The organism is Marinobacter sp. SS13-12 (genome assembly GCF_030227115.1).
GTDB lineage: Bacteria > Pseudomonadota > Gammaproteobacteria > Pseudomonadales > Oleiphilaceae > Marinobacter.
Genome location: NZ_JASSUA010000001.1, coordinates 2,529,030 through 2,759,715, shown reverse-complemented (window position 1 = coordinate 2,759,715; position 230,686 = coordinate 2,529,030). Strand labels below are relative to the sequence as shown.

General features: G+C 56.4%; 202 protein-coding genes, 2 tRNA genes, 1 other RNA gene and 3 pseudogenes (2 of these 208 only partly in view). 67 read left to right on the top strand and 141 right to left on the bottom strand.

Annotated features, from left to right (window positions below; translation table 11 throughout):
• Together QPL94_RS12615 and QPL94_RS12610 are read right to left on the bottom strand one after the other, a co-directional pair.
• Positions 1-133, bottom strand: partial view of an electron transfer flavoprotein subunit alpha/FixB family protein gene (locus tag QPL94_RS12615; RefSeq protein ID WP_285357714.1) — the 5' portion only. It extends 809 nt beyond the left edge of the window; the window shows 133 of its 942 coding nt (coding positions 1-133); the start codon lies at positions 131-133; its stop codon lies beyond the left edge, outside the window.
• On the bottom strand, positions 134-883 hold the full coding sequence (locus tag QPL94_RS12610) for an electron transfer flavoprotein subunit beta/FixA family protein (protein WP_137434489.1): 750 nt from the start codon (positions 881-883) through the stop codon (positions 134-136). It abuts the gene before it with no gap.
• 416 nt (positions 884-1,299) lie between these two features.
• Here QPL94_RS12610 and QPL94_RS12605 point away from each other — a divergent pair, with 416 nt between their 5' ends.
• Positions 1,300-2,952, top strand: a complete 1,653-nt coding sequence (locus tag QPL94_RS12605; protein ID WP_285357713.1) for an electron transfer flavoprotein-ubiquinone oxidoreductase — start codon at positions 1,300-1,302, stop codon at positions 2,950-2,952.
• Positions 2,953-3,014: 62 nt separating this feature from the next.
• On the opposite strand, the gene QPL94_RS12600 is transcribed toward QPL94_RS12605, so the two are convergent.
• The 6 genes from QPL94_RS12600 to QPL94_RS12575 all read right to left on the bottom strand — a co-directional run bounded on the left by QPL94_RS12600 (position 3,015) and on the right by QPL94_RS12575 (position 7,629).
• On the bottom strand, positions 3,015-3,476 hold the full coding sequence (locus QPL94_RS12600) for an FKBP-type peptidyl-prolyl cis-trans isomerase (RefSeq protein ID WP_137434491.1): 462 nt from the start codon (positions 3,474-3,476) through the stop codon (positions 3,015-3,017).
• A 203-nt stretch (positions 3,477-3,679) separates the two neighbouring features.
• Positions 3,680-4,249: a DUF1285 domain-containing protein gene (locus QPL94_RS12595; RefSeq protein ID WP_285357712.1), complete on the bottom strand. Its 570-nt coding sequence runs from the start codon at positions 4,247-4,249 to the stop codon at positions 3,680-3,682.
• A gap of 25 nt (positions 4,250-4,274) precedes the next feature.
• A complete protein-coding gene (locus QPL94_RS12590; protein WP_285357711.1) occupies positions 4,275-4,724 on the bottom strand; it encodes a SixA phosphatase family protein in 450 nt (149 codons plus the stop codon).
• A gap of 37 nt (positions 4,725-4,761) precedes the next feature.
• On the bottom strand, positions 4,762-5,829 hold the full coding sequence (locus tag QPL94_RS12585) for an NAD(P)H-dependent glycerol-3-phosphate dehydrogenase (protein WP_285357710.1): 1,068 nt from the start codon (positions 5,827-5,829) through the stop codon (positions 4,762-4,764).
• A gap of 79 nt (positions 5,830-5,908) precedes the next feature.
• Positions 5,909-6,400: an STAS domain-containing protein gene (locus QPL94_RS12580; RefSeq protein WP_285357709.1), complete on the bottom strand. Its 492-nt coding sequence runs from the start codon at positions 6,398-6,400 to the stop codon at positions 5,909-5,911.
• 14 nt (positions 6,401-6,414) lie between these two features.
• Positions 6,415-7,629 (bottom strand): PP2C family protein-serine/threonine phosphatase, encoded by a 1,215-nt coding sequence (locus tag QPL94_RS12575; protein ID WP_285357707.1) that lies wholly within the window; start codon positions 7,627-7,629, stop codon positions 6,415-6,417.
• A 114-nt stretch (positions 7,630-7,743) separates the two neighbouring features.
• On the opposite strand from QPL94_RS12575, the gene QPL94_RS12570 reads away from it, so the two are divergent.
• Positions 7,744-9,210, top strand: coding sequence for an HD domain-containing protein (locus QPL94_RS12570; protein WP_285357706.1), 1,467 nt, complete (start codon positions 7,744-7,746; stop codon positions 9,208-9,210).
• A gap of 18 nt (positions 9,211-9,228) precedes the next feature.
• Here QPL94_RS12570 and QPL94_RS12565 read toward each other — a convergent pair whose 3' ends face one another.
• Entirely contained in the window at positions 9,229-10,245 is a 1,017-nt protein-coding gene (locus tag QPL94_RS12565; RefSeq protein ID WP_285357705.1) for an NAD(P)/FAD-dependent oxidoreductase, read from the bottom strand.
• A 72-nt stretch (positions 10,246-10,317) separates the two neighbouring features.
• On the opposite strand from QPL94_RS12565, the gene QPL94_RS12560 reads away from it, so the two are divergent.
• From QPL94_RS12560 to QPL94_RS12515, 10 genes are all read left to right on the top strand, one after another.
• Positions 10,318-11,274, top strand: coding sequence for an acyl-CoA desaturase (locus QPL94_RS12560; RefSeq protein ID WP_285357703.1), 957 nt, complete (start codon positions 10,318-10,320; stop codon positions 11,272-11,274).
• Complete coding sequence (locus QPL94_RS12555) at positions 11,271-11,738, top strand: nuclear transport factor 2 family protein (protein WP_285357701.1); 468 nt, start codon at positions 11,271-11,273, stop codon at positions 11,736-11,738. Before QPL94_RS12560 ends, QPL94_RS12555 begins: the two co-directional genes overlap by 4 nt.
• The gene (locus tag QPL94_RS12550) at positions 11,735-12,535 is read left to right on the top strand and encodes an SDR family NAD(P)-dependent oxidoreductase (protein ID WP_285357700.1); all 801 of its coding nucleotides are present in this window, start codon (positions 11,735-11,737) and stop codon (positions 12,533-12,535) included. The genes QPL94_RS12555 and QPL94_RS12550 overlap by 4 nt, the downstream gene beginning before the upstream one ends.
• Positions 12,532-13,797 carry an NAD(P)/FAD-dependent oxidoreductase gene (locus tag QPL94_RS12545; protein WP_285357699.1) on the top strand — a complete coding sequence of 422 codons (1,266 nt, stop codon included), beginning with the start codon at positions 12,532-12,534 and terminating at the stop codon, positions 13,795-13,797. Before QPL94_RS12550 ends, QPL94_RS12545 begins: the two co-directional genes overlap by 4 nt.
• Before the next feature lie 2 nt (positions 13,798-13,799).
• A complete protein-coding gene (locus tag QPL94_RS12540; protein WP_285357698.1) occupies positions 13,800-14,723 on the top strand; it encodes a DUF1365 domain-containing protein in 924 nt (307 codons plus the stop codon).
• On the top strand, positions 14,711-15,982 hold the full coding sequence (locus tag QPL94_RS12535) for an SAM-dependent methyltransferase (protein ID WP_285357697.1): 1,272 nt from the start codon (positions 14,711-14,713) through the stop codon (positions 15,980-15,982). The genes QPL94_RS12540 and QPL94_RS12535 overlap by 13 nt, the downstream gene beginning before the upstream one ends.
• Positions 15,979-16,500, top strand: coding sequence for a DUF2878 domain-containing protein (locus QPL94_RS12530; protein ID WP_285357696.1), 522 nt, complete (start codon positions 15,979-15,981; stop codon positions 16,498-16,500). The genes QPL94_RS12535 and QPL94_RS12530 overlap by 4 nt, the downstream gene beginning before the upstream one ends.
• Positions 16,497-17,231, top strand: a complete 735-nt coding sequence (locus QPL94_RS12525; protein ID WP_285357695.1) for a hypothetical protein — start codon at positions 16,497-16,499, stop codon at positions 17,229-17,231. Before QPL94_RS12530 ends, QPL94_RS12525 begins: the two co-directional genes overlap by 4 nt.
• A gap of 88 nt (positions 17,232-17,319) precedes the next feature.
• Positions 17,320-18,132 (top strand): exodeoxyribonuclease III, encoded by an 813-nt coding sequence (gene xthA / locus QPL94_RS12520; protein ID WP_285357694.1) that lies wholly within the window; start codon positions 17,320-17,322, stop codon positions 18,130-18,132.
• Positions 18,133-18,151: 19 nt separating this feature from the next.
• Complete coding sequence (locus tag QPL94_RS12515) at positions 18,152-18,781, top strand: TetR/AcrR family transcriptional regulator (protein ID WP_137434508.1); 630 nt, start codon at positions 18,152-18,154, stop codon at positions 18,779-18,781.
• A gap of 37 nt (positions 18,782-18,818) precedes the next feature.
• On the opposite strand, the gene QPL94_RS12510 is transcribed toward QPL94_RS12515, so the two are convergent.
• Positions 18,819-19,238, bottom strand: a complete 420-nt coding sequence (locus tag QPL94_RS12510; RefSeq protein ID WP_137434509.1) for a phasin family protein — start codon at positions 19,236-19,238, stop codon at positions 18,819-18,821.
• 406 nt (positions 19,239-19,644) lie between these two features.
• Here QPL94_RS12510 and QPL94_RS12505 point away from each other — a divergent pair, with 406 nt between their 5' ends.
• The 4 genes from QPL94_RS12505 to hemH all read left to right on the top strand — a co-directional run bounded on the left by QPL94_RS12505 (position 19,645) and on the right by hemH (position 22,194).
• The gene (locus tag QPL94_RS12505) at positions 19,645-20,085 is read left to right on the top strand and encodes a YeeE/YedE family protein (RefSeq protein ID WP_285357693.1); all 441 of its coding nucleotides are present in this window, start codon (positions 19,645-19,647) and stop codon (positions 20,083-20,085) included.
• 3 nt (positions 20,086-20,088) lie between these two features.
• Positions 20,089-20,514: a YeeE/YedE family protein gene (locus QPL94_RS12500; protein ID WP_285357692.1), complete on the top strand. Its 426-nt coding sequence runs from the start codon at positions 20,089-20,091 to the stop codon at positions 20,512-20,514.
• A 95-nt stretch (positions 20,515-20,609) separates the two neighbouring features.
• A complete protein-coding gene (locus QPL94_RS12495; protein ID WP_285357691.1) occupies positions 20,610-21,041 on the top strand; it encodes a protein tyrosine phosphatase family protein in 432 nt (143 codons plus the stop codon).
• Between the two features lie 43 nt (positions 21,042-21,084).
• Positions 21,085-22,194, top strand: a complete 1,110-nt coding sequence (gene hemH / locus QPL94_RS12490; RefSeq protein WP_285357689.1) for a ferrochelatase — start codon at positions 21,085-21,087, stop codon at positions 22,192-22,194.
• Between the two features lie 343 nt (positions 22,195-22,537).
• Here hemH and QPL94_RS12485 read toward each other — a convergent pair.
• A tRNA-Ser gene (locus tag QPL94_RS12485) sits at positions 22,538-22,628 on the bottom strand.
• A 284-nt stretch (positions 22,629-22,912) separates the two neighbouring features.
• Between QPL94_RS12485 and QPL94_RS12480 the strand changes: the two genes are divergently transcribed.
• Genes QPL94_RS12480 through QPL94_RS12460 form a run of 5 tightly spaced genes read left to right on the top strand, consistent with a single transcriptional unit; the run spans position 22,913 to position 25,045 of the window.
• Positions 22,913-23,629: a Bax inhibitor-1/YccA family protein gene (locus QPL94_RS12480; protein WP_285357688.1), complete on the top strand. Its 717-nt coding sequence runs from the start codon at positions 22,913-22,915 to the stop codon at positions 23,627-23,629.
• Positions 23,626-24,069: a sulfurtransferase complex subunit TusD gene (tusD, locus tag QPL94_RS12475; protein ID WP_285357685.1), complete on the top strand. Its 444-nt coding sequence runs from the start codon at positions 23,626-23,628 to the stop codon at positions 24,067-24,069. The genes QPL94_RS12480 and tusD overlap by 4 nt, the downstream gene beginning before the upstream one ends.
• A 2-nt stretch (positions 24,070-24,071) precedes the next feature.
• Positions 24,072-24,422, top strand: coding sequence for a DsrE family protein (locus QPL94_RS12470; RefSeq protein ID WP_285357684.1), 351 nt, complete (start codon positions 24,072-24,074; stop codon positions 24,420-24,422).
• Between the two features lie 11 nt (positions 24,423-24,433).
• Positions 24,434-24,715, top strand: coding sequence for a sulfurtransferase complex subunit TusB (gene tusB / locus QPL94_RS12465; RefSeq protein ID WP_285357682.1), 282 nt, complete (start codon positions 24,434-24,436; stop codon positions 24,713-24,715).
• 3 nt (positions 24,716-24,718) lie between these two features.
• Positions 24,719-25,045 carry a TusE/DsrC/DsvC family sulfur relay protein gene (locus tag QPL94_RS12460; protein WP_285357680.1) on the top strand — a complete coding sequence of 109 codons (327 nt, stop codon included), beginning with the start codon at positions 24,719-24,721 and terminating at the stop codon, positions 25,043-25,045.
• A 1-nt stretch (position 25,046) separates the two neighbouring features.
• On the opposite strand, the gene QPL94_RS12455 is transcribed toward QPL94_RS12460, so the two are convergent.
• From QPL94_RS12455 to nfuA, 3 genes are all read right to left on the bottom strand, one after another.
• Positions 25,047-25,370 carry a hypothetical protein gene (locus QPL94_RS12455; RefSeq protein WP_285357679.1) on the bottom strand — a complete coding sequence of 108 codons (324 nt, stop codon included), beginning with the start codon at positions 25,368-25,370 and terminating at the stop codon, positions 25,047-25,049.
• 49 nt (positions 25,371-25,419) lie between these two features.
• Positions 25,420-26,619, bottom strand: a complete 1,200-nt coding sequence (locus QPL94_RS12450; RefSeq protein WP_285357678.1) for a DUF445 domain-containing protein — start codon at positions 26,617-26,619, stop codon at positions 25,420-25,422.
• A gap of 252 nt (positions 26,620-26,871) precedes the next feature.
• On the bottom strand, positions 26,872-27,459 hold the full coding sequence (nfuA, locus tag QPL94_RS12445) for a Fe-S biogenesis protein NfuA (RefSeq protein ID WP_137434520.1): 588 nt from the start codon (positions 27,457-27,459) through the stop codon (positions 26,872-26,874).
• A gap of 185 nt (positions 27,460-27,644) precedes the next feature.
• On the opposite strand from nfuA, the gene metH reads away from it, so the two are divergent.
• From metH to QPL94_RS12425, 4 genes are all read left to right on the top strand, one after another.
• Positions 27,645-31,352 (top strand): methionine synthase, encoded by a 3,708-nt coding sequence (gene metH, locus QPL94_RS12440; RefSeq protein ID WP_285357677.1) that lies wholly within the window; start codon positions 27,645-27,647, stop codon positions 31,350-31,352.
• A gap of 41 nt (positions 31,353-31,393) precedes the next feature.
• Positions 31,394-31,627, top strand: a complete 234-nt coding sequence (locus QPL94_RS12435) for a DUF2970 domain-containing protein (RefSeq protein ID WP_285357676.1) — start codon at positions 31,394-31,396, stop codon at positions 31,625-31,627.
• A 327-nt stretch (positions 31,628-31,954) separates the two neighbouring features.
• Positions 31,955-33,607 carry a nitrite/sulfite reductase gene (locus QPL94_RS12430; RefSeq protein ID WP_285357675.1) on the top strand — a complete coding sequence of 551 codons (1,653 nt, stop codon included), beginning with the start codon at positions 31,955-31,957 and terminating at the stop codon, positions 33,605-33,607.
• Positions 33,600-34,103, top strand: a complete 504-nt coding sequence (locus tag QPL94_RS12425; protein ID WP_285357674.1) for a DUF934 domain-containing protein — start codon at positions 33,600-33,602, stop codon at positions 34,101-34,103. The genes QPL94_RS12430 and QPL94_RS12425 overlap by 8 nt, the downstream gene beginning before the upstream one ends.
• Before the next feature lie 247 nt (positions 34,104-34,350).
• On the opposite strand, the gene QPL94_RS12420 is transcribed toward QPL94_RS12425, so the two are convergent.
• The gene (locus QPL94_RS12420) at positions 34,351-35,352 is read right to left on the bottom strand and encodes a YhdH/YhfP family quinone oxidoreductase (protein ID WP_285357673.1); all 1,002 of its coding nucleotides are present in this window, start codon (positions 35,350-35,352) and stop codon (positions 34,351-34,353) included.
• Positions 35,353-35,377: 25 nt separating this feature from the next.
• The gene (sohB, locus tag QPL94_RS12415) at positions 35,378-36,442 is read right to left on the bottom strand and encodes a protease SohB (RefSeq protein WP_285357672.1); all 1,065 of its coding nucleotides are present in this window, start codon (positions 36,440-36,442) and stop codon (positions 35,378-35,380) included.
• Between the two features lie 198 nt (positions 36,443-36,640).
• Here sohB and QPL94_RS12410 point away from each other — a divergent pair, with 198 nt between their 5' ends.
• Entirely contained in the window at positions 36,641-36,955 is a 315-nt protein-coding gene (locus QPL94_RS12410) for an SCP2 sterol-binding domain-containing protein (RefSeq protein WP_250091291.1), read from the top strand.
• Positions 36,956-37,041: 86 nt separating this feature from the next.
• On the opposite strand, the gene QPL94_RS12405 is transcribed toward QPL94_RS12410, so the two are convergent.
• The 4 genes from QPL94_RS12405 to QPL94_RS12390 form a co-directional block, all read right to left on the bottom strand.
• On the bottom strand, positions 37,042-38,748 hold the full coding sequence (locus tag QPL94_RS12405; RefSeq protein WP_285357671.1) for a FimL-related protein: 1,707 nt from the start codon (positions 38,746-38,748) through the stop codon (positions 37,042-37,044).
• Positions 38,749-38,997: 249 nt separating this feature from the next.
• Complete coding sequence (dnaQ, locus tag QPL94_RS12400) at positions 38,998-39,708, bottom strand: DNA polymerase III subunit epsilon (RefSeq protein WP_285357932.1); 711 nt, start codon at positions 39,706-39,708, stop codon at positions 38,998-39,000.
• 15 nt (positions 39,709-39,723) lie between these two features.
• Positions 39,724-40,167 (bottom strand): ribonuclease HI, encoded by a 444-nt coding sequence (gene rnhA, locus QPL94_RS12395; RefSeq protein WP_137434529.1) that lies wholly within the window; start codon positions 40,165-40,167, stop codon positions 39,724-39,726.
• A complete protein-coding gene (locus QPL94_RS12390; RefSeq protein ID WP_285357670.1) occupies positions 40,167-40,988 on the bottom strand; it encodes a class I SAM-dependent methyltransferase in 822 nt (273 codons plus the stop codon). The genes rnhA and QPL94_RS12390 overlap by 1 nt, the downstream gene beginning before the upstream one ends.
• Before the next feature lie 108 nt (positions 40,989-41,096).
• Between QPL94_RS12390 and gloB the strand changes: the two genes are divergently transcribed.
• The 7 genes from gloB (at position 41,097) to QPL94_RS12355 (ending at position 50,256) form a co-directional block, all read left to right on the top strand.
• The gene (gene gloB, locus QPL94_RS12385) at positions 41,097-41,891 is read left to right on the top strand and encodes a hydroxyacylglutathione hydrolase (protein WP_285357669.1); all 795 of its coding nucleotides are present in this window, start codon (positions 41,097-41,099) and stop codon (positions 41,889-41,891) included.
• 165 nt (positions 41,892-42,056) lie between these two features.
• The gene (locus QPL94_RS12380) at positions 42,057-43,790 is read left to right on the top strand and encodes a lytic transglycosylase (RefSeq protein ID WP_285357668.1); all 1,734 of its coding nucleotides are present in this window, start codon (positions 42,057-42,059) and stop codon (positions 43,788-43,790) included.
• A gap of 80 nt (positions 43,791-43,870) precedes the next feature.
• The gene (locus QPL94_RS12375; RefSeq protein ID WP_502881546.1) at positions 43,871-45,640 is read left to right on the top strand and encodes an extracellular solute-binding protein; all 1,770 of its coding nucleotides are present in this window, start codon (positions 43,871-43,873) and stop codon (positions 45,638-45,640) included.
• 38 nt (positions 45,641-45,678) lie between these two features.
• A complete protein-coding gene (locus tag QPL94_RS12370; RefSeq protein ID WP_285357666.1) occupies positions 45,679-46,764 on the top strand; it encodes a microcin C ABC transporter permease YejB in 1,086 nt (361 codons plus the stop codon).
• Entirely contained in the window at positions 46,761-47,789 is a 1,029-nt protein-coding gene (locus QPL94_RS12365) for an ABC transporter permease (protein ID WP_285357665.1), read from the top strand. Before QPL94_RS12370 ends, QPL94_RS12365 begins: the two co-directional genes overlap by 4 nt.
• Position 47,790: 1 nt before the next feature.
• Positions 47,791-49,380, top strand: coding sequence for an ABC transporter ATP-binding protein (locus tag QPL94_RS12360; RefSeq protein ID WP_285357664.1), 1,590 nt, complete (start codon positions 47,791-47,793; stop codon positions 49,378-49,380).
• Positions 49,381-49,470: 90 nt separating this feature from the next.
• Positions 49,471-50,256, top strand: coding sequence for an enoyl-ACP reductase FabI (locus QPL94_RS12355; RefSeq protein ID WP_137434537.1), 786 nt, complete (start codon positions 49,471-49,473; stop codon positions 50,254-50,256).
• A 44-nt stretch (positions 50,257-50,300) separates the two neighbouring features.
• Here QPL94_RS12355 and QPL94_RS12350 read toward each other — a convergent pair whose 3' ends face one another.
• Positions 50,301-50,711, bottom strand: coding sequence for a PilZ domain-containing protein (locus QPL94_RS12350; RefSeq protein ID WP_285357663.1), 411 nt, complete (start codon positions 50,709-50,711; stop codon positions 50,301-50,303).
• Positions 50,712-50,742: 31 nt separating this feature from the next.
• The gene (locus QPL94_RS12345) at positions 50,743-52,566 is read right to left on the bottom strand and encodes a DUF1631 family protein (protein WP_285357662.1); all 1,824 of its coding nucleotides are present in this window, start codon (positions 52,564-52,566) and stop codon (positions 50,743-50,745) included.
• A gap of 124 nt (positions 52,567-52,690) precedes the next feature.
• Here QPL94_RS12345 and QPL94_RS12340 point away from each other — a divergent pair, with 124 nt between their 5' ends.
• Positions 52,691-53,764, top strand: coding sequence for a 3-deoxy-7-phosphoheptulonate synthase (locus tag QPL94_RS12340; protein WP_285357661.1), 1,074 nt, complete (start codon positions 52,691-52,693; stop codon positions 53,762-53,764).
• A gap of 25 nt (positions 53,765-53,789) precedes the next feature.
• On the opposite strand, the pseudogene cobA reads toward QPL94_RS12340, so the two are convergent.
• From cobA to leuC, 21 genes and pseudogenes are all read right to left on the bottom strand, one after another.
• Positions 53,790-54,611 (bottom strand): annotated as a pseudogene (gene cobA / locus QPL94_RS12335) (uroporphyrinogen-III C-methyltransferase); the annotation flags it as partial.
• A 14-nt stretch (positions 54,612-54,625) separates the two neighbouring features.
• Positions 54,626-55,900 carry a serine--tRNA ligase gene (serS, locus tag QPL94_RS12330; protein WP_285357660.1) on the bottom strand — a complete coding sequence of 425 codons (1,275 nt, stop codon included), beginning with the start codon at positions 55,898-55,900 and terminating at the stop codon, positions 54,626-54,628.
• Between the two features lie 121 nt (positions 55,901-56,021).
• On the bottom strand, positions 56,022-57,365 hold the full coding sequence (locus QPL94_RS12325; RefSeq protein WP_285357659.1) for a replication-associated recombination protein A: 1,344 nt from the start codon (positions 57,363-57,365) through the stop codon (positions 56,022-56,024).
• Positions 57,365-58,021 carry an outer membrane lipoprotein periplasmic chaperone LolA gene (lolA, locus tag QPL94_RS12320; RefSeq protein ID WP_502881526.1) on the bottom strand — a complete coding sequence of 219 codons (657 nt, stop codon included), beginning with the start codon at positions 58,019-58,021 and terminating at the stop codon, positions 57,365-57,367. The genes QPL94_RS12325 and lolA overlap by 1 nt, the downstream gene beginning before the upstream one ends.
• A 12-nt stretch (positions 58,022-58,033) precedes the next feature.
• Positions 58,034-59,578 (bottom strand): annotated as a pseudogene (locus QPL94_RS21480) (DNA translocase FtsK); the annotation flags it as partial.
• A 525-nt stretch (positions 59,579-60,103) separates the two neighbouring features.
• Positions 60,104-60,502: pseudogene (locus tag QPL94_RS21475) on the bottom strand (DNA translocase FtsK 4TM domain-containing protein); the annotation flags it as partial.
• 138 nt (positions 60,503-60,640) lie between these two features.
• Positions 60,641-61,882, bottom strand: a complete 1,242-nt coding sequence (locus QPL94_RS12310) for an O-succinylhomoserine sulfhydrylase (RefSeq protein WP_285357657.1) — start codon at positions 61,880-61,882, stop codon at positions 60,641-60,643.
• Positions 61,883-61,912: 30 nt separating this feature from the next.
• Positions 61,913-63,436 carry an amidophosphoribosyltransferase gene (purF, locus tag QPL94_RS12305; protein ID WP_285357656.1) on the bottom strand — a complete coding sequence of 508 codons (1,524 nt, stop codon included), beginning with the start codon at positions 63,434-63,436 and terminating at the stop codon, positions 61,913-61,915.
• A 35-nt stretch (positions 63,437-63,471) separates the two neighbouring features.
• A complete protein-coding gene (locus tag QPL94_RS12300) occupies positions 63,472-64,041 on the bottom strand; it encodes a CvpA family protein (RefSeq protein WP_285357654.1) in 570 nt (189 codons plus the stop codon).
• A gap of 94 nt (positions 64,042-64,135) precedes the next feature.
• Positions 64,136-64,774: an SPOR domain-containing protein gene (locus QPL94_RS12295; RefSeq protein ID WP_285357652.1), complete on the bottom strand. Its 639-nt coding sequence runs from the start codon at positions 64,772-64,774 to the stop codon at positions 64,136-64,138.
• 121 nt (positions 64,775-64,895) lie between these two features.
• Positions 64,896-66,212: a bifunctional tetrahydrofolate synthase/dihydrofolate synthase gene (folC, locus tag QPL94_RS12290; RefSeq protein ID WP_285357650.1), complete on the bottom strand. Its 1,317-nt coding sequence runs from the start codon at positions 66,210-66,212 to the stop codon at positions 64,896-64,898.
• On the bottom strand, positions 66,196-67,122 hold the full coding sequence (gene accD, locus QPL94_RS12285; protein ID WP_285357649.1) for an acetyl-CoA carboxylase, carboxyltransferase subunit beta: 927 nt from the start codon (positions 67,120-67,122) through the stop codon (positions 66,196-66,198). Before accD ends, folC begins: the two co-directional genes overlap by 17 nt.
• Positions 67,123-67,163: 41 nt before the next feature.
• Positions 67,164-67,976, bottom strand: coding sequence for a tryptophan synthase subunit alpha (gene trpA / locus QPL94_RS12280; RefSeq protein ID WP_137434551.1), 813 nt, complete (start codon positions 67,974-67,976; stop codon positions 67,164-67,166).
• Between the two features lie 20 nt (positions 67,977-67,996).
• Positions 67,997-69,205 (bottom strand): tryptophan synthase subunit beta, encoded by a 1,209-nt coding sequence (gene trpB / locus QPL94_RS12275; protein ID WP_285357928.1) that lies wholly within the window; start codon positions 69,203-69,205, stop codon positions 67,997-67,999.
• Positions 69,198-69,827: a phosphoribosylanthranilate isomerase gene (locus QPL94_RS12270; protein ID WP_285357648.1), complete on the bottom strand. Its 630-nt coding sequence runs from the start codon at positions 69,825-69,827 to the stop codon at positions 69,198-69,200. The genes trpB and QPL94_RS12270 overlap by 8 nt, the downstream gene beginning before the upstream one ends.
• A gap of 7 nt (positions 69,828-69,834) precedes the next feature.
• Positions 69,835-70,731, bottom strand: coding sequence for a tRNA pseudouridine(38-40) synthase TruA (truA, locus tag QPL94_RS12265; protein WP_285357646.1), 897 nt, complete (start codon positions 70,729-70,731; stop codon positions 69,835-69,837).
• A 106-nt stretch (positions 70,732-70,837) separates the two neighbouring features.
• Complete coding sequence (locus QPL94_RS12260) at positions 70,838-74,032, bottom strand: FimV/HubP family polar landmark protein (protein WP_285357644.1); 3,195 nt, start codon at positions 74,030-74,032, stop codon at positions 70,838-70,840.
• A 391-nt stretch (positions 74,033-74,423) separates the two neighbouring features.
• Entirely contained in the window at positions 74,424-75,539 is a 1,116-nt protein-coding gene (gene asd / locus QPL94_RS12255; RefSeq protein WP_285357643.1) for an aspartate-semialdehyde dehydrogenase, read from the bottom strand.
• A 119-nt stretch (positions 75,540-75,658) separates the two neighbouring features.
• The gene (gene leuB / locus QPL94_RS12250; protein WP_285357642.1) at positions 75,659-76,732 is read right to left on the bottom strand and encodes a 3-isopropylmalate dehydrogenase; all 1,074 of its coding nucleotides are present in this window, start codon (positions 76,730-76,732) and stop codon (positions 75,659-75,661) included.
• Between the two features lie 133 nt (positions 76,733-76,865).
• A complete protein-coding gene (gene leuD / locus QPL94_RS12245) occupies positions 76,866-77,513 on the bottom strand; it encodes a 3-isopropylmalate dehydratase small subunit (protein ID WP_285357640.1) in 648 nt (215 codons plus the stop codon).
• A gap of 17 nt (positions 77,514-77,530) precedes the next feature.
• Positions 77,531-78,949 (bottom strand): 3-isopropylmalate dehydratase large subunit, encoded by a 1,419-nt coding sequence (gene leuC / locus QPL94_RS12240; protein ID WP_285357639.1) that lies wholly within the window; start codon positions 78,947-78,949, stop codon positions 77,531-77,533.
• Positions 78,950-79,384: 435 nt separating this feature from the next.
• On the opposite strand from leuC, the gene QPL94_RS12235 reads away from it, so the two are divergent.
• Both QPL94_RS12235 and QPL94_RS12230 read left to right on the top strand, forming a co-directional pair.
• On the top strand, positions 79,385-80,269 hold the full coding sequence (locus QPL94_RS12235) for a LysR family transcriptional regulator (protein ID WP_285357638.1): 885 nt from the start codon (positions 79,385-79,387) through the stop codon (positions 80,267-80,269).
• Entirely contained in the window at positions 80,259-81,404 is a 1,146-nt protein-coding gene (locus QPL94_RS12230) for a PilT/PilU family type 4a pilus ATPase (protein WP_285357637.1), read from the top strand. Before QPL94_RS12235 ends, QPL94_RS12230 begins: the two co-directional genes overlap by 11 nt.
• A gap of 7 nt (positions 81,405-81,411) precedes the next feature.
• Here QPL94_RS12230 and QPL94_RS12225 read toward each other — a convergent pair whose 3' ends face one another.
• The 10 genes from QPL94_RS12225 to QPL94_RS12180 all read right to left on the bottom strand — a co-directional run bounded on the left by QPL94_RS12225 (position 81,412) and on the right by QPL94_RS12180 (position 92,509).
• Complete coding sequence (locus QPL94_RS12225; RefSeq protein ID WP_285357927.1) at positions 81,412-82,506, bottom strand: MFS transporter; 1,095 nt, start codon at positions 82,504-82,506, stop codon at positions 81,412-81,414.
• Positions 82,507-82,773: 267 nt separating this feature from the next.
• The gene (aroC, locus tag QPL94_RS12220) at positions 82,774-83,868 is read right to left on the bottom strand and encodes a chorismate synthase (RefSeq protein ID WP_285357636.1); all 1,095 of its coding nucleotides are present in this window, start codon (positions 83,866-83,868) and stop codon (positions 82,774-82,776) included.
• Between the two features lie 24 nt (positions 83,869-83,892).
• Positions 83,893-84,777 carry a 50S ribosomal protein L3 N(5)-glutamine methyltransferase gene (gene prmB, locus QPL94_RS12215; RefSeq protein ID WP_285357635.1) on the bottom strand — a complete coding sequence of 295 codons (885 nt, stop codon included), beginning with the start codon at positions 84,775-84,777 and terminating at the stop codon, positions 83,893-83,895.
• 60 nt (positions 84,778-84,837) lie between these two features.
• A complete protein-coding gene (locus QPL94_RS12210; RefSeq protein WP_285357634.1) occupies positions 84,838-86,049 on the bottom strand; it encodes a patatin-like phospholipase family protein in 1,212 nt (403 codons plus the stop codon).
• Positions 86,050-86,054: 5 nt separating this feature from the next.
• Positions 86,055-86,927, bottom strand: coding sequence for a DUF4892 domain-containing protein (locus QPL94_RS12205; protein WP_285357633.1), 873 nt, complete (start codon positions 86,925-86,927; stop codon positions 86,055-86,057).
• A gap of 19 nt (positions 86,928-86,946) precedes the next feature.
• On the bottom strand, positions 86,947-87,864 hold the full coding sequence (locus tag QPL94_RS12200) for an alpha/beta fold hydrolase (protein ID WP_285357631.1): 918 nt from the start codon (positions 87,862-87,864) through the stop codon (positions 86,947-86,949).
• Between the two features lie 8 nt (positions 87,865-87,872).
• Positions 87,873-88,223, bottom strand: a complete 351-nt coding sequence (locus QPL94_RS12195; RefSeq protein WP_008171779.1) for a PilZ domain-containing protein — start codon at positions 88,221-88,223, stop codon at positions 87,873-87,875.
• A 114-nt stretch (positions 88,224-88,337) separates the two neighbouring features.
• Positions 88,338-89,342 carry a DNA polymerase III subunit delta' gene (gene holB, locus QPL94_RS12190; protein WP_285357925.1) on the bottom strand — a complete coding sequence of 335 codons (1,005 nt, stop codon included), beginning with the start codon at positions 89,340-89,342 and terminating at the stop codon, positions 88,338-88,340.
• A gap of 21 nt (positions 89,343-89,363) precedes the next feature.
• Positions 89,364-91,475, bottom strand: coding sequence for a transglutaminase TgpA family protein (locus tag QPL94_RS12185; RefSeq protein ID WP_285357629.1), 2,112 nt, complete (start codon positions 91,473-91,475; stop codon positions 89,364-89,366).
• Positions 91,472-92,509, bottom strand: coding sequence for a DUF58 domain-containing protein (locus QPL94_RS12180; RefSeq protein ID WP_285357628.1), 1,038 nt, complete (start codon positions 92,507-92,509; stop codon positions 91,472-91,474). The genes QPL94_RS12185 and QPL94_RS12180 overlap by 4 nt, the downstream gene beginning before the upstream one ends.
• A 221-nt stretch (positions 92,510-92,730) precedes the next feature.
• On the opposite strand from QPL94_RS12180, the gene QPL94_RS12175 reads away from it, so the two are divergent.
• On the top strand, positions 92,731-93,363 hold the full coding sequence (locus QPL94_RS12175) for a hypothetical protein (RefSeq protein WP_285357627.1): 633 nt from the start codon (positions 92,731-92,733) through the stop codon (positions 93,361-93,363).
• A 151-nt stretch (positions 93,364-93,514) separates the two neighbouring features.
• On the opposite strand, the gene QPL94_RS12170 is transcribed toward QPL94_RS12175, so the two are convergent.
• Positions 93,515-94,453 (bottom strand): DUF6160 family protein, encoded by a 939-nt coding sequence (locus QPL94_RS12170; RefSeq protein WP_285357626.1) that lies wholly within the window; start codon positions 94,451-94,453, stop codon positions 93,515-93,517.
• Positions 94,454-94,629: 176 nt separating this feature from the next.
• Positions 94,630-95,232, bottom strand: coding sequence for a hypothetical protein (locus QPL94_RS12165; protein WP_285357625.1), 603 nt, complete (start codon positions 95,230-95,232; stop codon positions 94,630-94,632).
• 126 nt (positions 95,233-95,358) lie between these two features.
• Here QPL94_RS12165 and QPL94_RS12160 point away from each other — a divergent pair, with 126 nt between their 5' ends.
• On the top strand, positions 95,359-96,663 hold the full coding sequence (locus tag QPL94_RS12160) for an anthranilate synthase component I family protein (protein WP_285357624.1): 1,305 nt from the start codon (positions 95,359-95,361) through the stop codon (positions 96,661-96,663).
• A 44-nt stretch (positions 96,664-96,707) separates the two neighbouring features.
• On the opposite strand, the gene thrH is transcribed toward QPL94_RS12160, so the two are convergent.
• The gene (thrH, locus tag QPL94_RS12155; RefSeq protein ID WP_285357623.1) at positions 96,708-97,319 is read right to left on the bottom strand and encodes a bifunctional phosphoserine phosphatase/homoserine phosphotransferase ThrH; all 612 of its coding nucleotides are present in this window, start codon (positions 97,317-97,319) and stop codon (positions 96,708-96,710) included.
• Positions 97,320-97,522: 203 nt separating this feature from the next.
• Here thrH and QPL94_RS12150 point away from each other — a divergent pair, with 203 nt between their 5' ends.
• On the top strand, positions 97,523-98,245 hold the full coding sequence (locus tag QPL94_RS12150; protein ID WP_285357622.1) for a phosphoadenylyl-sulfate reductase: 723 nt from the start codon (positions 97,523-97,525) through the stop codon (positions 98,243-98,245).
• 11 nt (positions 98,246-98,256) lie between these two features.
• Here the strand turns inward: QPL94_RS12150 and cysB are convergent, their stop codons facing one another.
• Positions 98,257-99,234, bottom strand: a complete 978-nt coding sequence (gene cysB / locus QPL94_RS12145; protein WP_285357620.1) for an HTH-type transcriptional regulator CysB — start codon at positions 99,232-99,234, stop codon at positions 98,257-98,259.
• 240 nt (positions 99,235-99,474) lie between these two features.
• Between cysB and QPL94_RS12140 the strand changes: the two genes are divergently transcribed.
• Positions 99,475-102,207 carry a winged helix-turn-helix domain-containing protein gene (locus tag QPL94_RS12140; protein WP_285357619.1) on the top strand — a complete coding sequence of 911 codons (2,733 nt, stop codon included), beginning with the start codon at positions 99,475-99,477 and terminating at the stop codon, positions 102,205-102,207.
• Positions 102,208-102,467: 260 nt separating this feature from the next.
• On the opposite strand, the gene dinG is transcribed toward QPL94_RS12140, so the two are convergent.
• The 5 genes from dinG to QPL94_RS12115 form a co-directional block, all read right to left on the bottom strand.
• On the bottom strand, positions 102,468-104,657 hold the full coding sequence (gene dinG, locus QPL94_RS12135) for an ATP-dependent DNA helicase DinG (protein WP_285357618.1): 2,190 nt from the start codon (positions 104,655-104,657) through the stop codon (positions 102,468-102,470).
• Entirely contained in the window at positions 104,657-105,415 is a 759-nt protein-coding gene (locus tag QPL94_RS12130; RefSeq protein ID WP_285357617.1) for a general secretion pathway protein GspB, read from the bottom strand. Before QPL94_RS12130 ends, dinG begins: the two co-directional genes overlap by 1 nt.
• 1 nt (position 105,416) lies before the next feature.
• A complete protein-coding gene (locus QPL94_RS12125; protein WP_285357616.1) occupies positions 105,417-107,186 on the bottom strand; it encodes an AAA family ATPase in 1,770 nt (589 codons plus the stop codon).
• A gap of 98 nt (positions 107,187-107,284) precedes the next feature.
• Entirely contained in the window at positions 107,285-108,772 is a 1,488-nt protein-coding gene (locus tag QPL94_RS12120; RefSeq protein WP_285357615.1) for a DUF3336 domain-containing protein, read from the bottom strand.
• Positions 108,773-108,808: 36 nt separating this feature from the next.
• Positions 108,809-109,600: an MlaA family lipoprotein gene (locus QPL94_RS12115; protein ID WP_285357614.1), complete on the bottom strand. Its 792-nt coding sequence runs from the start codon at positions 109,598-109,600 to the stop codon at positions 108,809-108,811.
• A gap of 36 nt (positions 109,601-109,636) precedes the next feature.
• Here QPL94_RS12115 and QPL94_RS12110 point away from each other — a divergent pair, with 36 nt between their 5' ends.
• Positions 109,637-110,044: an acyl-CoA thioesterase gene (locus tag QPL94_RS12110; RefSeq protein WP_285357613.1), complete on the top strand. Its 408-nt coding sequence runs from the start codon at positions 109,637-109,639 to the stop codon at positions 110,042-110,044.
• Between the two features lie 31 nt (positions 110,045-110,075).
• On the opposite strand, the gene QPL94_RS12105 is transcribed toward QPL94_RS12110, so the two are convergent.
• The 3 genes from QPL94_RS12105 to QPL94_RS12095 form a co-directional block, all read right to left on the bottom strand.
• Positions 110,076-111,197, bottom strand: coding sequence for a beta-ketoacyl-ACP synthase III (locus QPL94_RS12105; RefSeq protein ID WP_285357612.1), 1,122 nt, complete (start codon positions 111,195-111,197; stop codon positions 110,076-110,078).
• A gap of 138 nt (positions 111,198-111,335) precedes the next feature.
• The gene (gene hrpA, locus QPL94_RS12100) at positions 111,336-115,262 is read right to left on the bottom strand and encodes an ATP-dependent RNA helicase HrpA (RefSeq protein WP_285357605.1); all 3,927 of its coding nucleotides are present in this window, start codon (positions 115,260-115,262) and stop codon (positions 111,336-111,338) included.
• A gap of 8 nt (positions 115,263-115,270) precedes the next feature.
• A complete protein-coding gene (locus QPL94_RS12095; protein ID WP_285357604.1) occupies positions 115,271-116,947 on the bottom strand; it encodes a long-chain fatty acid--CoA ligase in 1,677 nt (558 codons plus the stop codon).
• Positions 116,948-117,155: 208 nt separating this feature from the next.
• Between QPL94_RS12095 and QPL94_RS12090 the strand changes: the two genes are divergently transcribed.
• Positions 117,156-117,641 (top strand): MaoC/PaaZ C-terminal domain-containing protein, encoded by a 486-nt coding sequence (locus QPL94_RS12090; protein WP_285357603.1) that lies wholly within the window; start codon positions 117,156-117,158, stop codon positions 117,639-117,641.
• Here QPL94_RS12090 and QPL94_RS12085 read toward each other — a convergent pair.
• The 21 genes from QPL94_RS12085 to QPL94_RS11985 all read right to left on the bottom strand — a co-directional run bounded on the left by QPL94_RS12085 (position 117,638) and on the right by QPL94_RS11985 (position 136,627).
• Positions 117,638-118,612, bottom strand: a complete 975-nt coding sequence (locus QPL94_RS12085) for an AgmX/PglI C-terminal domain-containing protein (protein ID WP_285357602.1) — start codon at positions 118,610-118,612, stop codon at positions 117,638-117,640. The genes QPL94_RS12090 and QPL94_RS12085 overlap by 4 nt on opposite strands.
• Positions 118,605-119,099, bottom strand: a complete 495-nt coding sequence (locus tag QPL94_RS12080) for an ExbD/TolR family protein (protein WP_137434585.1) — start codon at positions 119,097-119,099, stop codon at positions 118,605-118,607. Before QPL94_RS12080 ends, QPL94_RS12085 begins: the two co-directional genes overlap by 8 nt.
• Positions 119,096-119,611 (bottom strand): ExbD/TolR family protein, encoded by a 516-nt coding sequence (locus QPL94_RS12075; RefSeq protein WP_285357601.1) that lies wholly within the window; start codon positions 119,609-119,611, stop codon positions 119,096-119,098. The genes QPL94_RS12080 and QPL94_RS12075 overlap by 4 nt, the downstream gene beginning before the upstream one ends.
• 16 nt (positions 119,612-119,627) lie before the next feature.
• Positions 119,628-120,284 carry a MotA/TolQ/ExbB proton channel family protein gene (locus QPL94_RS12070; RefSeq protein ID WP_285357600.1) on the bottom strand — a complete coding sequence of 219 codons (657 nt, stop codon included), beginning with the start codon at positions 120,282-120,284 and terminating at the stop codon, positions 119,628-119,630.
• A 16-nt stretch (positions 120,285-120,300) separates the two neighbouring features.
• Positions 120,301-120,618 (bottom strand): hypothetical protein, encoded by a 318-nt coding sequence (locus QPL94_RS12065; RefSeq protein WP_285357599.1) that lies wholly within the window; start codon positions 120,616-120,618, stop codon positions 120,301-120,303.
• Positions 120,619-121,104 (bottom strand): tetratricopeptide repeat protein, encoded by a 486-nt coding sequence (locus tag QPL94_RS12060; protein ID WP_285357598.1) that lies wholly within the window; start codon positions 121,102-121,104, stop codon positions 120,619-120,621.
• Positions 121,079-123,880: an outer membrane protein assembly factor BamD gene (locus QPL94_RS12055; protein ID WP_285357597.1), complete on the bottom strand. Its 2,802-nt coding sequence runs from the start codon at positions 123,878-123,880 to the stop codon at positions 121,079-121,081. The genes QPL94_RS12060 and QPL94_RS12055 overlap by 26 nt, the downstream gene beginning before the upstream one ends.
• Positions 123,877-125,442 (bottom strand): hypothetical protein, encoded by a 1,566-nt coding sequence (locus tag QPL94_RS12050; protein WP_285357596.1) that lies wholly within the window; start codon positions 125,440-125,442, stop codon positions 123,877-123,879. The genes QPL94_RS12055 and QPL94_RS12050 overlap by 4 nt, the downstream gene beginning before the upstream one ends.
• A 90-nt stretch (positions 125,443-125,532) precedes the next feature.
• Entirely contained in the window at positions 125,533-126,084 is a 552-nt protein-coding gene (locus tag QPL94_RS12045) for an AraC family transcriptional regulator (protein ID WP_285357595.1), read from the bottom strand.
• A gap of 326 nt (positions 126,085-126,410) precedes the next feature.
• Positions 126,411-127,589, bottom strand: a complete 1,179-nt coding sequence (locus QPL94_RS12040) for a vWA domain-containing protein (RefSeq protein WP_285357593.1) — start codon at positions 127,587-127,589, stop codon at positions 126,411-126,413.
• Between the two features lie 22 nt (positions 127,590-127,611).
• Positions 127,612-128,454: an AAA family ATPase gene (locus QPL94_RS12035; RefSeq protein ID WP_285357591.1), complete on the bottom strand. Its 843-nt coding sequence runs from the start codon at positions 128,452-128,454 to the stop codon at positions 127,612-127,614.
• A 91-nt stretch (positions 128,455-128,545) separates the two neighbouring features.
• On the bottom strand, positions 128,546-130,510 hold the full coding sequence (locus QPL94_RS12030) for a vWA domain-containing protein (protein ID WP_285357590.1): 1,965 nt from the start codon (positions 130,508-130,510) through the stop codon (positions 128,546-128,548).
• A gap of 35 nt (positions 130,511-130,545) precedes the next feature.
• Positions 130,546-130,890: a hypothetical protein gene (locus QPL94_RS12025; RefSeq protein WP_285357589.1), complete on the bottom strand. Its 345-nt coding sequence runs from the start codon at positions 130,888-130,890 to the stop codon at positions 130,546-130,548.
• On the bottom strand, positions 130,890-131,336 hold the full coding sequence (locus tag QPL94_RS12020; protein WP_285357588.1) for a YcgN family cysteine cluster protein: 447 nt from the start codon (positions 131,334-131,336) through the stop codon (positions 130,890-130,892). The genes QPL94_RS12025 and QPL94_RS12020 overlap by 1 nt, the downstream gene beginning before the upstream one ends.
• Complete coding sequence (locus QPL94_RS12015; protein ID WP_285357587.1) at positions 131,333-131,626, bottom strand: YcgL domain-containing protein; 294 nt, start codon at positions 131,624-131,626, stop codon at positions 131,333-131,335. The genes QPL94_RS12020 and QPL94_RS12015 overlap by 4 nt, the downstream gene beginning before the upstream one ends.
• Positions 131,623-132,771 carry a ribonuclease D gene (locus tag QPL94_RS12010; RefSeq protein WP_285357586.1) on the bottom strand — a complete coding sequence of 383 codons (1,149 nt, stop codon included), beginning with the start codon at positions 132,769-132,771 and terminating at the stop codon, positions 131,623-131,625. The genes QPL94_RS12015 and QPL94_RS12010 overlap by 4 nt, the downstream gene beginning before the upstream one ends.
• A 19-nt stretch (positions 132,772-132,790) precedes the next feature.
• Positions 132,791-133,393 carry a recombination mediator RecR gene (gene recR, locus QPL94_RS12005; RefSeq protein ID WP_137434599.1) on the bottom strand — a complete coding sequence of 201 codons (603 nt, stop codon included), beginning with the start codon at positions 133,391-133,393 and terminating at the stop codon, positions 132,791-132,793.
• A gap of 12 nt (positions 133,394-133,405) precedes the next feature.
• Positions 133,406-133,729, bottom strand: a complete 324-nt coding sequence (locus QPL94_RS12000) for a YbaB/EbfC family nucleoid-associated protein (RefSeq protein WP_285357583.1) — start codon at positions 133,727-133,729, stop codon at positions 133,406-133,408.
• A gap of 58 nt (positions 133,730-133,787) precedes the next feature.
• A complete protein-coding gene (gene dnaX, locus QPL94_RS11995) occupies positions 133,788-135,653 on the bottom strand; it encodes a DNA polymerase III subunit gamma/tau (RefSeq protein ID WP_285357924.1) in 1,866 nt (621 codons plus the stop codon).
• Positions 135,654-135,762: 109 nt separating this feature from the next.
• An RNA gene (gene ffs, locus QPL94_RS11990) (signal recognition particle sRNA small type) lies at positions 135,763-135,859 on the bottom strand.
• An 87-nt stretch (positions 135,860-135,946) separates the two neighbouring features.
• The gene (locus QPL94_RS11985) at positions 135,947-136,627 is read right to left on the bottom strand and encodes a 2OG-Fe(II) oxygenase (protein WP_285357582.1); all 681 of its coding nucleotides are present in this window, start codon (positions 136,625-136,627) and stop codon (positions 135,947-135,949) included.
• Positions 136,628-136,770: 143 nt separating this feature from the next.
• Here QPL94_RS11985 and QPL94_RS11980 point away from each other — a divergent pair, with 143 nt between their 5' ends.
• From QPL94_RS11980 to xrtA, 7 genes are all read left to right on the top strand, one after another.
• Complete coding sequence (locus tag QPL94_RS11980) at positions 136,771-137,664, top strand: D-hexose-6-phosphate mutarotase (protein ID WP_285357581.1); 894 nt, start codon at positions 136,771-136,773, stop codon at positions 137,662-137,664.
• Between the two features lie 16 nt (positions 137,665-137,680).
• The gene (locus QPL94_RS11975) at positions 137,681-138,496 is read left to right on the top strand and encodes a lysophospholipid acyltransferase family protein (protein ID WP_285357579.1); all 816 of its coding nucleotides are present in this window, start codon (positions 137,681-137,683) and stop codon (positions 138,494-138,496) included.
• Positions 138,496-139,443, top strand: coding sequence for an SDR family oxidoreductase (locus QPL94_RS11970; RefSeq protein ID WP_285357578.1), 948 nt, complete (start codon positions 138,496-138,498; stop codon positions 139,441-139,443). The genes QPL94_RS11975 and QPL94_RS11970 overlap by 1 nt, the downstream gene beginning before the upstream one ends.
• Positions 139,444-139,472: 29 nt before the next feature.
• Positions 139,473-141,611: an XrtA/PEP-CTERM system histidine kinase PrsK gene (gene prsK, locus QPL94_RS11965; RefSeq protein WP_285357577.1), complete on the top strand. Its 2,139-nt coding sequence runs from the start codon at positions 139,473-139,475 to the stop codon at positions 141,609-141,611.
• Between the two features lie 119 nt (positions 141,612-141,730).
• Positions 141,731-143,104: a PEP-CTERM-box response regulator transcription factor gene (gene prsR, locus QPL94_RS11960; protein WP_285357575.1), complete on the top strand. Its 1,374-nt coding sequence runs from the start codon at positions 141,731-141,733 to the stop codon at positions 143,102-143,104.
• A gap of 51 nt (positions 143,105-143,155) precedes the next feature.
• A complete protein-coding gene (locus tag QPL94_RS11955; protein ID WP_285357574.1) occupies positions 143,156-145,858 on the top strand; it encodes a tetratricopeptide repeat protein in 2,703 nt (900 codons plus the stop codon).
• Positions 145,858-147,375, top strand: coding sequence for an exosortase A (xrtA, locus tag QPL94_RS11950; RefSeq protein ID WP_285357573.1), 1,518 nt, complete (start codon positions 145,858-145,860; stop codon positions 147,373-147,375). Before QPL94_RS11955 ends, xrtA begins: the two co-directional genes overlap by 1 nt.
• Before the next feature lie 96 nt (positions 147,376-147,471).
• Here xrtA and QPL94_RS11945 read toward each other — a convergent pair whose 3' ends face one another.
• Positions 147,472-148,140 carry a THxN family PEP-CTERM protein gene (locus QPL94_RS11945; RefSeq protein WP_285357572.1) on the bottom strand — a complete coding sequence of 223 codons (669 nt, stop codon included), beginning with the start codon at positions 148,138-148,140 and terminating at the stop codon, positions 147,472-147,474.
• Between the two features lie 257 nt (positions 148,141-148,397).
• Between QPL94_RS11945 and QPL94_RS11940 the strand changes: the two genes are divergently transcribed.
• On the top strand, positions 148,398-149,747 hold the full coding sequence (locus QPL94_RS11940) for a glycosyltransferase (protein WP_285357571.1): 1,350 nt from the start codon (positions 148,398-148,400) through the stop codon (positions 149,745-149,747).
• On the opposite strand, the gene QPL94_RS11935 is transcribed toward QPL94_RS11940, so the two are convergent.
• The 6 genes from QPL94_RS11935 to QPL94_RS11910 all read right to left on the bottom strand — a co-directional run bounded on the left by QPL94_RS11935 (position 149,722) and on the right by QPL94_RS11910 (position 156,408).
• Complete coding sequence (locus QPL94_RS11935) at positions 149,722-150,603, bottom strand: polysaccharide pyruvyl transferase family protein (protein WP_285357569.1); 882 nt, start codon at positions 150,601-150,603, stop codon at positions 149,722-149,724. The genes QPL94_RS11940 and QPL94_RS11935 overlap by 26 nt on opposite strands.
• A 67-nt stretch (positions 150,604-150,670) precedes the next feature.
• Positions 150,671-152,215, bottom strand: coding sequence for a golvesin C-terminal-like domain-containing protein (locus tag QPL94_RS11930; RefSeq protein WP_285357567.1), 1,545 nt, complete (start codon positions 152,213-152,215; stop codon positions 150,671-150,673).
• A gap of 97 nt (positions 152,216-152,312) precedes the next feature.
• Positions 152,313-152,954, bottom strand: a complete 642-nt coding sequence (locus QPL94_RS11925; RefSeq protein WP_285357566.1) for a PEP-CTERM sorting domain-containing protein — start codon at positions 152,952-152,954, stop codon at positions 152,313-152,315.
• 138 nt (positions 152,955-153,092) lie between these two features.
• Entirely contained in the window at positions 153,093-154,166 is a 1,074-nt protein-coding gene (locus tag QPL94_RS11920; RefSeq protein ID WP_285357922.1) for a DegT/DnrJ/EryC1/StrS family aminotransferase, read from the bottom strand.
• A 95-nt stretch (positions 154,167-154,261) separates the two neighbouring features.
• Positions 154,262-155,395, bottom strand: a complete 1,134-nt coding sequence (locus QPL94_RS11915; RefSeq protein ID WP_285357565.1) for a glycosyltransferase family 2 protein — start codon at positions 155,393-155,395, stop codon at positions 154,262-154,264.
• Between the two features lie 305 nt (positions 155,396-155,700).
• Entirely contained in the window at positions 155,701-156,408 is a 708-nt protein-coding gene (locus QPL94_RS11910) for a PEP-CTERM sorting domain-containing protein (protein ID WP_285357564.1), read from the bottom strand.
• Positions 156,409-156,889: 481 nt separating this feature from the next.
• Here QPL94_RS11910 and QPL94_RS11905 point away from each other — a divergent pair, with 481 nt between their 5' ends.
• Positions 156,890-157,918 carry a polysaccharide deacetylase family protein gene (locus QPL94_RS11905; RefSeq protein ID WP_285357563.1) on the top strand — a complete coding sequence of 343 codons (1,029 nt, stop codon included), beginning with the start codon at positions 156,890-156,892 and terminating at the stop codon, positions 157,916-157,918.
• On the top strand, positions 157,915-159,072 hold the full coding sequence (locus tag QPL94_RS11900; protein WP_285357561.1) for a glycosyltransferase: 1,158 nt from the start codon (positions 157,915-157,917) through the stop codon (positions 159,070-159,072). The genes QPL94_RS11905 and QPL94_RS11900 overlap by 4 nt, the downstream gene beginning before the upstream one ends.
• On the opposite strand, the gene QPL94_RS11895 is transcribed toward QPL94_RS11900, so the two are convergent.
• From QPL94_RS11895 to QPL94_RS11870, 6 genes are read right to left on the bottom strand one after another with little or no spacing between them, the layout of a single operon-like run.
• Positions 159,047-159,859 (bottom strand): Stf0 family sulfotransferase, encoded by an 813-nt coding sequence (locus QPL94_RS11895; protein WP_285357559.1) that lies wholly within the window; start codon positions 159,857-159,859, stop codon positions 159,047-159,049. The genes QPL94_RS11900 and QPL94_RS11895 overlap by 26 nt on opposite strands.
• 35 nt (positions 159,860-159,894) lie before the next feature.
• Complete coding sequence (locus QPL94_RS11890; RefSeq protein ID WP_285357557.1) at positions 159,895-161,355, bottom strand: lipopolysaccharide biosynthesis protein; 1,461 nt, start codon at positions 161,353-161,355, stop codon at positions 159,895-159,897.
• Positions 161,348-162,646: a polysaccharide pyruvyl transferase family protein gene (locus QPL94_RS11885; RefSeq protein ID WP_285357555.1), complete on the bottom strand. Its 1,299-nt coding sequence runs from the start codon at positions 162,644-162,646 to the stop codon at positions 161,348-161,350. The genes QPL94_RS11890 and QPL94_RS11885 overlap by 8 nt, the downstream gene beginning before the upstream one ends.
• Positions 162,636-163,430 (bottom strand): sulfotransferase family protein, encoded by a 795-nt coding sequence (locus QPL94_RS11880; protein WP_285357553.1) that lies wholly within the window; start codon positions 163,428-163,430, stop codon positions 162,636-162,638. The genes QPL94_RS11885 and QPL94_RS11880 overlap by 11 nt, the downstream gene beginning before the upstream one ends.
• Positions 163,431-164,600, bottom strand: coding sequence for a glycosyltransferase (locus QPL94_RS11875; protein ID WP_285357552.1), 1,170 nt, complete (start codon positions 164,598-164,600; stop codon positions 163,431-163,433). It lies immediately after the preceding gene.
• 52 nt (positions 164,601-164,652) lie between these two features.
• Positions 164,653-165,663, bottom strand: a complete 1,011-nt coding sequence (locus tag QPL94_RS11870) for a glycosyltransferase (protein ID WP_285357921.1) — start codon at positions 165,661-165,663, stop codon at positions 164,653-164,655.
• Positions 165,664-165,956: 293 nt separating this feature from the next.
• Between QPL94_RS11870 and QPL94_RS11865 the strand changes: the two genes are divergently transcribed.
• Entirely contained in the window at positions 165,957-167,180 is a 1,224-nt protein-coding gene (locus QPL94_RS11865; RefSeq protein WP_285357550.1) for a glycosyltransferase family 4 protein, read from the top strand.
• Here QPL94_RS11865 and wecB read toward each other — a convergent pair.
• From wecB to QPL94_RS11850, 3 genes are all read right to left on the bottom strand, one after another.
• Positions 167,177-168,280 (bottom strand): non-hydrolyzing UDP-N-acetylglucosamine 2-epimerase, encoded by a 1,104-nt coding sequence (gene wecB, locus QPL94_RS11860; protein WP_285357549.1) that lies wholly within the window; start codon positions 168,278-168,280, stop codon positions 167,177-167,179. The genes QPL94_RS11865 and wecB overlap by 4 nt on opposite strands.
• A gap of 87 nt (positions 168,281-168,367) precedes the next feature.
• Entirely contained in the window at positions 168,368-169,555 is a 1,188-nt protein-coding gene (locus tag QPL94_RS11855; protein WP_285357548.1) for a glycosyltransferase family 4 protein, read from the bottom strand.
• A 20-nt stretch (positions 169,556-169,575) separates the two neighbouring features.
• Positions 169,576-170,421 (bottom strand): sulfotransferase, encoded by an 846-nt coding sequence (locus tag QPL94_RS11850; protein ID WP_285357547.1) that lies wholly within the window; start codon positions 170,419-170,421, stop codon positions 169,576-169,578.
• 229 nt (positions 170,422-170,650) lie between these two features.
• On the opposite strand from QPL94_RS11850, the gene QPL94_RS11845 reads away from it, so the two are divergent.
• Entirely contained in the window at positions 170,651-171,523 is an 873-nt protein-coding gene (locus QPL94_RS11845; RefSeq protein ID WP_285357545.1) for a hypothetical protein, read from the top strand.
• Between the two features lie 94 nt (positions 171,524-171,617).
• Here QPL94_RS11845 and QPL94_RS11840 read toward each other — a convergent pair whose 3' ends face one another.
• From QPL94_RS11840 to QPL94_RS21395, 3 genes are read right to left on the bottom strand one after another with little or no spacing between them, the layout of a single operon-like run.
• Positions 171,618-172,565, bottom strand: a complete 948-nt coding sequence (locus QPL94_RS11840) for a glycosyltransferase family 2 protein (protein WP_285357920.1) — start codon at positions 172,563-172,565, stop codon at positions 171,618-171,620.
• A gap of 24 nt (positions 172,566-172,589) precedes the next feature.
• Positions 172,590-173,849 carry an O-antigen ligase family protein gene (locus QPL94_RS11835; RefSeq protein ID WP_285357544.1) on the bottom strand — a complete coding sequence of 420 codons (1,260 nt, stop codon included), beginning with the start codon at positions 173,847-173,849 and terminating at the stop codon, positions 172,590-172,592.
• Complete coding sequence (locus QPL94_RS21395) at positions 173,842-174,201, bottom strand: arsenate reductase/protein-tyrosine-phosphatase family protein (RefSeq protein WP_502881545.1); 360 nt, start codon at positions 174,199-174,201, stop codon at positions 173,842-173,844. Before QPL94_RS21395 ends, QPL94_RS11835 begins: the two co-directional genes overlap by 8 nt.
• 383 nt (positions 174,202-174,584) lie before the next feature.
• On the opposite strand from QPL94_RS21395, the gene QPL94_RS11830 reads away from it, so the two are divergent.
• Positions 174,585-175,760: a carboxylate--amine ligase gene (locus QPL94_RS11830; RefSeq protein WP_285357543.1), complete on the top strand. Its 1,176-nt coding sequence runs from the start codon at positions 174,585-174,587 to the stop codon at positions 175,758-175,760.
• Positions 175,761-175,768: 8 nt separating this feature from the next.
• Positions 175,769-176,938: a carboxylate--amine ligase gene (locus QPL94_RS11825; protein WP_285357542.1), complete on the top strand. Its 1,170-nt coding sequence runs from the start codon at positions 175,769-175,771 to the stop codon at positions 176,936-176,938.
• Here the strand turns inward: QPL94_RS11825 and QPL94_RS11820 are convergent.
• The 12 genes from QPL94_RS11820 to prpD form a co-directional block, all read right to left on the bottom strand.
• Positions 176,935-177,684 (bottom strand): polysaccharide deacetylase family protein, encoded by a 750-nt coding sequence (locus QPL94_RS11820; protein WP_502881525.1) that lies wholly within the window; start codon positions 177,682-177,684, stop codon positions 176,935-176,937. The genes QPL94_RS11825 and QPL94_RS11820 overlap by 4 nt on opposite strands.
• A 301-nt stretch (positions 177,685-177,985) precedes the next feature.
• Positions 177,986-179,773, bottom strand: a complete 1,788-nt coding sequence (locus QPL94_RS11815) for an asparagine synthase-related protein (protein WP_285357538.1) — start codon at positions 179,771-179,773, stop codon at positions 177,986-177,988.
• Positions 179,774-179,776: 3 nt separating this feature from the next.
• Positions 179,777-180,895, bottom strand: a complete 1,119-nt coding sequence (locus QPL94_RS11810; RefSeq protein WP_285357537.1) for a glycosyltransferase family 4 protein — start codon at positions 180,893-180,895, stop codon at positions 179,777-179,779.
• A 21-nt stretch (positions 180,896-180,916) separates the two neighbouring features.
• Positions 180,917-181,897, bottom strand: a complete 981-nt coding sequence (locus QPL94_RS11805; RefSeq protein WP_285357535.1) for a GNAT family N-acetyltransferase — start codon at positions 181,895-181,897, stop codon at positions 180,917-180,919.
• Positions 181,894-183,207 (bottom strand): FemAB family XrtA/PEP-CTERM system-associated protein, encoded by a 1,314-nt coding sequence (locus QPL94_RS11800; protein ID WP_285357533.1) that lies wholly within the window; start codon positions 183,205-183,207, stop codon positions 181,894-181,896. The genes QPL94_RS11805 and QPL94_RS11800 overlap by 4 nt, the downstream gene beginning before the upstream one ends.
• Before the next feature lie 21 nt (positions 183,208-183,228).
• Positions 183,229-184,095 carry an XrtA system polysaccharide deacetylase gene (locus tag QPL94_RS11795; RefSeq protein WP_285357532.1) on the bottom strand — a complete coding sequence of 289 codons (867 nt, stop codon included), beginning with the start codon at positions 184,093-184,095 and terminating at the stop codon, positions 183,229-183,231.
• Positions 184,096-184,133: 38 nt separating this feature from the next.
• Positions 184,134-185,420 (bottom strand): outer membrane beta-barrel protein, encoded by a 1,287-nt coding sequence (locus QPL94_RS11790; protein ID WP_285357530.1) that lies wholly within the window; start codon positions 185,418-185,420, stop codon positions 184,134-184,136.
• Entirely contained in the window at positions 185,413-186,330 is a 918-nt protein-coding gene (locus QPL94_RS11785) for a P-loop NTPase family protein (RefSeq protein WP_285357528.1), read from the bottom strand. The genes QPL94_RS11790 and QPL94_RS11785 overlap by 8 nt, the downstream gene beginning before the upstream one ends.
• Entirely contained in the window at positions 186,330-187,856 is a 1,527-nt protein-coding gene (locus tag QPL94_RS11780) for an XrtA system polysaccharide chain length determinant (RefSeq protein ID WP_285357527.1), read from the bottom strand. Before QPL94_RS11780 ends, QPL94_RS11785 begins: the two co-directional genes overlap by 1 nt.
• Positions 187,857-187,908: 52 nt before the next feature.
• A complete protein-coding gene (locus tag QPL94_RS11775) occupies positions 187,909-188,553 on the bottom strand; it encodes an XrtA/PEP-CTERM system exopolysaccharide export protein (protein ID WP_285357526.1) in 645 nt (214 codons plus the stop codon).
• A 59-nt stretch (positions 188,554-188,612) separates the two neighbouring features.
• Complete coding sequence (locus QPL94_RS11770) at positions 188,613-190,025, bottom strand: TIGR03013 family XrtA/PEP-CTERM system glycosyltransferase (protein ID WP_285357525.1); 1,413 nt, start codon at positions 190,023-190,025, stop codon at positions 188,613-188,615.
• 174 nt (positions 190,026-190,199) lie between these two features.
• Positions 190,200-191,684: a 2-methylcitrate dehydratase gene (gene prpD / locus QPL94_RS11765; RefSeq protein WP_285357524.1), complete on the bottom strand. Its 1,485-nt coding sequence runs from the start codon at positions 191,682-191,684 to the stop codon at positions 190,200-190,202.
• A 459-nt stretch (positions 191,685-192,143) separates the two neighbouring features.
• Here prpD and QPL94_RS11760 point away from each other — a divergent pair, with 459 nt between their 5' ends.
• Together QPL94_RS11760 and QPL94_RS11755 are read left to right on the top strand one after the other, a co-directional pair.
• The gene (locus QPL94_RS11760) at positions 192,144-193,775 is read left to right on the top strand and encodes an FAD-binding oxidoreductase (RefSeq protein WP_285357523.1); all 1,632 of its coding nucleotides are present in this window, start codon (positions 192,144-192,146) and stop codon (positions 193,773-193,775) included.
• A 119-nt stretch (positions 193,776-193,894) separates the two neighbouring features.
• Positions 193,895-194,734 (top strand): PEP-CTERM/exosortase system-associated acyltransferase, encoded by an 840-nt coding sequence (locus QPL94_RS11755; protein ID WP_285357522.1) that lies wholly within the window; start codon positions 193,895-193,897, stop codon positions 194,732-194,734.
• Between the two features lie 98 nt (positions 194,735-194,832).
• Here QPL94_RS11755 and QPL94_RS11750 read toward each other — a convergent pair whose 3' ends face one another.
• The 12 genes from QPL94_RS11750 to QPL94_RS11695 form a co-directional block, all read right to left on the bottom strand.
• The gene (locus QPL94_RS11750) at positions 194,833-195,645 is read right to left on the bottom strand and encodes a THxN family PEP-CTERM protein (RefSeq protein WP_285357521.1); all 813 of its coding nucleotides are present in this window, start codon (positions 195,643-195,645) and stop codon (positions 194,833-194,835) included.
• 529 nt (positions 195,646-196,174) lie between these two features.
• Positions 196,175-197,359: a 2-methylaconitate cis-trans isomerase PrpF gene (gene prpF, locus QPL94_RS11745; protein WP_285357519.1), complete on the bottom strand. Its 1,185-nt coding sequence runs from the start codon at positions 197,357-197,359 to the stop codon at positions 196,175-196,177.
• Between the two features lie 144 nt (positions 197,360-197,503).
• Positions 197,504-200,116: a Fe/S-dependent 2-methylisocitrate dehydratase AcnD gene (gene acnD, locus QPL94_RS11740; RefSeq protein ID WP_285357518.1), complete on the bottom strand. Its 2,613-nt coding sequence runs from the start codon at positions 200,114-200,116 to the stop codon at positions 197,504-197,506.
• Positions 200,113-201,243, bottom strand: coding sequence for a bifunctional 2-methylcitrate synthase/citrate synthase (prpC, locus tag QPL94_RS11735; protein WP_285357516.1), 1,131 nt, complete (start codon positions 201,241-201,243; stop codon positions 200,113-200,115). The genes acnD and prpC overlap by 4 nt, the downstream gene beginning before the upstream one ends.
• A gap of 137 nt (positions 201,244-201,380) precedes the next feature.
• Positions 201,381-202,268 carry a methylisocitrate lyase gene (gene prpB, locus QPL94_RS11730; protein ID WP_285357515.1) on the bottom strand — a complete coding sequence of 296 codons (888 nt, stop codon included), beginning with the start codon at positions 202,266-202,268 and terminating at the stop codon, positions 201,381-201,383.
• 318 nt (positions 202,269-202,586) lie between these two features.
• Positions 202,587-203,267 carry a GntR family transcriptional regulator gene (locus QPL94_RS11725; RefSeq protein WP_285357514.1) on the bottom strand — a complete coding sequence of 227 codons (681 nt, stop codon included), beginning with the start codon at positions 203,265-203,267 and terminating at the stop codon, positions 202,587-202,589.
• Positions 203,268-203,372: 105 nt separating this feature from the next.
• Entirely contained in the window at positions 203,373-204,509 is a 1,137-nt protein-coding gene (locus tag QPL94_RS11720) for an AI-2E family transporter (RefSeq protein WP_285357513.1), read from the bottom strand.
• Between the two features lie 2 nt (positions 204,510-204,511).
• Complete coding sequence (locus tag QPL94_RS11715) at positions 204,512-206,092, bottom strand: OpgD/OpgG family glucan biosynthesis protein (RefSeq protein WP_285357512.1); 1,581 nt, start codon at positions 206,090-206,092, stop codon at positions 204,512-204,514.
• Positions 206,092-208,227, bottom strand: a complete 2,136-nt coding sequence (gene mdoH / locus QPL94_RS11710; protein ID WP_285357509.1) for a glucans biosynthesis glucosyltransferase MdoH — start codon at positions 208,225-208,227, stop codon at positions 206,092-206,094. Before mdoH ends, QPL94_RS11715 begins: the two co-directional genes overlap by 1 nt.
• Positions 208,220-208,486 (bottom strand): hypothetical protein, encoded by a 267-nt coding sequence (locus QPL94_RS11705; RefSeq protein WP_285357508.1) that lies wholly within the window; start codon positions 208,484-208,486, stop codon positions 208,220-208,222. Before QPL94_RS11705 ends, mdoH begins: the two co-directional genes overlap by 8 nt.
• Positions 208,483-210,033, bottom strand: a complete 1,551-nt coding sequence (locus QPL94_RS11700; RefSeq protein WP_285357506.1) for a glucan biosynthesis protein G — start codon at positions 210,031-210,033, stop codon at positions 208,483-208,485. The genes QPL94_RS11705 and QPL94_RS11700 overlap by 4 nt, the downstream gene beginning before the upstream one ends.
• A gap of 91 nt (positions 210,034-210,124) precedes the next feature.
• The gene (locus QPL94_RS11695; RefSeq protein ID WP_285357505.1) at positions 210,125-211,300 is read right to left on the bottom strand and encodes a ShlB/FhaC/HecB family hemolysin secretion/activation protein; all 1,176 of its coding nucleotides are present in this window, start codon (positions 211,298-211,300) and stop codon (positions 210,125-210,127) included.
• A gap of 368 nt (positions 211,301-211,668) precedes the next feature.
• On the opposite strand from QPL94_RS11695, the gene galU reads away from it, so the two are divergent.
• Positions 211,669-212,505, top strand: coding sequence for a UTP--glucose-1-phosphate uridylyltransferase GalU (gene galU, locus QPL94_RS11690; protein WP_285357503.1), 837 nt, complete (start codon positions 211,669-211,671; stop codon positions 212,503-212,505).
• Between the two features lie 11 nt (positions 212,506-212,516).
• Here galU and QPL94_RS11685 read toward each other — a convergent pair whose 3' ends face one another.
• Positions 212,517-212,933 (bottom strand): XRE family transcriptional regulator, encoded by a 417-nt coding sequence (locus QPL94_RS11685; RefSeq protein WP_285357502.1) that lies wholly within the window; start codon positions 212,931-212,933, stop codon positions 212,517-212,519.
• Positions 212,934-213,049: 116 nt separating this feature from the next.
• Between QPL94_RS11685 and QPL94_RS11680 the strand changes: the two genes are divergently transcribed.
• The gene (locus QPL94_RS11680) at positions 213,050-213,943 is read left to right on the top strand and encodes a RibD family protein (RefSeq protein ID WP_350310617.1); all 894 of its coding nucleotides are present in this window, start codon (positions 213,050-213,052) and stop codon (positions 213,941-213,943) included.
• Here QPL94_RS11680 and QPL94_RS11675 read toward each other — a convergent pair.
• Genes QPL94_RS11675 through QPL94_RS11660 form a run of 4 tightly spaced genes read right to left on the bottom strand, consistent with a single transcriptional unit; the run spans position 213,912 to position 218,217 of the window.
• Positions 213,912-214,841 carry a lysylphosphatidylglycerol synthase transmembrane domain-containing protein gene (locus QPL94_RS11675; RefSeq protein ID WP_285357500.1) on the bottom strand — a complete coding sequence of 310 codons (930 nt, stop codon included), beginning with the start codon at positions 214,839-214,841 and terminating at the stop codon, positions 213,912-213,914. The genes QPL94_RS11680 and QPL94_RS11675 overlap by 32 nt on opposite strands.
• Before the next feature lies 1 nt (position 214,842).
• Entirely contained in the window at positions 214,843-216,789 is a 1,947-nt protein-coding gene (locus QPL94_RS11670; protein ID WP_285357499.1) for a glycosyltransferase, read from the bottom strand.
• Positions 216,776-217,174 (bottom strand): 6-pyruvoyl trahydropterin synthase family protein, encoded by a 399-nt coding sequence (locus tag QPL94_RS11665; protein WP_285357498.1) that lies wholly within the window; start codon positions 217,172-217,174, stop codon positions 216,776-216,778. Before QPL94_RS11665 ends, QPL94_RS11670 begins: the two co-directional genes overlap by 14 nt.
• 32 nt (positions 217,175-217,206) lie before the next feature.
• Complete coding sequence (locus QPL94_RS11660; protein WP_285357496.1) at positions 217,207-218,217, bottom strand: zinc-dependent alcohol dehydrogenase; 1,011 nt, start codon at positions 218,215-218,217, stop codon at positions 217,207-217,209.
• A gap of 82 nt (positions 218,218-218,299) precedes the next feature.
• Between QPL94_RS11660 and QPL94_RS11655 the strand changes: the two genes are divergently transcribed.
• From QPL94_RS11655 to QPL94_RS11630, 6 genes are all read left to right on the top strand, one after another.
• Positions 218,300-219,022 (top strand): CDP-alcohol phosphatidyltransferase family protein, encoded by a 723-nt coding sequence (locus tag QPL94_RS11655; protein WP_285357495.1) that lies wholly within the window; start codon positions 218,300-218,302, stop codon positions 219,020-219,022.
• Entirely contained in the window at positions 219,019-219,633 is a 615-nt protein-coding gene (locus tag QPL94_RS11650; protein WP_285357494.1) for a YceI family protein, read from the top strand. Before QPL94_RS11655 ends, QPL94_RS11650 begins: the two co-directional genes overlap by 4 nt.
• 132 nt (positions 219,634-219,765) lie before the next feature.
• Complete coding sequence (locus tag QPL94_RS11645) at positions 219,766-220,836, top strand: hypothetical protein (RefSeq protein ID WP_285357492.1); 1,071 nt, start codon at positions 219,766-219,768, stop codon at positions 220,834-220,836.
• Positions 220,837-220,865: 29 nt separating this feature from the next.
• Positions 220,866-221,951 carry a hypothetical protein gene (locus QPL94_RS11640; protein WP_285357489.1) on the top strand — a complete coding sequence of 362 codons (1,086 nt, stop codon included), beginning with the start codon at positions 220,866-220,868 and terminating at the stop codon, positions 221,949-221,951.
• 140 nt (positions 221,952-222,091) lie between these two features.
• Positions 222,092-223,048: a DMT family transporter gene (locus QPL94_RS11635; RefSeq protein WP_285357488.1), complete on the top strand. Its 957-nt coding sequence runs from the start codon at positions 222,092-222,094 to the stop codon at positions 223,046-223,048.
• A gap of 55 nt (positions 223,049-223,103) precedes the next feature.
• Positions 223,104-223,180, top strand: a tRNA-Val gene (locus QPL94_RS11630).
• 95 nt (positions 223,181-223,275) lie between these two features.
• Here QPL94_RS11630 and QPL94_RS11625 read toward each other — a convergent pair.
• On the bottom strand, positions 223,276-224,265 hold the full coding sequence (locus QPL94_RS11625; RefSeq protein ID WP_285357487.1) for an aldo/keto reductase: 990 nt from the start codon (positions 224,263-224,265) through the stop codon (positions 223,276-223,278).
• 239 nt (positions 224,266-224,504) lie between these two features.
• Between QPL94_RS11625 and QPL94_RS11620 the strand changes: the two genes are divergently transcribed.
• Positions 224,505-225,353, top strand: coding sequence for a nidogen-like domain-containing protein (locus QPL94_RS11620; protein WP_285357486.1), 849 nt, complete (start codon positions 224,505-224,507; stop codon positions 225,351-225,353).
• 72 nt (positions 225,354-225,425) lie between these two features.
• Here the strand turns inward: QPL94_RS11620 and QPL94_RS11615 are convergent, their stop codons facing one another.
• The 6 genes from QPL94_RS11615 to QPL94_RS11590 form a co-directional block, all read right to left on the bottom strand.
• Positions 225,426-226,433, bottom strand: a complete 1,008-nt coding sequence (locus tag QPL94_RS11615; protein ID WP_285357482.1) for an NAD-dependent epimerase — start codon at positions 226,431-226,433, stop codon at positions 225,426-225,428.
• Positions 226,434-226,453: 20 nt separating this feature from the next.
• Positions 226,454-227,182, bottom strand: coding sequence for a TIGR04219 family outer membrane beta-barrel protein (locus tag QPL94_RS11610; RefSeq protein ID WP_285357481.1), 729 nt, complete (start codon positions 227,180-227,182; stop codon positions 226,454-226,456).
• Between the two features lie 34 nt (positions 227,183-227,216).
• Positions 227,217-227,930 (bottom strand): phosphoribosylaminoimidazolesuccinocarboxamide synthase, encoded by a 714-nt coding sequence (gene purC / locus QPL94_RS11605; RefSeq protein WP_285357479.1) that lies wholly within the window; start codon positions 227,928-227,930, stop codon positions 227,217-227,219.
• Positions 227,931-227,975: 45 nt separating this feature from the next.
• Positions 227,976-229,007, bottom strand: coding sequence for an NlpB/DapX family lipoprotein (gene bamC, locus QPL94_RS11600; RefSeq protein ID WP_285357477.1), 1,032 nt, complete (start codon positions 229,005-229,007; stop codon positions 227,976-227,978).
• 103 nt (positions 229,008-229,110) lie between these two features.
• On the bottom strand, positions 229,111-229,986 hold the full coding sequence (dapA, locus tag QPL94_RS11595; protein ID WP_285357475.1) for a 4-hydroxy-tetrahydrodipicolinate synthase: 876 nt from the start codon (positions 229,984-229,986) through the stop codon (positions 229,111-229,113).
• Positions 229,987-230,058: 72 nt separating this feature from the next.
• A protein-coding gene (locus QPL94_RS11590) for an AI-2E family transporter (RefSeq protein WP_285357473.1) crosses the window boundary here: on the bottom strand, positions 230,059-230,686 show its 3' portion. 437 nt of this gene lie beyond the right edge of the window; only the last 628 of its 1,065 coding nucleotides appear in the window; its start codon lies beyond the right edge, outside the window — the gene reads right to left on this strand; the stop codon is at positions 230,059-230,061.

The window sequence follows — 230,686 nt, the reverse complement described above, 5'->3', positions numbered from 1 at the left end:
CTACCGCTCCGCAGTTCTCGCCGGCAACCAGTACGTCGATGTCGCCACCGATGGCTTTGGCAGCAGCCAGAACGTTCAGGGTTGCCTGCTTCAGCTCGCTGTTGTCATGTTCAGCAATTACAAGGATGCTCATTTAGATCACCTTCGCTTCGTTCTTCAGTTTGTCGACCAGCTCAGCTACATCAGCAACCTTCACGCCTGCCTGGCGAGAGGCCGGGGCCTCTACCTTCAGGGTAGAAAGACGCGGAGCAAGCTCAACACCCAGGTCAGCCGGGCTCATGTTGTCCAGCGGCTTCTTCTTGGCCTTCATGATGTTTGGCAGAGAAGCGTAACGCGGCTCGTTCAGGCGAAGGTCCGTGGTAACAACCGCAGGCAGGTTCAGCGCAACGGTCATCAGGCCGCCGTCGACTTCACGGGTTACGTTAACCTTGTCGCCTTCAACAACCACTTCAGAGGCAAACGTACCCTGCCCCATACCAGTCAGCGCGGCCAGCATCTGGCCAGTCTGGTTGTTGTCGGAATCGATGGACTGTTTGCCGAGAATGACCAGCTTGGGCTCTTCCTTCTCAACAACGCTCTTGAGCAGCTTCGCCGCTTCGAGAGACTGAACCTCTTCGTCGGTTTCGATGTGGATACCACGGTCAGCACCCAGAGCCAGAGCGGTACGGATTTGCTCCTGGCAGGCCTTCGGGCCGATGGATACCACCACGATTTCGCTGGCAACACCCTTCTCTTTCAGGCGAACCGCTTCTTCAACAGCGATTTCGCAGAATGGGTTCATTGCCATTTTGACGTTGGCGAGATCAACGCCGGTGTTGTCCGGCTTGACGCGCACCTTCACGTTGTAGTCGATAACTCGTTTTACGGCGACCAGAACCTTCATAGATTCCTCGTTCTTCATACGATGAGTTTACATTTGAGAACAGCACATGCTTGCGGGGCCTGCTGTCTGTAAGGGCGTCATAATACTGCAGGCAAAGGGCATCGGGGTCAATAGCCCCACTGGACGTTAAACAGCCGCGCTCGCGGCCAATGCACACCAGTTGACTCCACCTGAGCGTGAGACGATACTAAAAAATGACTCAAAAAACACATTTTAGCCCAGCGCCATTTAACAATGCCAAAGGTAAGCCCAAATTTCAAACAAACGTTTGTTTGATTATTCAATTGCGGTATCCTTTCAGTTAACAGAACAGGGGCTTTCGCTTTGAGGGAGTCGTCTACACAACGTTTTACCGGTATGATGACGCCCCTGAGAAATTGCCTGTTGGCATTACCAATAAAGATGAGGAGACCAACGTGGAACGCGAATCGATGGAATTTGATGTTCTGATCGTCGGCGGTGGCCCAGCTGGCCTCTCGGCAGCCTGTCGCGTCATGCAGATGGCCCAGGAAGCCGAACAGGAACTGACCGTCTGTGTCGTTGAGAAAGGTTCCGAGATCGGGGCTCATATTCTGGCGGGCACGGTGTTTGAGCCCACTGCCCTCAACGAACTGTTCCCTGACTGGAAAGACAAAGGCGCACCGCTGAACACGCCGGTCACGCGGGATGACATTTTCCTGCTGAAGAACCAGGAAAACGCCAGCAAGATCCCCAATGCCTTTGTGCCCAAGAACATGCACAACCACGGCAACTACATCATCAGCCTGGGTAACCTGTGCCGCTGGCTTGCCGAACAGGCTGAAGGCCTGGGTGTTGAGGTCTATCCCGGTTTTGCCGCCTCTGAAACCATCGTTGAAGATGGTCAGGTCAAGGGCATCATCACTGGCGATATGGGCGTAGCCCGTGACGGCTCCGAAAAAGACGGCTACATGCCGGGTATGGAACTGCGCGCCAAGTACACCCTGTTTACCGAAGGTTGCCGTGGCCACCTGGGCAAACGCCTGATCCAGGATTTCAAGCTGGACGAAGGCAAGGACCCGCAACACTACGGCATCGGTATCAAGGAACTGTGGGACATCGACCCGGCCAAACACGAGCCCGGCCTGGTTATCCACACCACCGGCTGGCCGCTGAATGAATCCGGCTCCACCGGCGGTTCTTTCCTCTATCACCTGGAGAGTGGGCAGGTTTACGTTGGTCTGATCGCCGACCTGTCATATAGCAACCCGCACCTGAGCCCGTTCGATGAGTTCCAGCGCCTGAAGCTGCACCCGGAGATCAAGAAGCACCTGGAAGGCGGCAAGCGAGTAGCCTATGGCGCCCGCGCCATCACCAAGGGTGGCTTCAACTCCCTGCCGAAGATGAGCTTCCCCGGCGGCCTGCTGCTGGGCTGCGACGCCGGCACGCTGAACAGCTCCAAGATCAAGGGCTCTCACACTGCCATGAAGTCCGGCATCCTGGGCGCAGAAGCTGTGTTCGAGGCTCTGAAGGATGGCAAGAGCGGTGAGGAAATCACCAGCTTTGAGGAACGCTTCAAGGACAGCTGGCTGTATAAAGAGTTGTACGACGAGCGCAACTTTGGTCCGGCGATGCACAAGTTCGGCAACATCGTGGGTGGTGGTATTGCCTATTTCGAGCAGAATATACTGCGGGGCAGCCTGCCGTTTACTTTCCACGACACTACGCCAGATTATGCAACCCTGAAGCCAGCTGACCAGGCGAAGAAGATTGCTTATCCCAAGCCGGATAACAAACTGACCTTCGACAAGCTGTCCTCGGTGTTCATTTCCAACACCAACCACGAGGAAGATCAGCCGATTCACCTGAAGCTGTCGGACCCTGAGATCCCGATCAAGGAGAATCTGCCGAAGTACAACGAACCCGCGCAGCGCTACTGCCCGGCAGGTGTGTATGAGGTGGTTGATGCAGAGGATGGCAGTGGCAAGAAGTTCCAGATCAACGCCCAGAACTGCGTGCACTGTAAGACCTGCGACATCAAGGACCCGGCCCAGAATATTACCTGGGTAACGCCGGAAGGCGGCGGTGGTCCGAATTATCCGAATATGTGATTTGGAATGTTGCATAAAAAAACGGCCCACAAGGGGCCGTTTTTTTGCAACTTTAAAAAGCCTTAGTGAGCGTGACCGTGCTCTTGCTCTTCGTCGGTTGCTTCGCGCGCTTCAACCACTTCCACGTCAAAGTGCAGGGTCTGACCTGCCAGCGGGTGGTTTGCGTCGATAGTGACAGTTTCGTCGCCTACTTCCACAACACGAACTACCTGGGGGCCGCCCGGAGTCTGTGCCTGGAACTGCATGCCCGGCTCGATGGTGTCCACACCTTCAAACGCAGAACGCGGAACCGGCTGAACCAGTTCTTCGTTGACTTCGCCGTAGCCTTCTCCGGGCTCGACAGATACTTTCACCTGATCGCCAGCGTTCTTTTCATTCAGCGCATTTTCCAATCCGCCGATAATGTTCTGAGCACCTTCCACATAGGACAGAGGCTCGCGACCTTCTACACGGGAGGAATCCAGTTCTTCTCCCTGGTCGTTGGTGAGCGTGTAATGGATGGTGACAACACGAGGTTGGGCCATGTGATCTCCTTGCGTGTCGCAATGACTGTTTGATTTAAATTTGGGTAATCGAAAGTAATCTTGAACAGCCAGACTGCACAGAGGGACTTACGACCACCGGGCCTCGTTAGAGAGCCAGGCTCGGTAACAAGTTCGAAAGCACAGTTTAACAAGTGTCGTACTGCGTTTTCTACCGTCAGTTATTTGGGACGGTGCCCCATAATTCAACCGTTGGCGGCAATTTTATAGAAATTTCCGCTACTCCAGACACCTATGGCGGTTTCGCCTTCAATGACTTCTTCGGTCACCAGGTCCGCCATGTCGTAATAAGCGGCGGTGACAAGCCGCGCTTCAATGCCATGGCGCAGTTTAACCACTGGCCGCGGCTCGTCGGTACCTTCGTAGGTTCCGACGTGAAGCGGATGCGCCTCTCCAATCTCTATGGTTTCGCCGGTATTGGTGGTCACAGACAGCACCTGCTCCCTGCCCTGGCCGCTGGCATGAAGAGAGTGTGCGAGAAGCGGAGCGTCTTCGACGGTAATCCGCCACTTTTCCACCGGCGTGACCAGATAATAGTGCCCATCGTCTTCGCGCCGCAGGATGGTGGAAAATAACCGTACGATCGCCTCACGGCCAATGGGCTTGCCCTGGTAGAGCCACTGGCCGTCACGAGCGATGACAATATCAATAGCTCCAGACAGCTCCGGATTCCACTTGTCGAGAGGCGGCAGTCCCTTACTCGAGGCTTGCGCATTCTCGACCTGTTCGGCAATTGTTTCGGGCTTCTGGGTCATAAGGACGATTCCTCAGTAAATCCGGTCATGGCAGAAACTGGGCCCTGAGGTCTGCGCACCCTGGCCCGGCAACAGGCATCTCGAGTACGACGGCCTGGGCGGTCATGAAGGGTATTCCTTTGCGATGACCATCCACCAACAGCGTTGAGAGGCTGCCGACAAAGGGCATATGGGACACAATCATCAGCTGCGACGGTGCCGCTTCAATAAGCTTATCCAGACAGCGCCCCGGGTCATCGTCCGGAGTAATATAGTCTTTTTCGGTAACCGCGCAATTGAGGATCTCCGAGGCGATTGCTGCCGTCTGGCGGGCACGCACGAGCGGGCTGCACCAGATAAATTCTGGCCGCCAGGGTGACTCTGCGATCTGCGCTGCAACATCCGCCACACCGTGCCGGCCGAATTCCGTCAGCTCCCGCTCCCTGTCGAGGGTGTGCCAACCGGCTTCACCATGACGCATGATAATCAAGTGCACTGCTTACCTCCGGATATGCCGAAGCGCTGTTGACTGACTATTGACTAAGAGTACGCGGCAGAATGAATTCCACGTCGGAGTTCTGGACCGACATCATCAGGCTGTTAATGACCGCACTGATGGATGCGCCATCATAGAGTATTTCATACAGGCCTCTTACCAGAGGCATATAGATACCGATGGCTTCGGACTTTTCCTTGACCAGTTTGAGGGTGTAAATGCCCTCAGCGACCTGACCCAGCTCGGCCACGGCATCGTCGAGTGCCTTGCCCTTACCCACGGCATAGCCCACACGATAGTTACGGCTCTTCGGAGAGGTGCAGGTTACGATCAGGTCCCCGACGCCGGCCAGCCCCATAAAGGTCATCGGGTTTGCCCCGAGACTGACGGCAAAGCGGCTCATCTCCGCCAGCCCGCGGGTAATCAGCATGGCCTTGGCGTTTTCACCCAGATCCCGCGCCGAGGCGAGCCCGGCCACGATGGCGTAGATATTCTTCAACGCCCCGGCCAGCTCCACGCCGTAGACATCGACGTTGGCGTACACCCTCAGATATTCACAGCCCAGCAGTTCCTGGACGGTGCGGCGAACATCGGGATCCTTGGCAGCAATAACGGTGGCGGTGAGATCCTGGCTGACAATCTCTCCGGCCAGGTTCGGGCCACTGAGAACACCGATCCGACAGCGCGGGATCTCTTCCTGCAGAATCTCGCTCATCAGCTTGAAACCGTGTTCCTCAATACCCTTGGTCAGGCTGACGACAATCTGGCCTTCATGGAACTCGGCACTATTATCCCGGATGACGGCCCGGAATGCCTTGCTGGGAATGGCGACCAATACAATTTCTGCCCTGCCTATTGCCTCCGGAAGACTGGTGGTCGGCTGGATATCGCCAGTCAGCTTGACGTCGGGCATATAACGGCTGTTAATCCCGGTATCGCGGATCTCATCGGCCTGGGCTGCATCACGCATCCAGAAGTGCACGGTATGGCCGTTTTCTCCAAGAACCTTGGCCATGGCGGTACCGAAACTTCCGCCGCCAAGGACTGCCACATCGTGGCCTGTTGGAGCGGACTCCGGTGGCCGTGGGGCTTTATTATCAGGCATAGTTGTTCCGTTGTTGCTTGCTTATCGTTGGCCCGGTTACGGCCGGCAGGAATGGACAACACTGTAACGATCGCCGGCTTTAACCAGGCTCTTCGCATTCCAGGGCACGCACCAGGTTCTTGAATTCTTCCCGGTTGCGGCTGTTCAGGCCCATCAGCACCCGGTGCGCGTCCAGAACCTTGTCCCGGACGTCCTGCTCGCTGGCACGCAATACGGGTATTTCTTCCAGCTCCTCAATTCGGGAAGCGGGCTCTCGGACAATAATAAATATCTTGTCGAAACCCATGGAAGTAATGATTCGGGTAATATCCGGGTTAGTGGAAATCATCGTTGGCAGGAAATTACTGCGTTTCTGGGCCGCCATGGCGATCTTGGCCAGCAGCCCAAGGGTGGTACTGTCGATAATCTCGGTTTCCGTGAGATCGATAACCACCGTTTTGAACTCGGGGTCCTGGGTGATGGACTCAACCAGATGGTCCAGCGTCGAACATAGGTTCAGCCGGATTTCTCCAATAAACTTCAGGACATAAATGCCCTGTTTTACAGCTTGCAGGATCTTGTAACCAGCCATTGAATCCACTGCCACTATTTCGACGTTGGGCTATCTCTATCGGGCTCCGGAACCATGTCCGTTACCGATACAATAGCAATATCGTCAGGTAACTCTGTGATCTCGTCGAGATTCAGAGCTTCGCTCAGCGAAGCAATAGTGTGACTACCTCCCGAGACGAGTTCAAGTAATGTCTTTTCCTTTTCATCAAGGCTTTTGGCCTTGATCACTTCCAGTATACCGTCTGAAAACAGAATCAGGTGAAACGGCTGCTCCAGCGGCACCTCGTAGACTTCCCACTCCGGAGCCTCAAACAGCCCTACCGGCAGCCCGCTACCCTCGAGAAACTCGGTTCGGCCGCCTTCCACCGACAGGATGGGCATGGGAAAATGTGCCCCCACCGAATACCGCAGGCACCGGTCGGTGGTGGAAATAATTCCCACAAACACGGTCACGTGTTTGCCCAGGCCGGTATCCAGCAATTCTGAGTTGATTCGCTCAAGGAACCGCTCAGGGTACAGTATGTCGTCGCTGGAACCGCGCCGCAGGTTGCGTTGAAGCCGGTTTGTCAGGTTCTTCAGCAGCACGGTTACGAACGCAGAGCTGGCACCATGGCCGGACACGTCAGCAATGTAAACCAGCACCTTGTCTTCGGATATACGGAAATAATCGAGAAAGTCGCCACTGAGAAACAATGACGGCTTGATCAGATGTTCGATAGAAAGGCCCGACAAGACTTGCTCGTTGTCGGGCAACATACGCAGCTGAACCTTGCGCCCTGCCCGCTGGTCGGCCCGCAACTCGGCAATACCGTCCCGCAGGTCGCGGTTGGCTTCTTCCAGCTCCTGCCGATAAAGCTGATTGAGCCGATTTACCCGCACCCGGTCAAACAGTTTACCGAGTACGTCGTCCAGGGCACCACGATCATCCGAACAGGGCTTAAGCACGATATCCGCTGCGCCTGCCCGCAGGGCATTGACTATTTCAGGCGCATTTTCGGTGGAGTAACAGGCAACAATAGGTGTAAAGGTTTCAGCATCTTCCAGCCGGTTAGCCAGCTCCCCAATGGCCTCCGGAGACATATCGGCGAAAATAATGTCCGGAATATTGTCATTGAACAGGGAGCGAGCCGAGTTCAGATCGGCATAGCCGGTTACATAGAAACCTCTGGCCTCAAGGTACCGACCCAGTTCCGAACGGGCATGCTCATCTGAATCAATTATAAGAATGCGCTCAGTGCGCGCTGTCATGGTTATTGCCCTAAACTACCATTGGTAAACGGGAAATCGGCTTTCTGATATCTATTCTGGCATGCCCCTGTGATATAACAAGACATGTTTGATGTTTTTGGGAGGTTGTAATCTATGAGAAGTGCCGTAAATGATCTGCTCGGGGCCTATGACAAACTGATCATGGACCCGGTTCATGGCGGCATTCCGCTATACCGGCATGAAATAAAGGTTATCGACCACCCCCTGTTTCAGCGTCTGCGCAATATCTGCCAGAACGACATACTGAGCCTGGTCTTCCCTGGTGCAACACACTCCCGCTTCCTGCACAGCATCGGTGTCATGCACGTGGGCACCCGTATGTTCCGCTCCATGATCGATGCCTATCTGCGGGAACGGCAACTGAGCGACCAGACCGACCTCAGCCTGAGCCAGCTGGACGCCATCGACTACCTGGCCAAAACCATCCGCCTGGGCTGCCTGTTGCACGATAGTGGCCATTCAAGCTTTTCCCATCAGTTCACCCAGGCCCGGCGGATTCATGATCTGATGTCGCGCCCGGACCGTTTCGATGACCTCTGGGAAGGTGTTGATTACTCGCTATACCACTCTGAACGGCCGGTGGAGCTTGAACACGAACATTATTCCGTACGCGTCGCTCATGATGTGCTCAGCTCCATTGATCTCGACTCAGCGGGGCTGGACGCCAGAGACGTGATCGGAATCATGGAAACCACGGATGTCAGCCCCAGTGACGCCTTCTGCAGGCACGCGCGTACCTTCTGGAACTTTATTGCCGGCGAGGATGCCGAATCCGGTGTTCTCAGCGAGGCGGATACGCCGCGACTGGTGATGGATTTGCTGTCATCCATCGTGTCGGGCGAGATCGACGCAGACCGGGCGGATTACATGCTCCGGGACGGTTTCCACTCTTCGGTGACCATTGGCGGTTTCAATCTGGATCACCTGCTCAGCAACCTGCGCTTTGGCTGGGATGTGCGCGAACCCTGGCTCGGCCTGGCCATCACCCAGAAGGGCCTGGGCGCCCTGGAAGATTTTGTCTACAGCCGCCACCAGATGTACCGAAAGGTTTACGCCCACAAAACCGCTCTTGGCTTCGACTGGCTGCTGCGGGAAGCCATTAACGAGGTACTGGAAGACCCGGAGATTTTTGACTGGGTGGACACCTGCCTCAGTAACATGCGGTATTTTGCGGAGCTGACTGACAGTTTCTTCTGGGAGGCGTTTCGCAAGGTGGCGCGGAAGAAGCCTTCGAGCTATTCACGATGCATTGTGGATCGCATCAAGCTGAACCACCTTGATACCCGCGAAGACCTATCGCCCCAGGGTATCAGCGATCACAGCAGCTGGCTGTCCCGCGAACTGAACCTGCATCAGGAACAGGTGGTGACCTGTTCCATGCGCGCCCGGTTCTCCAATATCCAGGACAATTTCAATGGTATCAAAGTGCTGGCAAGGGACCCGATCAATCGAACCCGCTCCCTGAAAAAGATTACCGATGTCAGCGCGTTCTTCAGCAAGTTCAGTGACGGCACCATCAGCCACTTTTATGTGCGGCCAGATGTGCTCGACGATCGCTGAGCACCGGCACCAGCCCATTCAGAGGGAAAGTATTTCCTCCGCCAGCCCCTGGGCGCTCTCGAACGCCCCTTCCACACGACCACCACTGAGCCAGTCGCCGGCCAGGCCAATGCAGTGATCATCGAACCACCGAAAACCGGGCTGGTCCGGGGATGACGATTTTGCATAGAGCCAGCGATGGGACAGCACCTCATCAGGTTGAATGTTGCAGCCGGTAACCCGCTGAAATGCCGCAACCATGTCTTTGGCCACCTGTTCCGGGGCCGAATCCTGATGAAAGCGGGACCATTCCGGGTTGGCGTGCAGAACCCACCACTGGCCCTTATCTTCCCGGCCCGGCTTGCTGGAATTATTGGCAACCCAGTAAAGCACCTCATCCTGGCAACGCATCCCCTCATAAGGCTGCTCCAGCGGCTCCGGAAGATGCACCGCGGTTGCCCAGCACGGCTGGATGTGGCGGACCGGTTCATCCAGACCGCTGGCAAGCGCCTGCAACCCGCTGTTACTGAACAGTTCCTGCGCCTGCGCCGGCGGCGCGGTTACGATAACCCCGTCAAAGGGGCCGTGAGACTCACCGTCAGTGTCCCGGAGAGTCCACTCCCGGCCACTACGAACCAGGCGTTCAACACGGGTTTCGGCTCGCACATCCACTGTCGAGGCCAGGCCCCGCGTGATAGCGGTCATTCGGGGAATCCCGACGTATCGGGTCTCATCCGGAAAGGACTCCCATTCGCCATCAGGATTCTGATAGCCGAACCGCCCCGGCCAGGTCCCGAACCGGTCCTCACCGGCGTAGTGGGCCAGAAACCCCGTGAACGCCGGGTTTCGCGCTGTAAAGTACTGGGCACCGATATCGGCAGAGCCTCCGGGAACACGCTTTGAGGCCATCCGCCCGCCCGGGCCGCGGCTTTTTTCAAAGACCGTGACGTCAACATTTTTTTCCCTGAGCAAAAGTGCGGCAGTCAGTCCGGCCAGCCCTGAACCAACAATGGCTATCCGGCGTATAACAGGCATCTGATCGGTTTGGTTAAACATTGTTTATCGTGCATCCAGATCCGGTTGAAGAAACGTAACAGAGTAAACCTCGAACTAAAGGGCAATCAGGGTATGACCCGAGTGCAAAACTGGCTGACAAACATTCTGAGGTGGTTCGACTCCACTGCGGGTTCGGATCACCTCGACACAAGCTCTCGCGCTTTCAATTTTCTCAGGGTAGTGCCCTTTATAGCACTTCATCTTGCCTGTTTGCTGGTCATTTTTACCGGCACCAGTACCTTTGCTGTGGTCTTTGCGGCTGCATTCTTTGCTGTGCGTATGTTTGCCATTACCGGCTTCTACCACCGCTACTTCGCCCATAAAACGTTCAAGACCAGCCGCGTGGCGCAATTCCTGTTCGGAGCCCTCGGTGCCAGTGCAGCCCAACGCGGACCATTGTGGTGGGCCGCCCACCACAGGCACCACCACCAGCACTCCGATGATGAAATGGATCTGCACTCCCCCCACCAGGGCGGATTCTGGTGGTCCCATGTCGGTTGGTTTACCTGTGACGCGGGGTTTGCCATGAATGAGCGCCGGGTTAAGGACTGGATGAAGTTCCCGGAGCTGCGTTTCCTGAACCGTTTTGACTCGCTGGTGCCCGCAGCGGCCGCTATTGTCATCTATGCGCTGGGCGAAGGTCTGGCTGCCCGGGCCCCGGAGCTGGGCACAAATGGGTTGCAACTGCTGGTGTGGGGCTTCTTCATTTCCACGGTAGTGCTCTTCCATGCCACCGTGTCCATCAATTCCCTGTCCCATGTGTGGGGCAAACGTCGCTTCGAAACCGGCGACGACAGCAGAAACAACGTCTGGCTGGCCCTGATTACCATGGGCGAAGGCTGGCACAACAATCACCATCGCTGGCCGCAATCCGTGCGCCAGGGATTCCGGTGGTATGAGGTGGATATGACCTGGTACGGACTTTGGCTTTTAGCGCGCCTGGGCATCATCTGGGACCTGAACCCGATTCCAGAGCACATTCAGGAAGAAACCCGCCAACTGGATGCCATGAGGAGGAAAAGATCATGAGTACCGCCTCAATCATTGATATGGGTAACAGGAATTCGTCGGTGCATGAAACCCTTGGTCGCTTCAGGCAACTCTTTAACAATCTCTGCGCTGGCAATATGGCGGAGCTGGGCAGCGTGTACAGCGACAACGTCCGCTTTACGGATCCCTTTACCACGGTTCGGGGCATCGATGAGCTCACAGAATATTTCACCGGGGCCTACGCCAACGTCATCTCTTGCGGGTTCGATTTCGGCGACCCTGTGATCAACGGTGAAGACGTGTGCATCCCCTGGGTGATGCACTTGCAGCACAAGCGCATTCTTAAAGGTAAGGCTGTGAAAGTGGACGGCATCAGCCAACTGGTGATCCGCGAGGGGCGTGTCCTCTCTCATCGCGACTACTTTGACGCGGGCCAACTGCTCTACGAGAACCTCCCGATCATGGGCGGCGTTATTCGCTGGATAAGGAGCCAGGCAGGATGAGTCAACGGCTTGATTCACCATCCAGTATCTGGATCACCGGGGCCAGTTCCGGTATCGGAGAGGCGGTTACCAGGGAACTTGTCCAACAGGGCCATCGATTGATCATCACCGGTCGCAGGCGGGAAGCACTTGACCAACTGTGCGCCCTGGCACCGGAACGGATGAAGTCCGCCATGGCCGACACCACGGACCGGGAAGCGCTTCAGTCAATCAGCGCTGACCTGGAAACGTTCGGCAGCCTGGACATGGCCATTCTGAATGCTGGCACCTGTGAGTACCTGGAAATTGCGGAATACGACAGCAGCATCATCGACCACAACGTGACCACCAATGTGGTGGGTACCGCCCGCTGCCTGGATATCGCCCTGCCCGCACTTCGCCGCACGGTGCAACAGGGACGTCCGGCCACCCTGGTGATTGTCAGTTCCTCGGCCTGGTGGTTTCCGTTCGGGCGGGCGGAAGGTTACGGCGCGTCCAAGGCGGCACTGACGTATTTTGCCCACGCCTTGCGGGCGGACCTGGCCTCCGAAGGCATCGATGTTGTGGTGGTTTCCCCGGGCTTTGTGAAAACGCCCCTGACCGATCGCAATGATTTTCCCATGCCCTTCCTGGTATCTGCGCAAGATGCAGCAACACGGATTGTAAACGGGCTGCGCAAGGGAAAAACGGAGATCGCATTTCCCAAACGTTTTACATGGACATTGAAGCTCCTCGGTGCCCTGCCCCAGGGCCTGATTGACCGAATGGCAGCCAGCATGAGTCGGCAAAGCAGGAAAGAACAGGAATCCAATGAATGAGTAACGAACGTCAACGTATTGCCGTTATTGGCGCTGGTGTATCGGGGTTGACCACAGCCTGGCTGCTATCGGAAAAGTACCATGTAGAACTGTTTGAGGCCGGAGACTACGCTGGCGGTCATACCAACACAGAATCGGTGACGGCCGGCGGACGCGAATGGCCGGTCAACACCGGCTTTATTGTCTTCAATGACTGGACCTACCCCAATTTTATCAGGCTGATGGATCGGCTGGGGGTTGAGTCCGAAGTCAGCGACATGAGCTTCAGTGTTGACTGTCACTCGTCTGGCCTCCAATACAACGGCACCAGCCTGAACACGCTGTTTGCGCAGCGCGGCAACCTGCTGAATCTGCCATTCCTCCGTATGATCCGGGAGATTCTGAGATTCAACAGGGAGTCCCGCGCAGACCTGGCAGAAGGCAATATCGGGGACGAAGAAAGCCTTGGGGAATACCTCAACCGTAACGGCTACTCCCGGTATTTCCGCAAGTACTACATCGTTCCCATGGGCGCCGCTATCTGGTCAGCACCGGAAATTGTGCTGGAACAGTTCCCGATCCGCTTCTTCCTGCAGTTTTTCAACAATCACGGCATGCTGTCAGTAGACGACCGGCCCACATGGCGGGTTATTTCCGGCGGTTCTGCCCGCTATGTCGAAGCCATGATGGTCCGGCTTGAAAACCACACCCACCTGAACAGCCCGGTGACCGCTGTGTTACGTCAGCAGGATAAGGTGCTGGTAACCGTGAACGATGAGCAACAGGAATTTGACCAGGTAGTGTTTGCCTGTCACAGCGACCAGGCGCTGAAAATGATCAAGGACCCCACCGCCAGGGAAATGGAAATCCTGGGAGCCATTACCTACCAGAGCAATGACGTGGTGCTTCATACTGACAGCACGGTACTTCCCTCGAACCGGCGCGCCTGGGCAGCCTGGAACTACTTTATTCCCCAACACAGTACCGAGCCGGTTTCCGTTACTTACAACATGAATGTGCTGCAGAACTTTCACCATGCCCCGGAAACCTTCTGCGTCACCCTCAACCGCAGCGCTGATATTGCTCCGGATCGCATTATCAAACGGTTCGACTACGCCCATCCGGTGTTTACCCTGGAAGCCGTTGCCGCCCAGAAGCGTTATGACGAAATCGGCGGCCTCAATCGCAGCCATTTCTGCGGCGCCTACTGGTTCAACGGCTTTCATGAAGATGGCGTGTGCAGCGCATTGCGTGTCACCAGCGCGCTGGGTGTGGAGTTGTAGCCATGAACGCTGCCGTGCAAGACACATTGATCGGCGATCGCCTTCACAGCCAGTGGCTGGAAGGCACCATCCGCCATCGACGCATGACGCCTGTGCGCCATGAGTTCAGTTACAGCACCGGCATGCTGGCACTGGATCTGCGGGAGTGGCACTCAGTGACTGACATAAGCCGTCTGTTTTCGCTGGAGAAGTTCAACTGGCTTTCGCTTCGGCGGCAGGACTACTTCCAGCCCGAGAAAGACAACCTGTTGCAGGCCGTGACGAATCAGGTGCAGAGCGCGACAGGCTGGAAACCGGACGGCCCGGTAGAGCTGATTACCCACCCCCGCTATTTCGGTTACGTGTTTAACCCGGTCAGCTTCTACTTCTGCTACAACGCCGGTGACAGGCCTGACAATGGCGCAGTACCAAGGGTAATTCTGGCCCAGATTACCAACACCCCCTGGAAGGACCGCCACATGTACTGCCTGGAAAGCACCGGGGCGGACCCTACCAGTGCCGGCTGGCGCACGGAGCGTTTCGGGTTCGGCAAACGTTTCCATGTATCTCCGTTCAACCCCATGGACCAGCATTACCAATGGACCTTCAGTTTCCGGGGCCCTGAAGTGCGCATTCACATGAATGTATTTCAGGACGACCGTAAACATTTTGATGCCACTCTGGTGGTCCGACGCACCCCCCTGGATCGTAAACAACTTCACAGAAGCCTCAGGCAGTTTCCCGTCGAAGCGCTGAAGGTGGTGGGTGGAATTTACTGGCACGCACTGAAGCTGAAACTCAAGGGCGTGCCCTTTTTCACCCACCCGGACAAGCTTCCGGAAAGCGACCCTGCCCACAGGCTCGGAAGCACCGATTCAGGCCTTGATGTTACCAGGGCCACCGACCGAACAAAGACAACCGGAAAGGTAAGCTCATGGAGAACCTGAACACCTCATTTGAATCCACAGGCGCCGGAAGGCATGCCCCCCTGACCAGCCGTGTGGCACGGCACCTGGTCTGCCAGCAATTGTCACTGCTGGAAGACGGCGCCCTGACCATTCGTGAGGCCGGCCAGCAGACTCTGAGTTTCGGCAATGGCGACATCCGCTTTGCGCCAGCCGAACTGGTTATCCATGACAGCAGTACCTGGAAGGACCTGCTTACCGGCGGCAGTATTGGTGCAGCAGAATCCTATGTGGCCGGAGACTGGTCAACACCGGACCTGGTGGCCCTGTTGCGTTTCTTCACCCGCAACGTGGACCGCATGAACGAATTTGAGGACAGATTCAGCTGGATCACCAAGCCGGCGCTAAAAGGCTTGCACTGGCTGAACCGGAACACCAGAGAGGGTTCCCGCAAGAACATCAGTGCCCACTACGACCTGGGCAACGACCTGTTTGAAACCTTTCTCGACCCCACCATGATGTACTCGGCGGCTATCTACCCGCGCCCTGAAGCGACCCTGGAGGAGGCGGCCGTACACAAACTCGATACCATCTGCCGCAAGCTTGCCCTTCAACCCGGTGATCATGTGATGGAAATCGGTACCGGCTGGGGCGGCTTTGCGGTACACGCTGCCAGGCATTACGGCTGCCATGTGACCACCACCACGATTTCGTCCGAACAGCTTGAGCTGACGCGAGAAAAGGTGAAGGCCGAGGGCCTCGAGGACAGAATCACCCTGCTGTTTGATGACTACCGGGACCTGGAGGGCCAGTTCGACAAGCTGGTGTCCATCGAGATGATCGAAGCGGTCGGCCCACAGTTCCTGGACAGCTATTTTTCCCAGATCAGCCGGTTGCTGAAACCCGAGGGACTGGCACTGGTCCAGGCCATCACTATGCCCGAGCAGCGCTACCGACGGGCACTGAAAAGTGTCGACTTCATTCAGCGGTTCATCTTCCCGGGCAGTTTCATCCCCTCGTTCGGTGCCATTCTGGGCTCTGTTCGTAGCGGATCCGATCTGGTGATGACCCATGCTGAGGATATCGGGTTTCACTACGCCCGTACCCTGCACGACTGGTGCGAACGGTTCATGGCAAACCGCGAAAAGCTTGAGGGCCAGGGATACGATGAAGCCTTTCGCAGGCTCTGGCATTTTTACTTTGCCTACTGCGAGGCCGGATTCAGCGAACGGGCCATTGGCGTGTCGCAAATAGTGTTCGCCAAGCCGGGCAACAAACGCGCGAATATCCTCAGCGTATGATCCAGTCAGATATCGTCCGTAACACCATCAATTTCGTTCTGTTCCAGGCGGGTTGGTTCATTTGCGTTCTTTACCCGGGCCTTCCGGCCGCAGGCTTCGTGGTGCTGCTGGTAGCCTTTCATCTTGCCTTTATCAGCAGGCACCGCCTCGCCGAATTGCAATTTATTGGCGCCGGCGCCGTCCTTGGCGGCGTGCTTGATGGCATCTGGTTCCAGACCGGTATCCTCGATGACGGTACCGGCAGTGTTGAACTCACGCCGGTATGGCTGGTGGGTATCTGGGCCATATTCATGACCACCCTCTCCCACTCCCTGTCCTGGATCAGCAGCAGGGTCTGGCTGCCATTTGTGTGTGCACCGATTGCAGGTCCATTCGCCTACTGGTCCGCGAGCCAACTGGGGGCGGTCGAACTTCCCGATCTGACCGTGTCACTGCTGGCACTGGCCGCCGGCTGGCTGGTGGTGTTTCCGGCCCTGCTTTACCTGCGTAAATTCCTCTACCCGGAGCTGGCCCGATGAAACGAATGGTGGTGTTTTTCGCTTTCTCCCTGCCGGTGCTCACCACCATGGCGGCGGAAGTACGCTTCACTGGTGAAGCCACGGCGATAAACGATGACAAGGTAATCTATGAAGAGCGCCATCTTGTGGAAGGCGAGTGTTCAGACGGCCTGTTCTACCCCGCTACTCAAACCGTTACTTACGTTCGCGCCGGCGGCGATGAATTCGCCAACAAGACACTTTCCTACGATGAGTCGCAATTGCGCCCCACCGTTGACTTTCGGCAGCCGGAATTCAGCGAAGCCATGGACATCACCAACCGGAACGATGATGAACTGAAGATCGAATGGCGCACGCCAGACGGGGACAGGGAGAGCTTCTCGGTAGAGGTTACCGACACCCTGGTGGCGGATGCGGGCTTTGATCAGCTGGTCCGACAGAACTGGGCGGCTGTCACGTCCGGCGACAGTGTGAAATTCGATTTCCTGGCGCCTACCCGCGGCAAGGCCTACGGGTTTGTTCTGGAGCCCGCAGGCGACAACCGGATTGATGCCGCGTATACGGTGCGGATAAAGCCGTCCGGTGTCATTCTCGGTTTCCTGGTGGACCCGATTCTGCTGGGCTACAACGAAGAAGGCATGCTGACGGACTACATAGGGCTGACCAATATCCGCAAGGACAGGGACACCAATTACACCGCCCATATCCGCTATACCGTGGAAACCACCCCGGATTGTGAACTGACCCGCTGAATCCGTCCTCACAGCCAACGCAGACACCCCTGCCTGTTATGATAGACTTTCTGTTTTCCGCCACAGCTACAACAGAGAGCCTTCACAGATGATGTTTGTCTCCTTCAACGTCAACAGTATTCGCACCCGACTGCACCAGCTTGAGGCCGTCATAAGGGATCTCAACCCGGATGTCATCGGCCTGCAGGAAACCAAGGTGACTGACGAAGATTTTCCGGTGGAGGCTATCCGGAACCTGGGCTACCACGTTCACTTTCATGGTCAGAAAACCCATTACGGCGTTGCCCTGCTTTCGCGTCAGGAACCAGACAGTGTTCAGAAAGGCTACCCGTGGGATGGCGAGGATTCCCAGCGGCGGCTGATTACCGGCCACTTCACCGTAGACGGCCATAAGCTGACAGTGGTTAACGGCTACTTCCCCCAGGGTGAAAGCCGGGATCACCCGGTGAAGTTCCCGGCCAAAGAGAAGTTCTACGCCGACCTGATGCGCTACCTGGACGAACTCAAGGCGACCGGCAACGAGATTGTGCTCATGGGCGACATGAATATTTCCCCCACCGACCTGGATATTGGCATCGGTGCCGACAACGCCAGGCGCTGGCTACGTACAGGGAAATGCAGCTTCCTTCCGGAAGAGCGGGAATGGCTGGGACAGGTGGAAAGCCGTGGCTTTACCGATGTGTTCCGGCATCTGCACCCGGAGGAATCAGACACCTTCAGCTGGTTCGATTATCGCAGCAAAGGGTTTGAACGGGACCCGCGCCGGGGGCTGAGGATTGATCTGGTCATGGCCAGTGACAGCCTGCTGCCAAAGGCGAAGGAAGCCGGGGTAAGCTACGACATTCGTGCCATGGAGCGGCCCTCGGACCATTGTCCGGTGTGGGCCAGCTTCGACATCTGACCCCCTTCCAGGCCGCGCCATGAAAAAAATCAAAACCCGCGACCGAATTCTGGAGGCCAGCCTGATGCTGTTCAACAGCACCGGCGAACCCAACGTCACGACCCTGCTGATTTCTGACGAACTGGATATATCCCCCGGCAACCTCTATTACCATTTCAAGAGCAAGGGCGACATCGTCGGGGAGTTATTTGCCAGTTACGAGCACGAGATGCTCGACCTGTTGGCGGTGCCTGCGGATGCCGATATCAGCCTGGACCAACAGAGTTTCTTCCTGCACCTGCTGTTTGAAACCGTCGCCCGCTACCGTTTCCTGTACCAGGACCTGGTGAACGTGTTGTCACGGTACGAACAGCTGCAGACGCGTTTCCGCCGCATACTCAAGAAGAAAACCAGCGGTTTCAGGACGATCTGTGAGAGCTTTCGGCGCCAGGGCATCATGGAGATCACCGACGGAGAACTGGAGGCCCTGTGCGACCAGCTGACCCTGACAGCCTGTTACTGGAGCAGTTTCGACAGCCTGTCGCACCTGGAAGACCGCGAATCCATGGATCCCGGCCGCGGCGTTTACCAGATGATGTACTTGCTGTTGCCCTACCTGAGGTCTGAGGAAAAGGAACAGATCTACCTGATGAGCCGGGATTATCTCTGAGCGTGAACCCCGGAGCTCCAGCAACAGCGATGGCGGATCATTCCTCCTCGGAACGGTCCTCGGTTTGTTCACGTAACCGGACAAGTTCGGCTTCGAGCGCCTGTATCCGGCGCTCCAGAGCGTCTATGTCCTCGCGGCGGTGAATACCCAGGCGGCGCAACGCCCCGGACACCCGCTCGTCAAACAGGTGCTCGAGTCTGTCCCAGGTACCTGTGGCCCTGTCCCGCACATCACCCACGCGATCCTCCACCGACCGAACGTGTTTCTCGACAACACCGCGGGTCTTGCTTTCCAGCTGTTCGCCTTCCTGGACCAGGCGCTCGAAAAACTTGCCGGCATCCTCTTCTGCCTTGGTGTAGGCTCCCAGCCCGGCAAGCCAGATCTGCCTTGCAGACCCCTTGATCTTACCCGCCAGCTGTTCGTCGTTTTCCGGCTTGTTTTCGTTTTCGTCAGACATGCAAAACCTCGGAGGATATAAACGCTCTGTTACCACTGATTGTATTACAGCAGGCCCCGAATTTCAGTCAGCAACCGGAAATCTTCCACAACGGCCTTTTGGCACTTGCCCTGAAACCCGCACCACCAGCGGCTTTAGTATAAGCACACTTTCAATATGAAAAAATGTGATCAAACGAATCGTTCGCAGGCTTGAAGTGTTCAAAATATGGTCAATACTTCACTGTACCGGTATCCCTGCTGATGCCGGTTTGTCTGGAAGTCTTTCATGGATACTACTCGCACGCCTCTGCCCGGCCTCCAGTGCCGGGCTTTTTTATGCCTCAAATTCGTTATATAGTTATTACCCTAAGATATATCTATAGTTCTATTGCTTCTATTCTATTGCTTCTACGAGGATGCACTGCATGATTGAAATCGCGTGGGGACATTTCACCCCATGGTCCGCATTGGCCGGCGGAATCATTATTGGTTTGTCGGCAACCGCGTTCATATTGCTGAATGGGCGAATTGCCGGTATCAGCGGAATTCTTGGTGGTCTGCTGACGCCGCAGAAGCGTGATGTGCTCTGGCGCCTCGCCTTCCTGGCCGGCATGTTAGCCGCACCCCTGCTGTGGATGATGACCGCGGAGTTGCCAGCCATTGAGATCAAAGCGAGTTACCCGGCCCTTATCGTGGCGGGTCTGCTGGTGGGCATCGGCACACGCTATGGCTCCGGCTGTACCAGCGGGCATGGCGTTTGTGGCCTGTCCCGGTTATCCGTACGTTCGCTGGCTGCGACTCTGACCTTTATGGCAGCCGGCTTTATTACCGTCTATGTCATCCGCCACCTGATTCAAGGAGCCTGATTCATGAAATTCAATCTTGCTTCATTCGGTGCTGGCCTGCTGTTTGGCCTGGGCCTGCTTGTCAGTGGTATGGCCAATCCCGAAAAGGTTCTCGGTTTCCTCGATATTGCCGGGCAATGGGATCCTTCCCTGGCCTTTGTGATGGCAGGCGCCATTCTTGTAGGCCTGTTGGCCTTTACCGTCGCAAAGAAGCGGACACTGTCCTTTCTCGGCTTCGATATGCGTTTGCCCACCTCCGACCGTCTCGACAAGCGGCTGGTGGTCGGTAGCGTGCTGTTCGGCGCAGGCTGGGGGCTGGCCGGCTTCTGTCCCGGACCGGGACTGGTAGCGCTGGGAGCTGGTAAAACCGGTGCCCTGGTCTTCGTGGTGGCAATGATCGCTGGTATGGGGTTGTTCGAGGTGATTGAGAACAACCGGGCTGCGAAATGAAATCACCCGTTGCCCGCCCCTCACATCCCTCTGACACAGGCGGGCTCACTATGGCATTATGCATTGGCTTTTCATGACTGGTTAGAGGATCTTGAATGGACATCAGACGCATTGATGAGACGATTTCCGTGGCCCCTCAGTTGTCGGTAGACGACATAACCGAGGCTGCAAAGCTGGGTTTCAGAACCCTGGTGGCCAACCGGCCCGACGGTGAGGAAGCCGGGCAGCCCGCTATGGCTGACATCGAAGCCGCTGCTCGTGAAAATGGTATGGAATGGGTTTATCTGCCAGTGGAATCCGGCAATATCCTGGATAATGACGTGGACCGGTTTGATGCAATGATCCGGGAGGCCGAGAAACCCGTATTGGCTTTCTGTCGCTCGGGAACACGTTGCACGGTTCTCTGGGCACTGAGCTCCGCCCGTTACAAACCGGCACAGGACATCGTCAGCAAAGCCCGCAATGCCGGCTATGATATCGGCGGCCTGGCACCAAGAATGGCTGAGCAGGCACAGAAGAAGTCCTGAGTCACCTTTCGCCCGGACACAAACGCTACCAGGATCCAGCACCATGCAGTACAAGGGTACCGCCAACTTTCGCCATGACCATCCGGAAAAGACCGGGGTACTGGTCACCAATCTGGGAACCCCGGATGCCCCGACGCCATCAGCCCTGCGCCGGTACCTCGGCGAATTTCTGTGGGACCCCCGGGTGGTGGAAGTGCCCCGGCCGATCTGGTGGCTGATCCTGCATGGCATTATTCTGCGGATCCGGCCCAGCCGCTCCGCCAAGGCCTATGCCAGCGTCTGGCAACCTGAGGGCTCGCCGCTGCTGACCCACACCGCCAAACAGGCGGAAGGCATTCGTAAAGAGCTGCAGGCAAAGTACGGCAACAACATCGTGGTTGGTTTTGCCATGCGCTATGGCAACCCGAGTGTTTCAAAGGTTCTGGACGAAATGCAGGCCCAGGGGGTTCGGCAGTTACTGGTACTGCCGCTGTATCCCCAGTACTCGGCTTCGACCTCGGCATCCACGTTTGATGCCATTGCCCATGACTTCACCCGGCGGCGCTGGATACCGGATCTCCGGTTTGTTTCCCACTACCCGGACTACCCGCCCTACATCGAGGCCATGGCCAACCATATCCAGGCACACTGGAATGAGCATGGGCGAAATGAAAAGCTGATTCTTTCCTACCACGGCGTACCTCTGAAATACCTGGAAAAGGGCGATCCCTATCACTGCGAATGCCACAAGACGTCACGGCTGCTGGCAGAAAGGCTCGGTTTGTCGAAGGATGACTACATGACGACCTTCCAGTCCCGTTTCGGACGGGAGGAATGGTTGCAGCCCTACACCGACGAGACCCTGAAATCCCTGCCCGGAAAAGGCCTAAAGTCGATCGATGTCTTCTGCCCCGGTTTCTCCTCGGATTGCCTGGAAACCGTTGAGGAAATTGATGAAGAGAATCGGGAATACTTCATCGAAGCGGGCGGCGAAGGTTTCAGCTATATACCGGCGCTGAATGCAACACCGGGGCATATCAGTGCTCTGACGCAACTGATTGAAGACAACCTGCAGGGCTGGACAGTGCCCACCAACAAGCCGGAGGAACTGGCCACCCGGCTGAGGCTTGCAGAGAAACAGAAGCAGGCCCAGTACCCGGGCCGGGGCCTGTGATCTGAACCAGGCTTATCTCAGGAAGTCCTGTTCTTTGCAGGGCTCTCGGAAAGGTCTGGCACTGATTCGCAGAACGCACACTCCTGCGTATCCACTGCCGCTCCCCCAGCCTCCACATAACGAACTTTATGGCTTGCCCCACCACGATTGGCCGACACCGAGAATTTACGGTCGTGGCGAACGTCCTGAGTCGTCTCCTGATCGGTCTTTGAATTCTGCATAGCTGGGCCCCCTTCACATCTGTAAGTCAATTATGGGGTCGGATCACGCGGAATCAACTCGGACTACAAGCGGGATTGAAGGTAGTGAAAGTGACGGGAAACCAAAGAGAATGAAGAGAAAGTGGCGGTGGGCCAGGGATTCGAACCCCGGGAAGGCTACTAACCTTCGGCGGTTTTCAAGACCGCTGCATTCAGCCACTCTGCCAGCCCACCGTTTTCTCCACAGCCGTCATTGCGACAGCGGGGAGCATGATACCGGAATCTCCTGCCCTGTCAACGCCCTGCAAAATTCCGGGCAGGATTGAACCCTTCAGGGAAATCTAACCTGGAGTTAATGGTATTCAAGGGAATCTTTACCCACCATTTAAGTCAGAAACGATTGAAAGTTGGGAATTCGGCATTATGATGGAGTAAGAATTCGGATGCGGAGCCATGCTGGGCTCCTGCGCCACACTAGCTGTTTAACAACGGCTGTTAAAAACCGGAGAAGATTCAGAATGGAAAACAGACAGTATAACGTTCAGAAGAGTCAGGGCATCACGATAAACCGTGGCTCTGGCACAGCCGCCATCAGTCCTGAGGCGACGAAGGTTCTGCGTAACACCTATAGCCTGCTCGCCATGACCCTGCTGTTCAGTGCCGTGATGGCTGGCGTTTCCATGTCTATCGGCCTGGGACGAGGCGTAAGCCTCATCTGCATGCTGGGCGCACTCGCCCTGGTGTGGCTGGTTCTGCCAAGAACCGCCAACAGCTCTGCCGGTATTGGTGTGGTCTTCGCGTTTACAGGCCTTCTCGGTCTTTCGATCGGTCCAACCCTGAACTACTACATGGCCATGGCCAACGGCGGCCAGATTGTGATGCAGGCCCTGGGCGGAACGGCCGTTGTGTTCTTTGCGCTGTCAGGCTACGTGCTGACCACCAAGAAAGACTTCAGCTTCATGCGAGGCCTGCTGGTTGCCGGTCTGGTTGTAGTGCTTGTAGCGCTGGTGGGTTCGCTGGTTGCCGGTATGTTCGGCGTTGACATCGGCGCCTTCAGCCTTGCTATCAGTGCGGCTATCGTGTTCCTGATGTCCGGTTTCATCCTGTATGACACCAGCCGGATTGTGAACGGCGGTGAGACCAACTACATCATGGCGACAACAGGCCTCTTCCTCAATATCTACAACCTGTTCCTGAGCCTGCTTCACCTCATTGGCGCATTTTCCAACGAATGAGCAGCAGCCTGCCAGAGCAGACAAAAACCCCGGCACCTGCCGGGGTTTTTACGTTGGTGATTACCGGGGCACCCTACTCGTCTCAGGCACCGCAAACAGCCCTGCAGTTTGCCCACGCCGTGCTGGCAGCCGACATGCGTATCGACCGGGTATTCCTCTATGGTGATGGCGTTCACCTGGCGTCCAGCCTTATCGCGCCCCCGTCCGATGAACTGAATCTGTCTGAAGCCTGGGCCGCTTTTCTTGCCGAAAACAGTATTCCCGGCGTTGCCTGTATTGCCTCGGCTCTCCGGCGAGGCCTTGTCAACGACTCAGAGAGGCAACGCTACGAGCTGACCGCTTCCAACCTGCGGGCACCCTTTGAGATAGCAGGTCTGGGTGAGTGGGTAGACAGTACAGCTTCTGAATCCCGGGTTTTATACTTTCACAAGGGAGGCTGACGATGAGTACGCTGATCATTATCGACCAGCCGCCCTACGGCTCCTGGGAAGGCCGGGAAGCGCTGGACATGGCCTTCTCCCTGGCCGCGTTTGATCAACCTGTGTCGCTGTTGTTCTGCGGTGCCGGAGTGAACTGGCTGCGCAAAGGACAGGACGCCGCGAAGGTTCAGCAGAAATCCATTGAGCGGAATCTGTCTGCAGCGCCAATCTTCGGCGTGGAAGCTCTGCTGGCAGACAGTCATGCCTGTAATCAGTATGGTCTGGCTGAAACGGAGCTGCTCGACCAGGCCACCATTACCGACTTCGGCCCGGAGCTGACCGCCCGCTTTGATCACGTCGCGTTTGCAGGCTAGGAGCTGAAACAATGATCTCATTTAAAACCCTGCATATCCTCAATAAGCCGCCGGAGCACAGCCGCTTCAGGCTGTGCCTGTCTGCGATCGGGCCTGAGGATGGCTTGCTGTTGACCGAAAACGGCGTCCTGGCTGTCACCCAGCGGCTGGATCTGAACCCGGAGCGATGTTTTGCGCTGGCGCCGGACCTGGAAGCGCGAGGACTTTCATCGCAGTTCAGCAGGGAGCAGACTGTGTCATTCGATGGCATGGTAGGCCTGACCGCAGCTGCAGAAAATGTCATTAGCTGGTGAACCATGACTGATATCACGATGCCGGAACGAAACAATGAAGGTTTTCTGGAGATCGCCGAGCACTGGAACCCGAAGGTTGCCGAGGTTATTGCGGACGAGGATGGCATCAACCTTGGCGATAATCACTGGGAAATCATCCGGTTTCTGCGAGACTTTTACAAACAGCATGAAATGTCGCCGCCCTCTAACCGTCTGTTCGTAAAAGCGGTAAAAGAGGCACTTGGTGAAGAAAAGGGTAACAGTATCTATCTTATGCAGCTGTTTCCCGGCACCCCGGCAAAAACCGCCTGCCGCATTGCCGGTCTGCCGCGGCCGACCAACTGCCTGTAGGTCATCCGGGCGGTTTTCTGCCCTGACCTGGCACATCGCCAAGGAAGCTGCTCAGGCCGTTTTCGAACAGGTTCGAACCGAAGCGCAGAAACTGTCGTGTTGATTCCTTGGCCGTGCTTTCCGGAAGTTCCCGTAAGGTTTCCTCCACTCCCTGCCTCACGCCTCTTTTTACGGCAGGCTCTATCTCCCGTGAGGCCTGAATGACTTCCTCGACCTTGCGGTCAAGATGGGGCTTCACCACGGCAAACCAGAACACAGCAAGCACTGATATTACCGCAGCTGCTGTTACACCTGCCTGAATAACGAGTGTCCATCCAAAATTCATACACTGCCCTCCGGGTCAGTCAGTTGTGCCAGACGACTATTTCGGTCTGTCACGAAAATAGGTGGGTTAACGCCAGAAACTGCAGCCCACAGGCCAGGGCGCCAAGCACCCCACCTACCAGCATGAGCTGGAGTTCCTCTTCACGGAACGCCGGCCTGAGTATGTCCTGGAACTCCGCAGGGCCGAGGGATTTCATCTGTCTGGCCAGAACGCTGGCCACGACCGGAGCCCTTTCCCGATTGAATGCCGGGTCGCTGAACACATCATGGGTTGCAAGCACAGCCTTCTGGTTCATGGCTTTCTTCAGTTCAGTGTAACCCGTCATACCCACGGTGACCTGGGCGGTCAGCTTCATGACCACGGAGTTGTCCAGAAGTGGTCGCAAGTGCTTCTGAATAATTGCCCGGGTGCGGTCGCCATGGCTGCCGTTGATCATGGCGTCAGCGACCTTCTCTACTGTAATCAGCTCCTCGGCGACCAGTTTGGCCCAGACATCGCTGATTTCCGGCTGACGCCTGAGAAACAGCCCCTGAACTTTCCAGAAGAGCAAGCGCCGGGGCTCCAGGGGGCGGAATATCAGGTTAATGGCAATCCAGTTAGTGAGAAACCCCACGGCAAACCCTCCCACCGGCAGCAGCCAGGGCTCAGGGTACCGGGCCCAGATGGGCGCCAGAATTGCCCCGAGAATACCCCCGATGACCGCACCGCGGTTGATCACCGACCGGAGCTCCACCGAGCCGGCCTGCTGGAATATGCGGTTCATCAGGTCCGGGTGGGACTCGAGTTCACGGCTCAGCAGCGCCTTGAGATCCACCAGGTCGTTGAGATCGTCACCAAAATCCTCCACCAGGGACTCGATCCGGCCCGGCAACTGTTCGCGCCCCCATTGGTAGATGCGGTTGCGGACGAACAGTGGCAGGTTGTCCCATAGCACCGGCTGGATGTCGTACATGACCTCATCAATGTACTCATCCATCCGTGGGCCGACCTGGGAAATGACCTGCTCCACGATTCTCTGGGGTTCCAGTTGCTGGTAGACCGCGTTCAGGTCACCAAACTGTTGCAGGGTGCGGTCGATGCAGATGTGGGCCATTTTCTCGGCCTTGCGGGGAATAACACCCTGCCATCCAAAGACACCGACTCCCACAAACTGCACGGGATAGAATGACATCTGAATAGCCAGCCAGTTGGTCAACCAGCCAACCATAGCAGCCACAAGTGGCACAGACAGAAGTGCTACATCAACCAAGACAAACCCCAGTGTATGAATGGCGGGCACAGTGCAGCGGGCGCGCCGTTAATTGTCAGGCAGGCAATCTTACCCGCCGTTTGGTTCTGATTATGTGACTGATAATAAAGTAATTGAATTATACCGACATTGGCCGTGCCGCCAGGACAGAGACGGTGGCACGGCACGCCCCAAGCTGACAAATATCAGCTCCGATACGAAAGAAGCCGGCGATAGCCGGCTTCTGATCACACTTTAAAAGTACACTTTATCTTATTGATAATAAGCGTTTTCTTTAACTGTATGGTCAGTGACATCACGCACGGCTGAGATTTCAGGCACGCGCTCTTTCAGAGTCGACTCAACACCCTGCTTGAGGGTCAGACTGACGGCGCTACAGCCCTGACAACCGCCACCAAACCGGAGTACAGCTACGGAACCGTCAACAATCTCGACCAATGACACATCGCCACCGTGCGCGGCCAGGTTCGGATTGATCTCGGAGGCCAGCACGTACTGGATCCTGTCAGGGAGCGGTGCATCGTCATCCACCTTGGGCACCTTGGCGTTAGGTGCCTTGATGGTCAGCTGGCCACCCATCTGGTCCTTGGAGTAGTCCACGTAGGCTTCTTCAAGGAACGGAACCGAGTTGTGATCCAGAAACAGCGTGAACTTGCCAAGATCAACCTGCTCGTCAGTCGGCACAATTTCATTGGGCGGGCAGTACGCCAGACAGGTCTCGGCATTCTTGGTTCCGGGCTGCGTCACAAAAATACGGACGCCCATGCCCTCAACATCCTGTTTTTCGATAAGTTGTGCAAGGTAATCCCGTGCGGGATCTGTCACCGTAACCAATGCCATAATTGCAACCCGTTGGTAAGTTTAACTGTATTTTAAGTGAGTTCGCTCCAACATGAAAGACCAAGTAAAATAGTCGGACTTTATTTCGCTTATTGATGAACATCATGAAGGCGTGGGACGACATCCGCCAATTTTGCTATGATCCCGCGCCATTAAGACAAATACGACTTCCGGAAGTAATGTTTATGACCGATCGCAACCCTCGCCTCGACCGCCTGGAAAAGCTTGGTAACGCCCTGAAAGAACGAATCGTCATTCTTGATGGCGGTATGGGCACCATGATCCAGAACCTGAAACTGGACGAGGAAGCGTTCCGCGGAGAGCGATTTGCCGATTACGACCGGGAGGTTCAGGGTAACAATGACCTGCTGAACCTGACCCAGCCTGCCCTTCTCCGCAATATTCACGCGGACTACCTGGATGCCGGCGCTGATATTATAGAAACCAACACCTTTAACTCAACCCGATTGTCCCAGGCAGACTACGGGCTTGAATCCCTGGCCAAAGAGCTGAACGTGGCGGCGGCAAAACTGGCACGCCAGGTTGCCGATGAGTTTACCGCCCGCAATCCGGACAAACCACGTTTTGTCGCGGGCGCGGTCGGGCCTACGTCCCGTACTGCCTCTATCTCTCCGGATGTCAACAACCCCGGCTATCGCAACGTGGACTTCCAGACCCTGGTAGACAACTACTACGAAGCGGTTGAAGGCCTGGTTGAGGGTGGCTGTGACCTGATCCTGATCGAAACCATCTTCGACACCCTCAATGCCAAGGCAGCCATTTACGGCACCCAGCAATATTTCATCGACAGCGGTATTGAGCTGCCGATCATGATTTCCGGCACTATTACCGATGCATCTGGCCGCACCCTGTCCGGCCAGACGACCGAAGCCTTCTGGAATTCCGTGGCCCATGCCAAGCCTATCTCTGTAGGCCTTAACTGTGCGCTTGGTGCCGATGCCCTGCGCCCTTACGTGGAAGAACTGTCCAATAAGGCCGACACCTACGTCAGCGCACACCCCAATGCCGGCCTGCCCAACGAGTTCGGGGAGTACGACCAGACCCCGGAAGAGATGGCAGAAATCATTGAGGGCTTCGCCCGGGACGGTTTCCTGAACATTATCGGTGGTTGCTGCGGCTCCCGCCCGGATCATATCGAGGCCATCGCCAACGCGGTTTCCAAGTATCCGCCGCGCAGGATTCCCGAAGTGAAAAAGGCCTTGCGCCTGTCCGGACTTGAGCCTTTTACCGGCGACGAAAACACCCTGTTTATCAACGTTGGTGAGCGTACCAACGTGACCGGCTCCAAGCGCTTCCTGCGGCTGATCAAGGAAGAGCAGTACGAAGAGGCCCTGAGCGTTGCCCGTGACCAGGTAGAAAACGGCGCGCAGATCATCGATATCAACATGGATGAGGGGATGCTGGATTCAAAGGAAGTCATGGTGACTTTCCTGAAACTGGTCGCCTCCGAGCCTGACATCTCCCGGGTTCCGTTGATGATCGATTCCTCCAAGTGGGAAGTCATCGAAGCCGGCCTGCGCTGTATTCAGGGCAAGGCAGTGGTGAACTCCATCAGCCTCAAGGAGGGCGAAGAAGAATTCCTGAAGCGAGCCCGGGACTGCATGCGATATGGCGCCGCTGTGGTGGTGATGGCGTTTGACGAGGACGGCCAGGCCGATACCTATGAACGCAAGACCGAGATCTGCAAGCGCTCCTATGACCTGCTCGTGGGCATCGGCTTCAACGCCGGCGATATCATTTTTGACCCCAACGTGTTTGCCATTGCTACCGGCATTGAAGAACACAACAACTACGCCGTGGATTTCATTAACGCCAGCCGCTGGATTCGCGACAACCTGCCCCACGCCTCCATTTCCGGCGGTGTGAGCAACGTGTCCTTCTCATTCCGCGGTAACGATGCGGTGCGCGAGGCAATCCATTCCGTGTTCCTTTATCACGCCATCAAGGCCGGTATGAACATGGGCATCGTCAATCCCGGCCAGCTGGTCATTTATGACGAAATCGACCCGGAACTCAAAGAGCTGGTGGAGGATGTGGTACTCAACCGCCGCGACGATTCCACCGACCGGCTTCTCGAGATTGCCGAACGCTATCGCAGCAAGGGCGGAAGAACCCAGGAGGAAGACCTGGCCTGGCGTGAGTGGCCGGTTGAGAAGCGGGTTGAGCACGCCCTGGTCAAAGGCATTACCAGCTATATCCTCGACGACACGGAAGCCTGCCGTCAGCGCGCAAAACACCCCATCGAGGTCATCGAAGGCCCGTTGATGGATGGCATGAACGTGGTCGGCGATCTGTTCGGTGACGGCAAGATGTTCCTGCCCCAGGTGGTCAAGAGTGCCAGGGTAATGAAGCAGGCGGTCGCGCACCTGATCCCGTACATCGAAGCAGAGAAGACCGAGGAACAGAAAGCCAAAGGCAAGATCCTGATGGCAACGGTCAAGGGTGATGTGCACGATATCGGCAAGAACATCGTAGGCGTGGTGTTGCAGTGCAACAACTACGAGGTCATCGACATGGGCGTTATGGTGCCCTGCGACAAGATCCTGGAGACCGCAAAAAAAGAGAACGTGGATATCATCGGCCTGAGCGGTCTGATCACCCCGTCGCTGGACGAAATGGTGCACGTAGCAAAGGAAATGCAGCGGCTGGATTTTCACATCCCGCTGATGATTGGCGGTGCCACTACGTCCAAGGCTCACACGGCGGTGAAGATTGAGCAGCAGTACAGGAATGACATTGCGCTGTACGTGTCCGACGCCTCCCGCTGCGTCAACGTGGCCTCCCAGTTGCTGAGCAAGACCGCCAAATCCTCGCTGGTAGACGCCGCAAGAACCGAATATCACGAGATTCGTGAGCGCCGCAAGAACCGTGGTGAGCGCACCAAGCTGGTCTCGCTGAAGGAAGCCCGCGACCGCGCACCGGACCTCGCCTTTGAGGGCTATGAACCTCCGAAGCCAGCCTTCACCGGCATCCGTGCGTTTGAAACCTACGACCTTGAGAAGCTGCTCGACTACATCGACTGGACACCCTTCTTCATTTCCTGGGACATGTCCGGCAAGTACCCGGCCATCTTTGACGATCCCAAGCGGGGTGAAGCCGCCAGGACCCTCTTTGACGACGCCCAGAAGATACTGCGGCAAATGATCGAAGAGAAGCGGGTTTCAGCGAGAGCCGTCATCGGGTTCTGGCCGGCCAACCGTCGGGGCGACGATATTGTGCTCTACACCGACGAAAGCCGCGAGACAGAGCTCACCACCCTGCACCACCTGCGTCAGCAGGACGACAAAGCGCCGGGCAAACCGATGATGGCGCTGTCCGATTTCGTGGCGCCCGAAGGCGACGGCCCCTGCGATTATGTAGGCGGCTTTGCGGTGACCACCGGTATCGGGGCCGAAGAGTTCTCCCTCGAGTTCAAGGATCGCCACGACGACTACAACGCCATCATGGTGAAGGCACTGGCCGACCGCCTGGCCGAGGCCTTTGCGGAACACTTGCACGAGCGTGTCAGGAAGGAATTCTGGGGCTACGCTGACGACGAAACACTCAAGAATGAGGACCTGATTCGCGAGCGCTACCAGGGCATTCGCCCGGCCCCCGGCTACCCGGCCTGCCCGGACCACACTGAGAAGGCAACACTGTTTGAACTGTTGAAGGCTACCGAGAATGCTGGCCTGGAACTGACCGAAAGCTTCGCCATGTTCCCAACAGCAGCAGTCTCAGGGTGGTACTTTTCACATCCGGAATCCAAGTACTTCGCGGTGGGCAAGATTGGCGCAGACCAGGTTGAGGACTATGCTGAGCGCAAGGGTATATCCAAAGCCGAAGCGGAACGTTGGCTGGCTCCCAGCCTCGCCTACGACCCTGCAGAATAACGACGGCCGGAAGAGCCAAACCTGATCAGATGGAAGGAAGTATGGCCGAGCAACAGGATCACGAAAAACAACCTGCCCGCAAAAAGGGGCCGGGTGTTCTAAAAGTCATGCAGAGCATTCTCGCCGGCGCTCTCGGAGTGCAGTCCGACAAGCGCCGGGAGGAAGATTTCGGAAGCCACAGTCCCTGGCCCTATATTATCGCCGGTATCCTGTTTACCGTGGGCTTTGTCGTCACCCTGATTGTGGTGGTAAAGGTGGTGCTTTCCGGCCAGTAGGTTTTATTGGCCGGATACCCAGATCACAGCGAAGGCAACCACAAGGACTATCAGCAATACGGCCGCTACGGCGTCCGCCTGGCTATCTGATCGCATTGTCTTCTTCATAGTCTTTCCCCTTTGTTTTGTTATGTATTTTTCAAGCACGCCTTTTTAAATCTAGGCTGAAAATTGACATCCGTCCAGCAATATCTCCCTTTCTATATCACTCAAATCGATAAACATATTTTGAAATAATCATTTTAAGAATAATGGCACGGTGATATTCTCCCCGGCAAGAACAGGCACGAAAGCCGTATTTTCAGCGTTTCAGCAGGACGTTCCACTATGTATGTTTATGACGAACACGATCGGCAGATAGCGGCCGAGCGCGTTGCACAATTCCGTGATCAGACCGAAAGGGCTCTGGCTGGCGAACTGCGTGAAGACGAGTTTCTTCCGCTGCGCTTGCAGAACGGACTGTACGTGCAGCGTCTTGCACCGATGCTGCGTATCGCCGTTCCCTACGGAATGCTCCGCTCAGCACAGCTTCGCAGGCTGGCTCGCATAACACGAGACTATGACAAAGGTTATGCCCACTTTACAACCCGCCAGAACGTTCAGCTCAACTGGCCGGCTATTGAAGATGTGCCAGACATTCTGGCGGAACTGGCGGAAGTGGAAATGCACGCCAACCAGACCAGTGGTAACTGCATCCGTAACACCACTACCGACCAGTTTTCCGGCGTGCAGGCTGACGAAATTACCGATCCGCGCCCTTACTGCGAGATTATCCGGCAGTGGTCAACGTTCCACCCGGAGTTTGCCTTTCTGCCCCGCAAATTCAAAGTGGCGGTGAACGCCTCCGAGCATACTGACCGCGCTGCCATCCAGGTGCACGATATCGGCCTGCAGATGGTTCGCAACGATCAGGGCGAGCTGGGTTTCCGGGTCCACGTTGGTGGTGGTCTCGGCCGCACCCCGATGGTGGGGCCGGTGATCCGTGAGTTCCTGCCGGAGCTTGATCTTCTGACCTATCTGGAAGCCGTACTGCGTGTCTACAACCGCTACGGCCGCCGCGACAACAAGTTCAAGGCCCGCATCAAGATCCTGGTCAAGGCCCTGACCCCGGAAGGTTTCGCCGCGAAGGTGGAAGAGGAATGGTCTCATATCAAGGACTCGCCTACCCGCCTGACCGAAGAGGCCATCCGCCAGTTCAAGGGCTACTTCACAGAGCCCGACTACCAACAGGTTCCCGATGTAACCGATACCCTGGCGACCCAGCGCTTCGAGAACCGCGAGTTCGATCAGTGGATTACCCACAACGTGGATAGCCACAAACATCCGGGCTATGCCATCGTAACGCTGACCATGAAGAAAACCGGCACGCCACCGGGTGATGTCAGTGATCGTCAGCTTGAGCAGATTGCGGAGGTGGCGGACCGGTACAGCTTTGGCGAGGTGCGGGTGACCCACCAGCAAAATGTGGTTCTGGCGGATGTCCGAAAAGATGAATTGTTCGAGCTTTGGCAAACCATCACCCCGATGGGTTTTGCAACTGCCAACCTCAACACGCTGACCGATGTGATTTGCTGCCCGGGCGGCGATTACTGCGCCCTTGCCAACGCCAAGTCCATTCCTGTCGCCGAAGCCATCCAGCGACAGTTCGACGACCTGGACTTCCTCTATGACATTGGCAACATCGACCTCAACATCTCCGGCTGCATGAATGCCTGTGGCCACCACCACGTAGGCAACATTGGCGTACTTGGTGTCGACAAGAAGGGTCAGGAGTTCTACCAGATCAGTCTGGGCGGCTCGTCCCATCACGATGCGGCCATCGGCAAAATTCTGGGGCCATCGTTCGCCCGGGACGACATGCCCGAAGTAATTCAGAAAATTATTAATGTGTACGTCGATCACCGGACCGAGGAAGAGCCTTTCCTGGACACCTATCGCCGTATCGGCATCGAGCCATTCAAGGAGCGGGTGTATGCCTGATTTGATTACCAGCGACGGCAGTATCCGTCAGGACAGTTGGGCGGTCGTCCCCCGACCTGCGGACGGGGACTCTCTGGATATTCCGGATCAGCCCTCACTGATCCCGGCAGACCTGTGGTTGGCCGGCAAGGAGCACTTCGAGAACCGCGATGATATCGGGGTCTGGCTGGACAGCCATGAGGAGCCGGAGATTCTGGCTGGTGTGGTGAATGAACTTCCGGTTATCGCGGTGAATTTTCCGAAGTTTAGCGACGGTCGCGGTTACAGTATTGCCCGGCTGTTGCGGGAACGGTTGAACTATCGCAACGAGCTTCGTGCCGTAGGGGATGTGCTGCTGGACCAGCTTCAGTTTATGAAGCGCTGTGGCTTTGACACCTATGTGCTGCGAGCCGACAAGGACATCAACAAGGCAGCGCGCTGCCTGAACTTCTTCACCCAGGGTTATCAAGCCGCTACAGACACAGACGTCCCCCTGTTCCGCCGCCGGGCTTCCTGAGTCTTCTTTTTGACTCCCCTAACGAACAAAGAGGGGGCCGGTAACCAAAACACGCCTCAAGACGTCCTGTTCGGCTTGAGCTCCGCCATCCCTGGCTCCGCACAGTTTTGGTTACCGGCCCCCTCTTCATTCTCGCGAACTTTTCTCCCAGTCAAACGTAGGTCGGATTAGGCAAAGCCGTAATCCGACAATGTGGTTTGCCGCGAACAGTTGTCGGATTACGCCTTCGGCTAATCCGACCTACATTTTATTGCCTGGAATGATCCAGAACTATTTTCCCGGCGGACTCCCCTTTCAGGAAGGCTTTCAAGGCACCATCCAACTCACCACGCCCAATATCACGAGCCGACGCTTCCGTCTTCTTACACGCCCAGTCACCAGAGAACTTGTCCCATACCGCCTGTTTCTCAGCCAGTGGGATTTCAACAGAATCCACACCCAGCAGGTTGTTACCCCGCAGGATAAACGGCAGCACAGTGGTTTCCAGCTGTGGGCCCGCTACCAGGCCGCAACAGGACACTGAACCGCCCGGGTGAATCTGCTTCAGCAGCTCTGCCAGCGGACCGCCGCCGACGGTGTCCACCGCGTTGGCAAAGGCCGGTTTGAGCATTGGTTTCTTTTCGGCCGCCAGGGCATCGCGACCCAGCACTTCGCTGGCGCCCAGGTGCTTGAGTGCGTCGGCATGATCCTGCTTGCCGCTTATCGCCACTACCTCAAAGCCCAGGTTGGCAAGCAGTTCAACAGCCACGCTGCCCACTGCACCGCTGGCGCCGCTTACCGCGACTTTGCCCTGTTCGGGGGCGGCACCCATGGTCAGCAGTTTTTGCACGCACAGGCCTGCCGTGAGGCCGGCGGTGCCGTAGATCATGGCGGTGCGCGCCTCCCAGCCCCGGGGCATGGAAACACACCAGCCTGCCGGCACGCGGATGTATTCACCGAAGCCGCCATCGGTGTTCATGCCCAGGTCGTAGCCTGTGACCAGTACTTTGTCGCCGGGGGAAAATGGGCCTGCAGAGGCTTCCACAACTTCCCCTGCAGCGTCGATGCCCGGTGTATGGGGGAAGTTGCGGGTGACGCCTTTGTTGCCGGAGGCGGACAGGGCGTCTTTGTAGTTGAGGGAAGAATGGCTGACCCGGATCAGGACGTCATTCTCGGGCAGATCCGATACGTGCAGCGTCTGTTCAGAACCGATGTATTCACCATCCTGCTCCTGAACGCGCCATGCCTTGAACTCGGTGTCGTTGGTCATGATTCTTTCCCCGTTGTTGTTGGCTCTACTGGATTTTCTGGTTGCGGAACGCGCCCAGTACTCGCCATACGGTGTGTTCAAGTGCCGCACTGGTGGCCAGTCCAAGCTTTTCCGGTAGTGTGCGCTTCCGTTGGTAACTTACCGAGATTACGTCCGCACGGTCGCAGGCTTCAATGAGAAATTCGTCGGAGGTTTTGATTTCGTCGATCAGGTTGACCTCAAGTGCCCGGCGTCCAAACCAGATGTCACCGTTGGCGACCGCTGTCATGTCCAGGCCGGGCCGGCGCTCGCCGACATATTCCTTGAACAGCACGTGAGTGTCTTCAAGGTCCTCCAGGAATTTCGCCCTGCCCTTTTCGGTGTTTTCACCAAAGATGGTCAGGGTCCGCTTGTGCTCGCCGGCAGTAAGAATCTCGACATCCACATCGTTCTTCTTCAGAAAGCGATGGAAATTGGGCAACTGGGCGACCACACCAATGGAGCCCAGAATGGCGAAGGGTGAAGCCACAATGCGATCCGCCACGCAGGCCATCATGTAACCGCCACTCGCGGCCACTTTGTCAACACAGGCGGTCAGCTTGATGCCTTTGGCGCGTATGCGATCAAGCTGGGCGGCAGCCAGGCCATAGGAGTGAACCAGCCCGCCGCCACTTTCCAGGCGGATGACCACTTCATCTGTTTCCGGTTCCGCCACGCTGAGCACCGCTGTGATGGACCGGCGCAGGGAGTCGGTGTCGCTGGCCTTGATGTCACCGTCAAAATCCAGCACGTACACCCTGGGTTTTGCGTCCTCTTCGGCATCACCAGCCTTGCGCTTCGCCTTGGCCGCCTTTTCTTTGGCTTTATCCGCTTTCTTGCGGGCCTTTTCGAACACTTTTCGTTCGGACTCACTGCGCAGCCTGGCCTGAAGAGACTCCCTCAGTTTGCGGTACTTCTCGTTGAGTTTGCGAACCCTCAGCTCACCATCCCCACCATGATCGTCCTTATCTTTCTGTGCGGCGGACATAATCACCGAAATAATGACCATCACTGCCACCACCAGGGTGACCGTTTTCGCGATGAACAAACCGAACTCTGTCAGAAATTCCAAGTTGCTTCTCCAGGATTATTCTTGAGCGCTCGATTGTAACCGAGGTGCCCTGAGGTACAACCCATCACGGTGATAAAGAAAATTAAAACAAGCGTTCGATCGAGCTTGACACTGCTATTATCTCACCCTAAAGTCGAATGCTACGTCGGCTCGGCCCGCCGTCAATACGCCAAGACAAACACCAAAAAGGGTAAAATAATGTCTGTAGCTCCAATCTTTGAAAAGCTCGAACAGAATTTCAACGCAGACGCCGCTGAAGGCCTGGACCTGGTCTTCCAATTCGATATCGAAGACGACAATAACTATCACGTGATTATCAAGGATGGCACCTGCAAGGCCGTCGAAGGCACCCACGACGACCCTTCTGTTACGCTGATCATGAACTCCGAGACTCTCAAAGGCATCGTGTCCGGCGAAACCGATGGCATGCAGGCATTCATGGCTGGCCAGCTGCGCGCTGAAGGCGACATGATGCTGGCAACCAAACTGGGTGAACTGTTCAACATGGGTTGATGCCCGTTTGAGAACCACCCATAAAAAAACCCTGCCAACGTGCAGGGTTTTTCAGTTTCAGTTATCCGACGTCGTCTCTCATCGCCTCATAGACCCACATCATCCAGCGACGATTCTGCCAGCCGCAAAAGATCGGCGTTACGCTCTTCGCGCTTGCCAATACTTTCAATGTAGTACTCGAGGGATGTGAGGGCATCCGCCAGTGCTTCCAGAACCTGGGCCGGGGGCGCCTCTCTGGCGTCCAGCAGGCGCGCCTGGATAGACCCGGCCACGCGTTCAAGTACAGATGCCGCACCCGCATCATCGAGCATGTGCAATCCGCCCCAGATGCTGTGCAGAGTGGTCGGCAGGTTGGCCAGGTGGAGCTTGTCGTAGTCGGACTCGATAAAGGCCGTAATGGCCCGTTTTGCAAGGGTCAGCGCGCTTCTGGCCTCATCGGCCACGACAAACGTGGCTTCTTTCAGATACAGGGACTCTTCCCGGTTTCTTGGCCCACTTGCCAGTGCGTCGGTTTCCGAGGTAATGCCCCGGGTCACAATCTGCATCACGGCATCTTCGATGCCAAGCACGGAGTCTGCCAGTTTGTAGAGCTCATCGCCCGCCGGCAACCGCTTTTCTTCTTCCCAGGTTCGCAGCTTGGCTGCTTCTGCACGGGCCATCGCACCGAGTTGGTTCAGATCCAGCATTACCAGCGTATTCGCCATGCGCTCCAGGGCTTCGGCAATGGAGGAAAGTTCAGCCAGATCCGGCTCGATGCCGCGCTCAACAATATCCAGTTTGTCCTTGAGCTGATTCAGCTCGTCCTGCAGGGCTGTGGACAGAGATTTGAGTACATCCGAGCCGGGGCCATACAGCCGGCGGGCATGAGCATCAAGCATGGAATCCGGGAATTCCGCCGGTGCAAGGCGGAACGCCGAGAGAACGGATGTTACCTCCGGGTTCGCGGAGCCGCTGCGGTATAACAGATAAATCAGGTCTTTTATCAGGGAATCCGGGGCGTCCTTTGCGGTAGCCACCTTGCCCACGTAAACCACCTCACGGGAATACTTTTCAATTCTCATGAACATGCGCTTGCGGGCTTTACTGAACCCCATGGCGCGGTCGAGCATGGTATCCGCAACAATGGCTACCAGGCACCACATCTGCCCCATGGGTTGCCCCTGGCATAAACGGGCGAAACCCCGGGCGGCGCGACCAAACAGTTTTTTGCTGACCACCTCGTTTTTCTCGCGAAGAACACCCAGCAACGCTACCTGAAAGGTAAGGCGCATCCGGCGAGCAAGAATTTCATAGTCAGCCTCGTTGCCTTCAAACGATGGCACGGAAATCCCGGCACAGAAATCAGGCCGCTCTTTCACATCCACATCGAAGAAACACGATTCCGGATAGGGCTTTTCCTTCCTGGCCTCGCGCAGGTCATTGATGACCGGCAAAAGAAGCTCGGGGTGATCGGCACGCTGCTGGTGATAGTACTCAACATAACGGCGCAAAATGAAAAGCGCACTGTTGAGCGTGGTAAGGAGTATGTTCTTGTCGTCATTGGCGCCAACGGGAACGTCGTTCGCCATGCTGACGGCTTCCTGGCACAGCAAGGTGCCTGCACGCAGCTCAACAAGAATGAAAATACCACGGAGCTGGTTCAGAAAATCCACACAGTTCTGCAGGTCCTCACCGCTCTCCCGATTTTCCTGAAAGCGTTCCAGGCTGGACTCTGCCTGTCTTATGGTCTGCTCAATCTCACTCTTGACCAGATCAAATGACTGTGATTTCGTCGCCAGAGACGATTGAACCATAAACGCTTCCTGTAAATTATGCGGAAACTACCGCGTCCTGTTCTTGGAATGTGACCCTTTCGGTTTTTTCCGGAGCCTTTTTATGAGCCGGATTTGCCCTTCCCAGCTAAAACAAAAGTTCGCGAAAACTCGCGAACTTATCATTACTTATAACACAAAACTCAAGTAGCTCAAGAAAGCGGGAATGTAACAAAAAGTACAGTCCGGCACAGTTCTCACTGCGGGGCTGTTATCCAATCCTGGCTTGATTCAGTCTTTCTCTGTCAGCCTGTCCCAGACAGTTCCACCCGCCTGCTTTGCAAGCAACGCCATAAACTCTTCATGGGCTGACGCTTCTTCATCGCTGGCACGGACCACGTCAAGCGGTTTTCGGTCCGCTGCCAGGCGACGGATACCACCCCCGCCCCCGGCCTCATCGCCAGCCGCATCCAGCGATAGCGCTGTCTGACCACCTGTCAGCAGAAGATAGACTTCGGCGAGAATCTCAGCATCGAGCAAGGCGCCGTGAAGATCCCGGCTACTGTTGTCGACGCCATACCGTTTGCACAGCGCGTCCAGGTTATTCTTCTGGCCCGGGTGTTTCTTTCTCGCAATGGCCAGGGAATCCACCACGCCACAGTGATCAGCCGTTTTGCGGACCGGTTTCAGGCGGGCGAATTCCGAATCCATGAAACCGATATCAAACGCCGCGTTGTGGATGACAAGTTCGGCGCCCTTGATAAAGTCAAAGAACTCGTCAGCGATGTCGGAGAATTTTGGTTTGTCGGTAAGAAATTCGTTGGTTATGCCGTGAACGGTTATAGCCTCGGCTTCGACTTCCCTTTCCGGATTAATATACACGTGGTAGTGGCGCCCGGTGGTCTGGCGTTCCATCAGCTCCACACACCCTATTTCAATGATTCGGTGCCCTTCTGACGGGTCAATACCGGTGGTTTCCGTATCCAGTACAATCTGTCTCATCATTCGCCCTGCTTGTTATGCGTTCGCCAGTTCTTCGACACCGCGATTGGCAAGTTCGTCCGCCAACTCATTCCCCGGATTTCCGGAGTGGCCTTTTACCCAGTGCCAGTTCACCGTGTGCCTCGCCACCTCGCTGTCCAGTTCCCGCCAGAGATCTTCGTTTTTGACCGGTTTTTTCGCCGACGTTTTCCAGCCGTTCCGTTTCCAGCCATGCATCCATTCCGTGATGCCCTTCCGAACATACTGGGAATCCGTGTACAGCTCTACTTCACAGGGGCGCTTCAGCGCCTCCAGGCCCCGTATGGCTGCCATCAATTCCATTCTGTTGTTGGTGGTATTGGCTTCACCACCATGCAACTTCTTGCTGGCGTTGCCATAGCTCAGCACTACACCCCAACCTCCCGGCCCCGGGTTTCCCTTGCAGGCGCCATCGGTGTAGAGAACAACCTTACCGACCATCAGTATTCCTCGAGTTGATTATGGTTAAGCGCAGCCCCGCTGCGGTTACGTCCTTTCCCGGGGTACGAAAGCGAGGCTCCAACGGCTCCTCTGCCCGGCATCGCAATCACCTTCTTTCCCTGCCAGACCGGCTTGCGGGGTATTCTTGAGTAAACCCGTTTTTTGGCAAGGATACAGTAATAGGCGCCTACCGGCAGGAACCGGTTGCCACAAACACGCTCCACGATTCCCGGGCCATCACTCAACACTGCACGCTGGAGCGGCACCTGGAAAAAGGAGGAACCTGCGGACTCCACGGAGAAATCAAGCAACCGGAGCCAGTCTTCCATCCGCCGTTTCATCATGAAGCGCCCGCCCCAGGGGCCTCCGCGGTGCCTTGATACCAGCTTCCGAAGCCCCCAGAGGCTGAAAGGATTGAACCCGATCAACACCATCATCCCTTCTCCGCGAAGAACCCTGGACGCCTCACGCAATGCCTGGTGGGGATGCGGTGAGAAGTCAGCCGTATGGTGAAGTATTACCAGGTCCATGGAATCCCCGGGGAAGGGCAATTCATCCGCATCGCAGACCGCTACGCCGTCAGGTATCGCGGAATTCCACATAGGGGTGGTGAGGATTCTCTGGGAAAAATCGGCGGTGCTTGCCAGCGGCAGGCGGTGGCTAAGGCCAACCTGCAACTGCCTGGCCCCCGAGAGCTTTTGAATATGATGATCAACGCAAGCCCTCTGATCCGCCAGCAACAAACGGCCCAGGGGGGTCTGGAACCAGCTTTCAAAACTTTGCTGTCGGGCAGAGTAATCAATCTCACCTGCTGGGGTCATCGCTGCATTCCCTTCGTTCATTGCGCGTTCGTTGCGGCCTTGATGTTGGGACGTCGCTGTTAATGCACTATCATAACAGTCACATTCGTTTTGCACATGTGGGAGCCTATGCTGACCATCAGCGCTATTCCAGCTTTTAATGACAACTACATCTGGTGCCTGTTCAACACCGAAGACCGCAAGGCACTGATTGTCGACCCTGGCCAGGCGGAACCTGCCACTCGGTTCCTTGCTGAGAACGGACTGGAGCTTGATACCATTCTGGTCACCCACCACCACCCGGACCATGTTGGCGGAGTCGATACCCTGGCCAAAACGGTTTCCGGATGCCGCATCATCGGCCCCGCCAATTCACCCTTCAAGGGCGCCACCAGCGAGGTCCACCCTGGTGATGAAGTGGTGTGGCAGGACCTGACCTTCAATGTGCTGGCTGTGCCCGGCCATACACTCGACCACATCGCCTATTTTACGGATTGTCATGTGAACGACCGTCCGGTGCTGTTCTGTGGCGACACGCTGTTTGTCTGCGGGTGCGGGCGACTGTTCGAAGGAACGCCGGAGCAGATGAAACAGTCCCTGGAGAGCATCCGCAACCTGCCGGATGAAACAGCCGTCTATTGTGCCCACGAATACACAATGGCCAACCTGAAGTTTGCCAGGCACTGGCTGCCGGATGACGCGCAACTGCGTGAGTTTGAAGCCCGGTGCCAGAAGCGCCGGGACGACGGCGAACCAACCGTGCCGTCCATCCTGGGTGACGAAAAACGATTGAACCCCTTCCTTCGATGGGATGATCAGGCGGTGATCGATTCAGCAAAAAGACATGCCGGCAAGGCAGGACTGACCATCACGTCGGAGAGTGACGTTTTCGCAGTAACCCGGCATGGCAAGGATACCTTTTAGGGAGTCGCGGGTAACAAATTCTATCAATGACGTAACCAGAGTCTTGTTGACCCCCTGAAAAGCGTTCCAATAGAATCCGTATAACTTTTGCGCCGTAAACTACTAAATATGCCGGGATTTCAGACAGATCATCCCGGCGTCGCCCAGCCAACCGGAAGTCGTTATATGTCGGTCTCGCGAGTATCAATCCTGTTTCTTCTTGGCACACTAACCAGTGGTTGCAGCATCTTCGCCCCTGCAGAGCGAGATCACACAGAAGCCTCCGCAAACGTTCTTGAAACCGAAAGGTTAACCGTTGCTGCCGGAGACGAGGATCTCAAAGAATCCATTGAATCCGACCCTGACAACAAATCAGCTGACAAATCGTCCCGCACGCAACTGGATGATGCCATCGAGCCCTCACTCAAAAAAACAGCGGAAGATGCCAGGCAGAAACTGGACACTCCCAAACAGGAAAATTCCGCTGAGGAGGTCGCCGTATCGGATCTTTGGCAACGACTGAGATCCGGGTTCGCACTGGACCATGACGCCAGTGACCCCAGGGTCCAGGCCCAGCTCAACTGGTACAAGAAACACCCGCGCTACATTGACCGCGTTGTAGAGCGAGGAAGCCGTTACCTGCACTACATTGTCACGGAAACCGAGAAGCGCGGTCTGCCCACAGAACTGGCTCTGCTCCCTGTGGTGGAAAGTGCGTTCGACCCGTTCGCCTACTCCCATGGCCGCGCTGCTGGCCTGTGGCAGTTCATTCCGTCAACCGGCAAGTATTTCGGCCTGACCCAGAGCTGGTGGCACGACGACCGGCGTGATGTGATAGCAGCCACGGACGCGGCACTGACTTACCTCGACAGGCTGGCAACCCGTTTTGATGGCGATTATATGCTGGCACTGGCTGCCTATAACAGCGGCGGCGGCACCGTTTCCAGTGCTATGAGGCGTAACCGCAACAAGAATGCAGCGACTGATTTCTGGTCACTGGATCTGCCCAGGGAAACCCGCCATTACGTACCCAAACTGATCGCGCTTGCCAAGATATTTGACCAGCCGGAGAAGTACGGCATTGAATTACCGGCGCTTTCCGATGAGCCCTATTTTGAGGTAGTGAAAACTGGCTCACAGCTGGATCTTGCCCAGGCCGCGGAACTGGCGGGCGTGGACATTGACGAAATCTACCTGCTTAACCCGTCTTTCAATCGCTGGGCGACGTCACCGGACGGCCCCCACCGTCTGCTGGTGCCAAGGGAAAATGCCAGTACCTTCACCGCGGCACTCGAGAAAACCGACCCTTCGCAACGCGTATCCTGGAACAACTACAAGGTGGTTTCGGGCGATACGCTCAGCACCATCGCAAAACGTTATTCTACAACGCCTTCGGTTATCCAGCAGGTCAACAATCTCAACAGCCACATTATCCGTATCGGCCAACGGTTGATGATTCCTTCTGCAGCCAAGCAGTCAGAGACCTATGCACTCAGCGCCAGTGAGCGGCTTGCCAGTAAACAGCAGCGCAGCGGCAAGAACAGCAATGGCACCCGCGTTGACTATACTGTTCGCTCAGGTGATACCTTCTGGGATATTGCCCGCGAACACCGTGTCTCTGTCCGGCAGGTTGCATCCTGGAATGGCATGGCACCGGGCGACCCGCTGATGCCTGGCAAGAAACTGGTTATCTGGTCCAAATCCAAGCAGCCTGCCATGCTGGCCAGCAACAACAGGGGCAAGGGCATGGTCCGCAAGGTGGGATACCAGGTCCGTAAAGGCGACTCCCTGTCGACCATCGCCAACCGTTTCGCGGTGAATGTGAGGGATATCGCAAGCTGGAACGATCTCAACACGTCACGTTATCTGCAGCCCGGGCAAAGTCTGGTACTCTATGTGGACATAAGAAACAGTCCCTGAGCCTGAACCGGAAGCGCGCGAGATCTATGACAAGAACACGGAAAGCCCCATCCCTCATCAGTGCTTTTACTTTTGTTGCCATGGCTCTCCTGCCATGGCAATCCATCTCAGCCGATACTGCCGCGAAACACGGCATTGCGATGCACGGGGATACCCGTTACCCAGAAGGCTTTCCCCACTTTGATTACGTTAATCCGGATGCCCCAAAAGGGGGCACCATACGAATGGCGGTGGTGGCCAATGGTTTTGATTCCTTCAACCCTTTCGTAATACGTGGCGTGGCCGCAGCCGGCATTAATACCTACGTTTACGATACGTTGATGGAGGCGTCTGCAGACGAGCCTTTCTCAGCCTATGGCCTGATTGCAGAATCCATAGAGACACCTGAGGACCGGAGTTACGTCACTTTCAACCTGCGCGAAGAAGCCCGCTTCCACGACGGCGAGCCGATTACCGCCGAAGACGTGAAATTTTCTTTCGACGTCCTGACCACCAAGGGCCACCCTTTCTATCGCAATTACTATGCGGACGTAACAGACGTCACGATTGAGGATGAGCGACGAATCCGCTTCGATTTTGCGCAGACCAACAACCGGGAACTGCCCCTGATTCTTGGTCAGCTGCCCGTCCTTCCCAGTCATTACTGGGAGAATCGTGAGTTCGGAGATAACGGCCTGACACCCCCCGTGGGCAGTGGCCCCTATCGGATCGGAGACTTCGAGCCAGGTCGCTCCATCACCTTCGAGCGAGTGGAGGATTACTGGGCAGAGGACCTTGGCGTCCGCAAAGGCAAGTTCAATTTCGATAACCTCCAATACGACTATTACACGGACGACACCGTGGCACTGGAGTCGTTCCGGGCTGGCAACTTTGATTTTCGCGTGGAATCCTCAGCCAAGAACTGGGCAACCGCCTACAGGGGTGACCAGTTCGAATCGGGCAAGGTAAAAACCGAGGCGGTCAAGCATGGTCGCCCGGCCGGAATGCAGGCGTTTGCCATGAACACGCGCCGCGAGGTGTTCAGTGATCCGAAAGTGCGCGAAGCACTCAGCTACGCGTTTGACTTTGAATGGGCCAACAAAAACCTGTTCTACGGGCAGTACACCCGTACCTCCAGCTACTTCGAGAACAGTGAGCTGGCCTCATCCGGCCTCCCCGAAGGCCGGGAGCTGGAGATTCTGGAACCCTACCGGGACCAGTTACCCGCGGACGTCTTCACAGAAGCATACCAGCCACCCTCTACTGCTGGTGAAGGCGGCCTGCGCGACAACCTCCGTACTGCACTTACCATGCTCCGGGACGCCGGCTACGCTGTAAAAGATGGCACCATGGTGAATCTCGAAACCGGTCAACCCCTGGCGTTCGAGATTCTGATTTACCAGAAAACATTCGAGCGGGTGGTACTGCCCTTCAAGAACAATCTGGCAAAGCTGGGTATCAATGTGTCGGTACGGCTGGTAGATACCAACCAATACATCCAGCGAATCCGTGAATTCGACTACGACATGACCGTGCAGGGTATCGGACAGTCCGACTCTCCGGGTAATGAGCAAAGAGAGTACTGGCACTCGTCCACTGTCGACGTAAAAGGATCGCGCAACTACATGGGCGTCGACAGCCCGGTGGTTGATGACCTTGTCAACATGGTGATCCAGGCACCGAGCCGGGAGGAACTTGTTCACCGGGTACGCGCTCTGGACCGGGTGCTGCTCCACGGGCATTACGTGATACCGAACTGGTACCTGGCCAAGGACCGCATCGCCTACTGGTCCTTCCTGACACGGCCGGATACTGTGCCCAAAAATGGCGTTGATATTAATAACTGGTGGGTGAAAAGCACTGACCAATGATGCAGTTCTCTGACATAAACGAGACGGAGTTCCGCTGAATGGGCAGTTACATCCTCAGGCGTCTGGCGCTGATCATCCCCACATTGCTTGGTATCATGCTGCTTAATTTCGTGATTGTTCAGGCCGCCCCGGGCGGCCCGGTTGAACAATTGATTGCGGAAACCGAAGGGCATGGTGGCGGTGCTCTCGCCAGGGCCAGTGGCGGTGGCTCGGGCGGCGAAGTTACCTCTTCAACTGGCGATAGCCGTGGCTCCCGCGGGCTCCCCGAGGAGCTGCTCCGGGAGATCGAAGTCATGTACGGCTTCGACAAGCCAGCCCACGAGCGCTTTCTGAAAATGCTCGGCGACTACGCCACTTTCGATTTCGGCGATTCGTTCTACCGTGACCGGTCAGTCATCGAGTTGATACTGGACAAAATGCCGGTGTCGATCTCCCTGGGATTATGGTCCACCCTGATTATCTATCTGATTTCCATTCCACTGGGCATCCGCAAGGCCGTCACCGACGGCTCCCGGTTCGATGTCTGGAGCAGTTCTGCCATCGTGGTGGGCTATGCCATTCCCGGCTTCCTGTTCGCCATACTGCTGATTGTCCTGTTTGCCGGCGGCAGCTACCTGGACTGGTTTCCCTTGCGGGGACTGACCTCATCCAATTTCGACGAACTTAACTGGTACCAGAAAATCGGCGATTATTTCTGGCACCTGGCACTGCCCGTCACCGCCAATGTGATCGGGGGGTTCGCCACCCTCACCCTGCTGACCAAGAACTCTTTCCTTGATGAAATCAGCAAGCAATACGTTGTGACTGCCCGCGCCAAGGGTCTGGAAGAAAAGCAGGTGCTATACGGGCACGTGTTCCGCAACGCGATGTTGATCGTCATTGCCAGTCTTCCCGGGGTACTGGTCTCACTGTTCTTTACCGGCTCGCTGCTGATCGAAGTGATCTTCTCCCTGGACGGGCTGGGGTTGCTAGGCTTTGAAGCGGCCCTGAACCGTGATTACCCGGTGATCTTCGGCACGCTCTTTATCTTCACGCTCATGGGCCTGGTGCTGAAGCTGATCAGCGACATCACCTACGTTCTGGTGGACCCGCGCATTGATTTTGAAAGCCGGGAGGGATCATGAGTCTGGTAAAGCTGACCCCGATCCAGCAGCGCCGGCTTGCCAACTTCCGCAAAAACCGCCGCGGCTTCTGGTCTCTGTGGGTATTCCTGACCCTGTTCGGGCTCTCCCTGATCGCCGAAGTGATCGCCAACGACGTGCCGCTGGTCGCCTACTACAAGGGGGATCTCTATTTCCCGGTGGTGGAAAGCGTGCCCGAAGAAACTTTCGGTGGCTTTCTGCCCACGGAAGCCGATTACCGCGATTCCTTTATTGCCGATGAAATCAACGATAACGGGTGGATGATCTGGCCCCCGATACGCTTCAGCTACAACACCACCAACTACAACCTGGAAGTTCCGTCGCCCGCGCCCCCGAGCGCAGAGAACTGGATAGGTACCGACGATCAGGGCCGTGACGTTGCGGCAAGGGTCATCTACGGATTCCGGATCTCGGTTCTGTTCGGACTCATCCTTACCATACTCAGCTGCATCGTCGGGGTCATTGTCGGCGCCATCCAGGGCTTCTACGGCGGCAAGATCGACCTGGTCGGACAACGGTTCATCGAGATCTGGTCCGGGCTTCCGGTTCTGTATCTGCTGATCATTCTATCCAGTATCGTGCAGCCGAACTTCTGGTGGCTGCTGGGCATCATGCTGCTTTTCAGCTGGATGGGGCTGGTGGATGTGGTGCGGGCGGAGTTCCTCCGTGCCCGCAACTTTGAGTATGTGAAGGCTGCCAGAGCCCTGGGGCTGGGCAACCGCAAGATCATGTTCCGGCACATTCTGCCCAACGCCATGGTCGCCACGCTTACGTTTTTGCCATTCATCCTGACCGGCGCCATCACCGGCCTGACCTCCCTGGATTTCCTGGGTTTCGGCCTGCCCTCCGGCTCCCCGTCGCTCGGCGAGCTGATTGCCCAGGGAAAATCCAATCTCCATGCACCCTGGCTTGGCATTTCGGCCTTCGTTTCCCTGTCCATCATGCTGACCTTGCTGGTCTTCGTCGGCGAAGCGGTGCGCGATGCCTTTGACCCGAGAAAGAACTGATATGTCGCAGCTTCTGGAAATCAAGGACCTGTCCATCACCTTCGACGCCACCATTCAAGCCGTCCAGGGGCTGTCGCTCCGGATAGACCGGGGCGAGACCGTCGCGCTGGTGGGGGAAAGCGGTTCCGGGAAATCGGTATCGGCGCTGTCGATTCTACGGCTTCTGGATGAGCGCCACGCCGGTTACCCGAGCGGTGAGATCCTGTTCCAGGCCGAGGACATGCTGAAAGTCAGCCAGAAACGCCTGCGGCAGATCCGCGGCCGTCAGATCAGCATGATCTTTCAGGAGCCGATGACTTCCCTCAACCCGCTGCACACGGTTGAAAAACAGATCAGCGAGACGCTCGCGCTGCACAAGGGCATGCGCGGCCCACAGGCAAAGGCCCGCTGTATCGAGCTGCTGGAACTGGTGGGCATACCTTCGCCGGAGGATCGCTTGAACGCCTACCCGCATCAATTATCGGGTGGCCAGAAGCAACGGGTGATGATCGCCATGGCACTGGCCAATGAGCCGGACCTATTGATCGCGGATGAACCGACTACCGCCCTCGATGTTACCGTGCAGAAACAGGTCCTGGAGTTGCTCAAAGACCTCCAGCACAAGCTGGGGATGGCCATTCTGCTGATTACCCATGACCTGTCCATTGTGCGTCGATATGCGGATCATGTGGTGGTTATGGAACGGGGCCAGTTGGTGGAAGAGGCCCCGACGGAAACCCTGTTCAGCGAACCGAAGCATCCCTACACCCGTCGCCTGCTTGACGCGGAACCCCCCGCGTCTCCTTCAGGTGCCATGGTCAACAACAACCCGCTGCTGGATGTGGACAACCTGGATGTTCGCTTTATTACCCGAAAAAGCCTGCTGGGCAAGCCGAAAGCCTGGTTCCAGGCGGTAGACAACGTCAGCTTTTCCCTCAACCAGGGCGAGACGCTTGGCATCGTGGGTGAAAGCGGCAGCGGCAAAACCACCATTGGCCACGCGCTGCTGAAACTTACCGGTAGCACCGGCAGCATACGGCTCACCGGATCGGAGTTGTCCCATTTAGACCAGAAAGCATTTCGCCCCTGGCGCAGCCGACTCCAGATCGTATTCCAGGACCCGTTCGGCAGCCTCAGCCCCCGCATGTCGGTAGCTGAAATTGTTCGGGAGGGGCTTGAAATTCACGCACCGGCCACCCCGCAGGAACAGGACCGCAAAGTTATTCAGGCACTGAACGACGTGGGCCTGGACCCGGACGCCCGGCACCGCTACCCCCATGAATTTTCCGGCGGCCAGCGGCAGCGAATCGCCATTGCCCGGGCGCTGGTGCTGCAGCCGGAGCTGATCATTCTGGACGAGCCCACCTCGGCCCTTGATCGCACGGTGCAAAAGCAGGTGATTACCCTTCTGAGAGATCTACAGGACAAATATGGTCTAAGCTATGTGTTTATCAGCCACGACCTGTCCGTGGTCCGGGCACTCAGCCACAAACTGCTGGTGCTCAAAAACGGCTGCGTGGTGGAATATGGCGAAGCATCCGGAATTTTTAACACACCGAAACACGAGTACACCCGTGAACTGCTTGGAGCGGCGCTTTTCTACACCCGGTAAGACCGGCCGGACACTACGACCAATTGAGCGTTACCCGCACCGCTGCGGTTCATGGATAATGCCTTAAACTGAAACACAGGGAGAACTGTTATGGGATTACTCAGTGGCAAGAAAGCACTGATTGTCGGCGTTGCAAGCAAGCATTCAATTGCCTATGGCATTGCAGATGCCTTCGCCAGAGAGGGTGCCGAACTGGCTTTCACCTACCAGAATGAAAAGCTTAAATCCCGGGTAGAGAAATTCGCCGAAGGCTGGGGCAGTTCACTGATCTTTCCATGCGACGTTGCCAGCGATGACGAAATCGAAGCCGTGTTCACCGATCTGGGCAAGCACTGGGATAATGTCGACGTTATTGTGCATTCCGTTGGCTTTGCGCCGGGCAATGAACTCGATGGCAACTACGTGGACGTCACCACTCGTGAAGGCTTTCGTATCGCCCACGAGATCAGCTCCTACAGCTTTGTGGCCCTGGCCAAGGCCGGGCGCAAGATGCTGCACGAAAACAGCTCGCTGCTGACCCTGAGCTACCTGGGCGCAGAAAAGGTGCTGCAGAACTACAACGTAATGGGGCTGGCCAAGGCGTCACTGGAAGCCAACGTGCGCTATATGGCCGGCAGCCTGGGGCGTGATGGTATTCGGGTGAACGCCATCTCCGCAGGGCCCATCAGGACCCTGGCAGCCTCCGGTATCAAAAGCTTCCGCAAAATGCTTGCGGAGAACGCCCGCAGGGCGCCCCTGCGCCGGAATGTAACCACTGATGAAGTTGGCAATGCCGCTGCTTTCATGTGCTCCGACATGGCCAGTGGCATTACCGGCGAAATCATGTACGTGGATGCCGGCTTCAACATCACCGGCATGGGCGAACTGGAAGACTGACAGCGCCTGCAGTTCCCGGCGGGGCCTATGCCCTGCCGGGACCCCTAACCTTCCGCCATCGCCCTGGCAACCGCTTCAACCCATTCCAGATACGCCGTATCGTCAGACTCCAGAATCTGCAGCCCCACCAGCCAGCCACTGTCATCGGCCGGACGACACCACACCACCTCCACCATTAACCGGAAGGGTTCGGAGACTTCTTCCAGGCACACCCAGGCAGGCAGTATTGCCCCCGTTGTTAACGGCTCAGAGGTAGCGAGGCGGATTCCCCTGGCAGACAGATCACTGGTTCGCGACACGATTGTACGTTCGTCGCCGCTGCCGGCGCCCTCCGGAACCGACGACTCCAGCTCCATCGTCACCTTCGCGCTCGCCGTCAGTCGGTATTCGCACCGGTTATCCCCGGATTCCGGAGATTCGTCGTAGTCACCAAAGTTGTAATCAATATCACTCATGATTTCCCACCTGACGTTGCCGGTTACCGGATCAATTCCGGCCCACCCGGATGCGCCCTACGACCCTGGAAAGGGTGTCGTCAAATTCTGCAGAGGCCCCCAGTACGCGAATGCGGCCCGCAACAATTTCCGCTACCAGTTCGTCTACCAGGAACTCACGGCGGTTCAGGCCCAACCGGTCCACAAATACCAGTTTTTTCGAGGCGTTGATCCGCACCGCCAGTTTCAGGCGAACCGGGTCCTGGCCCGTCCCGGAGCTTTCTTCCACGATCCAGCCACCAAGTTTGATACCGTCAACAAGTTGCTGCGCTGCGGCGACTTTCTCGCGCAACAAGCGATCCTGTTCGGCCTCTTCATCGGCCACGCGCTGAGCCTCTGCGGCCTGTTTCCTGCGGGTAAGTTCCTCCTGCCTGGCAGTTTCTTCTTCCCGTTGTCGCCGTTCTGCCTCGTCCTTTTCCAGGCGCAGCGCGTCAGCTCGAGCCTTTGCTTCCTTCGCTGCTTTTGCGCGCTGAAGCTTCTGACGATCAAGCACCACCGACAATGAGGTAACCGTTTCCGCCAATACCTCGCCAAAGGGTTTCAGCGGTGGCAAACGGCGCAGGGTGCCGCTATCGAGACCAGCCACAAATCTCGCCCAGGGCTGTATACCGAGTTTGACGCCCGCGCCATTGGTCCAGAGCACTTCACAGGTGTCTGGCAGCAGCGCGAAGAAGAATCTGCGCTGTTCCTTTGCGCCCTCGCCCTCAACGTACCACTTGCCCTTCAGGGGCGATACGTCCTCTTCAGCAGGTTCGGAGAAGGTGAGCCAGGAAGAATCCCAGGAAAAGCGGTTATCGGTCGGCAGAGCAGGCACAAGATCCGGTGTTTCACCCCGTAGGCGTGCAACCATGACGGACTGAACACCGGCCAGGGCTTTTTCTTCCAGCGGCTTCTTCTGAACCCGGTTCCACACGTCGGTTATGCGATCACCAATCTGTTCACCGACCGTGTAGAGCCGGTTCCGGTCCCGGTCCGAAAGGCCGGGATCGCCAATCCACACCAGCCACTCCAGGAGCTTGCCGGCATGTCGCCAGTTTTCACCCTCGGTGCCCTCTTCCCAGACGATCTGTTTCAGCAATCCGAACCAGTGATCAAAAACGAAATTCACCACTGCCTGTGGTAATTGACGATTCTGCAGGGCCCGCCCCACCAGAGCACGCGCTGTCTGCTCCGCCCGTCGCTGCCTGGCGGCCCCCTGCTCCGTTTCGAGCAGGCGCTGACGCAGTCTGTCGTTCTGCTGCTCCCGTCTGGTGGCGTCCTCTTCCCACTGGCGGCAAAAAACCAGCACCGGTTCGATATCGCCGGAATCGAAACTGCCGGAAACCGCTATAATCAGTGCGTCCAGCTGATCCAGAATTGCCCTGGCCGAGCGTCCACCTGAGGCACTCCAGCCGCGGCAGTCCTGCAGGCTGTCGAGCCACTGAATCAGCGTTTCATGGAGTGCACCGGCGCCTTCAAGATTCATTCGCCAGGCAAAAAAGAACCTCAGGCGGGCGATGCGACGGGCGAGCTCAGGGTGCAAACCACTGGTTTTGAGGAAGACGCCCATGATGCGGTCGGCAACATAGGCGGAGTTGATCTGCCGGACAGACCAGGTCAGGGAAACCGAGCGAATTACATGGGTGACAGGCTCGTCCCTTTGCTCTGTCCAGCAGGAAAGCATTAGCGGCCCCCAGTCGCTGACCGCGTCCGGTGACAGCTTTCGGGCCGGGTAAGGAAGATCCGGTACACGAATGCCGGAGAGCACGTCGGCCATCTTCTCTGGAACCCGCTTCCGGGGCAGGACTTTCCCCTTGTTCTGCGTGCTCTGCTGCATCCGTTCTCCGCGCGTCAGAAGCGTTGAAAAGGTCTATCAAATAACGCAGTATAACCAACTCGCCGGGGTTTACTGCAACTTAACGCCGGCCAGTCATGTTTTATGCGACGGGGATAACAACAGAATGTCGGGCACCAAACTAGAGAATCTGAATGTGGCGAGTCAGGAACCATTGATCACACCTGAAGCGCTGAAGCAGGAATTGCCGCTTTCCGGCAAGGCTGCGGAAACCGTGGAAAACGGCCGCCAGGCCATCTATGACATCATGGACGGCAAGGATCATCGCCTGTTTGTGGTGGTGGGCCCCTGCTCCATTCATGATGTTGAAGCTGCCCGGGACTATGCTGTAAAACTCAAGAAGCTGGCGGATGAAGTCAGCGATACCCTGCTGATTGTCATGCGGGTGTATTTCGAGAAGCCACGCACCACCGTCGGCTGGAAGGGCTTGATTAACGACCCACACCTGAACGATACCTTTGATATCGAACAGGGCCTTCACATTGGCCGTCGCCTGTTGCTGGATATTTCCGAACTGGGCCTGCCCACGGCCACCGAAGCCCTTGACCCGATTTCCCCGCAATACCTGCAGGACACTATTTCCTGGTCCGCCATCGGCGCCCGTACCACTGAATCCCAGACGCACCGGGAGATGAGCAGCGGTCTGTCCATGGCCATCGGCTTCAAGAATGGTACCGACGGCAGCCTGGATGTCGCGGTCAATGCCATGAAGTCGGTCTCACATCCCCACAGCTTCCTGGGCATCGACCAGCAGGGCAAGGTGGCGATCATCCGCACCCGTGGCAACAACTATGGCCACGTGGTTCTCCGTGGCGGCGGTGGCAAGCCCAACTACGATTCAGTCAGCGTTGCCCTCTGCGAACAGGCGCTCGAAAAAGCGAAACTGCGTCAATCGATCATGGTCGACTGTAGCCACGCCAATTCCAGCAAGGACCCGGGCATTCAGCCACTGGTTATCCAGGATATTACCCACCAGATTCTGGAGGGCAACCAGTCCATCCAGGGCCTGATGGTGGAAAGCAACCTGAACTGGGGCAACCAGTCGATTCCGGAAAACCTGGCTGATCTCAAGTACGGCGTGTCGGTCACTGACGCCTGCATTGACTGGGAAACCACTGAAAAAGCCCTGCACGACATGCGGGACAAGCTCAAAGACGTGTTGCCGAAGCGGCGCGGCTGATCCCTCCAATAGCGCGGCTGAAGGCTCAGCCGCCTACCCAATCCAGCCTGCTTCTCAGGGTCACCACCCGGCCTATGATGACCAGCGTGGGAGCGGGCACCTCATTCTCCTCTACCCGCTCGACGATATTGGACAGGTCCCCGGTAACAACCTGCTGCTGGGGCGTGGTGCCCCGGGACACCAGTGCCACCGGCATATCCGGGGACATTCCGTTGGCAATCAGCTGCCGGCAGATAATGGGTAGCCCCACCAGTCCCATGTAGAACACCAGGGTCTGGTTGTTCTGCACAAAATCCTTCCACGGCAGGTCGCAGGTATCATTTTTGAGATGGCCGGTCACAAAGCGGACTGACTGGGCATGATCACGATGGGTGAGCGGTATCCCGGCGTAAGCCGCACATCCGGACGCAGCAGTGATTCCCGGCACGACCTGGAAGCGCACGCCAGCCGCGGCGAGGGTTTCGATTTCCTCGCCACCACGACCAAAAATGAAGGGATCCCCACCCTTCAACCGTACAACTTTGTGCCCCTTGCGGGCGAGTTCCACCAGCCGGTTGTTGATCTGCTCCTGGGGCAGGGTATGGTTTGCCCGCTGCTTGCCTACATGGATCCGTTCCGCGGTTTCCGGAATAAGTGACAGGATTTCCGCCGATACCAGGCGATCGTACAACACCACTTCTGCCGACTGAATCAGGCGCCAGGCCTTCAGTGTCAGAAGTTCCGGGTCACCGGGGCCGGCGCCGACAAGCGCGACCTCACCCTCGGAACTGTTGGGGTTTTCGGTGACCGGATTCTTTTGGTATCGAACCGGTGCAGGCTTCGCACCAACGCCCCTCCATGGTGCATCGTCGGATCTGTCACTCATTGGATTTTTTCTAAACCTCCCATATACGGCTTCAGGACCTCCGGAACCAGAATGCTGCCGTCTGCCTGCTGGTAATTCTCCATGACCGCGATCAGTGCACGGCCAACGGCAAGACCGGAACCGTTCAGGGTATGGACCGGCTCGGGCTTGTTGGTTTCCGGATTACGCCAACGTGCATGCATGCGCCGTGCCTGGAAATCCCGGGTATTGGAGCAGGAGGAAATTTCCCGGTACTTGTCCTGCCCCGGCAGCCACACCTCGATATCGTAGGTGCGAGCCGCCGCAAAGCCCATGTCACCACCGCACAGGTCAACCAGTCGGTAAGGGAGTTCCAGTAGTTGCAGTACCTTTTCCGCATGGCCGGTGAGGGCCTCGAGCGCTGCCTCGGAATCTTCGGGCCGCACCACCTGGACCAGCTCCACCTTGTCGAACTGGTGCTGCCGGATCATACCCCGGGTGTCACGGCCGTAGGAGCCGGCCTCGCTGCGGAAACAGGGGGTATGGCATACCATCTTCAGTGGCAGCTCTTTGGCGTCCAGGATGGTGTCGCTGACCAGGTTGGTGGCGGGCACTTCCGCCGTGGGAATCAGGTACAGCGGCTTTTCGCCATCCATGCGGAACAGGTCTTCCTCAAATTTCGGAAGCTGGCCGGTGCCGTAGAGGGTCTCGGCGTTCACCAGATAAGGAACATAGGCTTCCATATAGCCATGTTCTTCGGTATGCAGATTCAACATGAACTGGGCCAGTGCCCGGTGCAGCCGTGCAACCGGGCCGCGCATCACCGCAAACCGGGAATGGGCCAGGCGTGTCGCGGTTTCAAAGTCCAGACCGCCAAGCGCTTCGCCGAGTGCAACGTGGTCTTTGGGCTCAAAGTTGAACGTTTTCGGGGTGCCCCAGCGACGAACCTCCACGTTGTCGTCTTCGCTCTCTCCCGCCGGTACCGTCTCATCCGGCAGGTTAGGAATCGCCGCAAGGAAGTCATTCAGTTCATCCTGAAGCACGCGCAATTCGTCTTCTGCTTCTGACTTCTGCTGCTTCAGGTTTTCCACCTCATCCAGCAAGGGCTGGATGTCCTCACCGGCTGCCTTGGCCTTGCCGATGGATTTGGACCGGCGGTTCTGCTCGCCCTGCAAGGTTTCCGTTTTCACCTGGATCGCACGACGGCGTTCCTCGAGCTGATCGAAGGTGGCTTTATCAAAGGTAAAGCCCTTGATGGCCAGGCGACGGGCGATCTCTTCAGTCTGGGTGCGGACACGTTTGGGATCGAGCATGGTTATCCTGAGTTTTCCGGTTCAAAGGTAAGTGGACAAGTGTCTGTTTTCTGACGATTGACTGGGCATTATACCTGCGAGGATGTCTGTGGCTACAGCAGGCATGGCCCGGCAGACTATTTCAGGTTTGCGGATAACGCTTGCGGGGGCTGTTACGGTTCCACTGATCAAGTCGATCCCGCTTTTCAGCCAGTTTGATTTCCAGGCCACGATTGACGGGCTGGTAGTACCGGCGTTGATGGATAGCTTCCGGCAGGTAGGATTCGCCGGCGGCAAAGGCCTCCGGCTCATCGTGGGCGTAACGGTATTCATCACCATGGCCCATCGATTCAAGCAGCTTGGTGGGCGCATTGCGCAGGTGAACGGGCACGTCATAGTCCGGATCATTGCGGATCTCGGCCATACACTGGTTGAAGGCCTTGTAGACGGCATTGCTCTTTGGCGCCATTGCCAGGTAGGTCACCGCCTGGGCAAGGGCCAACTCCCCTTCCGGCGAACCCAGTCGCTCCTGGGCCTCCCAGGCGTCCATGGAAATCTGCAGTGCCCTGGGGTCGGCGTTGCCGATGTCCTCACTGGCAATTCTGGCCAGCCGGCGCGCCACGTAAAGGGGATCACAGCCGCCATCAAGCATACGGCATAACCAATACAAGGACCCATCGGGGTCCGAGCCACGCACCGACTTGTGCAGCGCCGATATCTGATCGTAGAAAACATCGCCGCCCTTGTCGAAGCGTCTCAGGCTGGTCTGCAGAACCTGCTCCAGGTGATCGCGGGTGATTCTCGCGGCGTCGTCATCATCCGGCTCGGCAAGATCCGTTGCCACCTCGAGGATATTCAGCGCCCGCCTGGCATCTCCGCCTGAGGCCGACGCCATAAGGTCCAGAACGGGACCATCAACCGTGAAACGTCCGTCCAACCCCTCCGGAGAGGACAGCGCCCGGTTCAGCAATTCCAGAATATCGTCATCGGAGAGATTCTTGAGTACATAAACCCGGGTGCGGGACAGCAGTGCACTGTTGAGCTCGAAAGAAGGGTTTTCTGTGGTGGCGCCAACGAAAATGAAGGTGCCATCCTCAATGTGGGGAAGGAACGCATCCTGCTGGCTCTTGTTGAAGCGATGAACCTCGTCCACGAACAGCAGGGTATCCCGGCCTTCACTGCGCTTGCGATTTTTCGCCCGCTCCACAATCGCGCGGATATCCTTTACACCGCTCAGAACCGCGGAGACGGTCTCGAAACTCAGGTCACTGAGGTTGGCAAGCAGGCGAGCGAACGTGGTCTTGCCGACGCCAGGAGGCCCCCAGAGGATCATGGAATGGAGCTGGCCCTGCTCCACGGCCCGGCGAAGGGGCTTGCCCTCACCCACCAGATGGGCCTGGCCGACGTACTCGTCGAGGTTTTCCGGGCGCATTCGTGCAGCCAGTGGCCGAAACCCCTGCTGTTCATCGAACAGGCTTTCCTGCATCAGGCTCCGTCCCGGATCACATCCACGCCATCGGGGTATTCAAGGACAAAGGCGCTGTCGCTCACTTCTTCGTTGAGACGGATATCGTCGAAGCTGAGCACGCTCAACTGGGACAACGAATCCTGCATACGCATCTCCTGCAACTCGCCCTTGAAGAAGGTCAGACGCAGAGACACGAACAGCGAATCCTCTCTTCTGGGTTCCAGGGTAAATTCCCGGGTGTTTTCGCCGACACTGCGCATTGACACCTCGTAGGTTTCATCCAGATTGTCTACTTCACCACTGAGCAGCAACGCAGGCGTCGTCGAGACTTTTTCGTCCAGACTGTGGACAGTGACCTGCTCCAGGTCGGGGTCGTAAACCTCTACCTTGTTGCCATCGCTGACCACGAACTGGGAGTGGGGCTGGCTGGTCTCCCAGTAGAACAGGCCCGGGCGCTTGGCCTTGAGGGAACCACGGCTTTCCTGCACACGGTTGCCGTTTTCGTTAACCACAATCTGGATGAAGCTGGCCTGAAAGGATTGGTAACTCTCCAGCATGGACGCCAGTTCCGCTGCGGCTTCTTCCCCGCCCTCTTCAGCGTGGGCCGGCAGGGCAAACATCAGCACCACTGCCAGCACGGATACGATCCACAAACTCTTTGGTGATTCCATCATCAATCGGTACTCCTAATCTCGTGGTGGCGGTGGTGCCAGTACTTCGCGGGCGCCATTGTGCCCGGCAGAGCTGACCACACCGGATGCTTCCATGGCCTCGACCAGGTTTGCCGCCCGGTTATAGCCGATCTTGAATTTCCGCTGCACGGATGAAATTGAAACACGTCTACCCTCGGTGACGAACGCAACAGCCTCGTCAAACAGGGCGTCCCCTTCGCTGTCCCCGCCGCCATCGCTCAGGCTGGGCACACCGGGAAGGTTTTCGCCTTCGGCGCCGTTGAGCACATCATCGACATAAACCGGCTCACCGCGTGCTTTCCAGGCACTCACAACCCGGTGCACTTCGTCGTCATCCACGAAGGCACCGTGAACACGTACCGGCAGCCCGGAGCCCGGGGGCAGGTAAAGCATGTCGCCATGCCCCAGCAGCTGCTCTGCTCCGCCCTGGTCCAGTACCGTGCGGGAGTCAATCTTGGACGACACCTGGAACGACATACGGGTGGGAATATTGGCCTTGATCAGGCCGGTAATGACATCAACCGACGGCCGCTGGGTGGCCAGAATCAGGTGAATACCGGCGGCACGGGCCTTCTGTGCAATCCGCGCGATGAGTTCTTCCACTTTCTTGCCAACAATCATCATCATGTCGGCGAATTCGTCGATCACCACCACGATGAACGGCAGTGTTTCCAGCTCTGGCCGCTCCTGTTCATCATTTGCCAGATATTCATCCGGCTTCCAGGTCGGATCCAGCAGGGGCTCTCCCGCTGCAGCGGCGTCTTTTACCTTGCGGTTGTACCCGGCCAGATTGCGAACACCGAGGCTCGCAAGCAGCCGGTAACGTCGCTCCATCTCCGCCACGCACCAGCGCAAGGCGTTGGCGGCATCTTTCATGTCGGTGACTACCGGTGCCAACAGGTGTGGGATACCGTCGTAGATGCTCAGCTCCAGCATCTTGGGGTCCACCATGATAAAGCGGACTTCTTCCGGTGTGGCTTTCAGCAGCATGCTCAGGAGCATGGCATTCACGCCTACCGACTTACCGGAACCCGTGGTACCTGCAACCAGCAGATGCGGCATCTTGGCAAGGTTCGCCACCATCGGATTGCCGCCGATGTCGTTGCCCAGCGCCAGGGTCAACGCAGAGGAGGATTCGGTAAACACCCGGGCACTCAATACCTCACTGAGCCGGACCATTTCCCGTTCTTCATTGGGAATTTCAATACCGACAACCGACTTACCGGGAATAACCTCAACCACACGGACACTGAGAACTGCCAGTGAACGGGCCAGGTCTTTCGCAAGGTTGGAGATCTTGCTTACCTTGACCCCGGCAGCAGGCTTGATTTCGAAACGGGTAATAACCGGCCCGGGATTAACCTCGACCACTTCCACAGAAACCCCGAAATCCGCCAGTTTCTCTTCCAGAAGGCGCGACATATGCTGAAGCGACTCCTCGGAGTAGCCCCTTTCCTTGTGCTCTTCCGGCGGATCCAGAAGCGAAATCGGAGGAATGGGGCTCTCGATGTCTTCCAGCAGAGATGCCTGTTTGCTTTTTCCACTGCCGTTGGTGGTGGACTGATCTTCACGCTTGAACGGGGAGATCTTGAGGGACTTGCCAGCGGGACCTGTGGGTGGCTTTTTGCCGCTTTTCAGGCCGGCTTCAGGCACATCGGCAACCGGAGCACGGTCATCCCGGGAGCTGAAGCTTTCAAGCCGCGCCGGTTCGGCATCGTCCACGGATTGCATACCCTCTAGCCCCGGTTCACGCCGTTGTTTCGGGGGGGCCGCAGGCTTTGTCTTGTCCTTGCGGGGGCCCAGACCCAGCAGACGTCTCCACCAGGGCACACCAGCAGCCTTGTTCCTGGCCGATGCGGCTACCTTGTCCCGCAACACGGGCGGTTCCACAGGTTTCTTCGGGGGTGCAGTCGCTGCCGGCCCGGGAGCGTCAGGCGCAGTCCGCGCCTTGGCGGAAGACGAAAACAGGCTCTTGATGCTGTTAGCCGCCCGCAGGGTCAGGTTGCCCAGTTGATCCATCAACCAGAACCAGGACAGCCCGGTACTCACCGTCAGTGCAAACAGAAAGATGGAGATCAGTAACAGCGTTGTCGCCGGCAGGTTGAAGAAGCGCACCATGGCCTCGGAAACCGCAGCACCAAGCACACCACCGGAGGTAACCCCGAGCCCGAACACGGAATACAGTGACAGCAGGCTGGTTGCCGACAACAGGATCAGCAGAAACCCGCCGAATCGCACCAGGAACAAGGGCACGTGCATATCGATGGGATCATTCCGGCGGCGGATGAGCATCAGGGCATAGGCCGCGATCATCACCGGAAACAGGAAGGCCACGTGACCAAAAAAATCGCGTAGCAGGCTGGCGAGCCAGGCGCCGGTGCGGCCGGCGTAATTCTGCACACTGGTTTCATGCCCTATACTGGCCCAGCCGGGGTCCGAAGGGCTGAAGGTCACCAGTGCCATGCCCAGATAGATACACAGCGCAATCAGCGCAATCACCGCTCCTTCCCGGGCCCCCTGGGCCAGAAAACGACGGAACCGCAACTGTTTGTCTGTCAGCTCTCCTGATTTTTTTGCTTTTGCGCTCTCAGCCATGAATGCTCAGACAGTTCCCTGACGGTAATTTTCAAGAGCCTCAAACCCACGCTGCAAGTCGGTTTTGAGATCCTCAACAGCTTCAATACCTACCGAGATCCGTACCAGATTTTCGGTAATACCCGCCTGCTCCTTGTCCTCCGGAGACAGTCGGCCATGAGTGGTTGTGGCCGGATGTGTAATCGTTGTTTTGACATCACCAAGATTGGCTGTGATGGAGATCATCCGGGTTGCGTCGATAAACGCCCAGGCCTGCTCTCTCCCACCTTTCACGGTAAACGAGAGCACCCCGCCGAATCCGCTCTGCTGGCGTTTCGCCAGCTCATGCTGCGGATGGTCGGGCAAGCCGGCATAGAATACCCGGTCTACTGTGCCCTGCCCTTTCAGCCATTTGGCCAACTCTAACGCATTGTCACAGTGGGCGCGCATACGGATTGGTAAGGTTTCCAGACCCTTGAGGAAAACCCAGGCGTTGAACGGGCTCATGGTGGGGCCGGCTGAGCGGAGGAAGCCATAGACCTCCTCCATAAGTTTGTCGGGACCAACCACCACACCGCCAACACAGCGACCCTGTCCGTCCAGGTACTTGGTTGCGGAGTGAATAATGATGTCTGCACCATGCTCGAACGGGCGCTGCAGAACCGGTGTGCAGAAACAGTTGTCCACCACGAACAGGGCGTCATTGTCACGGGAGAGTTTGGCCAGGGCCGCCATATCCGCCACTTCGCACAGCGGATTGGACGGTGTTTCGATAAACACCATTCGGGTTTCCGGCCGCACGGCAGCCTGCCATTGCGTCATGTCGGTCAGGCCCACAAAAGTGGTTTCAACACCAAACTTGGCCAGATATTTCTGGAACAGCACATTGGTGGTACCGAACACGCCCCTTGAACAGATCACGTGATCTCCGGACTTCAGCAATGCCATGCAGGTGGCAAGAATTGCCGCCATGCCGGAAGACGTCGCCACTGCCCGTTCACCGCCTTCCATCGCTGCAATCCGGGCCTCGAACGCCTGCACCGTGGGATTGGTGAAACGGGAATAGATATTGCCCGGCTCTTCGCCTCCGAACCGTGCCGCCGCCTGGGCAGCACTGCCATAGACAAAGCTGGAGGTGGGAAAAATCGCATCGCTGTGTTCCAGCTGGCCAGTACGGATCTGCCCTGCACGGACCGCGAGAGTATCCACCGACATGCCCTCAAGATCCGATTCCGGGATCAGGACGTGCTCTTCGCGGCGATAGGTCATGACAAACTCCTGTTTACGACCGTGGCGTGGTCAATCTTCATCGTTATACAGATCAATAATACCGTTATCGGAAGAATCTCCGGAACCGCCCTCGAAGCGATTCTCATCGTTGCGGGCGGCTTCCAGCTTGTTGAGATACGCAGCGTCCACATCGCCGGTGATGTAGTTGCCGGTAAACACCGAGCACTCCCAGCCTTCAATATCGGGGTTAACGTCACTGACACAGGTAATCAGGTCTTCCAGATCCTGGTACAGCAGCCAGTCTGCGCCAATCAAGGTCGCAATCTCGTCAACGCTGCGATCATGGGCGATCAGTTCATTCACCGACGGCATGTCGATACCGTACACGTTGGGATAACGCACCGGGGGTGCCGCTGAGGCAAAATAGACCTTGCGGGCACCGGCATCCCTGGCCATCTGCACGATCTCCTTACAGGTGGTGCCCCGTACGATAGAATCGTCCACCAGCATCACGTTCTTGCCACGGAACTCCAGGTCAATCGGGTTCAGCTTCTGGCGTACTGACTTCTTGCGCATTTTCTGGCCGGGCATGATAAAGGTGCGGCCGATGTAGCGATTCTTGATGAACCCCTCCCGGAACTTCACCCCCAGCCGGTGCGCCATCTGCATCGCAGAGGTACGGCTGGTATCGGGTATGGGCATTACCACGTCGATGTCATGATTCGGCCGTTCCCGCAGGACCTTCTCCGCCAGGGTTTCCCCCATTCTGAGGCGTGCCTTGTAAACTGACACCTGGTCAATGATGGAGTCAGGTCTTGCGAAATACACATGCTCGAACACGCACGGATACAGGTGGGGTTCTTCTGCACACTGCTGGGTATAGAGCGTGCCATCGGTTTCAATGTAGACCGCCTCACCAGGGGCTATGTCGCGCACCAGTTTGAAACCGGCTGCACTCAGGGCGACGCTTTCAGAGGCAATCATGTACTCCTCACCCTCCTCGGTCTTTCGCACGCCATAACAGGCCGGACGGATACCATTGGGGTCGCGGAAGCCGACGATGCCATAACCGGTGATCATTGCAATGACGGCATAGGCGCCGCGGCACCGTTTGTGCACCGCACGCACGGCGGAAAAAATCTCTTCCTTGGTCGGGTCGAGCTTACCCAGCTTCTGCAGTTCGTGGGCAAATACGTTCAGCAGTACTTCCGAGTCCGAATTGGTGTTGATATGGCGCAGATCGGTGCGAAACAGGTCATTGCTGAGGTCTTCGGCGTTGGTCAGGTTACCGTTGTGGGCCAGAGTAATGCCGTAGGGGCTGTTGACGTAGAAAGGCTGAGCTTCGGAAGAGCTGGAGCTGCCGGCGGTAGGGTAACGGACATGGCCGATACCTACATTGCCCACCAGCCGACGCATATGACGGGTACGGAATACATCCCGCACCAGCCCGTTGTCCTTGCGAAGGAAAAAACGCTCATTCTGAAAGGTAACTATTCCCGCTGCATCCTGGCCCCGGTGCTGTAATACGGTCAGCGCGTCGTAAAGCGACTGATTCACGTTGGAAGTACTGACTATGCCGACAATGCCACACATGGATACGGTAATCTCCGAAGCGTTAAAACTGAATGTTAGCGGGACGCGGAAGCGGGTTCCACGTTATCTTCCTGTTGCGATTCCGGGGAGTCGTCCATGCCTCCACCTGCGGGCCCGAGAAAGCGCGCGAATTCGTCTCCGAGGGTCCTTCGTGACCAGTCCTCCACCACGGCCAGACGCTCAATCATCACTGACGTACGCCACCAGGTATCTTCGGCCAGGGGTGTATAGCGGGTAAAGGCGATTGCGACAATCACCACCACCAGCCCCCGTAACAGGCCAAATCCCATGCCCAACACCCGATCGGTTGCCGACAGGCCGGTAGCCTTGACCAGATGGCCAATCAGGTTGTTGACGATGGCACCAACGATCAGGGTGGCAAAAAACAGAATGGCAAAGGCCGCTACCAGGCGCACCAGTGGCGTCTCGACGGTGCCCTCGAGGAGAGACTGCATCTGGGGATGAAACGTTCGGGCAATAATGAACGCACCCACCCAGGTTATCAGCGACAGCGCTTCCTTGATGAAGCCACGCTTGAGACTGATAAGGGTAGAAACAGTAATCAGGGCAATGATGACCCAGTCGATCCAGATCAGCGCATCCATGAAAAACCCGGTGGAGAAAAGGAAGCGCGAATTCTATCAGGAAACGTCACCTGACCAAACCGTCCATTACGCAATACTGAGGCAGCCCGACGCTCTATTTGTCGCCTGACGTTACCAGGCTGTTGAGGCCGAAGGCTTTGTCGAGGACCTGCTTGGCTTTTTCGGCTTCCGCTTTTTCAGCAAACGGTCCACTGAAAACCCGGGTAAGCTCGGCATCGCCACGGGTTACTTCCTGAAGGTGGGAGTTGTAGCCCTTGTCACGCACCTTGTTCCGAAGGTTCCTGGCGTTATCAGCGCTGCCAAAACTGCCCAGTTGCACCACCCAGGCGCCTTCCAGAGACCGGGTAAACTCGGCAGCATCCTCCTCCCTGACAGGTTCTTGCGTTTCCGGCTCGCGGGCTTCCTGTTGCGATACTTCAGGCTCTTCAACGGTGGGGGCAGGCTCTGGCTCTGGCGCTTCCACCTCTGACACCGCCTGCGGCGAATCTCCAAAGGCAGGCTCTTCCACTGCAGGCTGCTGATCGCCATTACCGGATTCTTCAAGACGGTAGGCAGGTGCTTCGGCAACCTCTGGTTCCGGCGCTTCAACTTCGGGGAACGGTGGCTCCTCGGGAATTTTGATGGAAGTGGATTCACGTTCGGAGTGTGGTTCATCAAACATCATCGGCACAAAGATAACGGCAAGAGACACCAGCACGAGCGCCCCGATGATTCTTTGCTTCAGTCCATCCACGTTACGCAATCCCCTGTTAATTCACGACTCGCCAACATTGACCAATACTGTGCCCGATAGTAACCGCCACCTGTTGAGAACTCAAAGCCTCATGGCAGGCATGACGGATATTTAAGATGGGTCATTTTCCCAGAGCGTCACGGGCAGCCGCAACGGTAAAGAACGATCCGAACACAATGACCAGGTCATCCTGAGTTGCTTCCGCCAGGGCGTTTTCCAGAGCCTCCCCGACCGATGACGACAGCGCCAGCGAGGCCTCGCCGATGATTCCCGTCAAGCGTGCTGCCAGTTCCTGGCAACCCAGGCCGCGGGGAACCTCCAGCCCGGCAAGATACCACTGATCGACAACCCGGCTCATTGCCCGGCCAACGCCTTCCACGTCCTTGTCGGCCAGGGCTCCATAGATGGCGATAACACGCCCGTCAGCCTTTCGCTGGCGACCGATTCGGTTGGCCAGCCAGTCAGCGGCATGAGGGTTATGGCCGACATCCGCAATGACCCGGGGAGAGGCATTCAAAACTTCGTAACGTCCCGGCAGCGCAAGCCCGGCAAGCAACTGTTCAATAGCCGCCAGTTCCAGGCCAGGCTCGAGCTGACGTATAGCAACAACGGCAGCTGCCAGGCTATGGACAGGAAGCCCGGTATCGGGAAGCCTTACCTCGTCACCATAACGCGCCTGCTTGAGGATGAATACGTTCGCTGCCTGCCCGTCGTTCTTCGTCGGTACCAGCTGATAGGTCTCACCCGGGCGTTCAAGGTGAACTTTCTGGGCCGACGCCTGCTGAAGCACGGACGCAGGAGGATCTGTATCCCCATAGATGGCATTGATTCCAGGGCGCAGTATCCCCGCCTTCTCGAAGCCAATAACCTCACGGTTATCCCCGAGAAACGATACGTGATCAATATCCACCGAGGTAATGATCGCCAGGTCCGGATCCAGCACGTTCACCGCATCCAGCCGGCCCCCAAGCCCTACCTCGAGAACCCAGTCTTCCACGCCGGCTTCCTCGAACAAGACAAAGGCAGCCAGAGTGCCAAACTCGAAGTAGGTCAGCGTGGTGTTGCCGCGGGCCGACTCAACCCGCTCAAAAGCACGAACCAGACTGTCATCGGTGACATTCGAACCGTTGATCCGGACTCGCTCATTGTAATGCTGCAGGTGCGGAGAGGTGTAGGCGCCGGTCGAACGGCCAGCCCTGATCAACAGTTGTTCGATCGCTACAACGGCACTGCCCTTGCCGTTGGTGCCACCGACAGTAATGATTCGCGCCGACGGATTGCGACGGAACAGTCGCCGCAAGACCAGGAGAACCCGGTCAAGGCCAAGGTCAATTTCGGAAGGATGGATGGATTCGAGATAACCGAGCCACTGCTCAAGTGTGGCTCCGTCGCCCGGCACGTTCGAATGCCGGGCGACGGAATCATTCTGCGGGGACATCGTTTTCCGGTCGCTCCGATACTTCAAACTCGATCGGTGCTTCCGTGGCAGGCTTGTCCATACCGGCAAACTTGGCCAGCAGCGCTGCAATGCGTTCGCGCATATGGTGACGGTGCAGGATCATGTCGATCGCGCCATGGTCCAGCAGGAATTCACTGCGCTGGAAGCCCTCGGGTAGCTTTTCGCGAACCGTCTGCTCGATAACACGGGGGCCGGCAAACCCGATCAATGCGTAGGGCTCGGCGATGTTGAGGTCGCCCAGCATGGCCAGGCTGGCGGAAACACCACCAAACACCGGGTCCGTCATCACGGAGATGTAGGGAATGCCTTCCTGCTTCATGCGCTCAAGCGCCGCAGCGGTCTTGGACATCTGCATCAGCGACAGGATGGCCTCCTGCATTCGCGCGCCACCACTGGCCGAGAAACACACCAGGGGAATCCGTTCTTCCAGGCATACGTTGGCCGCCTGGACAAACTTCTCGCCCACAACCTGGCCCATGGAGCCGCCCATGAAATTGAACTCGAAGGCCACCGCAACCAATGGTGTCTCCAGGCAGGTACCGCGCATGGCGACCAGTGCGTCTTTTTCACCGGTGGCCTTCTGGTTCTGGGTCAGCCTGTCCTTGTAACGTTTGCTGTCCTTGAACTTAAGGCGATCCCACGGCTCCAGGTCAGCCGCAATTTCCTGGCGGCCTTCCTTGTCCAGAAAGATATCCAGGCGCCGACGGGCCGTTACCCGCAAGTGGTGCTGACATTTGGGACAAACATCCAGGTTCTTGTCGAGTTCCGGCTTGTAGAGAAAGGCGCCGCATTTCGGGCATTTCTTCCAGAGGCCTTCGGGAACCCCGGTCCGTTGCTTGGATTCCGAGCGAATCTTGCTCGGCATGATCTTGTCCAGCCAGTTACTCATGGTCTCATCCTGTCCTTTGTTGCCTGCCGGATACCTGTCTGTCAGGAGGCCAGGCTGTCCAGTGCTTCGCGCATCGGGTGAAGCAGATCTGTCAACGCCCGCTTGAGCTGATCAGGATCTGCCTGATTCCGGGCTATTGTATCCACCAGCACACTGCCGACAATTACACCATCGGATACCCGTCCGACAGCGGAGGCAGTAGCTGCGTCACGAATACCAAAGCCGACAGCAACCGGAAGAGCGGTCAGTTCGTGAATGTGAGCGACCTTGGCGGCCACTTCATCCACATCAATTTTGCCAGCTCCGGTTACGCCCTTAAATGAAACATAGTACACATAGCCGGAACTGTGCTCACTGATTGCACGAATCCGGTCATCGGTGGTGGTCGGCGCCAGCAGAAATATCGCATCCAGGTTGCGGGCAGTGAACAACGGCGCCACCTCGTCCGCTTCTTCCGGCGGCAGGTCCACCGTGAGGATGCCGTCCACACCGGCATCAACGGCGGCATCAGCAAATTTTTCCTGCCCCATGGCTTCCATGGGATTGAGATAGCCCATCAACACAACGGGGGTCGCATCGTCTTTCTCACGGAACGTTTTCACCATCGCCAACACCTGGCGCAGGGAAGTGCCGTGTTTGAGCGCCCGCTCACAGGCCCGCTGGATCACCGGGCCATCTGCCATGGGGTCCGAGAAGGGCACGCCCAGCTCGATAATATCCGCGCCCGCGTCCACCAGCGTGTGCATCAGATCAACGGTCTGATCCGGGTGTGGATCACCGGCGGTAATGTAGGGAATCAGCGCCTTGCGACCCTGCCCTTTCAGGGATTTCAGAACCCCTTCGATTCGACTCATGCCAGCTCCTTTGCTGTAGCTTAAACCTCGATACCATCTATCTCGGCGATGGTCTGCATATCCTTGTCGCCGCGCCCGGAAATATTAATCACCACCATCTTGTCTTTATCCATGGAGGCGGCAAGCTTGATCGCGTACGCAACGGCATGGGCCGTTTCCAGCGCCGGCATGATGCCCTCAACGCGGGTCAGCTTGCGGAAGCCGTCCAGAGCCTCGTCGTCGGTCACCGACACATAGTGTGCACGACCAATATCCTTGAGCCAGCTATGCTCCGGCCCCACACCCGGGTAATCCAGACCGGCGCTGACCGAGTGTGTTCCGGCAATCTGGCCGTTCTCATCTTCCATCAGGTAAGTTCGGTTGCCGTGCAGCACGCCCGGACGACCGGCAGTGAGCGGTGCAGCGTGCTGGCCGGTGTCGATACCAAGACCTCCTGCCTCCACACCATACAGCTCCACACTTTCGTCGGTCAGGAACGGATAGAACATACCAATCGCGTTGGATCCGCCGCCGACACAGGCGACCAGAGCGTCTGGCAGCTTGCCGGTCCGGTCCAGAGACTGCTGGCGGGTTTCGCGACCAATTACCGACTGGAAGTCACGGACCAGCAGAGGATAAGGATGGGGCCCGGCCACGGTGCCGATAATGTAGAAGGTATCGTCAACGTTCGCGACCCAGTCCCGCATTGCGTCGTTCATGGCGTCTTTCAGGGTGCGGGTGCCACTGGTAACCGAATGGACCTCGGCGCCCAACAGCTTCATCCGGTAAACGTTCGGAGACTGCCGCCGGATGTCTTCTTCACCCATGAACACGTGGCATTCAAGCCCCAGACGGGCACAGACGGTAGCGGTAGCCACACCGTGTTGGCCAGCACCGGTTTCGGCGATGACACGCTTCTTGCCCAGGAAGCGGGCCAGAAGTGCCTGGCCTATGGTGTTGTTTACCTTATGGGCGCCGGTATGATTGAGGTCTTCGCGCTTGAGCCAGATCTGGGCGCCACCGGTTTCCCGGGTCAGCCGCTCGGCAAAGTACAGCGGGCTGGGACGGCCCACATAGTGCGCCAGGTCCCTGTCGAATTCGGCCTGAAACTCCGGATCGTCCTTGAGCCTCTTATACTCGCGCTCAAGGGTCAGCAGCGAATCAAACAGCGTTTCGGACACAAATCTACCGCCGTAGGCACCGAAATGGCCCCGTGCATCCGGAAGCGCCTTGAGCATTTCTTCAGTCAGTTTCATCGACACGGTGAACCTCGTTTATAAAATCAGTGATTTTTTGAACGTCTTTGATGCCTTTGCTGCTCTCTACACCACCACTGACATCAACCGCCCAGGGCCGAACCTCCGCGACAGCGCGGAATACGTTATCAGAAGCCAGGCCGCCGGCCAATATCAGCGGCAACGGGCGGGCCTCCGGAATCAGTGACCAGTTGAAGGCCTGCCCTGTTCCGCCGTATTTATCCGGGTCCCAGGCGTCAACCAGCAACCCGCTGGCATTGCCGTAATCCCGGTAGGCATTTTCAATGTCCGAGCTTTGCCGTACCCGTACCGCCTTGATCCAGCGCACACCGAAACTGTTGCAGAACTCCGGGGATTCGTCGCCATGAAACTGCAGCATGTCCAGAGGCACCTGTGACAGAACTTCCCTCACAAACTCCGCGTCCGGATTAACGAACAGCCCTGTTGCCGATACAAACGGCGGCAACGCACGGACAAGCGCTTTGGCAGCGGTTGGCGCCACGTATCTGGGGCTGGACTCGTAGAACACAAACCCCAGAGCGTCCGCACCGGCCCTTGTCGCATTTACAACGTCCTGTTTCCGGGTAATCCCGCAGATTTTGACTCGGGTTTTCATAGGGCTGTTATCGCTGCTTTCGATGTATGTGAGTCGGGGGGCGCGGTCTGTTGTCGGCGTCGCTGAACCAGGGCGCCACAAAGCCTGGCCCACATTGTGCCGCGGGAATCGGGAATCCGGCTGGGTACCCCACATCCACCAGGTACAATCCATGGGGTGGCGCAGTCACGCCCGCAACGGTCCTGTCCCTGCTCTCAAGTATCTCACGAATCCATTCCGGCTGCTGCTGCCCGCTACCAACGGCCATCAGTGCGCCGGCGATATTACGGACCATGTGGTGTAGAAATGCATTGGCCTGCACATCAATTACGACGAATTCTCCCTTTCGGGTTACGTTGATGGCCTCAAGAAACCGGATGGGCGATCTGGACTGGCAACCGGCGGCACGAAATGACGAGAAATCGTGCTCCCCTCTCAGGAACTGGGCCGCCTGATTCATCACGCCGGCATCCAGTGGCCGGAAGGTCCAGCTGACCTGACCACTGAGGATGCCCGGCCGTACCGGGTGATTATAAATCACGTACCGGTAACGCCGGTACGTTGCCGAGAAACGGGCATGGAAGTCCCCCACACCATTGCCGGCCCAGTGCACGGCAATATCCGAAGGCAGGGAGGTGTTGATACCCATTACCCACGAGCGGGGATTACGTACCGAGGGCGTTTCGAAATGGGCAATCTGGTAACTGGCATGGACACCAGCGTCGGTGCGGCCCGCGCAGACCAGTTCAACCGGGTGGTCCGCCACTTTTGATACGGCATGTGTCAACTCGCCCTGAACCGAGCGGACACCGGACTTCTGATACTGCCAGCCGTGGAATCCCCGGCCGTCATACTCGAAAGCGAGCGCTACACGCCCCGCCCCGATGGAGCTATCGGTGGTCAGTGGTTGCGGTGTAAGAAACAATGAGTCGTCCGGAATTCGGTGCTGATGACAAAGCAAAACGCCGGCATTTGGTCCAGGCTTGGCCCGGTAGCCGGCGTTTTGCGCTTCCTTCCCTGATTATAGCGAATCAGGACAGATTTTTAAGGAGATCCTGCGCTTCCGCTTTCTGCTCCTCATTTCCCTCCAGAGCAACTTCCTCCAGGATATCCCGGGCTCCGTCCACATCGCCCATCTCAACATAGGCCCTGGCCAGATCCAGCTTGGTTGACGCCTCATCGGTGCCCGACAGGAAGTCAAAGTCATCGTCGTCGCCCAGATCGGACTCATCGATGTCAGCTGATTTTGACGCAGTCGCCGTAGAGGCAACGGGAGGCTCTTCGTTCGCCTCGTCACTTTCTGCATCTGCGCCAAGTTCCGGCAGCTCTTCTTCAACAGCTTCGGCACCGGCAACAGTCTCTTCCGGGTCTGCGGGCTCTTCGCCGCTCAGCGCGTCTTCAAGCCCCAGTTCCTCGTCGAGTGGTGCAGCGTCGTTTTCCACGTCAGTACCATCTGTACCTGCACTATCGCCGGAGTCTGCGAACTCTTCCATCAAAGCAAGGTCCTCGTCAGAAACATCGAGCTCCAGATCATCCAGCTCATTTTCATCGCTGTCGCCAGATGCACCCTCATCTCCGGCAACCTTGTCCAGTTCTGCATCCAGCTCATCAAGGAATGACTCGTCCAGCGAATCGAGATCGCCTTCCTGCAAGTCATCCTCTTCTGGCTTGCTTTCCTCAGCTTCCGCAGTCTCAGGCTCAGGCTCAGACCCGGAGGGTTCCAGCTCTTCTTCATCGAGCTCCAGTGAGGCGAATTCGTCGGCATCAGCATCAACGTCATCGAGCTCAAAGCTCAGATCTTCTTCATCGTCTGCCTTCGCCGCCTCGTCGGTGGACTCATCCTCCAGGGTGAAATCGAAAGAGTTGTCAGCCAGGTCATCAGCCTCGGACTCGCTGGCGCCCTGCTCCGTCAGTTCATCCTTTTCATCTGTGGAAGACTCCACACCGGAGAGGTCGTATTCAATCATGTCATCCGGACCGGATTCCCTGTCAGTGCGCGCTTCTTCCTGCTCATCAAGATCCAGTTCGGAAAAGTCCGTTTCCAGACTGCCAAACTCATCTTCTTCCTCTTCGCCTGGACGGGATTCGTAGCGATCAGAAGCGAATTCATCAGAAAGGCCGTCCTCAGCGGTGTCATCCGCCTTGTCCACGGAGGCCTCAGTACCGTACGAATCGGACCTCAGCTGTGACTCAAGGTCATCAATGCTCGGCATTGACTCGGCTTCTTCAAGGCGCGACCGCATATCATGGGCTTCGGCAATAGCCTCATCGTCATCCAGTGCCTCAACTTCGCCGAGCTGCTTCTCGAACGATGCCCGGTCCTGTGTATCGGCATAGACCCCCAAAAGCTTCAGCCGGAGATCTGTGCGGCTTGGCTCGCGCGAAATGGCGGTTTCAAGGGACTGGGCAGCCTGGTCCATTCTGCCATAGGCAATGTAGGTGTCCGCTTCTGCCAATGGATCGCCTTCCGGACTCTCCGCGCCTTCCTCGTCGTCCAGTGTCAGGTCGAAGGTGTCAGTGTCACTGTCGGCATCGCCGTTTAGCTGATCGTAGAACTCTTTTTCGCGATTGGCATTGCGACGGGCCAGAAGCAGTAACAGCAGCAGCAGAAGAATCAGACCACCGCCCAACGCAACCTGGTAAAGGGTATTGTTGGTAATGGCGCTGATGATATTGCCCGGGAAGCCCTGGTCAGGCTGCGCCGGCGGCGTAGTGGGCTGCTGGCCTGGCTGCTGTGATGACGGTGCTGCAACTGCAGCCTCTTCGTCGCGTTCGTCATCTGCGGTAGCATCATCGGACCCGGTTGCGGCAAGGTCTTCATCCTCCATGCCACTGTCTTCATCCATTGCTGAAGGCTCGCCGTCCGATGCTGAAGGCTCTTCACCCATTGCCGACGGCTCTGCCTCGTCGTCATCAGCAGCAGCTACCTGGTCATCAGCCATTTCATCAGCGTCAACGGCATCGGTTTCAGCGGTATCGGCCTGATCAGGTTCCGCTTCCGCGAGATCCGCTTCGGAATCACCTTCGGCTTCAACGCCGTCTTCCGCTACCTGATCGGCAAGGGTTTCGTCATCCGGCGCATCGACGGGTTGCTCTTCGCTTCCCTCAGCGTCCGCCTGTTGAATCTCCGCAAGCTGGGTGTTCTTGAGTTCAAGCAACCGCTGGAGCGTCTCTACCTGCTCCTGCAGGTCATCGACACGTCCAGTGAGTTCATCGTTCTCGCGGCGGGCACTTTCAAGCTCTTCCATCGCAACGGCGGAGCCAGCATCAACACCACCTGCAGTATTGCCATCCCCACCTGCTGAACCACCTTCGTCTGCATCGCGAGAACCGCTGTCATCACTGGCAAGCAATCTCAGTTCATCACCGCCAGTTGCCCCCTGGGTATCCTGCCCGGACGCTACCTGGGTATCAGTAGCGTCTACCGTACGCTCGGGGCTGGAGAATGCCTCGTTCTGCAATGCGACCTGCCTGGTGGCCTCGTCACGGGAACGGCTGCGGATATCTTCGATGGAAGGCACACGCAGAACTTCACCGCGCTTGAGGCGGTTGATATTGCCACCGATGAAGGCATCCGGATTAAGATCCTGCAACGCCAGCATTACCTGCTGTGTGGAAAGGCTGCTGTCCGGGCGAACGCTGACCGCGATGTTCCACAGGGTATCCGACGGACCAGTGGGGCCAAAGGTACGAGAACGCTGTGAAGTAGAGCGTTGTGGTTCCTGCGACCTCGCCTGGGCCCGTGGCTGGGCCTGTCGTTGTGACGGCTGCGATGCCTGTCGAGTGGCAGGTGCGGAAATCTGCTCCTGTACCCCTGACTCCTCGGCGTAAACCGGAGGATCCACCAACACGGCGTATTCACGCATCAGCCGGCCGTTTGGCCAGGTCACTTCCAGCAGGAAGTTGAGGTAGGGCTCCCGCAAGGGCTCCCTGGACGATACGTTGACCACCAGGCTGCCATCTCTGGCCGTTGTCACCCGGAAATCGAGTTTGGTAAGGAAATAGTTCCGGTCGATACCAACCCTGTCATAGGCTGACTCGGGAGCGATGTTTACAAACACATCACCGGGGTCCACTCCCTCGCTTTTACGCAGATTGATCTCTGCGTCCAGAGGCTCATTCAGATAGGACTGTAATTCAATCTCTCCCAGACCCAGGGCCTGTGCGACGCCGGAACCGAGCCCTCCCGCCAGAGCCAGAGCAACCGCAAGCTTGCGTACCTTCATGCTTTTTCCTTACCAGTCTCCGTTATTCGTTACTGTTCCTGGGAACAGATATCGGACGAGGTTGGATGACTTCCGTCTTGATTACTATCGTTATTATGTAATGTTTTTAATATTCAGTTGCGCAAGTATTGTTGATAATACCTCTTTTATCAATCATGCAGCTGCAGACCTTGTACCATTTTTTCACAAATACTTGGTAACATATTGTTACCAAACGATGATCCGGTAACTCCAACAGCCAAAAACCTGCCCTTCCGAGCCTATACGGGCCGGAACATTTACAAAACGCTTCCGAAAATAACAGGGGCGGAGGCGTATTTCAGCCTCCGCCCCTGACCGGTTCCCTGAAACCGGACACAGTTGGCATAATCTTGCCCGCTGCGGGACCGCGCTACTTCTCCTGAAGGATGCGGAGCATCCGGCGCAGCGGTTCAGCCGCACCCCACAGCAACTGGTCACCTACCGTGAACGCAGAGATATACTCCGGCCCCATGGCAAGTTTGCGGATGCGACCGATCGGAACGCTCAGGGTTCCGGTTACCTTCGCAGGCGTGAGTTCCCGGATGGTGGCATCACGCTCGTTGGGAACCACCTTTACCCAGTCGTTGGCTTTCGCCAGAATCGACTCTATTTCGGATATCGGCAGATCCTTCTTCAACTTGATAGTCAGCGCCTGACTATGGGAGCGCATGGCACCGATACGGACACAGATGCCATCGATGGGAATAGGATTATCGCTGCGACCAAGAATCTTGTTGGTCTCAACGCCAGCTTTCCATTCTTCCTTGCTCATGCCGTTATCAAGCTGCTTGTCGATAAACGGAATCAGGCTGCCTGCCAGTGGTACTTCAAAGTGCTCAGTGGGGAAACCGTCAGAGCGCATGGTGTCGGTGACCTTGCGGTCAATCTCGAGAATGGCGGATGAAGGATCTGCCAACTCGCTGCCCACGGCCTCCTTGAGCTCACCCATCTGGTTCAGCAGCTCACGCATGTTCTGCGCGCCTGAGCCTGAAGCAGCCTGGTATGTCATGGGCGACACCCACTCGATGAGGTCCTGCTCCAGCAAGCCACCAAGGGCCAGCATCATCAGGCTGACGGTGCAGTTGCCACCGACGTAGTCTTTCACGCCCTTGGCCAGTGCGTCGTCAATCACATTGCGATTGACCGGATCGAGCACAATGACGGAGTGATCAACCATCCGCAGCGTGGAGGCCGCATCAATCCAGTAGCCCTGCCATCCGGCATCCCGGAGTTTCTGGTACACCGCACCGGTGTAATCGCCACCCTGACAGGTCACCACCACGTCCAGGGTTTTCAGGGTGTCGATATCGAAGGCATCCTGCAATGCAGGCACCCCCTCTTTCCCTACGTCCGGAGCCGGTTTGCCGGCCTGGGACGTAGTAAAGAAGATCGGTTCGATATCCGAAAAATCGTTTTCTTCACGCATGCGCTGCATGAGGACAGAGCCCACCATACCGCGCCAGCCAATAAGTCCAACTCGCTTCATGTGCGACCTTTGAACCTCGTTTTATGCCCGCCCTCTGCCTTTATCGCTGGCAGGGACAGGATGGATGATCCCGCGACAACAGCATCGCGTTGTCGTCGGGTCTCAAAACATTACCGGCCTCAGAGCGCCGCCAGAACCGCATCACCCATCTCACAGGTGGACACTTTCCGGCCTTCGGCAGACATGATATCCGCCGTTCTCAGGCCCTGATCCAGCACCTTGCTGACCGCCGCCTCAATTGCCCCGGCTGCTTTATCCTCACCGAGACTGTACCGCAACATCATGGCGACACTGAGAATAGTGGCCAGCGGATTGGCAATGCCCTTGCCCGCGATATCGGGCGCGGAACCGTGACAGGGCTCATACATACCCTGCTTCTCGGAGTTCAGGGAAGCAGACGGCAGCATACCGATGGAGCCTGTCAGCATTGCCGCTTCGTCCGAAAGAATATCACCAAACATGTTGCCAGTCACAATCACATCGAACTGTTTGGGCGCGCGGACGAGCTGCATGGCGGCATTGTCCACGTACATATGGGAAAGCTCCACATCCGGGTATTCCCGACGCAGATCTTCCATGATTTCCCGCCACAGAACAGTGACTTCCAGAACATTCGCCTTGTCCACTGAACAGAGTTTCTTGCCCCGCTGCTGGGCGGCCTCAAAGGCTACCCGGCCTATACGACGAATTTCCGATTCGGTGTAAGCGTATGTGTTGTAACCCTGACGCTCGCCACTTTCCAGTTCACGAACACCCCGTGGCTGGCCAAAGTAGATGCCACCGGTCAGCTCACGGACGATCATGATGTCCAGGCCGGAAACCACTTCCGGTTTCAGCGAAGACGCGGAGGCGAGCTGCGGATACAGAATCGCGGGGCGCAAGTTGGCAAACAGCTCGAGATTGGAGCGCAGGCCCAGCAACCCTTTTTCCGGGCGACTGGCCATGGGGCGGTTGTCCCACTGCGGGCCGCCAACAGCACCCAGCAAAATGGCGTCTGCCTTGCGGGCCTTGTCCAGGGTTTCGTCCGGGAGCGGTGTATCGGTTTCATCGATTGCCGCACCGCCAACGAGAGCGGTCTCGAAGTGCAGATCCAGGCTAAACGTTTCGTTGACCTTGTGCAGGATCTTTTCCGCTTCCGCAACAATTTCCGGGCCAATGCCGTCGCCCGGGAGCAGCAGGATAGTTCGGGACATTTTGTTTCCTTTGAAATTTTTCACAGTGTCGGATTACGCTTCGCTAATCCGACCTACGGTTCGCGATCCGATGTAGGTCGGATTAGCCGAAGGCGTAATCCGACAAACTCGCTCATTCTTTACCAAACGCCGATCAACCACCCGCCCCGAAAAGCCAAGGCGCCGTTTCCCGCCGCGATGTTTCGTAGGCCTTGATCACCTCCGCATCCTCCAGCGTTACGCCAATGTCGTCCAGGCCATTCAACAAACAATGCCGGCGGAAATCATCCACCTCGAAACTGAACGACTCGCCGGAGGGCGTGGTAACGGTTTTTGCTTCCAGGTCGACGGCCAGTTGATATCCTTCTTCAGCTTCTGCTTCCTGGAAAAGTCGATCAACAATTTCTTCATCCAGAACAATAGGTAACAACCCATTCTTAAAGCAGTTATTGTAGAAAATATCCGCAAAACTGGGCGCTATGATAACGCGGAACCCGAAATCTTCCAGCGCCCAGGGCGCGTGTTCGCGGCTGGAGCCACAGCCGAAGTTGCGACGGGCCAGCAGTACGCTGGCGTTCCTGTAGCGGTCCTGGTTAAGCACGAAGTCCGGGTTTATCGGCCGCTGGGAACAATCCTGGTCCGGCTTGCCCTCGTCCAGGTAGCGCAACTCATCAAACAGGTTGGGGCCGAAGCCAGTGCGCTTGATGGACTTCAGAAACTGCTTGGGAATAATCATGTCCGTATCCACATTGGATCGGTCCATGGGGGCAACGATGCCCTTGTGTTGCTTTAACGCTCGCATGGTGTCTCTCCTGTGGATCAGTTCATCATCTTGCGGACATCAACAAAGTGGCCATTGATCGCTGCTGCAGCCGCCATCGCCGGACTCACCAGGTGCGTACGCCCACCAAAGCCCTGACGGCCCTCAAAGTTGCGGTTGGAGGTGGATGCACAATGCTCTCCCTGCCCGAGCTTGTCGGCGTTCATGGCCAGACACATGGAACAGCCCGGGTCACGCCACTCAAGACCAGCTTCGAGAAAAATCTTGTCCAGCCCTTCCTGCTCGGCCTGAACCTTCACCAGGCCGGAGCCCGGCACAACCATGGCCTGCTTGAGCGATGGTGATACCTTGTGCCCTTTGACCACCGCCGCTGCCTCCCGAAGGTCTTCGATGCGGCTGTTGGTGCAGGAACCAATGAACACACGGTCCAGCTTGATCTCGGTAATCGGCATATTGGGTTTCAGGCCCATGTACTTGAGGGCGCGGACAATACCTTCCCGCTTGATGGGATCAGATTCCGCATCCGGGTCCGGCACGTTGCCACCTACGCCGGCGACCATTTCCGGAGACGTACCCCAGCTCACCTGCGGCATGATCTCGGAGCCTTCAAGCTCCACCACCTTGTCGAACACGGCGTCGTCATCGCTGTGAAGGGTCTTCCAGTATTCAATGGCCCTGTCGCGCATCTCGCCCTTCGGAGCGAAAGGGCGATCCTTCACGTAGTCGATAGTGGTCTGATCCACTGCCACCATACCCACCCGGGCGCCAGCCTCGATGGACATGTTGCAGATGGTCATGCGGGCTTCCATGGAGAGGTTACGAATCGCCTCGCCACCAAACTCGATCGCGTGGCCAGTGCCACCCGCAGTACCAATCTTGCCGATGATGGCCAGTACAACGTCCTTTCCAGTCACGCCAGGCCCGAGCTTGCCATTCACCTTCACCAGCATGTTCTTCATCTTCTGCTGTACCAGGCACTGGGTCGCCAGCACGTGCTCGACTTCGGACGTACCAATACCATGGGCCAGACAGCCGAAGGCGCCATGGGTAGAGGTGTGAGAATCGCCACACACGATGCTCATACCCGGAAGCGTTGCGCCCTGCTCCGGCCCGATCACATGCACGATACCCTGGCGCTGGTCCTTGATCTTGAATTCAAGAATCCCGAACTCGTCGCAGTTCTTGTCCAGGGTTTCCACCTGGATGCGTGACACCGGATCGACGATGCCTTCCACACCGCGAGCACGGTCCGTGGTAGGCACGTTGTGATCCGGCGTTGCCAGGTTGGCGTCCAGCCGCCAGGGCTTACGCCCAGCCAGGCGAAGCCCTTCAAAGGCCTGTGGTGAGGTGACTTCGTGAAGCAGGTGCCGATCAATGTAGATCAATGCGGAGCCATCGTCCCGCTGCTTGACGAGATGGTCGTCCCACAATTTGTCGTATAAGGTCTTGCCCGCCATGTTCTCTCTCACTATCCGGGGGTTTCTGGTTTTACCGCTATGGTTCTATCTTACCGCTTACCGCTGGATAACCTCAATTCATGTTTTTTATGTTGTGCATTCCTGTTCGGCATATTAGGCTTGGTGAAGGTCGCATGGCGACAGGGACCTCCCAAAACACGCCGTGAACCCATCCATGGGGGCTCGGTCGCGCCGTCCCTGGCGCTCCACGGTTTTGGGAGGCCCCTGTCGCCATGCTTCTCGAACCTTATTCGAGCCTGCAACAAACGATTCATCGTAGGTCGGATAGAGCGAAGCGAAATCCGACGTTGTGGGCTTTGCTGCGAAAATTGTCGGATTACGCCTTCGGCTAATCCGACCTACGGTGCTTTGAAGGCAGCTCCCAGTTTCCGGCATAGGACCTCCACCAGAGCCGCAGTCAAAGAGACCAAGACCATGGACGCAAATGCATTAAAGGCGTTCCTGACCATAGTGGACCAGGAGTCGTTCTCGGAAGCCGCAGAGCTGTTACACCTGACCCAGCCCGCTATCAGCAAACGCCTGGCGGCACTGGAAAATCAGCTGGGGACTGCGCTCATTGACCGCAGCCACCGCCAAATCCGGCTGACGGATGCGGGCGCCCGACTGCTACCCCACGCTCGTATTATTCTTGATGAGATTCATAATGCGCGCATGGCATTGTCCCCGGACTCGGCGACCGTTGAAGGTGAACTGCAGATCATAGCCAGCCACCACATTGGACTTCATCACCTGCCAAACTGGCTTCACCGCTTTAACCGAGACTATCCGGGGGTGTCACTGAGCCTGCAGTTTATGGAATCTGATGCCGCCTATGAGCAGATGCGTAAACGCAACGCGGAACTGGCCTTTGTCACACTTAGTGACAGTATGGACAGCCAGTTCATGATATACGATCAATGGCCGGACCCGATGGCGTTCGTGGTAGGGCCGGAACACCCGTTGGCTGCAATTGATTCGCCAGCGCTGAAGGATCTCGCCAGCCATCCGGCCCTGCTGCCGGACACCACCACGGCGACCTACCGTGTGGTAAGCCGGTTATTTCTGGAGGCAAGTCTGCCCCTGCACCCGCAGATGCCGACAAACTATCTTGAGACCATCAAGATGATGACCAGCGTCGGATTGGGTTGGAGCGTTCTACCGCTGAACATGGTGGATGACAGTGTTCGGACTCTCGACCTTGGCTTCCCCGTCACCCGCGTGCTGGGCGCAGTCGGGCTTTCCGGGCGACAGCTATCCGGTGCCGCCAGGGCGTTAATTGAAGTCGTTAAATCAGAAGAAGGGAGTTTACATGGGATTTGATGAATACCTCAGAGTTCTGGCCAAGAACGGTGGCTCGGATCTTTATCTGAGCACTGGTGCGCCACCCTGCGCGAAGTTTGAAGGCGCGCTGAAGCCAATCGATCGCACCCCGATGGCACCCGGCGTGATCAAGGACATTGCCTACGAGATCATGGATACGGAGCAGGTGGCCGAGTTTGAACATGAACTCGAAATGAACCTGGCCTACAGCATTCGCAATGTCGGCCGGTTTCGGGTCAATATCTTTCGTCAGCGCAATGAGATATCTATTGTCGCTCGCAACATCGTAACCGAAATCCCGAATGTGGATGATCTCGGACTGCCACCGATTCTCAAAGAAGTCATGTTGACCAAGCGTGGTCTGGTTCTGTTCGTAGGCGCGACGGGGTCTGGCAAATCGACATCTCTGGCGGCGCTGATTGATTACCGCAACACTCATTCCTCAGGCCATATCATTACCATTGAAGACCCGGTGGAATTCATTCACCGCCACAAGAAGTGCATTGTCAACCAGCGTGAAGTCGGCGTGGATACACGCAGCTTCCAGAAGGCGCTGAAGAACACGTTACGTCAGGCTCCGGACGTTATCCTGATTGGCGAAATCCGGGATCGCGAGACCATGGAACACGCACTGGCTTTTGCTGAAACGGGACACCTGTGCATTTCAACCCTTCACGCCAACAACGCAAATCAGGCATTGGACCGGATCATTAATTTCTTTCCCGAAGAGCGCCGTCCACAGTTGTTGATGGACCTCTCAATGAACCTGCGAGCGTTTGTTTCGCAGCGCCTGATCCCGACCATTGATAAAAAGCGATGCGCCGCGATCGAGATTCTTCTGGGCACACCGACCATTGCTGATTTGATCCTGCGTGGCCAGATGGAAGACATCAAGGCCAACATGGAGAAATCTGCGAACATTGGGATGCAGACCTTTGATCTCGCGCTGTTCAACCTGTGGAAGGACGGCAAGATCAGCGAAGAAGAAGCCCTGAAAAACGCCGACTCTCCCAACAACCTGCGTCTGAAGATCAAGCTTCACGGCCAGGGCGGCAGCTCGCCATCCGCCACCGGGCCGACAGGCAGCGGTCTGTCATTGCAGATTGAAGAAGGCGAGGAAGACGAGCCGGATTGAACCGGCGTCAGTGATCGTCTTCCACCGGTGGGGGTCGCAACCCCCGCCAGGTGATGACAATGGCAATAGCCATGGCAATCGCCCCGCCCCAGAAAGCGGCCGAGGTACTGAAGCCATCCACCAGAAAGCCCGACATCCAGGCGCCGATCGCACCACCAGCGCCAAAGGTGAGCCCGCTGTACAACGCCTGCCCCTGACCGTGATGATGCTGACCGAAGAAGCCCTGAATGTACTGTACGGAAATGGCATGGAGTGCGCCGTAAGAGGCCGCATGTAGCAGCTGCGCAAAAATCAGCACGATCAAAACATCCGTCACTTCCGCAATCAGCACCCACCGAATCATCGTCAGAGCCAATGCCCCAATCGCAATCTGCCGCACAGTAAAATTGCGAGTCAGCCGGTGCATCACCAGAAACAACCCGATTTCTGCAAGCACCCCCAGCGACCACAACAGCCCGATTGCCAGCTTGCCGTACCCGTGCTGCTCCAGGTGAATACTGAAAAACGTGTAATAGGCCCCGTGGGACACCTGCAGCAGGAAGTTCATCAGGAAAAACGTCACCACCGCGGGGTGCGTCACAATCGCCTTCAGACTGCCCTTGGGAGCGGGAGGCTTACGCTCACCCCGCTCCGACGGCACCAGAAACGCCGACACCGCAATCCCTGCAAACACCGGCAATAACAACCAGGGCAAAAGACTGATCGGAACCAACTCCAGAATCCCGCCCACCAGCGCCACAGCACCGATAAACCCCACGGACCCCCACAGCCGAACCTTGCCGTACTTGTCCCGCTGGGTTCCCAGCGCCCGCAGGGTGATCACCTCATAAAGCGGGAGAATCGCGTTCCAGAAGAATGTAAACGCCAGCATCACCAACAGCAGCCCATAGAACCCGGGCTCCAAAAACACACCGGCAAAAAACAGCGAACCAACAATCGCCCCGAACCGGACCAACCGAACCCGCTGCCCGGTCCTGTCCCCCAGCCAGCCCCAGACATTGGGCGCGATAATCTTGGTGAGCTGGATGGTCGCCATCAGAGTGGCGATCTGAAGGTAGGAAAAACCCCGGTCTTCGAGGTACAGGGACCAATAGGGAAGCAGCCCGCCGAGGAGAGCGAAGAACCAGAAGTAGAGGTTGGAAAGGCGCCAGTAGATAACGAAATCTCCAGAGAGTTATCACAGAAGCCTGACCGCCGCGGCAAGCAGGGCCTCTCAAAACCGTGGAGGGCCAGGGATGGCCCGATCGAGCCTACATGGACGTACTTGCGGCGTGTTTTGAGAGGCCCTGCTTGCTGTGGCTTGCACCGTTTGGCCAGGTTATTGTCGGATTACGCTGCGCTAATCCGACCTACGGGTGAGTGTGGGGTGTCAGAGTTGGCCGATATCTGGTGTGGACACTGACACATCCGCATTCTGGCCGCGATGGCGCAGGTAGTGATCCATCAGCACTATGGCCATCATTGCCTCCGCAATCGGTGTCGCACGAATACCCACACAGGGGTCATGCCGCCCCGTCGTGATCACCTCCACCGGATTGCCGTTCACATCAATACTCCGCCCCGGCAATCGCAGGCTCGACGTCGGCTTGAGCGCAATGCTGGCCAGAATCGGCTGCCCGGAAGAGATGCCGCCCAGCACGCCGCCGGAATGATTGGAAAGGAAGCCCTCGGGCGTCAGTTCATCCCGGTGCTCCGTGCCCTTCTGGTCAATACAGCCAAAACCGGCACCGATCTCCACACCCTTGACCGCATTGATGCTCATCAACGCATGCGCCAGATCCGCATCAAGGCGATCGAAGATGGGCTCACCCAGTCCGGGGGGCACGCCCTCGGCAACGACATTGATTCGCGCGCCAATGGAATTCCCTTCTTTCCGAAGGGCATCCATGTAGGCTTCCATCTCCGCAACCTTGTCCGCATCGGGGCAGAAGAACGGGTTCTGGTGAACCTGCTCCCAGTCCAGCTTCTCGATCTTTATCGGGCCAAGCTGCGACAGGTAACCACGGATGGTGATACCCAGGCGTTGCTCCAGAAACTTCCGAGCCACCGCACCCGCGGCCACCCGCATGGCGGTCTCCCGCGCCGAGGAGCGGCCACCACCGCGATAATCCCGCACACCGTACTTGTGCATGTAGGTGTAGTCAGCGTGAGCGGGACGGAACTGCTCGGAGATCCTGGAATAATCCTTGGAACGCTGGTCCGTGTTTTCGATCACCAGGCCAATGGGGGTACCGGTGGTTTTGCCTTCGAAAACACCAGAAAGAATCTTGACCTCATCCGCTTCTCGGCGCTGAGTGGTGTGCCGCGATGTGCCCGGCTTGCGGCGGTCCAGATCCCGCTGCATATCCTCTACCGACAGCTCCAGCCCTGGAGGGCAACCGTCAATAATGCACCCGAGCGCGGCGCCGTGGCTTTCACCGAAGCTGGTGACCGTAAACAATTTTCCGAAGCTATTTCCCGACATGATTCAGTATCTTATCCAGGGTTCTTAATTAAGGTCTTCAGCAGTCAACAGGAACACACCGTCACCACCGTTCTCGAATTCCAGCCAGATAAAGGGCAGATCCGGATAGGCTTCCTGCAGCGCCACCCAGCTGTTACCCACCTCAACAATCAACAGGCCGCCCGGGTTGAGGTGCTTCGCTGCGCCAGCGAGTATCCTGTGAGCGATGTCCAGCCCATCACCGCCGGCAGCCAGGCCCAGTTCCGGCTCATGGCTGTATTCGGCCGGCATGTCCGCCATGTCTTCAGCATCTACGTAGGGCGGGTTGCTGAGGATGATATCGTAACGGCCCTCAATGCCGTCAAAGACGTCCGACCGGATGGTTCTGACCCGGTCTCCGACCTCATGATACTCGATGTTTGCCGCAGCGACCTCCAGCGCATCGGGCGAAATATCGGACAGGTCCACGTCCGCCTCATCAAACACGGTGGCGGCAGCAATACCGATACAACCGCTGCCAGTGCACAGATCCAGCACTCTCCCTACCGCATGATCTCCCAACCAGGGCTGAAAACCGCCCTGAATCAGTTCCCCCAAAGGCGACCTCGGCACCAGCACACGCTCATCCACGTGGAAGGGCAGCCCCATAAACCAGGCTTCGCCCAGCAGATACGCCAACGGCACGCGTTCACTGATCCGCCGCTCCATGCGTTCCACGATCAGTTGCCGCTCATCGCGGGTCAGGCGCGCGTCCAGGAAAAGCGTGTTGTTTTCCAGGGGCAGATGAAGGCTGCGCATGACCAGCTGGACCGCCTCGTCCCAGACATTATCGGTGCCGTGCCCGAAATACAGCGGGGAATCGGCAAAACGCGAGGAAACGTAGCGCAGGTAATCCCTGACGGTATGCAGGTCATCGATGGGGCTGGTCACAAGCTCTCTTCCTGTCCGGAAATGGTCAAGGGGCGGAATTATACGCTCCCGCTGCCATGATTACAGTGCCAGAGGCCCGGAGCTGTTGAGGTTTTTTTCGTAGCGGTCCAGTGCAGCCGCCATGCGCTCACGTCCCAACCGGATCAGTTCCGGCGCCTTGTGATAGTCGTAGCTGCGGCCGGCGTTCTTGGGAATATTCACCAGCAGATCCGGCGGATACCCGGCAATCTTGTACTGCACCAGAGCGCTCTGCATGGTTTCGATGGTCAGGTTCATCACGTCGAACTTGCCGATGCCGAGCTTGTCCCAGTCGATGGTTTCGTGATCATCCTTATGCTTTGCAGGTTCCGGTTTGATGGCGGGCAGTATTTTCTTTGTTTCCTCTTTTTTAACCGCCTTACTGATCTTTTCTTCCGGAGAGTCAGGCGACGCCGACTCTTTTCTTGCCGAGAACGTCTTGATCGCATCCCAGTCAAACCAGCGGGAGGCCTTGTCGCGGACCTTGTCCACCCACTCATCCATATCGACGCCGCCCTCTCCGGGGTTTTCGAACGCCGCATCGGGCAGACGCCGGCCACGATCATCCTCACCACTGAGGTTTACGGCGACCACCATATCCGCATGGGAAGAAATCGTCGGAATGATCGGCAGGGGATTCAGCAGGGCGCCATCCACCAGCACCCGCCCGTTGAGCACTAACGGAGTCACCACGCTCGGAATGGCGACGGAAGCCCTGATCGCCTGATCCAGCGGGCCTTCCTGGAACCAGATTTCCTTGTGGGCAAGAAGGTCTGTGGCAACGGCGGTGTAGGCCAATGGCAGGTCTTCAATCCGGGTATCCCCAATCATTTCCCGGACCACAGAAAAGATCTTTTCGCCGCGGATGGCGCCCACGGAATTAAAGGTGACATCCAGCAGTTTAAGCACATCAAACTGGCCCAGGCCGGTTACCCAGTCCTTGTAGTCCTTCATCTTTCCGGCGGCAAACACGCCGCCAATCAGCGCCCCCATGGAACACCCGGATATGGCAATGATCTCATAGCCCCGTTCCACCAATATCTCGATAGCACCGATGTGGGCATAGCCCCTTGCGCCACCGCTACCCAACGCCAGTGCAACGGTCTTGCCCTTGCCGGTGTTGCCTGAAGCGGGTTCCTCCTTCGCCCTGGAGGACTGCGCCGCAGAGATGCCCGAACTGGTGACGATTTGCGAGATGTCGTCTTTGGGCTTCTGATCTCCATCCTGAGAGGTGGAATCTGTCGGCTTGCTCATCCCTTTCACCTCGTAATCACCATCACTTCCACCCGGTCACCCTGGCGGTCGGGATTGGGTATCACAACCGCGGGGCCAACCGTAATGATTGTCTGCCGGCTCTCGGAAACACCACTCTTGGCCAGAACCTGTGCCAAAGACTTTGCGGCTTCCTCCGCCCGCGCTGCAGACTCTTCAAAACTCTCGTCTTCTTTCAGTTCCGAATAGGCGGTCAGTATGACCCTCGCGCCCTCTTCGCCGGCCCAGTCATTGATAATGCGGCGATCTGCACTGCTCCATTCAAAGCGGTACGTGATACCCCCCTTCCAGGGTACTATAACCGGCCCCTTGATTCGCGCACTCTCGTTCCCCAGTCCAGGAATCTCGGTACCCTGGGGGGCCACCAGGTGCTCAACCCAGACATACTGGCGCTGGTTGGCACGGGTAACCGTGTAGACCAGTGTCAGCCAGGGTTTACCGTTCTCGTCCACGGACCCCGCCACCAGGTAGTCCTGGTTGTTATCACGGCCATAGAGGCTGGATTGATCAAAGATCTGGTTGGCCCACACATTACTCCGCCCGCAGTTTCGACCGGAACACTCGAACAGGATCTGGGCACCACGGGTCTGCAGTTCCCTCAGATAATGATCGCGGGCTTCTTCACGGTTGGCCCCGCCCTGTACCTCGTACAACTGGCCGAGCCCTTTGACCGGAAGCCGTGCCATAACCGCCGAGCGGATTTCATTATTAACCTCACGAACCGGGCTGAACAGCACCAGGTGCCCCGGCGACGAAATGGTAATCTCCTGTTCCAGCCGCGAATCCGGAAAAGGCTCCGGGGGCGGCATCTGCGCCGACACCACGGCCGGGCCGCCGATTAAAAAAGCGGCGACCAACATGACTAACTGCGACAAGCGCTTATTCTGCATCGTCTAAAAAGCCTCTGACTGCATCGACAACCGGCCCGACATCCCCTTCCAGGTGGCAATGATGGCCACCCGGCACGGTCATCAGGTCAAGTTCTGCAATGGCATTCGTTCGTGAACCCAGCTCGGGGCGACTCGCAAGCAGCCCTTTCTCGGCACGCAAAAAACGTGTGGGGGTAACAACCTTTTCCAGACAGGCCGTTACCTGTGCTTCGTCCATCATCATCATGGAAGGATGACGTAAACGGGGGTCTGCCCGCCATACGAAACCCTGTCCTGACTTTTTCATACTGCGGGCAACCAGCATCCTCGCCGCCGGTGGAGACAGGGGAATCATGCCCCCCTCCCTGGCTTTGGCTGCGGCCGCGACATCAGGGTATACGACCGGTTTTCCGGAACCCGTCATTCGTTTGGTGATGGCCTTACGCATCTGCCCGATCACTTCCTCGGGTTTGCGGCTTATAGGGCCAAGGCTGTCGATCATCACCAGCCTGCGCACCCGTTCCGGAAAGGCTGCCGCATAAAGCACACTGACGATGCCACCGAGGGAATGACCAACAAGGTCGATCCTGCCACCCGGTACCTCCCTGAAATGGGTGTCAACCAGCTCTGCCAGATCCGCCACATAATCCATCAACTGATAGCCCTGCCCCGGCGGCCGGTGCCCGGAATGGCCGTGTCCCGCCATGTCCAGTGCATAGACATTCCGATGGCCAGCCAGTTCCGGAGCCAGCCGGGCGAATGACAGGGCATTATCCAGCCAGCCATGGGTCATCAGTACGGGAGGGTTGTTGGTGGTGCTGTCAGCAGGCCAGTGCAGGCCTGCGAGGGTGATATGGTTCAGTGGCCAGTTTTTTTCCCGATACAGAGCCTCGGCATCGTGAAAGGTATCCAGAGCGGTGTCGTTCATTGAAACGCTTACATGGTGTGGGTGGGTCGGTCCGAGCTCAGTGAACCCGCCAGATAGGATTCAATCTTGGTGCGGGCGGTTTCGTCATCGCCGTTGAACTGCACACCAATGCCGGCGGCGCGGTTGCCCTGGGCACCCTTGGGGGTAATCCAGATAACCTTGCCAGCGACCGGAATCTTCTCCGGCTCATCCATCAGGTTCAGCAACAGGAAAACCTCATCGCCCAGCTGATACTGCTTCTGTGTGGGTATGAACAGGCCACCCTGTCGGATGTAGGGCATATACGCCGCATAAAGTACGGCCTTGTCCTTGATCGTCAGGGTAAGAATGCCACTGCGTGCGCCAAAACCGGGCCCCATAGTTAACACCTATCTTTATTGTGATGACCGGAGTTCAGAAACTCCTGATATTTCGCAATCATAGCAGTAGTTGCCTGAAACTGCCCCATCCCGCCAGGCACCCGACAGGGAAAATCAACCCGCTGCAGGGCGACGTACCGGCATCAGTTTCTGCCAGGCAATGAGTAACCGCCCCGCCTCAAGCTCGGGACTGACATTGTATACACCGGCGGCCCGGGATTCATGGATGGCATCCAGAATTTCATGGGCACGCCAGGGCGGATTATGGCTGGCAAGGAACGTCAGCATGTCCGCTGCGTCCTTGTCCCGGGGCTGACTGCCAGCGCCGATGCGGGCCAGGTCCCCGGCCCAGCCCTCAAAAAGCCACAGCGCACTTTCAAGCCCCATAGCCTTGAAAGGCTTTGCGGCCTCGGCAAGGGAGAGCTGCCCCTTCATGAAACAGCGGAAGTTTTCCAGCGCCTCATCCCGGGTGGTGATGAAATTACCGGTGACGTATTCCAGCGCCAGGCGCGGTGCATTGGCGGCCAGGCCCAGCGCTTTTTCGCACTGTTCCGGAGTCGGGCGACTGTCACCATCCAGCTCTTTCACCGCGCCGGCCAGCCAGGTGGCGGCCTGATCCCTGCCGGGGGTGGCGATCAACAGGCTCTGGCAACGGGAACGGATGGTGGGCAGTACCGGCCTTCCGCTCTCCTGGAGCAGAACCAGTGTGACATCGTCTGCGGGCTCTTCCAGGGTCTTCAACAACGCATTGGCCGAATTGATGTTGAGCTGGTCAGCCCGGTCGATGATTGCCACCTTACGTGACGCCACCTGGGGTGAGCCCACCGCAAACGAAGACAGGGCACGAATCTGGTCGATCTTTATCATCCGGGACTTTTCCGGGGTATAAACACGGATATCCGGATGGGTGCCGGCAGCGACCAGTTCACACTGTTTGCAGTTGCCACAGGGGGCGCCGCCGGCCATGGCCGGCTTTTCACAGACAAGCAGTCCTGCCAGGGCATCGGCAAACAGGCGCTTGCCAACGCCGTTTTCGCCGGTCACCAGCAGCGCGTGTGGCAGCCGCCCACCCGTCATACGCTGCATGAGCCTGTCCCAGCTATCCTGTAGCCAGGCCATTGTTGCTATGGACGTGTTCACTCATTCACCTTCAGTGATTGCCCTCGGAGACCCCGAGGACAGGCGATCAACCTTTGGTTTGCGGTCAGCCTGGCGTTTCATCGTCGCCAGCAGCCGTTTCATTCTGACGAGGTCGCCCCGACGTTCAGTACCCGACTTTCCCCCATAGTAATGTTTGTTAACCATGCGGGCAAAGGCGTTTGCGGTCCCCGCTGTGGCAGGCCTGGCCCGGGAAAGCCTGGAAGCCAGCTGGGAAGGCGTTTCACCATGCCGCACTGGAACACCTGCACGATCACACAGGCGGTGCCAGCGCGCCACGACCCGGCCAAAAGGATCCCGGATTTCAACGCGACGATATTGCCAGGCGGTCACCAATCCGGCGAGCAGCAAGGCCACACCGATGATACCGGCGGTGATATAGCCAAGCTCGCGCAGACCGATTCCGCCCGGCAACCGGGACATCAGGTCCATCTGGGACTGGCCCTGGTACCCCACTACCCAGCGTTGCCAGTGGTAATTCATCAGGTCCAGTTTCAGCGACGCCCACTGCAGCACCGCCATATCACCGTAGCGCTGCGGTGAGGTCCATTCATTTTCCAGAAACGAACCCTCTTCCGCCATGGCCTCCCTCAGGCCCGACTCAATCCTCTGGGGAGCGATAGCGGCGGTTGGATCCATGCGCACCCAGCCCTGCCCGGGCAACCAGGCTTCGACCCAGGCATGGGCGTCGTACTGGCGAATAATCAGGTACTGGTCATCGGCCCCGGAATCACCGCCCTGGTAGCCCACCACCACCCGCGCGGGAATGCCGGCAGCACGGAGCACAAAGGTGGCGGCACCGGCATAATGGGCACAGAACCCCCGTTTCTCATCGAACAGCAAGGCGTCGATACCGTCATCCGGCATGGCGGGCGGGCGCAGGGTGTAGAAGTACTCCTGCTGGCGAAAACGGTCCAGCAAGTGCTGAACAATGGCCTCAGGGTTGTCGTACTGCGCCGCCAGTTCTTCGGCAAATGCCCTGGCTCTGGGATTGCCGGAACGGGGCAGTTGAAGATAGCGCTGCGCGTCGTCCGGCTCCGACCCGGTCTGATCGGAACGGTCTTCGCCGGTCACTGCCATGCGATACCGGACCGGGCTATCGGCCGGCCGGTCAAAACGGAAAAGCCCCTGCTCATTGGGTTTGACGTTATCGGAAACCGCCTCGGAGTTTTCCAGGGCAAACGCCCAGATCTGATCCGTGGGCTCCATCAACACATCGTACTGATTCGGTTCCAGCTCGCCCACGCCACCATCGACCGAGACACGCCCGGGCCTGCGGAGTTGCCGCCCGAAGCCCTGCTGCCAGGTTTCACCATCAAGCCTGTCCAGAATCAGCCCGCGCCAGTAGCGGTCCCGGTAGGCGGGCAGTTCACCGCCAAACGTCACCCGGAAGGCCCGCTCGCTGCTCTGGGCAAGACTGGAGATATCACCGGGTGTCATGGTATCGCTGATGCCCGTGCGCGCCTCCCCGGAGACCAGCGGCACACTCCACAACGGGGCCATGCGGGGAAAGAACACAAACAGCAGCACCACAATCGGCAGGGTTTTCACCAGCATCATGCCCAGGCGGCGCCAGCCCGATTTCATCGCACCCGGAATGTCCGGTGCATTGACCACCTGCAGGCCGACAAGCAGCAGGGCAACCCCCACCAGGTTAATCACACTCCAGTGAATTTCCTGATGGAAGAGGAAGTTCACCGTGGCCAGATACACCAGGATGAAGAACAGCACGTAGAAATCCCGCACCGAGCGGGTCTCCAGCCATTTCAATCCCACCGCCAGCACGAAGAAAGAAGATGCCGTTTCCACTGTGAAGCGCCCCTGAACCGTGGCTATATAGACCGCCACCAGCGCCAGCATGATGCCACTTCGCAACCATTTACCGGGTAGCCGCAAGCGCCCGGACTGGGCCAACCAGCGCCAGCCCGCAAGCACCGCACAACTGGCGATGAGCCAGACCGGCAACCGGTCCCATTGTGGCACCAGCAGCAGTGCGAAGCTGGCAATCAGCCATATCAGCGCTCTGCCTGACACCAACTCGGTATTTTCCGGCGTTTGTGCGGAGCCGCCCCGGTTTCGCCAGCGCATGATCATGCAAGCCCCCCGCCGCCGGCATGGACCGCTTGTCGAGCGCCTTCGCCGGCACGGGTACCATGGGGTAGCGGCCCTCCCTCCCTGGGCTGCTCAAGGCCAAAAATTGCCAGCGCCTTCAGGCAACGATTGGTGTGGGCCGCACCGGTGTCCGGTTCTATCACCTGGCCGGGCAGGTTCAGTCCGAAGCGACTATTGTTCCTTGAACGCTCCAGCACCTGGTGCGTCAGGTAGCCCAGCCGCAATTCCCGATCCGTACCGGCGAAGGCCTCGTAATCGAGCCAGTGAGGGCTACCCTGCTCACCTTCCCAGTCCGCAATCACCATCTCCCCGGTGCGGGCATAACGTTTCCATTGCACCCGCTGGCTCATATCGCCTTCGCGCCAGGGCCGGATATCCGCATGATCATTGCCATCGAGCGAGCGGGCTTTCGACTGTTCTTCACCATCCTGCACCGTGCTCGCCACGTCCGGCGCTACCAGAGGGTTGGGATAGACAATGCCGGAGGTGACAGGCCGCAACCAGGACCAGGCTCGGAACAACCCGAATGGAAAGCGGGTTTCCACCAGGATGCGCTGCGGCTGCAGGTAACCCCGCTGGTATGAAGCCACCGAGAGGTTCAGGTCCGCCTGTTGGCCAGCCGGGATATGCTGCTGGGTCAGAATCACATCCTCACAGGCCAGGGACAGAGCCAGGGTATCGTGGCGGGGAGATACGGCGCGAAGCCGAAACGGAATCGGGTCTCCGGCGAAGCCCTCACCTGCCTGAATCAGGGTCAGTTCCAACCCGGACAAGTTGCGGTGAGTCTGGTGCATGGCAGCCACCGCAACCGCACCCAGAAGGAAGGTCAGCAGGTAGATCAGGCTGTTCTGGTAGTTGATACCGGTAATCAGCATGATCAGCAGCAGGAAGCCAAACACGACACCGGCACCGGTCGGCAGTATGAAAATATTACGCTGCCCGAATGCCCGCTGGTCTGAGCGGGGAATCCGCTGGTTCACCCAGTGCTGCCAGCGGTTGCGAATTGCCTTCAACATATATGCCCTGTAAAACCGGTTTGATCAGCCACGACTATAAACACGTTTGGGGTGCCTTGCAGAAGAATACTGCAAATACTCCGATTCTGATCACAAATGCCACAGAAACGCCTTGAAATACGCCGGCTGCGGCAGAATACTTGTAGTAAGGAGCCTACTGACTGCAGTCGATTTTCAGCAGCGCCTCATTTTCGCGTTTGGACACGGCAAGAGGCTACGTCATGATACGCCGCACACCCCTTTACATTGCCCTGGCTGGTACCGCCAGCCTGGCAGCATCCTTTACGTCCCCATTGATGGCTGGCGTGCAATCGATGACATCCGATGAGATGGTTGAAACCTATGTAAAGGATTCCGCCGTTATCGTGGTGCCAAAACAGAGACAGAAAACAGACGCGGACCGCCGACAGATTCTCCGCTCCCTGACCATATCACCGGGAGAGCCGGTACTGACAGAAGCGGAAGAAGAGGCCTATCGCGAAGCCCTCCAGCGCTTCCAGCAGGAAGGAAAAGCCGACGCGCTGGAAAGTGCGGAAGAGGAGTTTCTCAGGCGGGCCCTGCTGTTGCCCCAGGAAGAACTGGCCCGGGCCCAGCCACCTCGGGACCTCACCCCCAACATTCCGCCTATTATCTTCGGACAACAGGCGCAAATACCGGATGAGCCTTTCACCCAGACATTCCTGAATGACCAGTTGGGTATCGGCTACGACGGCCAGAACCTGAATTTCTCCATCGGCAACCCGCCGGGTATTGATAATATCCAGGTGCCCCATGGCATTAACGAGGGCCCTGTCACCCTCACCCCACGACCGGGTGGTGGGTTTGATCTTTCTATCAAGGTGCCGGACCAGTAAACCGCCCTGTTCACGCGACCAAGGCACCGACACAAAAAAAGAGCGGCAACCCTGTAAAGGCACCGCTCTTTTTTGTGCTTGAACCTTTCTCAGGCATAAAAAAACGCCCCGCAGAACGGGGCGTTCACACCAGAGGTGTTATCCGATCAGCTTAGTGACCGTAAACAGCCAGCTTGGTGTTGCTGATGTGCAGGTTGTCGATACCGATAGTACCGATGTTTGCACCGCCGATAACAGTTTCGGCAACGTTGATGTCCATCAGGACGTCATCAACATCTACACGCAGTACGTCGGTCGCTGTTGAGCCTGTACCGAGACCATCGCCCTTGTAGATGTCCAGACCAACGATGGCGAAGCCAGCTTCAGCCAAAGCAACTTTGCGCGCTTCTTCAGGTGTCACTGCCGCAGGATCCTCTGCCAAGATGGCCTCCAGCCCTGCTGTACCCAGAACTTCACCACCAGCCTCAGAGCTGTTGATGGTCATGCCACGAACACCAATGCCGAGGAACGCAACATCAAAGCTCATTTCGTTTACGGTGAAGGCAGCATCAATGTTCAGAGTGCCGGTACCAGCCTGACCGTTCACGTCGTCAGTATCGACGCGAATATCCAGAGCGCCGAGAAGACCCCAGGCGTCCATGTTGGAGACGAGAACGGTGTTCTCACCACCGGTGCCACTAAGCTCCATAGAGCCGGCTGTCATACCCCAGTCGATAGGCAGTGTGCCGCCAGCGCCGTCTGGTTGCAGTGAACTAACATGGATAACAGCGTCACCATCGGCAGCGATATCGATGTCGATTTTGAGCTCATCCAACAGGGTACCGGCGCCAGTTGCAGTTGCATAATTAGCAGCTGAAGTGGAGCTGCTGGCCAGGGCACCACCCAGGTTGATGTCCTTCACAGCGAAGGTACCTTCGTCCGTGTAGGTGAACTGACCGATGCTTACCTGTGTTTCCAGTTCGATGGTGACACCGGCCTGACCGGTGACGTTACCCATCATGCTGTCGTCCATCGCCTGCAGCTCTGCGTGAGCGGCGAAGGGCGCGGCGGCAACGGCTGTTGCCAGTGCAATTTTCTTCAGGCCTTTCATATTGTTCTCCTTGATTGAACTTATTGTTATCCAGTTGAACTTTGAGTCTTGGTGTGAGGCTTAACCTCACCACTCCATTTAAGATTGTTTTACACTCCGGTTCCGTGAATACATTCACAAAATGTCACAAAACAAATTACTTATTAATAGTTCAACGGATATGCCCCTAAATTCAATCAGTTACCATTTTCAGAATTATTTTCTTTTTCGTCATAAAAGATCTGGAACGGCTTGTCCTGGGACATGGGCTCCCCAAAGCTCGCCTCCCCACCTTCCAGCTTGACCGGAATCAGCTTGATACCGGACACGCCCAACCGGTGTTCGTGCTCCAGGGCCATGGCGCGAATGGTTTCGCCGTCTTTCTCGACACTTCCTGGATAGGCAATGATCGCAGCATGGATTTCACCCCGACGGGCAATGGACTTCAGCCCCGCCCGGTACATCAGCACCTTCACCTGCCCAGGCGCCTCCTCGGCTTCGTCAGCCAGCCTCATCTGCTGCACCTTGTCGGATTTCATCACCATGAATGCCATGGGCCGGAAAATGCCCGCCTCTTCCAGTTCATCGCCGGCCTCATTGACAGCAGCATCCGTCATTTCCGTGAGATGCCGCTGGGCGACCTTGACCACCGCCGCCAGGTCCTTGTCGTCAAGCTTGCCATCGGAAAGCACATGATCCTCCATCTGCATTGCATCCTGTGCAAAAGCCGCCGTTGAAATTGTAAAACCGATGATGAGTGCCGAGACGAAACGCTTACCAATGCCGTTACAAGTCTTCATACTGGTTACTGCCCTCGGGATTATTGTTTAGAATGCACCGGCCAAAGCCTTTCCAGGCCCGACATCGGTGACGTACTGCACAGGCTACCGTGAACCCATGCAAGATTTTGTTAAGTATGTAACATCGTGAAAACATTAAATGCGGAAGAGGCTGAACGCCTCGTTTCACAGATCAGCAGTCATCATGGGTATATCGATTTCACGGACGCCGGCAGGCAACGGCGGGTCATCACGGCGTTTCCGGTAAGGCACTGGCAGGTGCCCCGAGAGCAACGAGGTTTTTCGAGGCTGACCAATAAACTTGAAAAAGCCTGGATCGAATTTGCCACGGGGACGGATAGGGCCACCGCCGGCGGCATTATGGGCACATTGTTCTACGAGGCCGGCAACCACACGGTACCGGGTTTTTCTGGTACCGCCGGCACCGACACCGGGGACTATGGCTATATCGGCCTCTACCTCTGGCAACTGACCCTCGATACAACCGGCAACCAACCTCCCCGGCTCGACTTCCATCCCGATTGCGACAGCGAAACCAGGGACCGTGTTCTCAGCCTTGCAGGCCATGAATCTGATTGCCCCGCGCCCTTCGTGGTAAGCCAGGGCTTCGCGGCTGACAAACCCTCAGAACACTACCGGCACGGTGTATCGGAAGTGCTCCGTTATATCCATGCCGGGGACTGTTACCAGGTCAACCTGTCCAACAAGTACACCGGTAGCTACCAGGGCGCACCCTACTCCGCATTCCAGGCCCTGTGCCGGGCTGTTCCGGTTCCCCATGCTGCCTATGTAAATGCCGGTTCCTATCAGGTACTCAGCATTTCCCCGGAGCTGTTCCTCAGCATCGAACAGGGCCGAAAAGTCATCAGCAAGCCTATCAAGGGCACCCGTCCCAGGGACCTGAGCTCTGCAGAGAACGACCAGCAGATAGCCACGTCCCTGGCTGTGGCAGAAAAGGATCGCGCCGAAAACCTGATGATCGTGGATCTGATCCGCAACGACCTGTCACGGTTCTGCGAGCCTTTCTCCGTTTCGGTGCCGCAACTGTTCAGCATCGAAAGCTACGAGAACGTTCATCAACTGGTCAGCACGGTGGAAGGCAGGCTGCGGCCCGATACCACACCGCTGCGGGCGTTTCTTTCAGCCTTCCCAGGCGGTTCCATTACCGGTGCCCCGAAACGCCGGGCGATGGAAATTATCGACCGCCTGGAGCAACACAGCCGCGGGCCCTACTGTGGCTCGGTATTTCGCTGGGATTTTTCCAACAACCTGGAAAGCAACATCGCCATCCGCACCCTGATGACGGATTCGGAGGGACAGATTCACTGCTGGGCGGGGTGTGGCATTGTGGCGGACTCAGACCCGGACGATGAGTACCGGGAGTCTGTCGACAAGGTCCAGAAGCTGATGGATGTACTGGAGACGATGTAACTGAACGCCGGGGCGGCTCAACCACCCCGGCTTCTTCCATTACATCAGTTGTGAATAGCGCTGGCCTTCAGGAACTCGGCTTTCAGCTCGTCAAAGGTATGTACCGCCGGGAACTGCGGAAACTCTTCAATCACGTTCTGCGGCGCATGGAACAGGATGCCCGCTTCCGCCTGGCCCAGCATGGTGGTGTCGTTGTACGAGTCACCTGCTGCAATCACCCGGTAGTTCAGTAACTGGAATGCCCGCACCGACTGGCGTTTGGGGTCACGCTGGCGCAACAGGTAATCGGTAATCCGGCCCTCGTTGTTCACTTCGAGCTTGTGGCACAGCAGCGCCGGGTAGCCCAGCTTCGCCATCAGCGGCATGGCAAACTCATAGAAGGTATCGGAAAGAATCACCACCTGGAACCGTTCGCGAAGCCAGTTCAGAAACTCGCTGGCGCCTGGCAGCGGGTCCAGCTCGCCGATCACTTCCTGGATCTGTGGCAGTCCGTAGCCGTGCTGGTCCAGCAGTTTCAGGCGCTGCGTCATCAGCACGTCGTAGTCGGGAATGTCGCGGGTGGTCGCCTTGAGTTCCTCAATGCCGGTTTTTTCCGCAAACGCGATCCAGATTTCCGGGATCAGTACTCCTTCAAGGTCAAGGCACGCGAGTTCCACAGTGGTCTCCTGGTAATTGAACGCTGGTCAGCCAGGCGGGTCGATAACCGCCCGGGATTGAAATCAGGCGGTATGATAAGAAAATCCGCGGAGGAATGCATCGTGGATCTGTCCGGCTATAACGATATATTCCGGCATTCCTTCAGACTGCTGCCTGTTAATGGTAGATTTATCACACATTTACACCCCAGGTGATGCTTTCGATGACGGATATTTCACAGCTACAGACGGAGCTTGAGGGCCAGAGCCCAAGGGCTATCCTCAAGGCCGCACTGGCGAAGTACGACAATATCGCCATTTCCTTCAGCGGTGCGGAAGACGTCGCCCTGATCGAACTTGCCCACAAACTGACCGATAATCTTCAGGTTTTCACCCTGGATACAGCCCGCCTGCACCCGGAAACCTACGAGTTTATCGAGAGGGTTCGCAAACACTATGGTATCAGGATCGAGATCCTGTTCCCCGATGCCGCCGAAGTGCAGGACCTGGTAACCCGCAAGGGCATGTTCAGCTTTTACGAAGATGGTCACGCCGAGTGCTGCGGAATCCGCAAGGTGAACCCACTGCGGAAGAAACTGGCCACTGTCGATGCCTGGATCTCCGGCCAGCGCAAGGACCAGAGCCCCGGCACCCGTAGCGATGTACCCGTGGTACAGATCGACGACGCTTTTTCCACCGAGGACAAACAGCTGGTGAAGTTCAACCCGCTGGCAAACTGGAGCTCAAAGGAGGTCTGGGACTATATCCGCATGACGGAAGCGCCCTACAACAAGCTGCACGAGAAGGGCTTTGTCAGTATCGGTTGCGAGCCGTGCACACGTGCCATCCTGCCGGGGCAGCATGAGCGCGAGGGTCGTTGGTGGTGGGAAGAAGCCACACAGAAAGAGTGTGGCCTTCATGCCGGAAACCTGATTGCCCGGGACTGACCGGGCAATCATTAATAGGTTGGCAACTCGATATCGCTGAACAGACCCTCGATTTCCGCCCTGCTGCCCTGATGGGCAACCGCTTCATCAACCCGCTCACGGGTCAGGTGGGGCGCAAACCGCTGGATAAAGTCGTACATGTATCCCCGCAGGAAGGTCCCCTTGCGGAAGCCGATCCGCGTCACACTGGGACGGAACAGCTTGCTGGCGTCCAGGGCTACCAGGTCAGTGTCGTTCTTCTCGTCAAAGGCCATGCTGGCAATGATGCCAACCCCCAGCCCCAGTCGCACATAAGTCTTGATAACATCGGCGTCCGCTGCAGTGAACACCACCTTGGGTGTCAGCCCGTAAGCCTGGAAGGCTTCGTCAAGCTTTGAGCGGCCGGTAAAGCCGAACACGTAGGTCACCAACGGGAATTCCGCCAGATCCGGCAGGGTCAGTTCCGGCTTCTTCGCCAGCGGGTGATCCTTGGGCACAATAATGCTGCGGTTCCAGCGGTAGCAGGGCATCATGATCAGATCGTTGAACAGCTCCATGGCTTCGGTGGCGATGGCAAAGTCCACCGCGCCGTTGGCGGCCATTTCCGAAATCTGCATCGGTGTACCCTGGTGCATGTGCAGGGACACGTCCGGGTAGGATTCGATAAATCCACGGATAATCGGCGGCAAGGCGTAGCGGGCCTGGGTGTGGGTCGTCGCGAGGCTAAGGTCGCCTTTGCGCTGGTTGCTGAATTCCTGCGCAATTTTCTTTATCCCTTCCACCCGGCGCAGTATCTCGCCGGCCTCCCGGATAATGATTTCACCACCGGGGGTTATACGTGTCAGGTGCTTGCCGCTGCGGGCAAAAACTTCCAGGCCCAGTTCATCTTCCAGAAGGCGGATCTGCTTGGATATTCCCGGCTGTGATGTGAAAAGGCTCTGGGCAGTAGCGGATACATTCAGATCATGGTGCGCAACTTCCCAGATATAGCGCAACTGTTGTAATTTCATCTACCCTGTCGCTCCCCGATTTACATAAAAACGTGATTTTTCATTCTTATTGAGTATACATAATCCCGTCCATCACAGTTTAGTCCAAAAAAATGAGAACGCCGCATGTTGACGCGGTGATTTGTCTTTGCGGCCCTTGACTTAACTGTGACAAAGCACACAATCCGTTATCTAGTGTCCCGTCTGGTTGACGAATTAACCAGACGGGACACTACCCATTCACCGGCATTCAGGGAAACGATGCTGTTAACCACCAAGTTCCTGAGACCAACCGCCGACCCCCGCTCGGTGCAGCGAGAGCGCCTGCGCGCCCTGCTGCAACCAGACGGTGCAAAGCGACTGAACCTGGTGGTGGCACCGGCCGGCTTTGGCAAGACCACTCTGGTGAGTCAGTGGTGTTCCCGAACGTCCTCCAACGTCGTCTGGTTATCGCTGGATGAGCACGATGACGAACCTCGGCGGTTCTGGCAGTACGTGGTCGGAGCCTTTGAACACAATGGCCTTGCGGGCCTGGAAGAATGCCGGCAGCAGCTGAGCCATTGCAGCCTGCAGGAGCTGGAGGGCCCCATCACCGGGCTGATCAACGTACTCGCCGCAGATGGTGCGGCCTGGTCGCTCATCCTTGATGACTACCACTTCATCCGTGACCCGCAACTGCAGCGGCAGGTGTCCTATTTCATCGACTACCTGCCCCCCGATGTCATGATTACCCTGGCCTCCCGCACGGAACCGGCTTTGCCGCTGTCCCGGTGGCGGGTACGTCGCTGGGTAGAGGACGTCCATCCCGGCTTGCTGGCGTTCTCCGAGGAAGAGTGCCAGCAGTTTTTTCACGACACCATGGGGCTTGAGCTTTCTGAACAGGAGGTTCGCAAGATCTGTCGCAAAACCGAGGGATGGGTGGCCGCCATGCAACTGTCTGCCCTTTCCGGTGGCAGCATTGAAGATCAGAGCGCCGGCGGTGGCCAGCAACGCATCGATCTGGATGAACGGAAGATCAGTGATTATGTGCTGACGGAAGTACTGGAACAGCAACCGGCGCCGGTGCGTGACTTCCTGCTCGACACCGCCTGCTGCCCAAGGTTGTGCGCATCCCTGTGCGATGCGGTGCGCGGCACCACTAACAGCCAGGTATTACTGGAGCAGCTGCTACGTGAAAACCTGTTCCTGATCCCCCTCGACACCCGTAACGAATGGTTCCGCTATCACGATCTGTTCCGGGATGCCCTGCTGCAACGAGCCAGGCAGTTCAAACCGGAGGACACCGAAAAACATTGGCAGCGGGCCGTAAACTGGTTACTGACCCACGGCCACGTCCAGGAAGGCATCTCCCAGATCGTTCAGCACCGGGACTGGCCCTGGCTGGCCCGGGTCCTGGCGGAACACGGTAACAACCTGATCCACGGTGGTTTTCACCTGCCGGTTCTGAGCTGGCTCGATTCCCTGCCCGTCCATATCCTGCAGGAAAGCCCCCAACTGCTGATGCTAAGGGTCTGGGCCCTGTTTTTCGCCAACCGAGTGGATGTGCTGGACCCGTTGCTGGACGAGCTGGAAGACATGCTGGACAAACAGGTGGCAGACTCCCACCCGGACGCCGAAGGCGCGTTGGGCCTGCAGAGCGAAATTTCACTGATCCGCTCCTACCTGGCCCGCTCCAAAAGTGATGACAAGAGCGCCAGCGACCTCACCCAGCAAGTGTTAAGGGATATTGACCACACCCGGATTCCACTGAAATCGGTCACCTATTATGGTGTCGGGCTGGACTACTACGGCAAGGGTGACCTGGCCGCCGCTGAAGACGCCCTCAAGTCCGCGGTGCGATACGGTGAACTGGAACGCAAACCCAGTACGGTACTCTCCAGCGGCGGGCTCCTGGCCTGGATACAGTACAACCGTGGGGATATCGACGAAGCCCTGGATACCTGCACCCGTGTACGTCAGTGGGTAGACCAACACCACAGCGATCCCCGCCAGCCGATGCTGATCTCGTGCTGGCAGAACAGCGCACTGATCGAGATATACCGGGAGCGCAACGAGCCCCAACTGGCAGCCTCCTACCTGGCACCGTTGCTGGACCATGTGAACAACGGAACAGAGCCGGGCCAGCATGTGATTATCCAGTATGTCCGTGGCCACCTGGCGTTCAGCGAGGGCCGCTACCAGGAAGCCATCGAAGCACTGGAAGATGCCGCGAGCGTGGCAAGGCGCAGGCGTGACCACATCCTGTTTGAACCTCCGGCCTGCTCCGCTATGCTGGCCCGCTGCTACCTGGCCACCGGGCACCTGACCCAGGCGGAAGAGTGGATGCACCAAGTCACCAACGACCGCTTCACCAACCCGCTCAATCGCGAACAGAACCAGATCAGTGTCGCCCGGGTGCAGGTCGCACTTGGTCACCCGGAAGCTGCCATGGCCACCCTGGCGCCCCTGCGCCTGAGCGCCGAAAAGGATCAGCATTACCGCCACCTGGTGGAAATCCAGCTGGTCTATAGTGATGCGCTTTATGCCGAGGGCAAGACCCAGGAAGCAGATCAGATGCTGGCGCGGGCGGTACAGCGGGCGGCGGATGCAGGCTTTATGCGCCTGCTGGCTGAGGAAAGCCCCAGCATCCGCAAGTTGTGCCTGGAACTGCCCCTTCTGAAAGCGCCGGGGCGGTGGAACAGCCGTGTTCTGGGCATGCTACGCGAGCAAGCGGAAGCAGACGCAACAGCATCCGTACCCACACCGGCATCCACAAACGAACCTACAGGCCCGGCCGATTCCGGCAACGATGAACTGGCAGAACCCCTCAGCCAACGGGAACTGGAAGTGCTGGAACTGATCAACCAGGGCCTGGCCAACAAAGACATTGCCAGCACCATGGGCGTAGCGCCCACTACCGTGAAAGCCCATATCCGTAATCTCTATGGCAAGCTGGCGGTGGGGTCGCGCACCGAAGCCCTGGCCCGGGCCCGGGAACTGCGGTTGCTGGCGTAGCGACAGGTCTATGGTGAGCCCGGTTCCTGGGCGATTTTGTGAACCGCGTCACATTTTATCCGATTTTTGTACGCCCTCTACGCCCTTTGGACGATCCGGATACGCCCCCTTCTCCCCTATTATTCTCCCAACGCTGAGGGAAACCTCGGTAAGAATTCTGAAACTTCAGGCCTTCAGACTTCTTGTTCCGCGTTGTTTCGACGCCCGGGTTCGTTAAGAGCCCACTCTCAAAGAGCCACCCCTATGGGTTGGCTCTTTTTTTATGTTTCGATAATACGCCGGAAAGGTGGCAAGGCATCCAGCAGCAACTGCCCATAGCGGCGGGCGATGATGCGGCGATCCAGTATGGTGACCCGACCCGTGTCGGACTCGGTCCGCAACAGGCGGCCAACCGCCTGGACCAGTTTGATGGACGCATCGGGCACGGTGATTTCCATGAACGGATTGCCGCCCCGGTGGGTCACCCATTCCGCCAGGCTGGCCTCGATGGGGTCATCCGGCACTGAGAACGGCAGCCGCGTGATCACTACGTGGCTCAGGTATTTGCCTGGCAGGTCGATGCCCTCGGCAAAGCTGGCAACGCCGAACAGAACGCTGGGCAGCCCCTCGTCAACACGGCTGCAGTGGCGGCGCAGAACCTCCCCTTTCGCCATGTCGTCCTGGGTGGTGATCAGCTCCGGGTAGTCCGGTGCCAGGGCGTCCCGGACCAGTTTCATCTGTTTGCGTGACGTAAACAGCACCAGGGTTGCCTTCTCGCCGGCCCAAAGGTCCGGCAGCCGCGACACCACCTGATCGGTAAAGCCGTCGTCGGTGGGCATGGCGGTCATGGCCGGCACTTCCACCGTTGCCATTTCGCCATAGCGGAATGAGCTGGGCACCACCACGAAGCGGCTGGTTTCCGGCAGGCCGGCCCGGGCCTTCAGGCGGTCGAACCGGCCCAGGGCCGTCAGGGTCGCACTGGTCAGCACTGCCCCGTAGGCACGGGACCAGAGCCTGGAATACAACAGATTATCCGCCAGTACCGGACTGCTATAGAGAGTGATGTCTTCCGCGTGCTCCCACCGTTGCCGCACGGCCCAACGGGCCGCAGGCGGGCCGGAACGCTTCGTTTGCCTTGCGGCATCCTCTTCACTCTTCTCCGGGTCTTCGGCGGGCTGGCCGGGATTGTCGCTCCAGGCCGCCCATAACCGTAGCTGATCCTCTGCACGGCTGTGGAAGGAGCCAATCACCGGATACCAGGATTCCGCCGTGTCCCGGTCTACATCGCTGGCCTTGCGCTCGTCAAACGCCGTCTGTAGTTCATCCACCATTGCACCGAGCTGACGCGTGAGCGTTGCCGTGGCTATACGGGCTTCCACCGCCAGTTCCGACAATGACTCGGGCAATGCGCCTTCGGGATATCGCCATTGGGCGGACCGGCGTTCTTCGTTGAACTCCCACCCGGTGTTCTGCTCCGCTTCCTCGTAGACCTTCGCGAGAGTGACATCCAGTTCCCGGGAGGCGGAGCTGATTCTGTCGATGGTTTTTGCAGCCTGGGTACCGGGCGTCAGGAACGGCTGCATCTTGCCCAGGGCCTGTGACAGTTGCTTGAGCCACTGGCGTGTGGCGTACAGCGGCACCGACGCTGCAAAGTGGTTGAGCGCCTTGTCCGGCAGGTGATGGGCCTCGTCGAAAATAAACAGCGCATTTTCCGGCTCCGGCAGAATCGCACCACCACCAAGGGCCAGGTCCGCCAGCACCAGATCGTGGTTGGCCACCACGATATCGGCGTCATCCAGATCCTTACGGGCCTCAAAGAAGGCGCAGCTGTCGAAATAACTGCAGTGGCGATTGGTGCATTGACGATGGTCGGTAGTGACCTGGCGCCAGACATCATCGGGGATCTGGTCCGGCCAGTGGTCGCGGTCACCGTCCCACTTGCGGGAACCGTAGCTGGCCAGCATGTCCTCGAAGAACGCCCGGGTGCCGGGCTCTTCCTTGCCGGGACCGTCCAGCAGGAACAGTGGCATGGTATCGCTGTCGCCGTTGCCCTCGTCGTGCAGGCGCGCTTCCAGGCGTGACATGCACAGGTAGCGGCCACGGCCCTTGGCCAGAGTCCAGGTGAAATCCTGTTTACTGTGCTTCTTCAGGTCCGGCAGATCCTTGTGCACAATCTGGTCCTGCAGGGCCACGGTTGCCGTGGAGATCACCAGGGTTTTGCCCAGCGCCCGAGCGACGGGAATGGCGGCAATCAGATAGGCCAGGGTTTTGCCGGTACCGGTACCCGCTTCCACCACACAGGCGCCCGCCGGTGACGTACGCTGGCCGTCATTCTCGGTGATATCACCCATGTAGCGCGCGATCTCGGCAATCATCAGGCGCTGGCCGTAACGCGCGCGGATGTCCTTGCCGGCCAGCACGTCGCGATAGGTCTGCTGAATCTGCTGTTTGACGTCCTCGGAAAGTGCCATTATTCGGGGCTCACCCAGTTCCGCACAACGCCCACGCGGAATCGACGGCCATCCATGCTCAGCTCAACACCTTCCTCGGTAATTCGCTCAACGGTAATGCCGGAGAACGACTCCCCGGGTCGCAGGTAATTGTCATTGATCATCACCCGTCTGGATGATGGCTCGGACGCATAGATATGACTGTTGAAAATCAGGTCAGGTACCCTTTTCTGGAATGACAATGGAAGCTCTACAAGGTGTGGAGTGCGTTCTGCTGGCGCATCGCTGTCGGCCCTATTGGACGGATTAACGGCCCTGGGTTCACGGGGTGTCGGCACGATAACCGTGGGCCGCTCGCGGCTCGCTTCTTCAACCGGAGCTTCCGTTACTTTGGGGACGGGTATCTCGATGGCATTGGCCAGCGTATCAGCTCGCCTCGTCGATGTCGCCGGGGGAGAAGATGAAAGCTCCGGCGAGGGTTCCGGCCTGGTTTGAACCGGCTCCGGTTCCGGCACAACCGGCTCGGCCTCTACGCGGGACGTGGCCGTTTCTTCATAGGGGCCGGCAGGCTCCTGTATCGCGGTTACGGAGGCCCGGGGCCAGAACGCCCAGGCCAGAATGACAGCGTTCAGCACAAGACCAAGGGCAACCCACACCATTACCGGTACGGATTTTCTCCTGGGTTTGTGGATCATCTGGACCTGTTGGCCCAGATCCGGCACCCGGCCCTGACGGCGTTCCGTCTCGGACTTTCTCAGTGCATCAAGAATATAGGACATGTCAGTTAACCATCCCCCCCGAACTGAGCCGGGGACCATCGGATTCCAGGTCATTATTCATCTGGATGATGGTCATGGCACCGGCAATACCGTCTACCGTCAGGCCTTTCTGCCCCTGGTACCAGCGAATCTGCTCTTCCATGGGCATGCGGTTTACGCGGTTTTCCTCTTCACGGGAACCGGAATAACGGCTGGCCAGCTCCATCATCCGCGAGCCCATCCATATCTGTTCTGAAATGCCGTCGTTATCGCCGTTCCCGCTCTGCTGAATATGGGATGGCGCTTCCCACAACACCGTGAATTCGCCAAACCAATAGGGCTCCAGGCTGGAAAAGCTTACGTCCCGCTGGCCCTCCGGAAGCTCAATGGTGGCACGGTTCTTCTCGAGGCCACTCAGTACTGCGTAACGGCTGTCACCGTCACCATTGCGAAGTTGCAGAATGGCAGGCCGGTTCAGGTATTCCAGGCTCCTGCGGGAGCCCCGGTTCTCAAGGCAGCGCAGGCCCTGATCCTCGGCATAGCGACAGGCCACCGGATTGTCGGAAGTGCTGTATTCCCGCCCCCACACACTGAACAACTCCCGGAACGCTACCGGCAGAGGCAGCGTGTTCGCGGGAAACTCAAAGCCTGGCAGTGACTCCTCCTTTGCCATTTCCGGCACTGGGGAAGGCCCTGTTGAGAGCTCCGGTAATGGTTCCGCTGATGGCTCTTGCATAGGTTCCGCTGATGGCTCTTGCATAGGCCCCGCTGATGGCTCTTGCATAAGCTCCGCTAACGGCTCCACACGCTCAATGGTGCCGGACAGGACTTCGCTGTCTGCTCCGGCGGACGCATCGGGGGTCATCCAGCCGGCCCCTGGCAAACGGTCCAGCGCCCAGGCGGTCATGATAACGGCGATCACCAGGCTGGCTGCCACCAGCACAAAGTCGGGTATGCCGGAAAACACGCCAGAACCCCGGCGGGGCCGGTTTCCGTTCACTTCACGGGCTGCGGTGCGTATATGGCCAGCACGGATCTGGTGCTCGCCTTCCGCATAAGCCCCCAGTAACGCCCGATCGCTGATCAGGTTGATCAGCCGTGGCACCCCGTGGCTGGCTCGGTACAACGCCCGCACTGCCCCATCGGTGAAAATCTCACCGCGAAGGCCGGCAACACTGAGCCGGTAGCGCAAGTAGGCTTCTATCTCCTCTCGGCCCAGAGCATCCAGGTGATAACGGGCCGTGACGCGCTGATTCAACTGCCGCAACTCCGGCAACTCCAGAATGTCCTGCAGTTCCGGCTGGCCCAGCAGCACAATCTGCAACAGCTTTTTCTCGGCGGTTTCCAGGTTGGTCAGCAGGCGCAGTTGCTCCAGTACCTCGGCAGACAGGTTCTGGGCTTCGTCGATCATCAGAACCTTGTGACGACCGGCGGCATGGGCCTTGAGCAGATCATCGTTGATCAGCCCCACCAGTTCCTTGATAGACGACCCTACCGGGTGGGCGATCTCCAGTTCATCGCAGATGGAGGACAACAACTCCCGGGCGGACAACCGGGGGTTCAGGATCAGCGCGATATCCACGTGGCCCGGAACATTCTCGATGAAACAGCGGCTGACGGTGGTCTTGCCGGTGCCAACTTCACCGGTGATCACGATGAAGCCGCCCTGCCCCTGTACGCCATACATCAGGTGCGCCAGCGCTTCCTTGTGGCGCTCGCTGAGGTACAGGTAGCGGGGATCAGGGGCTATCGAAAACGGAGGTTCCCGAAAACCGAAGAAATCGTAGTACATGAGTGTCCAGTCAGGTGCTCAGGCGGAGCTTGCGGGAGCCGCCAACGGGCTCCCCGGCTATCGCGGTATCATACCGCCCGGCTCCCGGGGCTGTCATCTCATGATGTGCCGGAATCCGCACTGCTTACCAGTCTTAACTCAGCCGTAGACCGGCGCTGTTCCATTTTCAGCCTGTGAATACAGCGTTCCAGCGTCTTCGAAATCCGGGCATGGGAGCGGATCATCGAGATCTTCGGCCAGGTTGCCCGCTCTCCCTGCAGTATCATCTCACGCACCCAGGCCGGATCGGGGTTGGCCAGCATACGGCGGTAATCCTTCAGACGGTATGACGGTGAAATGGTCACATCACCGGAATAACGCTGCCCCATGATGGTATGCATCTGGCCCGACAGCTGCCGCAGAATCTCTGGCTGCACCCTCTTGCGCAGGTAATCGAAAATGCCCTGGCCGTGAAACTGGATCTCCGATTTCAATAGGTGCATGGGCAGGCTGGCGAGACTGACCTTCTCGTCGCGACCACGTCGATGGAGAAACGGCACCACGTGGGGATTGGTCTGGCTGACAATGGTGAAATTCACATCGTACAGGTGCATCAGTCGTTCAATCGGCAGGTCACTGACCACAGAACCGTCCACGAATTTCAGGCGGGACATGTAGGGCAGGATATTGCCCTCGATGTCTTTTTTCATCAGCGGTACCGGCGGGAAAATACCGGGTACCGCCGCACTGGCCAGAACCGCACTCCAGACCAGCAGATAGGGAGAAGTGTAACCACACAGCAAGCGGGCTTTTTGATGCGTCTGAACCGGCGACACGCTCACATTGATGGAACGACCGCTCTTCTGGAAGGCTTCCTCGAACGTGTATTCCCCGATGTTGGCCCGCAGGCAGGTTTTCAGTTGCTCCTGGTCCATCAGGCCGTCGCCACGAATGGCACTGAACAGGCCGCGCCATTTCCAGGCCTTGAGATCGTGATTTTCCGGCACCAGCATTTCCGGTACTTCGGGATCACTGTGAACACCCAGTATGCCCGCAATAATGGCGCCGATGCTGGAGCCTGCAATCACCTGCGGCAACAGGCCCTTTTCCCAGAGCGCCTTGATCACCCCGAAATGAAACATACCCAGGGTTGCGCCGCCGCTTAACAACAGCGCTGGCCGGCCATAACTGGTGAGGGTATCGCGGAAGAACTGCAGCTTGTCGGCAACGGGGAAGCCGGGCACTCTTGTATCGCACAGGAAATCCAGGGACTCACAAACCTGGGTAATGTATTCCTCAATAAGATGCTTGGTGCCCACATGGGACCGGGTGTACAGAGCAGTGTTGCCCATGTTGCCGAGGTCGTGATGGAGGCCTTCCCGCAGAGCACGCTTCAGGCGCTCGAAATCGTTCTGCTGGCGGTAGCTGCGAAGGTTGCTGAGGCGGTCGTAGATCAGTTCATAGTGGTACAGGTCAGAGGCAAAGTCCTCTTTCCATTCGGCATTGCCTTCCAGAAAATCCAGTTCCAGGGCGGCCGCCTTCCACACCTCATAATTGGGCGCCTCCGCCAGCATCTTGCGGAACTTACGGATACGGTCATCGACCATCAGGGTAACCTCCTTTGTTCCAGCAATTCCCTTCCTTCAGAAATCCTCGAGCATCAGATCCTCATCATCGTCGCTGGCGAATGGATCATTCACTGTGCGGCCATCGTTAATCAGATAGGCACGGCGCTGAAGGTAGGCGTTCCGCACAAACGTATAGTTATCACCAGACATGAAGGCTTCTGCGGGGATCAGGTCGGCACGCTTGTCCACAACCTGCAACGCCCTGGCGTAGTAGACATCCGGGCTTTCCGCGAGGTCCCAGGCTGAGGGCAATACCAGCATATCCGTGGCAAAACCGCCAAAGTCCCTGGGGTTTGACGGCCCCAACAACGGAAGCATCAGATAAGGACCGGATTCCATGCCCCAGTACCCCAGTGTCTGGCCAAAATCCTCCGGCCGTTCTGGCAGCTCAAACATGGTGGCCACGTCGATGAATCCACCAAGCCCAAACACAGTGTTGTAGGTAAACCGCCCGGCGGCAACCACCGCCGATTCGCCCTTGAGCTGGAAGATACTGTTGGCGAAATTACGAAGTTCCGTCAGGTTGTTGAAAAAGTTGGTTACCCCACGGTCGGCGAAACCCGGCATAATGGTGCGATAACCCTTGGCAACCGGCCTCAGAAACCAGTTATCAATGGTTTCATTGAAACGGTATACCTTGCGGTTCCAGTTCTCGTAGGGATCAACCTCACTGGCCGGGGCGCCAACCTTCTGATCAGCCATGTCCGGATTGGCAGGCTGGACGGTTTGGGCAGTTGCGCCACCAGCAAACAGGAACAGTGCAAACAGGGCGCCGCATAAAGAGGGCCGGAAAAAAAATTGTCTCATCATCAGACCTGAGGTTGTTAAAAAAGGAGCAAACCGATGTCAGTACCCGGAAATCTTGTCAGCACCATCTCCATGCCACTGCGCTGGGGTGATATGGACGCATACGGTCACGCCAACAATACGGTTTTTTTCCGCTTCTTCGAAGAGGCCCGCATTACCTGGCTGGCATCCCTTGAGCTGGGTGCGGAAAACGACCCTGATGGTCCGATCATTATAAAGACCAGCGCCACCTTTCTGAAGGAGCTTTCGCACCCGGCAACCGTCGAGGTAAGAACATACGCTGACAAGGCAGGCAATTCCAGCCTCGACACCTATCACACCCTGACCGATATCGAGAGCGGGGAGCTTTACGCGGAAGGCTACGCAAAGATAGTCTGGTTTGACCGCACCAATCGCAAGTCCATGGCCCTGCCAGACAAACTCAGGGCGCTGGCGGCCGGCTGAACCAACCGCCACCACCCTTCATGGCTTCACTCTAGCGGCGGCGAACCACAACGCTGCCGATGGAGTAGCCGGCACCAAACGAGCAGATGACACCCAGTTCGCCAGCGGTAAAATCATCCTTGTGCTTGTGGAAAGCAATGATGGAACCGGCAGAACTGGTGTTGGCGTATTCGTCCAGAATGACCGGCGCCTCTTCCGTATCCGCATCACGCCCCAGTACCTTGCGGGCAATCAGCTGGTTCATGTTCAGGTTGGCCTGGTGCAGCCACATGCGCTTGAGGTCATCCGGCGCCAGCGACAGGCTGGACAGCTGCTTGAGGATGGTCTCCGCCACCAGCGGCGATACTTCCTTGAACACCTTCCGGCCCTGCTGGACAAACAGCTTGTCCGGCTTGTTGATCCCGGACTCATCACCCCGGTTCAGGAAACCGAAGTTATTGCGGATGTTATTGGAGAACTTCGTCAGCAGGCTGGTTCCCAGTATTTCGAAACCCTGACTTTCAGCTACATCGGCGTCCCGTTCAACCAGGATGGCGGTGCAGGCATCGCCGAAAATGAAGTGACTGTCGCGGTCGCGGAAATTCAGGTGGCCGGAACAGATTTCCGGGCTTACCACCAGCACAGCCCTGGCTGTGCCATTTTCGACAGCGTTGACCGCTGCCTGCAGGCCGAAGGTGGCTGAGCTGCAGGCCACATTCATGTCGTAGGCGAAGCCCTCAATGCCAAGGGCATCCTGAACTTCCACGGAAATGGCCGGGTACGGGCGCTGCATATTGGAGCAGGCGACGATAACCGCATCCACATCAGAGGCAGACTTGCCGGCTTGTTTCAGGGCCTCGTTGCAGGCTGCAACCGACATCTCACACTGCACCGACGGTTCGTCGTTGCTGCGGTCCGGTATATTGGGGCACATCCGCTCCGGGTCCAGAATGCCTTCCTTGTCGATGACATGGCGGCGCTTGATGCCCGAGGCTTTCTCGATAAATGCAGACGAGGAAGGCTGAAGTGGCTCGACATCCCCGCTGGCAATGTCGTCGGCATGACGGGCATTGTGGAGTTCCACGAAGGCATTGAATGCCTCCACCAGCTCGTCGTTGGTAATGGTTGCTGGCGGTGTGTACAACCCGGTCCCGCTGATAACGGCTCTAATCACGCTCACCCCACGTAGTAGGTCGGATTTACCCGTGAAGGGCACAATGAGCCACAGGCGTAATCCGACATAGATATGAATGCACCAATATTGGCCAAATACTAACACAGTCTCAAAGTTTTGCCCGCGGGTACAATCGTCTTAGATCCTCGTTTTCTCCCACTGCCTGTCCAGGCGCTTAACAGAGACCGGTACAGCAGTACCAAGTTGCTGCGCAAAGAAGGATACCCGGAACTCTTCCAGCATCCAGCGATAGAGCACCAGCTCCGGATCCCGAACCCCCTGGCGTTGCTGCTCATCCCGTTTGCTGGCGTAGCGGGACCACAGGGGCTCCATGGTATGCAGGAACTCCCGCTCCCTGCCAAGTTCCCTGGGCATTTTTTCGAAACGGAGACTGGCGGCCTCGAAATAACGGCCAAAATGCGCCAGCCATTCCGGCGGCGTTGCCACGAGAAATCCCGGATAAACAAGGTTTTGAAGCTGAAACTTCAGGTCCGCCATACTATTGGCCAGCGCCAGGCTGATTTTGCCTTTCAATTGCTTCATCACGCCGTGGTAGCCGGTCATGGCCTGATGCAGCCTTTCGTCTGCTTCCTCCAGGGCCGGGATGAACTCCGCCCGGCCGGCGTCGAACACCTGCTCGAAGGACGTGCTGTCACGGGGGACATCGCCCGGCACAAAATGCTGCATGGCGGTTGCCAGCAAAAGGTCATCAAGCAGCACCCGAGCCTTGCCCACCGGCGCAAACATCAGCGCCGAGGCCTTGAAGTGGGGTAACTTCCGGTCGATGTCGTCCAGCCTGCTGCCCAGCCGGATCAGGATCAGCCGCGCCACAGCCTTGCGCGTAGCGTCATCCGCTGTCAGGCGGTCCAGGAATCGGGTCTGGCGCACCGAATCACCCTGATCTTCCAGCGCCGGGTACACGGTGACTTCCATGCCACCTTTCTCGGTTCTGACGGATTGCGGAAGCTCGCCGAAATCCCACCCGGTCGATGTCCTGGCAGGCTCATCACCCGGCTGCTTTTGGGTGGCTGACGTCAGCGCCGCTTCCGCCCGGCCTTCCAGTTCGCTCTGCAGTTTTTCCGTTTCCCGGCCCTCGGCAATGGGTTTGCCGGCGTCATCCACTACCCGCAGGTTCATTCGCAGGTGCCTGGGCAACTCCTCTTGTGGCCAGGCATCGGGGTCAATCCGCACTCCGGTCATGCGTCGCAGCTGTTCGCCCAACTGCAGTGCAAGGGGTTCATTGGAGGGCTGGAGATTCTCCAGCGCCGCTTCCACAAAGTCCGGCACCGGCACAAAGTTTCGCCGCAAGGCCTTGGGCAGACCCTTCACCAGGGCAATGCACTTCTCCCGTAACAGCCCGGGCACCAGCCATTCCAGACGCCTGGCAGGCAGCTGCTTCAGGGCCATCACCGGCGCCTGCAGGGTGACGCCATCCCGCTCGCTGGTGGGCTCAAACTCGTAACTCAGGGGGTAACGCACACCCTCCCACTCCAGGTAATCCGGGTACAGGGCACCCGCCTGCTCGTCCACCGGGCGCTGGAGAATATCGGACTCCGTAAGCTCCATGTTACGGAGTTCGTCGGCGCTGAGCTGCTTCCACCAGCTTTCGAAATGCCGCCCACTGACAATGTCGGCGGGCAGGCGCTGGTCGTAGAAATCCACCAACACTTCGTCTTCCACCAGCAGGTCCCGGCGCCGGGTCTTACGCTCCAGGTTCTCGACGGTATCCAGCAATTCCCGGTTGCGGGCAATGAACGGTGCTTTGGACTGGTAATCCCCTTCCACCAGCGCATGGCGGATAAACAGGTTGCGGCATTCGGCCGGATCGACCTTGCTGTAGGGAATCCGCCGTTTGGGGATGATATCGAGGCCGTACAGGGAAATCTTTTCGTAGCCCATCACCTGGGCGCGCTTCTGCTCCCAGTGGGGCTCGAAGTAGTGATGTTTCACCACATGGCCGGCAAGGGGCTCGATCCATTCGGGCTCAATCTTTGCCACCACCCGGGCAAACACCCGGCTGGTTTCGACGATTTCAGCCGCGACAATCCACTTGGGCCCGGCTTTTGACACCTTGGAGCCGGGAAAGATCATCACCTTTCGATTGCGGGTGGCGAGGTATTCCTTCTTTTCCAGCTTGACGGCCACATGCCCCAACAGGCCGGCCAGAATGGCCTTGTGGAGCGCTTCGTAACTGGCGGTTTCCTTGTTCAGACTGAGCTTCTGTTCGCGACAGATCAGCGTGAGCTGGCGATGGATGTCACGCCATTCCCGCATCCGCATCCAGGACAGGAAGCTTTTCTGACACACCTTCTTGAGCTGGTTCTGGGACAGTTCCTGGCGTTGTTCCTCGTAGAAATTCCAGATGTTCAGGAACGTCAGGAAGTCGGATTCCTTGTCGTTGAACGGCGCATGGGCCTGGTCGGCGGCCTGCTGCTTGTCCTGCGGCCGCTCCCTGGGGTCCTGGACACTGAGGCCGGCGATGATCACCAGGGTTTCCGCCAGGCTGCCCTGTTCCGACGACGTGACCAGCATGCGGGCCAACTGCGGGTCCAGGGGTAACCGCGCCATGGTGCGCCCAAGGCCGGTGACCCGCCGCTTGTCGTCCACCGCCCCCAGTTCTTCCAGCAGTTTGTAGCCGTCGTTGATCAGGCGGGCGTCCGGCGGCTCCAGGAACGGAAAATGCCGGATGTCTCCCAGCCCGGAGGTGGTCATCTGCAGGATGACGGACGCCAGGTTGGTGCGAAGGATCTCCGGGTCCGTGTATTCCGGCCGGTTGATAAAGTCGGTCTCGTCATAGAGCCGGAAGCAGATACCCGGTGCCACCCGGCCACACCGCCCTGCCCGCTGGTTGGCACTGGCCTGGGACACCGGCTCGATGGGCAGGCGCTGGATTTTGGAGCGTACGCTGTAACGGCTGATCCGCGCCACGCCGGTGTCGATCACGTAGCGTATACCCGGCACCGTCAGGGAGGTTTCCGCCACGTTGGTGGAAAGCACGATTCGCCGGCCGCGGTGACCCTGGAATATCCGGTTCTGCTCCTGGTTACTGAGGCGTGAATACAGCGGAAGCACCTCGGTATGGCGCAGCTCCGCGTGGCGCAACACCTTGCTCAGGCTGCGGATTTCCCGCTCTCCCGGCAGGAATACCAGCACATCGCCCGGGGGTTGTTTTTCCGCCCGCTCGTGTTGCTCGATCTCCTCCATGGCCCGCAGCACGCCGTCGGTCCAGCCCTGGTCACGATCATCCTCGTCACCGGTCAGGGGGCGATAGCGGATATCCACCGGAAAGGTGCGGCCGCTGACTTCAATCACCGGGGCATCGTTGAAGAACTGGCTGAATCGCTCCACCTCAATGGTGGCGGAGGTGATAATGACCTTCAGGTCCGGGCGTTTGGGCAGAAGCTGCCGCAGGTAGCCCATCAGAAAATCGATGTTGAGGCTGCGTTCGTGGGCCTCGTCGATAATCAGGGTATCGTAACGGTCGAGAAACCGGTCGTGCTGGACTTCCGACAGCAGGATGCCATCGGTCATCACCTTCAGTCGTGACTGCTCGGAGGTGGTATCGGTGAAGCGTACCTGGTAGCCCACCTGGCCCCCGGTCTGCTCTCCGAGTTCCTCGGCAATGCGGCCGGCGACGGTGCGGGCAGCAATTCGCCGCGGCTGGGTATGGCCAATCAGCCCGCGAATGCCGCGGCCGCTGTTCATGCAGATCTTGGGAATCTGGGTGGTTTTACCAGAACCGGTTTCACCGGCAATGATCACCACCTGATTCTGTTCGATGGCCTCGCGAATATCATCGACCCGGTCCGATACCGGCAACGATGGGGGAAAGGTGGCGGGCTTGTGCAGCGCCAGGCGGTCCCTGACCCTGGCCTGACCGCGGTCAAGCCATTGCGCCATTTTCTCGAGGTCTTTCTGCCCCGGGTGGCCTTTTTTACGGGCCACCAGCTTGTGAATACGGGCTGCTTCAATCTGGTTGCAGGTATCCAGCTGTTCCAGGACGGCCTTTACGGCCGCCCTGCTGTCTGGCGTATTCGCTGGCTGTGCTGGTGGGGCTTGTGTCATCGAACCTTTTACTTGTTGTTGGCTTCGTCCCGGAGCTCGCGGCGCAGGATCTTGCCAACGTTGGTTTTCGGCAGTTCTTCGCGGAACTCGAACGACTTGGGCACCTTGTAGGCGGTCAGGCGTTCACGGCAGAACTCTTTCAGTTCATTCTCCGTAACGCCTTCTGCAGTGGGCACCAGGAAGACCTTCACGGCTTCGCCGCTCTTGGCATCTTCCACACCGACAGCGGCACATTCAACCACTTTCGGGTGTCCGCTCACAACATCTTCGATTTCGTTCGGGAACACGTTGAAGCCGGACACGATAATCATGTCCTTCTTGCGGTCCACAATACGAATATACCCATCTTCCTGGATAAGGGCGATGTCGCCGGTTTGCAGGAAGCCATCGTCGGTAAAGGATTTCTGGGTGTCCTCGGGGCGCTGCCAGTAGCCGCGCATCACCTGCGGGCCCTTCACACACAGCTCGCCCGGCTCGCCAATCGGGGTTTCGTTGCCGTCATCGTCAATGGTTTTGACTTCGGTACCCGGGATAGGCAGGCCGATGGTGCCAAGCTGAATGGCACTGCTGGGGTTGAAGGTGACAACCGGCGACGTTTCGGTCATGCCGTAGCCTTCACTGATCTCACAGCCGGTGACACGCTGCCACATCTTTGCAGTATCACTGGTCAGCGCCATACCGCCTGAGGAGGTCAGCTTAAGCCCACTGAAATCCAGATCCTGGAACTCTTCGTTGTTACACAGCGCCACGAACAGGGTATTCAGGCCCAGGAAAGCCGTGAATTTGTAGTTCTTGAGTTCCTTGACGAAGCCCGGAATATCGCGGGGGTTCGGAATAAGCACGTTATGGGCGCCGGCTTCCAGCATGATGCCGCAGTTCAGGGTAAACGAGTAGATGTGGTACAGCGGCAGCGGTGCAACCACCACTTCCTTGCCCTCTTCCACCGTGTCTTCCATCATCGGGCGCACCTGCAGCAGGTTCGCCACCAGGTTGCCGTGGGTCAGCATGGCGCCCTTGGCAACACCCGTGGTACCACCGGTGTACTGCAGTACGGCGATATCGTCTTTCTTACACTCAACCGGAGTGAACTTTTCCTTGCTACCGGCGCTGAGAACCGCTGGCAATTTGTGGGCCTGTGGCAGGTTATAGGCCGGCACCATTTTCTTCAGGTGTTTTACCGCCGCGTTCATCAGCGTACGCTTCAGCGGAGAGTGCATGTCAGCAATTTCGGTAACAATGACATGCTCGATGCTGGTATGGGGGAGCACCTTCTCGGCGTTATTGGCCATGTTGGCCAGCACCACGAGCGCTTTGGCGCCGGAGTCGTTAAACTGGTGTTCCATCTCGCGGGTGGTATACAGCGGGTTGGTGTTCACCACAATCAGGCCGGCACGCATGGCACCGAACACAACAACGGGATACTGGGAAACATTGGGCATCTGAACCGCAATCCGGTCACCCGGTTTGAGGTCAGTCTTGTTCTGCAGCCAGGCCGCAAAATTACGGCTCTGGGTGTCCAGATCGCGATAGGTGAGCGTGGCGCCAACAGCGCTGAAGGCAGGCCGGTCGGCGTATTTTTTCACCGCCTGATCAAATACGTCCACCATGCTGGTGTACTTGTCCAGGTTTACGTCGCGGGACACACCGGCGGGGTATTTGTCCTGATAGAACTGCTCAAAATCCATCACCATCTCCTGTTAGGCGTTTGTGCTTATAATGTGTACCGATATCGGTTTGATCAAAAAATCAACCAGACAAAAGTATCAGCCTCGAAAAGTCGGGAGAGAATAGCAGTTTTGTGAACGATGAGGTAGTTTTCGAGGCAGGACTGTAGCTTCTACAACCAACAACCTGATTGGCAATTATTCCGTCAGGACCGCCAGCGGAGCCCAAATGAGCGACACCCTCGATACGCTTGAAAACATTACCTACGACGAACTTCAGGAAGGCGACTCTGCAACCTTCGTAAAGACACTGACAGAAGACGAGCTGGTGCTCTTTGCGGCGGTATCGGGCGACGTTAACCCATTGCATCTGGATTCCGAATTTGCCGCCGACTCCGCGTACCATGAGCGTATTGCTCATGGCATGTGGAGCGGTTCGCTGATTTCCGCTGCCCTGGCCACCGTGATGCCGGGACCAGGCACCGTCTACCTGGAACAGAGCCTGACGTTCAGACAGGCAGTCAAAGTGGACGATACACTTACGGTAAACCTGAAAGTGCTTAGCAAGGGGCGACGGAACCGCGTGACCCTGGCCTGCGACGTTCGTAACCAGAACGATGAGAAGGTAGTCACCGGTGAAGCCAAAGTAATCGCTCCCACCCAGAAAGTGTCCCTCAGCAAACCCCGGCTACCCAAGATTACCATTGAACGCTAGCCCGGCAGAAAGTCGATGGGGAATCTCACCGTGCGGGATTCCACATCGTCTTCACCGAAGTTGAACAGGCGTACCCGTGTGGCGATACGCTGTTCCAGACTGTCGTTGTTCAGCTCGGAACTCACCACCTCGCAGCGGGACACCGAGCCATCCGGCTCGATCACCAGCTCCAGCATCAGCTTGCCTTCCAGGGTCGGGTCCTGCCTCAGCTCCCTTCGATACAGCGAATAAAGCGCGGTTTTCTGGGCATCAAATACCTGGCGAATATTGCTCATGGCACGTTTGCCTGGCCCGGAATCCGGCGCGGGTGCCGGCTCGGGCGCCGCTTCCTGTGCCACCTCAACCTCTCGGACTTCGTGGCCGGCAACCGCAACGTCGGCTTCCGGCGCCGATTCCCGGCTCACGCCACCGCTGCCTGCCAGAGCCGTATCCGGGTCGGCTTCGGCACCGAACAGGTCTCCCGGCCTGGCATCACCTGCCGCCTCGACGTTGGCGGAGAGGGTTTTCACCCGGTCAGGCTCTGGCGTGCGCATGCTGGCAAGCTGGTCCTTCATCGCCAACAGGCCTGAGCGGGACGCGGTTTCGCGGGCCTGCTCCACGGTCTGTTTCGGCTCTGTCCGGGCGGGCTCCGGTGGCGGCGTTTCTTCGATCGTCTCGGCCACTGATTGCGCAGGAGCGTCCGGTTCCGGCGCCTCCGGTTCTGCCGGTTCGGGCTCAGGTTGCGGTTCCGGCTCCGGCTCCGGCAAAGACACCGGCTCTGGTGGATCGGGCTGCTCCACCAGTCTGGCCAATTGGGGTGGTATTTGCTCCGCTTCGCTGCGTTCCGGTTCGGGAAGATTCATGGCCGGAATCAGGAATGCCGGCGGCAGAAAAACCGCGACCATAACCAGCAAAGCCAATACGAATCGGCGGTTTTCACCTTTCTCCGCGCCCCAGGGCAAGCCGGAAGGCAGGTTCTGACGGTCAGCCACTGCCCACCTCCTTTGTTGACTCCACCGCGAGCCGCACCTGCCGGAAATCTTCGTCAATACAGGTCTGCATGATCTTTCGAAGCAGTCGGTAATCCGTCGAACGGCCGGCCATAATGGTTACCTCATGCCCCTGCTCCGGCACCTCTCCCCTGCGATTCCTGACCCACGCGAGCTCTTCGGCCAGCCCGCCAATGGTTTTGTCGCCAGTCTCGATGCTGTCCAGTGTGGCCACTTCACGGCCCTGAACCAGAATAGACCGGCCAATCACCTGAACCATCATGGATTCCACTGCGTCGTTCTCTGCAGTGGATTCCGGCAAAGGTACATCAGCCGTATTCTGCATCACCTTCACGTCGGAGGAGCTCACCATCAGAAAGAACACCAGAATAGTGAAGATATCCATCAGCGAGACCAGGTTCAGGCCACCGGGCCGATGCATGCGCCCGTAGTGGCGCTGCATCCGGCGGGCGCGACGGGATGTTTTCATACGCCCTCCCCGGTATCCGACAGTGCCCGGTTTTCAGGAGCGTCAGCCAGGGCAACATCCGGAAACAGCTCTCCTTCCACCACGCTGGCGGCTACTACGGCCTGGTAGGAACGAAGCGTGTCCATGGTTGTCACCAGTGTCTGGTAATCGATCTCCGGGCCGACCTCAAGGACGATATCCGTCTTGTCCGGCACCCGTTGCTTGACCTGTTTCAGGGTTTCCCGCAAGCCGTCGAAATCCTGCTCACCTTCCACCAGTGGCAGCGTCCGGATGACGCCGCGCTCGCTGTCCAGCACTTCCAGTCCGTCCGGTATCAGGGCAACCACCAGCCGCAACTCGTCGGCCTCCGGTGCCTCACCGGCTTCCATGCCCGGGAAGTTCAGCTCAATCATCCGGATCTGGCTGAACACCATGCCCAGCAGCAAAACCGGTACCAGCACGATCATAAGATTCAGGAACGGCGTGATGTCCAGTTCCGGATTGCTGGCGAGCCTGCGATGCTTTCGTCTCATACTGCGAAACCCCGGCTCAGGCGGCGGATTGCTTTGGTGAGGGCGACGTCTGCTCGGAAATGATGTTCAGCAGCTTCACACCGGCCATCTCGAAACTGTCGACAATCTCGTTGGTGCGGGTCTGAAGCAATGCATGGAACATCAGCAACGGAATCGCCGACATCAGCCCGAAGGCGGTGGTGTTCATGGCCACGGAAATGCTTTCCGACAACAAGGACGCCTTCTGTGACGGGTCCGCGGCGGCGACCGCCGTGAAGGCGGCTATCAGGCCGATGATGGTGCCAAGCAGTCCCAGCAAGGTGGCAATATTGGCCAGTGTGGCCAGGTACTGGGTGCGTTTCTCCAGTCGCGGCAACACTTCCATCAAGCCCTCTTCCATGGCGTATTCAACATCTTCGCGGGGATGATTATTGAGCAGCCGACCGATACCGGCACTCATGATAGAAGCGATAGCACTGTCGGAATTGCTGGCCGCTTTCATGGCACGCTGGTAGTCCCGCTTACGCAGCAGCGGCAGTATGCCTTTCTCGAACGCCAGGCGGTTTCGCCGCCGCACCGAAGCGAGATAGACAAAACGTTCAATGGTGATCGCCAGGCCGACCGCCAGCACAAGGGCGATGGGGTACATGAAGGGACCACCTTCCTGAAAAAATCGAACAACAGTTTCCAGCATATTCAGACTCCCGTTTCTACTGCAGGGACAGCGTGGAATCCAGGGACGGATTCAGCGTTTCACGAAATTTCCGGTGACGCTCCAGCGTCAGCGGATCCTTGGGTTCAAGCAATTCTTCATTACCTGCCTCCAGCTCTGCCCGCGTCCGGCGTGGCAGGGTGGGTGGCTGCCAGGGCAGGATATAGAGCACGCCCGGGTCGTCATCGCCGGTATGGCGGGTGATACCCTCCACCGAGAGCGCTACGGTGTCACTTTCTGTCGCAACAGCCTGTGACGGAAGTGTTGCCAGAAGCGCAATCAGTCCGGCTACTGCCAGCAAGGGGGATTTGCTCATTTACTCGACCCTCCTTTCCAGGTCCGCAATCCAGCCGGCCACCTGTTTGCCTTCGGCATCGGCCAGTTCGCTGTAACGGCGGTAATGGCGTAGTGCGGTATCCAGGTCGAGCAGGTAAAGCTCCGAGATAATCGCCAGGTTGTAATGCAGCTCTTCGGTGTCCGGCGAATGCTCCAGCCCTTTTCGCAACATCGATGCTGCCTCGCCAAAGCGCCCCTGCTCCCGCAACAGTAACGCCAGGTTGTTGGCCGTCATGGCATTGCCGGGGTCCAGGTTGAAAGCCTGCCGGTACCGAGCCAGGGCCTCTTCAGTCTTGCCCTGCTGCTGCGCCTGCCATGCCTGGCGGGCGAGCTCGCCGGCCTCGGCGCTGCTGTCCACAACAGGTTCGGGCTCGGGCTTACTGGCACAACCGGTCACCAGCACAGACAGGCAGAACATCAACACCAGGGAGCGAACCGCATCAGGCACCATCGTTAGACTCCTCATTCCATGTCATCCAGCGAACGTCCCGGTCATAACGGCCGGGGAACAGCTTTGCCAGCACCTGAAGACTTTGCTCGACCCAGTGGTCAAACTCACCATCGGCCAGCCGTTGATGATTCTGCGCGTGCAGCTTGATGGCTTTCTCCTCGAACGGATACGCCTCTTCCTCAAGCAGCATCTGGTACTGCATGGCTTCCAGCTCGTTCAGGTCCGCTGGCGCTTGCGAGGCAATCAGGTCCTGAGCCATTACCCGATAGAGCTCGGCCCGCCGGAAGAGAATTTCTGAGCGCAAGGCATCGCCACCCAATTGTTCGGCCTGTGCCAGACGCTCCCGGGCCGATTCCAGTGCCTGCTGTTTTTTCTCAAGCGATGGCCCCAGGGGATGTTGCAGTGCCACGCCCGCAAATTGCGCCGCTTCGCCCTCACCCAGCACCATGGCTGCCCTGCCGGCCCAGGCCAGGGTGTCGTCCGAGTGCCAGCGGCTGGCCAGTTCCTGTTCCACCAGTTCAGCGCGATACCGGCGTGGTTCAACGTCGGCCTCGATCAGGCGCTGGCGCATGGTCTGGTTGCGGATATGGGCGCCGGAATCCGGCGGTGCAAGAGCGGCTTCGGCACCGTTGAGCCAGGCCACGTAAATCCGGTTGCGCCGGTTATGGGCGTTGGCCTGGTGGTAAAGCTCCGCAGCTCTGAGCTGGCGTTCCCAGGCTGGTGCTTCCGCCCCTGCTCCGGCCATCAGCTCGTCTGCGGCTCGAACTGGTTGTTCTGAAGACTGGTAGGCGAACACCAGTTTTTCGCTGACCGTACTGGTGAGTTCATGGTTCGGATAGTCAGCACGGAAACGGTTCAATTCATTGATCGCAGCCTGCCAGCGATCCGCCTTCAACAGGGTATTGGCGGCGTCGTAACGGCCCTTGACGGCAATATCCGACCGCGGGAGGACGGATTCCACCCTCTGGAAATGGGCAACTGCCTGATCCGTTCTACCCTCCTTGGCGGCCTGTTCCCCCTGATAGTAGATACTGCTCGCCAGTTGGCGCTGCAGGCTTTCTGTGTCTCTGCCCTGATTATCCGGAAGCGCGCCGGACTCCAACAGCGCCAGTGACTTGCGCCAGGCGTTTTCAGCCAGGCCGAAAGCCCCCCCGGCAACAAACGCCTCACCAGCAACCAGCCAGGCACTGTAACGCGCCTGGCCCCCGGCGGCCGGATGGGCAATGGCCGCCTCGGCAAAGCGCAGAGCATCATCGTGACGCCCCTGCGCCAGTAACCGGTTAGCGATATCGGCATTCAGCCCGGGCAGGCGCGGGTCATTCGCAAAGGCTTCAGCAAAACGCTCTGCTTCAAGCGCCAGATCGTCCAGTGTGGCGCTCAGGGCATATCGGCTGTCCAGTGCTCCGCGCTGGAGTACAACAGCGGCCCACGCGGCATCTCCAGCGCCCGGATATCCGTTGGTGTCATAAGCCGCCTGCCGGAATCCGGTCAGTGCATCCCGGTACTCGCCAGCCTGCAGGAAGGCATCGCCGGAGAGCCGGAGCACTTCACCGGGCTCGGTAAGCCGTGGAGCCAGCTGGCGGTAGTAATCCGCGGCGAGGCTGAATTGCTCACGCTTACGCTCACCCGCGGACTCCTCCGCCTGGTCATAATGGTAGTCTGCCAGCGACCGGCTGAACGACTGCCAACGCTGGCGATCGGAATCGGCAAGTGCCTGGTACCGGTCGTTCTCTGAAAACATTGTCACGTAATCTGCCCGGGCTTCCCTGGCTCGGCCTGCCCGTCCGGCCATGAGCCATACATCCACATTCTGGGCAAGAAACGCAGGCGCAGCCGGGTGGTTGTAGTGCTCATCCACAAAACGCCGGTTGACGGTCACGCTGTCCTCATAACGGGCGTTGCTGGCGTAGTAGTCGGCAAGCCGGTCATAAAGCAGGTAGGCATAGTCCCTGCCGCCGGCGTTATCCAACCATTGAGCCAGTGAATTCGCGCCCCGGGCGTCCGCCGCCATCAGGGCGATTATCCGGAAGGTGTCCTCCACCAGTTCGGCATCATCGGTGGGAATCCGTCGAAAGCTGTCCGTTTCACCGCTGAACCTGTCCAGTACGGCCAGAAACGTTTCCCCGGCTCTTTGCCATGCGGAAGGACCCTGCTTGTACTGGCTCCAGCCCTGCATGTAACGAGCCTTGGTCTTGAGGTTTTCTGCGCCATATCCCGAGATAACACGACTATATTCAGACTCCGCCACCGCATAGTCACCCGCCGAGAATGACGCTTCAGCAATCCGGAAACGGGCTTCCGGCACAAGAGTCGACGAGGGATAAAGACCGACAAGCTGGCGCAGGCGATCAATGGACTCTTCCGCCTGACCGGTATAGGCATGGGCTTTCGCCATCTGGTAAAGCAACTCATCAAGCCGGCCCTGATAGGAGCCCCGGTCCAGGATGGATTCGTAGCTGTCCAGAGCCTGGCGGTACACCTGCTGCTCTCTCTCATCGTCGAAACTGACGTCTTCACCGGTGACTTTCTGGATGTTCGATAACCGGTTCAGGGCATCAATCCGCACCTCGGGCTCGTCGGAATTATCGAACAGGCGTTGGTAGCGCCGGGCCACTTCCGTGGGAGAGATTGCCGGCATGGGGCGGGTTTTGAATTCGAGGAAGACCGGCCGCATGTCGCCGATGGTTTCTCCATCGCGCCCCAGCTCTACCCGGAAGGATTCCTGGGCCATAGCCTTCACGCCGGGCAACGACAGGGTCACGGCCAGGGAAACGATCAGCAGGCGTCTCATGGCTCACCCCGTTTGATGTTCTGCAGGGCAAGGTATTCGTACAGGTGGGCAATCTGCTGTTCGGTGCGGTCCAGGGCAAACGCCATGCGGTCGTCCTGGTCTTCCACATAGGCAAGCGCAATCTTGTCGAGGGCTTCTTCCGCCTCAGCCTGCAACCGGGTGGTCCGGCCTCGAATCCCTCTTACCCGTTCCATAGCCCGGTCGGTCCGGGCCAACAACTCGCTCAGACGGCGGTCCTTTGCTGCAAGCCTCTGATCCAGCTTCCCAAGGGAGGACTTCAGGTCTGCCAGGGTACTGGCGGCGCCTCGTAACGCCTCCTTCTGTGCAACAGACGTCGCACGTTCGTTCAAGGCAGCAATTCGCTCCGACAGCGCCTCGATCTGATCGTTGTAGCGAGCGCCGTTAGCTGTGGAATTGTCAGCGGGCCCAAGGCGCTCCCGGATGGCCCGGCGGAAGACCGCGAGGCTGTCTTCACGTTGGGCAAGCTGTTGGCTGACCTGTTCCAGTTCCGCCACGCGGTTGACGGCTTCCTGGGCCCGGGCCTGTTCCATGAATCGCAGCAGATAGGCCGTTCTTGGCTGGGTCAGTGTCCGGCTGTCCGCCAGGAACCACTCAGCGTTGGAATCCCGGGCATCTCTGACCAGTGCCTGGTAGGCGCCCTTGTCGCGAATCTGGTCTGCCAGCTTCCGCAGGGTTACCCGTTCGCTCTCGAACGAGGCGTTGGCAGCCAGATAGGCCTCCCCGGCCTGACCAAGATAACCGGAAAGATCGTACCCACGCCCGGTCCCCAGCCAGGCATTGGCAACACCCGGATAGGCCAGCGGATACTTTTTGGCGCGATGCCAGGACTGCATGGCTGCTCGCTGATTACCGTTCGCTGATAGCGCCAGGCCGCGGAGATACAGGCCCTGGGGTGTGCTGTAACTCTCAAGGGGCACCTTTTCCAGAAAGCTGATGGCCTTGTCGTGGTCTTCGTGCATGTGCGCAAGATGGCCTGCCCGCACCAGAAGGCGACTTCTGAGTTCCTCGCTGCGCCGGGTGTCGGTGTCTTCTTCCGACATGGCCAACGCCACCCGTAGCGCTACCAGTGCCCGGGACGGGTTCAGGTCCCGCTTGCCGTAATCAGCGGAAATATTCATGTAGCCCAGGGCCGACCAGTAACCGGGCTCCATGGCGGCGAGCACCTGCCCGGCCCTGTCGGTTTGATCCGCTTCGCGGTGGAGCTCGGCCAGGCGATACAGTGCCTGCTGCCGTGTCTCGCCGTGGGCAAGTCTGGCTGCGGTTTCAAGATAGTTCCCCGCCGCTTCTTGCTCGCCGCTACTCGCCGCCAGGTCAGCCAGCAAAAGGGCCGCCTGGCCACGATAGTACTGCCCGGCCAGAAGTTGTTCGAGTAACCTCCGGGCGTTGTCGCCATTACCGGTAACCATCAGCGCTCTGGCGCGAACGAGCTGGTCCGTTTCAGTGGACAGGTTCCGGGTATAGCGCAAGGCGGCCGCCGGGTCCCCGGAGTCCAGAACGAACCTGGCCAGACCGCTGAGCAATCGAGCTTTGTCATCACTCACAGGGCTTGCTGGCACTGGCATGCAGGCCAGCGCGAGGATGATAAAACCAGTGAATCTAACGAGCCGGGGTTGCAACGCCATCATTTCGTCCTACTTCCATTCCTGAAACGAAACAACCGGTTCGAAATCGGGGGCCCGGGCATCCAGCGTCATCTGGAGTCGGGATTCGCCAGGGCGCTTGCGGAAATCGTGAGTGACTTCCCGGCGAACGAATCGCTCATTTGCAGAGCGGGCGGTGAGCACCGCTTTCAGCTGATGGGCTCCGTGGGGGAGGTTACCGATGTAGAGGCGCTGGACACCGCCCTGTTTGAGCGAACCGCGCTCTCGCTCGGTATAGAGGTGTGAGGCTACTGGCGTGCCGTTGAGGTACAACTCCACCGTGTCCAGCTCAAGCCCTTCCCGATCCTTGAGTGTCAGGAAAACTGCCACCTGCGTATCGGCGGGATAAAGCACGTCTTCTTCCAGCTCATAAAGACTCTGGCTGAGATCCGCCACGTCGGCTTTCAGGCGATCTATCTCGCTGTCCAGCGTGTCGGCGAAGGCCTCTTGCCCGAAGGGGACAGCCAGGGCCATGAACAAGGCCGCCACAGTGGCCAGTGTCCCGCCGAATCCGCGCTCAACCAGCTCTGTTACCTGCGCCATAACCTGCTCTCCGGCAACCATACGCTTCCTGCCTCTTGCAATCTTCTGTAACAATCCGGAAGAAAGAGTAACACTTGGTAACAGGCAAGAACGGTATCCAGATCACCAATTGGGAATCCGAAAGCGTCGGTTTTTTTGACAGGGAAGAAACAGGGGGGAGTGTCACGTTACGCCATGACCCATGCCGCAATGACTATATGATTGATTTATAATATTATTAATTACATGGCCCTGGACTTGCAGGTACTGAGGTGCGGGGAAGCTACGATAGCTATCCCGTTTGATATGCCGAGCTTAGCCGATGCCCTCAACCGCATCGGCTTTTTTTATTTGCTCAACTGTTTCATGGCCGATTCCAGGCCTTCAATGGTCAGCGGGTACATGTGGTCATTCACCAGTTGCCGGGTCATGCCCAGTGAGCCACCCTGCCCCCAGTAATTCTCTGGCAGCGGGTTAATCCACACGACCTTGCGGAAATGTTCGGTGATTCGCTGGAACCATGTGGCCCCCGCTTCCTCGTTCCAGTGCTCGATGGAACCGCCCGGGTGCGAAATTTCATAGGGCGCCATGGTGGCATCCCCTACAAAGATCACCTTGTAGTCCGGGGTGTACTTGTGAAGGATGTCCCAGGTACTGGTGGTCTCGTTCATGCGGCGAACATTGTTCTTCCACACGCTCTCGTAGACGAAGTTATGGAAGTAGAAGTATTCCATATGCTTGAACTCCATCCGCGCGGCGGAGAACAGCTCTTCGCACACCCGCACGTGGGGATCCATGGAACCGCCCACATCGAAGAAGATCAGCACCTTGACCGCGTTGTGCCGCTCGGGAACCATTTTCAGGTCCAGGTAGCCGGCATTGCGGGCGGTGGAGCGGATGGTATCGTCCATATCCAGCTGGTCGGCAGCGCCCTGGCGGGCAAATTTCCGCAGCCGACGCATGGCCACCTTGATATTGCGAATGCCGAGGGTGACGCTGTCATCCAGATCCTTGAACTCGCGCTTTTCCCAGACTTTCACCGCACGGCCGTGACGGCCCTTGTTCTGGCCAATACGGAAACCTTCGGGGTTATAACCGTTAGCACCAAAGGGTGAGGTGCCACCGGTACCGATCCACTTGTTGCCGCCCTGGTGCCGCTCCTTCTGCTCTTCCATGCGCTTCTTGAAGGTTTCGATCAGCTCTTCCAGGCCACCCAGGGAATCGATCTTTGCCTTGTCTTCCTCGGACAACTGCTTTTCAAATTCCGCCCGCAGCCAGTCGTCGGGAATCAGTGCTTCCATCAGGTCGTCGAGGTTTTCAATACCCTCGAAATAGGCCTGGAATGCCCGGTCAAACTTGTCGAAATGGCGCTCGTCCTTGACCAGGCACACCCGGGCCAGATAGTAGAATTCTTCCATATTGGCGAAAGCCAGCCGGTTCTGCAGGGCTTCCAGCAGATCGAGGAATTCACGCAGGCTGGCGGGGACCTTTGCGCGCCGGACTTCGAGAAAAAAATCAATCAACATACAGTGTTGCTCTTGCCGGATTTCAGCTGCGACGACGGGCCATGAAGGCCAATTTCTGCAACAGGTGGACATCCTGCTCGTTCTTCACCAGGGCGCCATAAAGCGGTGGCAAGGCGGAGCTGGTGTCCTTTTCCTGCAACATTTTGGCAGACAACTCGTCCGCCATCAGCAGTTTCAGCCAGTCGATCAGTTCGGACGTAGACGGTTTTTTCTTCAGCCCCGGCACCTTGCGCACATCAAAGAACACTTCCAGCGCATCCCGTACCACCTGTTGCTGCAGGGCCGGGAAATGCACATCCACAATGCTCTGCATGGTGTCGTGGTTCGGGAAGCTGATGTAGTGGAAGAAACAGCGGCGCAGGAAGGCATCCGGTAGCTCTTTTTCGTTGTTGCTGGTGATCACGATGATTGGACGGTGTTTCGCGCGCACAAGCTTTTGCGTCTCGTAGACGAAGAACTCCATGCGGTCGAGTTCCAGCAAAAGATCATTCGGGAACTCGATGTCCGCCTTGTCGATCTCGTCAATCAGCAGCACCACCTGTTCCTCAGACTCGAAGGCTTCCCACAGCTTACCCTTGACGATGTAGTTGCCGATGTCCTTGACCTTCTCGTCCCCGAGCTGGGAATCCCGCAGGCGGGAGACCGCATCATACTCGTACAGGCCCTGCTGGGCCTTGGTAGTGGACTTGATGTGCCAGGGAATCAGGCGCATACCAAGGGCAGCGGCCATCTCTTCCGCCAGCAGGGTTTTACCAGTGCCGGGTTCACCCTTGATCAGTAACGGCCGTTGCAGCGTGATGGCTGCATTGACCGCCATTTGCAGGTCGTCAGTGGCTACGTATTTCTCGGTACCGGTAAACTTCATGCTGTCAGTATCCTGTTCAATTAACGATTAAACGGCTGTTTGAAATGAGCGCTCAAGTATAAAGAACCGAAGCCCTTCTGATAAGGGTCAGTTACTTTTTCCCCTTGTCAGGCTCATCGTCATCGTCGAGCAGCCCCTTTTCCTCATCAGTATCCGGCAGATCGTCAAATTCGGACAGGTCAAAATCCTCAAGCCCAAACTCGTCGTCCTCTTCTTCCGGAAGGGCGTCGTCTTCCTGCCCGGGCTCTGGTTCAGACTCGCTCTCCGTCTCCGGTTCAGGTTCGTCCACTGTGGCATCAGCGACAGGGATCTCTTCCTCGGGCACTTCCTCTTCAGGCTCGGGCTCGGGCTCGGGCTCTGGTTCCGGCTCCGGTTCAGCAACAGCCAGAGGTATATCGTCGTTACTCTCCGGTTCGGTTTCAGCCGGCTCATCCGGGACTATCACGGGAGGCTCTTCCCCGGATTCAGCCTTTTTCCGGCGCATGACCAGGAACACCGCACCGGCGATCACCAATACGCCCAGGCCGCCAGCCGTCGCGATTATCCAGAAAGGCAGTCCGGCGGGTTCTTCAGGCTCTGCGGATGGTTCCGGATCAGCTTCTTCTACCTGGGTGATATCGATTGGCCCGTTATCGGCAACGGGTTGCTCTGCCACTGCTGGCTCTGGTTCCGGCGCTGGCTCAGGCTCTGGTTCCGGTGCTGGCTCCGGTTCCGGTGTTGGCTCTGGCTCAGGCAGTGCCTCGACAGGCTCGGCTGCAACTGCTGCCTCTGCACCCTCGGGTAATACAAAACGGGTCACGGCACTGAACCGCCGCGAGAACGTCTGGCCGTCGGCGACGATATCCAGCTCGTATTCGCCCTCATCGGGGAGCCGGGGGATATCGTCGGTGTAAACACCGTCTTCAGGGACTTCCTCTCCGGAGAGCGTCTTGGTGCCACTGCGGCCATCGTCCGAGGTCAGCGTCAGATGAACGTCAATCACCCCGAGAAAATCGGCATTATCGATTTTCTGGTCGTCTTCGAAGAAAGCCACACGCACGGCTATCGGCTCATCCGTTGTGAACGTGGGCGGCACCGGGCTGACAACCATTCGCAGGTCACTGACAACCGTGACCCGGCTGCCCTCACCCAATTCACCGTCAATGTGCCACTGGCCTGCGGCCGGGTCGGTAACGGTGATCAGGTCATACTCGGTTTCCCGTACCCAGCGCATGCCATCGGGCACCGATTCAGAGGTCGCTTCCGTCCCGTCCGGGCTGATCAGTCCAAGCTCACGAGTGGCAGCGGGCTCTTCATCGGCGCGAAAAATCAGTGCCGTGAACTCCTCAACGCCTTCATCCACCTTGAAGCTATCGCCCTCAATGGGAATCTGCTGTTGAGGAACCGCCGTGTTCAACGCCTTCAGAAACGCGCGGGTCAGGGCGTCCGCGGAGGGTGCCAGGGAGTAACTGCCACCGGTTTCTGCCGCGAGCGACTCAAGCAGCACCAGATCCGCCTCCTCTGACAGTGCAACGGTGTGGATGGTGGCACCACGGCTGTTCAGCGCTTCCAGCAGGGGGCCAAGAATGTTCTTCCGCTCCTTTTCGTTGGCGTCAGCATCGCTGGCAATATCCACCTTGCCATCGGTCAGCAGGATAAAGTCGGTATTGTCCAGGTCATCACTGCCTGACAGGTAACGGTCACTGGCCACGCGCAGGGCTTCGCCAAGATTGGTTCGCAGGGCAACGGAATTGATCTGCCCCGAGCGGTCGATGGCCTGTTCTCGCCAGCCATCGGTAACCTCGTCATGGGGAACCAGCATGTTGACGTACTGGCCGAAGGTCCACACCCCTGCACTCGAGCCTTCCGGCAGCATTCGTGCCAGCAGCCGGACCGCTGGCTGGCGCAGATTGTCGGGATCGTTGGCTTTCATGGAGCCGGAAATATCCACGATAATGCGGATATCGGCATTCTCAGGCAGTTCGAGCGGGGGTGTCTGGACAGGTGCCTGTTGGGCAGACACCGCGAAAGGCAGGCTGACAAAAGCGACAAACAGACAATTCAGAAGTCTTCGCATCAGGGCTCCACGCGGGTTGTCAGTAAAGGACGGCTTCAGCGTTTCACCAGCCGGTATCTCACCAGGTCAAGTATCCACACCAGCAGCATGGCCGCGGAGGCGATGCCGAAATTCAGGAAGGCACGCGCGGCTTCGCTGGCGTCGCCCAGAATGGTTTCGTAACCACCGTGCAGCCACGCCGGTATCCACCAGTTAGCGACCTCGGCCGATTCCACCGGTGTCAGGAAGACGACAACCAGGGCTGCCTGAAGCAACGTGCGGATGGCGTAAACCGGAATAATGCGGAACAGTCGCCCCATCGTGTAGAAGAAAACCACAAAGGCGACTGCGTACAGGGCCCAGAAAATTCCGTAAGCGAGGTTGGTTTCTGCGTCTATCATTAAAGGATCCAGTGAATAATGTGTTCTTCCCAGTCTTGCTCTGCCACATCGGCCTCGGACATAACCCGGTGGCGAACCGACATGCCGGCGTCATGCACCGTTTGCGGGTCGCCCGAACGCAGCGGGTGCCAGTCCGCCAGCGGGCGGCCTTCGGCCAGTGTACGATACGCGCAGGTAAATGGCAGCCAGTGGTAATCGCCCAGTGACTCCGGGGTCAGAACCGTGCAGGCCGGCACTTTCTGCAAACGTTCGGAATACACCGTGCACTGGCAGGTGTCCTGGTCCATGTAGCGACAGGCGAGCTCCGTATAGTAAACATCGCCGGTGTCTTCGTCTTCCAGCTTGGCCAGGCAGCATTTGCCGCAACCGTCGCACAGGGATTCCCATTCTGCAGGCGTCATCTCGTCCAGGCGCTTGCGCTGCCAGAACGGAATCTCCGCAATCATTCCCGGCTCTGCTCCGGCTTGCGGCGGAAGTCCACCACATAGCCGCTGCTCTCTTCCGGCATCTGCAGGAAGAAATCCTTGTCCGCGATGGCATCCAGTACCTGCTTGCCAGAGGTGCGCGCGAGTTTTCGCTCCGGTGTCATGATCAGGTCCATGGAATGGACCGGCTTACCAAAGATCTCCCGCAGGCTGTCAGGCAATTCATCCCAGACCTGGCCACGGCGAACATAGAGGTAGGTGTCCATTTTTTTGCTGCTGCGAAACACCGATACAAAGGTTTTTCCGGTCATGATGTCAGTAATTCCTCGATTTGTTCCCGCACCGGCGCCAGGGTTTCCCGGCGCCAGCCTTCATCAAACAGCCCGGCAGACAAATCCCTCTGGCTTACCACCGCCTCGAGGCGCTTGCGCGGGGCCAGCAATTCCACGGGAATATCCCGGGCTTCGGCTGCCTGGACCATCTGGCGTTTGACCTGCTTGTAAAACATCTGCTGGTCCCGGCTCAGTGGCGGGGTAATGGTTTCTATGCCGGAATTGTCAGCGGAGGCAGCATTCGCCACCAGCTCGATGATCTTATCACCATAGCGGCGAACCACCGCAGATGGAACGCCCTGAATCGAGGACAGTTCCCGCACCGATTTCGGCAGCTCCTGGGCAATGGCGATCAACAACGGATCAGCCACCACGCGGCCCCTGGGTCGGTCACGGTGCCGTGATTCGTGCTCGCGCCAACGTACCAGATCCCGAAGCACACCCTGCTGCTGGCGGCTCAATGTCCATCCACCACGCAGCTTGAGGTAATGGTGGTCCGGGTCATCCTGGGCCGCAAGTTCCCTGGAGAACCGTGTCGATTCTTCCTGAAGGGCCTCTTCAAGGCCGCGTTCCCGCAACTTCGCCATGACCCAGTGATACATCGGCACCAGAAAACGCACGTCGTCCAGCGCATAACGCTCCTGGGCTTCCGAAAGCGGGCGTGAAACCCAGTCGGAACGGGTAGCGGATTTATCAAGGGTTTCCCCGAACAGGGTTTCCACCAACCGGGCGTAACCCACGGAGAACCCGGCGCCGGCCAGCGCCGCGCCAATCTGCAGATCAACCAGCCCTTCCGGCTCCAGTTGCAGCCAGTGACGGAAGAGCTCAAGGTCTTCACTCATGGCATAAAGCAGCTTGGGAACGTCCGGATCTGTCAGAATACGGCGGAATCCCCCGGAGGCCTCTGCTACCGAAGGGTCCACCAGACAGAAGCTTTCTCCCAGCCCCAGCTGAACCAGGCCCGGAATCGGGTAGAAGGTATTCACCCGCTCGAATTCGGTATCCAGCGCCAGGGGCTCGCCTTTTCCTTCCGCAATCCAGCGGTCCAGTTCATCGGGCTCCCGTATCCAGGAAACAGTCTCGGGAGCCGCGGGAACGAGTGCGGCCGGGTTGGTAGCGTCCATAGTAAAAGCCAGGTCAGGTTTATTCAGTCAGGGGTTTGCGGCCGCGAAAAGCGTGAGTCAGGGTGAAGCCATCCACGTAGCCCAGCTCACCACCCACCGGAATACCATGGGCAAGGCGAGTAATGAGAATGTTGCTGCCATCCAGCCTGTCGGCAATGTAGTGGGCCGTAGCCTCACCCTCCACCGTTGGATTGGTGGCCAGGATCAGCTCCGTTACGCCTTCATCATAGATCCGCCTGAGCAGGCGTTCGATGCCGATTTCCTCAGGGCCAACGCCATCAATGGGCGACAGATGCCCCATCAACACAAAATAACTGCCACGGTAGTCACCCGCCTGCTCGATGGCCAGCAGGTCCGACGGGCTTTCCACCACGCACAGGGTGCCATTCCGGCGATCGGGGTTTTCGCAGATATTGCAAGTGGGAGTGTCGGCGAAGTTCTGGCAGCTCTCACACCGGCGGACGCCGGTCATGGCCCGCTCCAACGCGTCGGAGAGCCGCGAGCCACCGGAGCGTCCGCGTTCAAGCAGGTGAAACGCCATGCGCTGAGCTGTTTTCTGACCGACACCAGGCAGACAGCGGAGCGACTCCACCAGCTCGTCCACCAACGGACTAAAAGCCATCAGCAATCCTCATCAGAACGGCATTTTAAAGCCCGGGGGCATGCCCATACCGGACATCATGCCGGACATTTTTTCTTTCTGGTTTTCTTCGACACGGCGGACGGCGTCGTTAATAGCCGCGGCCAGAAGATCCTCCAGGATCTCCTTGTCTTCACTCAGCAGCGAGGGATCAATGTCCACTTTTCGCACATCGTGACGACCGTTCATGGTCACTTTCACCAGGCCTGCTCCGGACTCGCCGGTAATCTCCGCCTTGGCAGCCTCTTCCTGGGCCTTTTTCATCTCTTCCTGCATCTGCTGGGCCTTTTTCATCAGATCGCCCATATTTTCCATCATCTTCACCTTCTCCAGATTTGGCTCAAGAGTGCCTGACGCATCGCTACGCCCGCACTCGTTACCCTTTTGCCTGCTGCGGCGGCCGGATACTGTCTTCGACTACCCTCGCCTCAAATCGTTCAACAATAGACTGCACCGCCGGATCATTGCGAATAGCCTCTTCCGCCGCCTTCTGGCGAGCACGGCGCTGGCGCTCTTCCCAGGCTGCCGGAGTTTTGCCACCGGCATCGCCCTGCTCTATACGCAGGGTTATGGTGTCACCAAACCGATTCCTCAATGCCTCGAGGATTTTTTCTTCATGGCGCGCGTTCAGCAGGCGGGCGTGGCCTTCGTCAATGGTCAGTACGATCTCATCGCCATTGCGGCTCATGGCGGCGTTGCTGGCCAGGTTGCCTGGCATGCCGACAATGCCCAGACTGCGAAAATGCTGTTCCCAGGCGAACTCTCCGGTAGCCGGCAGATCCTCGCTAATGTCAGTCTGAGGCTCCTCAACACTAGCGGGCTCCGCTACTGGCTCGGGGACATAATCTTCTTCACCGGGTGACTCAGACGCTGCGGACTCGGCAGCCACATCAAGGCTTGCCAACCAGGCATCATCGGCTTCCACTGGCGGAGGGCCAGCCTCCGGTTCCTCAGCGACGGGTTCGGGGCCGACCTCTTCGGGCATAGCCTGTTCAGGGGCAGCGTGTTCGACGACTGGTTCTGAGCGCTGCGGCTCTGAGTGCTGTGCCTCTGAGTGCTGTGGCTCAGGCGCGGCAGGGCCAGGTTCGGGGTCTTCCCGTTGTTCCTGCCCGGACGACGAACCACCGGATGCAATCGCGGGCGGCTCCCGGCGATCGGCACCGGGCCGGAATGCCAGCATGCGCAGCAGCGTCATCTCGAAGCCCATGCGGGCGTCGGGCGTTACCGCCAGGTCTTTACGGCCCATCAGGGCAGCCTGGTAAAACAGCTGCGCGTCTTCCGCACTCAGCCGGCGCGCCAGGGATTCCACCTGGGCTGCATCCCCAAGGGCGTTGTCGACACTGCCCGGCACCACCTGCTCCATGGTCACGCGGTGGAACAGGGAGAGCAGGTCCGCCAGTATCACGCTGTAATCCGGTGCGAAATCGGAAATGCGGCTGATTTCGGAGAGCAGCGCCGGCCCGTCGTTTTCCACCAGTGCGTTGACCAGCTTCTCGATGTCTCTCTGGTCAATAGTACCAAGCATGTTGCTGACATCACTGCCACTGAGCTTCTGGTTACCGAACGCAATGGCCTGGTCCGTCAGGCTCAGGGCATCGCGCATGCTGCCATCGGCGGCACGGGCCAGCAGCCACAGGGCGGGCTCTTCAAAAGGGATACCCTCCTGCGTCAGCACATGGCGCAAGTGCCCGGCAATATGCTCCGGCGTCATCCGTTTAAGGTTGAACTGCAGACAGCGGGACAGAACGGTGACGGGCAGCTTCTGGGGGTCTGTGGTGGCCAGCAGGAACTTGACGTGCTCCGGGGGCTCTTCCAGGGTTTTCAGAAAGGCGTTAAAGGACTGGTTGGTCAGCATGTGCACCTCGTCAATGAGGTACACCTTGAAACGGCCACGGGACGGCGAATACTGCACGTTATCCGTCAGCTCCCGCATGTCATCCACACCGGTACGGGAGGCAGCGTCGATTTCAATCAGATCGACAAAACGGCCTTCCTGGATTTCCTGGCAACTGGAACAGGTGCCACAGGGGGTGGCGGTAACGCCAGTTTCGCAGTTCAGGCAGCGGGCCAGCAGGCGACCGATGGTGGTCTTGCCCACCCCGCGAGTACCGGTAAACAGATAGGCGTGGTGCAGCCGCTGGTTATCCAGGGCGTGAATCAGTGCCTGGAGCACATGCTCCTGGCCGACCATATCTTCAAATGTACGGGGGCGCCACTTACGGGCAAGTACCTGGTAGCTCATGTTCTGCCAACTGCCGTTAAAAATGGGTTTAACCATAGCACGGTCATGGTGTCAGAAGAAGTCGATAACGGACGATCAAGACGGGATAAAAGGGGGAATCTGGGGGTGACTCCACCAGCGACACTCCGGCACACAAGTCCACCGCTTCGGCTGCTCCCTTCCGGGCCTGACCGGGTTCACGGTTTATCGTTGCGGAGGCACCAATGGAGCCACCATAACGGGCTTAAGGGCTAAATCCCCGAAAGCGGCGCGCATATTAGCAAAAGGGTTCCGGCACTACAATGATAATGACACTACAACGGCAACGGCACTTCGTCACAACGAAACCAGCAGGCAATGCTGTACCGGGTACGATTGGCCGGCAGCACCTCGTGAGGAACTTCCTCGCTCATGAACAGGGCCATATGCCCATCCCAGGGTACCACCGTGCCACAGACTTCATCGTTGTTCTCGCGATTGTAGATCTGCAACGCACCGCCGTCAGCTTGCTCCCAGCCTTCGTTCAGGTACAGCACCAGGCTCACAACCCGCGACGCCCTGCCCTGAAAACTGTCCACATGGCGGCGGTAGAAATCGCCCTCGTGGTAGGTGGCGTAATGGGCCTCGAATCGTTTGAGGCCCAGGAACAGCCGTTGGTTCAGCCCGACCCGAACAGACTCGAAAAAGGCAAACAGATCCGCCTGTACCGGGGTTACGCCCTGGAGCCAGGCAATCTTGTCACGACGCACGGACCGGTCCCGAAGCAGATCGGAGCCACGGCCCACCCCAGCCTTGCGCAAGGCCTCTGTACGGTCCAGTATCTGAACCTCACTGTGTAGACCACCCAATAGATCCGCCCCCAGACGGAACGACACATTCTGGCTCATCCAGCCGTGTTCGGTCAGGCCATCGGCAAGCTCATCAAGCCACAGGTCGCTGACGACCGGGGCTGGCTCACTGTGTGAAAGAATGGGCGTGACAAACTGGTTACTCATTGAACAGACTCCGGCCGGGACCGTCGATTTTAGGCCGGTTTCTCGCCGTAAAGACAGTTTTAATTTACCCTGACCGTAAGGAAATGCCGTAACACTCAAACGCCATCGTGAAGTCACGATGAAAAGCAGTAACGAGGCACCAAGTGACACTAAAACCCGGGCACTGGTCATTCACCCGCTGGGCAACCGTCGGGCAGCTGGAAGCCATTGAAGTGCACCACCCCCAGTTCCGCGCCCGCCTGTTTCTGCAGGGCGCCCAACTCACCCGATTTGCGCCCCGTGATGAAGCGGACTGGCTCTGGCTCAGTGACACGGCCCGCTATGAACCGGGCCGGGCCATTCGTGGCGGAATCCCCGTGTGCTGGCCATGGTTCGGTGTCCCTGACAGGAATCCACCGGAAGTACGGCGGCGGATACTGACTGACGCCTCCCATGGCTTTGCCCGCACCGCCGTGTGGAAACTCGAAGATGTACGCGAAACGGCTCAGGAAGTGGAAATCAGCCTGTCCCTGGATGCCAACACCGATTTTGCCGATGCGTGGCAGGGGCGTGCGCTTTTGTTGATGACATTCAACTTCTCGGCCGATGGATGCCAGATTGTGCTGAGCACCACCAACCCCGGCGCAGAACCTCTCGCCTTCAGCCAGGCGCTTCACACTTACCTGCCGACTGCGGATATCGGGCAGACCTGGATCGAGGGACTGGAGAACTGCGGGTACGTTGATTCCCTGAAGGACTGGAGCTACCACACCCAGCAGGGCCCCGTGCAGTTTGAGGGTGAAACCGACCGCATCTATGAAAGCGGCGCGCCATTGATCGTCTCTACCCCGGCGGGAAGCCGGAAACTGACCGCCATCGGCAGCGACTCCACCGTGGTGTGGAACCCCGGCCCGGAAAAGGCCGCAAGGCTATCGGATTTTCCGGATGATGCCTGGCAGTCCATGCTCTGCGTCGAAAGTGCCAATGCTCTCAGTGATTATCGCGTTCTTAATGAAGGCCAAAGCCATACCCTTGGCGTTATGATTGGTCGGGTTTAAAAAACAGGGAGCCCACATGGGTCTAGCATCGTTTCTGAAATCCAGGCTGATACCGGCGGAGCTGGACAGCCACATCAATCGTATCCGCAAGCCCATTGGCTCGCTCGGATATGATCCCTGGGGCTATAACAACGAGGTGATGAAGGTCGGCTTCTCCCTCACCCGCCAGATCTATGAGAAATATTTCCGGGTGGAAGCCACAGGCGTTGAAAAAATACCGGCCGAAGGCCCCGTTCTGATCGTGCCGAACCACAGCGGCCAGTTGCCGATTGACGGGCTGCTGATTGGTTACGCCCTCGCCTCCCGCGAGAAAAATCCCCGCATTCCCCGGGCAATGATCGAGCGCTTTTTCCCCACCGTGCCGTACCTTGGCAACCTGCTGAACGAGTTTGGTGCGGTACTGGGCGACCCCACCAACTGCGCCAAGATGCTGGCCAATGGCGAGGCGGTGATTGTGTTCCCGGAGGGCGTTCGCGGCTCCGGTAAACTGTATCAGGACCGCTATCAGCTCAAACGGTTCGGTAACGGCTTCATGCATCTGGCAATGAAATACAAGGCTCCCATTGTGCCGGTTGGCGTGGTGGGCTGTGAGGAAACCATCCCAGCCATCGCTGACATCAAGCCCCTGGCACGGCTACTGGGCATCCCCTATGCGCCCCTTGCCATGCCCGTGGTGTTACCTGCCAAGGTGCACCTCAATTTTGGCGACCCGATGATGTTTGACGACCTGGAGATCCCGGAAGAACAGGTTACCGAGCGGGTGGAACAGGTAAAAGCGGCAATCAGCGAGCTGATTGATACCGGGCTGAGCGAAAGGAAAAGGCTGTTCTGATGGACGAACAACGCAGACCACACATTCTTGTTACCGGTGCCGCTGGCGCCCTGGCGCAACAGGTGATCGACCGCCTGCGGGAAACCTGCAACCTGGTCGCGGTGGATTTCCGTGAGCAGGTCTACCTGGGCGACGACATTCCCAGCTACTGCATCGACTTCAACAAGCGCTCGTTCGAGGATCTGTTCCGGCGCTACAAGTTCGACGGCATCATCCACCTTGGCCGCATCATGTCCAGCCAGCTCACCCGTATGCGCCGCTATAATGCCAATGTACTGGGCACCCAGAAGCTGCTGGACCTCAGCCACAAATACAACATCAAGCGCATGGTGGTTTTATCCACGTTTCATGTCTACGGCGCGGTGGCCTACAACCCGGCACTGATAGACGAAGAGGCGCCACTGAAAAGCGCCGGCCTGAGTGCAGACCTGATCGATTCCGTAGAACTGGAAAACCTTGCCAACATCTACCTCTGGCGCTACCCGGACCTGAACATCACCATTCTTCGGCCCTGCAACATCGTCGGCCCCGGTGTACGCAACTCCATCAGCACCCTGCTGGGCATGGAACGGGCGCCCGTACTGGCCGGCTTTTCACCGATGATGCAGTTTATCCATATCGACGATATGGCCGATGCCATTGTGCTGGCCTACAACAAGCCCCAGCGAGGCATATTCAATGTGGCGCCGGAAGACTGGGTGGCCTATCAGCACGCTCTGAAACTTTGCGGCTGCAAGCGAATCCCGATACCGTCCATTCCACCCATATTGCCGAGACTGATACTCCGCACCCTGAACCTGCGAAGTTTTCCTTCGTATCTGATGCACTTTTTCAAGTATCCTGTCGTGATTGACGGCAGAGCGTTCGCCCGGGAGTTCAATTTCACCCCCAAGCGGCCGCTGAAAGAAATATTCCGGTTTTACCGCGAGAATAAAAAACCGGTGTAAGTAATGGCGCATAACGCAGGACGCGAGCCATGTTGGACGATTTCAGCCTGATCAGTCATGCCACGGCAGCCATAGCCTATGGGCTGCTTGCCGCGGTTATTGCCACACGATACCTTCGGCGGGATATCGACCGCTCGTTGCTGCTGGCTTCCCTGGTGACCATGATCTGGGCCGGCTCGCTGATTACCCAGAGCCTCTGGGGTGAACCCGGATTTTTCATCCGCTACATGCTGGAACTGTTGCGGGACGCAGCCTGGATCACGGTGCTTTTCGCCCTGCTACGGGACTCCTTCCGCAGCGCCAACCTGGTGGGCCGTCTGCGCCGTATTCTGGCAACGGCCACAGTAACCCTGGTAGTCCTGCTCCTGGGTTCCGGGCTTATGGAATACACCTTCGGACTCACCATTCTCGACGGTAAAACCAAGGTGGTGGGCCAGATCGCCCTCTCCCTGCTGGGTCTGTCGCTGGTTGAACAGATCTGGCGCAACTCGCTGTCGTTTGGCCGCTCGAGCATGAAGTATGTCTGCATCGCGGTAGCCACCCTGTTCGCCTTCGACTTTTTCATGTATGCCGACGCGCTGCTGTTCGGCCAGGTGGCGGACTCCTTCTGGAATGCCCGGGGGCTGGTCAACGCCGCGCTGGTCCCCCTGTTTGCCGTCAACGTTATCAACACCCGGAAACAGCCGGTGGATTTCCAGCTCTCCCGGTCCGCCGTATTCCACGCCGGCACCCTGCTGCTGGCCGGTGCCTACCTGCTCTTCCTGGCGCTGGGTGGCTACTACGTTAAAACGCTGGGCGGCGACTGGGGCGAGGCCCTCCAGGTGCTGTTCCTCACCATTGCCCTGATGTTTCTCGCCACCTTACTGACCTCGCGGCGCGTCAGATCCCGGCTGATGGTATTCATCAGCCAGAACTTCTTCGACTACAAGTACGATTACCGGGAAGAATGGCTGAAAATGACCCGGGAGATGGCCGACCTCAGCGAAAACCCGCCACTGCCTGAACGGGTGATCCGTATCCTCACCGGCCTGGTGGAAAGCAACGCCGGTGCCCTGTGGATACGGGAAGACCACGGGGACTATCTGCTCAAAACCGCTGTAAACCTGGTAACCCCGAAATACACCTCCATTGACGCCAACTCGGAACTGGTGCGGTTTTTCGGAGAACGTGAGTGGATTATTGACCTGCACGAATACCAGAGGGATCCGGTAGCCTACAACCTGCTGGAAATACCCGATTCAATCTCGAAAATATCCGACGGTTGGCTGATTATTCCCCTGTACCTCAGCAACGACCTGTACGGCATTGCCATGATCGGCAATCCCTACGCCCGGGTGGAGCTGAACTGGGAAAACTTCGACCTGATCAAGGTTGTGGCCCGGCAAACCTGTAACCTGCTGGCCCAGGCAGATGCCCAGAACCGACTCTCACGAGCCATGCAGTTCGAGGCCGTGAGCAAGGCGTCCGCCTTTATGGTGCATGACCTGAAAACGCTGATTGCACAATTGTCTTTACTGGTGAAGAATGCCCCCAGGCACCGGGAAAATCCGGCCTTTATTGACGACATGATCAACACCACCGACCACGCCGTTCGCAAAATGTCCAACCTTGTGGACCATATCCGTAAGCCGGCCGACGACACGATGGTGACCGAAGAAGTAGAGCTTCGCGAGGTGGTTACCCACCTTGCGGAGCACTATTCCCGTCGCCAGCCAGCACCTCGGGTTGCCGGCGACCCCGGGAAAATCCATATCAATGCCGACCGGGACCAACTCTGTAGCATCCTCGGACACCTGATACAGAATGCCCAGGACGCCACACCACCAGACGGTGAGATAACCCTGACCCTGAAAACTGCCAGCGGCAGTGTGGTACTGTTTATTCAGGATACCGGGGCCGGCATGACCGAAGATTTCATCCAGGCCCAGCTATTCAAGCCCTTTGAGAGCACCAAGGGGCTGACCGGCATGGGCATTGGTGCCTATCAGGCCCGGGAATATGTGCGTAACGTAGGGGGCAATATCGACGTCACCAGCGAACCCGGGTTGGGCTCGTGTTTTTCAATCCGATTCCCTCTCGCCAGGCCTGTTGAGGAACAGGCGCCTGACGAAATCGCGCCAGAACAAACGTTTACCGGCGAGACAGCGCCAAAGCAAAATGCCAAATAAATGGCGCAATTGAAATCAACCGAACACTATCATTGCAAAGCGTCAATATTCGGTTAAAAATCAGGGTGAGAGGATTCACCGCAAGACCATCACAATACAAAAAAGGATTTGTAGCCGTTGTGAGTAGACGACTTTTAATCGTAGAGGACGATCCGGGTCTGCAAAGCCAGATGCGCTGGTGTTTCAGCGCGGACCTGGAAGTGACCGTTGCCGCTGACCGGGAGTCTGCACTAGCGGCCCTGCGACGAACTGAGCCAGACGTAATCACCCTGGATCTGGGCCTGCCCCCCGATCCTGGCGGAGCGTCCGAAGGCTTCCTGTTGCTGGAAGAAGTCCTGCGACTGGCCCCCATGACCAAGATCATCGTGGTGACCGGTCGTGAGGACAAGGAAAACGCCGTCAAGGCCATCGGCATGGGCGCCAGCGATTTCTACCAGAAACCCCTGGATGCCGACATTCTTACCTTTGTGGTCAACCGCGCATTCCGGTTAGCAGAACTGGAGCGTGACAACCGCGAGCTTTCACGCCAGCGTAACGGCACCAGTATCAAGGGCATTGTCGCTGCCAGCCCACAAATGCTCTCCATCTGCCGTACCCTGGAAAAAGTTGCCCCCACCGACGTGACCACCCTGATTACCGGCGAAACCGGTACCGGCAAGGAACTGCTCGCACGCGCCCTCCATGACCTGAGCCATCGGGCAGACAATCCCTTTGCGGCAATCAACTGCGCCGCCATTCCAGAGAACCTTCTGGAAAGCGAACTGTTCGGCTTTGAGAAAGGCTCCTTCACCGGCGCAACCCAGAGCAAAAAAGGCAAGATCGAGAACGCCAACGGCGGCACCCTGTTTCTGGATGAAATCGGCGACATGCCCATGGCCCTCCAGGCCAAGCTGCTGCGCTTCCTGCAGGAACGGGTAGTAGACCGGGTGGGCTCGGTGAAGCCGGTTCCGGTAGACGTGCGCGTGGTATGCGCCACCCACCGCGACGTTCATGAACTCATTACCCAGGGCACTTTCCGCGAAGATCTTTACTACCGTATCAGCGAGATTACGCTGGACGTTCCGGCGCTCCGGGAGCGGGAAGGAGACGCCCTGGTCATCGCGCAATCGTTGTTGAAATCGCTGGGCAAACAGATGGACCGCCCCAACCTCGCCTTTACCGAAGATGCCATCAAGGGCATCAAGAGCTACGCCTGGCCTGGCAACGTGAGGGAAATGATCAACAAGGTAAAACGAGCCACCATCATGGCGGATGGCAAACGGGTCACCGCCGCCGATTTGCAGCTCAACTGCGACGAGGAAGGCCCCGAGAGCCAGCTCAACCTGCGGCAGGTGCGTGAAAACGCTGAGCGTGCGGCAATTTTACAGGCGCTGCAGTCCTGCAGCTTCAATATGGCACAGGCCTCGCGCCTGCTGGGCGTAACCCGGCCAACACTCTACAACCTGACGGACAAGTACCATATAGAGACATCCGCTGAATCGCCAAGCGCCTGAAATGCAGGCAGGGAATCCATAACAATACCCAGAAAGGAAAGGAACAGGGCCATGAAACCAGTTTTAGCAGTACGTGCCACCCTTCTTTCAGTTGCCATCTCGCTGACTCTCGCCGGTTGCGGCGGAGAGAACGGCAATGAAATGAGCCAGGAAGAAATCCAGTATATCAGCCACCTTGACCAGTCACGCTTTTTCCAGCGCCAGGGTGAGCTCAAGGCCAGTACGCTGGAGGCGCGTAGTGCGATCGAGTTGCAGCCTGAGAAACTTGAACCCTATTTTCTGATCATCGACAACCTGCTGAAGGCCGGCGATGCGGTCAATGCGGAAAGGCAGCTTGACTGGGTCATGGAGCAAATCCCTGAAGAGGAACTCAGTGCCGAGGTCAAAAACCGCGCCAGCCTCATCCTGGCCGAAGCAAGCCTCATGCAAGGCGAGTATGGGCAGGCATTGGCTGAACTGGAAGGTATTACCTCTCCCGACCGGCCAGTAGAAACCAGGGCTGCGTTACTCGAGGGCGAAATCTATCTGGCATCAGATCGCCTCGAAGAGGCCAATGCCGCGTTTGAAAAAGCCAGAGAGATCGACCCAGGTGCGGTTGAATCGGTAATTGGCCTGTCAAAGACTGCGTTCGCCAAGGGTGAAAAGGAAAAAGCGCTTGAGCTGGTGGCGGAAGCAGAAGAGATCAACGGTGAGCATACCGAACTTTGGCTATGGAAAGCTCAGATGGCTCACGCTGAAAAAGAGTGGTCGAAGGCGGAAGACAGCTACATCAGGGCGCTCGAGGACATTGGCCAGTACGATGTCATGACCCAGCGCAAATACACCACGATCTCTGCTCTTATCCGGGTATTGAGAGCCCAGGGAAAGCAATCCGAAGCCTTTGTCTATGAAGAGATACTGGCCAAGTCTGCTCCCGGCACCATCAAAAGTAACCTGGTGGCCGCCCAGGAAGCCATGGAAGAAGGCGACCTCAACACAGCAGCGCGTTACCTGGAGGAAGTTCTCGCGCAGGCCCCCAGTCATGAGCAAAGTGCCTTGATGCTGGGCCTTGTGCGTTTCAGGCAGGGCCGTGTTGAGGAGGCCGAAAAGCTGCTGGCCCCGGTTGCAGAAATGGGCGACTCGGAGGTTGCGGGCAAATTATTGGCGGCCACACGCCTTCAAATGCGCAACCCCCAGGGCGCACAGGACATACTCGATACCCTGGAAGACAAAGACTCAGACCCGGAAACGCTCGCTTTAGTGGCAATAGCGTCACTTGCCAGTGGCGATGCCGAGACCGGCGAAGCGCTCATGGAAAAAGCCCTGGAACTCAACCCCGATAATCACCAGTTGCGGTTACGATACGCCGCCTATCTGAATCGGAAGGGAGAACATTCACGAGCAATCGACCTGATAACTCAGGTACGTAACAAGGCGCCTGACCTCGATCAGGCCAGAACGCTTCTGATTCAGACCCAGGCAAGCTCCGGGGACATGTCAGCAGCCGTGAATACAGCATCACAGTGGATCAAGGATGAGCCGGACAACGTCGACGCCCTGGTGATTCGTGGAAACCTGTCTGCAAGCGAAAACAACATGGAGGAAGCGCGCAAATACTTCACGCAAGCGCTCAACAAACACCCTGAGGCGCTGGGCCCGATCATCGCCCTGGGCAGATTAGCGCTCAGTCAGGAAAATCTCGACGAGGCGCAGAAGCAATTCCGCAGAGCAGTCGAACTGGCGCCAGACAGCCGACAGGCTCTTCAAGGGCTCACCGCGGTTCTGGATCAGGAAGAAACTGAACGCTTCATGCGGGAAGTGCTTGAAAACAACCCCGATGCAACTGGCCCACGCCTCATCCTTCTGGAACTGGCATTACGCGAGGGTAAAACCCAGGAAGCGGACGATCTCACCGCCTCGTTACTTGAGCGTGACGAGGAAAATACGCCATCGCGGGCCGCACCTCTTGTCGCGAACATCTACAACACAATGGCGGCGAGAATCAGAGAAACGGGAGAGGCTGACCGGGCCACAGTGATTCTGAACCGAGCCAGAGCGCTTTTTCCTGAGAACGAAGAGATTTCCCTGCAGGCAGCTCAACAGGCATTCATTGCGGAGGACACTGATGAAGCCCGAAGCATTCTCCAGGAAGCGAAACAACAGCATCCGGATTCTCCAAGGCCTTACCTGATAGAGGCACGCTATTTTGAAAGCCTGGGCGAATACCAACAGGCGGCCGAGTTCTATCAACTGGCAATGGACAAACAGTCCAGTGCCGGCATTATCAATGCCTACGCTGCAGTCCTGCAGGCCATTGGCAAGGAAGACGACGCTCTCTCACTTCTCGAATCAGGCGTTGATAGCTACCCTGGTAACGTGCAGCTACGCCTGAGGCTCGCCCTGCTCCAGCAGTCCGAGGGCGAAAAGGATAAAGCCAAAGCCAATTACGAGAAAATACTCGACTCAATGCCCGAGAATACCGTTGTACTGAACAACCTCGCCTGGCTGTATCACGAAACGGGGGATGAGCGGGCGGTATCCATGGCCAAAAAAGCCTACGACCTTGCTCCAGAGAGTGCGGCCATCGTGGATACTTATGGATGGATCATGCTGAAAGCCGGCAAATCTGAAGAAAGCCTGCCCATCCTTAAAAAGGCCCACGAGCTTCAGCCCGACTCAGAAGAAATCGCTCTTCACCTCGCAGAGGCCTACCGCGCTGTGGGCAGGAATGCGGATGCGCAACGTATTCTGGAAAAATTTGGTGACCAGGGCTGATGGATCGAGCTTTAACAATGCGTTATCTCTGGTTGGCATCAATTCCGCTGCTGACGGTTGGACTATGGGCTGAATGGCAGTCATTTGTTCACCTGTGGTATGACTCAATCGTCTACAACCACGGGTTTTTGGTGCTGGGTGGCGTTTTCTTTCTTCTGTACCAGAGAAGAAAGACCCTCGCCGACCTGAAGGTCACCGGCTCCCCCCTGGGGTTGTTTTTACTGGCTGGCGCCACTGCCACGCTGATCCTCTCCCAGGCGGCAGACATCAGAGTGTTCCGTTTGATGCTGGCGCCAATGATCATCCTGTTCTGGGGTTGGTCTATATGGGGAAAGGGATTCGTAACCACCGCAGGCGGGCCAATTCTGCTGCTGATTTTCGCGGTACCTATATGGGACGACTTCTCGCCCCTCCTCCAACACATCACCGTTTTCTTTAACACAATCCTGCTTCAGGCATTTGATATTCCAGCCACCATCCACGAGTTTTACATCATTCTGGATGTCGGGACCTTCCTGGTTGAAAACGGTTGCAGTGGTGTGCGGTACCTGATGGTTGCGCTTTTTCTCGCTGCTTTCTATGGCCAGCTCTATTACCGTTCGAATACCCGCATTGCCCTGTTGATTGTCATTGCCGGCTTATTGTCCATGGTGGCGAACTGGATACGAGTCTTTGGAATCATAGCGGCAGGGCACTACACCGACATGGAAACCTCACTGATTGAGGACCATGAGCTCTTCGGATGGGTTATCTTCGTCATTGTGACGCTGGTGCCGCTATTCTTTATTTCAGGCAAACTGGAACAGCCCGCTTCTGACAGCGAGAACACATCCAGCAACCACAAACCCGAAACCGGGCAGGCGCACGCAAAGTACCCGTCCATCAAATGGCCCCTGGCAGCGTCACTCCTCCTCCTGTTGCCACCGCTTCTGCCGGCCGCCCTTGATGCCAGAACAGAGCGCATGGCCAGCTCATGGGCGCCGGGACTGCCTACGCCAGACTCTGACTGGAGCGGCCCCCTGAGACACGCAAATATATGGCAACCCGATTTTGCAAAACCGGACATCGATCTCAGCGGAACGTATGTTTCCGATGACCTGAAGCAGGTACAACTGCAAATCACAGGGTATCGCCGTCAGGCGCAGAACAAGGAACTGATCGGCTACCGAAACCAGCTGTTCGACCAAAAGGAATGGAAGCTTGTCTCCAAAACGTCCCGAACACTGAATAGTAGCGGTTCTGGAAGCCCTGACACCCTCACCGAGACGGTCATACAGAAGAACACCGATAGCTCCTACGTTATCCTATGGTCCTGGTATCAGATAGGCGAGGAGTTGACCAACTCCAGGATTGAAGTGAAGATCAAAGGCGCTCTCAACAAACTGCAGGGCGACGCCCGCGGCGCCCTGTGGGCACTTGCCGGACGGTGTGAAGGCGTAAGTGAAGGCGAGAAAAAACCTGACTGTTCGAGCCAGAGAGCCACGTTCGAACGATTTCTTGAGGACGTCCAACGCTGATATTCACCCGGCACAACAAAAAACCCGGCGTTCATATGAGCGCCGGGTTTTTATTTTAAAGGCCACTACAATCTCTGTAGGTGGTCTCTATCGGAATCAGGACTTGCGGCGACGCGAAAGTCCCAGTCCGGCAAGGCCCAGACCGAGCAGGGCAAGAGTGCCGGGCTCAGGAACCTTGGTGAATACACCTCTGAGTTGAGCCACGTTGTCGGCTCCCTCAGATGTAATCAACTCTTCCATGGTGGGGCCGCCCTCCTGGCTGAACCCTCTGAGGTCGAGCGTATACAGCGCTCCATCAACCTCGAAAGTCTCTGATGACACCAGGCTTTCGAAGGATACGATATCGTCACAGCACCCGTTACCAGAGTTCGGGGTTTCCTCATGCAGGAAGGTAAACGAAAGAGGCGTAGCATACGGGTTGCCATCTACTGAGATGGCCATTGAAATACTCAGCAAAACACTGTCGACGCCCGTGCCAGCGTTGATCTGATAGTTAAAATGGGTGAAATCGCCCAAATCGAACTCTTCGTTTATGTCCACATCAAAGGCAGCAGGTGCGGAACCATCAAAACGGTAGCCACTTTGTGTTGGTTGACCGCCGCCCCAACGTACTTCCTGGCCGCCGTCAATGTAATTTACGTTGGTGCCACCAACAGCGTCTGACCAAACACCAGACACGCTATCGACGGATATCACCGGCATTGCAAAGGCAGGTGCAACTAATGAAGCAGCGAACACTCCTCCCAACATCGACATCTTATTCATGGTAGATCCTTCTTCATTATGGTTACTGCGAAAAACACTTCCGACTATAAGCCATATCCATGCCAGTGCTTTTTAATCGTTATTTTTCATAGTGTTATAAACACCAAAGTTCCCTAACGCCCATTGGGCGTAAAGTTTTTCGACACCACCTGTAAACCCAGTGCAACGTTTTGCTGATTTTAAGTTTCGGTATAGACTCGACTCCGGATAATTCGCGAAACAGCCAAGTATGTGATAAACGAAAAGGACTTTGGGAAATGCGCATTACTTTTGTGTCACTGATACCTGACGCCGGGCACGTCATCCCCCTATTGCGCATTGCTTCGGCTCTGACAACCGATGATATTGAGTGCCGTTTCATTGTGCCGGAAGAAGGCAAAAGCCTGCCTGCCACCCAAGGCTTCGAGTATGAATTGCTCCCCCCTGTTCTGCCGGCCAACGCCTCCTCTCTTCTGAAAAGGATTTCCCATACAAGCCCGCTCTACAGAAAACTCTATTTCAATAGGTATTTTGAGTCACACTATTTCCAGCCGATTCAATATAAAGGCTTATCCTTTTTGCCCTTGCTCAAAGATAAATTTCAACAACACAAACCAGATCTGATCATCGCTGACGAACACTTGTTAGGCGCAGCAATACATGACCTGGGTGTTCAATTAGGTATCCCAGTTCTTATGCACCGGGCATCCGGGTCAAATCAGCAGTGTCAGAATCCACAGCCCTACGCTAAGCGGCCGTCACTTCTGGCCAGCAAATCAATACCAGTATTGTCTAAAATTATTGGGAAGCTCTCACACGCAGCCAATTCTAAGCTGAACAAAGAAGCCCACCGTTCGACGCAGGAAATGAAAATCGATATAAATCGGAAGTGGGACGAAATCATCAAAAGAGGAAAGCTTTCAGGCAAGCCCAAACAGATCTTTACAACCGGCATGGCAACGGTTGAGAGTCGTCATCTCCAACCAAAAATTACTGTGTGTGGCGGTATTCAAGCATTTGGCCCTCTTCCTCCCCTGGTGGCTGGCAACATATCGAACGAAGATCAGGCCTGGCTGGAAATGCAGCCAAAAAAACCCGTCATTCTGGTGAGCCTTGGATCCATGGTCACCATAACCAACAAGCTTTCACACTGCCTGATCAGGGGAGCAAAAGAAAACCACTGCAGAATTCTCTGGGTTTCTCGGACCGATCCCGTGCCGACAAGTTTCAAGAGCGATCCAGACATACGATGGATATCCTGGGGCCCCCAACCAACATTACTGGCAGACCAGCGCATACGTGGATTTGTTTCACATGCAGGGTCTGGAGCAGTGCAGGAGGCATTCTGGTTCGCAAAACCGCTGCTGTGTATCCCCCAGATATGGGACCAGCCCTACAATGCCTGGGTTGTCGAAACCTTGGGCGCAGGGAGGGTTATTAATAAAAATCACTTTTCTGTTGAGCAAGTATCCAGATTTCTCAGTGACATCCTGCACGACAATGCAATAAAGGAAACTATGGATCGCTACTCCCGGGAAATCCGGGAGCTGGATAGTGGCACTGAGGTCTCTGAGTATATTTTGGCCGCATGCAACTCCGAGACTATATCCGTGAATAGGCCCTATTGATGTCATTCACGACTTCTAAAAGTGCCTGTTTTTTTGAATCGATGATATCCAGCTGACTAAGGAGCGGTTCCTGCGTTGCAATCACCTGTCTGATATTATGTTTGAGAACCTTCCCCTTACCGCTTTTATATAACCGATGCACAAACGAAGCTGGTTGGCTCCCTTCCCTTGCATCCCAGCATTTTGGCGACAGGGAGTGAACCGGTTTTCCTTTTAGTCCCACAGAGTCCATCCAGTCACGCCATTTAAACTCATGGAATTCATGCAGACTTACGGGAATCCAGGGAACCCGCATCGTATCTGCAAGAATTGCCCCGTGCATCGCCTCCGTGACAACGAAAGGGGCACTTGCCACAGTACGGATAAACTCATCAGCATTACAACTCGGGGTCAAGTAATCCATATCGAGTTTATCGGCTATTGCTGCCAGCAGTCGTCCTGTTGAAAGATGGGAATTGACGTGAGGGATAAACACCGCTCTTGTGCACTTTTTCGCGGGCTTGCTATACATCTCTGAAAGCAAGACTGCCCCATCGGCTATCGCTTTATCCAACCCAATACCAAGCGCCCTCGCCGACCCCGGGCCCCTGACACAAGCAATATCCCAAGTGTCATCAAGTGTTGTTTCAAGTTTCCCGTACCCTACGCCGGAGCTAAAAATCACCTTTCTGGCATAGTGATTATTACTTTTTATGTTGTTGTCGTTCAGTATCGTTCCTATACCGAACAGTGCTATCTCCTCGGATGACAAAATATTCCTATTAAAAAACCTGCCCATCAGAACAGGGTTTATGTCATCGCCAAAATTCCCAACACCAGTTCTCTCCATGAATTTGTCAAAGTAAACCAAGGCCACTTACGTCGCTCCTTAACGCTTTTTACAGGGAATCTGCGGCCTTGTCTGAACACGGGACAGGCCAACACTATTCAATTAAAGAAACTTGAGGCTCAGTATAATCACTCGCAAGCCCCTCTGTGTCCACAGCGCGTATCTGAAACTGCCATTCACCTACCGGCAGATCTCTAACGACATAGGATCGCGTCTTATCAGACTCTATTCTGATCGGCTCTACAACTTTCGTGGCCGGCTCCAGCCTTATGGCATCTGCAATGACGTAGCCATCCGCGTCATTCGCCAATACAACGGTTAGCTGGCTAGAGCCTGGGATGAATGAACCCAGCTCCTGCCATGTGCCGCCACCTGAGGTCTGGTCTACAGTGAACTGTCTTTCATCAAGGTTACCATTCACCGTTTCATACTGGACGTGATACGTGGCGTTCGTTGCACGGTTGCTATACGACGTCCAGTTGGCTGACAACCGGTACTCAGTCCCTGGCGAAATATCATTAACCGACCAGCTCGCATAGCTATCTCCTGTTCCTGAAGGCATCGCCACATAATTTTCGCCTACATACCCGTCTGTTACGGTCGAAGTGCTCGCGTCCGGTCCGTAAATAACGAAGCCGGATGACCCGTTATCTGAAATTATTCCAGTGTTACCTTCGCCTTCTGTTATCGAATATTTCAACTCGTAATAATCAATTTCTTCAGGGGAAAGATCGCTGCCGTCGGTTCGTGTTACCGGCGCTTCCCAGGTGAGCAATACCGTATCCGCCGCCAGTACGCTGGAGGCATCAGTAGGGTCCGTACCTGCCAGATACTCCTGGTAGTTTGTATACCCATCGCCGTCTGCGTCCAGGTCGCCGTCTGCCACTGTCGGATCTAAACCCGCATCGTTCTCGAAGCCGTCGGGCATGCCATCACCATCGGTGTCGACGTTAAACGGATCAGTCATCCCCAAAGATTCCTGCAGATTCGTCAAGCCGTCGCCATCAGGGTCCTGATCAGCATCCAATGGATTGGTAGGGTCCAGCCCTTGCTCCTGTTCCCACGCATCCAGCATGCCGTCATTGTCCGCATCCACGGAGGGGACTGCCGCAGCCTCTTTGAAAAGAACGGCATCGGCAATAACATAGCCATCAGCATCATTGGAAACAGTAACGCGGCCGGTGAGCGATGACATCCGGAAGGTGCCCAGTTTGAACCACTCTCCTCCAAACTCCCTCTGGTCGACCTCAATCGTCGTAGTGGTCAGAAAATCCTGATCGTTCAAATGATGGACAGTGTATTTTATATTAGACCCGCGGTTTCCATGGGACGTCCATCTGGCATACACATCGAGTATTTTTATGATATTCAGATTCCAGGTAGCGGTCTTCTCGCCCGTACCTGCTTCCCCTGCCAGGTAATTTTCACCAATGTATCCGCTTGATACTGATGATTCTTTCCATTCTCCATCTGTGTAGAAGCCAGGGTTAACATTATCAATAATGTACTCAGTCTCAGGGCCGGCTGCGGGTGCCGGTAGCTCGTCAAAATCAACTTTTGGTTTAAGGCTGCTACAGCCGGTCACTACGCTCCCCGAGGCAACTGCCAAAACCAGTAACTTCATCCTTTTCATCATCATTCCTCCCTCGTTGTTCACAACAACTATTGGAAGGATGGCACAGATTCAGGTGGACACAGGATCGGCGATAGTTCTTTTCGCGATATAACGGTGCCCTTTATCGCGGATAGCGCAATTGTCGATTAATGAGTAAAAAAACCAGCCCAAGTGCAGAAAGCAGCAACGTGCCTGGTTCCGGGACCCTCATGATGCGAGTTATCGAGCCGTAAAGATCTTCTTCGGTACTAGTCGTGCTGCCGTCTCCCTGATTGAAGAACCAGAAATGAAAGCCCCCCGAGCGAAACTGATTCAGATTGAGTTCCCCTGTGTCCCGGACCAATCGGTCGTCCTCCGGAATTATGACGGTTCCGGTTTGCTCCATACCTAACAATGTAAGGTATATATCATTGGGATAAACCGTCGATCCGTTTCCGTCAGGGGCATTCAACGGTGAGTGACTGCCGGTGGTGTAAAAACGCTCCGGCGACCAATCGCCCCAGTGGTAATAGCCATTGGTCTGTTGTTCGAATATATCCCATCCGCCAATAACACCCTGAAAAGAGATCTTGTGCTCCCCGGAATCTTTCCCCCCTATATTAAGCCGGATAAGAAACTCATCCCCAACATTAACATCCGCCAGGGAGTTGGCCGCTACAGCATTACCTGTAACCGTTCCATACAGATCATAGGAATAATAAGGCCTTGCGTTTACGCCACACGCGAACGCAAGCAAAAGACCAAACAACATTACATGTTTCATACTGCACATCCCTATCCTTAGGTAATAGAAGAATCAAACCGATCGGTGAAAACCTCTTCCTGAAGTCAGTACAGCACTATGAAAAGACCAAAACAGCGGGAAGGATTGACTGGCTAGCTTCACAGCAGCCAGAAAACGTCATTTTTTATGTTGGATGGTAATCCTGTCAAGCGTTGCGGCAATTATGCGCAAGTCCCTGTCGGTAACATCCTCATGGCTTGGCAATGTGATCAGTCGATCAGCAAAGGATTCTGAGTTGGGAAATTCACCTGCTGAGCCCCTCAGAAGGCCGGATATACCCTCTATGTCAGGCAATATACGCCCGTAAAAAGCGTTGGCTCCAATACCCCTGCCAGTCAGTGCTTCAGTTGCCTTATCCCTGGTTGCCCGGTCCGGTGCCAGTAAGGCATACCGTAACGTCACCTGCCCAGCCCCTTTCTTTCCGGAAACCGTATTTTCCATAAACGGTTTCCAGCCACGCCGCTTGAGAAATTCAAGCTCCCTGACGTAGCTCGGTGCAATCGCCGGCCTCGCTCCTGCATCAAGGATACCTGCCTCCACAAGTCCGTCAGGTAGCTGTCTACGGCACAGGCTGGCAAGGGGTTTGTACACCGTAGTGCCGAGCCCAAGAAACGGAACCCGCCTCAGCAGGCCATAGCCGAATCTGCCAAGAAGAAAATTGAAAATGTTTCGCCTGGCTTTCCACTTCAAGTCAATATTCAAAGACTCTTCCGGCAATCTGGTAAGCGCGTCAGCTGCGATCGCACTGTGGTCACCGCGAACCAACAAGGCTCCGCCGCCCATCAGGTTAATTGGCTTACCCCGACCGAAACTCAGCACCGCGCAATCCGCGACTGGATCGCGGGCACAATCGGGTGGAAAACATTGTGCGGAGTCCTCAATAAGCCAGACATCACGCTCCCGGCATATGCCTGCCAGTGACGCCAATTGCTCAGGCACACCCAGAAAGCCAGCGGCGATGACCGCAACCGTGTTGTCCGAAAGCGCCCGGGACAATTTGTCAGTATCCATGAAAGGGCTGTCAGGTAGCAGATCGACCAGCACCGGCCTTGTACCCTGTGCCGCTACAGCAGCGACAAGATCCGGACACCCAAAGGCAGGCAGAATAACCTCCGGCGTTGAATTCTTCAGGCTGGACCGGCTGATCGCCAACAACACTGCGGCAGACAAGGCCTGGGTACCAGAGCCCATATACCATGTGTGGTAATTGTCCTCCCAGGGCAAGCGAAGTCCAGTACCTGTATCCGGGACCGGAACACGGCTTCCAACAGGTCTCAACATACCCTTCATCGCTTGGACGGCGTCCAGACCGTCATTCGCCGGCCCTTTAGAAAATCGATGGTCGCACGGGCAATAGCCAGATTCACCTGCACAAAGAAATAGGGAATCTTGAAGACAGTACGCTCCCGAAGCTCGGGCTTGACATGTCCTGCAATGACCACACCATAGAACAGGAGCTGAGCCAGCAGAGCGAGCAAATATATCCCCCCCTTGCCCGCTAACAACACCGAGGTGATGAACAACAGAACCTGAAACCAGGGCACAGCCCAGCGCATCAGTTTGTGCCCGAATACCTGGAATGCAAACATGCCAAACCGAAACGGATTGAGTACTTCCGGGTGCCTGCTCAACGCTGTCAGCCCCCTTATGATGGTTCTTACCTTGCGCTGGTACTCTTTTGAAGCGTCCGCTACATCCTGATAGAAACCCAGTACATCGGGCGCTGTAACAGCGACCAGGCCCTGACTGGCGCTATTAAGGGCGGTGTTGAAGTCGCTCGGGGAATAGATATCCCACTCACCACACACCGAACGCCTGGCCGCAAAAAATGATCCGCTGAGCCCCACGAGTCCTGCCCTGTCAGACTCCAACCCCCGCAGCCACATTTCATAGCGAACATAGGCACCCTCTCCCACTATACCGCCGTCGTGGCTTGTGAAGCGGTCTTCGCTGGAAACCGCTCCCACAGAAGGATCGTCAAAATAACGAACCATCCGCCCTATCGCGTCTTCAGGAATCGATGTTGCGACATCCGAAAATATCAGAATATCGCCGGTGGCTCTTTTAATGGCCTGCAACTGTGCGTGTTCCTTGCCTTTTCTGTCCTCGGCACGGGCGAGCTTAACCCCACGGTCCTCGTACTCCAGTACAATCCGGTCTGTATCATCACTTGAGGCATCAGAGGCAACGATGATTTCCAGGTCCGGATAGTCCAGTGCCAGGCAGTTCTCGATTTTTTCCCGAATACGATGAGCTTCATTGTGCGCTGTAACAATGAGGGAGACCGCTTGCGGATTGCTCGTCGGGGCATGTGACTTTTCGGCTCCCGCGCGGCGCGGCATAAAACGCAGAATCAACGGATAAATAAAGTAGCTGAAAAGCGCTCCAACAGCTGCAAACCAGAACAGAAAAACCAGCATCGCTCTCAATCCCTGTGAACCTTTGTGGATGACATCTCTGCCGGTACTGGCAGAATCGTTGCGGTGTAAGACTATACATACAGAAACCAGTCAGCACCATTTGCGAAGTCAATAGAGGCCCCGAGAAGGGTTTCTCTATCGCTAAGCACTATTCAAAACTCTTGAAAAATCTGGGATGCCAGCTAATAGAATGGATACATCACGCCGCAGGAACGATATTCAGGGTCTGAGAGCTGTTGGTACCCTGCTCGTAACAATATATCGCATCTGGACTGGAAGGGTTTCGGGTGGGGTGGATCTATTTTTTACTTCACTACTGTTAACAGCTTTCGATTCCGAGCAAAGATAACAGCTCCCAAACCCACTGCAAGTAAGGCTAATGGGGCCGGTTCTGGCACACCAACAGCGAAAGACAGACGATCATATTCCATTGCATTTATAGTCGCACCGCCACCAACTACAAGCGACTTCATACCGGGTATAGCTAAATTCAAACTGAAAACTTGCCCCAAAGTGTCACCCATCGTGCTGCTCACTCCCCATTCAATGCGATCGCCATTGACATCAAACGCATACCAAATATTGGGCAGACCATAACCACCCATGAAAGGATACCCCCAGTTCTGATATAGCAGCGAAACCCACCTCACTGGCTGATGGAAGGTCATTCCAAACCCTATCGCACATTCAAAATCAGTTTCGCATTCATCCAAAATGCCAATGCCAGCCCCAAAATTACCGAAGACAAGTTCGCCCGTAGGCGCTCTATATTCCGGCCGAGAGCGGGTCGCGTAGATAGGCCCTGGTTCACGGTAGTTGGCGACCAAACTTTGTAAAGACACATATGAAGACACGCTTGAGAGATCTGTTCCCTCAGCAAAGTCATCAGGCTCAATAGTGATTATGGATGCCTCGGTAATTGATGGAGTCAACAGCGACATTGCCGCTAATAGAATACTTGCAGCTACCCCAGTCCCAAAGCCCAACCTAAGCTTTTCATGCGTAACACTCATTAATCCGTTTCCTTATTAGCCCTGAACACTCTCAGTTCGCTCTATTTTAGAGACGATGAGTTAACGAGCATGTACACATCCACAGGCCCGTAAAAAGTGAAACACCATCTCGATATTATTTAAGCAAATACTAAGCCAGCCTCTTAAAATCAGAAACTTGGATAATTTTCAGCAAAAGGTCTGTAAAAAGAGTCGACGGATTCTAACCAGTCCGAGGCTGAACTCTAATCCCCCATCTGTAACGGGCTCAAAAGTAAACTCAGGCCATCTGCAGGACTGCAATACTGTAAGCCGAATAGGAATAACGAAAGACTGGAGAGACTCGTGGTGAGCAGATAACAAAAACCCCAGCGCAAGATGGAACCGCGCCCAGTCCTTTTGGATGACATCTCTGCACACTACTGGCAGAATCACTGTGCCAGCAAACTGTACATGGACGATTGCGCCAAAACCACAGGCTTGGCCGACGGAGGCAAAAGGCGTGGCTACCATACGATCCTTATTAAAATTCTGGGCGCTCAGCGCTTTTGCCGTTTTCGGGTGGCTACGCCTGAAACTTGCCCGCAGCCCGACCCTGATCATTCTGACCTATCACCGGGTGCTGCCGGATAACTCCGGCGAACGGGAGCAGGAACAACCCGGTATGATTATTTCACCCGGAAACCTCCAGCGGCACATAAAGTTCGCCCGATCACTGGGCGCCGTCCCTGTCCATCTTGATGAATGGCTGCGCAAGAAAGACACTGGTGAGACCCTGCCAGCACTTTCAGTAGCCTTTACCTTTGATGACGGCTGGAGGGACAACTACCTGTATGGTTATCCTGTGCTCCGCCAGGAGCAAGTGCCTGCGACCATCTTCCTTGTTACCGGCATGGTCGACACCGGCGATACCTTCTGGCCTGAAACGGTCATTAGGCTGCTCCGTACTCCCGGTATCAATCTAAACGATCAATCACTCGAGTGGCTTCAGCCTTACCTCGGTGATCTTGGCAACTACTCCACGCCACTCTCACTCCTGGAAGCCGATGAAATAGTTAATCGCCTCAAAGATCTGGATGACGCCACGATTATCCAGCACCTGAAGGAGGCCACGTCCCGGCTCACCGCTGAAATCAACGGTGGTGATCAGGCACCAGTGATACTGCAGTCTCAGGATCTGAAGGAAATGTCCGGGGAGAATCTGGTCAAATATGGTGCCCACACCAGAAACCACTTCCGGCTCAACCGCCTTAACAGTAGAGAGGCGCTTGAGGAGCAAATAACAGGGTGCCTGTCAGACCTTGAGGCGATGAACCTCAACAGCGTGCCGATTTTCTGCTACCCCAACGGAGACATAACCGACGGCGGTGAACAGCTTGTTGCAAACCACTACCAGGCGGCCTGCACAACCAAAACCGGTTGGAACAGGGCCAGCCGAAGCAACTTTGACCTCCATCGCTTCAACCTTCATGACGGGAACAGTTCAACCCCCCGTACCTTACTGGCCACCATCGGGCGCAGCCTGGCATGACTGAAGAACCGAGCACTCCCCCGATTACCATAACGCATATTATATCCGGAGACCTCTGGGCCGGAGCCGAAGTGCAGGTCTATAACCTGTGCCAGGCGCTCAGTACTCGCATGGAAGTTGCCGTGACCGCTGTAATTTTCAATCCCGGCATTCTGCACGACAAACTGGTAAAGCTCGGGATTCCAGTAACCCTTGCTGACGAAGCCAGCACAGGCACCTTGTCAATCGCAAAAGCCATCGCCACTCACTGCAAGATGCAGGGTACAGACATCGTTCATACCCACGGTTTCAAGGAAAATGTATTGGGTGTGCTCGGCAAGGAACTGGCCAGAGTGCGTTACTCAGTCAGAACGGTCCACGGCAACCCGGAGCATGGCTTCTCATTCAAGAAGCCACACAAATGGCTAACCAGCCGCCTGGACATCTGGCTTGGCCGACTACGACAACAGGCTGTTATTGCCGTATCAACCCAGCTTGAACAATCTCTACAATCCACGTTTCCGGGTAAGGTTTTCAAGATTTTCAATTTCGTGAATGTCGAGGAGATTCAGCAAACCTGGCGGCTCGAAAGCAACAGGAACAAGAATCAAGAGGCCTTGCTGGGTATTGTCGGCCGATTGGTACCCGTCAAACGCGTGGATCTTTTCATCAGAATGATTGCTTCTCTGAATGAGGAGGGCTATCCCTGCCGTGGCGCAATCATCGGTAATGGGCCCCTTGAAGAAGATCTCAAGAAGCTGGCACTTGAGCTGCGCGTCGGTGACCGGATCAGTTTCAAAGGTTTTGTAAATCCCGCAATGAAGGAGATGAGAAAGCTGGACGCGCTGATAATGCCGTCTGATCATGAGGGGCTGCCCATGACGTTGCTGGAAGCCGCCGCACTGGGCATTCCTGTGGTCGCCCACAACGTGGGTGGCATTCCCGAGGTACTTGAAGACTGGAAACGGGGGGCACTCGTCCACGAACAAAACCCTTCCGCCTATTCAGACAACGTTCTCTCAGTTCTGTCGCGACAGACCCAAACTGGCGACAATCCCCCTCCGGATTTCGAGAGAAAATTCAGCAGCCGAGAGAATTCCAAAAAATACGTCGATCTATATACGAAAATCCTGTTAACACCCCGGGGTGTTAACCTGCCGACAGCATCTTCCTGAACTTTCTTAGCACTCTGCGCTTCAACCCTGGCTCTGAGGATACCAGTTCGCTGCTGCTATGCTCGAAGTCCCGCACAAACTGCGCTACCCATTGGTCGTTCAGGCTACTTCCCTGCCTGGACGTTGCGTGCTCCTCCTGGACCTGGTTGTCATCTATCTGCACCCCCATAAAGTCGGCAATGGTTTGCACGCTGGCTCCCAGGTTCTTCCGAACAGAATCAAAGTCCATTTCAATATAGTTGCACCCATTAGCTGCAAGAGTGTAGCGCCACGAAGAGTTATCAAGGATCACTTCCCGCAGACACCTCTCAATCTGTTCAAAGCGATACTGAGGTGGATTGTTGTTCTTGGGTTGCTGGCCTGCAATCCATACTCCGGTCTGTCTGGCAATCGCCAGAGAAACTGCCTGCTTCAGAATGCCTTTACGAGAAAGAAGAACGTAATATGCTTCAGGAAAAAGAGCCTGCACCCTGTCAAACCCGCCAAGCACTCTGATATGGGTGTAGTGGAGCTTTATACCGAACACTCCATTTGGAGACGTTCTTCTTTTGGTGAGCTCCCTGATAACACCTTCGGTACTCTCCGTGGCAATACGCCGTTTCCATTCTCTGAGGTTTGCCGGATTTGCATACTCTAAAGGGAAACCAAAGGCGCCGGTCTGATGTAAAGTGTGGCCTAACATGTGACTGCCACAACGAGGGGTTGAGGCAATAACGAGCATTTTATCTGGCCCCTCCTGACGCGGGAAGTCATGTGAATCCGAGAACTGATCCTTGTACAAGTGCACGCCATTACCTCCTTCCAAAAGCCGAACGACAAAACCTAACCGCCGCTCCGTCGTTTAGACAATTGAGTCGACAATATTCCAAGAACATCCTTTAATGCCTTGATTTTTAATGCAAATGCAAGCAGCACATAAATGCCGCCTCCAGCCAGAACCTGGATCAGGAAGGATCCCAGAGGACCAACTCCAAACAACACCGGGTCGAGCAGGGTAATCCCGATAGCCATGAGAATTGCCGCCGCTAACGTGCGGGAAAAGGACAACATCAGCTCAAGCAGGCTCAAATTGATCAGCCGACCCGCAATCGATAACGTAATCAGGCTATTGATCCAGGTCGCGGTGGTAATTCCGATGACAATACCTTCTACCCCCCATGGAAGACCACAAATCACGCCTGCTAACGCAATTGGACGAGTGAACAGGTTAACCTTGAACTGGAGCTTTGCCCGCCCAAGCGAGAGGTATATCGCGCCGGTAACAGTCACGATAGAACGTGCTACTCCTGCCAAGCAGAGAACTTGCAAAAGTGGCACCAGCTCTGCCCATTGTTCTCCAAGTACACCGAAAACAAAATTTTCAGCGACTGCGAAGATGCCTGCCATCATCGGGAATGTAAGCAGAGCAATAGCCTGGGTGCTCCGCATATAAACTTTCCGTATTCGTTCTATGTCAGACTGGATCAAGCTCAGTGCTGGAAACATGACACTGCCGACTGTGTGCGAGACATTCTGGAGAGGGAAAAGCATCATTGATTGAGCCTTGTCCAATAAACCTGCCGCATCACCCCCTATATATTTGCCCGCCAGCAGTTTGTCCGCTTTCATTGTTGCGAACCGAATTACCCTTGTAGCAAACACATAAAAACTGAAGCCGAAAAGTTCTTTCAGCGCTTTTCCACTGAATGCAATTGCAGGCACCCAGCGCGCAGCTCCCCAGACGTAACATGTTGCGACAAACCGGAGTATTACCGGTTGCCAGGCGAGGCCCCAGTATCCATAGCCTTCCCTCACCATCAACACCGCAACGGTACCACCTATGATCATACCCAGCAGATCCGCTACCGCCGTAACCTGAAATGACAAATCCTTTACCAGGCGCTGCCTGGGTACCAGCCCCAGGGCTCCAAGAATAAACTGAAGGGACAGAACGAGCCCCAAATCAGTCAGTTCTTCTCTTCCGTAAAATTCCGCAATCGAGGGAGAAAGCAAAGATACGAGTGCCCAAAGCCCCACGCCAAGCCCGAGATTTGTCCAGAAGACCGTATTGTAATGTATCTCTTTTACATCCTTTTTCTGAACAAGAGCCGATCCAAGCCCCACGTCCATCAAAAGGCCGGCGAAGCCGGTGAACACCATCATCATGGCGATCAGACCAAAGTCGTCCGGTGTCAGCATCCTCGCGAGAGCAATGCCGAATCCCATCGAGATGACCTGGCTGATGACCTTTCCGCCAGCTGTCCAACTAAGGGCCTTGAGAACTCTACCTCTGAAGTCAGACATTCGGCAGTTTATCCATGACCGCTGCAGCCTGTCTGCTGCAGTCGGCTTGTACTGCGCGCACTTTTTTTTGCCAGTCGGTCAGGTGAGTTAATATGTCAGACACCATGGCCCTTGATTGCTCCGGCTCCATGGACTTTGTCGAGAGTCTTGCTGCGTCCATCCCGAGCTGATGGAATAACTCCTCGAGCTTGAACTCATAGGCAATACCCAGGACTGGAGTGCCAGCCACAAGCCCGAGAATGGCCGCATGCATTCGAGTAGCAATCACGAGATCGAATTGCTGATAGGCATCAACTACTTCTACCGGCTGACGAAAAGCTGTATCCAACTTAACGTACGGTTCTACATCGGGAGAAAGGCTTTCGAAAACCACCTGCGCGTATTCTGCATCGTCTGTCCAATATTCTTCAATGCCCTGACACGTAGACAGGAAGGTAACTTCCGCGCCGAACTCTCGAACGGCTTGCTCGACCATGGCAACTACGCAGGATACATAGTTACTTTCCAGATCTTTCTCTGGGTCATCAAAAAAATGGAGACTTCTGACAGAGACGGCAACTTTCAATTTTTGTTTGGGCGTGAGTGCGCCATCCTGGATAGACGCCGCAGCTTTATTCGGTTCCAGAACAAAAGCCGCATCCTTTCCAAGAACAATATTGCTCTCCCCTACACCTAATGCAGATACATGGTCCCAAGACTTCTGATCCCGAACAAAAATTCCATGGGCTTGTCGGAAAATATTCCTGAATGCTGCCTGGTACTTTGGCCTATGGTAAGGTCCCAGAGACTGCGTAAAAAATACGAGCGGGCGCCCGCATGCAAGCGTCAAACGATAATCATAGATCGCGGGCCATAAATTATAGTTTTCAATCAAATAAGTCCCTCCAGTACTGATAACCACATCCGCCGCGCAATACTCTTGAAGTGCAGAGTAATCTTCCTGACGTATCAGAACCCGGGGGATGAAAGCGAGTCTCGAGCGAATAAGAGCGACGCAAGATCGCAACAACCAATAGCGCAGGCGATCATTCCAGTGACCATAACCAAGCCTTTGTAGCACACGCGCAAATTTTCCCTTGGGTGGATGCCCAAAAACGGATTGGCGAAATGAAGCCCAGGGATAGTATCTGGATGCTGCTGCAGCTAAACGATCAAACACAACTATATTGGCGTCTTCACCGTACTTCTGTCGTAGTATCTGAAACATTCCCTGCAAAATCGCGGCATCTCCAGGATTCAGGGTGACAATATTTGTTATCAGAATCCGCTTTCTTTTCTTATTATTTACCATATTCGAAGGGCTCCAGTTGCGGCCCGACAATCTTCTCAATCATTGAGAGATTTTTTTCACCAAAAAAAGCTTCATAGCTCGCCGAACTGTCGCCTCTGGGTTGATACTGGATATCAACCAGCCCAGAAATATCTTTGGTTGCTTCAAACCCGAGATCAGCAGCAAGCTGCCGCACCTGAGCGACTTTATCGGAGCGAAAGTCTTCATAACGAATCAATCGGACAGGATGCCTAGCTTGCAAATAGTGCTCTGCTGAAATTCGCCATCGCCACGCCATCTTTTCAAGATAGTTATTACCGGGGAGGTCTGGCGATACTCCGTTCAAAACATGAAACCAGCCCCCGTTGGCGAAGCGTGGAAGGCTGGGCTCGCCCTTGAGCGGATCTGCCGGTAAATCAAGGCGGTTCAAAATACTACGAATATTGTCGAATGGGTTTCTAATAATAAACACGCGCTTGGCTTCAGGCAGGAAGTCGTCGAAATCGTCAAGAAAAAACGGGAAGTTCGGATCCTTGACTACAGCACCGCTGAATACATCCCGGTGGGCCCGCCATAGGCCAGAAAGAGAGAAATCGCCTGCAAACAGCTGCTCTCGGTAATTGACTTCCAACTGATCCAGTCTGTGAAAAGGGTCGCTACAGACATCTTCATCAATTGCTTTAGCAAGCAACGATGCGATGGCCGTTGTGCCAGACTTCGGCATACCAGCAACGATTACTTTACCTCGCCCTGTTCCAAGCGGATACAAGGCATGGACAGCACGCTTTATTTTACTAACTGCCATTTACCGGGCTCCCGTTCTGCGCTGAATCGACTGCTGGAAGGTATCTAGGGTCTCTCTCGCCACATTCGGCCAGTTAAGCTTCTCCTGCACCAACTCCCACCCAGCTCGCCCGACCGCCTCTGCCAAGTCAGGATCGTCACGTAACCTCAAAAGTTGTGCCAGGATATCCGCAGGCTCATCACTCGAAAGCAACCCATTCTTCTCGTGCTGGATCAACTCCGCCATTTGGCCACGATTGGAAGTAACCACCGGGGTCATGCAGGCCATATATTCCCATAGCTTTGTCGGGGAACCATGTACGCCGTGGGGTGTCCAGTACCAGTCGGGGTGCAAAGCAATGCATACGTCGGCGCTGCATATCTCATCAAGCACTTCATCCCTTGGTATCTTCTCCTTGATCTCAACATTGTCTCCCTGAGGCAGATTATCTGATCGCTGATTAACGGCGAGGACAAAACGGATGTCAGGCGCCTCGGTTTTAGCCAGCTCAATTGCCGCCGCGAGCAAATCCAGGCCTTGCCAAGGGTAGATCGCACTACCACTGTAAAACACCGTGAATTTGTCGTTCTCCCTGTTGTTGCGACGACGAATAATCTCTTCCTCGGGCACTAGTGGTCCACCGTTCGGCGCCACTACTACCTGACCGATACCCAAATTATTACCAGCATATCTTCCCATCGACGAAGAAACACACACAGCAGCATCTACCCTCTGCGCCAGTTGCTTTCTGAAACGTTCCTCCCGCCGAATTCCGGGCGTTTGCCGGGCTGCGTGAAACCAACGTCTTAACCACCTGAACCACGACTCACTTTGCCCGGCTTTCCTGCCCCCTAACCAAGAGAAAGCAAGATTTTCATCGGCTGGAGAATTTATCTCCCAAACCACTGGAACGCTCGAATCAACCTCTTGCATGGCTTTTCTAAGGTGCCCCCATCTCTCCAGGGACCGGGAATCGACCCGAGCGTATATCACATCGCAAAACGCAACGAATGTAGAAACGGACGCATCACTTTCCCCGTCAAAATTCCGCACGTCCGGCATCGTGGGATCTCCCAGTACTGCTACCTCATGTCCACTTTCAACAAATCCACGAATCAACTCAAACACATGGATATGATTTCCACCCTTAGGTGGGTAAGCCTGGAGGTCGTATAAGTAACCAATTTTCATCCCGTTATCTCCGTTTGACGAGGACAATTCCTAAGTGGGGCATTACTATCAGTCAGTGTGTTGCAAAGCGGATAATTTCTGAGAGTCGGGCAATACTCTTCTCAGACGTCCAGTTATCAACGACTGACTTGCGGGCTTTTTCCCCCATATGTATGGCAAACTCACTGTTTTCACAAAGAGACCGCATCGCCTGGGCCATCCCTTCCACATCGTACTCATCGACCAGGATTCCAGTCTCATTCTCAGATATGATGTCGCAAATGCCTCCATGTCGCGTACTAACGACAGGCAGTCCCAGCCCCATTGCTTCGAGCACCCCGACGGGCGTACCTTCCATATCTCCATTGGGTGCCTGCACAGAGTGCTGCAGAAAGTAGTCAGATCTTTCCAGTACTGCCATGACAAAATCGTGGGATTGTGCGCCATGGAGTGTCACCCTATCCTCTATGCCTAAAGCACGAACCATTTGCTGTGTCGCGGCAGTTAATGGGCCATCTCCAACGATTTCCAGCGTGGCGTCAGGGACGCTGGTACAAATCTGCGAAAAGGCCATCAAGGAAACAAACGGGGCTTTTTTCTCCACCAAGCGCCCGATCATTGCAAAACGATGGCCACACTCCCGGTCAGTCGGCCTTTTACGTTGACTGACTTCTGCCCCACAAGCATTGAAGCAGACCTTTTCCGCAGGTGCGCCAAGACGGATTAATTGTTCACACATGTGCCGGGAGACACCGATAATCGCGGAGGAGATATCAAATAACCGACGGTACTGGGTGCCCAACTCTTCGATAATGTGAGTCATATATGCGTCGTAACCATGAAAATGAACGACCAGTGGCACACCTGCCTGCCTGCACGCCTCCATGACTGAAACAGCTGTCGGACCATACTCAGCCAGCACGACGTCTATACGATCTCGCTCCAGCATTTTTACAAATGCGCGGGTGTCCTGGGCAGCCACCGTGACTCCCATGACATGTCTGATCAGCCAACGAAAACCCAGAGGAACGAGGGCTCTGGAAGCCAGGTACCTACCTGGTCCGGAAGAGCCTTCACGGACCATCCGATAACCCGGATTGCCGATCAGGGAAAAACACTGGTAGGGGAGATTGTTGATGTGGGCGTGAAGAAACGTCTCGGATGGTGACAGCTGGCTCCCATCCTTGTTAATAACTACGGCTAACCTCGGCGACATCCTGTGCGACCTCTTTAAAGATTCCTTCTGCGAACTGCTGAAACCGATGATTACAGAGCCGCTAAGGATTCTAACAGATTATATTGAAAAGGATTGTGCCAGTATCCTGTTTTCAACGTTGTATTTAAGCGTTAAATCGTTATGCTTTTCGGGATACTGCTATGCTGCAGCATACGCAACCGGGACACTGCAGACCTATCCCCTCATCAAAATGGACACCACTTGAGCTTATGGCACAAAGCTGCGAAGGAAATATTCTCTTAGTATCAAACTACCCCTCGGACGTCGGATACGCTTGGTGGTTGATGGAACATTTCTGGACCCTTATCGCGGATGCGTTTGCAGCATCAGGTTCAAAAGCTTTTCTTGCGTACCCAACTATCACTTCTCTTCCAGGGACGATCAGCGCCAGCAACATCACCCCTATTGAGCTTGAGTTTCCAGCTTCGTCTTCCTGGCCAATGAAAAATATCAGAAATTTTATACAAGACAACAATATCCGCTATATCTATTTCACGGATCGCGCCTGGTACAATCCCCGATATGCAGCATTGCGCCAGGCAGGGGTTAGAAAAATTGTCGTACACGACCATACCCCTGGCGACCGACCTCCGATTGGTGGACTTAAAGGCCTGTTCAAATCTATTAGAAACAGACTGCCCTTTGTTTGCGCCGACAGCCAGTTGTGCGTGTCGGATCTGATGCGCACCCGAAGCATCGAAAACGGTAGATTGCCAGCCCATCGGTGCCACGTGGTTCAGAACGGTATTCCGCCAGTCGAACAAACCCAAAGGTCCCGGGAATCGCTCCTGAAAAACCTGAATATTGCTACGGACAGTCAGATTTGCATAACAACCGGTCGGGCGCACCCCTATAAACGCTTTGATTTTATCATCGACACCGCAGCGGCTCTCCAGCAGCTCAATCCAGACAACAACCTTGTGTTCCTGTTGATCGGTGATGGGCCGGCATATCCCAGGCTAAAGCAGAAAATTATCGACCTGGGGCTGGGCAACCGGGTATTAATGCCGGGGTTTAGGACAGACGCGCGGGAATTGCTCAGCGTAGCCGACATCGCTATGCATGCTGCTCTGGGAGAAGGCTTCTCACTCTCGATCGTAGAGTACATGAGCGCCGGCCTACCTGTCCTCGTGCCAGACATCCCTTCCGTCAAACAAGCTATTGACCATAGAAAAAACGGCTTCGTTTATGAAAAAGATAACTGCAGTAACGCTGCAGCTTTCCTGAATCGGCTGATATCGGACGAGCAAGAAAGGCGGCTAATGGGTTGTAAAGCTCGAGAGAAGGCGAACTCCCATTACAGCCTTGATAACTGCACGCAGGAATTCAAGGTTGTTTGCCGTAACGTTTTTGACATTATCTAGCCCGAATTTGGTAGTAACAGCTTCTCCAATTCCTGAACAATGCGCGCTCCGGTTTTTCCGTCCCAGAGAGGTGGTATACCTCCTTTCTTCCATTCGCCGGCAAATAATCGGGATAAAGCGGGGCCTATCGCCTCCGGATTAGTACCAATCAGTTCGTTGGTTCCAAGATCCACTGTTTCGGGGCGCTCTGTCGTATCTCGCAGGGTCAGACAAGGCACCCCCATTACCGTGGTCTCCTCGGTTATGCCTCCAGAATCGGTAATGACTGCCCTGGCATTCCTGACCAAATAATTAAACTGCAGGTAGGGCTGAGGCTCAGCCAAAATAAAGTTGTCCGGGAGGTCAATTATTTCCCTGAGCGTCTTGGCAGTACGGGGGTGAACAGGGAATACAACAGGTAAACCACGAGTGTGCTGACCGATTGAACGTAACATTTCCGCAAACTTTCCGGATGAATCAACATTCGCCGGGCGGTGCATCGTAATAACAAAGTATTCGCCCCTTTTGAGGTTGTGGTCATCCCAGACCTGTGGCGGGCTCAGCCTTGACAGATTCGTAAGGAGCGTGTCAATCATAGTGTTACCTACCCAAAATATTCGCTCCTCACTTACGCCCGCTTTGCGCAGATTACTACCCGCCCATTCACTTGTTGTGAAGAACCAGTTGGTAATGCTATCTGTCACCATACGGTTTATTTCCTCGGGCATTGACCAGTCACCGGACCGGATGCCAGCTTCCACATGTGCGACTGGCACACCAAGCTTCTGTGCAGTAATCGCACACGCCATGGTCGAAGTCACATCCCCGACGACCATGCACAGTGCGCTGGGAGACTCCATCAACAACGCCTCATAACGCGTCATGATTCCGCCGGTCTGTTCCGCCTGCGTGCCTCCCCCGACTTCGAGATTAATATCTGGATGAGGTAGGCCCAGCTGCTCAAAGAAAGCTCCGGACATGCTTACATCATAATGCTGCCCGGTGTGCACCAGACGGTAGGAAAGACTACTACCGCCCTCCTGGCGCGCCTGTATCGCGCGGATGATTGGCGCAATTTTCATAAAGTTAGGGCGTGCACCGGCAATGATATCAATCAACATAAAACTAACTCCTTGGTTAAAGCCAAGTATCCGTCAGAACAGCGGGCGAAACCACGAAGGTCATGGTTTCGCCCGATCGAGGCAGTATCAAACACCGGACTCATAAATCGATCGTAACCTTTCGCCAAAACGCCGGGGGTCATGGAACGATTGTATTTTAGAGAGTGCCTGATGCCCTTTACGCTTTATTTGCTCCGGGTTTTCCAATATATCTTGAAAAATATCGGTCAGGCCTTTTCTGATTGCTTGGGACAGCGCCGCTCTCCGTTCAGGATCACGCAAATAGGCCTCTCCCCCTATCGGTTTTTTATCAACAGGAATAAGCCACCCCCGGTCATCACTGTTAATCTCCGGAAAGGCCCGAATGTCCGTTGTTATCACGGGGCGGCCACATGCCTGGAATTCCAGCACGGAATAGCCATAGGTTTCAGCGTATGATGGGAGCAGGCCAACATCACACGACCTCATCTTTCCGAGCACCTCGCTATAAGGAAGGGACTGGTAATACTCTATCCACTCTTTATTGTCTTCAAGCATTGCTCCAATGCGGACGACGTCCTCCTCATTCGTGGCAGTCGCATAGGAGTCCGGCTTAAGGCGACTAATAATGGTCAACCGCATATCGACACCACTTCTCCGACGAGCCTCCGAAAGTGCGCCAATAACCTCTGAACCGCCTTTACGGAAAAATTCGTGGCCAACCAGCATGAAAGTAATCACCCCATCACTCTCATAGGGGAACGTTAACTCAGCCCCGACATCCACCAATGGTTGCTGAGGTGGATGTAAGACGGTTGTTTTACGCTCAATATCATCTTTGAACTCAGGGAAATGACCAAGAAACCGACTCTGCAATTGTCTGGCGCTATCGGATAGCGCAATGAGGCCTATACACCGATCTGAAGCGAGCTGCTCAACTGCTTGTCTCGTTGCCGGAGACGAACGTATTGTTTCTGAATCCGACAAGTGATTCTTCAACGCGAAGCGGAAACGTGGAACCAAAGTCTCATAAGTCGTTATCCAGGGCGTTCGGGAGTAATTAACGCCGTTAAACAAATGGAGACAGTCAACCCGATTTAGACCAAAATCGCGGAACTGGAACTGAAGGTCGGACAAACGATCAGAGGAAGGGTCCACGCCGAGTAGTGGCCCAAACCTTCTTAGCAAAGAGTAGTAATCACGGCATAAGTGGTAACTCGCACCCTCGACACAACCGATGATATTCCGCACTTCAGGATACTGCCTCGCGGCATGCCCGATCTTTAGCGTTGACATGATGGCAACCTTAATAATGCTTAAACAATGGAGCTGGCCGTAGAATTCTGATATTTCTCAACGGTTAGCCGCTCCCAGACTTCACTACATCGCTTCTCAATTGCCGGCGACAGATCCGGCTTCCGGTTTTTGCCAACGGAACCCGCGTAAACCTCTTCGGTCATGGAGGGAAACCACTTCACCCCAAGAAAATCGCAGGTCTCCCGTATGGTTTCATACGGCTCCTGGACAAGGCTCTCATACCGGATCTTGGTGACACGGGGGCTCGATTGCAGATCAAGGAACAGGTAAGAACTGTTGTAAAGAAGCCAGTACAGACCAGCGGCATCTTCGACGGACAGGTCAGCATGGCAATGGCTCGCAATAAACTCCCTGAGCTCAGCGGGCGCCTGAGTTTTTCGGGCAAAGTCTGTTTCTACCCAGCTCTTGACCGCCCTAATCTGAGCCTCGCCAAAAAAACGAACCATAGAGTTAATTGAATCGTGGGGATTGCGCACAACAAAAACAACGGCAGCAGACTGGAACTCCTTCAGAAACTCTTCCGCCCGGAGCGATTCTACTATGGGTTTGAACAACACCAAAGTTGCGTTGCTTGCGTTGACAGCACCCTTCACAGCCTCCAGGCTTTTAAGCCGCCAGTTATCAAACGCTTTTGGATTGTCTTCGTTTATGAGCTCCACGTCCCAGGCCTTGCTCAGGCAATGAGAGACAATATCCGTACCAGACCGGCCGCTGCCTAAAATGAATACTGGACGAGTTTCATGGGAAGGATTAACACGCTGGTATAGCAGCTTGAGGTAATGCCGTCCTCGTCGCTTTGCTCTGTAAAGAAGAACATTCTGCTTATTTTCGACATTCAGAGTCATCAGAAATCCTTTTCGTTGAACCGCTTAAAGGATAGTACCGAAAAAGCCACATCATTCAACCAAAACCAAAGCTTTCGAGGTCGGACGCCACCCTCTAACCGGGTGGTGATCAGCGTGAACTACACCTCAGCTATTCACAAGCAGTAACCAAATGACAACCTTACAAAACGCAAAATTTTGTCAAATCGGCTATAGTCCGATTCTGAATTAGCTCGGGAGTAGGATCCACATGGCACAACTCAAACAATTTAAGTACTTCACCGCATTGGCCCTCGCCTCTCTCCTGGCTGGCGCAGCCAATGGTGAGACACTGATCGTAGACTCATTCGAGTCCGGAGACATGTCAGCCACAAATGAGGATGGTTTTGACTGGGGTCGCAATAACAGGACATCTGTTGTTACGGCTGAAGGCGTCGTCTACAGTAATGGCGATAAGGATATAGCGATTCCTAGCGGTCGTGATTGGGGGCCCAAAGATGGCAACCACAGTCTACGATTCCGGTACCCAGCTGGCGAACCTATGGCTGAACAGCGATTCAAACTGGGCAAACACTATAAAGATGTGTGGGTGACTTATTGGATTAGAGTCCCGATCAACTTCACACAAGGGTCGCAGAACAGCAAGTTCTTGTCACTTTGGCCATCGACCTATGATCGGGCAGGAACGGTTACCTGGCAGACGCGACCAAATGGCTCGGGTGGTGCAAATCTCGTATTTCAAGATGGCGGTGTAACAAGCGGAGAGGCCGACTCAACAAGCTTTATTACAGTTCCAGATGACAGAGGTCGCTGGATGCACGTCGCTGCACATATCAAAGCATCTTCGGGCCCCACTGCTAAAGACGGAACCATTCAGTTTTTCCGCCGTTGGGAGGGAGAGAGTAGCTACACCAAGATACATGAAAAACTGAATGCTGACACTTGGGACGACTCCAGTGAAATGCAAGGCATATCCCAAGGCTACATAATGGGTTGGGCAAACGACCCTTACGACCAGAATACAGAATGGTTGTTAGATGAGTTCGCCCTACACACCCAGTCGCCAATTGATAATTTAGCATTCAGCAATAAGCCAAATCCACCTGTGCTCACCCTGAAATAGCTGCGGCCGCAATTATAGAGAGAAGTGGTGTCGCGACCCAATGTGCAATGCATTGGGTCGCCCTGTTTAACTGGGCGCCACCAGCAATCAAATTTTAATAATTTTTCGCTCTATTTTTAACGGCTTTGAACAACGAAAAGAACCTAGCCATGAAATAAAAATAATTTAATATAGAATTATAAAAAATAGCGATTTTCGGTGACTTTTTAAACCTGACTGAACTAATAACAATATTAAAAAGAATAAATAATATAACTAATACCAAAAATTCTGCGTACTCGCCCCTAATTAACAAACCGAGCATGATTAAATGCGCCAATCCATAACCTATCGCTACTAGAGCAATTTTTGACTTGCAAAAAGACTGAAAGCTACGAAAGTCACCCTCTCCATGCCAATACTCTCTTTTCATGAAATTTTTTATGTTTTTTGGATAACCCAAATGTACAGATTTTAGTTTCGGGTTTAGCTCAAAATTTATTTGTGGATTATTTTTTGCCCTATTACAAAAATCCACATCCTCTCCAGTTTTAAGCCCTGGATCAAAACCACCAATTTTAAAAAAGGCCTCACGACCCACTATGAGATTTCCACCACTTATGTGATTACTCTTGAGGTTGCTAAACCAATATTTTTCAATCCAAGACGGTTCATCTCTGACACCATACTGATAGCCAGTGACAAATAATCTTTTGCCGCTTTTACATAACGTCTCTATGCTCTCACCCCATACGTTTTTTAGCACCACATCGGCGTCAATAAACGCAAAAACACGACCTTTGGCTTTCTGAGCCCCGAAGTTCCTGGCTTGTGATACACTGGTTCGCGAAATATTGAAGACCGAGGTGCCCGAAAAAGACGACGCTATTTGGGAGGTTCGATCACAGGATCCGTTATCCAATAATAAAATTTCATAAACAATATCACGCTCCGCCAACACCTCTTTAACTGAAGAAAGACACTGACCAACATAATCTTCTTCATTGAATGCAGGTATAATTACTGAAAGATCCATAAATGGCTCAACCTTTGGATAATTCATTTTCAAAATGGCAATCCTAATTTACTAACTAGGCTTCGCAAAAGAATTCTTCATAGAGACCAATAGCGCAAGATGAATCCAAAGGTAAGGGTAGTATGTAACGGTAACAAATTGACCGGCCACCAAGAATCCAACAAGCGATACGTTAGCATAAGTTGCAAATTTCGCTCGTTGGTCTTCCTCTTGACACAACCTCACCGTACGCGCGGTCTTAAACGCAACAAAAATAATCCCTAAGAATATAGTAAGACCAATAAGACCAGTATCCGTGCCTACCTGCACAAAGATATTATGAGGCAACTCTGCCCGCCCACTTAATAAGTCGTCCGGATAATATCTATTAAAATACGGAACAAAATTGAAATAGCCCACCCCGAATAACGGATTGTCTTTTATCATTTCAATGCCATTCTCTACGTATAGGATACGCTGACGGGACGTCCTATCTTCACCCATGGTTTCAAAGCGTTCTTTCTGTTCATCAGGTAAAAATGTCCAAATTAGAAACACTGACACACAGCACGATAAAAGCACTTTGGGTTTGAAAACCGTTCTGTAGTTCATCACAACGAGTTGAATGATTAATGCAAGCTGAGCCCCGCGTGAACTGGCGCCAAGAATGACCATAATGGCAGTAATGGGCATAAGCATCAGCAGCCGATACCAATTCTTGCTTACATGGGGTTTAAGCGAATGGGTAAAGGCCCATGCTATGGGCCAGAATACCAGCATCTGGATGGCTAACTCTCCGGAGTTCTGGAAAAAGCCGGGAGGGCCAGAAAGCCCCCAACTGGTAAAGGAGAATCCGCGCTGGGCCCATGTGATGGCAAGTGACAAAGAAATCTTGAACGAAGCCACCAAAAATACACACAAGAAGATAAAAAATCGCTTCCTGGTGTTTACGATATTGATAATAAGGAAATAGATTATCACCCAAAGATAGTACTTATCGAGATTGTCATAAGAGACTGAAGGAAAGTAGGCGAAAACACTGGACAACAGGATTACGACGAGAAATAGAACGAGCAATACATTTACAGATGAAGACACCCATCGTACTGATCTATCTGCAAAGCACCCCAAGATAGCGCCAATTACCGTCAATTGTGTCCAGGGAAGAAAATCTATGGCCGGATAGATAGATTGTGGGCGCACATATTCAAAAAACAGATACCCGCAGATCATCCAGAATGCAAAGCTTTCACCTTTGAAATATCGCCACGTCTTACCGATATTCAGCGAATAGAGATCCTCATCGGTAATTTCTTTGACTTTCTTACGCATAGAGCCCCCGCACAGATTCCATTACTAGAGTCTCGCATCGTGTGAAGAACGCCGGGCAACAGTTAAAGGGATCGTGAATGTACGGTATGGGTTTTCGGCAGTAACTTCCAGCCAGAACCAGTATGTGGTTCTTCCCCACCTTCTTCTCGAATTGGTCTATGTGGGACGGCTCCATTACTACAATCAGATCCGAATCTTGAAACTCAAAATCCCGGACATTGACTGTTCTGTGGTCTTCGAGGCTTAACCCTTGCTCCCGGGCAAACTCCCGCGCCCGAGGGTCTGCAGGAAATGCGTCACCGCAGTTCAGGCCACAGGAGGCCGCCTCCATCCCGAGGCTGCGGGCATACACCTCTGCCAGGGGGCTACGGCATATATTTCCGCTACAGATGAAAACCAGTCGCCGGGAGGCAACGGAAACTGCATTCCGGGAATATTTCCGATAGGCGCCTGTAAACGCTCGAGCCCGGTGATAGTAAAATCGGACAAATCCTGTTTTCGAGCCAAACTGCTCGTACACCCACTGGCTCAATGCGTAATCTCCCTATAGTTCAACCAGAACGCTGACTGACTTCCCTTTTGATCTCCATCATGCCACAAACAGGGTTGCCACTGTGACCGGTTGGAGGCGTTTCCTACTTTTCCGTAAGAAGACGGCGATAGAATTCAGGCTCATTATGCAGGATAATCGGCCATCAGTTGAACACTTGGTAAAAACACAGGACGTTGCTACCTATGGAACCCAGAATTCTGGTGCTGGACGGCAATCAGCGGGCGGCACTTGCAGCAGTGCGTTCACTGGGTGCGAAAGGGTTATGGGTAGCTGTCGGTGAGAGTGGTTCCCCGTCTATGGCCGGCCTCTCCCGGTATTGTTACCAATGTATCACCTATGCAGATCCTTTTACCGCGCCCAGGCGGTTTTTTGAAGACCTTCTGGAACAGATCCGTGAGCTGAATATTTCATTCCTGCTCCCCATCACGGAAGCCACCACTTACGTTATTCTGGCCTACCGAGACGAGCTGCCTGCGCACGTTACGCTTCCCTTCCCCGAAACGGGGTCTGTGGAGCAGCTTGCCAACAAGAACAACCTGTTCCAACTCGCACTTCAGCAGGGTGTGCCAGTGCCGGAGACGGTGTTCTGTGAAACGGCAGAAGAAGGCGTTAAGGCACTGGAGACGATCACCCACTATCCTGTTGTGCTCAAGCCTTTCAAGTCAAAGATTCTGCAGCCGACTTCCATTGTTTCAACGCAAGTTGTTATTGCGTACTCAGCCCAGGAAGCAGCAGCTGCCTTGCGGGATCACCTGTTTTTCCAGTTTCCGTTCACGATTCAATCGTTTATAGAGGGCTCTGGGCAGGGCATTTTTGCGCTTTTTGATCATGGCGAGCCTGTGTGTTTTTTCGCCCATCGCAGACTGAGGGAAAAGCCACCGGGCGGGGGCGTCAGCGTTTTATGCGAGTCGGCACCCGTAGATGATCAGCTGCGAACCTATGCAGAAAAACTGCTTCGCACTGTCACCTGGCACGGTGTAGCCATGGTGGAATTCCGGGTCTCGCCGGATGGTACAGGTTACCTGATGGAGGTGAATCCCAGGTTCTGGGGGTCGCTGCAACTGGCCATTGATTCCGGAATCGACTTCCCCTGGTGGCTGTATCTGGCCAGCACCGGGCAAACTGTGCCTCAAGTAAGCTGGCAGCACCGGAGAGTGCGATGGTTGCTTGGTGACCTGGACCGACTTTACCTTGTGCTGAAATCCGCGCCGGACACCTACACCTTCGGCCAGAAGCTTGTTGAGATTTTGCGGTTTTTCAAACCGGGATGGCGAACCCGTCACGAGGTTAATCGCTGGAAAGACCTTCGCCCTTTCTGGTTCGAGGTGAAACAATATCTACGTGCACTCAAAAGTTGACGATTTCTATGAATCAACCGTATGTCATCATTCTTGCAAACGGCCTTAATGGACTCGGTGCGGTGCGCTCAGCCGCGTATGCGGGCTTGAGAACCTATACCCTGCTGACCAGCCAGACGGATTTGAGCGCCTATAGCCGGTATAGCCAGTACCGTTTTCTGTTACCGGCAAATCCTGGCGTGGAGGATATAAGGCCGGTTCTGGACCAGTTGTACCGCAACGAAGATGGGCCGGGGGTATTACTGGCCTGCTCGGATCTTGCGGCGGAACTGCTTGGTAAACTGAAGACTGAGGGTTATTCCAATCACCACCTGATTGTTCCTTCATCGGAAACCACCGAGATCCTCAATGACAAGAAACTGGAATGCAAATCCATGGAGGAAGGCGGCATCACCCTCCCTAAAACCTATTATGAGTTGGTCAGCGATGTTCCCGAATCCTTCCCATTAATTATCAAGCCCCGAACGTTCCGTGAGTACGCGGTTTTAGGCGCCAAGAATGTCATTATCAACTCCCAGGCGGAATTCGATGAGTTTCGAGCACGTTTCCGTGGTGAGCTGGACCGATTTATTGCCCAGGAGGTGATTGAGGGTGAAGACGATAATCTGTGGGTATGCAACGTTACCTTCGACCTGAACAAGCAGCTCAGTGCGTGTTTCGTGTTCAACCGCCTGGGCACCATGCCTTCGCATTACGGGGTAACGTCACTGGCAATCAGCCGGGAAAATCAGGTATTGCGCGATGAATGCGCAAAAATTGGCGAGGCCCTCAATTATTCCGGGCCAGCAATGATCGAGTTCAAGAAGGACCAGAACTCCGGCAATTACTATTATATTGAGACCAACCCACGCCTCGGAATGTGTAACTGGTTTGACACCCGATGCGGGATCAATAACATTCTGGCCTGCACACAGGTCGCCTATGGCAATAAGGTGGCGTTCGCGCCGCAGAAAAACAATCGCGTGTACTGGAATTTCTTTGGGGATCTGGTAGCCCGGCTTGAAGACCGCGAGAACCTGTTTTCCGTGCTTTTCCGATATATCGGGCTGCTCCGCTACCGCCGGGTAGCAGCCCTGTTTTACTGGAAAGACCCGCACCCGGCGTTCAGATACTCTTGCGCCTCCATCCGGGATATTATCGCCCGGGTCGGGCGAAAATTGCGCGGGGATGCCAACTAGCGCCGCAGTTTTTCTTTCAATGCCTCGAAACGATTAACAATCTGCAGGAAGTCCGCTGTGTTCTCCGGCAGGGAGAAGCGGGGAAGCTGGTATTGGTCCTGCCCCTGCTTTACGTAGGCGGGAACCGTATTGAACGCCATGTTAAACCCGGCCTGCCTGAGTTCTTCCACATCGTCGCCATCGTAATCCGCAGGTCGTCCTGTTGGGTAGGCAAACACCTGTGGCGAATACCCTAGTTCCGCCCCAACCCGTTCAAGAGAATTACGGATTTCCTCACGCTTTTCTGTCAGGTCCAAGGTTGAGAGTATCCGGTGGGAACGAGTGTGCGGATAGACACCGTGCCCCCTCTCACGCAACAATCTTGCATCGGTCCAGGACATTGGCTGATATTCCTGGGGAATAGTAGAGGGGAAATCGACCTGCAGTTTGGCGAAAAGTTCCTCCCGAAGCCACTGGTAGACTTGTGCCTGGGGCGAAATTTTCAGGGCATCGCGAATCTCCCTCACCGTTGCACCTGCTGATTTATCCTCCAGGTTGATCGAATAGACCGCTCCGGAAGGTAGGCGGATATCTGTGTGCTCTACACCGGCGTGCTTGAGTGCATAGGTCACCTGGTCGTCCCACGGCCACAGTTGCTGGTCCAGCAGGCCCGTGATAACAAAAAAGTTCAACGGAAAACCGAACTCGTCAAACACCTTTGCGGCCACGTCATGATGATCATGAAAACCATCATCGATGGTAAACATGACAGACCTGGATGAGATCCTCTGTCCATGGCAAAGAGATTGCCAAAGTTCATCCATTGAAAGGACCTGGTATCCCCTGCCTGTAAGATATTGGAGGTAACTTCGCAAACGGTTGGCTGTCAGTCCTCCCGGAACACCATCATCGCCCTCTGTAACGCGATGAAGCATGAAGACCGGTAAGCGGCCAGGGCATATCAACCGGTAGAAACCCGTCTCGCCCAGAATGTTTGCCCATTTCAGCACCTGCTCCTTCAATGCTTTTCTCCCAATAAAAACGGTCGTGCCTCTGACATTCTGCTAATTACTCCTGCTTCCACCTGAGAAACTTTGATTCCATCTCAAGCAAACTTACGTCCAGTGTCATCAACCACCACAACATTCGGGTTGAAGACTGCACAGTTTCAATGTCATCGCTATTCAGTTTCACACCCAGAACCTTGCTAATTCCCCCGCCGTTGGCGAGAACCCTGTCCAGATAGGGCTTGAGATTATTGGTGAGCCAGGCCTTTTCCGGAGTTTCAAAGCCAATCTTGGGCCATTCAATAACTGAAGAATCGATGCGCCGCCTGCAAACTTCCCTTAATGCTGGCTTGGCATTGCCTGCTTCATCAAAGCGATGCTTGTATGGAAGTTGTCTCGATATTTTGAGCATCCCCTCCGAAAGAAAAGGATAGTAAACAGGGATGCTTGAGTCATAAGACAACTTGCTATTGCGCTCCAGCATACACCGCAGGAATAGGGAAATATTTGCTTCTAGGCTTTTTCCTACGATGTTGGTTGATTTATAGGCACTCAATGGGATTCCGTAAAACTGGGATACCCCCAACTTAGCCGCGACAGAAACCTGCTGCTCTCCGTAATCTATCGTAAACAGGTTGCCTAGCAGCGATTCAAGATCGTTAGTCAGTATCCGCCTCAGGTGGGCACGTTTGCCAGGACTAACCCTGTCAACAATCATTGAGATAATCGGTTTTAGAAAATCAGGAACCCGGCTCGCCAGCGTTGTTTTTTTCTCTATATTTTTAATCGTTCGGTTGGTTTTGGTACCAAATAAAGCATCTGCCCCATCACCACCAATGATGGCGTCGAAGCCCTGGATCTCCTGGAAAATCCGGCGCACGACAATGTTATTGATGTGCCTTGAGGGCCCCTCAAGCATTGTAACTACGTCAGAAAAAACCCGGTCCAGATCATCCAGGTTCAGCCTGACAATTTCATGCCTCAGGCCCAATTTTTCTGCGACGTAAACGGCCCTTTCCAGTTCGGGGTTATCAAAACCTTCTATCTCACAGGAATATGCCACGCAGTCCGCAAAATGTTTCTTAGCGTAGGCGGCCATTATTGATGAGTCGACGCCACCACTCAGCAACACGGCAACCCTGTTCACCGTCCTGCCAAGGCTGGCAAACTCCCGATCCAGTGCTTTCTCAATGCGGCTGACCACATCATCAAAATCAAGCGTTTCGTCAGGCTCTATCACCAGAGGGCAAGGCTTGACGTGACTTTCAGTGACACGCCCACTGGATATGTTCACGACACCGTTATCATGCACTTTTGCAATCCCTGAAATCAGGCTTTCAGGTGCACGACAGAACCCCAGCCAGAAGCTGCTCGTTAAAGCTGTTGATGGCACAGAGAGTTTTTCTACCCAGGGTAGCAGAAGGAAGGTTTCTGATGAGACAGCTACATGTCGTTCGCCGGAGTTGTAATACAGTGGCCTTGTTCCGAATGTGTCCGTCATCAACCGGACGTCACCGGTGTTGAGATCACATACAACCAGAGAAAAACAACCTTCAAAGTCGTCTTTCAACGGGTCGTTCTGTTCCTCAAACAGCGGTAAAAGGTCTTTGGCATCGTCTGAGTATGCTGACGAGACGCTGGAGTGGCGGAAGTAACCTGTCAGAATAAATAACAGACTGAGGGAGTCATCCCGATGGATGCTCACCTTGCCTGAGTATGCGACCTGAATGCAGTCGTGGGAAAACGTCTTTATGCTTACCTCAGGAGGCGTCGACTCCTGCAGTATAGCGTGCACTGACTCAGAGCCAGCCGCCCTGCCTTTATTGATATATGCCAGGAACCTGGACATCCATTATCCGTCCCTTTTCTTGTTGACCAATTGATTATAGGTGTCTTTATAGCTCGCCAACATGGATTGCAGAGAGAAGCGATCCTTGGCGGAGCGCCTCGCCTCATCGATTACGCCTTCACGCGTCGACTGCCCCATCAACTTCTGAATGGCCATCACGATGGCCCCAGGGTCTTTTACCGGCACCAAAATGCCTGACACTCCGTCTATGATGATTTCTTCCGGACCACCACTTCGAGTGGCGATCACGGGTACCCCTGCCATCATGGCCTCCACGGTGGAAATGGAAAAGCCTTCAGATACGGAGGGCAACAGGAAAATATCAGCCTGCCTGAGGATATTGGCCACGTCCTGCCGAAAACCCAGCCAATGGATATTGGGTTGTCTGGGCGCATTTGCGACCTGGTCCATCAGTTTATTGAAGAGATTTTCCTTTTGGTGCCCGACAACGACAAAATGAACTTTCGGGTCCCTGTCCGCCATGGTGACCGCGGCGTCTACCAGGTGTTCATACCCTTTCGCAGGGCGAATGTTGCCTATGGAGACCACCAGGGTTGCGTCCTGCGGGAGCCCCAGCTCCTCTTTAAGCCCCGATGCGGGGGCACCACTGAAGGTCTCGGGGTCCACACCGTTGTAGATGAGTTTCAGCTTATGGGTGGACAAGGGGCTGCGATCAGCCAGCTCTTGCTGGAGTCGCTTTGAAACGCACACGATGCTGGAGGCACCGCGCCCTATGAGGAAAAATTTCACCCGTAAGAATCGTTCTCTTGAGGCGACATCCACGGCACCGTGAAAGGTTGCAATCATGGGCTTTCTGCATATCAGGGCCAGCAAAGCACCATAGACGTTTGAGCCGAGAAGGTGGGCGTGGATAAGATCCACCTTCTCGCGCAGGATCAGCTGCCGCAGTGCCTTGATGTAGCCAAGATTGAAGCTGCCCTTGGAATCGATAATGTGTGGTTTAATACCAAGGCTACGGACCCTGTCTGCCACCCATCCTTCGCCACGCAATACCACAATGTTGCGGAATTCTGTCTGCTCCAGCTCTTTAAGCAGGTTGGTGAATACGGTTTCTGCGCCACCTGGCCCCGTGGTATCTATAAGATGCAAAATGGTCGTCATAGCACTCCCTGCCACAGTGATTTACCCTCTCATCCAGTAAAGGGCGCGAAACAGAACACTTTTCACCAGCATTATGGATATGAATTGGTACTGGTCAGTTGCAAACCGGGATTTGTAGTCTTCCTTCTTGCCCCAGCCAGCCAGCAAATCCAGCCTTCGCGTGTCCGGCGCGTTAAACGCGTCTTCGATGGCATACCCCAGGTGCAGAGAGCCAAGGGATAACTTTTTGTGGAAGTTTTCATCAAATCCCGCCTGAATATTGTATATAACGCCGCGATAGCACACGTTGTAAAGCACTGATACCACATCGCCGCCACAATACAGAGCGCACAGCATAGGCTTGCCCCCTTCTTCCTCAACCCGGGACAGAAACTTTTTGTGGAACTCCAGGCTGGTGGGCGTTACACAGTTTTTCTTCCACCTTGCCAGGTGAAACCGGTTAAGGTGCTGAAAGAAAGCATCGACGTCGGACGGCCAGAGGTTTTCTTCGCGGACGCGCCCTAGTGACTCCAGGACTTTCCGGCGATTGAACAGGCGCAAGCGGCTGTTGGCACCAAGGGAGGCCGTATAGTTTTCAAAGCTGCCGGAGGTCGACACTGCATAACCGTTGTCTGAAGCGGTAATCCTGAAGGCCCAGTTATGTGTGGCAGCAATGGTCACCAGCGCAGACAGCTCTTCAGAGCCAGTCCGCAGGTCGTTAAAAACGGCTTCTGTCCAGGGCTGATCCTGTAGCACCTCTTCCATTTCTCGTAATAGTGGCTGGCCGCTCAGGTTGTCGGGGCAGAACTGGTTGTACTCCGTTCTGGGGGTTCTCAGCTCACGATAGCTGGTTCCAACAAACTGGAGTGAGCGTACTGGCAGCAACCCTTTCAGCCGATACCTCGACTCGTACAGGCCCGATACCTGGCCGTCCCACTTCCTGACCAGTCTGAAGCCTTTTTGATTGCCCCAGGTATCCCACCATGCGCTTTGCCAGGCCTTGGTCTGGAACAGACTCATCATGGTAGTCCCTTAACGATGTGGGGCCCCAGCAGGTTCGTCAGCACCACTGGCATTCGTTGCCAAACGGCTATCAACAGCCTGAATTTCGGGTTGTTCGGATTGAGTGCCGGCAGCTTCTCACCATCCGGTAGCACATAGTCCCAGTAAAGCTTCAGTGGCTGCGCGCCCCACTGCTGTTTAAAGCGATAGGTGCCAGCATCCCGGCTGCAGCGTCCGAAATCAAACACCTGCAAACCCCGCTGGACTGCAAATTCCAGAATCTTCCAGTACATGCTCATGTTGATACTGGTGTGGTTATACCGGCGCAGGGTCGACGCCCAGGGAATCTCCATCCTGCCGTGGTAGCCGGTGAGAAACGCACAGCCAACGGCTTGTCCATCTATCCGTGCAACCACCAGCCAGGCCTGGCCTTCCAGGGCTTTCAACAGATTGGCGAAAAAGACCTTACCGTAAACGGGGGTGCCAAGGTCGCGCATGTTGACCGAGAAAACCCGATAGAATTCGTCGAGCAGCTCAGGCCCACCAATGGTGAATTCGGACATTTCCCGCTGGCCCCGACGTATCTGGGCGCGCACCTTGGGCTGGAAACTGTCCCAAAGCTCATCGGTGTTCTCCGGCAGTGGCAACCAGAAGGTGACTTTGTCGGTCTTTTGCGGCAGGCCCAGGGCGTTATCCTGGCAAAAACGGAGCTCCAGGTGCGTTGCATTAACCTCCTCGCGCCAGCGGTCCGCCTGCGCAATCAGGTCCAGGGCGATGTCCCGGTTGTTCGCCAGCAACCCGCCATAGTTGAAATAGGGCATGGCCACAAGAAAGTTACCGAACAGACGGCTGTTGAGCTGGACCAGGGGAAGAACCCCAACAACGCTACCGTTTTCGTCGAACGCACAGAAATACCTGGCGCTGTGCCCGTAGGTATTCTCGATGAACGTGGAAACTGCCGGGCGGTGCCATATTGATGCGGCCGGGTGGTCGGCCAGATAGGCCTCGACTGCACCAACGCTGTCTGCGCTGCTTCTCTCAACTCTTATTGCGCCGTGAGAAGGTTTATTGGCGACAGCCGGGGGAACGTCGATGGTACCAGGGGACCATTTATTGGCTGTCCGGGTTTTATTGAGCTGTTGTTTGAGCAGTTTCTGAAGCTGCTTGATCTCATCGGAGACCTGCTTCAGCTCGTCGATCAGTTCATCGGCATTGTTGCCGGATTGCCTGGCTTCGCCCACCAGGCGGCTCAGGCGGCCTTTGGTGTTTTTAAGTTCATCAAGCCGATCTTTCGAGCCCTCCAACTTGGGCTCAGGCATCTCCATTCCCATTGCGCTATCCTTAACAGTCTCTTAGACGACAACAGCACCAGCGGGTATCTTTGTCTCCGATAGTACATCTGAAACCGAGCCGAAACGGAAGTCCTCAAGCAACTGCTCGAGCCTCCCCATGCATTTGTTCAGGTTGTTATAGTGCCTGAATCGTGAAAGTGGTTTGACTTTCAACCTGGGCTGGCCGGTATCGATCTCCCATGGGTGAAGATAGAAAATGAAGGGCTGCCCTGCCCTGTTTATTTTCCCCAGTCCCCACCGGCTCAGCCAATATGGGTACAGGCGGAAGTAACCACCTCCGGCTATCGGCAACCGGTAGTTCCCCAGCGGGCATGTGGAGAGCGGGAATTCGATTAATGTACCACCACCGGGCGCTTCCAGGCGATAGGGCTCATGGGGCGTTCCCGGCATTCCGTAGCGGTCATGGTGTACCGGAAAAATGGAAGAGTCCCAGGTAAACCCTTCCTCGCACAGAATATCCAGTGCCCAGCGAGACTGCGCAGTAATGGAGTAACTGGCCGCCCTGTAGCCGGTAATTGGTTCACCGGTGATGTCTTCCAGTAGCTGTTTCGATTTTCGGGTTTCATCCCGGAACACGTCCGGTGTCTGATTGTAAACCAGCTGATGACTGTAACCGTGGCTCGCAATCTCGTGCCCGGCTTTCTGGATACGCCTGACCAGTTCAGGGGACCGCTCAGCAACCCAGCCAAGAGTGAAGAACGTCGCTTTTACGCCCCTTTGTGAGAATAGCTCCAGCAGCCGATCGGTGTTGGCCTCGACGCGGTATTCCATCGATGCCCAGTCATTCCGGTCTACGGCTTCCGCAAGAGCCGCCACCTGAAAATAATCTTCCACATCGATGGTCAGCGCATTCTTTGTCACTTCCATATTGCTCCAGATCCTAGACGTACTAATGCGACTGAATATCAGAAAAACCGGTAGTCAAGGCTCAGTGAGGCCCAGTTCTCGTGGTATTCGCTGATTCCCGAATCACTGTCCCGGGTGGTGTGACCAACGCGACCGCTGATATCGAGATCCTGAGTCAGCTCGTAAACCAGACCAATGTCTGCACTATAGGTGTCATCGTTCAGGTCGTCAGCAAATGTACGATGCTGATACCTGGCCCTTGTCTGAAGAGAAAGCAAGGTTGAAATCGTACGACTGTGATTAATGAAAAAACCGACGCTGTCTTCAACTTCGTCTGTCCTGAAGTAATGTGATCGGTTGGCGAATACGCCTACATCGATACTTGATGCATCACTGAATTGGCGAACAAAACCTGCGTCCAGTGCCGTTACCTCTACCGCACTGGTTTCACGCAGGTTGAAGACAACTTCGCCGAACCTGATGTCAAAATCGGACGTCTGATCCGTCAGCTCACGGCTGCCTCTGACATAAGCCTGCGTGACAGGGTTGATCTCCCGGTCAAGAGAGAAATTCCATACAATTCCATCGTTCGTCTGGGTGTTGCCTCCGAAACGGCTCTCTATTTCACTGACGCCAATGCTTCCCGATAAGCTTGTCGCCTGCCAGGATTTCGAGAAAAACAGACTGGCCACGTCAGTATCTATTTCAGCGCCGGTATCCAGTTCCGCCCGATTGGTACTGAACTGAAGTCCGCCTGAGAGTGTCTGGCTGAATATATGGTTCCAGCTGGCTGTGCCGATGTAACGCTCACTATCGGTATCTTCCGGCTCACTGAAATCGGTATTCTGATACTTTGTGGAGAACGTTAGCTGGTCCAGCTGGCCAAGCATCAACGAGTAAACCGGCCCGGTCTGAAAAACGTTTTTACGTGTGCGGTTATCCGGCGTTTCGCTGGCTCTGGCGTTCTGTGTGACGTCTCGCAAGTTATCTGACACTTCCCAGGAAAGGCCCCTCGCTATTTCACAATCTCCGGCAAAATCCAGAGCCACATAATTCTTGGGATCAAATGTATCGTTGCGCCAGACCCCGTAACCGACATCTGCTGCGGTCCGCGCCTCACACTTGCCTGGATCGGTCTGATGCGTCAGTGACAGGTCGACTCTGGTTTCAGTATCACTGGTTTCATTCGATGACGTACGTCCTACGTTGTCGCTGAACCGGCTGGTCAGCCCACCTGACAGGGTCAGTGGCTCTGCCTGGACGACATTGGTTGCGGCAACGGCCGCACAAATGACAGTAAACCTGAAAAATTCTGGGCACTTCCGTGGCCCGGCTAATCTAGCCATTTATGACAGCTCCAACAAATTTTTCCGGGTTGAATGCAGAAGCCGCCTGCTCAATACCGTTAACGGTCATGCCCCCGTGAGGAATAACCAGCATCGCGTAATCACACAGATCGGCGAGAATACGCGCGTCAGGTGATTCGGTAATCGGCGCTGTGTCCAGCACGATAAACCTGTCTGGATACCGCCTCCTTACAGCCTGCAGAAACTGCTTCATGCGAAACGAGGTAAAGAATTCACTCGGCGTTTCACGCCTGCTACCCGCGGGAATCAGGCGTAGCCTCGGGATACCGGTGGGATAAAGAATGCGTGAAATATCAAAATCAGAATCGTCCAGAAAGTCAGTCAACCCGGCATCAGGAATAATATCAAGGGTCGAATGGAGTGCAGGATTTCGCAGATTGCAATCAATGATCAGAGCCGTTTTGGCCTCGTCAAATGCAAAAGCAGCGGCCAGGTTCAGTGACACAAAGGATGCCCCGGCGCCAGTACCGGCCCCACTCACAACCATTGTGAAATTGTTACCACCGGATTTTTCCAGCAATTTGGTGCGAAGGTTGCGGAAGTGGTTAACGAGTCTCCTGTTACTGGATTCCGGATAGATTATTCGCCTTTCATCCAGGTCATCCGGGGTTAGCCTGCGCGGCTCCTGCATCCGGACAATCTGTTTACTGATGACGTATCTGTCTACGGTGCCGGGGCCAAGCTCGAGCGAGCTGGGCACAAGCATTCGTGAATCGTCCCAATCGGAGTAAGACCTGCCTCCGGCTAGCTCGCCGCCCTTGCCATTACCACGCCCTCCGGCCCCGGGTTGATAGTCGCCATCCACATTTCTGACGGGGTTGTCTTTCTCGGCGTCTCGATCCGGATTTTCGAAGAGTTCGTTATCCTGGTCTGTTCTGGAATTGTTCATCAAAATACTCCAAACACTGCAGCCAGAGCGACGGCGATATAGGCCCCGGCGACGACCACCGCCATTACCGAAACGGCCAGGGTTATCCTGCGATCCCTTCGTTTTTCAAAAGGCGTACGCACTTCAGGAAATTGCTCCAATATCGACAATTCGAGGACATCCTCAACCTGTTCCCGGGAACGTACTCTCGGGTCAACCTGCAATAGCGCGGCGACAGCACCAAATGGCGCCACTAACCCGATAAACAGGCCTGCCAGGGCGAACATCGAGAATTTTGGCCCTGACGGGCCATTGGGATACTGTGCGGTTTCATTAATCCTGTAATTGAGCCCCTGGCCTTCAATATCGAGGTGCATGGAAACCCGTGCCGTCTCCCGGCGTTTAAGGAGATCGTTATAAATCTCCTTGTTAACTTCCAGGTCTCGTGTCAGATCTGAGTATTGCGCCTTGTTTTCCTGAATCCGCTCCATTCGCGTTGCTTGCTCGGCAATCAGCCGTTCAAGTGACTGGATCCGCGTTTCCACGGTCTCAATCTCGGTATTTGTGGTAACCAACGTAGACCGAATATCCTGGTAGACCGGATTGGCAATGTTGACATCACCGAACGACTCTGGAGACTCCATCTGGTTGTCGAGTGCTCGCTGTCGTTGCTTCCGAAGCTCTGCAATCTGTTCCCGGAGAATGACTATGTCCGGATAGGTGTCGTGGTAGCGCAAACGCAAGGAATCCAGTTGTTCTTCCATGGAACTGATGCGCTGCTGGTAGGCATCTACGGTCTGCCCCTGTCTGATTCTGGGGTCGATCTCGGCCATTTGCCTTTCAAGGGCATTTGCGCGGGTTTCAAGCTCTTCTTTTTCAAGCTGGGCCATTTCCAGGCGACTTTGAAGGTTGGATAAGCGGGAGTTAGCGGCGGCCTCGGTTCCGTCAACATTTTCTGACAGGAACTCCTTCAGGCGCTTCTCCACACCGGCAATCTGCCGTTCATAACTTTTGACCTGTTTATCGATAAAGTCATAAGCCGAACGACTTTCCGCCCTTTTTCGATTGCTGTTCTCTTCTATGAACGACTGCCCCAGTTTCTGCGCAATCTGGAAGGCTTTGAGGGGGGAAGACGCTGAATAGCCAATGCTGAAGTAGTTGTCACCCCGCGTAGCCACGGACATATTACTCCGGATACCACTTATGCGGCCTGCCAACGCTTCCGAGCTCATATCATCAGCGTTTTCGCCAAAAATCTCTGTGTCCCTGGCGATTTTCTCCATGACGCTACGGGACCAGAGCAGTTCCCTGGCAGCCGATGCTTTCTCACTAATCCCGGTTGTGACGGCCCGGCCTTCCATTAACGGCTGAATGATATTTCTGTCGTCTACAAAAATAATCACCTGGGATTGGTACTTGTATGGCCACAGAAACCCTGCCGCCAGTACCGCAAAACTGACGGCCGCGAACACAAATAACGCAAGCCATTTGCGGGTTCGGATCTCACGAACAGTTTCTATCGGTAACCGACTTAGTGGAAGTGCCATAGTAATTACCTGCTACCTGGAGGCGCGAGCTGGTTTTCAATTCCCGACTTCATCAGAGACGTCTCTCTGGCACCGTCAGAATATCGCCCGGCCTCAGCCTGTAATTGGTCGAAATGTCACCTCGGGTCAGTATCTCATCCAGTTTGATAGGAATGGCGACAACCTCTCCGTTAACCATCCGATACAATACCGAGTTGTTTGCAGCGGCAAAGGGAGACAAGCCACCTGAGTTCAGCACCATATCCAGTACTGTCATTCCAGAACGGTGTGGAACGGATGTAGGTTGCTGAACAGCACCGGTTACCCGAACACGGTCACTGAATTCGTGACTCCCCATACTGGTCACAACAACACTCACCTGGGGCTCACGAATGTATGACTCGAGGCGCAGCTCGATATCGCTCGCCAGTTCTTCCGGTGCCAGCCCACTGGCCTGAACGTCGCCAGCGAGGGGAACCGAGATCTTCCCGTCCGGTCTGACGGGTACAGAAATGCTCAGATCATCGTTGCGCCAGACTGAAACCCGGACAACGTCGGTCGCCCCCAGAATGTACTGGTCGACACTGTTGGTGGTATCAACGGCGAGGGCGTTCTGAATCTTTTCGGGTGATGAAGTGCGAGGGCCGGCACAACCCGCAACGAGTGCTACCGCAGTAAGGGACAGCAAAAGTCCCCTCAATGAATACTTCGATGACATTATGATTCCTCTCTGGTTCCATGTCTGATTCCATGTCTCGGGGAGAGCTGGTCCCGAAACTACCTTGATCCTTTCTTGAACAATACCACTTCTACTGTCTGAATTATAATCAATAGGTCGAGCAACAAACTCTGGTTCTTGATGTAGTAGAGGTCGTACCGGAGCTTTTCCCGGGTATCCTCTTCGTTATCTGCATAAGCAAAGCAAAGCTGGGCCCAGCCCGTCAATCCCGGTTTGACCCGGTGGCGCTCGCTATAGAAGGGAATCTTCTCCGACAGCTGCTCTACGAACACCGGCCGTTCAGGGCGCGGGCCAACGAAGGCCATGGTGCCATTCAGTACATTAAAAATTTGTGGCAATTCGTCAATGCGCACCTTGCGGATAAATTCTCCTACCCGGGTTACCCGTGCATCATTCTGGCTGGCCCAGACGGCACCGTTTTTTTCGGCGTCGGTTCTCATGGAACGGAATTTATAAACCTTGAACACACTGCCGTTCAGCCCTACCCGCTCCTGGCTATAGAAAATGGGCGCCTTGCGGCCATCCTCGATCTTGATGGCAATGGCAGTCAGCAGCATCAACGGCAGGCCGGCCAGCAGAAGAACGGTAGCCGACAGTATGTCCAGGGAACGTTTGCCGAACCCGAACACGGAAGAAACGGTAAATCCGTCAGAAAACACAAGCCAGCCACGGGTGACCATTTCCAGGGCTACCTTTCTGGATTCCCTCTCGTAGAATGAAGCGCCATCCACAATTCGTACGCCTTCCATCTTGCATTCCAGAAGGTCTTCCATGGGCAGCCCTTTGCGGCGGTCGTCCACGGCCACCACGATTTCATTGACCGGATGCTTGAGAATGTACTGCTGGAGTGTGGTGGGGATGTTCAGCAGGTAGTCTTCACCGATCTCGACCGGTTCGTCCGGCAGGGGCACGAAGCCGGTCAGGATAAAGCCCTTGCGATTGAAAGGCGTCCTCAGGTCTTCATGAATCTGCCTCGCGCGGAAGCCTGCACCCAGCACCAGCACCTTTCGCTTGAAGGTTTCCTTGCCAACGGTGGCAAAAAAGAGCATTCGGGCAATGCCCAGCAGAAAGAATCCGAAAACGGACCCTGTCGTCAGTACACTGCTGGACCCTATGTACCAGAGCCACTCATCAGATAGCAGATTGGCAAATCCACACAACGGAATGCTTACGATCAGCGCCATGATCGTGCGCAGCATCATGCCCGACATGCCTTCTTCCAGGCGAGACTGATGAACACCGAGTGCTACCATGACCAGCAGGTTCATTGCCGAGAACACAACTGCTGATGGCAGCAGGAAATTCAGGTTCTCAAGGAAGAAGGAAACATCACCGAAATAGCGAAAGAACACCGCCAACGCGAAGGCAAGCGCGAGCACCAGAAAATCAATCAGGCCAAGAATGACGTACGGAAGGTGGATATAGTGTCTGAACAATCTGACGTGGGCCACGCCAACTCCTTTTGCTGCTCACAACTATGACGATACGCATCCAGTGCGTTTACATACAGCGTTACGTGAACAGCAGTGTACTGTAAATTTCTGTAACTGCAATCGTCGGCGAACAAAACGAACGTCTTCGGATGCAAAGGAAACTGACACACCTGTAACTTTTTTGTATCACCGTCATATTACAAAAAGCTCGGTGAACTCGTGCACGGGTGTGCTTTCCAGCGCCTTCTGGTCCTTACAGAGCTGGAATATCCGCTCACAGCGCTGTCCTGGGAACCGGGTGGCAAGATTGTTGCGGAACTTGTCTTCCAACAGCGGGATCCCCTCCTTTCTGCGTCGGCGGTGGCCGATGGGGTATTCAACCGCGACTTTGTCGGTGCTGCTGCCATCAGTGAAGAACACCTGTATGGCATTGGCGATTGAGCGCTTGTCCTCTTCCAGGTACTCGCGGGTGTACCTTTCGTCTTCCACAACTTCCATCTTTTCACGAACCTGGTCGATGACCCGATTGGCCTCATGAAAGCTGTCTTCGTAATGCTCGGCCGTCAGGCTGCCGAAGATCAGTGGCACTGCCGCCATATATTGCAGGCAGTGGTCCCTGTCCGCAGCGTTCGCCAGCTTACCCTGTTTGGAGATAATGCGAATGGCGGACTCGTGTGTAGTGATAACAATGCGATCAATCTCGTCGAGGCGGTGTTTTACCTGTGGGTGCAGAGTGACCGCTGCTTCCGCCGCTGTCTGGGCATGGAACTCCGCCGGGAAGGAGATCTTGAACAGGATGTTTTCCATCACGTAGGAGCCGAAGTCCTGGGGTAAAGAAAACTGACGCTTGTCCTCGGGCTTGAGCTCCTGGTCTTTGTTGGTTTTGCTGAACAGCACATCGTAGAAGCCCCATTGGGGCGCAGTCAGCGCGCTCGGAATGCCCATTTCTCCCCTCATGGCGATGTCGGCCAGGCGCACCGCTCGGGAAGTGGCGTCGCCTGCTGCCCAGGATTTGCGGGAACCTGCGTTTGGCGCGTGGCGATAGGTGCGTAATGACTGACCATCCACCCAGGCGTGGGACAGCGCTGATAACAGTTGCTCCCGGTTTGCGCCCATCAATTTTGCGGTGACGGCAGTGGATGCCACCTTGACCAGCACGACGTGGTCCAGTCCTACCCGGTTAAAAGAATTTTCCAGTGCCAGCACACCCTGAATTTCATGGGCCATGATCATGGCTTCGAGCACATCCTTCATGGTCAGGGGCGCTTTGCCATCTGCCACCCGTTTCTGGGAAAGATGGTCAGCCACCGCAAGAATACCCCCCAGATTGTCTGAGGGGTGGCCCCATTCGGCCGCAAGCCAGGTGTCGTTATAATCCAGCCAGCGGATGATGCAGCCGATATCCCATGCGGCTTTTACCGGGTCAAGCCGGAAGGATGTGCCCGGAACACGAGCACCATGGGGGACCACCGTGCCATCAACGAACGGGCCGAGGTGTTTGGTGCATTCCGGAAATCGCAGGGCGAGTAAGCCACAGCCTATTGTGTCCATCAGGCAGTTGCGGGCCGTGTTCCAGGCTTCTTTGCTTTTTATCCTGTAATTGAGGGTGTAATCGGCAATGGTCTGGATGAGCTCATCGTAGTCGGGGCGTTCGTTGAGATCGAATGTTGCTGACATTTAACTGTTCTCCTGATCCTGAGGATTATTTGTTTGAGCCTAGTTGAAGAACCTGTGAAATTCAGTGTGTATGTATCTATATTATCACTATATTTATCACATATATGTCGGCTTTACATACACAAATATAACAACCAAACGATTTAACCAATCCCGATTTCAACCATTTAAATAATAAAAGGCCGACTGAAATGCGTAGACCTACTTTAGTTGACAAGTTATCACATAAATCAGTTTAAATTTTCTTAATATACAATCTCCACACTATTTCTCCGATTTCACTTTAACTGCTTGTTTGCAATTCAGTTCTTTAGCGCAGTTCCTTTTCGAAGCCGTAATGCTGCAGCATGGTCCTGATTGCCTTATCTCGCCTATAATCACCCCGCCAATGATGAACAACCCGTCAGTAAACTTTAACGACGTATTAATAAATGGCGTCGATTAATCATGGAAATGCCAGTGAATAGCACCTCTACCGAGTCTGCAATTGCCGAATGGACCACTATTCTGGGTGAATCCGGCGTCGTTGTAGCCCGCGCAGCTCGTGCAGAGGACGTTGGCGCCTCCACAATAGGAACAAAGCGCTCTATTCCGGCTGTGCTCCGTCCAGAGACCCGGGAGCAGGTAGCAGCGGTTCTACAGGTCGCTCAACGGTGGCAGGTCGCTGTCTACCCTGTGAGCACCGGCAATAACTGGGGCTACGGAAGTGCCAATCCGGTCGAAGATGGCTGCGTCATCCTTGATCTTGGCGGACTTGACCGTATTTCCGATTTTGATCCCGAGTTGGGCGTCGTCACCGTTGAGCCCGGCGTAACGCAAGGCGCTCTCAGAGACTTCCTGGACCGCCATGACGGTAATTACCTCGTTCCGGTGACCGGCGCAGGCCCTACCTGCAGTATTCTTGGTAACGCGCTTGAACGGGGTTATGGCATCACGCCGATCACTGACCATTTCGCTGCGGTGACAAAGCTGGAAGCGATTCTTCCCGACGGCACCCTTTACCGGACACCCCTCAGCGAGCTTGGCGGTGCCGAAGTAGACGGGCTGTTCAAATGGGGCCTGGGTCCCTACCTCGACGGGCTTTTCAGCCAGGGGAATTTCGGTGTGGTTGTGAATATAACCATTGCCCTTGCGCCAGTGCCTGACACCGTGACTGCATTTTTCTTTTCCACCAAAGACGACGCCAAACTGGAAGCACTGGTGCCCACGGTTCGGGCTGTGCTGCGAGCACTCGGCGGTTCGGTTGTGGCGATCAACCTGCTTAACAGCCAACGCATGCTCTCGATGATGACGCCCTTCCCAGAGGATAGAGCCGTCGACGGTGTTCTTCCTGCGCACGAAATTGAAACTCTCGCCGACCGTCATGGTGTTCCGGCCTGGAGCGGGGTCGGCGCGATTTATGCTTCAAAAGAGGTGGCCAAGGCAGCCAGACGCACGCTACGGCGGCTTCTCGGGCCGGTGACTGACCGTCTCATCTTTATCAACCGGCGGAAAGTTGACGCAGTACGGAATATTGCCCGCGTACTGCCTGGCAGGTTGGCTACACGGGTCAAAGGCATGGCAGATACGCTCTCGGGCGCACTGGAAATCATGCATGGCACCCCGAATGATGTCGCTCTGGCGCTGGCCTATTGGCGCTCAGGCACCCTGCCAGACGCCGGTCAACCAAAAAACCCAGCACGCGACGGTTGTGGGCTGATCTGGTTCGCGCCGCTGGTTCCGATTCGGGGAAACGACGTTCGACGCTATATCGATATGATTGAAAGAATTTGCCCTCAGTACGGTGTCAATCCGTTGATTACGTTGACCACCGTAAATGATCGCTGCTTCGACTCTACCGTTCCCCTGCTTTTTGATCGCAGGGACGCGAAAGCGACAGAACGGGCCAATGACTGCTATCGCGCACTGTTCGACGCGGGGCAAAAAGAAGGTTTCCTGCCCTATCGCCTCAATATCGACGCGATGGGCATTCTGAATACCGGTGGCTCAGCTTTCACCCGAGTTGCGAGTCAACTGAAAGCTGCAGTCGACCCCAATTGCATCCTGGCGCCCGGACGTTACGTGCCCAGGATCCAGCGTTCCGAGGTCTGATGAGCTGTAACCTCGATACACCCGTAGTACGCCGTCAAACGGAGTTTAACCGGCGCTTTTTTATCACTGCGACTATCGCCCTAACAGCTCCCTGAACGGGACAGAATGAGGATCCAGAAATGAACACAGGGTTTGCACTCCACCAAGAAACAGAAAACACAAAAGATCAGGAAATACAGGAAGACGTCAGCACTATTTTCAACTCGGTATTCAATGTCCAGTTGGCGACGTCTCCTGAGGTAATCAACAAGGTCTTCGAAGTCCGGTACCAGGTCTATTGCATTGACCGGCATTTTGAAGACCCTGACTGCTTCGCCGATAAACGCGAGCACGATGCCTACGACCCGCGATCGGCGCACGCTCTGATCCGGCACCGAATAACGGGAGACAGCGTCGCCGCGGTTCGTCTCGTCATGGCCGGCGACAGCCCGGAGCATTCTGACTTTCCCATGGAAGGGCCCTGCATCCACCGGATGGACAAGCCTGCTCGGGATGCCTTTGCAGGCGCACGCCGTGAGCAGATAGCAGAGATATCCCGCATGGCAGTCAGCCGGGAATTCCGGCGGCGCCTGAATGAGGACGCTTCGGCCGCTGGTATCAGTGATCTCGCCTGCTACAGCGATTCGGAAAATGGCAGACGCGCCATGCCGTATATCAGCCTGGGGCTTTTTGCCGGCATTCTCCAGATGTCCGTCAGACACGGCATAACCCACTGGATGGCAATCATGGAGCCTGCACAGCTACGCCTGTTGAAGCGATTTGGGGTGGAATTTGACCATGTGGGGCCTGTGATGGAATACCACGGCCGTCGCCGCCCTGCCTTCACCGAAGCAGCGTCACTGATTGACGGTATCAAGAAGCGTCGTCCGGATGTCTGGTCGCTGATTACTGACGATGGCCGATACTTGCCGGCGAAACCGGATACCGCCTATCAGGTAAAGGAAAGGGAGGTTGCCTGACCCCACGACGGAGCCGGCCTGAAAACAAAAAAGCCCCCGCCAGAAGCGGGGGCTTTTACTTTCAGCACTTTCGTCTAAACATTATAGCCGTTCAAACATTATGCTTTTGCTGCTTTTTTCCTGCGTGACAGACCCAGTCCGGCGAGGCCCAGGCCCAGCAGTGCCAGGGTGCCTGGCTCAGGAACCTCTGTAGCTGTAATGCGGAACCGGGTGTCAAAGTTATTCACCTGGCCTTCTTCAGTGAGAAGACCAATACACCCGGCTGAAGCGCCTGCTTCTGCACAAGTTTCGGCTCCAAGGTAGGCCAGACCAGCCAACTCGAGGTATACCGTATAGGTGTAGTCGTCAATGGTGAACGACGGTGACGCGAACTCGAAGCCGTCATCAGTTTCTACGAGTCCAAGATCACCGATGTTGTCAATGGTGAAAATGTCATCGCAGTTGGAGACCGAAGCAGACACACAATTCCCATTATTCAGGGTTTCATTGAAGAAACTCTCGAAGGTACGGGATGTCGGAGGCAGGGAACCACCAGCCGGATCAAAAGGGGTCAGCGTCAGTGTGGAGGTCAGATCGAAGCTGGCCAACGCCGTACCACTGGCAGGGAGTGTATTGTTGGTATGGGTGAATGTTCCACCCATCACGTAGCCCCCGTTTGTGATAAGGCCACTTGGCTCATTTACATCCGTGATCGAAACAGACGACTGCGGATCACTGATGCCCCACGACAGCTTACGGTCTGAGTCCGAAGCTGTAACGGCGCCGTCTCCACCTGTGTCCGTCCAGTCGGAGAATGAGCTGTTTACCTCATATCCCCAGTCGGTGATCATCACCGCGCTGGCGGATTGCGCGCCCAGTGCGAAGGGCACGACAAGAGAAGCTAGAAGAGTTCTTTTAAATGCAGTTTTCATAGGTTGTTCCTCCTTGATTATGGACGCTGCCACCTTGAATCCAAGTCGCATGCCAGCGGTCTATTGTTATATAGCATCATCCATACCAAATATTTAAACCTATTGTATTTCAACGAACTGGGATTAAACCGCAATCAATGAAAAGGTTCAGGTGTAAGCATATTCGACATTGATGGAGGCTTAATGCATCGCCTTATGCGCCATGTGCTTTTTTGCGATGCATTTAAGGCGTAAGTAATTAGTATCGCTCATAACAAAACCATTCAAGCCGGTCTTTTTATAGTTATTTATAATTAACGACGGACTTAAACAGCGCCCCGAGCTCAAGTTGCGTAAATAATACTGACACCAGGAAAACGGGCACGGTTGTATGAAACCCTTGATGAAGCTGTTGGCAGTGGCTGGAGTCGATCAGTGCGGTTGTCGGATTACGCCTCCGGCTAATCCGACCTACGTGAATTGAGCTCTACCCGCGTAGGTCGGATTAGGCCCAAAGGGCCGTAATCCGACACATCCCCGACACCCCCTTCTACGACACGAACGAATCCCCGGGCACCCTTACCCAACCTTCCATAAGCACACGCGCACTGCGGCTCATGATGGCTTTGGTGGCGGTCCACTGGCCGTTTGCCTGGCTGGCCTCTGCGCCGACCTGCAAGGTGCCGGACGGATGACCGAAGGTCACAGACGTGCGGTCGCCACCACCGGCCGCCTGATTCACCAGTGTTCCCGGAACGGCAGCAGCGGTGGCGATGGCGACGGCGGCGGTTCCCATCATGGCGTGGTGGAGCTTGCCCATGGAGAGGGCGCGCACCAGTACATCGACATCCCCTGCCCCGATGGTTTTACCGCTTGATGATACGTAGTCCGACGGCTTGGCCACGAAAGCGACCTTGGGGGTGTGCTGACGGCTGGCAGCCTCCTCCACGCTCTGGATCAGGCCCATCTTCACGGCGCCGTGGGCGCGGATGGTTTCGAACATGGCCAGGGCTTCGGGGTTGCTGTTGATGTCATCCTGCAGTTCCGTGCCTTTATAGCCGATGTCTTCCGCGTTCAGAAAGATGGTTGGTATACCGGCATTGATCATGGTGGCCTTGAGTGTGCCTACTCCGGGCACTTCCAGGTCGTCCACCAGGTTGCCGGTGGGGAACATGGCGCCTTCGCCGTCGGCCGGGTCCATGAATTCCACCTGCACTTCCGCCGCCGGGAAGGTGACACCATCCAGCTCAAAATCGCCGGTTTCCTGCACTTCCCCGTAGGTGATGGGCACGCGGGCGACGATGGTTTTTTTGATGTTGGCCTGCCAGATACGAACGGTGGCGGTGCCGTTTTCCGGAATACGGTCTTTGGCAACGAAGCCACCGTTAATGGCGAAGGCGCCCACGGCAGCGGTGAGGTTGCCGCAGTTGCCGCTCCAGTCGACAAAGGGCTTGTCGATGGAGACCTGGCCGAACAGGTAATCCACATCGTGGTCTGGCTGCGTGGGCGCGGCCAGGATGACGGTTTTGCTGGTGCTCGAGGTGGCGCCGCCCATACCGTCGATTTGTTTCTGGTAGGGGTCCGGGCTGCCGATGACCCGGAGCAGGAGTTTGTCACGGGCTTCGCCCGGGGTTTGTGCTACCTCTGGCAGGTCTTGCAGGCGGAAGAAGACGCCTTTTGATGTGCCGCCTCGCATGTAGGTGGCGGGGATTTTGATTTGGGGGGTGTTGGGCATGGGGGTACCTTTTTGGATTGGGGGTCGGAATCGGAGTTGGGTGTCGGATTACGCTTCGCTAATCCGACCTACGGGATGTCCACGGTAACTCTGGCGTAGGTCGGATTAGGCCCAAAGGGCCGTAATCCGACATCTTCATGCAGGCTACGCAGCCCCTTCCGATTGAAGGAAATCCTCCGCAAACCGCTGCAATACCCCACCGGCACTGTAAATCGACACTTCCTCCGCCGTATCCAACCGGCAAATAACCGGCACACGCTCGGTGCTGCCGTTCTTGCGGTGAATAACCAGCGTCAACTCAGCACGCGGAGCGGCGGTGCCTTCCACGTCGTAGGTTTCCGTGCCGTCCAGGGCCAGGGTCTTGCGGGTGGTGCCTTCCTCGAACTGCAGGGGCATCACGCCCATACCCACCAGGTTGGTCCGATGGATGCGCTCAAAGCCTTCGGCCACAATCGCTTCCACACCGGCGAGAGCAACGCCCTTCGCCGCCCAGTCACGGGAGGAGCCCTGCCCGTAATCCGCGCCGGCGATGATGATCAGCGGTTGCTTGCGTTCCATGTAGGTTTCGATCGCTTCCCACATGCGGGTGACTTTACCTTCCGGCTCGACTCTGGCCAGAGAGCCCTGCTTCACGTTGCCGTTTTCGTCCCGGACCATTTCATTGAACAGTTTCGGGTTGGCGAAAGTGGCGCGTTGGGCCGTTAGGTGGTCACCACGGTGGGTGGCGTAGGAGTTGAAGTCTTCCTCCGGCACGCCCATTTTGTGCAGGTATTCACCGGCGGCACTGTCCATCAGGATGGCATTGGACGGTGACAGGTGGTCCGTAGTGATATTGTCTGGCAGCACGGCCAGCGGGCGCATGCCCTTGAGGGTTTTCTCCCCCACCATGCCGCCTTCCCAATACGGCGGGCGACGGATGTAGGTGCTCTGGGGGCGCCAGTCGTAATTCGGATTGGTGTTGGCCTGGGCATCCCGGGTGATGTCGAACATCGGAATGTAGGTGCTGCGGAACTGCTCCGGCTTCACGCTGGCTTTGACGATGGCGTCGATTTCCGCATCATCCGGCCAGATGTCCTTCAGGGTGACCGGATTGCCGTCTTTGTCGTAGCCCAGGGCATCCTTTTCGATGTCGAAGCGGATGGTGCCGGCAATGGCGTAGGCGACCACCAATGGCGGTGACGCCAGGAACGCCTGCTTGGCGTAGGGATGAATCCGGCCATCGAAGTTGCGGTTACCGGAAAGCACGGCGGTGGAATACAGATCCCGGTCGATGATTTCCTTCTGGATTTTCGGATCCAGGGCGCCGCTCATGCCGTTACAGGTGGTGCAGGCAAAGGCCACTACACCGAAACCGAGCTCTTCCAGCTCCGACATCAGGTTGGCTTCTTCCAGGTACATCTTGACCGTCTTGGAGCCCGGTGCCAGGGAGGTTTTCACCCAGGGCTTGCGGGTCAGGCCCAGCTTGTTGGCGTTACGGGCGATCAGGCCGGCAGCCACCATGTTGCGGGGGTTACTGGTGTTGGTGCAGCTGGTGATGGCCGCAATGATGCATGCGCCGTCCGGCATCTTGCCTTCTTCCTTCACCCATTCGCCGGCAATACCACGCTCGGCCAGTTCGGAGGTAGGCAGATGCGCGTGCGGGTTGGAAGGGCCGGCCAGGGTGCGCTTGACCTGTGACAGGTCAAACTTCAGCACACGCTCGTATTCGGCGTTTTTCATGCTGTCGGCCCAGAGGCCGGTTTCCCTGGCGTAGGTCTCAACCAGGGCCACCTGATCATCTTCCCGGCCGGTGAGCTTGAGGTAATCGATGGTCTGACCGTCGATGTAGAACATGGCCGCCGTGGCGCCGTATTCCGGGGTCATGTTGGAGATGGTGGCACGGTCGCCGACGGTGAGGCTGTCGGCGCCTTCGCCGTAGAATTCCAGGTAGGCACCTACCACCCGCTCCTTGCGCAGAAATTCGGTGATGGCCAGAACCATGTCCGTGCTGGTGATGCCAGGCTGGATTTTACCGGTCAGCTCAACGCCAACGATGTCCGGCAGGCGCATCATGGAGGCGCGGCCGAGCATGACGCTTTCGGCTTCCAGGCCGCCGACACCAACGGAGATAACGCCCAGGGCGTCAACCATCGGCGTATGGCTGTCAGTGCCCACACAGGTGTCCGGGTAGGCAACGTGCTTGCCTTCCCCGTCCGGGCGGTTCTGGATCACCGGGGACATCTTTTCCAGGTTGATCTGGTGCATGATGCCGTTGCCCGGGGGAATCACATCCACGTTCTTGAACGCTGTCTTGGTCCAGTTGATGAAGTGGAAGCGGTCGTCATTGCGGCGGTCTTCCACGGCGCGGTTTTTCTCGAAGGCATCCTTCTCGAAACCGGCGTGTTCAACGGCCAGGGAATGGTCAACGATCAGCTGCGTTGGTACCACGGGATTCACCTTGGCCGGGTCGCCGCCCTTTTCCTTGATAGCGTCACGCAGGCCGGCCAGATCTACCAGGGCTGTCTGCCCCAGGATGTCGTGGCAAACCACGCGCGCCGGGTACCAGGGGAAGTCCAGGTCGCGCTTGCGTTCGATCAGCTGTTTCAGGGAATCCGTCAGTGCCTCCGGGTCGCAGCGGCGAACGAGCTGTTCTGCCAGGATTTTGGAGGTGTACGGGAGTTTGTCATACGCGCCGGGCTGGATGTCTTCCACGGCCTGGCGGGTATCGAAATAGTCCAGGTCGGTGCCTGGGAGGGGTTTGCGGTAATTTGTGTTCATTGGCGCTCCTCAATCGGCACCCACTCCGAATGCGCCGGGCCGTTGTAATCGGCGCTGGGGCGGATGATGCGGTTGTTTTCGCGCTGTTCCTTCACGTGGGCTGTCCAGCCGGATACCCGGGACATCACGAAGATGGGGGTGAACAACTCGGTGGGAATGCCCATGAAGTGATACGCGGAAGCGTGGAAGAAATCGGCGTTGCAGAAGAGTTTTTTCTCGCGCCACATCACTTCCTCGCAGCGTACCGAAACCGGGTACAGCACGGTGTCGCCCACTTCGTTGGCGAGCTTTTCGGACCACTTCTTGATGATGGCGTTGCGGGGATCGGACTCACTGTAAACCGCGTGGCCGAAGCCCATGATCTTCTCCTTGCGCTCGAGCATGCCCAGCAGGCCCTTCTCGGCTTCGTCGGGCGTCTTGAACTTCTGGATCAGAGCCATGGCTGCTTCGTTGGCGCCGCCATGCAGCGGGCCGCGCAGGGTGCCGATGGCACCGGTTACGCAGCTGTGGATATCAGACAGCGTGGAGGCGCAGACACGGGCACTGAACGTGGAGGCGTTGAACTCATGCTCGGCATAAAGAATCAGCGATACGTTCATGACGCGCTCGTGCAGCTCATTGGGTTTCTTGCCGTGGAGCAGCTCGAGGAAATGGCCACCGATGGAGTCCACGTCGCTGGCTGTGTCGATGCGCACGCCTTCGTGGACGAAGCGGTACCAATAGGTAATGATGGCCGGAAACAGGGCCAGCATGCGGTCGATCTTGTCGTCCTGCTGGCTGAAGTCGGTTTCGGTTTCCAGGTTGCCCAGCATGGAGCAACCGGTGCGCATGACATCCATGGGATGAGCGTCTTTGGGGATGTGTTCGAGCACGGATTTCACGGCGTACGGCAGTTCGCGCAGGCTCACCAGTTTCTGTTTGTAGGCATCCAGTTCCTGCTGATTGGGCAGTTTCCCTCGTAGCAGCAGGTACGCCACTTCCTCGAACTGGGCGTTTTCGGCCAGGTCGCTGATGTCATAGCCACGATAGGTCAGGCCGGTGCCGGACTGACCCACGGTACACAGTGCTGTTACGCCGGCTACCTGCCCGCGAAGGCCAGCGCCTCCGAGTTTTTTTGCTTCTGCCATGGTGTTCTCCCCCTCATGTTTTTGTTTGTCGGATTACGGCTTCGCCTAATCCGACCTACGGTTCGCGTCTTTCCGAGTTCGTGTAGGTCGGATTAGGCCCGCAGGGCCGTAATCCGACAAGCAGGCCCAAATCGTGACTAACCCTTCTTCTGCTGGAACAACTCATCCAGCTTCTGCTCGAAGTCGTGGTAGTTCAGGAAGTCGTACAGCTCCATCCGCGTCTGCATCAGGTCAACCACGTCTTTCTGGTCGCCCTTCTCAAGTATGTTTTCATACACCAGCAATGCGGCCTTGTTCATGGCGCGGAAGGCACTTAGTGGATACAGCACCATACCGGCGCCGGCCTCTGCAAGCTCCTTGCGGTTGTACAGTGGCGTGGCGCCGAATTCGGTGATGTTGGCCAGTACCGGTACGTTCAGGGCTTCAGAGAAGGCTTTGTAGTGTTCCAGTTCGGTGACGGCTTCGGCGAAGATGCCGTCGGCGCCGGCTTCGATGCAGGCTTTGGCACGTTCGATGGCGGCTTCGAGGCCTTCTTTCTGGAAAGCGTCGGTGCGGGCCATGATGAAGAAGTCGTCGTCTTCACGGGCATCCACCGCAGCCTTGATACGGTCGACCATTTCTTCCTGGGACACGATTTCCTTGTTGGGACGATGGCCACAACGCTTCTGGGCTACCTGGTCTTCAATATGGACCGCAGCCGCGCCGGCGCGTTCCATTTCACGGATGGTGCGGCCGATGTTGAAGGCTCCGCCCCAGCCGGTGTCGATGTCGACCAGCAGCGGTACGTCGGTGGCTGCGGTGATGCGGCGAACATCTTCAACCACGTCGTTCATGGTTGTGATGCCCAGGTCGGGCAGGCCGTAGGAGGCGTTGGCTACGCCGCCGCCCGACAGATAGATGGCCTGATGGCCGACCTTTTCCGCCATCATGGCGGTGTAGGCGTTGATAGTGCCTACGATTTGCAACGGGTGGTTTTCTTTCAGGGCTTTGCGGAAGCGGGCGCCTGCGGATGGTTTTTTGGACATGCTGTTGGCCTCTCTATACTGGTGGATTCTTTTTGTCGGATTACGCCTTTGGCTTTTATGCCCTTCACGGGTAAATCCGACCTACAGGTTTGGTTGATGCTTTTTTGTCGGATTACGCTGCGCTAATCCGACCTACGTTTTTGGTGTTCTACCTTGGCATTTGTAGGTCGGATTAGCCGAAGGCGTAATCCGACATGGTTCGTTGCACCCCGCGCAAACGTCAGCTTTGTAGGTCGGATTTACCCGTGAAGGGCATAAAAGGCCCACAGGGCCGTAATCCGACAACCCACGGCTGGTTCGTTGCACCCCGGGCAACCATCAGATTGTCAGGCTGCCGTTGTGGATCTTGGTTTCTATGTTTTTGCGGGCGGCGTTGATGTGGCGTTTCATCAGGAACTCCGCCAGTTCGCCGTCGCGCTGGGCGATGGCTTCTGCGATTCTTCTGTGCTCTCCCAGGGCCATGTGGGGCCGGCCGGAGGAGGTGCTCAGGCGATAACGGTACATCCGGACCATATAGTAAAGATCACCCAGCAGCATTTGCGCGAGTTTTGTGTTGCGGCTACCGGTGGCGATGCGGTGATGGAAATCGTAATCACCTTCCGCCTGATAGTAGGCCTGGCCCTGGGCCTGCTCGATCATCTGTTCGTGGGCGTCGAGGGTAGCGTGGAGGTCTGCAATTTCCTCGTCGGTCATTCGTTCGGCGGCCTGACGGGCGGCAAGGCCTTCCATGGTTTCACGAATGCGGTACAGCTCCATGAGCTCCTCTGCACTCACGGACACCACCTTTACTCCGGCATGGGGCCGGCGGACCAGCAATCCTCGGGATTCGAGTCGGCCAAGGGCCTCCCTCAAGGGGCCACGGGTCAGATTGAAACGGGAGCAGAGTTCCACTTCGCCGATTTTTTCGCCGGGAACAAGATCGCCTTTGACGATGGCCGTTTGCAGACAATCGAAGGCTTCGTCGGCGCGGGTGTAGGTTTGGATGGCGGCTTCGGGCATAGTTTGTCAACATTAGCGACTGTAATGACCCGAAATTTACGCCTGACGAACGTTATTGTCAACAATCCATCGACCAAAGATTGTTCAATTGTTGACAGGACACCCTCACTTGCCCAACAACTCCCCCACCGCTCTCAGATTGCTGACATGGTCACACAGGGTTTTGATAATCATCAGCACGGGAGTCGCCACGATGAGTCCTACCGGGCCCCAGAGCCAACCCCAGAACAACAGGCCCAGGAAGATGGCCACTTCATTCAGGCTGGAGAGCCGGCTGGTCAGCATGGGCAGCAGAAGGTTGCCCTGGATGCTGGTGATCACGAGCGAGATAGCGGCGATAAGCAAGGCCATATCGATGGTGCCAAACTGAATGAATGCTGCTACGCCAGACCCGACCAATACCAGAAAAGGCCCCAGATAAGGTGCGACGCTTGCCACTCCCGCGACCACCCCCCAGAAAACGGCCTGCTCCATACCCAGTAAGAAAAATGCCAGCCAGGTAAAAAAGCCCACAAACAGGCCACCCAGCAGCATCACGAACAGAAATCGCCGCACCTGGCTATGGAATTCGTTCATGATTCGCGCCGTTTTGCGCATTCTGTGGAACGACGGCCCCGACAGTTTGACGGCTTTGCGTTTGTAGAGCCTCCCTGCCGACAGCATGAAAAATACCAGCAACAATGCCGAAAAAACCTGGGAAACCAGCACCAATATCGTCGATGACCCGTCCATCAGGTATTTCCAGACATTGAACTTCTCGCCCACAACCCTGACTCGCATCACATCAGGCTCATCCGACTTCTCTTCATCCGCCTCAGCACTGTCCTCAATTTTCTTTGCCACATCCTGGGCCTTTTCCACGACACCTTCTTCATACGGCGCCGAGCGCGCTTCAGTACGCCGGAACTGCTCGATTGCCCAGGGCGCCTTGTCCAGTATGGCCATGGTTTCCCGCTTGAGCGGGATACTCGCGCCAGCAATGGTGACCACCAGTATGGTCAACACCAGTGCAGCACCGAGGGGGCGAGGAATCCGGAACCTTTCCAGCCCGGACACCAGTGGGTCCAGGGCGTAACTGATGAGGATGGCCCCCACCAGGGGGATCAATACTGCCTGTGCCCAGGAGATGAAATACAGAGCTGCCACGGAGGAGAGGACGATCATTGCGGTATTGCGAATATCCACCCTCTGCATCAGGGTGCGTTCAGGCGCGCCCTCTGATTCTGATCGCCGCTCTTCCATGGCTATGCCCTCTCATGCTCTGGCGGTGGTATGTACTGGTACAGCCAGGTTTCTGTCAGCACCTGGTCCCCCAGCTTCAGTTGCAGTCGCAGGTCAATGGGTTCCAGGGAGTCATCGGGCACCAGATCGAACATGGCCCGGTAACCATCAATGGAAGCCAGAGGGCGGGCCGAGGTGATTTCCACCCGGCCACGGCTGGCGGTGATCAGGGGCTCTACTTCCGCGTCGTCGGCCAGCAAAGGCAGCGGGCCACCGGCGAAATCCACCGCAAACCGCCAGGAGAAGTACTCTCTTTTCTGGCCAATCACGCCCCCGAGCCCTGTGCGGGTTGCCTGTACCGTCGCCAGTGCTACCGGCTGTCGCGGGGGTTCTTCGCCCCAGGTCAGGGTGTAGGAGTAAAGGTACTCGTTCCCCGGCTCCAGTGGCTCCTCTGGGTTCCAGAAGGCGACAATGTTGTCGAAGGTTTCGTCCCTGGTGGGAATTTCCACCAGCATCACGCTTCCGGCTCCCCATTCACCATGGGGTTCTATCCAGGCACTGGGCCGCTTGTCATAGAACACGCCGTCGTCCTGGTAGCGGGCAAAATCCCGGTCGCGCTGAAGCAGGCCGAAGCCTTTCGGGTTTTTGTCGACAAAACTGTTTACCCGCACTGATCGCGGATTTACCAATGGCCGCCAGAGCCAATCACCCTGCCCGTTATGGACCGCCAGGCCATCAGAATCGTGAATTTCCGGGCGCCAGTCGTTGGCCATGCGGCGATCATTCTCGCCGGTCTGGTACATGCTGGTCAGGGGCGCAACACCTACACGTTCCATGGGTTTGCGGGGATACAACGCCACATCTACCTTCATCACCATGTTCCGCCCCGGGGTCATGGTGAACGCGTAGGCGCCCGTCGTGCTGGGAGAATCCAGCAAGGCGTACACCATCATTTGATGGCTGCCCGGAGCCGGCTTTTCCAGCCAGAATGCGGTGAACTGGGGGAACTCTTCTTCACGGTTCAGGCCGGTGTCGATAGCCAGGCCCCTTGCGGACAGGCCATATTGCATATCGGAACCCACCGCGCGGAAGTAGCTGGCCCCCAAAAAAGCCACCAGATCCCTTTCGAAGTCTGTATGGAAGTGCACCCGGAAGCCGGCGTAGCCAAGATCCCTGGGCAGTGTGCCGAGGGGCTCTTCTCCCTCATAACTGAAGTAGTCCGGTTGATAGGCCAGTTCCCTGGCCTGTCCGTTTTCTACCTCATAGATATGCACCGGCGACTGGAAGTACAGGCCCAGATGAAACAACTGGACCTGGAAGGCATTCTCGTCATTACGCCAGAGTGCCTCCTGGGGCAGAAAACGAATAGCCTGATAATCGTCCCAGGACAGGTGTTTGAGAGAGCCCGGCAAGCTCCCTTCCTCCGATTTCCACGGCTCGCCCGCCAGGGCTCTGGCGCGTCCCTTCAGCCAGGCATAGCTGAACGGGCGAGCCTCACCGAGCGTATCGGCCTGCGCACGCCGGCTGAACATCAATGCAGACAGAGGCAGCGCCTGGGCGCCTGCGAGGGCGGCAAAGGTCTTGATCAGTGTGCGTCTATCCATCATGCGCTCCGTGTTCTGCGTTTTCTGCCTTTTCTGCTCAGGATAGCGATACGCCGGCCCCAGAAACTGTCGGTCGGCGCCTGCCAGGCACGTTCGTGCAACTCCGCCAGGGATTGCCTGTCGCGAAACAGTTGGCTGAGTTCGCTACGGGACAATGAGTCGGGGCCCGCTGTGCCGCAATGCTCCACCAGCGGCACCAGCAACGCTTCCCGCTTGGCAAGGCGGACGTCTCGTGCCAGTGCCTGATGAAGCCGGTTAAGTCTGGGCCGGACCACGGCTTCCTCGACCGCTGTCAGCATGGAGGCGTTTCTGCTGTCACTCCTGGCTGCGCGGGCATCGTCCAGCACCTGCACGGACTCTCGTTCTTCCGGAATCACCAGCATGCCCAGCTTACGCAGCGCCTGACCAGCACTGATCCTGCTCAGCAAAACGGAGGTGGGGGCCGCCAGCACCAGCGGAATAGCGACTGGCAGTGACCAGAGGAAAAACATGGGGTCCAGGCTCCAGGCAAAGGCGGACCATCCAGCCGCAAGCACCATTCCGGGAAACTGGGTCACAAGCGCCTCTCGCCAGGAGGTCTCCTGTGTGCGGTTTTGCCCGGCCCAGGTCAGCGACACGTTCAGCAAGGCCCCAAGAACGTATTGGCTATGGGCGATCATCCGTACTGGCGCGAGCAGCACTGAAACCACAATTTCGACCAGCACCGAGACAAATAACCGAAAAACGCCGCCAAAATGCCGGGAAGTGCCGTGAATAACCGCGTCCAGAATGGCCAGGAATTTCGGAATGAACAACAGCGACAGGGTGCTTAACGCAAGGCCCAAAGCCCATTCTGGTCGCCATTCAGGCCAGAGCGGGAACAACCCCTGGTGCCCCTCCGGGAAGTAATCGATGCTGGCCACGGTCATCTGAACCGCTTCCACGGTGGTGAGAATCAGGAACCCCAGCCAAAGGGGCGAGGCCATATAGGCCATAACGCCGTTTAACAGGGCCATCCTGTGGGCCAGGCGAAGCCGGCGCCCGAACAACAGAATCCACAGGTGCTGCAGATTGCCACGGGACCAGCGGTTGTCTCGGGACAGTTCGTCCGTCAGCGTTGGCGGAGACTCTTCGAAACTGTTGCTCAGACCGGGCTCCAGCCAGACTTCGTAACCGGCCCTGCCCATGTAGGCTGCCTCTACGAAGTCGTGGCTCATGATAGGACCGCGGAACAGGCCAAACCCGCGCAGCTTGCGCAGGCCGCAATGAGCCATAAAGGGTTTGATCCGGATAATGGCGTTGTGCCCCCAGAAGGCGGCATCTCCCATCTGGATGGCGGCAAGGCCAGTAGCAAACAGGGTGGAATAGAGCCGGTTGGAGAACTGCTGTACCCGGGCAAACAGGGATTCACCGTTGATGAGGGAAGGCGCCGTCTGCAGTATGCCGACGTTCGGCTCCCGCTCCATCAGTTGCACCATGCGCACGATGGTGTCAGCACTGAGCAGACTGTCAGCATCAAGGACCACCATGTAGCGATAGCGGCGGCCCCAGCGGCGCAGAAAGTCCGCCACATTGCCGCTCTTGAAATTGAGATTCACCCGCCGGCGACGATAGAACAAACGGCCTTCGGCCCCGAGTTCCTGGCACAGGCGATACCAGGTAGCTTGTTCTTCGAGCCAGACATTCGGGTCCCGGCTGTCGGAAAGAATATGGAATTCGAACTGGTCCAGATGGCCGGAGCGTTCCAGGTCCCGGTACACTGCCTTGAGCCCACTGAGTGTCCAGTACACGGGCTCGTGATAGACCGGCATGATAATGGCCGTTCTGGCCAGCGGCGTGGCTTCCAGCGCCTCTCCTGCATACCGCTTCAACAGGCTGTAGCGGTCGCCTCCGACCAGCCTTAACACAAAACCGAGGATTGCCGTCCAGAAGCCCACCGCAATCCACATGTACAGCAGGGCAAACAGCACCAGGAGCCCCAGCTCCACCAGAGTGCCACCGTGGTATGGCAGAACCCAGAGCAGAAAGTAGCAGGCGACAAGGGTCTGTCCCACCACAAAGACGGTCATCAGAAAACGCCTGATTGTGGCGACTCTGCGCCAGCCGCCGGAACGTCTTCTGGCCAATGCCTTTGCTGCGTTGTCCATGTCAGTCATAACCGATGCATCCGCGCTTCAACGGTGGGTTGGCTTCCGGAATGCTTTCAGAGGGACGTTCGAAATAATCGGGAATGCTGGCAATACATCGGGCAGGCAGGTCGGGGCCGGCACCTTCGGTGAGTGCTGACTCCACAAGTCGGAGGGCCTTCCTGCAGGTGTCCGCTGTCAGTACAACACCGTCATCACCCAGGTAGGCCAGTACCCGTTCCAGCGCCTGCTGGCACAGGATTTCCGGCATGTTCAGGGCGCTGGTCATGACCCACCCTGTCGGATCCTGGCAGCCTCCGATAGCGAATAGGTCCAGACTTCCGTCACCGGCTTGTCGTCCAGCAGCAACTGGCCGCGCAGAACCGTATCCGTTCCTTTGCCGGGCCGCACCAGCATCGACAGCCGCCAGTTGTTGTCAGCCTCGATGAATTCCACATAATGCTCGAGGACTTCAGCCCCGTCGCCACCGCTTCCTATACTGGCACTGCCAACCACCGCAGCGTCCGGCTTGAGGGCATCCAGCGGCCCGCCAGCAAAATCGACAATGATACGGAAGGCATTCGCGGCATCACCACCTCCGGTGCGGTCGCCATCCCCCACAAAGGTGTTTACCGCACTCCCGGTCTCCTGGCCTGCCACGTCTTTGCCGCCAAAGCTGAGCGTATAGTCCAGTTTACGGTGCTCTCCCTTGCTCGCACCTCCCTTCGGTTTCCAGAACGCGACTACGTTGTCGTTGGTTTCCGAATCCGTGGGGATCTCTACCAGCACCACTTCGCCGTCTGACCAGCCTGGCCGGGGTGAGACCCAGGCGCTGGGGCGCAAATCGTATCGGGCTTCTGCATCTTCAAACTGGTGGAAGGCGGTGTCTCTCTGGATCAGGCCAAAACCGCCAAGGCGGTTGATCTGCAGGTAACTGAGTTTGAGGCGGGAAGGATTCACCAGTGGTCGCCACAACCACTCGCCACTGCCCGCGTCGTGAATCAGCAGGCCATCCGAATCATGAACCTGCGGCCGCCACTCCCCCACCGGCCGCACGGTGTTCTCGCCGTAGTAGAACATGGAGGTAAGTGGTGCCAGGCCCGGCTGCTCCACATCTGAACGGAAAAACAGTTCCGCACTGACATCTATCCGCGTGGTCGACCCCGGCTTTATATCGAAGCGGTAGGCACCGGCGACACTGGGCCCGTTCAGTAGCCCGTAAACCCTCACACGATCACTGCTACCGCCGGGACGCTCAAGCCAGAACTCAATAAAGGAAGGAAACTCTTCACCAGAGGGAAGGCCGGTGTTCAAGGCAATGCCTCTGGCCGACAGCCCGAAACTATTATCCGCGCCTACGCCCCGAAAATAACTTGCTCCGGCGAAAACCAGAAACTGATTCTGCTCCGTTCCCTCGCCAAGGGGGTAAGTCAGCTTGAAGCCGGCATGGCCAAGATCGGGGGGAAGTCGTTTGGCAAGGTCATTGGGGAAGCTGTAGGCCGTCTTGTCAAAAGTGATGGGGCGCACCCCGGTGGCGTCAATCTCGTTGAGCTTTACCGTGTGGGTATAGAAATTCCCGGGTGGCACCATCATGACCCGGAAAAGAGAAAGACCTTCCCGCCAGAGGCTGGCCTCCGGATTGAATCGAATCGACTGATACTCACGGTAATCCAGGTCCCGGAGGAATCCCGGCACTTCCGGTGGCTGCTCATACTTTTGTTCGGCCAGGGCCCTGGCCTTGTCGACCACTTCTCCGAACTCTAAAGCCTTAGCCGGAATGGTGTAGAGAAAACACGCCAATATAAGCAGCGTTGGCAATTCTGTCCCTGAGCGCATGGTTCTCCGACCTCAATTCCATCCCTTAGATCTACTAATGTAGCACCTGCGGTCGAAACTTACTCAAGTGACAAGTTTGTAAGGCTCGGGATCAGATCCCCATGGACAGCGAGAACCGCACGTCCGGATGGTCGGGCATTGTCATGGCCGTACTTGACGTACGAATCATCCGGCCCACGCTGACATTGGCGGTAAAAGCGCGGCCCTGCATCTTCAATGAGACCTGGCCCGCACTGGCCGTACCGTGCCGGTTTGCCTGGGCCCTTGAATAGGGGATCCAGCCCTGCAGCACAGCAAAGTTAACACTGGACAATACGCCATCGACAAAGGGCATCGGCCAGGCGGGGCTGGCCGTATCCAGCCGAAGCCAACCACCCCTGACCACGGCAACTGACTGACCGTTGAAACCGGTGAGCATGGACGGGCCAGCAACTGTGATGTACTCGGAGGCCGGAAGGTCTTCATCTGCAAACTGGTACCGACCTTTGACCCGCCAGCTCCACTGGAACAGTTCATGCTCCACGGAGGCAGACATGGCTACCTTGTAGAAATCCTCTTCGTCGACTTTTTCGTGATGCATCGGGTAGTCGGTTGCCTGGAACTCACGACCGCTCAACGCCAGCATATTGGTGTTAGCGACTATCCCGCCCCAAAGTTCGTGGCCACCACGCGCTTCCAGGCCCAGGGTCGAAAGCTGGTATCGAGATTCGGAGACCAGGCTGTTTTCCCGGAACGATGCACTGTCGCGCCCCCGGTGCTGTGCGATACCGCCAAACGCCATACCAAACCTGGAGAACAGTGGCCGGCTCACGCCGAGCCCCATCACACGGGATTCACCACTGGCGTTAAAGCGGCGGTCGCCATTGCTTACCGCGTGCTCGTAACGGGATCTACCCGCTTCAATTCGCAAACGGTTGGCCCCCGCCGGGAAACGATAGCGGAAGGAAGCACCACTGGAGTCGGTATCATTCTTGTAGGACCGGGCATCGCGGTAGTCGAATCCGATGGCGTCGCTCTGGCCGACCAGTCTGTCCGCTGCAACGCCTACTGCCCCATTGATGCCATCACTGTTCAGCGCTGTCTTGCCGGAGAACTTCAGCCGCGACCGCAACCAGTGCTCGCGCTCTTCCTTGAAGGCATCCGCACTGCCGGCGAAGTTACCGGAATAAGGCTGCCACCCGTTACGGAGCCAGGCGCCGTTTTCTTCGCCGTAGAGAGGTTGGCTGACAGCGCACCACAGCAGTGCAATCAACAGGGATAATTTCAAGGGTTAGGGTCCTGACAGATAGCCCCGGCCGCCATATGAAAGGAAAGCCGGTTATTCTAAAGAATTTTTCATGTGGGGGAATGTATTGCATCAGAAAGGATAAATCCAGCGGCTGTTGCCAAACTTTACAAACGAAATGTGTCAATAATACAGTCAGTTACAGCGTTAACTGAAAGTTTTTTCTATGCAAATCAACAAGCAATACCATAGGGGAACAGGTTCCCCTTTTTACCAATCTCTACATTTCAGTACCGGGACCTCCATTTAGACCAACAACTTGGTTACACTTGGCATACTTCGTGAGTCAGCCTTCAAGGATGACTGACTTACAACAGGCCGTGACCCACGCGAATATAAGGACGAACGTTATGATCAAGAAGTGTCTCTTCCCTGTTGCCGGATACGGAACCCGTTTTCTTCCGGCCACCAAGGCCATGCCGAAGGAGATTCTGCCGATTGTGAACAAGCCTCTTGTGCAGTACGGGGTGGAAGAAGCCGCGGAAGCCGGCGTTCACGAATTCGGTTTCGTTACCGGCCGGGGCAAGCGTGCCATAGAGGACCACTTCGACATCAGCTACGAGCTGGAGCACCAGATTGCCGGGTCGGGCAAGGAAGACCTGCTCACCTCCATCCGCGATCTGATTGATCACAATTCTTTTGCTTTTACCCGCCAGAACGAAATGAAAGGTCTGGGCCATGCGATCCTGACCGGCCGCAACCTGGTGGGTGACAGCCCGTTCGCCGTAGTGCTGGCTGATGACTTCTGCGTGGCGGCCAGTGATGGAGAGGGCGTACTGTCCCAGATGGTCAAGCTCTACAACCAGTTCCGCTGCTCTATCGTGGCCATTGAGGAAGTGCCGGAAGACGAAACCCACAAGTACGGCGTGATTGCCGGCGAGTCCATGAAAGATGGTCTGTATCGCATAACCGATATGGTTGAAAAACCTGCGCCTGAGGATGCCCCCAGTAACCTGGCGATTATTGGCCGCTACATCCTCACGCCGGATATTTTCGATATCATCGAGCGCACGCCTGCGGGCAAGAACGGTGAGGTTCAGATTACCGACGCGCTGCTGGAACAGGCCAGGAATGGTTGCGTGCTGGCCTATAAATTCAAGGGTCGTCGTTTTGACTGCGGTAGCATCGACGGCTTTGTGGAAGCCACCAACTACGTCTACGAAAATATCTACAAGAAAGGCAAGTAAGGGGCAGCGGGTTATCTGCCCAGTATTTGCAGAATCATGCGCCGGTTTTCGTTAGAGGTTTTCCGGAACCGGCGCAGCAGCTCCATCTCTTCTTCCGAAAGCTGTAGCCGGCTGATTTCCTGTTCCAGTTCCTTCAGCGCTGCCGACAGGCCATCCCCCTGGCTGAAAGCCAGGCCTGGCAGTTCCAGTTGTCCGGTGTCTCCGGAGTCATCCAGATCCAGCAGGTCTTCCATCGGGGTTTCGGTTTTGATACAGAGGTCGAGCAGTTCGGTCACGCCCGGGTATCCGCGTTGCCTGGCATCGGTTGCTTCCCAGCCGACAACTCTGGCCTCGTCGACACCACACATCTGAGCCACATCCCAACGGGACAGCTGCCCGGCTTCCCGAATCTGCCGCAAACGGCGGTTGAAGGTTTGCAGGTACCGCATAAGAACTGCTCTCTGCCGGGTTTCTGGAGGCTTAATTACGCTTTTTGTGAATCAAACCGGAAATGTAACGTACATATAGCTTTACACACAATCTGCCTATAATGAATCCACCAGCAATGGAATTACTCGCTATGGCGGCACAGATACTCGACAAGAACACGGCCTGGGCGTTGATACTGGAGGCAGTGAACCGCAGTAACGTGACACTGTCGTTACCGGGCAGTGATACCCCGGCACTGGAGCTGTGGGGTGATGGTGACTGGCAACTACGGCTTCATGCCGGTGCAGATGCGCGGGCCCTGCTGTCGGTTTTCCTGCCCCTGTGCTGTCCGCTGTCGAGAGAAGCCCCGTCCCGGGTTATTGGGCAGATGGGCCAAAGCCTGGATGGCCGCATCGCTACCGTCACTGGTGCTTCCAGGTTTATTAATGGAAACGACGGCATTACCCACCTGCACCGCCTGAGAGCCGTATCGGAAGCCGTGATTGTGGGCGCCGGTACCGCCGCCACCGATAATCCCCGGCTTACCGTTCGCAAAGCGCCGGGTATCAATCCCGTACGGGTGGTGATTGATCGCAACCGGCGGGTACCGGAAGACCACCACCTGTTCAGTGACGAGGCATCCCCTACCCTGCGGTTGGTTGCCGGTGAGTATCAGCCCGGGAACAAACTGACACCGCGGCAAGGCGTCACTGAAGTACCCTGCCTCGGGACGGCAGAAACCACAGACCCAGCTCACATATTGGCGGTATTGGCGGACTTCGGGTTGCGCAAGATTTTTGTGGAAGGCGGCGGGCTGACGGTCTCTGAGTTCCTCAACGCGGGCCTGCTGGACCGGCTGCATGTGATGGTTGCCCCGATGATCATAGGCAGCGGCCGTCCCGCTTTTTCATTGCCGGAAATCAGCCACCTTGACAGCGCCCTGCGCCCAAGGGCCCAGATGATGGACCTGGGCACTGACATGCTGTTTGACCTGGATTTCAGCCAGCGGGCTGACGGCCACGGACGATAAACAGTACGCCGGGCAAGCTCGAAACCAGTACCGCCAGCCCGTAGCCCACGCTCAGTGCTACTCCCTGCTCCGGCGGCAGTCCCGCCAACGGCCATAACAACGCAGCGGCGCCTTCACGCACCCCCCAGCCCGCCACGCTGACGGGAACAGCCATGGCCAGTAATAACAGGCTGCACAGCGCCATCAGAACCAGCACCTCCAACGGTCCGTTCCAGTACCCCGCCGCCAGAGCCAGCAGGGCGAACACCCCCAGGTAGGTCGCCACGACCACGGCTGAAGAGGACAATTGCACCAGAATCGCCGGCCAGCTCAGTAGCGCCCGGCGAATATCCCGACGCAAGGCATGCACGTAGCCTCTGCCCGGTGCCCAGAACCGGCCAACCACGCCCAGTGCGATCATCACAACAGCCACCAGGGCCACCGCAACCCCACCCAGATCGGCAACGACACCAGCAGCCTGTCCCTGGTGCATTGCAAGCCAGGTACCCAGGCCCAGGGCAACGGAGATCATCACCACCTGGCCGGAAAGCCGCTCGATCATCACCGCGTGAACCGCCCCCAGTCGCGCCCCGGAATCCAGGCTATGGCGCCAGGCACGATTAACATCTCCGAGTACACCGCCCGGAAGAACCTGGTTGAGAAAAGTCGCCAGATAATACTCTCGTACCGCCACCACAAACGGCAGGAGGATGGCCAGTCGCGCTGCGGTGTAGCGCCAGCGCCAGGCCGACACCAGTACCTGGAGCACCGAAATCACCATGGCCGCCAGCAACATGGGCAGGGAAAATCGGGCAAGCTCCTGCCAGACATCCGAGACATCGAGAAACATCGCTGTTGTCAGCAATAACAGCAGGGTTAACGCCCATCGCAGCCAGGTGGGTACACCGCGCCGTGACACGTCAGCGGGCACCTTCGTAGGCGGGCCAGGCAAACAGGTCCTGGTGGTCGACGTGAATGGTCAGGCGTTGGGCCCGTGCCTGGGCCAGCCGCTGGTCAAACCAGCGTACCGCCCGTGCCTGCTCTGCCGGATTTTGCTCCAGAACGGCCTGTTGCCAGCCTTCCAGCAAGGCAACCTGCAACGCCGATTGCTCCGGTGTCAGTCGCCAGGGGCTCGGAGCTACCGCCACCCGATAATCGTAGGTTTGTAGCCGCGTCTGCAAATAAGCGGTTGCATCCGGGCCCATGGCAGCCCCCGCTCCTTTTTCGCGGTGCTGGTGAGCATTGACCGTTTCCAGTATCCAGTGGTCATCAGCCTCGGTCGGCGACAATTCGAATTTGCCGTCGTAGGTAAGCACAATCAGCAGGCCCGCCCGGTGACTCGCTACTGCGCTGGCCAGAGCCTTCAGCCATTCCGCTGACACCAGGTCAATCAGCGCCGAAGCGGTTACCAGCCGGATATCTTCAGGAATCTGGCTGGCCAGTGTCCTGGCTGTCAAATGGCAGGCCCGGGTTTCCAGTGGCACATCCAGATGCTCCAGGCGCTCTGCGGCAATTGCCAGCAGGTGCTCATCCTGGTCCAGCAGAACCCAGCGCTGGGGTACGGTCAATGTCGGGACGAGAAACCGGGCGTTGGAACCCGTGCCTGTGCCCAGATCCGCTACCAACAGCGGAGGCGCATGCTGACCACTCGCCGTATCCCGGGTGTTGTATTCGTGCTCCGCCCAGCTGCGTACCTCCGCCATTAATGAGCGGTTACGGGCCAAATGGTCAGCCGGCTCCCGCAGGGCTAGCCAGTCGCTGTCAAAGGTGGTCAGTTCGCCGCCTGGCAGAAGACTTGCGAGGGCGTCCCGGAATTCCCTCGCAGCGAGGCTCCAGCGGCGCAGATTTTGTGCTTCCGTAGTTGCCGCCTGTGCCACCCGGGACAGTTCATGTGGATCACTCAACCATTCTTCGAGGCAGGCTCTGAGTCGGGCTGTATTGCCGGCCGGGTACTGTCGTATTCCGGGGCGATTGCCGGTACTCGCCAGTGCCCCGCCGTCGGTGGTGATAATGGGCAGGCCGGCTGCCTGGGCTTCATCGATGACCATACCGTAGCCTTCGTAAACCGATGGCAACACAAACAGGTCCGCGGCCTCGTAGGCCTTAGCCAGGCCGTCATTATCCAGCTCTCCGGCCAGAATGATGCGCTTCTGAAGACCGTGGGTATTTATGAGATCCCGGATTGTCTGGCCGTAGGTTTTGTCCCGGTCCGTCGAGCCGGCCAGTGTGCACTGCCATGGCAAATGCTGAAGGCCGCTGAGGGCTTCGACAAGATGATGCTGTGCCTTGCGGGGTGAGAGGTTTGCGACACACAGCAGGTTGATGACGGAACCAGCCTGTTTTGGCGGCTTGCTGGCAAGGGCTGAACTGGTGACGGTATCGGATCCCGGCTCTACTACGCGGATACACTGTGCAGGCACGCTATAATCAAGCAGCCGTTCAGCCGTATGCCGGCTGGTGGTGACTACCCCGGCCACAGCGGCCAGCGCCCTGCGCTCGACCCTGAACAGCCAGTCACGGATTCGGGCCGGCAAACCGGTTTCATCCGCCAACGGATGGTGCACCAGCGCTACCATGCGCAAGCGCCCGGCGTGGTCGGCAATAACATCCGGCAGTGCGCCCATCGCCAGCCCGTCCAGAACAACCAGAGAGCCGTCGCTCAAGCTGGCCAACAGGCGGTCCATGGATAGCTCCGCCTGGCGGTCCGGGACCGGAAAGGTCCCGCTCAGCCCCTCCCGGGACACCTCTACACCGACGTCCCTGAGCTCTTCGGCAAGCCGGCGTACGTACCGATACCCGCCTGTGTTCTGGTCCGGGTTGCCCGGGACAATAAAGAGGATCGATTGCGCCGGATCAGAGCTTGCCATGATAGCTGGCCCAGGCAATGTGAGACTCGCCGAGAGTGACTTTCATGCCGCACAGGCCCTTGCCCGTCTCTCCCAGCCTGCCCTGATGCACGGCCGCAGCCATGCGTTCAAATACTGTCACTGCCATGAACTCGGTGGTGGTATTGCGACCGGCGAACTCCTCGATATCGTCAAGGTTCTTCATGTTGAACTCGCCGATCACTTCCGACAGCACCCGGGACGCCAGCCCGATATCCACGATCAGGTCGTCGCTATCCAGCGCTTCCCGCTCGAAGGTCACATCAACAACATACGTCGCCCCGTGCAGGCCCTGTGCCGGGCCAAAAATTTCTCCGTTGAAGCTGTGGGCGATCATCATGTGATCCCTGACAGTGAGACTGAACATAGGGTGCGTTTCCTTTCTGCAGATGAATGAATTCAGTGGCAGTTGTAGACAATACGATGGCACAGGGTTTCAGACGCACAGACGCTGGCACTGCCCGCGCCACCAGCGAGTAATGCCATGGCCTCTGGCAGTGATTCAAAGGGGCTTTCCCCGGTGATGAGGTTGTCGAGGACTTCGTCCCTTAACAGATCCAGTGCCAGAGACATGCGGTCGCGGTACTGCCAGCGTGGCACCTGTAACGGATGAAGATGACCAACCTGGCTTGAACGAATGGTCAGGCGCCGGGAATGAAAGGCGTGGCCAAGGGGCAAGGGCACAGTCTGCGCGCCGTACCAGCTCATTTCAATAATGCGCCCTTCCATACCGGCCAGGCCCAGGGCGGTTTCAAGACCTGCGGGCTGGCCACTGGCGTGGATAACCAGGTCATGGTCGTTATGCTCGCAATGGGTCTGAAAATCGAGCCCCAGGGATTCAGCCACAGCCTGGCGGCCGGGGTTGGTGTCCACAGCTTTGACGCGGGTGCCCGGTATCCGGCTGGCAAGCCATGCCACCAGCAGTCCGACAACCCCAAGGCCCACCACAGCAATCCGGTCCCCGATCCGGGGCGCGGCATCCCAAAGGCCATTCACCGCTGTTTCCATATTTGCCGCCAGCACTGCCCGACCAGGCGGCAACCCCTCTGGCAGAGGCACAACCGCAGAAGCCGGCACACGATAAGCCGTCTGGTGTGGAAACAGGCAAAACACGAACCGACCGTGCAGATCATCTGGGCCAGACGTTACCTGCCCGACATTGGCATACCCATACTTGACCGGAAATGGAAAGTCACCTTCCTGAAACGGTGCCCGCATGGTGTGGAACTCGGACTCCGGCACCTGATTGGCAAACACCAGCGCTTCGGTTCCGCGGCTGATGCCCGAATACAGCGCCTGTACTTCGACCGCGGGGTTATCTGCGGTTACTGTAGACGGGGGATGATGGTCAAAGGTGGCCTCACGGATGGCCCCTTCCAGGGGACCGGTGACCCAGAATGCGTTTGTCATATCGTCTGTTTCCTTACAGCGCACGTAAGCAACTATAGTTCATAGAGAATGGTGCATAGAAGAGCACATACGCAGAGGTTTGATGATGGATTCCCGAACCCGGACATTTCACCTGCCTGTCGCCGCAGATCTTGCCTGGGGCGCTGGCCTGACTGCCCTGCTGGTTGCGGGCGCCGGCATCGGGTTCCGGATGCCCCCGGGGTTCTATGGTATAGCGGCGTTGCTGTATCTGGCCATCGCTCTACCCATAATCCGTTGCTGGCCTGCGGGGCAGGATTTCGGCTGGGCCAACCGTGCAACCCTCGTGCGTACCGCCATGATTGTGCTGTTGGTAAGCCTGGCGCCCTTTATCGCGGGCCTCGGGAACTGGTTGTGGCTTTACGGGGCTCTGTGTTTGCTGGCCTTGATCCTGGACGGGGTTGATGGGGCCATCGCCCGGGCCACCCACTCCACAACCACTTTTGGTGCCCGTTTCGACATGGAGCTGGATGCACTGTTTATCCTGGGGCTCTGTGTTGCCGTGCTTGTACTGGAAAAAGCCGGCATCTGGGTACTGGCACTGGGCTTGATGCGCTATGCCTTTGTGGCCGCCGGCCAGTGGCTGGATTTCATGAACCAGCCACTGCCTGAAAGCTTTCGACGTAAAACCGTGTGTGTCTGGCAAGTGGTGACCCTGATGGTTGCCATACTGCCTGTCGCCTCCACGGCTTTTGCAACCTGGACACTCGCGACCGCTCTGGCGCTGCTGTGTTATTCGTTTCTTACGGATCTGCGCTGGCTTTATAAAACAGGGAGACAGCCATGAAAACCTTTCTTTCAACTGCGGTCATTTCCACCACTACGGCCGTCACTCTGGCGCTGGCCACTCCTGCGGCGCTGGCTGAACCGGAAACCTATGTGATTGATGACGAGCATTTCTCCATGGCTTTTGAAGTCATGCATATCGGTTACGCACCGGTGATGGGCATGTTCCGGGATGTGGAAGGCCAGTTTGAGTACGACGAGGAAGAGAAACAACTCACCTCCGGCAAGCTGACGTTCAAAAGCAAAAGCGTGTTTACCAACCACGACAAAAGGGACGACCACCTGCGCAAGGACGACTTTCTCAACAGCGGTAAGTTCCCCGATATCACCTTTGAAGTGACCGGGTTCGAATCCACTGGAGACAACACCGGCATTGTCACCGGCGAACTCACACTGCTGGGCCAGACCCGCTCTGTGGACGTGGACGTTACCCTCAATAAATCCGCTGAATACCCCATCGGCCATGAAGACTACACCCTTGGCATGACGGCAGAAACCACCATCAAACGCAGCGAATGGGGCATGACCTACGGCATCGAGGATGACCTGGTGGGCGATGAAGTTCGCCTGCGGTTTGGCCTGGAAGCGGTGCGGGATTCCGGCTGGCTCTGAAAGCTGTGACAGGCATCACAGGCTGGACACATTTTGTTACACAATCGGGGCAAATTTTTGCCAGAACCAAATTTGGCCCGTTATGTTAAGAGGACAACACTATAAAAAAATGCCACCAACAAGGATCGGATGATGCCACTGCGGGCTCTGTTGACCCTTACAATCATTGTATCCGGCGCTATCGGGCTCGGGTACCTGCTGGCGGCTGAAAACCCGGGCCGCTTCGCCTGGATAACCGGCGCCAACCATGCAGAACCGCTCCCCGACGCTTCCGAATCGCAAGTACCTGCCCTGGACAGCAGTTCATCTCCTCCCCCGAAACCAGAGCCACCTGATAATGCGGTTGGCTTCATGCTGGCCAGCGCTGCGAATCAGTACACTCAGAATATCCGCTATCCCGAGTATTCCATCCCGCTTTCGGAAGACCAGGCCCAAGCCTACAGGGGCAATCGGTTTGAACCGGTGGAGCTGCCCCTTGAAGGCGACGGACGATTTACCGTCACGCTTGAAAAGTATCGTTTTGTGCAGGACGAAGACATTCTTGTGGTGGCCACCATTACCGGTTCATCGGTGGTCTCCGACCGCCTGGAGGTCACACTGGAGTCCACGGAGTCCCGCCAACAGCACGCCAGCTCTTCACTACAGAATGATTCGGGGGACAGCTATTACGAGGGTGTGATCAGTGCCGATGCAGAGCCGGGCGAATATCGCCTGATTGTCGAAGCCAGTGTCGACGGCAAGCCGGTGCGCCATGCCTCCACCCTGACCATTGAGCCGGATCTTGGCGAATTCGATGGCCTGGGAAGCCCCCGTGTCAGCAACAATGACCTGGTGATACCGGTTCACTTTGACGCCAATGAGCCCGGTTTCTACGCCCTGGCCGCCCAGCTCTACCACAACGGCCGTGCAGTGGCGCAATTACAGGCCGAGAAGCGGTTGGATGGAACCACCGACACCCTGGAGCTGAAGGCCCACGGCTCGGTTCTGGCCAACCGGGAGATCACCGGGCAGCTGGAACTGCGTAACCTGCAGATCCGTCGCCTGCCGGCCAGGCCCGGCGACCGCACAGATTATGGCTTCGGGCCCGATGAGGGCTATTCCTTTACGCCGCCGGATCTGGACGGGCTCACCGACAGCCCGGCGAGCGACCCCGAATCAGAGCAGCGTGCCGCCCTGCTTCAAAAACTGGCGGACAAGTTCTGATACAACAATAAAACAAAGACGGAGCTTTTATGAAAACAAGAAAACGAAGTGCCTGTAAGACCGCTCTCGCGGTCGCCATAGCCGGCGGACTGTTTGCCGGTAACGCCCAGGCCCAGCTGGCCGGCCACAACGTGGTTCTGGTTCACGGGTTCCAGCAGGAAGACCTGGCCAACCCACCTGCCAACCTCGACGCAGTAAAGAGCGCCGGCGAGGACTACTGGCGAACCTTCTGGTTATCCCGTTCCGACGCCCGGATTGACTGGGGCAGCAATGGCCGGGTGGAAGGCAATATCGCTCAGCAGGCTTACGAGCAACTGCGGCAGATCAGCCAGCAGGGCCTGTGCAACGACTACTGCATTGTGGTTTCCCATTCCACTGGTGACCTGGTCACTCGCTACCTGCTGGAGAACCAGGCGCGCTGGCTTCAGGCCGAAGGGCTTCAGCCCCTGAGGATCCTGGCTGCCATTGACTACTCCGGTGCCGGCGGCGGAACCGAGCTGGCGGACCTGGCCATGAGTATTGCCTACAACGACAGCTGGTATAACTGGCCACTGAAACAGGCGGTCCGTGCCTTCACCGGCATCGAACCGGAGCCAGGCAAGCTCGGCGTGGTGAATGATCTGCAAACCAACGCCGCACGCAACCTGGCAGTGAGCCCCAACAACATTCCAAGGTTGCGGTTTGTGGCCGGTGGCTCGTCCTACGGGGGCATCACCAAGCCGTTCATTGCCGGTACCGATGACGGCGTGGTTCCCACCCACTCAGCCTGTGGCGCCACCTCCAGTAATGGCATCGACTCGTGCAGCTCCAACCTCAGCATGGCGGGCAAGGTGTCCAGCCAGAACGGCCCGTCTGGCCTGTATTACAACCACTTCCCGATCCTGATGAACGAAGGCGTTTCCCACAGCGGTGTTCTGGGATCGGAAACCGGCAATATCTCGGTGCCAGTAGTGAACAATACAACCCTGAACGGGCTTCAGGTGGACTTCGCCAGCCGCACGTACAACAAGCGCGCCTGGTGGCAATGGTGGGGTTCCGGTGACCGCTACGTAGAGGTGCCCGGCTCTGACCAGACCGACATGTCGACGCTGGTCTACAACACGCTCAAAAACTGATAGAAACAACCAAAGGGCTCACCCGCCCACAGGAGTATCAACCGGCTCACGGAAGAGCCATTTTCACCCTTCCATGATAAACTCCGCCGCTGTCCCGCTCATTGGCCGGGCCCAGTCGATCTTCTGCAAGGCGGTTGTGAATGCCCCTCTCGAACACCCATAAATCCGACCTGTTGCTGGTTGTTGTTACCCTGATGGCCGCTATCAGCTGGATGTTTTCCAAAGAAGCGGTATTGCTGATGCCGCCATTGATGTTTATGGCCCTGCGATTCCTGCTGGCAGGCTCCGTGCTGGCGGCAATTGCCTGGCCATCGCTGAGAAGGCTGAGCCTGGACCAGGTCAAGCGGAGTGCCGGCGTGGGGCTGGTGTTCGGTGTTGCCATGAGCTGTTGGGTGATGGGGCTGTTTCACGCGACTCACGTTGGAGAAAGCGCCTTTCTGACCAGCCTGGGTGTGGTGATAGTACCGGTGATTGCCCGCGTGGTCTTCCGGGAAGAACAGCCCCTGAGCACATGGCTTGCGATTCCGGTGGCTGTAGGCGGGCTGGCGCTTCTTTCGCTGAAAAACGGATTCCGGCCGGAGATTGGGCAGCTCTTCTTTGTAGGTGCGGCCTTTATTTTCGCACTGTACTTCACACTCAACACCAGGGCCGCCAACCAGCGCACTGTGGTCAACCGCAAGGGCGAGGCGGTGGAAAAGCACCGCGTACCTGCCCTGCCCCTGACCAGCATCGCCCTGCTCACTGTAGGTGTCGTTACACTGATTGAATCCACCATCCTTGAGCCCTGGACACCAACCCTGGAGAACTTCACCGGCATGCTCGCCATGTGGATCATCGCCAGCGCCGTCATCGGCACCGCGGGCCGTTTTCTGATTCAGACCTACGCCCAAAGCCTGTCCGCCCACAGCCATGGGGTGGTGATTCTGGTGCTGGAACCGGTGTGGGTCGCTCTGTTTGCGGCAGGATGGTTCAGCGAAACCATGTCCGCCACCCAACTGGCGGGCTGCGGGCTGATATTCCTGGCCCTGCTGATCAACCGCTGGGGAGTGATCAGCAGGGCGGTAAAAGGCTGGACCAGAAAGCAGAAAACCGCCTGAAAGAGGTTGACCACGCCCATCGGAATCAGTATATTTCGTCCCCGTTGCAGGACACAGGACCATAGCTCAGTTGGTTAGAGCGCTGCCTTGACATGGCAGAGGTCGGCAGTTCAAATCTGCCTGGTCCTACCATTCCTGCCAGACATTCCACAAAAAAGCCGCTGATGGATATTCCTCAGCGGCTTTTTTGTGTCTGGTCGCCCCGGGGGAGCTCCAGCGTGCCCCTGTTACCGGGATGGTGGCGCCATGAACTCGGGCCCGACGGGATCCTTAATGCACCTGGTCAGAATCTCGTCAATCGCGTCAAACGCTTCCCTGTCCAGCGACCAGCCTTCGATATCACCAACCGGATCAAGCTGCTCTGGCCGCCTTGCGCCCCATAGGGCTGTTGTGACACCCGGCTGATCAACCAGCCAGCGAAGCGCCAATGCCAATACATTTTTCTGATAACGCTCACGGGCAAAGGTGTCCAGTTCCGCCACGGCGCTCAGGTATTGGCGATAACGTTCGCCCTGGAACTTGGGATCGTTCTTTCGCAGATCGTCGCCGGTAAACTCGGTATCTTCCCGCATTTTTCCGGTCAGCAGACCACGGCACAGGCCACCGTAAGTGATGGTTGCAATACCGTGTTCCCGGCAATATGGAAGGACGTCCTGTTCGATCTCCCGTTCGAAAAGATTATAGGGAGGCTGCAGACTGTGCAGGGGCACAATTTTGCTGAATGCTTCCATCTGGGCAGGGGAGAAATTGCTGACACCAATGGCGCGGATCTTTCCCGCCTGATAGAGGTTCTCCATTGCCCGTGCAGTCTCTTCCACGGGTGTCTGCGGATCCGGCCAATGGATCTGATAGATGTCGATCCGATCCGTTTGCAGGCGTTTCAGCGAATCCTCAACTTCCCGCTCTATGCGAGCTGCGGTAGCATCACGCCAGACCTTGTCATGATCCTCGTTCCAGTTCAGGGCAACCTTGGTGGCCAGCGCTACCTGATCGCGTCGCCCATCGGCCAGGGCTTTACCCACAATTTCCTCTGAACGCCCGAATCCGTATACAGGCGCGGTATCTATCAGCCCGATACCCTTGTCGATCGCCCTGTGAATGGTGTCAATGGACTGGGCTTCATCAGTGCCGCCCCACATCCAGCCACCGATGGCCCAGGTGCCCAGGCCGACCGGTGTCACCTGAATATCTGTGTTTCCGAAAGATCGGGTATCCATAATTCCTCCCTCATGTTCGAAAATCTCACGGTATCACCCAACACTCGTTTGCCAAAGGTTTGCTGCGTGAGTATGTCAGGTTTTATTACAGTACTCATGACAGGAACTTCAGAGATATATGACTTACTCCTACAAATCAATGAGTTGCATTCTTGGTGTCATATTTGCAACTCGACGACAAGCGATAGAACTATTCATCGCTTGTAGAGACCAGTCAGTAACAAATAAGGATATTTAAAATGGATAGGTTTTTAGCAAAAGCGCTAAGTGTCACTGCACTTTCTCTTACCATTGGGCTGTCATCGTTGGCAGTACCCGCAGGCGCGCATGCTGCCGCCATCGTTTCAGGATTCAATACCAATACCCTCGCCCGCAACGACGACGGCTCGGATGGCCCCGTTAATATTGGCTTTACCGCCAACTTTTTCGGCATCGAACATAACGAGCTGTATGTTAATAACAATGGCAACGTGACCTTCGGTTCCGATCTCTCGACCTTCACACCTTTTGACCTGACCTCAACCGGCCAGCAGATCATTGCACCCTTCTTCTCCGACGTCGATACAAGGTCCGCTGGCGAACCAGTCACCTATGGTACCGGCATGTACGAAGGGCGTGATGCGTTCGGGGTGAACTGGATTGATGTCGATTACTACCCCAGCAATACCGCCCATACAAACCGCAATAGTTTCCAGTTGATTCTGGTGGATCGATCCGATATTGCCAGCGGTGATTTCGACTTCATTTTCAACTATGACCAGATAGAGTGGGAAGCGGGCACAGCCAGTGGCAGCGATCCGGATGGTCTCGGTGGAAGCTCTGCCCGGGTCGGGTATTCAAATGGTACCGGAGATCCGGGAACATTTTTTGAGTTATCCGGCTCGGCGGTTAACGGCGCCTTCATTGATGGCGGCCCTAACGCCTTGATATCGAGCCGTCTGAATTCGGATGTTGATGGCCGTTATGTGTTTTCAGCACGTAGTGGCGGCGTTGACAACCCGGTTCAGGTACCCGAACCGGGTTCTCTTGCCCTGCTCGGCATTGGATTGGCCGGCCTTGGCTTTGTGCGTCGCCGGCGCACTCTCTGATCACGGGTAGACCTGAAGAAAAGTAAAACGGCGACCTTGCAGGTCGCCGTTTTTTTATTGCTGACTGCTTTCTCAAACCTTATAGAAGTCCCGATACCAGTCCACAAAGTTGGCAATGCCCTCTTCCACCGTGGTAGACGGTTTGTAGCCAACATCGCTGATCAGGTCGTCCACATTGGCGTAGGTGGCCGGTACGTCACCCGGCTGCAGGGGTAGCAGATTTTTCTCCGCCTTCTTGCCAACGCGCTCTTCGATGATTTCAATGAAGCGGGATAATTCTACCGGGTTGTTACTACCGATGTTGTACAGGCGGTAAGGCGCCTTGCTGGTGCCCGGATCCGGCTTTTCGCCGCTCCACTGGGGGTTGGCCGTGGCAACGTTGTCCAGGGTTCTGATAACCCCTTCCACGATGTCATCGATGTAGGTGAAGTCCCTTCTGTGATTGCCGTGGTTGAACACGTCAATGGGCTCACCTGCCAGGATTTTTTTGGTGAAGATGAACAGCGCCATGTCCGGACGACCCCAGGGGCCATACACGGTAAAGAACCTCAGGCCGGTGGTAGGCATGTTATACAGGTGGCTGTAGGTATGGGCCATCAGCTCGTTGGCTTTCTTGGAGGCCGCATACAGGCTCAGGGGGTGGTCCACGTTGTCATGCACGGAGAACGGCATGGTTTCGTTGGCGCCGTATACGGAGCTGCTGGAAGCGTACACAAGGTGCTTCACATCATTGTGGCGACAGCCCTCAAGGATGTTGGTAAAGCCCACCAGGTTGGCGTCGATATAGGCATGGGGATTTTCCAGAGAATACCGAACGCCCGCCTGGGCTGCCAGGTGAACCACCCGTTCCGGCTTTTGCTCCCGGAACAGCGCTTCCATGGCAGATCTGTCTGCCACATCCTTGCGGACTTCGGTGAACCCCGGCTTACAGGTCAGGCGTTCCAGGCGCGCTTCTTTGAGAGTGGGATCGTAGTAATCATTGACGTTATCCACGCCGATCACTTCATCACCGCGGTCAAGCAGCCGATGCGCCAGATGGGAGCCGATAAAGCCCGCCGTACCCGTAACCAGAATTTTCAAAGTCGTTTCTCCCTGTTCCTTCAGAAGGTCAGCCCGGCACTCACAAACGGGCCACCCAGTTCAATATCCAGACGGTCGTCGCTGTCTTCGTAATCGATGCTGATCTGGCGATAGCCGGCGCGAAGCTGCAACAGCGATACTTCGTACTGGCCATAGGCGTTGTAGTCGTAGATCGAATCGCCGTCGAAGCTGATCAGGTTGGCTTCGCCGCCCACAGAAACGCCGGTGAATGGCAGGTCAAAACGGGCTGCAAGGTAGCCCATGGGGACAACACCATTGATCTCGGTCTTGCTGACGCGACCGTTGGAGACTTTCTCGCGTACGATCAGCTCGCCATCAAGATCGCGAGCGGTAATCCCGAGATCCAGGTTCGCCCAGTTATCCAGTACTTCATAATAGAGGGTGACGTCGAACTGTGTCAGATCCAGGTCCGAATCTACATCTCCGGAAACCAGGTCATACTGGGTGGACACTTCGCCACTGCCGCTTTGCTCAATCCGGGTATAGTTCAGACGTACGTTTGGCAGCAACGGCACCGGGTGCTCAAAATAGGCACTCAAATTAGCGTTGGTGTCACTGTCAAGATTCAGGTCGTTCTCAATATCGACTACATCGTTATTTTTTCCGGCCTTGCCGGACAAATCAGAATCCCAGTAGCTGATGTTGGCACCCACACCGATCACATCGGCAGAGACCGCGGGAGCGGCAATAATCAGTGAGCCGCCGAGGGCGAGAATCAATTTACGCATATGACACCTGTTTCTGTTTGTTGGTTGTGACGCATCAGTCAAAACTGATACCGAGCCGACGACCCACCTCTTCGTAAGTCTCGATTACATCGCCCAGTCCCTGACGAAAACGGTCCTTGTCCATTTTCTTGCGGGTTTCCCTGTCCCAGATACGGCAGCCATCGGGGCTGAACTCGTCCCCGAGGACTATCTCACCGCCTGCGCGGCCGAATTCAAGTTTATAGTCCACCAGCAGCATGCCGGCTTCGTCGAACAACGCCTTGAGAACATCGTTCACCTGATACGTCAGTTCTTTCATTCTGGCAAGTTCGTCGGCGTTCGCCCAGCCAAAACTGACCGCCAGTGACTCATTCACCATGGGGTCGTGCATGGCGTCATTTTTCAGGAACAGTTCGAAGGTGGGCGGATTCAGTTCCAGCCCTTCTTCCACCCCCAGGCGACGACAAAGGCTACCAGCAGAAATATTCCGGACCACGCACTCCACCGGGATCATGTCCAGCTTCTTGACCAGCGACTCGGTATCAGACAGCAGGCCTTCAAAGTGAGTGGGAACACCGGCCGCTTCCAGTTTTTCCATGATAAAGGCATTGAAGCGGTTGTTGACCATGCCCTTGCGGTTCAGCTGCTCTTTTTTCTCACCATCGAACGCGGACGTATCATCGCGAAACACCATAACGAAACGATCGGGATCGTCGGTGCGGTAAACAGATTTGGCCTTGCCTGCGTAAAGTTCTTCACGCTTTTCCATCTCGGGTCTCCGGGTGCACCCGCACTGCGCGGGTACTGCTTGCTATTAGTAAAGGTATTCGAACAGTTCGGACAACAGCTCCGGGGATCGGTCATCGCCGGTATAGTCCTCGGCGCGGTTGACTGTCACCACGATATCGCTCCCGCTTTCGTCCAGCCGCACGTCAAAGCTGTGTTCAGGCTCGGGATCGTCGGAGAACCAGCTGAACCAGCCGGGCTCGCGCTCTGATTCCGGTCGGAAGTCTACGAAGAAATAGCCCTCGTCGCGGTTCAGATCCACTACCGGCACGCCGGCTTCATCCAGTGAGCGCCTCACCTCTGCCCAGGCACGACCATAATCCAGGCTCATGACGATCTGCTGCGGAGTGTCATCGTCTGACACCAGGCGGACAAGCGGCTCACTGACCATGCCCAGCGCAGCGCGAGAGTAGGATTTGCTGTCTTCGCGGTTCTTCAGGTGCTCTGCCAGATCATCCAGCAGAACCTTGCTGGTGCTTAGCTGCTCCTCGCTGCGCCGGTCGCGGTCGCCCCATGGGAGCAGCTCGTCCGGATCATCCTCAACCTCGAAGGTGCGGAACTGGATCTCGGTGGTTTTGCGCCGAACACCCGGTGCAATGCGCGCCTGCACCACAATCCGGGCCTCCTGACCGTCCGGGTTGTCCGGAAGCTCAAGCAGCTCCCTTGCCTGTTTGCTGAAGTTGACAAGCTCACTCTGAATCAGCCCCAGTTGAGGGCTGTCATGGGCCACACCAAGCCCATTCTCGTTCATATAGGTGGTCACCGCTGGCCACAGCCTGCCCGGCACATCGTTTACCAGCAGCCACACCTGACCGTCCAGTTCCTCGACAACGTAATTCTCATCGAGGATGTCGGAGGTCATGTCGGGAGGATTAGGAATGCTGTCACGGTACATGCGACCAGAATCCGCGGCGTTGATCTCACGGATGGGCATCACCTGTGTGAACTTCCCCTCATCCGCGGATGGCGGGAGTTTCAGCGGTGTACCTTCGGGTTCGTCAACGTAGCGCTCGGATCGGTCTTCAATAAAGCTACAGCCAGCGAGGGCCAAAACAAGCATCAGGCCCGAAAGGGGCCTGATGAAATGTGCGGATCTTGTGTTTTCTGTCCTGAACCTAAACGCCATCAGGCGACTCCAGTTACGATAGATGATACAGCCCGACTCAGAGTACGCCAGAGGCTCTCAATGCTTCTTCCACTTCGTCGTGGAACTTGTCGCTCAGCGGGGTAAGCGGCAGGCGAATGCCCTCACCAATCATTCCCATTCGATGCAGGGCCCATTTCACGGGAATGGGATTCGCTTCGAGGAAGAGCTTCCGGTTCAACGGCATCAGCAGTTCATTGAGCCTGTCGGTTTCCTCCTGATCACCTGCGATAGCCGCTTCACACAGTGCCGCCATGGCTCGGGGTGCAACGTTGGCGGTTACCGACACATTGCCTTTGCCGCCGGCCAGCATAAGCCCGGCTGCGGTTGCGTCATCACCGGAGTAGACCACCAGCCGCCCTTTGACGGCTTCGATCAGCTCGGCGCCGCGGGGAATGTTGCCGGTGGCATCCTTGATGCCGATGATGTTCGGGATGTCTGCAAGGCGTTCAACGGTTTCATTGAGCATGTCGCAGGCTGTACGCCCGGGCACGTTGTACAGGATCTGGTTAACCGGAACCGCTTCGGCGATGGTCTTGAAGTGGCGGTAAAGCCCTTCCTGAGTAGGCTTGTTGTAATAGGGTACAACCAGCAGGCAGGCGTCCGCACCCAGCTTGTGGGCTGCTTCGGTCAGCTCTATGGCTTCACGGGTGCTGTTGCCACCGGTACCGGCAATAACCGGGATGCGGCCATTAACGCGTTTTATGATGTGCCCGATGACCCGCATGTGTTCGTCCGGGTCCAGCGTTGCGGATTCACCCGTCGTACCAACAGCCACGATGCCATGTGTCCCGTTGTCCAGATGAAAGTCCACCAACGTATCAAGCTGCTCCCAATGGATGCTGCCATCGGAATGCATGGGCGTGACCAATGCGACAAGGCTACCCGTAATCATAAAAGCTCCGTACGAATAAAAACGATATGGTAATGTTGGGCACCCACTGACACAAGGGAATTAAAGGAGTTGTCATGTCGGTGCCTGCTGATCTTTCACCGGCCAGGCCGAGAATATGGCCTTGAGCATGGTTGCCAGGGGGATCGCAAAGAAAACGCCCCAAAGCCCCCAGATACCACCGAAGAACAGGACTGCAATAATAATAGCCACAGGATGCAGGTTGTTCACTTCCGAGAACAATACCGGCACCAGAACATTACCGTCCAGCGCCTGGATGATGCCATAGGCCACCATGACCCAGATAAAGTCACTGCCCCAGCCAAAGGCAAACAGGGCAATCATGGCAACCGGAATGGTGACAACCGCAGCGCCGATATAGGGAATAACGACACTCAGGCCGACCATCAGGGACAGCAAGGCCGCATAGGGCATACCCAGTAACTTGAAAGATACATAGGTTACCCCGCCCACAATAAGAATCTCCACCGCCTTGCCCCGTACATAGTTGGCACACTGCAGATTCACTTCATTCCATATTCTGACCATCATCGGGCGCTGGGACGGCAGCATGCGGGAGATGGAATCCAGAAGAAAGCGGCGGTCCTTGAGGAAGAAAAACACCAGGATCGGCAACAGCACCATGTAGATCAGCAGGGCAACCAGATCAGGAATGCTGGCCAGCGAGAACGACACCAACCAC

Excerpts from the sequence above, each read along its gene's own strand:
- QPL94_RS12610 (WP_137434489.1), bottom strand. The coding sequence starts at position 883 with ATGAAGGTTCTGGTCGCCGTAAAACGAGTTATCGACTACAACGTGAAG.
- QPL94_RS12600 (WP_137434491.1), bottom strand. The coding sequence starts at position 3,476 with ATGGCCCAACCTCGTGTTGTCACCATCCATTACACGCTCACCAACGAC.
- QPL94_RS12595 (WP_285357712.1), bottom strand. The coding sequence starts at position 4,249 with ATGACCCAGAAGCCCGAAACAATTGCCGAACAGGTCGAGAATGCGCAA.
- QPL94_RS12585 (WP_285357710.1), bottom strand. The coding sequence starts at position 5,829 with ATGCCTGATAATAAAGCCCCACGGCCACCGGAGTCCGCTCCAACAGGC.
- QPL94_RS12580 (WP_285357709.1), bottom strand. The coding sequence starts at position 6,400 with ATGGCTGGTTACAAGATCCTGCAAGCTGTAAAACAGGGCATTTATGTC.
- QPL94_RS12575 (WP_285357707.1), bottom strand. The coding sequence starts at position 7,629 with ATGACAGCGCGCACTGAGCGCATTCTTATAATTGATTCAGATGAGCAT.
- QPL94_RS12570 (WP_285357706.1), top strand. The coding sequence starts at position 7,744 with ATGAGAAGTGCCGTAAATGATCTGCTCGGGGCCTATGACAAACTGATC.
- QPL94_RS12565 (WP_285357705.1), bottom strand. The coding sequence starts at position 10,245 with ATGTTTAACCAAACCGATCAGATGCCTGTTATACGCCGGATAGCCATT.
- QPL94_RS12560 (WP_285357703.1), top strand. The coding sequence starts at position 10,318 with ATGACCCGAGTGCAAAACTGGCTGACAAACATTCTGAGGTGGTTCGAC.
- QPL94_RS12555 (WP_285357701.1), top strand. The coding sequence starts at position 11,271 with ATGAGTACCGCCTCAATCATTGATATGGGTAACAGGAATTCGTCGGTG.
- QPL94_RS12550 (WP_285357700.1), top strand. The coding sequence starts at position 11,735 with ATGAGTCAACGGCTTGATTCACCATCCAGTATCTGGATCACCGGGGCC.
- QPL94_RS12545 (WP_285357699.1), top strand. The coding sequence starts at position 12,532 with ATGAGTAACGAACGTCAACGTATTGCCGTTATTGGCGCTGGTGTATCG.
- QPL94_RS12540 (WP_285357698.1), top strand. The coding sequence starts at position 13,800 with ATGAACGCTGCCGTGCAAGACACATTGATCGGCGATCGCCTTCACAGC.
- QPL94_RS12535 (WP_285357697.1), top strand. The coding sequence starts at position 14,711 with ATGGAGAACCTGAACACCTCATTTGAATCCACAGGCGCCGGAAGGCAT.
- QPL94_RS12530 (WP_285357696.1), top strand. The coding sequence starts at position 15,979 with ATGATCCAGTCAGATATCGTCCGTAACACCATCAATTTCGTTCTGTTC.
- QPL94_RS12525 (WP_285357695.1), top strand. The coding sequence starts at position 16,497 with ATGAAACGAATGGTGGTGTTTTTCGCTTTCTCCCTGCCGGTGCTCACC.
- xthA (WP_285357694.1), top strand. The coding sequence starts at position 17,320 with ATGATGTTTGTCTCCTTCAACGTCAACAGTATTCGCACCCGACTGCAC.
- QPL94_RS12515 (WP_137434508.1), top strand. The coding sequence starts at position 18,152 with ATGAAAAAAATCAAAACCCGCGACCGAATTCTGGAGGCCAGCCTGATG.
- QPL94_RS12510 (WP_137434509.1), bottom strand. The coding sequence starts at position 19,238 with ATGTCTGACGAAAACGAAAACAAGCCGGAAAACGACGAACAGCTGGCG.
- QPL94_RS12505 (WP_285357693.1), top strand. The coding sequence starts at position 19,645 with ATGATTGAAATCGCGTGGGGACATTTCACCCCATGGTCCGCATTGGCC.
- QPL94_RS12500 (WP_285357692.1), top strand. The coding sequence starts at position 20,089 with ATGAAATTCAATCTTGCTTCATTCGGTGCTGGCCTGCTGTTTGGCCTG.
- QPL94_RS12495 (WP_285357691.1), top strand. The coding sequence starts at position 20,610 with ATGGACATCAGACGCATTGATGAGACGATTTCCGTGGCCCCTCAGTTG.
- hemH (WP_285357689.1), top strand. The coding sequence starts at position 21,085 with ATGCAGTACAAGGGTACCGCCAACTTTCGCCATGACCATCCGGAAAAG.
- QPL94_RS12480 (WP_285357688.1), top strand. The coding sequence starts at position 22,913 with ATGGAAAACAGACAGTATAACGTTCAGAAGAGTCAGGGCATCACGATA.
- tusD (WP_285357685.1), top strand. The coding sequence starts at position 23,626 with ATGAGCAGCAGCCTGCCAGAGCAGACAAAAACCCCGGCACCTGCCGGG.
- QPL94_RS12470 (WP_285357684.1), top strand. The coding sequence starts at position 24,072 with ATGAGTACGCTGATCATTATCGACCAGCCGCCCTACGGCTCCTGGGAA.
- tusB (WP_285357682.1), top strand. The coding sequence starts at position 24,434 with ATGATCTCATTTAAAACCCTGCATATCCTCAATAAGCCGCCGGAGCAC.
- QPL94_RS12460 (WP_285357680.1), top strand. The coding sequence starts at position 24,719 with ATGACTGATATCACGATGCCGGAACGAAACAATGAAGGTTTTCTGGAG.
- QPL94_RS12455 (WP_285357679.1), bottom strand. The coding sequence starts at position 25,370 with ATGAATTTTGGATGGACACTCGTTATTCAGGCAGGTGTAACAGCAGCT.
- nfuA (WP_137434520.1), bottom strand. The coding sequence starts at position 27,459 with ATGGCATTGGTTACGGTGACAGATCCCGCACGGGATTACCTTGCACAA.
- metH (WP_285357677.1), top strand. The coding sequence starts at position 27,645 with ATGACCGATCGCAACCCTCGCCTCGACCGCCTGGAAAAGCTTGGTAAC.
- QPL94_RS12435 (WP_285357676.1), top strand. The coding sequence starts at position 31,394 with ATGGCCGAGCAACAGGATCACGAAAAACAACCTGCCCGCAAAAAGGGG.
- QPL94_RS12430 (WP_285357675.1), top strand. The coding sequence starts at position 31,955 with ATGTATGTTTATGACGAACACGATCGGCAGATAGCGGCCGAGCGCGTT.
- QPL94_RS12425 (WP_285357674.1), top strand. The coding sequence starts at position 33,600 with ATGCCTGATTTGATTACCAGCGACGGCAGTATCCGTCAGGACAGTTGG.
- QPL94_RS12420 (WP_285357673.1), bottom strand. The coding sequence starts at position 35,352 with ATGACCAACGACACCGAGTTCAAGGCATGGCGCGTTCAGGAGCAGGAT.
- QPL94_RS12410 (WP_250091291.1), top strand. The coding sequence starts at position 36,641 with ATGTCTGTAGCTCCAATCTTTGAAAAGCTCGAACAGAATTTCAACGCA.
- QPL94_RS12405 (WP_285357671.1), bottom strand. The coding sequence starts at position 38,748 with ATGGTTCAATCGTCTCTGGCGACGAAATCACAGTCATTTGATCTGGTC.
- dnaQ (WP_285357932.1), bottom strand. The coding sequence starts at position 39,708 with ATGAGACAGATTGTACTGGATACGGAAACCACCGGTATTGACCCGTCA.
- rnhA (WP_137434529.1), bottom strand. The coding sequence starts at position 40,167 with ATGGTCGGTAAGGTTGTTCTCTACACCGATGGCGCCTGCAAGGGAAAC.
- QPL94_RS12390 (WP_285357670.1), bottom strand. The coding sequence starts at position 40,988 with ATGACCCCAGCAGGTGAGATTGATTACTCTGCCCGACAGCAAAGTTTT.
- gloB (WP_285357669.1), top strand. The coding sequence starts at position 41,097 with ATGCTGACCATCAGCGCTATTCCAGCTTTTAATGACAACTACATCTGG.
- QPL94_RS12380 (WP_285357668.1), top strand. The coding sequence starts at position 42,057 with ATGTCGGTCTCGCGAGTATCAATCCTGTTTCTTCTTGGCACACTAACC.
- QPL94_RS12375 (WP_502881546.1), top strand. The coding sequence starts at position 43,871 with ATGGCTCTCCTGCCATGGCAATCCATCTCAGCCGATACTGCCGCGAAA.
- QPL94_RS12370 (WP_285357666.1), top strand. The coding sequence starts at position 45,679 with ATGGGCAGTTACATCCTCAGGCGTCTGGCGCTGATCATCCCCACATTG.
- QPL94_RS12365 (WP_285357665.1), top strand. The coding sequence starts at position 46,761 with ATGAGTCTGGTAAAGCTGACCCCGATCCAGCAGCGCCGGCTTGCCAAC.
- QPL94_RS12360 (WP_285357664.1), top strand. The coding sequence starts at position 47,791 with ATGTCGCAGCTTCTGGAAATCAAGGACCTGTCCATCACCTTCGACGCC.
- QPL94_RS12355 (WP_137434537.1), top strand. The coding sequence starts at position 49,471 with ATGGGATTACTCAGTGGCAAGAAAGCACTGATTGTCGGCGTTGCAAGC.
- QPL94_RS12350 (WP_285357663.1), bottom strand. The coding sequence starts at position 50,711 with ATGAGTGATATTGATTACAACTTTGGTGACTACGACGAATCTCCGGAA.
- QPL94_RS12345 (WP_285357662.1), bottom strand. The coding sequence starts at position 52,566 with ATGCAGCAGAGCACGCAGAACAAGGGGAAAGTCCTGCCCCGGAAGCGG.
- QPL94_RS12340 (WP_285357661.1), top strand. The coding sequence starts at position 52,691 with ATGTCGGGCACCAAACTAGAGAATCTGAATGTGGCGAGTCAGGAACCA.
- serS (WP_285357660.1), bottom strand. The coding sequence starts at position 55,900 with ATGCTCGATCCCAAACGTGTCCGCACCCAGACTGAAGAGATCGCCCGT.
- QPL94_RS12325 (WP_285357659.1), bottom strand. The coding sequence starts at position 57,365 with ATGCAGGAAAGCCTGTTCGATGAACAGCAGGGGTTTCGGCCACTGGCT.
- lolA (WP_502881526.1), bottom strand. The coding sequence starts at position 58,021 with ATGATGGAATCACCAAAGAGTTTGTGGATCGTATCCGTGCTGGCAGTG.
- QPL94_RS12310 (WP_285357657.1), bottom strand. The coding sequence starts at position 61,882 with ATGACCTATCGCCGCGAAGAGCACGTCCTGATCCCGGAATCGGATCTT.
- purF (WP_285357656.1), bottom strand. The coding sequence starts at position 63,436 with ATGTGTGGCATTGTCGGCATAGTCAGTACTTCCAACGTGAATCAGTCG.
- QPL94_RS12300 (WP_285357654.1), bottom strand. The coding sequence starts at position 64,041 with ATGGATGCGCTGATCTGGATCGACTGGGTCATCATTGCCCTGATTACT.
- folC (WP_285357650.1), bottom strand. The coding sequence starts at position 66,212 with ATGTCCCCGCAGAATGATTCCGTCGCCCGGCATTCGAACGTGCCGGGC.
- accD (WP_285357649.1), bottom strand. The coding sequence starts at position 67,122 with ATGAGTAACTGGCTGGACAAGATCATGCCGAGCAAGATTCGCTCGGAA.
- trpA (WP_137434551.1), bottom strand. The coding sequence starts at position 67,976 with ATGAGTCGAATCGAAGGGGTTCTGAAATCCCTGAAAGGGCAGGGTCGC.
- QPL94_RS12270 (WP_285357648.1), bottom strand. The coding sequence starts at position 69,827 with ATGAAAACCCGAGTCAAAATCTGCGGGATTACCCGGAAACAGGACGTT.
- QPL94_RS12260 (WP_285357644.1), bottom strand. The coding sequence starts at position 74,032 with ATGAAGGTACGCAAGCTTGCGGTTGCTCTGGCTCTGGCGGGAGGGCTC.
- asd (WP_285357643.1), bottom strand. The coding sequence starts at position 75,539 with ATGAAGCGAGTTGGACTTATTGGCTGGCGCGGTATGGTGGGCTCTGTC.
- leuB (WP_285357642.1), bottom strand. The coding sequence starts at position 76,732 with ATGTCCCGAACTATCCTGCTGCTCCCGGGCGACGGCATTGGCCCGGAA.
- leuD (WP_285357640.1), bottom strand. The coding sequence starts at position 77,513 with ATGCGAGCGTTAAAGCAACACAAGGGCATCGTTGCCCCCATGGACCGA.
- leuC (WP_285357639.1), bottom strand. The coding sequence starts at position 78,949 with ATGGCGGGCAAGACCTTATACGACAAATTGTGGGACGACCATCTCGTC.
- QPL94_RS12235 (WP_285357638.1), top strand. The coding sequence starts at position 79,385 with ATGGACGCAAATGCATTAAAGGCGTTCCTGACCATAGTGGACCAGGAG.
- QPL94_RS12230 (WP_285357637.1), top strand. The coding sequence starts at position 80,259 with ATGGGATTTGATGAATACCTCAGAGTTCTGGCCAAGAACGGTGGCTCG.
- aroC (WP_285357636.1), bottom strand. The coding sequence starts at position 83,868 with ATGTCGGGAAATAGCTTCGGAAAATTGTTTACGGTCACCAGCTTCGGT.
- QPL94_RS12210 (WP_285357634.1), bottom strand. The coding sequence starts at position 86,049 with ATGAGCAAGCCGACAGATTCCACCTCTCAGGATGGAGATCAGAAGCCC.
- QPL94_RS12205 (WP_285357633.1), bottom strand. The coding sequence starts at position 86,927 with ATGTTGGTCGCCGCTTTTTTAATCGGCGGCCCGGCCGTGGTGTCGGCG.
- QPL94_RS12200 (WP_285357631.1), bottom strand. The coding sequence starts at position 87,864 with ATGAACGACACCGCTCTGGATACCTTTCACGATGCCGAGGCTCTGTAT.
- QPL94_RS12195 (WP_008171779.1), bottom strand. The coding sequence starts at position 88,223 with ATGGGGCCCGGTTTTGGCGCACGCAGTGGCATTCTTACCCTGACGATC.
- holB (WP_285357925.1), bottom strand. The coding sequence starts at position 89,342 with ATGGCCTGGCTACAGGATAGCTGGGACAGGCTCATGCAGCGTATGACG.
- QPL94_RS12185 (WP_285357629.1), bottom strand. The coding sequence starts at position 91,475 with ATGATCATGCGCTGGCGAAACCGGGGCGGCTCCGCACAAACGCCGGAA.
- QPL94_RS12180 (WP_285357628.1), bottom strand. The coding sequence starts at position 92,509 with ATGTTGAAGGCAATTCGCAACCGCTGGCAGCACTGGGTGAACCAGCGG.
- QPL94_RS12175 (WP_285357627.1), top strand. The coding sequence starts at position 92,731 with ATGATACGCCGCACACCCCTTTACATTGCCCTGGCTGGTACCGCCAGC.
- QPL94_RS12170 (WP_285357626.1), bottom strand. The coding sequence starts at position 94,453 with ATGAAAGGCCTGAAGAAAATTGCACTGGCAACAGCCGTTGCCGCCGCG.
- QPL94_RS12165 (WP_285357625.1), bottom strand. The coding sequence starts at position 95,232 with ATGAAGACTTGTAACGGCATTGGTAAGCGTTTCGTCTCGGCACTCATC.
- QPL94_RS12150 (WP_285357622.1), top strand. The coding sequence starts at position 97,523 with ATGACGGATATTTCACAGCTACAGACGGAGCTTGAGGGCCAGAGCCCA.
- cysB (WP_285357620.1), bottom strand. The coding sequence starts at position 99,234 with ATGAAATTACAACAGTTGCGCTATATCTGGGAAGTTGCGCACCATGAT.
- QPL94_RS12140 (WP_285357619.1), top strand. The coding sequence starts at position 99,475 with ATGCTGTTAACCACCAAGTTCCTGAGACCAACCGCCGACCCCCGCTCG.
- dinG (WP_285357618.1), bottom strand. The coding sequence starts at position 104,657 with ATGGCACTTTCCGAGGACGTCAAACAGCAGATTCAGCAGACCTATCGC.
- QPL94_RS12130 (WP_285357617.1), bottom strand. The coding sequence starts at position 105,415 with ATGTCCTATATTCTTGATGCACTGAGAAAGTCCGAGACGGAACGCCGT.
- QPL94_RS12125 (WP_285357616.1), bottom strand. The coding sequence starts at position 107,186 with ATGTACTACGATTTCTTCGGTTTTCGGGAACCTCCGTTTTCGATAGCC.
- QPL94_RS12120 (WP_285357615.1), bottom strand. The coding sequence starts at position 108,772 with ATGGTCGATGACCGTATCCGTAAGTTCCGCAAGATGCTGGCGGAGGCG.
- QPL94_RS12115 (WP_285357614.1), bottom strand. The coding sequence starts at position 109,600 with ATGAGACAATTTTTTTTCCGGCCCTCTTTATGCGGCGCCCTGTTTGCA.
- QPL94_RS12110 (WP_285357613.1), top strand. The coding sequence starts at position 109,637 with ATGTCAGTACCCGGAAATCTTGTCAGCACCATCTCCATGCCACTGCGC.
- hrpA (WP_285357605.1), bottom strand. The coding sequence starts at position 115,262 with ATGACACAAGCCCCACCAGCACAGCCAGCGAATACGCCAGACAGCAGG.
- QPL94_RS12095 (WP_285357604.1), bottom strand. The coding sequence starts at position 116,947 with ATGGATTTTGAGCAGTTCTATCAGGACAAATACCCCGCCGGTGTGTCC.
- QPL94_RS12090 (WP_285357603.1), top strand. The coding sequence starts at position 117,156 with ATGAGCGACACCCTCGATACGCTTGAAAACATTACCTACGACGAACTT.
- QPL94_RS12080 (WP_137434585.1), bottom strand. The coding sequence starts at position 119,099 with ATGAAAACATCCCGTCGCGCCCGCCGGATGCAGCGCCACTACGGGCGC.
- QPL94_RS12075 (WP_285357601.1), bottom strand. The coding sequence starts at position 119,611 with ATGAGACGAAAGCATCGCAGGCTCGCCAGCAATCCGGAACTGGACATC.
- QPL94_RS12070 (WP_285357600.1), bottom strand. The coding sequence starts at position 120,284 with ATGCTGGAAACTGTTGTTCGATTTTTTCAGGAAGGTGGTCCCTTCATG.
- QPL94_RS12065 (WP_285357599.1), bottom strand. The coding sequence starts at position 120,618 with ATGAGCAAATCCCCCTTGCTGGCAGTAGCCGGACTGATTGCGCTTCTG.
- QPL94_RS12060 (WP_285357598.1), bottom strand. The coding sequence starts at position 121,104 with ATGAGGAGTCTAACGATGGTGCCTGATGCGGTTCGCTCCCTGGTGTTG.
- QPL94_RS12055 (WP_285357597.1), bottom strand. The coding sequence starts at position 123,880 with ATGAGACGCCTGCTGATCGTTTCCCTGGCCGTGACCCTGTCGTTGCCC.
- QPL94_RS12045 (WP_285357595.1), bottom strand. The coding sequence starts at position 126,084 with ATGGCGCAGGTAACAGAGCTGGTTGAGCGCGGATTCGGCGGGACACTG.
- QPL94_RS12040 (WP_285357593.1), bottom strand. The coding sequence starts at position 127,589 with ATGTTGATTGATTTTTTTCTCGAAGTCCGGCGCGCAAAGGTCCCCGCC.
- QPL94_RS12035 (WP_285357591.1), bottom strand. The coding sequence starts at position 128,454 with ATGAAGTTTACCGGTACCGAGAAATACGTAGCCACTGACGACCTGCAA.
- QPL94_RS12030 (WP_285357590.1), bottom strand. The coding sequence starts at position 130,510 with ATGCGAAGACTTCTGAATTGTCTGTTTGTCGCTTTTGTCAGCCTGCCT.
- QPL94_RS12025 (WP_285357589.1), bottom strand. The coding sequence starts at position 130,890 with ATGATAGACGCAGAAACCAACCTCGCTTACGGAATTTTCTGGGCCCTG.
- QPL94_RS12020 (WP_285357588.1), bottom strand. The coding sequence starts at position 131,336 with ATGATTGCGGAGATTCCGTTCTGGCAGCGCAAGCGCCTGGACGAGATG.
- QPL94_RS12015 (WP_285357587.1), bottom strand. The coding sequence starts at position 131,626 with ATGACCGGAAAAACCTTTGTATCGGTGTTTCGCAGCAGCAAAAAAATG.
- QPL94_RS12010 (WP_285357586.1), bottom strand. The coding sequence starts at position 132,771 with ATGGACGCTACCAACCCGGCCGCACTCGTTCCCGCGGCTCCCGAGACT.
- recR (WP_137434599.1), bottom strand. The coding sequence starts at position 133,393 with ATGGCTTTTAGTCCGTTGGTGGACGAGCTGGTGGAGTCGCTCCGCTGT.
- QPL94_RS12000 (WP_285357583.1), bottom strand. The coding sequence starts at position 133,729 with ATGATGGAAAATATGGGCGATCTGATGAAAAAGGCCCAGCAGATGCAG.
- dnaX (WP_285357924.1), bottom strand. The coding sequence starts at position 135,653 with ATGAGCTACCAGGTACTTGCCCGTAAGTGGCGCCCCCGTACATTTGAA.
- QPL94_RS11985 (WP_285357582.1), bottom strand. The coding sequence starts at position 136,627 with ATGAGTAACCAGTTTGTCACGCCCATTCTTTCACACAGTGAGCCAGCC.
- QPL94_RS11975 (WP_285357579.1), top strand. The coding sequence starts at position 137,681 with ATGGGTCTAGCATCGTTTCTGAAATCCAGGCTGATACCGGCGGAGCTG.
- QPL94_RS11970 (WP_285357578.1), top strand. The coding sequence starts at position 138,496 with ATGGACGAACAACGCAGACCACACATTCTTGTTACCGGTGCCGCTGGC.
- prsK (WP_285357577.1), top strand. The coding sequence starts at position 139,473 with ATGTTGGACGATTTCAGCCTGATCAGTCATGCCACGGCAGCCATAGCC.
- QPL94_RS11955 (WP_285357574.1), top strand. The coding sequence starts at position 143,156 with ATGAAACCAGTTTTAGCAGTACGTGCCACCCTTCTTTCAGTTGCCATC.
- xrtA (WP_285357573.1), top strand. The coding sequence starts at position 145,858 with ATGGATCGAGCTTTAACAATGCGTTATCTCTGGTTGGCATCAATTCCG.
- QPL94_RS11945 (WP_285357572.1), bottom strand. The coding sequence starts at position 148,140 with ATGAATAAGATGTCGATGTTGGGAGGAGTGTTCGCTGCTTCATTAGTT.
- QPL94_RS11940 (WP_285357571.1), top strand. The coding sequence starts at position 148,398 with ATGCGCATTACTTTTGTGTCACTGATACCTGACGCCGGGCACGTCATC.
- QPL94_RS11930 (WP_285357567.1), bottom strand. The coding sequence starts at position 152,215 with ATGATGATGAAAAGGATGAAGTTACTGGTTTTGGCAGTTGCCTCGGGG.
- QPL94_RS11925 (WP_285357566.1), bottom strand. The coding sequence starts at position 152,954 with ATGAAACATGTAATGTTGTTTGGTCTTTTGCTTGCGTTCGCGTGTGGC.
- QPL94_RS11920 (WP_285357922.1), bottom strand. The coding sequence starts at position 154,166 with ATGGGCTCTGGTACCCAGGCCTTGTCTGCCGCAGTGTTGTTGGCGATC.
- QPL94_RS11915 (WP_285357565.1), bottom strand. The coding sequence starts at position 155,395 with ATGCTGGTTTTTCTGTTCTGGTTTGCAGCTGTTGGAGCGCTTTTCAGC.
- QPL94_RS11910 (WP_285357564.1), bottom strand. The coding sequence starts at position 156,408 with ATGAGTGTTACGCATGAAAAGCTTAGGTTGGGCTTTGGGACTGGGGTA.
- QPL94_RS11900 (WP_285357561.1), top strand. The coding sequence starts at position 157,915 with ATGACTGAAGAACCGAGCACTCCCCCGATTACCATAACGCATATTATA.
- QPL94_RS11890 (WP_285357557.1), bottom strand. The coding sequence starts at position 161,355 with ATGTCTGACTTCAGAGGTAGAGTTCTCAAGGCCCTTAGTTGGACAGCT.
- QPL94_RS11885 (WP_285357555.1), bottom strand. The coding sequence starts at position 162,646 with ATGGTAAATAATAAGAAAAGAAAGCGGATTCTGATAACAAATATTGTC.
- QPL94_RS11880 (WP_285357553.1), bottom strand. The coding sequence starts at position 163,430 with ATGGCAGTTAGTAAAATAAAGCGTGCTGTCCATGCCTTGTATCCGCTT.
- QPL94_RS11875 (WP_285357552.1), bottom strand. The coding sequence starts at position 164,600 with ATGAAAATTGGTTACTTATACGACCTCCAGGCTTACCCACCTAAGGGT.
- QPL94_RS11870 (WP_285357921.1), bottom strand. The coding sequence starts at position 165,663 with ATGGTCCGTGAAGGCTCTTCCGGACCAGGTAGGTACCTGGCTTCCAGA.
- QPL94_RS11865 (WP_285357550.1), top strand. The coding sequence starts at position 165,957 with ATGCTGCAGCATACGCAACCGGGACACTGCAGACCTATCCCCTCATCA.
- wecB (WP_285357549.1), bottom strand. The coding sequence starts at position 168,280 with ATGTTGATTGATATCATTGCCGGTGCACGCCCTAACTTTATGAAAATT.
- QPL94_RS11855 (WP_285357548.1), bottom strand. The coding sequence starts at position 169,555 with ATGTCAACGCTAAAGATCGGGCATGCCGCGAGGCAGTATCCTGAAGTG.
- QPL94_RS11850 (WP_285357547.1), bottom strand. The coding sequence starts at position 170,421 with ATGACTCTGAATGTCGAAAATAAGCAGAATGTTCTTCTTTACAGAGCA.
- QPL94_RS11845 (WP_285357545.1), top strand. The coding sequence starts at position 170,651 with ATGGCACAACTCAAACAATTTAAGTACTTCACCGCATTGGCCCTCGCC.
- QPL94_RS11840 (WP_285357920.1), bottom strand. The coding sequence starts at position 172,565 with ATGAATTATCCAAAGGTTGAGCCATTTATGGATCTTTCAGTAATTATA.
- QPL94_RS11835 (WP_285357544.1), bottom strand. The coding sequence starts at position 173,849 with ATGCGTAAGAAAGTCAAAGAAATTACCGATGAGGATCTCTATTCGCTG.
- QPL94_RS11830 (WP_285357543.1), top strand. The coding sequence starts at position 174,585 with ATGGAACCCAGAATTCTGGTGCTGGACGGCAATCAGCGGGCGGCACTT.
- QPL94_RS11825 (WP_285357542.1), top strand. The coding sequence starts at position 175,769 with ATGAATCAACCGTATGTCATCATTCTTGCAAACGGCCTTAATGGACTC.
- QPL94_RS11820 (WP_502881525.1), bottom strand. The coding sequence starts at position 177,684 with ATGTTTACCATCGATGATGGTTTTCATGATCATCATGACGTGGCCGCA.
- QPL94_RS11815 (WP_285357538.1), bottom strand. The coding sequence starts at position 179,773 with ATGTCCAGGTTCCTGGCATATATCAATAAAGGCAGGGCGGCTGGCTCT.
- QPL94_RS11810 (WP_285357537.1), bottom strand. The coding sequence starts at position 180,895 with ATGACGACCATTTTGCATCTTATAGATACCACGGGGCCAGGTGGCGCA.
- QPL94_RS11805 (WP_285357535.1), bottom strand. The coding sequence starts at position 181,897 with ATGATGAGTCTGTTCCAGACCAAGGCCTGGCAAAGCGCATGGTGGGAT.
- QPL94_RS11800 (WP_285357533.1), bottom strand. The coding sequence starts at position 183,207 with ATGGGAATGGAGATGCCTGAGCCCAAGTTGGAGGGCTCGAAAGATCGG.
- QPL94_RS11795 (WP_285357532.1), bottom strand. The coding sequence starts at position 184,095 with ATGGAAGTGACAAAGAATGCGCTGACCATCGATGTGGAAGATTATTTT.
- QPL94_RS11790 (WP_285357530.1), bottom strand. The coding sequence starts at position 185,420 with ATGGCTAGATTAGCCGGGCCACGGAAGTGCCCAGAATTTTTCAGGTTT.
- QPL94_RS11785 (WP_285357528.1), bottom strand. The coding sequence starts at position 186,330 with ATGAACAATTCCAGAACAGACCAGGATAACGAACTCTTCGAAAATCCG.
- QPL94_RS11780 (WP_285357527.1), bottom strand. The coding sequence starts at position 187,856 with ATGGCACTTCCACTAAGTCGGTTACCGATAGAAACTGTTCGTGAGATC.
- QPL94_RS11775 (WP_285357526.1), bottom strand. The coding sequence starts at position 188,553 with ATGTCATCGAAGTATTCATTGAGGGGACTTTTGCTGTCCCTTACTGCG.
- prpD (WP_285357524.1), bottom strand. The coding sequence starts at position 191,684 with ATGTCAGCAACATTCGATCTCAACGAACGCCCCGACTACGATGAGCTC.
- QPL94_RS11755 (WP_285357522.1), top strand. The coding sequence starts at position 193,895 with ATGAACACAGGGTTTGCACTCCACCAAGAAACAGAAAACACAAAAGAT.
- QPL94_RS11750 (WP_285357521.1), bottom strand. The coding sequence starts at position 195,645 with ATGAAAACTGCATTTAAAAGAACTCTTCTAGCTTCTCTTGTCGTGCCC.
- prpF (WP_285357519.1), bottom strand. The coding sequence starts at position 197,359 with ATGCCCAACACCCCCCAAATCAAAATCCCCGCCACCTACATGCGAGGC.
- acnD (WP_285357518.1), bottom strand. The coding sequence starts at position 200,116 with ATGAACACAAATTACCGCAAACCCCTCCCAGGCACCGACCTGGACTAT.
- prpC (WP_285357516.1), bottom strand. The coding sequence starts at position 201,243 with ATGGCAGAAGCAAAAAAACTCGGAGGCGCTGGCCTTCGCGGGCAGGTA.
- prpB (WP_285357515.1), bottom strand. The coding sequence starts at position 202,268 with ATGTCCAAAAAACCATCCGCAGGCGCCCGCTTCCGCAAAGCCCTGAAA.
- QPL94_RS11725 (WP_285357514.1), bottom strand. The coding sequence starts at position 203,267 with ATGCCCGAAGCCGCCATCCAAACCTACACCCGCGCCGACGAAGCCTTC.
- QPL94_RS11720 (WP_285357513.1), bottom strand. The coding sequence starts at position 204,509 with ATGGAAGAGCGGCGATCAGAATCAGAGGGCGCGCCTGAACGCACCCTG.
- QPL94_RS11715 (WP_285357512.1), bottom strand. The coding sequence starts at position 206,092 with ATGGATAGACGCACACTGATCAAGACCTTTGCCGCCCTCGCAGGCGCC.
- mdoH (WP_285357509.1), bottom strand. The coding sequence starts at position 208,227 with ATGACTGACATGGACAACGCAGCAAAGGCATTGGCCAGAAGACGTTCC.
- QPL94_RS11705 (WP_285357508.1), bottom strand. The coding sequence starts at position 208,486 with ATGACCAGCGCCCTGAACATGCCGGAAATCCTGTGCCAGCAGGCGCTG.
- QPL94_RS11700 (WP_285357506.1), bottom strand. The coding sequence starts at position 210,033 with ATGCGCTCAGGGACAGAATTGCCAACGCTGCTTATATTGGCGTGTTTT.
- galU (WP_285357503.1), top strand. The coding sequence starts at position 211,669 with ATGATCAAGAAGTGTCTCTTCCCTGTTGCCGGATACGGAACCCGTTTT.
- QPL94_RS11685 (WP_285357502.1), bottom strand. The coding sequence starts at position 212,933 with ATGCGGTACCTGCAAACCTTCAACCGCCGTTTGCGGCAGATTCGGGAA.
- QPL94_RS11680 (WP_350310617.1), top strand. The coding sequence starts at position 213,050 with ATGGAATTACTCGCTATGGCGGCACAGATACTCGACAAGAACACGGCC.
- QPL94_RS11670 (WP_285357499.1), bottom strand. The coding sequence starts at position 216,789 with ATGGCAAGCTCTGATCCGGCGCAATCGATCCTCTTTATTGTCCCGGGC.
- QPL94_RS11665 (WP_285357498.1), bottom strand. The coding sequence starts at position 217,174 with ATGTTCAGTCTCACTGTCAGGGATCACATGATGATCGCCCACAGCTTC.
- QPL94_RS11660 (WP_285357496.1), bottom strand. The coding sequence starts at position 218,217 with ATGACAAACGCATTCTGGGTCACCGGTCCCCTGGAAGGGGCCATCCGT.
- QPL94_RS11655 (WP_285357495.1), top strand. The coding sequence starts at position 218,300 with ATGATGGATTCCCGAACCCGGACATTTCACCTGCCTGTCGCCGCAGAT.
- QPL94_RS11650 (WP_285357494.1), top strand. The coding sequence starts at position 219,019 with ATGAAAACCTTTCTTTCAACTGCGGTCATTTCCACCACTACGGCCGTC.
- QPL94_RS11645 (WP_285357492.1), top strand. The coding sequence starts at position 219,766 with ATGCCACTGCGGGCTCTGTTGACCCTTACAATCATTGTATCCGGCGCT.
- QPL94_RS11640 (WP_285357489.1), top strand. The coding sequence starts at position 220,866 with ATGAAAACAAGAAAACGAAGTGCCTGTAAGACCGCTCTCGCGGTCGCC.
- QPL94_RS11635 (WP_285357488.1), top strand. The coding sequence starts at position 222,092 with ATGCCCCTCTCGAACACCCATAAATCCGACCTGTTGCTGGTTGTTGTT.
- QPL94_RS11625 (WP_285357487.1), bottom strand. The coding sequence starts at position 224,265 with ATGGATACCCGATCTTTCGGAAACACAGATATTCAGGTGACACCGGTC.
- QPL94_RS11620 (WP_285357486.1), top strand. The coding sequence starts at position 224,505 with ATGGATAGGTTTTTAGCAAAAGCGCTAAGTGTCACTGCACTTTCTCTT.
- QPL94_RS11610 (WP_285357481.1), bottom strand. The coding sequence starts at position 227,182 with ATGCGTAAATTGATTCTCGCCCTCGGCGGCTCACTGATTATTGCCGCT.
- purC (WP_285357479.1), bottom strand. The coding sequence starts at position 227,930 with ATGGAAAAGCGTGAAGAACTTTACGCAGGCAAGGCCAAATCTGTTTAC.
- bamC (WP_285357477.1), bottom strand. The coding sequence starts at position 229,007 with ATGCTTGTTTTGGCCCTCGCTGGCTGTAGCTTTATTGAAGACCGATCC.
- dapA (WP_285357475.1), bottom strand. The coding sequence starts at position 229,986 with ATGATTACGGGTAGCCTTGTCGCATTGGTCACGCCCATGCATTCCGAT.